Genomic DNA, 226,627 nt, shown 5'->3' on the forward strand with positions numbered 1-226,627 from the left:
GCACATTGGCGGCGGCCTGCTGGGCATGGTCGACGCGGAAGTAGCCCTGGAGCACGGGGCCGGCGGCAGGCTCGGCTGCCTGCGTGGGCGGCACCGTAGGCGCGGCGTGGCCGTCGCGTGCCAGCTGCAGGGCGCGGGCGCCCATCACGTCTGCTTCGTGTTCCAGCCTTGCCTCGGCGTTGACGGCCATGCTGGCCTGCTTCTGCACCGCCGGGCGCATGCTGCGGCGTTGTGTCGCGGCGGGGAACAGGCCACCGAGCAACCGGCGCTGGGCCACCATTGCCGGGCTGCCGTGGATTGCCTCGGCCAGTTGGCGCTGTGCCGCGGTGGCGGGGCTGCCCGCCAGCATGGCCTGCGCGACGGCGGCGGCGCGGGCGCCATGGGCCGTGGCCGGTCCCGGCCGCGCACGGCGCGCGCTGTCGGCGCCTCGGTGTTCCTGACCGACCTCGGATTTCGCTGCATGGGCCATGGCGTGCAAGCCTCCGGATGGGAGTGACAGGGCAACACGGGTGGAGTGGCGTGTGCCGACGGGTGTCGGGTGCGGTCCACCCGCGGGCATGGGCGGTGCCATGCGGCCCCGCGGGAGTATCTCCTTCCAGCGCGCCGGGTCAAGCGCTGCCTCGGTCCGCGTCGAACTGGCAACGTGCGCGCCGCCTGGTCAGGGGCGGACCTCCGTGGGGCGCCGGCGCGCATGTGCCAGCCACACGATGTCGACGGCGAACGACCAGGCCAGCAGCGCCAGACTGGCGGCAGCGCTGGCGCTGGACCAGGCTGGCGGAACGACCGGCCCCAGGGACACGATCAGCGCCACGATCTGCACCACGCAGACCGTCTTGCGCCGCCAGCTCGGTGGCAGCGGCGCGTCCAGCCAGGGCCACAGGCGCGCAGCCAGCACGAAGGCATAGCGCATGCCGCCCGCGGCCAGCACCCAGGCACCGGCCTTGCCGAACTCCAGCACGAGCGCGCTGAGCACGAGGATCAGCAGCGCGTCGGTCTCCATGTCGAAGCGGGCACCGAAGGCGCTGGCCTGCCCGCGGGCGCGCGCCAAGGGGCCGTCGACGGCGTCGAGCACGGCCGTCAGCGTCGCCAGCACCACCGCCGCCCAGGCCAGCGGGGGGCGGGCTGCCACCGGCTCGCCCACCGCCGCGGCCAGCAGGGCGGCCAGCGCCAGCCGCGCCAGCGTGATGGCATTGGCCATGCCGAAGCGCCGGTGCGGCGCGTGGTCTGCCAGGCCCTGCCAGACGCAGGCCGCGCCCAGGCCGAACAGCACCAGTGCCTTGGCGAGGTACCAGCCGCCGAAACCGGCCAGCAGGCGCGCGGCCAGTGCTGCGGCCAGCAGCGCCAGCATGGCGCAGCCCAGCGCGAGCGCTGTGTCGCGCTGCAGGGCGGCACGGTCGGGGGCGGCAAGGGCATGGGCGTGGGGCACGGAACTCCTCGATAAGATGCCCGACCAAGCATGCCAGCAACGCATTCACCAAAGGTGTCCAAGGGTTACAGCGCCTGCTGGACGGAAGCGCCCGGTCGCGCCGCGCTGCGCAGCGGCACGCTGCCTGCGCTGCCCGACGGCAGCCTGCAGGTGCGCGCGCTGCACAGCGCCGTGAGCCGCGGCACCGAGCTGCTGGTGTTCCGCGGCGAGGTGCCCGAGAGCGAACACCAGCGCATGCGCGCGCCGTTCCAGGAGGGCGATTTCCCCGGCCCCGTGAAGTACGGCTATGCCAGCGTCGGCGTGGTCGAGGAAGGCCCCGTCGAGTGGCTGGGCCGCCAGGTGTTCTGCCTGCACCCGCACCAGACGCGCTACCAGGTGCCGGTCACGGCGGTGCAGGCACTGCCCGAGGGCCTGCCGCCCGCCCGCGCGGTGCTGGCCGCCAACATGGAGACCGCCGTCAACGCGCTGTGGGATGCCGCGCCGCGCCTGGGCGATCGCATCGCCGTGGTCGGCGGCGGCGTGGTGGGCCTGCTGGTGGCCTGGCTGGCCGCGCGCATGCCGGGCTGCGCGGTCGAGCTCGTCGATGTGCAGCCCGAACGCGCGGCCGTGGCGGCGCGGCTGGGCCTGGCCTTCGCGCTGCCGGCGGCCGCGCGGCCTGCAGCCGATCTGGTGGTCCACGCCAGCGGCCAGCCGCAGGGCCTGGTCACGGCGCTGGGCCTGGCCGGCTTCGAGGCCCAGGTGCTGGAGCTGAGCTGGTACGGCCGGCGTGCCGTGGCATTGCCGCTCGGCGAGGCCTTCCATGCGCAGCGCCTGAGCCTGCGCAGCTCCCAGGTCGGCCACATCGCCACGGCGCAGCGCAGCCGCTGGAGCCACGGCCGGCGCATGGCGCTGGCGCTGGACCTGCTGCGCGACCCCGTGCTCGATGCGCTCGTCACCGACCATGCGCCGTTCGACACCCTGCCCACCGTGCTGCAGCGCCTCTCGGACGGCGCGGCGCAGACCCTTTGCCAACGCATCGACTATCCACCATGACCATCGCATCCACCCTGCAGCACCTCGCCCAGCGCAGCCCGGCCAGTGAACGCAACCGCGAACCCATCCTCGAGCGGCTGCTGGCCTTGCTGCCGCCCGACGGCAATGCGCTGGAGGTCGCCAGCGGCACGGGCCAGCATGTGGCCTTCTTCGCGGCGCGCATGCCGGGCTGGATCTGGCAGCCCAGCGACCGCACGGACGAGGCCTTCGCCTCCATCGACGCCTGGTGCGCGCAGGAGGGCGCGGCCAAGGTGCATGGTCCGGTGCTGCTGGATGCGACGGCGCCACGCTGGCCCGACGACGGCCCGGCCTTCGAGGCCGGCAGCTTCGATCTCGTGCTGTGCGCCAACATGCTGCACATCGCACCCTGGGCCGCCTGCGCCGGCCTCATGCAGGGTGCGGCGCGCTGCCTGGCGGCCGATGGCCGGCTGGTGACCTACGGCCCGTATGTCGAAGCCGACGTGCCGACCGCGCCCGGCAACCAGGCCTTCGATGCCGACCTGCGCCAGCGCAACCCGGCCTGGGGCCTGCGCGCGCTGGCCGACGTGACGGCCGAGGCCGAGGCGGCCGGCCTGCGGCTCGCCGAGCGCCACGCCATGCCCGCCAACAACCTGCTCCTCGTCTTCCAACACGCCTGAACCATGTACAGCGTCAACGTTCGCGACCACTTCATGATCGCCCACAGCTTCCGTGGCGAGGCCTTCGGGCCGGCCCAGCGCCTGCACGGCGCGACCTACGTGGTCGACGCCACCTTCCGGCGCCGCGCACTGGACGCCGACGGCATGGTGGTCGACATCGCGCTGGCCACCAGCGTGCTGCGCGAGGTGCTGTCTGAATTCAACTTCCGCAACCTGGACGACGAGAGCGCCTTCACCGGCCAGAACACCACGACGGAGTTCATGGCCCGCGTGGTGTTCGAGCGCATCGCCGCGCGCGCGCAGGCCGGTGAGCTGGGGCCGCACGCCCATGGGCTGGCGTCGCTGCGCGTGCGGCTGCACGAGTCGCACGTGGCCTGGGCCGAGTACGAAGGTCCGCTGGCGCCGGCCTGATGGCGGGGATGGCGCGCCACTGCGTGTTCCTGGTGCCCGGCGATGCGCAGGCGCGCACAGGTGGCACGCTGTACGACCGCCGCATCGCCGAGGGCCTGCGCGCCCTCGGCTGGCAGGTCGACTGGTGCTCGCCCGGCGATGGGTTTCCCTCGCCGGGTGCGCCAGCGCGTGCGCAGGCGGCCGCCTGCACCGCGGCCCTGCCCGATGGTGCGCTGGTGGTGGCCGACGGCCTGGCCTTCGGCGTGCTCGCTGAACTGGCCGAACGCCATGCACAGCGGCTGCGCTGGGTGGCGCTCGTGCACCACCCGCTGGCGCTCGAGAGCGGGCTGTCGCCGCAGGAGCAGGACCGGCTGCAGGCCAGCGAGCGGCGCGCGCTGGCCTGCGCGCGCCAGGTGATCGTGACCAGTGCGGCAACGGCGCGGGCCCTCGGTGCCTACGGCGTGCCGGCCACGCGCACCGCCGTGGTCGAGCCGGGAACCGACCCGGTGCCGCCCGCGCAGGGCAGCGGGCAGGGCCTGTCGTTGCTGTGCGTGGCCACGGTCACGCCGCGCAAGGCCCACGCGCTGCTGCTGCAGGCGCTGGCCGGCCTGCGCGAGCGGCCCTGGCACCTGCATTGCGTCGGCAGCCTGGACCGCGATGCGGCCACGGCTGCGGCAGCGCAGGATCTGGTGCAGGCCTTGGGCTTGGGTCAGCGCGTGACCTGGCACGGCGAAGTCGCGGCCGAGCCGCTGCAAGCGCTGTACGCGCAGGCCGATCTGTTCGTGCTGCCTTCGCTGTACGAGGGCTACGGCATGGCCTTCGCCGAAGCGCTCGCGCACGGGTTGCCGGTGCTCGGCTGCGCAGCCGGCGCCGTGCCCGACACCGTGCCGGCCACGGCCGGCGTGCTGGTGCCGCCCGGCGATCCGGTGGCCCTGCAGGCCGCGCTGCAGCCGTTGCTTGACAACACGGCGTGGCGGCAGGCGCTGGCGGCTGGCGCGCGCGCCGCCGGCCAGCGGCTGCCGCGCTGGGAGCAGGCGGCCGCCCGTTTCGCTGCCGTGCTGGAGGCCTCGGCATGAGCGGCTTCAGCCGCGGCTGGCTGGCCTTGCGCGAGCCCTTCGATCGGGCCGCACGCGCGGCCGGCGATGCCGCCCTGGCCGCCCTGGCCCGGCACGGCCCGCCGGGCACGCTGGAGGTGCTGGACCTGGGCTGCGGCACCGCCAGCAGCCTGCGTGCGCTGGCGCCGCGGCTCGGCGGTGCGCAGCGCTGGTGCCTGGTCGACCACGACCAGGACCTGCTCGCCACCGTGCCGCGCACCATGCAGGCCTGGGCTGAAGGCCATGGGCTGCAGATCGAATGGACGTGCCGCCGGGCCGACCTCGCCACGGGCCTGGCGGCCCTGCCGTTTCCGCAGGCCGGCCTGGTCACGGCCTCCGCGCTGCTCGACCTGGTGTCCGAGGCCTGGCTGGCCGAGCTGGTGGCGCGCAGCCGCGCGGCGCAAGCTGCCGTGTGCTGGTCGCTCAGCGTCGATGGGCGGCTGGACTTCACGCCGGCCGATCCGGCCGATGCGAAGGTGCTGGCGCTGTTCGCTGCGCACCAGCGGCGCGACAAGGGCTTCGGCCCGGCACTCGGCGAGACGGCACCGGCGCGTGCCGACGCGCTGCTGCGTGCAGCCGGCTACCGCACGGTGCTGACGCAGAGCGACTGGCGCATCGCCGGTGCCCGCGGCGCGGACGACCAGGCCATGCTGCAGGCGCTGGTCGAGGGCATGGCCCTGGCCGCGCAGGAGCAGGGGCCGGCGCAGGCCGCTGCGGTGGAGGCCTGGCGCGCACGCCGCCTCGCAGGCCTGGCCGGCACGCAGCTGTGCGTGGGCCACACCGACGTGCTGGGCACGCTGTAACGGGCGGCGGTTAGCCGCGCAGGTCCATGTCCCACAGCACATCGCCGCCCAGGGCGAAGGTGCGCGTGGGTGGCCGCAGCGCCTGGGCCATCGCGTCGGCGCGGCGCACCTGCAGGCCGGGCCGGCCCGCGCCGATCACCACGGGCGCGACGATCAGGTGCAGCCGGTCCAGGCAGCCCTGCTGCGCGAACTGCGACACCGTGACGCCGCCGCCCTCGACGAACAGCGTGCGCAGGCCCCGCGCGGCCAGTGCCGCCCGCAACGCCGGCAGGGGCAGCTGGCCGTCCGCGCCGGGCGCCAGGGCGATGACCTGGTCGGCACCGAGCCGGGCCTCGGCCTGTGCGCGGCACGCGGTGTCGCAGACCAGCAGCGTGGGCGCCGCGCCGTCGCGGAACACGCGGGCATCGCCCCGCACGCGCAGCCGCGGATCGAGCACCACGCGCACGGGGTTGGGGCCGGCCACATGGCGCGTGGTCAGCTGCGGGTTGTCCAGGCTCGCGGTGCTCGCGCCCACGATCACGGCGTCGCAGAGCGCGCGCAGGCGGTGCAGGTGCGTGAGGCCTTCGGGGCCGTTGACGTAGAAGGCGTCGCCGCAGTGCGTGGCGATGCAGCCGTCCAGGCTCTGGCCCAGTTGCGCGATGGTCCAGTCGGCGCTGGCGCCCTGGCGGTCCAGCAAGGGCTTGAGCAGCGCGAACAGCTGCTCGGCCTCGGCGTCCCAGCCCGGCCGCAGGGCGTAGCCGCCGGCCTCGGACCAGCGCAAGGGCGTGCCATCGGCCTGCGGCGGCCGGCCTTCGCGCCGGCGCTGCGCGAGGGACAGGCACAGGGGCCACAAAGCTTCGATGCCGGTGTGCGGCAGGGGAACAGCGCTCAGGGTTTTCTCCCGGGGGACAGGCGCGCACCGGGCTGGCGCGGGCGGCTGCGGACCATGCTAGCAGCGCGTGGCCGGTGCCACTGTAGGCCATCGAGCCTTCGCCGGCAGCACCGCGGTGGCCACGCAAACACGTTCTTATACTGGTTCGCGCCATGCCCGATACGTCATCCCCCTTGCCGGCCGAAAGCTGGCCCTATGTGCAGATCCTCGTGCGGCTGGCGCTGTCCCTTGCGCTGGGCCTGTTGATCGGCCTGGAACGCGAGCGCCGCGGCAAGGAGGCCGGGCTGCGCACCTTTGGCTTCGTGGCCTTGCTGGGCGCGCTGGGCGGCTCGCTCGGAACGCCGTTCGCCCTGGCGACGCTGGCGCTGACCGGCATGCTGACGGTGGTGCTCAACGTGCAGACCCTGCGCGCCAACCAGGGCGCCGAACTGACCACGTCGGCGGCGATGCTGGTGACCTGCATGGCGGGCATCCTGTGCGGGCTGGGCCACACCATCTCGCCGGCCGCGGTGATGGTGATCGCCACCGCGCTGCTGGCCTGGAAGGAGCGGCTGGCCGGCTTCTCCATGGGGCTGTCGGAGAGCGAGCTGCGCTCTGCGCTGCTGCTGGCCATCCTGGCCATCGTCATCTACCCGGCCCTGCCGGCCGGCGCCATCGGCCCCTTCGGCCTCGTGGAGCCACGCGCGGCCTGGGTCACGGTGATCCTGATCGCCGGCATCGGCTTCGTGAACTACATCCTGTGGAAGATGTACGGCACCCGCGGCGCCGAGCTCTCCGGCTTTCTGGGTGGCCTGGTCAACAGCAACTTCACGGTGATCGAGATGGCCTCGCGCGTGCGCCAGTCGGCCGGCGCGCTGCAGGGCACGGCGTTTCGCGGCATCCTGCTGGCCACCGCCGCGATGCTGCTGCGCAATGCCGCGCTGCTGGCCATCCTCGCGCCGCTGGCGCTGCTGGGTTCGCTGGGCGCCTTCGGCCTGATGCTGCTGTGCTGCCTGGTGCTCGTGCTGGCAAGCCTGCGTGGGCGCCGCGGCATGCCGCCGGTGCAGGCCCCGGCCATCACGCTGGACCTGCCGTTCTCGCTGCCCCAGGCGCTCAAGTACGGCGTGGTGTTCCTGCTGCTGCACGTGGTGGGTGCGCTCACGCAGCGCCAGTTCGGCGATGCAGGCTTCTACTTCGTGAGCGTGGTCGGCGGGCTGATGTCCAGCGCCAGCGCCGTGGCGGCCGCCGCCACGCTGGCCGCGCAGGGCAGCCTGGCGCCCGGCGTGGCCGGCACGGGCGCGGTGCTGGCCTCGTTCACGAGCATGGCGTTCAGCCTGTCCTTCGTGCTGCGCACGCGCGAGCGCGGGCTGATCCTGCGCCTGGGCGCCGCCATGCTGGGCGTTGCCGCTGCGGGCATGGCGGGGCTGCTGCTGGCGCGCCGGCTCGAACCCTGGCTCATGCAGTGGCTGCCGGCGCTGGGCCGGTTGCATTCCTAGCCCGGCGCAGCTTGTGGCCCTGGCGGCCGGGGTGGCGGCCGGGCCGCGAACGCGAACACGATCTGCGTGATGCCTGCTGCCAGCCCCAGCGTGGCGGCCACCTGCCAGGCCAGCGTGTAGTTGCCGAGCAGGTCGTAGACCAGCCCGCCGCCGAAAGCACCCAGGAAGCTGCCGAGCTGGTGGCTGCAGAAGGCCACGCCGGCCAGCATGGCCTGCCAACGCAGGCCGAAGGTGTCGGCGATCCAGCCCGACACCAGCGGCGCCACGCCCAGCCACAGGAAGCCCATGATGGATGCGAACACCAGCGTGCTCTCGACCGTGGGCAGGGTGCGGAAGTACCAGACCACGACGACCGAGCGCAGCAGGTAGATCAGTCCCAGCAGCATCTGCTTGGGCCAACGGCCACCCGCCCAGCCGAAGAACAGGCTGCCCAGTACGTTGAAGCCGCCGATCAGCCCGAGCGCCTGCGCGCTGAGCATGGGCTGCATGCCGCACAGGTCCAGGTAGGCCGGCAGGTGGGTGGTCAGGAACACCAGCTGCATGCCGCAGACGAAATACGCCAGCGACATGACGACGAAGGGCCGGTGCGCCAGTGCCATGCGCAGCGCGCTGCCGGCGCCTTGTTGCATGCCGCCGGCCGGCTGCACCGGCGCGGGCAGGCGGTCGACCCGGCCGGCCCACCAGGCGGCCGGCAGCATGGCCAGCGCCAGCACCGCGAAGGCCGCCACGCCCATGCGCCAGCCCGATTGCTGGCTGATGGCCTGGCCCAGCGGCGCGGCGATCAACGCGCCCAGCGAGCCGGCCGCCGAGACCATGCCCAGCACGCTGCTGCGCAGCACCGGCGGCACGGAACGCGCGGCCACGGCCATGGCCAGTGCGCTGCCAGTGCAGGCCATGGCGGCGCCGATCAGGATGCCGGCGCCCAGCAGCACGCCGAGGAAGCCCTGCGCCATGGCCAGCAGCACCAGCCCGAGCAGGTACAGCACCGCACCGCCGAGCAGCAGTGGCCGGTAGCCCACGCGCACGGCCAGCGCGCCGGCGAACGGCTGGAAGAAGCCCCAGGCCAGGTTCTGTACCGAGATCGCAATCGTGAAGTCGGAGACCGAGATGCCGATGTCGCGCGTGAGCGGCGGCATGAACAGGCCCAGGCTTTGGCGCAGGCCCATGGCCAGGCTCAGCAGCAGCGAGGCGCCGAGGAGGATGGGAAGGACGGGGCGCAGGGCGGTCCAGCGGGACATCGCTTGTCTCTTCTTGGTGTGGGGAGCGGTCGAGCATAGTCCTGCGGCCACGCACCGGCGCGCAGGGCTGTCGCCTGCGTGTCTTGCCGGCGCGGTCAGCCGGCCTTGCCCACGAACCCGACCAGCGCGCCCATGGTCTGCTCCGGCGCCTCTTCCATGAGCCAGTGGCCCGAGCCCTTGACGATGGCGCCTTCCACGTTGTCCGCCACCAGCCGCCCCTGGTCGATCAGGAACTGGCCGCCCGCCTTCTCGCCGCTGAGCACCAGCATGGGCATCTGCAGCTTGGTCTGCGCGAAGCCGGCGAAGTCCTTGGCATCCTGCTCGAAGGCCTTGAAGTACTCGAAGCCGGCGCGCATGCCGCCGGGCTGCCCATACGCCGCGGCGTAGAGGCGGCGGTCGGCCTCGGGCACCGAGTGCTTGGGGTCGGCGGCGAAGTCGTTCCAGAAGTGCTCGAAGTAGATGCGCTCGCGGCCGTGCACGAGCTTGAGCGGCGTTTCGCCGTGGAAGTGGAAATGCCACAGGTCGCGCAGCAGCCAGACGTGGGTCCAGTCGCCCACGCCGGGCAGGAAGGCGTCCATGAGCACGATGCTCTCCACCTCGTCCGGGTACTGGGCCGCGTAGGCATAGGCCACCATGAGGCCGATGTCGTGGCCGACGATGCGCACCTTGCGGTGGCCCAGGCCCTGCACCAGCGCGTGGATGTCCTGCGCCATGCTCTTCTTGTCGTAGCCGGTTGCCGGCTTGTCGGAGCCGCCGGCGCCGCGCAGGTCGGGTGCGATCACGGTGCGGCTGGCCGCCAGCTGCGGCATCAGTGGGCGCCACATGTGGCTGGTCTCGGCGTAGCCATGCAGCAGCACCACCGGTGTCGCATCCTTGTCGTTGCCGGCCTGCAGGTAGTGCAGGCGGATGCCGTTGGCGCTGGCCGTGCGGCTGTGGATGGTGGTGGCCGCGGGCTTGGCGGTCTGCGCTTGTGCGAAGACGCTCGACGCCAGCAGGGTGGCAGCGGTGGCCAGGCGGCGGTTCATGGTGCGGGTCATCAGGCGGTTTGGCAGGTCCATGGTGTTCTCCTCGGGGTTCACAGCTGGCTCATGCCGCCGTCGATGACGATCTCGGTGCCGACGATGAAGGCCGACTCGGGTGCCGACAGGTGCAGCACGGTGGAGGCCACCTCCTGTGGCGTGCCGAAGCGGCCCAATGGGATCTGGCCCTGGATCTGCGCGGCCACGGCCTGTTGCGTGGCGGCGTCCAGGCCCAGCTTGCCGTACAGCGGCGTCGCCACCGGGCCAGGGCTGACCACGTTGACGCGGATGCCGCGCGGCAGCAGTTCGGCCGACAGCGTCTTGGCCAGCGAGATCAGCGCGGCCTTGCTGGCGGCGTACACGCTGGTGTTGGGCATGCCGATGTGGGCGTTGATGCTGCCGTTGAGCACGATGGACGCGCCCCGGTTCAGCAGCGGCAGCAGCGCCTGGATCTGGAAGAAGGCGCCCTTGACGTTGGCATCGAAGCTCTGGTCCCACACCGCCTCGTCCACATCGGCGAACGGCAGCATGCGCGCCATGCCGGCGTTGATGAAGACGGCGTCGATGGCGGTGAAGCCCTGCGCTTGCAAGGCGGCGGCGAGTTCCCGGGCCGAGGCCGCCGTGCCAGTGGTGTTGGCGATGGCCACGGCGCCGTGGCCGATGTCCGCCACAGCGCTGTCCAACGCCGCGGCGCCCCGGCCGGTGATCGCCACGCGAGCACCTTCGGCGGCGAAAGCCTGTGCGGCCGCCAGGCCGATGCCGCTGCCGCCACCGGTGACCAGCACTTGCTTGTGTTCAAAACGTTCCATGATGTTCAACTCCTTCGAATGGTCCAGCGAACTTGCTGTGAGAGCGATGGTCCGCCGTTTCGCGGGCTGTGCCTTACCATGGCGACGATGCACACGTGCGAAATCGTCGAACATGTTGTCGGCCGATGAACTGGCGCTGCTCGAGGCCATCGAGCGCAGTGGCAGCCTGTCGCGCGCGGCGGCGCAGCTGGGCAAGGCGCCCTCGACCGTGTCGCACGCGGCGCGCCAACTGGAGGCGCGGTTCGACGCGCTGCTGTTCGACCGGCGCCGCTACCGCCTGCAGCTCACGCCGGCCGGCCAGTTGCTGGCGCAGGGCGCGGCCCAGATGTCGCAGGAGGCCGCGCGCCTGACCCGGCGCGTCAAGCAGGTGGCGGGCGGCTGGGAGGACCGGCTGTGGATCGTCACGGACGAGCTGCTGGAGATCGACACCCTGCTGCCGGTGGTGCAGGCCTTCGATGCGCTGCAATCCGGCGTCTCGCTGCGCATCACGCACGAGGTGCTGGGCGGCACCTGGGAAGCGCTGCGCGACGGCCGCGCCGACATCGTGGTCGGCGCCACCAACGAACCGCCGGCCATTCCCCGGCTGCGCTGGACCGAGCTTGGCGCGCTGGACTGGGTGTTCGCCGTGTCACCGCGCCACGCGCTGGCCACCGCGCCCGAGCCACTGCAGCGCGAGGCGGTGGTGGCGCACCGCAGCGTGGTGGTGGCCGACACGGCGCGCCACGCCGGCGCGCGCGGCTATGGCACGCAGGGCGGGCAGCCGGTGCTGGCCGTGCCCAGCATGCTGGCCAAGGTGCGTGCGCAGCGTGCGGGCCTGGGCGTGGGCTGGCTGCCGCGGCACCGCGTGTCGGGCCTGCTGCAGCGTGGCGAACTGGTGGAAAAGCGCATGGCCGACCCGCGCGAGCCCAACACCCTGTACCTCGCCTGGCGTGGCGACCACGACGGCCGTGCGCTGGCCTGGTGGGTGGAGCAGTTCCAGCAGCCGCGGCTGGCCAGGCGGCTGGTGGACGGGTTGGTGATGGACGGGGGCTGAGGCTGTGTCAGAACGGGCAGGGCGCAGAGAAGTGCAGCGGCTGTCCGCTGACCGGGTGCGCCAGCGCCAGGGCGCAGGCGTGCAGCAGCAGCCGCGGTGCCGAGGCCTGCACGGCGGCGCTGGCATACAGCGCATCGCCCAGGATGGCATGGCCCTGGGCCGCCAGGTGCAGCCGCAGCTGGTGCGAGCGGCCCGTGACCGGCTCCAGTGCCAGCCGGCTGCGCGCGGCACTGCGCTCGAGCAGTTGCCAGCGCGTGCGGCTCGGCTTGCCGGCCGCGGGATCGACGATGGACAGCGGCCGGCGGGCCCAGTCCAGGCGGATCGGCAGGTCGATCAGGCCCCAGCCGTCGGCCTCTGGCGGCAGCGTCCAGTCGCCATCGACCACGGCCTCGTAGCGCTTGTCGACGCGGCGCTGCTCGAAGGCCATCGACAACGCACGCTGCGCCGCCGCCCCGCGGCCCATGATCACGAGGCCCGAGGTGGCCATGTCGAGCCGGTGCACGACCAGCGCGTCGGGGTAGAGCGCCTGCGCGCGTGCGGCCAGGCAGTCCTGTTTGTCCGGGCCGCGGCCCGGCACGGACAGCAGGCCGGCGGGCTTGTCGAGCACCAGCAGCGCCTCGTCCGCGTGGACGACCTCGAGCCCTGCGCTCAAGCGTTCTCCTGCAGCAGCCGCTGCACTGTGGCGCAGAGTTCCTGCACGTCGTTGGGCTTGTGGATCAGCGCGCGCGCGCCCTCGGCCATGGCCTCGCGCTCGATCTCGGCCGTGACATAGCCCGATGCCAGTGCCACGGGCAGGTCGGCGCGGATGCCGCGCGCCTCGCGCACGAGGTCCACGCCGCAGTAGCCGGGCATGTTGTAGTCGGTCACGACCAGGTCGTAGCCCTGCGGCTCGGCGCGCAGGGCCTCGGTGGCCTCGTGCGGATCGGTGAAGCCGCTGACGCGAAAGCCGCGCCGGCGCAGCAGCCGCTCGACCAGGAACACCAGCGCCTGGTCGTCGTCCACGTACATCACGTGCTGGCCGCTGCCCTGCACGCTGGCCGGCGCGGGCGGTGCGCTGGCGGCGGCCTCGGCCGCCTCGCTCGTGGACGGGAAGTACAGCATGAAGTGGCTGCCGCGGCCGGGCTCGCTGTGCACGTCCACCGCGCCGCCGTTGCTGCGCATGACGCCGTGCACCACCGCCAGGCCCAGGCCCGTGCCCTGGCCGACTTCCTTGGTCGTGAAGAAGGGCTCGAAGATGCGCTCGCGCGTGGCCGGGTCCATGCCGGGGCCGTTGTCGCGCACGCTGAGCCGCGCGTAGTGGCCCGGTGCCAAGCCCAGCCGCGCGCAGCGCGCGGGCGTGGGCGATTCGGTCTGCAGCTCGATCCAGACGGTGCCACGCGCCTCCGGCGTGGCCTGGATGGCCTGGATGGCATTGGTGCACAGGTTCAGCACCGCCTGCTCGACCTGCGTGGGATCGGCCAGCACCGCGGGCACGCCGGGATGCACGCGCAGCAGCAGTTCCACCTGCGGGGGCAGCGTCACGCGCAGCAAGCGCTCCGTCTCGACCGTGACCTCGGCCAGGTCAGTGGGCACGCGGCGCGGCGCCTCGTTGCGGCTGAAGGTCAGGATCTGGCGCACCAGGTCGCGCGCGCGCCGGCCGGCCTTCTCGATCTCGCGCAGGCTTTCCTGCGCCGTGCTGTTCAGGCCGCTGTCTTCCTTGGCCAGTTCCACGTTGCCCAGAATGGCGTGCAGGATGTTGTTGAAGTCGTGCGCGATGCCGCCGGCCATGGTGCCCACGGCCTGCATCTTCTGCGACTCGCGCAACTGCGCTTCCAGCGCATTGCGCTGCGCCTCCTCGCGCTTGCGCGCGGTCAGGTCGCGCGCGAACACGGTGGTGGTGTCGCCGAAGGCCATGCTGACCTCCACCGGCACGGCGGCGCCCAGCGCGGTCAGGGCCTGCATCTCGGTGGCCGGCAGCTCGGTGGAGATCTGGTGCATCGCCAGCACCTCGGCCGCATCGGGGAAGAAGCGCTCCAGCGGGCTGCCCAGCGCGTCGGCCGGCGGGCACTGGAACAGCGCGGCGGCCGTGGGGTTGAACACGGTGATGCGGCGCTCGCGGTCGACGCAGACGATGGCGTCCAGCGAGGAGTTGATGATGTCGGCCAGCCGTGCCTCGCTCAGGCGCAGCTGCTCGTTGCGCTGCTGCAGTTCGGCGCCGCTTTGCAGCAGCGCGCGGCGCTCGGCCAGCAGCGGGCCCTGGTCGATCACGGCGCAGATGAAGTGCGCCATGGGCTCGTGCGCGTTGTCCAGCCGCGCGATGTGCAGGTCGCCGGTGATGGCGCCGTCGTCGCCGATCTGGAACACCACCTCCTTGGCTTCGGCATGGCCTTCGGTGCGGGCCTGGGCGAAGGCGGCCTGCACCGCGGCGGCGCTGCCGGCGCTCACGAAGGGCATCAGGAAGTTGAGCGGACGGTCGCGCTCGGTCGGCTGGAACGAGCGCTGCGCCATCGAGTTGCTCTGCACCACGAGGTCGTGCTCGTCGATGACCATGAGCGCCAGCGGCACGCTGGAGAACAACGTCTCGAAGCGCTCGGAGGCGGCCTCGGCCATGGACTGGCTGTAGCGCAGGACCTTGTTCTGGCTCTCTAGCTCGGCCTGGTAGGTGCGCAGGTCGCGGATCAGCTGGGGCAGCTGGTAGCTCTCGATGGCCGGCGCATCGGCCGGCACGTCCAGCGGCGGGCGGGCGGGCGTCGTCATCGCGCGCCGCCCCTGGCCCAGCTCAGGCGTAGGCCTCGACCGGCACGCAGCTGCAGAACAGGTTGCGGTCGCCGTAGACGTTGTCCACCCGCGCCACCGGTGGCCAGTACTTGGCCAGGGACTGGCCCGGCTTGGCCACGGCACCGAGTTCGCGCGCATAGGGGCGCGACCATTCGGCCTGCAGCAGCGTGGCGGCGGTGTGGGGAGCGTTCTTGAGCGGGTTGTCGCCTGTGGGCCATGTTCCGTTTTCGACCTGCCGGATCTCGGCGCGGATGGCGATCATCGCATCGATGAAACGGTCCAGTTCGAACAGGGTTTCGCTCTCGGTCGGCTCCACCATCAGGGTGCCGGCCACCGGGAAGGACAGCGTGGGCGCGTGGAAACCGTAGTCGATCAGGCGCTTGGCCACGTCCTCGGCCGTCACGCCGCTGGTCTTGGTGATGCCGCGCAGGTCCAGGATGCACTCGTGCGCCACATGGCCGTTGGCCGACGCGTACAGCGTGGGGAAGTGCTCGCGCAGCCGCGCGCTGACGTAGTTGGCCGACAGGATGGCGGTCTCGGTGGCCTGGGTGAGGCCGGCGGCGCCCATCATGCGGATGTACATCCAGCTGATCGGCAGCACGGCCGCATTGCCCAGCGGCGCGGCCGACACGGCGCCGACGCCGCCATGGTCCAGCCCGGCCGTGTCGTGGCCGGGCAGGTAGGGCAGCAGGTCCTCGACGACGCAGACCGGGCCGACGCCGGGCCCGCCGCCACCGTGCGGGATGCAGAAGGTCTTGTGCAGGTTCAGGTGGCTCACGTCGCCGCCGAACTCGCCCGGCGCGGCCACGCCGACCAGCGCGTTCATGTTGGCGCCGTCCACGTAGACGCGGCCGCCGTGCTGGTGCACCAGCGCGCAGAGCTCCTTGACCTGGGTCTCGAACACGCCGTGCGTGCTGGGGTAGGTGATCATCACGCAGGCCAGGCGGTCGGAATGCTTCTCGCACTTGGCGGCGAGGTCGGCCAGGTCCACGTTGCCCTGGGCGTCGCAGGCCGTCACCACCACCGTGAGGCCGACCATCTGCGCGCTGGCCGGGTTGGTGCCGTGGGCGGACGAGGGGATCAGGCAGATGTCGCGCTGGCCCTGGCCGCGCGCCTTGTGCCAGGCGCGGATGGCCTGCAGGCCGGCGTACTCGCCTTGCGAGCCGGCGTTCGGCTGCAGGCTGATGCCGGCGTAGCCCGTGGCCTGGCTGAGCCAGTCGCACAGCTGTCGGTTCAGCGTGGCGTAGCCCTGCAGCTGGTCCGCGGGCGCAAAGGGGTGGATCTCGGCGAAGCCCGGCCAGGTGATCGGGATCATCTCGCTGGTGGCGTTCAGCTTCATGGTGCAGCTGCCCAGCGGGATCATGCTGCGGTCCAGCGCGAGGTCCTTGTCCGAGAGCGCGCGGATGTAGCGCAGCATGCCGGTCTCGCTGTGGTGGGTGTTGAACACCGGATGCGCGAGGAAGGGCGTGCTGCGGCGCAGGGCGGCCGGGATGCGGTCGGGCGCGCCGGCTTCCAGCGTGGGGAAGGCCGGCACCTTGGCGGCATCGTCGGCGAACCAGGTCCACAGCGAGACGATGTCTTCGCGCGTGGTGGTCTCGTCCAGCGCCACGCCCAGGCAGTCCTCGGCCAGCAGCCGCAGGTTGGCCTGGCCGCGCTGGGCGCGGTCGAGGATGGCGGAGGTCTGTGCGCCGGTGCGCACGGCCAGCGTGTCGAAGCCGTCAGCGTGCACGAGGGCGAAGCCCATCTGCTCCAGCCCGCGTGCGAGGATGGCGCAAAGCCGTGCCGTGCGCTGCGCGATGCGGGTGAGGCCCTGCGGGCCGTGGTAGACCGCGTACATGCTGGCGATCACGGCCGGCAGCACCTGCGCCGTGCAGATGTTGGAGGTGGCCTTCTCGCGGCGGATGTGCTGCTCGCGCGTCTGCAGTGCGAGGCGGTAGGCGGGGCGGCCTTCCACGTCCACGCTGACGCCGACGAGGCGGCCCGGCAGCGAGCGCTTGAAGGCGTCGCGGCAGGCCATGTAGGCCGCGTGCGGGCCACCGTTGCCCATCGGCATGCCGAAGCGCTGCGTCGTGCCGACCACGATGTCGGCGCCCCAGCTGCCGGGCGGCGCCAGCAGCACCAGGGCCAGCAGGTCGGCGGCCACGCAGAGCGCGGCGTCCTGCGCGTGCAGCGCGTCGGCCAGGCCGGCGACCTCGGGCAGCGCGCCGGCCGTGCCGGGGTACTGCAGCAGCAGGCCGAAGCCGGCCTGCGTGCGCAGCGTGGCCAGCGGCGCGACCAGCACCTCGATGCCCAGCGGCTCGGCGCGCGTGCGCACCACCTCGATGGTTTGCGGATGGCAGTCGTCCGCCACCAGGAACACGTTGCTCTTGCTCTTGACGCTGCGCCGGGCCAGCGTCATGGCCTCGGCCGCGGCCGTGGCCTCGTCCAGCATCGAGGCGTTGGCGATGTCCATGCCGGTGAGGTCGGTCACCATGGTCTGGAAGTTGACCAGCGCCTCCATGCGGCCCTGGCTGATCTCGGCCTGGTAGGGCGTGTAGGCCGTGTACCAGGCCGGGTTCTCCAGGATGTTGCGCAGGATGACGCCCGGCGTCAGCGTGCCGTGGTAGCCCTGGCCGATGTAGCTTTTGAACACGCGGTTCTGCGCCGCGATGGCGCGCAGTTCGGCCAGCGCCGCGGCTTCGCTCGCCACCGGCGGCAGCTGCATGGGCGTGGCGCGCGCGATGCTGGCCGGCACGATGCCGGCCACGAGTTCCTGGCGCGAAGAGGCCTCGACCACGGCCAGCATGCGGGCCTCGTCGGCCGGCGTGATGCCGATGTGGCGGGCGATGAACTCGGACGGGTTCTCGAGTTCGGCAAGGGTGGGCGTGGTCTCGGCCATGGCGCGCAGGATCCGGTGGTTGTGTCGGTTAGCTATTGGCAGCGAAGGCGTTGTAGGCGGTCTCGTCGAGCAGCGCGTCGAGTTGCGCGGCATTCGACAGCTTCACCTTGAAGAACCAGCCGGCGCCCAGCGGGTCGCTGTTGGCCAGGGCCGGATCGGCGCGCAGGGCTTCGTTGACCTCGGTGATCTCGCCGTCGACGGGCATGTAGACGTCGGCCGCGGCCTTGACCGATTCGACGACGCCGGCCACGTCCTTGTGCGCCAGCGTCTTGCCGACCTCGGGCAGGTCGACGAACACCACGTCGCCCAGCGCATCCTGCGCGTGCACGGTGATGCCGACGGTGGCGGTGTCGCCCTCGACCTTCAGCCATTCGTGGTCTTCGGTGTACTTGATCATGGGTTGTCCTCGGGTTGGGGAAAAAGGGGTCAGCCGCGGTGGTAGCGCGGCGGGGTGAAGGGCAGGGGAGCGACTTCCATGGGCACGGCCTTGCCGCGCACGATGGCGTTGATCTTCGTGCCCAGCGCAGCAAATTCCGTGCGCACGTAGGCCATGGCGATGGGCTTGTCCACGCTGGGCGCGAGCAGGCCGCTGGTCACTTCGCCGATGGCCTCGCCATCGCTGGACTGCAGGGCGGTGTGCTCGCGCACGGGCACGCGCGCCAGCGCGATGAGGCCCACGCGCTTGCGCTCGACGGGCGTGCTGCCGTCCAGCTGCGCCAGCACCTTGGCAGCGCCCGGGAAGCCGCCAGCGCGTGCGCCGCCCGTGCGGCGCACCTTCTGCATGGCCCAGTTCAGGTTGGCCTCGACCGGCGTGGTCGTGGTGTCGATGTCGTTGCCGTACAGGCACAGGCCGGCTTCCAGCCGCAGCGAGTTGCGCGCGCCCAGGCCGATGGGCAGCACCTCGGGCTGCTCCAGCAGCGCGCGGGCCAGCGATTCGGCCCAGGGCTCGGGCACGGAGATCTCGAAGCCGTCCTCGCCCGTGTAGCCGCTGCGCGTGATGTACAGCGCAGCGCCGTTCCAGTCGAAGGCACCGCCGGTCATGAACACGAGCTTCTCGACATTCGGCACGACCCGCGCCAATGCGTCGACGGCCTTGGGGCCCTGCAGCGCGAGCAGGCCGTGGCCGGACATCGGCACCACGGCGCAGCGCGCGCCGATGTGCGCCTGCATGTGCGCGATGTCCGCCACCTTGCAGGCGCCGTTGACGATCACGAACAGATGCTCGCCGCGGTTCACGAACATCAGGTCGTCGAGGATGCCGCCGTTCTCCGCCAGCAGCAGGCCGTAGCGCTGCTTGTCGATGCCCAGGCCCAGCACGTCGACGGGGATCAGGGTCTCGAATGCGGCCGCCGCGTCGGGGCCTTCCAGGCGCAGCTGGCCCATGTGCGAGACGTCGAACAGGCCGGCCGAGGCACGCACCTGCAAATGCTCGGCCATCAGGCCCTTGGGGTACTGCACCGGCATGCTGTAGCCAGCGAAAGGAACCATGCGCGCGCCCAGTTCCAGATGGAGGGCGTGCAGCGGCGTGTGCAGCAAGGTGTCGGAGGACATGGCGGACTTCCCGGAGGCAGAAACACAACATGGCGTCTGGACGCCATGGGCTGCCTCGCTGTCCGCTTTACCTGAGAGATTCGCCGCTTGCGCGGGTTGCCCCTTCGGTGGACCCGCTCGGGGCGGGCCTCTCTCCAGTGAGGAAGGTCTCGGAAGACCTGGGTCAGTCTTTTTGCCTGAGCGTTCGGGTGGTGTCCTGCGCCGTCGGCGGCCCTTGCGAGAAGGGCTCTCTCCTGACGGCGCGAATTCTAACCAGCGAAGCGGGGCGTTCCCCGTGTGTCAAGCGACTATTTGGAGAATGCCAGGTCGCGCAGCACCAGGGAGATGCCCGGCACGTAGGTGATGACCAACAGGCACGCCAGGATCACCAGCACGAAGGGAATCAGGTGGCCGATGATGCGGTCCAGCGGGATGCGCGCCACCGTGCAGGCCGCGAACAGGTTCACGCCGAAGGGCGGGGTGATCATGCCCAGCGCCAGGTTGACCACCATGATCAGCCCGAAGTGCACCGGGTCGACGCCGAAGTGCATGGCCACCGGCGCCAGGATCGGCGCCAGCACGATGATGGCGGCACTGGTCTCGATGAACATGCCGATCACGAACAACGCGGCGTTCACGCCCAGCAGGAACAGCGTGGGCGATTGCAGCACGGCCTCCAGCCAGCGGCCGATGGCGTCGGGCACGCCGGCGCGCGTGATCAGGAAGGCGAACAGCCCGGCATTGGCGATGATGAACATGATCACGGCCGACGAGATCACCGACTTGCGCAGGATGGGGAACAGGTCGCGCACGCCGATCTCGCGGTACACCACCACGCCGACGATCAACGCATAGACCACCGCCACGGCCGAAGCCTCGGTCGGTGTGAACACGCCGCCGTAGATGCCGCCCAGGATGATCACGGGCATCAGCAGCGCCCAGCCGGCTTGCCAGGTGGCCGGCAGGAACTTCAGGCGGCCTTCGCCGTCGGTCTTGCCCCAGCCCTTCCACTTGCAGTAGAGGTAGACGAACAGCATCAGCGCGCCGCTGATCAGGATGCCGGGGCCGAAGCCGGCGATGAACAGCTCGCCGATGGAGACCTCGGCGCTGACGCCGTACAGGATCAGCGGGATGGACGGCGGGATGATCACGCCCAGCTCGGCGCTGGTGGCCTGCAGTGCGGCCGCGTAGCTGGTCGGGTAGCCGTGCTTGATGAGTGCCGGGATCAGGATGGCGCCGATGGCGAAGGTGGTGGCCACGGAGGAGCCCGACACCGCGGCGAAGATCATGCAGGTCAGCACGCAGGTCATGGGCAGGCCGCCTTGCACGCCGCCGACGATGCTCTTGGCGAACTCGACCAGCCGGCGCGAGATGCCGCCGGTTTCCATGAGGTTGCCGGCCAGGATGAAGAACGGGATGGCGGCCAGCGGAAACTTGTTGATGGCGCCGAACATCTCCTTCACGGAGATCAGCATGTTGGCGTTGGCGACCTGGATGCCGAGCACGGAGGCCAGGCCGATCGAGACGGCGACCGAAATGGTGAGTGCGAAGCACAGCACCATGGTGGAGATCATGACGGTGGTCACGGGGCAGTCCTTGTTGTTTTATTGGGCGGTGTCGAGTTCATTGCGCTGCGGGTCGAGCCAGTTGGCCACGATGCCGAACACGCAGAACAGGCCGCCGACGGGCATGGCCAGGTAGGCCCAGAACATCGACAGGCTCTCCAGCCCGGCCATGGTCTGCACGCGGCCACGCACGGCGTAGTCCCAGCCCCACCAGACGATGACGCCGATCAGCGCCAGTGCTGCCAGCGCCACGAAGGTGTCGAGCACGCGGCGCAGGCGCGGCGGGCTCCAGCGGTACAGCACGTCCACACTGACCATGGCGCCCTGGCGGAACGCGATGGGAATGCCCAGGAAGACCATCCAGATCAGCGCGAAGCGGATCAGCACCTCGGTCCACTCGGCCGGTTGCTCCAGCACGAAGCGGGTCAGGATCTGGAACACGCCGAGCGCGGCCGCCACGACCAGCATGGCGCAGGCGGCGACGAGGGCGGTGAAGGAGGTGGCGCGTTCGACGCGCAGGAACAGTTGTCGCATGGGCAGGCCCGAAGAAAAAGAAATGCCCGCAGACCGCGGGCATGGGGATCAGCGCGCGGCGATCACTGCGTGGCGCGGATCTTGTCGAGCGCGGCCTTGGTGAATTCCTTCTCGAACTGGGCGTTCACGGGCGCCAGCGCTGCCACGAACTTGGCCTTGTCCAGGTTGTCGATCACGGTCATGCCTTTGGCGCGCAGGTCGGCCACGCCCTTGGCATCGTCTTCGTCGACACGTGCGCGGTTGGCCTTGGTGCCTTCCTTGGCGGCATCGACGAAGGCCTGCTTGTCGGCGGCGCTGAGCTTGTCGAACGAGGCCTTGTTCATCACGAAGATGGCGGGCGAGTAGACGTGGCCGGTCAGCGACAGGTGCTTTTGGACTTGCTCGAACTTGGCCGAGATGATGACCGACAGCGGGTTCTCCTGGCCGTCGACGGTGCCCTGCTGCAACGCCGTGAACACCTCGGGGAAGGCCATGGGCGTGGTGATGATGCCGAAGCCCTTGTAGGCGGCGATGTGCACCGGGTTCTCCATGGTGCGCATCTTCAGGCCCTTGAGGTCTTCGGGGGCCTTGATGTCGCGCTTGGAGTTGGTCATGTGGCGAAAGCCGTTCTCGGCCCAGGCCAGCGCCTTGAAGCCCTTGGCATCGAACTTGGCCAGCAGGTCCTGGCCGATCGGGCCGTCCAGCACCGCGCGGGCATGGGCCTTGTCGCGGAACAGGAAGGGCACGTCGAGGATCTTGGTCTCGGGCACGAAGTTGGGGATCGGGCCGCTGGAAGAGAAGGCCAGTTCCTGGGTGCCGAGTTGCACCGCCTCGATCGACTCGCGTTCGCCGCCGAGCGAGCCGTTGTAGAAGGTCTGGACCTTGTAGCGGCCGGCGGTGCGCTTCTCGACTTCCTTGGCGAAGGTGTCGATGGCGATGCCCTGGTGCGAGTTCTGGGCCGTCGAGATGCTGATCTTCATGGTGGTCTGCGCCATGGCGGCGCAGGCCAGGCCCAGACCCAGCGCGAGGCCGGCGGCGATACGGTTGAGTTGCATGGACTCTATCTCCCTGAGGTACAAAAAAGTACGGCGCCATGTGGCGCCGCATTCACGAGCCGCGCGACTATGCCTGAGCAGCGCGCGTTTGTACCTCGGGATTTGTACTACGACTTTTGCTTGCCGGCCGCGATCTGGCGCTGGCGGATCTCACGCCACAGGTCGGCGTTCTTGATGCCCAGCGCGTCCGGGTCGAAGATCGGGTCCTTGCCTTCCTTCTTCTGCTTCTCGTAGTCGCGCAGGCAGGCCAGCGCAGGCTTCTGCAGGATCAGGATGGCGATGATGTTGAGCCAGGCCATCAGGCCAACACCCACGTCGCCCATGTCCCAGGCCAGCCCGGCGCTGCGCACCGCACCGTAGGTGACAGCCACCAGGATGGCGATCTTCAGCACGAAGCTCATCCACGGCCGGTGCACCTTGCGGTTGATGTAGGCGATGTTGGTCTCGGCCATGTAGTAGTAGGCGATGATGGTCGTGAAGGCGAAGAACATCAGCGCGACCGCCACGAAGCTGGCGCCGAAGCCTGGCAGCACCGTCTCGACCGCCGCCTGCGTGTAGCCGGCGCCGGCCTCCATGCCGGGCAGCTTGTTGACCAGCATCGCGCCGTCCGGCCCCTTGACGTTGTACATGCCGGTGGACAGCACCATGAAGGCCGTGGCCGAGCAGACGAACAGCGTGTCGATGTAGACCGAGAAGGCTTGCACGTAACCCTGCTTGGCCGGGTGCGACACCTCGGCGGCGGCGGCCGGGTGCGGGCCGGTGCCCTGGCCGGCTTCGTTCGAATACACGCCGCGCTTGACGCCCCATTCCACCGCCAGGCCCAGCACGGCGCCGAAGCCTGCCTCCAGGCCGAAGGCGCTCTTGAAGATCAGCGCGATCATGCCGGGGATCTGTGCGGAGTTGAGCACCACGATCACCAGTGCCACGAGGATGTAGCCCAGTGCCATGAACGGCACGACGACCTCGGCGAAGCCGGCGATGCGCTTGACGCCGCCGAAGATGATGAAGCCCAACGCGATGACCAGCACGGCGGCGCTGACGGCCGGCGCCACACCCCAGGCGTTGTTGATGGCAGAGGCGATGCTGTTGGACTGCACGCCCGGCAGCAGCAGCCCGGTGGCGATGATGGTGGACACCGCGAAGATCCACGCGTACCACTTCTGGCCCATGGCCTTCTCGATGTAGTAGGCGGGGCCGCCACGGTACTGGCCGTTGTCGTCGACCTCCTTGTAGATCTGGCCCAGCGTGGATTCGATGTAGGCCGTGGAGGCGCCCAGGAAGGCCACCATCCACATCCAGAACACGGCGCCCGGCCCGCCGAAGGTGATGGCCGTGGCCACGCCGGCGATGTTGCCGGTGCCCACGCGGCCCGACAGCGACATGGCCAGTGCCTGGAACGAGGAGACGCCGGCCGGCGATTTCTCTCCCTTGAACATCAGCCTGAGCATTTCCTTGAAGCCGCGCACCTGCATGAAGCGCGTGCGGATCGAGAAATACAGGCCGACGCCCAGGCACAGGTAGATCAGTGCCTTGCTCCAGATGATGGCGTTCAATGTGCTGACGATTTCGGTCACTTGTTGTCCTCCGGTTTGAAGCGTGAACACTAGCAAAGACCGTGCCCTTCCGTGTATACGGATTTGCGCGGAGCCGATACGAAAAAGGCGCCTTGCGGCGCCTTCGAACGGAATCTGCGGTTTCACATGCCCGCGTAGTTCGGCCCGCCACCGCCCTCGGGAGTGACCCAGACGATGTTCTGCGTCGGGTCCTTGATGTCGCAGGTCTTGCAGTGCACGCAGTTCTGCGCGTTGATCTGCAGGCGGTCCTTCTGTGTGGCGTCGTCCTTCACGAACTCGTAGACGCCGGCCGGGCAGTAGCGCGCCTCGGGGCCGGCGTACTTCGCCAGGTTCACGTTGACGGGCACGCTGGGGTCCCTGAGGGTCAGGTGCGCCGGCTGGTGCTCGTTGTGGTTGGTGTTGCTGATGAACACGCTGGAGAGCTTGTCGAACGTCAGCTTGCCGTCTGGCTTGGGGTAGACGATGGGCTTGCACTCGGCCGCCGGCTTGAGCATGGCGTGGTCGGGCTGCGTGCGGTGCAGCGTCCAGGGCATCTTGCCCTTGAGCACGTACTGCTCGAAGCCGTTCATGAGGGTGGCCACCGTGAGCCCCTTCTTGAACCAGTTCTTGAAGTTGCGGTCCTTGTTGAGCTCGGTGTAGAGCCAGCTCTTCTCGAAGGCCTCGGGGTAGGCGCTGAGTTCGTCGTGCTGGCGGCCGGCCTGCACGGCGTCATAGGCGGCTTCGGCCGCCAGCATGCCGGTCTTGATGGCGGCGTGGCTGCCCTTGATGCGGCCGACGTTGAGGTAACCGGCCTCGCAGCCGATCAGCGCGCCGCCCGGGAACACCGTCTTGGGCAGCGACAGCAGGCCGCTGGCGTTGATCGCGCGCGCGCCATAGGCCAGGCGCTTGCCGTGCTTGATGCCATGGGCCTCGTCGCCTTCCAGGTACCAGCGGATGTTCGGGTGCGTCTTCCAGCGCTGCATCTCCTCGAACGGGCTCAGGTAGGGGTTGCTGTAGCCCAGGCCGGTGATGAAGCCGAGTGCGACCTGGTTGTTGTCCAGGTGGTAGAGGAAGGCGCCGCCATAGGTGTTGTTCTCCAGCGGCCAGCCGGCGCTGTGCAGCACCAGGCCGGGCTGGTGGCGCGCGGGATCGATCTCCCAGAGTTCCTTGACGCCCAGGCCGAAGCTCGGTGGGTCGCGGCCTTCGTCGAGCTTGTAGCGCGCGATCAGCTGGCGGCCGAGGTGGCCGCGCGCGCCTTCGGCGAACACGGTGTACTTGCCGTGCAGTTCCATGCCGATCTGGAACTCGTCGGTCGGCTCGCCGTCCTTGCCCACGCCCAGGTTGCCGGTGGCCACGCCCTTGACGGAGCCGTTCTCGTTGTAGAGCACTTCGGCTGCGGCGAAGCCCGGGAAGATCTCCACGCCCAGGGCCTCGGCCTGCTCGGCCAGCCACTTGACGACGAAGCCCAGGCGCACGATGTAGTTGCCGTGGTTCTGGAAGCAGCCCGGCAGCAGGAAGTTGGGCGTGCGCACGCCGCCCTTCTCGGACAGGAACATGAAAGCGTCGTCGGTGACGGGCTGGGTCAGCGGCGCGCCCTTTTCCTTCCAGTCGGGGATCAGCTCGGTCAGTGCGCGCGGGTCCATGATGGCGCCCGACAGGATGTGGGCGCCGGGCTCGGAACCCTTCTCAAGCACCACGACGGAAATGTCGTTGCCTTTCTCTGCCGCCAGTTGCTTCAGGCGGATCGCCGTGGCCAGGCCGCCGGGGCCGCCGCCGACGACGACCACGTCGTATTCCATGGCTTCGCGCGGGCCGTACTTGGCCAGGATCTCTTCGTTCGTCATGTGGGCTGTCTCGTTCGTGGATGGGGGCGCCCGCGCGCGGCCAGCCGCGCGCGGGAAAACCCGGGGATTCTATGCACAGGCCAGCGCGTGCCCGCTCACCTGCGCGACAGTCACAATGGGCGGCATCCCAGCAGTGCATCACAAGAGGCATCCATGGCATACAGCATCGATCTATCGGGCCGCGTGGCCCTGGTCACGGGGGCGTCGAGCGGGCTCGGCATGCAGTTCGCGCAGGTGCTCGCGCGTGCTGGCGCGGCGGTGGTGCTGGCCAGCCGGCGCATGGAGCGGCTCAAGCAGCTGCGCGCACGCATCGAGGGCGAGGGCGGCGACGCGCACGTGGTCGAACTCGACGTGACCGACCTGCACTCCATCCGCGCGGCCGTGGCGCATGCGGAGACGGAAGTCGGCTCCATCGACATCCTGGTCAACAACTCCGGCGTGAGCACCACGCAGCGGCTGCAGGACGTGCAGGAGGACGACTACGACGAGATGTTCGACACCAATGTCAAGGGCTCCTTCTTCGTCGCGCAGGAGGTCGGCAAGCGCATGCTGGCCAGGGCGCGGGGCGCGGCGCCGGGCAGCTGGACGGGCGGGCGGATCATCAACGTGGCCTCGATGGCCGGCATCAAGGCGATGCCGCAGATCGGCGTGTACAGCATGACCAAGGCGGCCGTGGTGCACATGACGCGGGCGATGGCACAGGAGTGGGGGCGCTTCGGCATCAACGTGAACGCGCTGTGCCCGGGCTACATCGACACCGAGCTCAACCACGCGCACTGGCAGACCGAACAGGGCAAGAAGCTGATCCAGACCTTGCCGCGCAAGCGCGTGGGCAAGCCCCAGGACCTGGACGCGCTGATCGTGCTGCTGGCCAGCGACCAGAGCCACTTCGTGAACGGCGCCGTGATCGCGGCCGACGACGGCTTCGCGGCCTGACGCCATGCGGATCGCCATTCCCGAACGCAAGAAGCTGGTCTACGAGACGCGCATCGCCATGCGCTGGGGCGACATGGACGCCATGGGCCACCTCAACAATGCGAACTACTTCCGCTACATCGAGACGGCGCGCGTGGACTGGTTCCAGGCGATGGGCTGCATGGCCAACGGCCGCGGCGCCGGGCCACTGATCGTCAACGCGTTCTGCAACTTCTACGCGCAGCTGCAGTACCCGGGCGAGGTGCTGGTGAAGCTCTACGCCAGCGACCCGGGGCGCACCACCTTCGAGACCTGGGCCACGCTGGCACGCACCGATGCGCCGGACGTGGTCTGCGCCGAGGGCGGCGGCACCACCATGTGGGTGGACTACGAGGTGGGCAAGGCGGCTACGCTGCCGGACTGGCTGCGCGAGACCGTCGCCGGCTGAGCCCTTACTTCTTCGCCTTGGGCACGCGGCCCATCAGGTAGAACTCTGGATTGGGCTGCATGCCGCTGAAGCTGGCCATGCGGTTGGACAGGCCGAAGAAGGCCGTGATGGCGCCGATGTCCCAGGCGTCTTCATCCGTGAAGCCATGCGCGGCCAGTGCGGCGAAGTCGGCGTCGTCGATGGCGTGCGAGCGTTCGCAGACCTTCATCGCGAAGGCCAGCATGGCGTGCTGGCGCGGCGTGATGTCGGCCTTGCGCCAGTTCACCGCCACCTGGTCGGCCACCAGCGGCTTTTTCTCGTAGATGCGCAGCAGCGCACCGTGCGCCACCACGCAGTACAGGCACTGGTTGGCCGCGCTGGTGGTGGTGACGATCATCTCGCGGTCGCCCTTGCTCAAAGGGCTGCTGCGGCCCACGCTCTCAGGGTCCATCAGCGCGTCGTGGTAGGCGAAGAAGGCGCGCCACTCGGCCGGCCGGCGCGCCAGCGCGAGGAACACGTTGGGGATGAAGCCGGCCTTCTCCTGCACTTCCAGGATCTTGGCGCGCAGGTCGTCGGGCAGCTGGTCGAGGTCGGGCAACGGGTAGCGCTGGGGCATGGGTGGTCTCCTTGGTCGGGAGCGGTTGTACCACCCGCGCCGGTCGGGCCGCGCTTCAGCCCGGCAACGGCGGCGCCGGTGGCGCGCCGCTGTCGAGCACCGCCAGGTCGCTCTCGTCCTTGAGTTCCACGCCGCTGAGCCCGCGGCGCAGCGACTCGCGCACCAGCCAGGCCAGCTTGAACGCCGCCGCCGCATAGGACAGGCCCTGCGGGCGCACGTTGGAGATGCAGTTGCGCTGGGCGTCGTGGCGCCCGCGGCGGGGGCCATGCGTGAGATAGATGCCCAGGCTGTCGGGCGAGGACAGGCCGGGGCGTTCACCGATCAGCATGGCGGACAGGCGCGCCCCGAAGGCCTCGCCGATCTCATCGGCGAGCGCAACGCGCGCCTGCGTGGCGATGACCACCGGCGCCAGCCGCAGTCCGGCCGGCAGCTGCGGGCGCAGGGCCGCGAGCAACGGCAGCGCATGGCGCGCCACGGCCAGGGAGGACAGGCCGTCGCCGACCACGAGGCACAGGTCGCAGCCGCCCGCCGCCTCGGCGCGCAGGCGCTGGGCGTCGCCGGCGTCCAGCTGGCGGCCGAGGTCTGGGCGGCGCAGGTAGGTGGCGCGGTCGGGCGCGCCGCTGCGCACGGTGCGGCTGTCCCAGCCGCCGGCCTGCAGGTCGCGCTCCAGCGCCCCGGTGTCGAGCGCGGCATGGATGGCATCGCGCGCCATGGCATGCGCCCAGCCGAAGCGCAGCGTCTCGTCCGTGGGCATGCCCTGGCCCGCCCGGCCCAGCGCGAGGCGCGCGGGCGTGGCGGCGCGCCAGTCCTGCCAGGGATCGTCGGTCACGGCAGGCGCGGGCGCACTCATGCCTGTGCCTCCAGCGCGGCCAGGCCGCCCATGCCCTGCAGCAAGCGGTTGGCAGCACCGGGCAAGAGCCGCCCGTCGCCGTCCGCCAGCTGCATGCGCGCGAGCCAGGCCTCGAACTCGGGCGCGCGTTTCAGGCCCATGGTCTCGCGCACGAATAGCGCGTCGTGGAACGAGGTGCTCTGGTAGTTCAGCATCACATCGTCGGCGCCGGGCACGCCGATGACGAAGTTCACCCCGGCCGCGGCCAGCAGCACCAGCAGCGTGTCCATGTCGTCCTGGTCGGCCTCGGCATGGTTGGTGTAGCAGACGTCCACGCCCAGTGGCAGGCCCAGCAGCTTGCCGCAGAAGTGGTCTTCCAGGCCGGCGCGGATGATCTGCTTGCCGTCGTACAGGTATTCCGGGCCGATGAAGCCGACCACGGTGTTGACCAGCAGCGGCCGGTAGCGGCGGGCCAGCGCATAGGCGCGCGCCTCGCAGGTCTGCTGGTCCACGCCGTGGTGGGCGCCGGCAGACAGCGCGCTGCCCTGGCCGGTCTCGAAGTACATGACGTTGTCGCCCAGCGTGCCGCGGCCCAGTGCGCGCGCGGCGGCGCAGGCTTCGTCCAGCAGTTCGGGCGTGACGCCGAAGGACTGGTTGGCCTTCTCGGTGCCGGCGATGGACTGGAACACGAGGTCGACCGGCGCGCCGGCCTCCATGAGCCGCAGCGTGTTGGTCACATGCGTGAGCACGCAGCTTTGCGTGGGGATCTGGAAGCGGGCGATGACCTCGTCCAGCAGGTGCAGCAGGCGCCCCAGCACCGGCAGGCTGTCAGAGGCCGGGTTCAGGCCGATCACCGCATCGCCCGCGCCGTAGAGCAGGCCGTCCAACGTCGAAGCCGCCACACCGCGCAGGTCGTCCGTGGGATGGTTGGGCTGCAGCCGCACGGCCAGCCGGCCCGGCAGGCCGATGGTGTTGCGAAAGCGGGTGACGACGCGGCACTTGCGCGCCACGGCGATCAGGTCCTGGTTGCGCATGAGCTTGGAGACCGCCGCCACCATCTCGGGCGTGAGGCCGGGCGCCAGGGCGGCCAGGGTCTCGCCGTCTGCGCCATCGCAGAGCAGCCAGTTGCGCAGTTCGCCCACCGTGAGCGAGGCCACCGGCGCGAACGCAGTGGCGTCGTGCTGGTCGATGATGAGCCGGGTGATGTTGTCGTCTTCGTAGGGAACCAGTGCCTCGTTCAGGAACTGCGTGAGCGGCGTGTCGGCCAGCACATGGCGCGCTGCCATGCGCTGCTGGGCCGTGGCCGCGCCGATGCCGGCCAGGTAGTCGCCCGAGCGCGCCGGGCTGGCGCAGGCCAGCACCTGGCGCAGGTCGTCGAAGGCGAAGACCTGTTGGGCCAGCGTGGTGCGGTAGCGCATGTCAGTCGGTTCCTGAGAGCAGCTTATCGTGCGCAGCCGCAGCGCGTTGGTCGGCCGTCAGCCGGAAGTAGGCGTAGGCCAAGGCCATCAGCACGCAGAACAGCACCGTCAACAGGGTGTTGAACCAGACCATGGCGCCCAGGCAGACCAGGCCCAGCCCGAGCGCGATGGCCGGGAACACGGGATAGAACGGCGCACGGTAGGGCCGGTGCAGGTGCGGCTCGCTGGCGCGCAACTTGAACAGCGCGGCCATGGAGACGAGGTACATGACGATGGCGCCGAGCACGGCCATGGTGACGATGTTGGCCGTCAGCGTCTGGCCGCCGAAGCTGATCCACTCGTCGCTGAAGATGGCCGCCACACCGACCACGCCGCCGGCCACGAGCGCACGGTGCGGCGTGTCGAAACGCGGGCTCAGCGCGGCGAAGTAGCGCGGCAGGTAGCCGGCGCGGGCCAGCGCGAAGATCTGGCGGGAGTAGCCCATGATGATGCCGTGGAACGAGGCGATGAGCCCGAACAGCCCGATCCACACCATCATGTGCAGCCAGCCGCTGGAGGCACCCACCACGGCCTTCATGGCCTGCGGCAGCGGGTCGTTGATGTTGGCAAGCGTGCGCCAGTCGCCCACGCCGCCTGCGAACACCATCACGCCGAAAGCCAGTACGACCAGCGTGACGATGCCCGTGGTGTAGGCCATGGGGATGGTGCGGTGCGGATCGCGCGCCTCCTCGGCCGCCATGGCCGCGCCCTCGATGGCCAGGAAGAACCAGATCGCGAACGGGATCGAGGCGAAGATGCCGGCCACGGCCTTGCCGTCCAGCACGCTGCCACCGGCCCAGCCGTTGGCGACGAAGTTGGCCATGGACCAGCCCGGCGCCACCACGCCCATGAACACCAGAAGTTCGAAGATCGCCAGCAGCGTGACGAACAGCTCGAAGGTGGCGGCGATGCTGACGCCCACCCAGTTCAGCGCGATGAAGACCACGTAGGCGCCCAGCGCGATCATCTTGGGATCGATGCCTGGGAACTGCACATTGAGGTAGGCGCCGATGGCCAGCGCGATGGCCGGCGGCGCGAACACGAACTCCACCAGCGTGGCGAAGCCGGCGATGAAGCCGCCCGTGGGCCCGAATGCGCGCCGCGCATACGCGAAAGGGCCGCCGGCATGCGGGATCGCCGTGGACAGTTCGGTGAAGCTGAAGATGAAGGTGGTGTACATGGCTGCGACCAGCACCGTGGCCACCAGGAAGCCCAGTGTGCCGGCGGTGTTCCAGCCGTAGCTCCAGCCGAAGTACTCGCCCGAGATGACCAGGCCCACGGCGATGCCCCACAGCTGCAGCGGCCCCAGGACCTTCTTGAGATGGCCCGAGGTGGGGGCGGCGGCGGAGGAGGGGATGGCGCTCATCGCAGTGGGGCTCGACGTGGAGCAGGTGAGGAGGATGGACCGATTGCACCCGTGCCGCCGGGCCGCCGCTATCCGCTTTCGGAAAATCTGCGCCCCGCGGTCGCAGCAGCGGGCGGCTGGCGTGGCATCGGTCTTGCGTCTACCCTTGCATGGATGCCTGGGAGAAGCGCGGATGACAAGCCGACCCGCCATGGGCGCCGCCTACAGCGTGCGCCGCAGCGCCGACGTGGACGAGCACGCCGGCCATCTGTCCTCCTGGCGCCAGGAGTACGACCAGTTGTCGTGCGGCCACTTCACCGGGATGGTGCGCGAGCTCTGGCTGCACGCCCCGCGGCTGCAGGTGTTCCACGAGTTCACGGACCAGCAGACCAGCCAGCGCTGCCGGCCGTGGCCGGGCTCCGTGTGGTTCGGCATCCCCGATGGTCTGGGCGAAGGGGAAGGCCTGCTGCACTTTTGCGGGCGGCTGCAGCCCGGCGAGCGCCCGCGCACCCTCATGGCCGCGCGGGCCGACGCCGGCTTTGCCCTGCGCACGCCGCAGCGCTTCGGCATCTATGGCGTGGTGCTGGAGGAAGCCTGGCTCGCCGCGCGCTGCGACGCCTTGGGCCTGACGCCACTGCTGCAGGGGCGGGCCGAAGTCTGTGCGGGCGCGCTCTCGCCGCACCGGCATGCGGCGCTGTGCCAGACCATCGAATCCATGCTGGCGCTTGGGGCCAGCGACGAGGCGGCCCAGCCCTGGGGGCTGCGCGCCATGCACGTGCTGGCCGGCCAGCTGCTGCGGCTCCTGGCCCAGTGCTGTGACGACGCCGCATGGCAGGGCCCACCGGCCAGTGCGCAGCGGCGCCTGGCCGAGGTCATGGCCGCGCGCGACATGGCGGCCGAACCGTTCAACCACATGCTGTCGGTGGAGGACCTGTGCGCGCGGCTGCACCTCACGCCGCGCACGCTGCACAACCACTTCCTCGGCACCGTGGGCGTCTCACCGGCGGACTTCCTGCGCTCCGTGCGGCTCAACGCCTGCCGGCGGCGGCTGCGCGGCACGGCCGCCGAGCAGCTGCACGTGCAGGATGTGGCCGCGCAGTGGGGCTTCTTCCACATGGGCCGCTTTGCCCAGGCCTACAAGGAGCTCTTCGGCGAGCTGCCCTCGCAGACGCTGCGCCTGTCGCGCCGGGCCGCGCCGCTCAGCGCGTGACGAGCCGGTGCACCAGCTCGGCCGTGGAGCCCGCACCGTACTTGCGCATCACGCGCGCACGGTAGATCTCCACCGTGCGGTGGCTGATGCCCAGCACGCGGCCGATCTCCTTGGCCGTGAGGCCCTGCATGACCTGGGCTGCGATCTCGCGCTCGCGCGGCGTGAGGCTGGCGTGCACGCTGCGGCGCGCGCTCAGGTCCTCGAAGCTCCAGATGCCGGCAGCGTGCGGCGCAGTGCGGTCGAAGGCGCGGCCCGTGACATGGCACCAGAAGGCCTCGCCCTTCAGGCGGCCATCCACGCGCCGCATGATGCGGTCGTCGGCGTAGTGGCCCTTGGCGTTCATGATGGGCGTGATGCGCTCACCGGTGCGCTCGTACTCGTCGGCGCTGGGGTAGAGCACGCGGAACGACTGGCCGACGAGCTGCTCGCGCGCGGCGCCGAACATCTCGCACAGATGCCGGTTGCAGTCCACAATCGTCCGCTCGCGCGACACCACCAAGCCGATGGGCGCCAGATCGAATGCCAGCCGGTAGTCGATGTCCATCGGGATTCTCATTAGGAAAAACTACGTACTCCGCTACGTAGTATCGTTCCGCGGTCCGAACCCATAGGAGGCACCCTTGAACAAAATCTATCCTTCCGCCGAGGCGGCGCTGAAGGGCATCGTCCAGGACGGCCAGCTGCTGGCCGTGGGCGGCTTCGGCCTGTGCGGCATCCCCGAGGCGCTGATCGAGGCGCTCAAGGATTCCGGCGTGAAGAACCTGACCGTGATCTCCAACAACGCGGGTGTCGACGGCTTCGGCCTGGGCAAGCTGCTGGAGACGCGCCAGATCAAGAAGATGATCGCCAGCTACGTGGGCGAGAACAAGGAGTTCGAGCGCCAGTACCTGGCCGGCGAGCTGGAGCTGGAGTTCACGCCCCAGGGCACGCTGGCCGAGAAGCTGCGCGCCGGCGGCGCCGGCATCCCGGCTTTCTTCACCAAGACCGGTGTCGGCACCCTGGTGGCCGAGGGCAAGGAGCTGCGCGAGTTCGACGGCGAGACCTATGTGATGGAGCGCGCGCTGCTGCCCGAGGTCGCGCTGGTCAAGGCCTACGCGGCCGACAAGTCCGGCAACCTGCAGTTCCGCCGCACGGCGCGCAACTTCAACCCGGCCGCCGCGATGGCCGGCAAGATCTGCGTGGTCGAGGTCGAGAAGATCGTCGAGACCGGCGAGATGGACCCGGACGCCGTGCACCTGCCCGGCATCTACGTGCACCGCATCGTGCTCAATGCCACGCCCGAGAAGCGCATCGAGAAGCGCACGCTGCGCGCCGCCGTGCCCGTGGACGCAGCCGCCGCAAAAGTCGAAGCCCAGGCCGTGATCGCCCAGGCCGCGGCCGTGGACGAGGTGCCGGTGCCCAAGGTGCCTGTCAACAAGCAAGCAGGAGTCTGAACATGCCCTGGACCCAAGACCAGATGGCCGCGCGTGCGGCGCAAGAACTGGAAGACGGCTTCTACGTGAACCTCGGGATCGGCATCCCGACCCTGGTGGCCAACTTCGTCCCGGCCGACAAGGAAGTCTGGCTGCAGAGCGAGAACGGCATGATGGGCATCGGCCCGTTCCCGACCGAGGACGAGGTCGACGCCGACCTCATCAACGCCGGCAAGCAAACCGTCACCACGCTGCCGGGCACCTCGATCTTCGGCAGCCACGAGAGCTTCGCGATGATCCGCGCCGGCAAGATCAACCTGTCCATCCTGGGCGCGATGCAGGTCAGCGCCGAAGGCGACCTGGCCAACTGGATGATTCCGGGCAAGATGGTCAAGGGCATGGGCGGCGCCATGGACCTGGTGGCCGGGGTGAAGCGCGTGATCGTGCTGATGGAGCACGTCGCGAAGAAGAAGGACGGCACCGAGGACCTCAAGATCCTGCCCAAGTGCACCCTGCCGCTGACCGGCGTGGGCGTGGTAGACCGCATCATCACCGACTTGGCCGTCATGGACGTGACGCCCGGGGGCCTGAAGGTCGTGGAGATGGCGCCTGGCGTCACGCGCGAAGCGCTGCAGGCCAAGACCGGCGTCCAACTCATCTGAGCTTGTTCACCGAGGCGATCGCCGCCTTCGCGCCGCGGCTGCCGCTGGCCGTGGCCTACAGCGGCGGCGCCGATTCATCGGCGCTGCTGCGCGCCTGCGCAGCCCGCTGGCCCGGCCAGGTGCACGCCGTGCATGTGCACCACGGCCTGCAGGCCGCTGCCGACGGTTTCGAGACCCACTGCAAAGACACCTGCGCCGCGCTCGGCGTGCCGCTGGCCGTGGCGCGTGTGCAGGCGCGCCATGCGCGCGGCCAGAGCCCCGAAGACGCTGCCAGGCGTGCGCGTTACGCAGCGATTGCCGAGGTCGCGGCGCGCAGCTGGGGCGAGGGCGGGCCGCGCGACGTGGCGTTGGCCCAGCATGCGGACGACCAGGTCGAGACCATTTTGCTCGCGCTGTCGCGTGGTGCCGGCCTGCCGGGCCTGGCGGCCATGCCGGCCCAGTGGGAGTGGGGCGGCCTGCGCTTTCACCGGCCGCTGCTGCGCGTGCCGGGCGCAGAACTGCGCACCTGGCTTGCTGAACAGGGCGCAGCCTGGGTCGAAGACCCCAGCAATGCCGACCCTGCCTACCTGCGCAACGGCATCCGCGCCGAACTGCTGCCGGTGCTGCAACGGCTGTTTCCGGCCTTTCGCAGTACCTTCGCGCGCAGCGCCGCGCACGCGGGCGAGGCGCAGGAGCTGCTGCGCGGCCTCGCCGAGCAAGACCTGCGGGCCACCGGCATCCCCCCCGCCATCGCAGCGCTGCAGGCGCTGCCGCGCGCGCGCCAGGCCAATGCGCTGCGCCACTGGCTGGCCGAGGCCCACGCAACGGCCCCGAGTGCGGTGCAACTGGCCGAACTGCTGGACCAGATCGACGCCTGCCGCACCCGTGGCCACCGCCTGCACCTGAAGGTCGGGGCCGGTTTCGTGCGGCGCAGTGGCGCGTTGCTCGATTGGTACAATCCCGCGCTTTCGAGTTGACACACTGCAGGGGCGTCGCCGGCCGACAGCCGAGCCCGGACAGGGCGCCTCCCACCACTATCCATGGCACTCATCGTTCATAAATACGGCGGCACGTCGATGGGCTCGACCGAGCGCATCCGCAACGTCGCCAAGCGCGTGGCCAAGTGGGCCCGCGCCGGCCACCAGATGGTGGTGGTTCCCAGCGCCATGAGCGGGGAGACCAACCGGCTGCTGGGCCTGGCCAAGGAGCTGGCGCCGGCCAAGCCTGCCGAGGCCTATCACCGCGAACTCGACATGCTGGCCGCCACCGGCGAGCAGGCCTCCTCCGCGTTGCTGGCGATTGCGCTGCAATCCGAAGGCGTGCAGTCGGTCAGCTACGCTGGCTGGCAGGTGCCGATCCGCACCAACAACGCGTACACCAAGGCCCGCATCGAGTCCATCGATGACGACCGTGTGCGCGCCGACCTCCAGTCCGGCAAGGTCGTCATCGTGACGGGCTTCCAGGGCGTGGACGAGGACGACAACATCACCACGCTGGGCCGTGGCGGCAGCGACACCTCGGCCGTGGCCGTGGCCGCGGCGCTGAAGGCCCAGGAGTGCCTGATCTACACCGACGTGGACGGCGTCTACACCACCGACCCGCGCGTGGTGCCCGAGGCCCGCCGCCTGCAGACCGTCAGCTTCGAGGAGATGCTGGAGATGGCCTCCATGGGCTCCAAGGTGCTGCAGATCCGCTCGGTGGAATTCGCCGGCAAGTACAAGGTGCCGCTGCGCGTGCTGTCCAGCTTCACGCCCTGGGACATCGACCTGGACGAGGAAGCCAAGTCGGGCACGCTGATCACTTTCGAGGAAGACGAGCAAATGGAACAAGCCATCGTGTCGGGCATCGCGTTCAACCGCGACGAAGCCAAGATCTCCGTCCTGGGTGTGCCGGACAAGCCGGGCATCGCCTACCAGATCCTGGGCGCCGTGGCCGACGCCAACATCGAGGTCGACGTCATCATCCAGAACGTCAGCAAGGACGGCAGGACCGACTTCAGCTTCACGGTCCACCGCAACGACTATGCGAAGACGATCGACCTGCTGAAGGAAAAGGTCCTGCCCGGCCTGGGCGTGCAGGAAGTCGTGGGCGACGCCAAGATCTGCAAGGTGAGCATCGTGGGCATCGGCATGCGCAGCCACGTGGGCGTGGCCAGCAAGATGTTCCGCTGCCTGTCGGAAGAGGGCATCAACATCCAGATGATCTCCACCAGCGAGATCAAGACCTCGGTCGTGCTCGACGAGAAGTACATGGAACTCGCGGTGCGCGCATTGCACCGGGTTTTCGATCTGGACCAGCCCGCAGCGGCCTGATTCGCATTAAATCCGTGCCATAATGGCCGGGTTTTCCAGGAAACGTGACCGAGTGGCCGAAGGTGCTCCCCTGCTAAGGGAGTATGGGGTGTAGAGCCTCATCGAGGGTTCGAATCCCTCCGTTTCCGCCAAACAGCAAGCAAAAACGGGCCTTCGGGCCCGTTTTTCATTTCTACCCACCATTGCGCCCCCCATTCGAAGAGCCGGCGTCTTGATGTTCTGCGCGTCGAACAAGATCCGGGTCGCCTGCTCCAGTTGGTGGACGTGGTCCTGGGTGAGGTGGGCGTGCAAACCGATCCCTAAATATCCGGGCTTCCAGCCGCCCGTCGCGCTGAAGCGTTGCGCAAGGAGCTTGGCGATCTGAGTCGCGCTGGCACGATACAGGACGCAGACCGGCTCACAGGCTGATTAGGCTGGAGGACCAGGTGCTGGGGCTGCAGAAGGGAGTGCGACAGCGAAGCCGGTGCGCCATGCCATCGCGCTTCAAGCTGCGCTCTTGCTCGTCGATGTTGGCCACACCCCCGGTCAGCTCCTTTACCTCAACTGGCCACAGAAAGTCGTCGTCGATGGATTGGGTGCCGTCATCGTTGCTTCAGTGGTCTCCAGGCCGGCCCATCGACGCGGCGCGGATCTCCACCGCACGGCGCAGTCAGGTAAGGTTGCCTTTGGACGCGTATCGCTTGTGATCGTCTGAGCCTGGCCGGGTCGGCGCAGTGTTGCTAGGCACATAGGTTTGCCTCATCGCGCTGTTTACGTAGGTTCTTGCCACGACAGCTGTAGCCGGATTGGGCGCAACTTCAGGGATGCTTGCGGTGCGATCGTTCATGCAGGAGCCTTTGCGATGTATGTTCTCCAGGGTACACCAGGGGAACGACAGTATCGAAAGGCCGCCTTAGCCGACCGCCGCAAGCACTCTCGGATTGAGCATAGGCAGTGCTGTCAATCGGCGCCCCCGCAAATTAATCTTTTTGCGTCTGTTCCCGGGCGGCCGTGGCGCGCAGCTCGCTCACTGCGTCTTCAAGACCGGGCACCAGCTCCAGGCTTTGCAACGCAAGGAGCAGGATCTGCGTATTGAGCACTTGTCTGCATGCATGGCCAGCAGATGGCCGATCAGATCGCTGCCCAACTGCTGGAGCTTATCGTTCAAATCGGCATCTGCCACGACAGCGCGGCATTGCTCCAGACAAGCTCGGGTGCCCGGTGTAAGCATGGGCCGGACTATAGGCGCCCGAGGGGGTTTTTGTCAGGTGGCCTAGACGGTTTCAGTCGGCCCGTCGCGTGTCACGCGTCGGTGTCGCGAGCTTCGTCCGCAGCTGCTGCACTGCAACGGTGAGCCGGCGAGTCAGCTCAGGTGGCACCGATCGGCCCGCATTCGCGCACGCCCGGACCTCTGCCGTTGCTTCGTTGACCCGCCGAACTGCTGTATCCAGTTCCTCAGCTTCCTTGTCCATTCAACCATCCTGGCGCCTGCCAGCTGATCGGGATGTAAGAGCGCATGCCCTGAGAGCTGTCAGTCGAACAACTGCGTTGACGAGCCAACCCTGTGGCTTTCTCACAAACGCTGGCCGTGCAGCGAGGAACGCTTTGCAGGTGGCTGCAGTAGACGGCAACGCCGGCTGGACTGCTCTATCGGTGCACGACGATGTAGCTCAGCTGCGCCTGCGGCGTCCAGATGAGACGCAAGCGAACTCCGGTCGGCTTCATGCGCAGCGTCAGCACGTAGTCGATCTCTACGTCCAGGGGTTCTCTGCTGGTCGCCGCGTCTGCAAATCGCTGAGCGACCAAGTAATTGTTCATGCACGGGGCGACGCTTTCGAACACGTGTTTGCCCAACACGCGTTCGCGCGACAGGCCCGCAGCCGCTGATTCCGGGTGGTTGTAGACGCGCACCATGCCTTCCTGATCGAAGCCGATGACACCGACGTCGAGGTGATCCACCTCAGCGTTTTCTAGCAGGTGGACTGCTTGATCGGTGTCCGAGGGCAGGCGGCCATGGCACGCAGCTTGGTCGTAGTTATGGTCCATATGGCCATAGGGCAATCGGGGTGCCAACCCTTCACCGCCGAGGAAAACGTACCGACCTTTCGTCGGCGCCTCTCAACCTGACCCTGTACTACCAGCCTGCGGAAGTCACCTTTCTCGACAGCCTCTGCTGCACCAGTGACCAATCCCTTGGCATGCGAGAGCAATGGATGTCGGCGGTTTCCGAGGCGATCGGCCGTTTGGGCCATAGACTTCTGTCTAGGGTTGTGGGGGCGCTACATATTGCGCTCTGGCGCCGTCACCGCGCTGGCGGCTGGTGTAGCGGCGCCAAGCTTGCAAACCATTCGGCGTAAGGCGTGTTCTTGACCAACATCCGGTTGTAGTCAGGCGAGCCATCGGCCCACCACACGGGGCCTCGTTCGCCGAGGCCGCGTTTCGCATCCTCGACCTGCTGGCGTGCGGCGGCTCGGCCGTGGTCTGGAGCACCTCGGCGCAACGCCCGGCGCGCCTCCATCAGCTTCTTCACGAGCGCTTCTCGCCGGTCCGCGCCAAGCCCTGGATCGGACGCTCGCCACAGGCGTCCTCGCACGACCAGGTAGCGCCCGTCAGGCGTCCTGGGTGCGACGCCAGTGGCCTGTTCCATACGGCCTCACAGCATTTGGATGGTCTCCCCCGGGGATGGCCGCTTTACCGCGCGCCGTCTCTTCGCGCGACGGTCCGGCCAGGGATTCACGCACTTGCTGCTCATGCTCCGTTGCGGCCGCCCCCGGTCTCCAAGGGGGGATTTTCAGCAACTGGCGTGCCCAACAACGCGCCGGCACATCCTGAACGCAGTCGGCATGAATACAGCGACGCCGACGCGGCCGAGCAGGATGGACTCGGTTCCGCTCGGACTGCACGCAGACCAGCATCCGCAATCCAAACAAGAACCGTCGCAGTAGCGCTTGCGGCATTCTGCATGTCTTGGTCGCTGCCCGACGCGTCATCGGCGCAGCGTCCCACGCCCGCGCGCTTAGGGCCCACCAGACTCCACACCTCACCACACAAAGGCTTCCATGAGCATTCTCAGCAACATCTTCGGAAAACTCTTTCCCTCATCGCACGCCGCAAACGCCCCAGCGCCGTCGGCCCCTTCTGCCCCCGCCGCGCCGGCCTCCCTCGGTACTGCTCCTGGAGCGACGACTGCGGCACCCGCGCAGGCACCTTCGACTGCGCAACCCCTGTCTGAAGTCGATGTCGGACAGATGCTGGACGGCATGGCCGCGGCGTCCAGCGAAAAGCTGAACTGGAAGACGTCCATTGTCGATCTGCTCAAGCTGCTGCAACTGGACAGCTCGCTGGCGGCGCGCAAGGATTTGGCGAAGGAGCTGCACTACACGGGTGATACCAACGATTCCGCAGCCATGAACATCTGGCTGCATCGGCAGGTCATGAACAAGGTGGCAGCCAATGGCGGCAAAGTGCCAGCCGACCTCAAGGACTGAGCTCGCCGAAAGGCTGAACTCATCTACTTGACTGCATCAGGTGCTGTTCCACCGCGTCGGCGCTGGTCCCGACCGCTTTGACGGCTTCCTTCAGCTTCTCGGGTGTTACGTTGAACTTCGTCGCCCAGCCGCGCAGTTCGTAGTCTTCGTTGACGTTGATGCGCTGCCGATCTGTTCCACCGGCCTTGGTCTTGTCGTCTGCCATGTTTGCTCGCTTCATGGTGTTCGCGGAACATCCCGCCCCACTAGAGTGGCTGTGGCGTGCACCTCGCGACACCGGCGTAGCGCCCAATTGGCTGCAGAAAAGAACCGACGGAAGGCCGTCGGCCAAAATGCCGACAGCAGGCGCGTGTTGCCGCTGACATCGTGCCGACCTGACGAGAGAGATCTTGCTGGCGCGCCTATGCCTGAAACGACCCTGATGGCCTCGTCCGGTTCTTTGTGCTCGAGGCACTGGGCGCTTCCGGCCGAGGGGGTCCCTGGGCACTACAGCGACGGACAGCTGTCGCCGAGTTGTCTCTGCAAGTCGTGACATCCTGCTTCCCGCGCCATGCGTGTTGCCACTTGGAACATCAACAACGTTATCAAGCGGCTGGACCTCCTGCTTGGCTGGCTTGAGCGTGCCCAGCCAGATGTCGTCGCGCTCCAGGAACTGAAGACGCCCACGGCCGCCTTCCCGACCAGGGCGCTGGCGGATGCGGGCTATCAGAGTCTCGTGGTAGGCCAGCGCACGTGGAACGGCGTGGCACTCCTGGCTCGAGGCCAAGAGCCGTTGCCGGTCGTGACCTCTCTGCCGGGGGACGCGAAAGACAAGGAAGCGCGTTACGTGGAGGCCGCCATCAACGGTGTGCTGTTCGCCTGCCTGTACCTGCCCAACGGCAATCCGCAACCGGGCCCCAAGTTCGACTACAAGCTGCGCTGGTTCGAGCGAATGCGCCAGCGGGCAGATGTGCTGTGGAGTTCGGGCCAGCCCGTCGTGCTCATGGGGGACTGGAACGTGGTGCCTACGGACGCCGACATCTACAAGCCCGACACCTGGCGCGACAACGCGCTGTTGCAGCCCGAACCGCGTGAAGCCTATGCCGCGATCCTTTCCCAGGGCTGGACCGACGCACTGCGGGCCGTCAATCCCAAAAAGAAGTTCTTCACGTTCTGGGACTACCGCCGCAAGCGCTGGGAGCGCGATGCGGGCCTGCGCATCGACCACATTCTGGTCAGCGCATCGCTGCAGGTCGTCGATGCCGGTGTGGACCGCGAGGAGCGTGGGCAGGAGGGCGCCAGCGACCATGCGCCGGTGTGGGCCGAAGTCCGTGCCGCCGCGGCCAAACGTGCGAGGCGCTTCACTGCCAAACCAGTGCGGCCCCAAGTCAACGAGCCGCCCAGCCGGGCCGCGGGCAAGCCAAAGGCGCCGGCAGCAGAAGCCTCGGCCAGCCAGCCGCTCGCACGCTACAACGCCAAGCGCGATTTCACGAAGACCGCCGAACCGACTGGCGCGCTGCCGCCGAGCACCGCGAAACGCGACCAGGGCCTGGTGTTCGTCATCCAGAAGCACTGGGCTTCCCGGCTGCACTACGACGTGCGGCTCGAACTCGATGGCGTGATGGTCTCCTGGGCCGTCCCCAAAGGTCCCTCATTCGACCCTGCCCGCAAGCAGATGGCCATCCACGTCGAGGACCACCCCATCGACTACAACACCTTTGAGGGTGCCATACCCAAGGGTGAGTACGGCGGTGGCAAGGTCATCGTCTGGGACCAGGGCACCTGGGAGCCGGTGGGCGATCCGCGCGAGGCGCTGGCCAAGGGCAAGCTGATGCTGCACTTCCATGGACAGAAGCTGGCCGGCCTGTGGGAGTTCGTCCGCATCTCCAAGCCTGGCGCCAAGAAGCAGGACCAGTGGATATTCTTCAAGAAGCGCGGCGACGCCTGGGCCCGGCCCAGCACCGAGTACGACGTCATCGCAGCGCTGCCGGACAGTGTGGTGGCGCAGCCGCTGGGGCTGGCCGAAGAGCGCGAGCCACACCGGGTTCGCGCAGCACCGCCTGTCGCCACTGCAGCTGACTTGCAGCAGGCGCGTAAAGCCCCTCTGCCGGCAAAGTTGGTGCCGCAGCTGGCGACCCTGGTCTCCTCGGTACCCTCTGGCAAGTGGGTGGTCGAGTCCAAGTTCGATGGATACCGCCTGCTGGCGAGGATCAACGGCAGTGAGGTTCGGCTCTTCACACGCAACGGCCACGACTGGACCGACAAGCTCGCCCCCATCGCACAAGCCATCGCGGAGTTCGGGCTTGAGAGCGCGTGGCTGGACGGTGAAATCGTGGTCCTGAACGATGCCGGCCTGCCGGACTTCAACCGCCTGCAGAACGCCATTGACAACGCGCGCACCCGGGACATCGAGATGTTCGTCTTCGATGCCCCCTACCTGGGCGGCATGGACCTGCGCGAGGTGCCGTTGGCCAGCCGCCGCGCGGCGCTCAAGCAGTTGTTCGAAGAACGCGGGGAAGGCATCGTCCGATTCAGCCAGTCGTTCGACGTGATGCCCGGCCAGCTGCTGGACGCCGCCTGCCAGATGGGTATGGAAGGTGTCATGGTCAAACGCGCGGACGCGCCCTACACCGCGGGCCGGTCCGAGGCCTGGCTCAAGCTCAAGTGCCAGCACCGCCAGGAGTTCGTGGTGGTCGGCTTCACCGAGCGTGCTGGCGCCAGCAAGGAGGTGGGCAGCCTGCTGCTCGGCTACCACGAGGGACCGGAGCTGCGCTTTGCGGGCTCGGTCGGAACAGGATGGGGGTCGGCAACTGCCCGAGAGCTGAAGGCAATGCTGACCAAGCTGCTGGTCAAGCAGCCGGCCGTTGCTCCGGAGGATGCGAAGCCGGGGCGGTGGTCGAAGCGCGCTGCTGGCTCGGAGCGCTGGGTGCAACCGACGGTGGTCGTGGAGGTGGCGTTTTCCGAGTGGACACCCGACCGGCGGGTGCGCCATGCCGTGTTCCGCGGCGTGCGCACGGACAAGCCGGCGGCCCTCATCGTGCGCGAGCGCGCAAAGGCCATGGGCAGTGGCGTTCCGGCGAAGACGGCGCCGAAGACCCCCGGCTTGAAGGTAACCAACCCCGAACGTGTCATCGACGCATCCACCGGGCTGCGCAAGGTCGACCTGGTGCGCTACTACGAAAGCGTGGCCGAATGGATGCTGCCGCATCCGAAGGGACGGCCAACGTCACTGGTACGCGGCCCGACCGGCGTCACTGGCGAACTGTTCTTTCAGAAGCACGACGACAAGTTGTCCATCCCACACGTTCGCAACCTTCCCGCAGACCTTTGGCCAGGGCACGCGGAACTGCTGGAAGTGCCGAATGCGCAGGCGCTCGTCGCCTGCGCCCAGATGAACGTCATCGAATTCCACACATGGAACTCGCTTGCGAAGAACATCGACAGGCCGGACCGCATCGTGTTCGATTTGGACCCTGGCGAAGGGGCGCCTTGGCAGCACGTCCAGGAAGCCGCGGTGCTCGTCCGGTCGATGCTGGAACAGCTCGGGCTCGAATGCTGGCTGAAGACTTCCGGAGGCAAAGGGCTGCATGTCGTCGTTCCCCTGGCCCCGCGGCTGGACTACGACACGGTCAAGGACTTCTCGCAATCGGTGGTGCAGCACCTGGCGCGCACCATCCCTTCGCGCTTCGTGGCCAAGAGCGGCCCGAAGAACCGGGTCGGCAAGCTCTTCGTGGATTACCTGCGCAATGGCCACGGGGCCACCACCGCGACGGCGTTCTCGGCGCGCTCACGACCGGGCTTGGGTGTTTCCATGCCCATTGCATGGGAGCAGCTGGGGGAGCTGAAAAGCGGTGCGCAATGGACCATCGCGACGGCGCGCGAGTACCTCAGTTTCCAGCAGGCCGATCCGTGGTCAGGCTATTGGAAGAAGCGCCAATCCCTGACGGCCGCCATGCGTCTCTTGGCTGGGGCTACGAGCTGACCGACACCGGGTGCCAATGTTCCAGTGAAGGTCAGTTCGCGAGTTCGATTCCGTGCCGACGCATGACTGCGACCAGTTGCTCTTTGTCCGGTGGGCCACCGCTGCCCAACACGCCGGCCACATCTTCGAAGTAAGCCGGCCCGATGTTGGCCGGCGAGAACACCACCAGCGCCCGGGCCGGCACGTCACCCGGATTGGAGAAGTGGTGCACGCTGCCGCGCGGCGAGAAGCAGTGGTCGCCGGCCTGTAGCACGCGGACCTCGCCGTCCACCCGGTAGGTGAGGCAACCTTCAAGCACACGGATGGTTTCGTCGACGTCGGCGTGGCGATGCGGCGGCGGAACATTGGCTTGAGGCTGAACGATCATCTCTGCCATTGCCATGTGGCCCTCAGTGTCCTCACCGTCGACCAGAAACTGCATCGACAACGAGCCGATGGGTATGAGCGAGCGTGAAGAGCGCATTGCGTGGACTCGTGGACTTGAAGTAAAGTCACTTTACCTTATGGTCAAAGTGCGTCAAGCCCCTGCTTCTCAGTTTCCCGACGACGCCAGACCTCACGATCCTCTCATCGGTGCAAGACTGCGCTACCTGTTAACAGCGGTGGAGGCCCGGATCGAGCAGGCACTCTGGGATGCTGGCTTCGATGACCTCCACCGAGCCCATTTCAAGGTATTTCGGTTTCCTCCCCCAGAGAACGAGCGGCCGGTCGACCTGGCAAGCCGCGCGGGGATGACCAAACAGGCCATGAACTACCTGCTCGCACAACTCGAGCAGCAGGGCTACCTCCATCGGGCACCTGCCGCAGTTGGGCTGTCCAAGCGAATATCGGTGACCGAGAAAGGCTGGCAGGTGGTGCGCGTTCAGCGCGCGACAGTACGTGCCATCGAAAGCGACTGGAGCGCCGTCGTCGGCAAGGAGAGGTTTGCAGCGTTCTACGAAGTGTTGAGCGAGCTGGCCGATACGCACCGCGTAGACGTGAGGCCTGCCCCCCGCGCAAAACAAGGTGACGTAAGCAACTGAGGTCTCCTTCCGGGCAAGTTTTGATAGCTGGATTGATATACAGTACGCGGATGCTGTCCGCGCCCGTCCGTACCGATCCTGCGTCCGAGCCCATTCCCACTACCGCCAGGCGCCTCGACCCGTTCGCCGACCTGAATCCGGCCCAGCGCGAGGCCGTGCAGCACGGCACCGAGGCCGAGCCGGACCTGCGACCGCTCCTGGTGATTGCCGGCGCCGGCTCCGGCAAGACCAACACGCTGGCGCACCGGGTCGCCAAACTGATCCTGCACGGCGCCGATCCCCAGCGCATGCTCCTGCTCACCTTCTCGCGCCGCGCTGCACAGGAGATGGAGCAGCGCGTAGCCGGCGTCCTGCGCCGCGTGCTGGGTGGCACCACGACCCCTACCGCCTTGCCCTGGTCGGGCACCTTCCACAGCATTGGCGCGCGTCTGTTGCGCGAGTACGCGGGGCGCATCGGCCTGGAGACCAACTTCACCATCTCTGACCGCGGCGATGCCGAGGACCTGCTGGGACTTGTGCGCAATGACCTGGGCCTGACCCAAACCAAGAACCGCTTCCCCCAGAAGGGAACCTGCTTGGCGATCTACTCGCGTGTGGTCAACACCCAGGCGCCGTTGGCCGAGGTGCTGCAGCAGAATTTCCCATGGTGCAGCGCCTGGGAGGACGAGCTGCGCAGGCTCTTCGGTGCATACGTGCAAGCCAAGCAGGAGCAGAACGTGCTCGACTACGACGACCTGCTGCTGTTCTGGTCCGAGATGATGGGCGAGCCCAGCTTGGCCACAGAGGTCGGCGCCGCTTTCGATCACGTCCTGGTCGACGAATACCAGGACACGAACCGGCTGCAGGCCGCGATCCTGCTGGGCCTCAAGCCTGAAGGCACGGGTGTCACCGTGGTGGGCGACGACGCGCAGTCGATCTATGCCTTCCGTGGCGCGACAGTGCGCAACATCCTGGACTTCCCGCACCAGTTCCGCCAGCCAGCGCGCAGTGTGGCCCTGGAGCAGAACTACCGCTCCATCCAGCCCATCCTCGCGGTCTCCAACGCCGTCATCGCGGCGGCCAGCGAGCGCCACGCAAAGACCCTGTGGACGGACCGGGCCGGCGCGCAGCTGCCGCAGCTCGTCAGCGTGCCGGATGAGGCCAGCGAGGCACGCTGGGTGGCTGACCGCATCCTGCAGCACCGCGAGGCAGGCCTCACGCTCAAGTCGCAGGCAGTGCTGTTCCGCACGTCCTCGCATAGTGCCGTGCTGGAGCTGGAACTGACCCGGCGCAACATCCCCTTCGTAAAGTTCGGCGGACTGAAGTTCCTCGAGGCTTCTCACGTGAAGGACTTGCTGGCGATTCTGCGCTTCGCGCAGAACCCGCGCGGACGGCTTGCCGGGCTGCGCACGCTGCAGCTGATGCCGGGCATTGGACCGGTCACGGCCACGCGCGTGCTCGAAGCCATCGAGCAGGCAGCCGATCCCCGTGACGCTGTGCAGGCCTTCGAGCCGCCGGCGGCCGCGGCGGGCGAATGGGCCGCCTTCGTGGAACTGTTCCAGGCGATGCACAAGAGCAGCGGCAGCTCGACCTGGCCTGCCGAGGTGGGCCTTGCCAAGCGTTGGTACCTCCCGCAGCTCGAACGCCTGCACGACGATTCTGAGGCGCGCCGCGCCGACGTCGAAAACCTGGAGCGCATGGCTTCGGGTTACGCCGACCGCGAACGCTTTCTGACCGAGCTGACGCTTGATCCGCCGGACGCCACCAGCGATCAGTCCGGGCCGCCGGGACGTGACGAGGACTACCTGATCCTCTCGACCATCCATTCGGCCAAGGGTCAAGAATGGAAGGCAGTGTTCCTGCTGCGCGCTGTCGACGGTTGCATCCCATCGGACCTGGGCACTGGCAGCACTTCAGAGATCGACGAGGAGCGCCGGCTGCTCTACGTGGCGTTGACGCGCGCCAAGGATCATTTGCATGTGATGACACCGCACCGCTTCTACATCACCCAGCAGGGCTCGATGGGCGACCGCCATGTTTACGCAGCGCGTACGCGTTTCATCTCTGACGCTTTGCTGCCGCAGTTCGAGAGCATCACGTGGCCGCTGGCTTCAGTGGACCCTGCCAGGAGAGCGCCGCAGACCGTGGTGATGCAGATACGCGACCGAGCGAAGTCGGCATGGCGGTGATGCTCCCGCGGCAGCGACGCACGGTCAATGATGCGAAGCGGCTGCACCTCGCCCGAGTACGTTCTGACCTCCCTGATCGCGAGTCGTAGTGCGCCCCGATTGCGTGCGGCCATGCTTGCATTACCGTGCTGGTCGCAAGCCGAGTCTGCGCTGCCAAGTACTTCACGGTCCCAGGCGCGTAGCCGATTCGAAACGGCCATGATTCGCCACAGTTGCGATGTCGGCAGCAGGTCGGCACGGGTGGCTTACCCGTGCTGTCGACACAACGCTCGGTCGGGGGGCAGGGCAGGTCGATGGCATCTGGGCAAGCTAGCATGCACCACGAGCGCTCTGGCGCCACGACCTTGATGCCATCGACAGTTTTAAGAAACGCATTCGCGAAACGCCAATGTCCCGCCACGCAGCGCATTCGTTGCTGGAAGGCCGCCGCGGAGAGAGAGCGGGCACTGAGACATTTCTCTCCACGCAGAACTGGCCGATGGACTCAGGCGCATGCTCACTCTTCGAGCAACAAGACGCGCGGTTGGTTTCTACACTGCACCAATGAACCTTAGGCCATCAGGAGTGCCACTCTGATGGCTGTGACGCGATTGAGGTGTACCTCGTAGATGGGCGCGAGGCAAACGTTGCGCTTGGTCAGTCGCGGCAACCGGCACGTGCGCGTTCAATTGCATGTACGAGTGCCTGCGGGTCGATCGGCTTGACGAGGTGGACGTCAAAACCTGCTGCGCGCGAACGTTCGCGGTCAGCCGTCTGACCCCAGCCCGAGAGTGCCAGCACCGTCATACGCCGCCCCCAGTCGTGCTCGCGCAGTGCGCGGCACAGTCCGTAGCCGTCCATGCGCGGCATGCCCAGGTCCAGCACCGCAATGTCCGGCCGCGTGGCTTCGGCCTGCGCCAGGCCCTCCACCCCGTCGTAGGCTGTGGACACCTCGTAACCCATGCTGCTCATCACGTCGGCCAGCGTGTCGGCGCCGTCGCGTTGGTCGTCCACGATCAGCAGGCGCCCGGAGCGGCTGCCGTCGACCGTGCTCGTGTCCGCCGATGCGAGCTCAGGCCCCGCCAGGGGCAACCGCACCACGAACTCACTGCCATGACCCAGTCCAGGGCTGCTGGCCTGCACCGTGCCGTGGTGCAGCGCTGTCAGCTGCTGTACCAGTGACAGACCAATGCCCAGTCCGCCGTGTCCACGCTCTGACGGCGTGCCGCCTTGGTAGAAGAGCTCGAACACGCGCTGCAACTGGTCGGCTGCGATGCCAATGCCTTGATCAAGGACGCGAACCACCGCGTGCTCTCCCATGCCAAGCAGCGATAGTTCAACCGGCCTTCCGCGCGCCGAGTAGCGCGCTGCGTTCGTCAGCAGATTGGAGAAGATCTGGACCAGCCGCACCTCATCTCCCAAGATACGCACAGGGATTTCTGGCAGGTCCAGGGTGAGCGTGTGCGCATCGGCCTGCAATGCTGCATGCGTGCTTTCGCAAGCCGCGCGTAGCACATCCTGCAGGACAAGCGGCGCCAGACTCAGTTCCAACTTGCCACGGGTGATCCGGCTGACGTCCATCAGGTCGTCGATCATCCTCGCCAGGTGCGTGACCTGCCGACCGATGACTGCGGCATGGCGCTGCAGACGGGCTTCGTCCTGACCGCCGCGGCGGATGAGTTCCGCTGCGCTGCGAATGGGCGCCAGCGGGTTTCGCAGTTCGTGCGCGAGAGTCGCCAGGAATTCGTCCTTGCGCTGGTCCGCCTCCAACAAAGCGGCCTCGGCGCGCTTGCGAGCCGTGATGTCGCGGCGCGTTCCCCAGGCGCGAACCAAGCTGCCGTCCTCGACCACGCCCAGGAAGGTGGAGGCGAACCATTCGGGTTGTCCGTTCGGTGCGACGACCAACCATTCGCCTTCTCCGCTGCGGTAACCAGCCTGGACCAGCTTGTCCAGGTGAAGCTGCACCCGTGGGTCGGCCGCATCGAACATCCACCCCAGACCACGGCCCACCGCCGCTTCCGGCTCCGCCAGGCCGTGCATGCGGGCGAACACCGAGTTGCACTCAGCCAGCCGCCCTTGAGCAAACAGGGCATTGATCTGCTCCCCGGGCGCCATCTGCAGGTCCACCGGCGGTTGGAACTCCATGCGCCAGATGCCTTCACTGGTGCTGGCGAGGAATCCGCGGTAGCGCTCCTCGCTTTCGCGCAGCCGGCGCTCCTGCTCGATGCGCAGGCTGACGTCCTGAAACAGGATGGCCACCTGCAGGTCTTGTCCTTCACCGATGGGCGAGGCGAACACGTCGAACCAGCGGCCCATCGCGCTTGACCCGTGCGTGAAGCGCACGGGCTCGCGCGTGATGCCGACCTTGCCGTAGGTCTGGAACCAGAACTCCTCCAGATTGGGGACCAACTCACGTGCAGTGCGCCCGACCGGCTCGACCAGCCCGGTTTGGCGCTCGAACACCGCGTTGCACTCCAAGAAGCGGTAGTCCGCGGGGCGTGCCTGGTCATCCAAAAGTATCTGAACGACGCAAAAGCCCTGGTCAATGGAGGCAAGAAGGCGGCCGTAGCGCTGGTTGGAACGCCGTAGAGCTTGTTCCACCTCGCGCCGTTCGTGGATGTCAGTGACAGAACCGGCGAAGCCCAGGAATTCGCCGTTTGGCCCCAGCCGCGGCTGGCCAGCATCCACCACCCAGCTGTAGCTGCCATCGGGACGGCGCACGCGATGCTCCAGCGAGAAGGCGCATCGCTGCTCCGTGGCCCGCACAAAGGCCTCATGGGCTGCCAGGCGCTCTTCCGGGTGCACAGTCTCCAGCCAGCCGAACCCAAGGCCCGCGGCCTCTGGCATACCGGTGAACCGGCTCCAGCCGCGAGACAGAAAAGAACACAACCCGTCCGCCTCCGTGCTCCAAAGCATTGCTGGCGCGGAGTCCGCGAACTCCCGAAGCTGCTGCTGGGCGGTGATGGCGGATGTCACGTCCAGCGTGATGCCGTCAAACTGGATGGCCACCCCCTCGTCCGAAAACACTGCGCGCCCGACCGCGTGGATCCACTTCTCCTGGCCCTGCGGCCCGACCGTCCGGTACACCTCATCGAACGGTCGGCGATCCTCCACGGTACGCGTTACTGCTTGTCGTACCCGCTCTCGGTCGTCCACGTGCAGCCGTGCGAAAAACAGTTCGGCCGTCGGATGTGCGTCTTGGGGTAGATGAAAATGGGCTTTGGTGTTGTCGTTCCAGATCAGATCGCCAAGGGGTAGCGGGTTGAGCCAGACACCGACCCCGGCCGTCCGCACAGCGGCGTCGAGGCGATCGGACGGACGGGTCGATTGAGGCTGTTGCTGTTTAGACATCAACGGATTTTGTCCTTCGCGACACCGTGGGCGGAGGCCACCCTAGTGCAACCTCGGCGCGAGGATCGCCGCTGCCGAAGCCAGCAGCATCGAACCCTACCGATGACTTGTCGTGCCCTGACAGAGAAGCCGGCCGCGCAGACCGTGGACGACGACGAGGCGTTACTGCCCTGAACTATGGCTCTCGACGAGCCAGAGCGCGTGGCTCGCGTCGGCTCCAACGCCGCAGGATGGGAGTGGGGGCGATCTGCGCGCGGGCGCATTACCGGGCCGCCCGTTCGCAGCGCCGTCAAACGTGCTGCTGCAAACGGCCGTCGGATGGACCACAGGGATCCAACTCAAACATCAGGACGCAGCACGTGCCGCGTTGCGAAGATCACGAATCTGATCGTGGTTGCGCTGCGCGCCATCTGCCTGACGCTGCACCAGCTCCCGCACGTCCGCGGGAAGGTCTGCTTTCAACGCCTTGCGGTACCGCGCGATCGCAGTGTCCTCGCCACGCTCGCACGATTCGAGGATGGACAATTCGCTGTCGGCTCCCACGGTTCCCTTGACTGCAACCCAGCCCCGGTGCAATGCGCCGGCGGCCGTGCCGCCCGAAGCGGGTTCGCCGCCGTAGCGCCGGATCAACTGCATCAGTTCTTCACCGGCCTGTCGGCACCCCTCGGCGCGCGCAGCGAACAACTGCTTGGCCTTCGAGGTCTCGACTTGCTCGGCGCAGGTCTTGAAGCCGTATTCACCGTCACGCGAGTTCTCCAGAAGATCATTCAGCACATCGACCACATCGCTGCGATCGATCCCTTCGCTGCGGACGATGTTGTCACCTCTGCTCTCGGTGGTGGGAAGGTCGAGGTCCGTGGCCTGCGCCAATGTGCCTGCCAGCGTGGGATCGTTGCTCGTTGCCATGAGTGTTCTCTCGTCAATGCATGCCCGGTGGGCGGAATGCGGAGTCTTTGGTTGCGACGTGTTTCGGCGGGTAGGCCGTGCCTGCCGCCATATGTAGGTGAGGGCGCCGACACCTGACGCGCCGTCATCAGCCTCGGGGCTGCCAAGGCGTGGCTTCCAGCTCGGTACGGTCCTGCAGATCAGGGCGTGTGCCTGATACCGCGGCCGTTCATTGGTAGCTGGCCCTCGGAGCGTCTACCCCGGCTCTCACGGGTCCGTTCCGGCGCGCACCAGTGGTGCCATCGCTTCTGCGAGCGTGCGAGATGCACCGAGGCAGCAGGCCAGAACCGCCGAAGATCGGCGGCGTGGCCGGAGGCTCGGGCGACTGCATGGCAGTCTTGACCCGAGAAGCCTGACGGCGTGTTGGCGGCCAAAGCGCTTCTGCGCCCCCATCACTGGGCGCACTTGGCACAGCCGGTGGCGCCAACGGAGCACCTCGATGGCCGTGGCGGTTTGTCTGCGTTCGGCACGCGGGGTGGCCAGATCAGCAACAATCACCTCGCGCGTTCCGTCGATCTCTGTGCGGGTCAAGGCCATTGCATCGATGAGCTTCTTGATGGCATCAAGGTGGTCAGAGTTCATCGTGTCTGTTTGCCTGCTGGGTGCCCATGCCATCGGGAAGTGCACCCCGCTAATCACGGGCGCAAGACACCGACGCTTGGACGATGGTCTCGAAGGAGGAACAATCGTCCGGTCCGGCGGCGGGAAAGGCGGGGCGATGAATCGGCCTGGGCGAAGGCCTACGTTAAAGCTGCAGCAAGGCTGCTGCGGCAGGCTCACTTCAACGGACAAGCCCCGCAGACCGGGGCAGTTCAGCCGACAGGGCGCAAAGGTTCACAGCATCTCGTTGAACAAATAGGCCGCGTTGTCCTTGAGCTTGTGCCAAGTCCCGCGGTGCTGCCAATCGTGCAGGTTAATCTCTTGTGCGCGGGCCACATATTTCTCAAACACTCCGTCCAACTGCTGCGCGGTGGCCTCGTCGGTGATAGCGAGTGTGATCTCGTCATTGATCTCGAACGAGCGGTCATCGAAATTGCTGGACCCGATGGCGCTCCAGCAACTGTCGATCGTCATGACCTTCTGGTGCAGCAGCGTGTGGGGGTACTCGAACAGCCGCACGCCGCACTTCAGCAGTTTCTCAAAGTTGCGGTGGCCGGCGTGCTGCACCATGGGGTTGTCCGACCCAGCGGTCGAGGGCATGAGCACCCGCACGTCGACACCGCGCTTCACGGCTGCGCCGAATGCGTCGATCGCTTCGGGCTCGGGGATGAAGTAGGGGTTCTGGATCCAGATGCGACGTCGGGCCAGGCAGATGACGCCGTGATGCAGGATCTTCACCGCGGGCGCCGACCGATGCGGCTTGGCAAACGCTGCATGAATGACAATCTGGCCGACCTGCTCCAAGTGCGGAAAGACGTCATTTCCCAGGAACAATTCACCCGTGTGCCCTGCCCAGTTCTCGCTGAACGCGCTCTGGACGCTGTGGACGATGGGGCCGTGCAGCCGGACGCTGAGGTCGGCGTAGTGCTCCTTGTCCTGTGCATCGCCGAGCCAGCTGTCGACGATGCAATGACCACCGACGAACGCCTCCCGCCCGTCGATGATCAACATCTTGCGGTGGGTCCTATCGTTCAAGACCCCGATGTTGACAAAGGCACGCTTGTGGAAAAACTCCACTCTGCAACCAGCTTCGCGCATCTGTGCAATCGTTGCCTTGCCTGCGTCTTTGGAGCCATCGGCGTCCAGCATCACGCGCACCTTGCAACCTCCGCGGGCCTTGGCCGACAGTGCTTCTGCAAGGCGCTGCCCCAACGCGCCTTGTTTCCACAGAAAGGTTTCGAAATGGACGGTCTGCTTTGCCGCAGAGATGCTGTCCAGCACCACGTCGAAGAAGGCGCCGTTCTCGAGAAGCTGCACCCGGTTACCTCCTAACATCGTACCCAAGGTCAAACCAGCGATGGATGGGGCGAGACGGCTGATGGGCGTCTGGCACTCCACGCGCAAAGTGGGTGCACGATGCCGCCGGATGGACCAGATGACCGCTGCGAGCACGATGCAAGCGACCACAGACAGCAGGAGGTAAACCCACTGCGAACTGCTGGACATGATGTTCTCCTCCTTTGACGGGGCGCTTCAAGGTAGACCACTTGCTACGTGAGTCAGGGCAGATGACGAGTGCGCCAAGTCGGACTTCCACCGTTGTGGCCAGCTTGGCTCGGTCGGCCAGTGTGCCTCAGCCTGTTGGGGCCAGGATTGACCGTCGGCTGAGGCGTTGGACGATAGGGTCATCCATTTCAATGTCTAGCAGTGACCGCCCGAGCTCTGCAGTGCGAGGCTGTCGTCTTCCATATACAGGGATCAATGCAATGGCGTTGGGACAACTACCTTGTCGACGGCTTGGATGGAGTTAAAGGGCGTTTGTAACTCACGGAAGACTCGGAGCCGCTGATCGGGGCCCAAGTGGAATTCTCCAAACGCATCGCACGATACCAAAGCGCATGATTGACAGACGCCTGCATACCGTGTCGCCAAGCCTTGGACGTCTGGTCGTTGCTTGCCTTCAGCACAGCGAACTTACTCTTCGTCACGCCGCCAGTGCCACTCAAGCATAAAGATCGCACTGCTTCTGTCGATAACGAGCTTTTGCAATAGCACTCGGCGTTCTTCGCGATGAAAAACTGGAAGTTGTCGACCCTTCTCGGGTCTGGGTTCGCAGTCATGGCAGCATTGATCGTGCTTTTAGGTGCCGTGTCTCTGGGGCGTATCGGAAGCATTTCCGATGAAGTGAACGCCACAATGGATGTGACTTATCCCATGGTTGCAACGCTCAACGACATCGCCATCCTCAACGCAGCGAACTCGCAGGCGCTACGTGACCTGGTTCTCCTGGATCCTTCGAGCCAAGCACCTGTCCTCAATGCCATGAGCGCGAGGACCAAGGAAATCGATCAGAAAATGTCGCAGGTCACCGGGAAGATCCGCTCCACCGAGGACAAAGCGAGTTTCGCAAAACTGCAAACAGCCCGTCAGGACTACATAGCGCCCAGGGACAAAGTGCGGTCCCTCGCGGCCGAGGGGAACCAGGCCGCGGCGACCGCGGCCCTGTTTGGAGACTTTGCGCAGAAGCAGTCGGCCTACCAGAAGGCACTCGACGATTTCATCACGCAGCAGGAAGCGTCGATGGAAGAAGCGGTTGGCAAGATAGACCAATTGAGCGAATCCACGCTTCTCATCGTTGGCGGTTTTCTTGTGGGCTCGTTGACGTTTGCCCTGGCGACCGCAGTGCTTACTGTGCGCTCAATTGCGCGTCCGGTGAGAGAAGCGGTCGGCGCGGCGCAAGCGATTGCGAGCGGGGATTTATCTCGGCCCATCTTGGCTGACGGTCAAAGCGAAACTGCGCAACTTCTCGCCGCACTTGCGGCCATGCAGTCCAACCTTGCCTCGATCGTCGGAGAGGTTCGACACAATGCCGAAGGCGTTTCCGTGGCCAGCACGCAGATTGCGCATGGAAACAATGATCTTTCCAGTCGCACCGAAAGCCAAGCCAGCGCTCTACAGGAGACCGCGGCATCGATGGAGCAGCTCAATGCGACGGTCAAGCAGAACGCGGCCAATGCACGCCAGGCGGACCAGCTCGCTCAAAGTGCATCCGCGACTGCCATGCAGGGAGGCGCATCTGTCGAAGAAATCGTTGAGACGATGCAGGGCATCAACGAAAGCTCGAAGAAGATTGCCGACATCATCGGCGTGATCGACGGTATTGCTTTTCAAACCAACATACTTGCATTGAACGCAGCGGTCGAAGCCGCTCGAGCAGGGGAGCAGGGGCGCGGGTTTGCGGTTGTTGCTTCGGAAGTCCGGTCGCTGGCTCAGCGGAGTGCGGGAGCAGCCAAGGAAATCAAGGCGCTCATCTCAGAAAGCGTCGAGCAAGTCGAAGGCGGGACCGTTCTCGTCAACAAGGCTGGCCTGACGATGAACGAAGTTGTCGCGTCGATCCGCCGGGTGACCGACATCGTGGGAGAGATCAGCTCTGCGAGCTCGGAGCAGGCTGCCGGGGTCGGGCAGGTCGGCGAAGCGATCGTGCAAATGGATCAGGCGACGCAGCAGAATGCCGCCCTGGTTGAAGAAAGCGCTGCTGCGGCGCAAAGCTTGAAGGAACAGGCGCAGCACCTGGTGCAAGCTGTTTCCGTTTTCAGGCTGGCCAGCAGCTAGGTGGTCGCAAGCTTCGCCAACAGCCGTAGGATTGCGGAGCGCTTCCAACCGGCCTGCCTCGTGTCCATGGTTGGGAACAATCGACGCGGGGCTCGGTCCTCTCAGTGTGGATCAGCAATCGGTGGAGATCAGGCCGCTTTCCATTCTGTGCCACTAGGCGTAACCATCGACCATGCTGACGACTTTCGATCCTGCTCGCATCTTCCTCAAAGACCTGCCGCTCACGTTTCTCGGTGAAGTCGCGCTGCGGAGCCTGTTCGCATATTGCGCCGTCTTCCTGTTTCTCAAGCTCAGCGGCCGCCGAGGCATCCGCCAGCTCTCGCTCTTCGAACTTGTCGTCATCTTGACCCTTGGCTCTGCCGCGGGAGATGTGTCGTTCTACGAGGACGTCCCGCTCCTGCCGGTGGCGATGGTGTTTCTGACCCTGCTCGCGGTGTATCGCCTGACAACCATGGCGATGGCGCACAGCAAGCGGTTCGAGAGTTGGATGGATGGCAAGCCCGTGACGGTCATCGAAGACGGGCTGTACAAGCTGGAGTCGCTGGAGGGGCTCAACATGTCGTCGTCCGAGCTGTTTATGGAGCTTCGGCAGCGAGGCGTGGAACATCTCGGCCAAGTCAGGCTGGCAATCCTGGAGACTGATGGAGACGTGAGCCTGTATTTCTTCGAGGCTGAGGATGTGCGCGCTGGGCTGTCGGTGTTACCGCCCGAACACCGAGAGGTGGTTCAAGAACCGACGTCGCAGGGTCTGTACTGCTGTGTCCGTTGCGGCCTTCCCGTCGAACTGAACGCCGGCGAGACCGCGCACTGTTCTCGTTGTCGCCATGACACCTGGACGAAAGCGCTTACGCGTCCGCGAGTGCAGTGATCGGCGCGCTCGGGGCCAAAAAAAACACGCGCCACATGATGGGTGGGAGGTCTCGTTCACCCAGCGTGGATCGGGCGGTGCCAACGCGCAGCCCGTTGTGGTGCGCGTCTGGACTGGCCGTCCGCGATCGTCTGACCACCAGATCACCAGCGGTGAGGGCTGAAGGTCAGCTTCGCTGACCCCCTGGCACCAGAGCGTGGCTTTCGCGCCCGACAAGCCGCATCGCTGACAACGTTGAGCGGACATGCGCGACGGCCCGTGCAACCGTTGGATCGCTCTGCGGGTCGGTGTGGCGTTTGAAGCCGGTGCTGCTGCCAAGCGCCGGCCGGCCACCGCAGTGCCTCACAACTCTGTCGGCCCCATGCGGTCGCCCGTGATTTCCTTGGATTCAGACAGCCCATGCCAAGGGATCGGCCACTTCGAGTGGTTGCGTGTGGCCCGGTGCTGCGTCTGACCTTCCTAGGGTATGTCCTGCTGGATTTTGGAATCTGAGGCTTGATTGCATCCGTTTATTGGATACAAAATACGAACGCAATAAACGGACGCAATGCACGTTCGACCAGCCCAACCACCCTTCAAAGGACGACCATGAGCACTGCTACCGTCAGTCAGGTACCGGGGGAGACAAGCGCAGCCGGGGCGAGCCCGGCACATGCAGGCCACGCCGCCAGCAATGCAGCCATCAAGCCGGACTACCACCCGCGGCTGACCAACGAGGACCTGGCCCCGCTCAAGCGGCAGACTTGGGGCCAGTACAACATCTTCGCGTTCTGGATGGCCGACGTACACAGCGTTGGCGGCTACATCACTGCTGGCAGCCTCTTCGCGCTGGGCCTGACCAGCTGGCAGGTGCTGGTGGCGCTGCTGGTCGGCATCCTGATCGTGCAGTTCTTCTGCAACCTGGTGGCCAAGCCCAGCCAGCAGACCAGCACGCCGTACCCGGTGATCTGCCGCGCTTCCTTCGGGGTGTTGGGCGCCAATATCCCGGCGATCATCCGCGGTTTGATCGCCGTGGCCTGGTACGGCATCCAGACCTATCTGGCGTCCAGCGCGGTCATGATCCTGGCGCTGCATTTCTTCCCGCAATGGGCGCCCTACGCCGATGTGGCGCAGCACGGCTTCGTTGGCCTTTCCGCGCTCGGCTGGGCCGCGTTCATGGTCATGTGGGTTCTGCAGGCCTTCGTCTTCTGGCACGGCATGGAAGCCATCCGCAAGTTCATCGACTGGGCGGGCCCGGGCGTCTACGTGGTCATGGCCATCCTGTGCGGATGGCTGGTCTGGAAGGCCGGCTGGGACAAGATCGACCTGAACCTGGGTGGTGTCAAGTTCCAGGGCTGGGACGCGGTTCCCGTGATGCTGTCGGCCATCGCACTGGTGGTGAGTTACTTCAGCGGGCCAATGCTGAATTTCGGCGATTTCTCCCGCTATGGCAAAAGCTTCGACGCGGTGAAGAAGGGCAACTTCTGGGGTCTGCCAGTCAACTTCGTGTTCTTCTCACTGTTGACCGTGATCACCACGGCCGCCACGCTGCCGGTGTTCGGCGAGCTCATCACCGATCCGGTGCACACGGTCGGCAAGATCGACAGCACGACGGCCGTGGTGCTGGGCGCGCTGACCTTCATGATCGCGACCGTGGGCATCAACATCGTGGCCAACTTCGTGTCGCCGGCGTTCGACTTCTCAAATGTGGCGCCGCAGCACATCAGCTGGCGCACCGGGGGCATGATCGCTGCCGTCGGCTCCATCTTCCTGACGCCCTGGAACCTGTACAACAACCCGCAGGTGATCCACTACACGCTGGACGTGCTCGGTTCCTTCATCGGTCCCCTGTTCGGCATACTGATCGCTGACTTCTACATCGTGCGCAAGCAGCGCGTGAACGTCGACGCGCTCTACACCATGAGCGAGAAGGGCGAGTACTGGTACAGCAACGGCTACAACATGAAGGCTGTCTGGACGATGGTGCCTGCGGCTTTGATTCCGATCCTGTGCGTGATCGTGCCCGCGTTGCGTGGTGGTGCCAACTACGCCTGGTTCATCGGCATGGGACTGGGCTTCGTGATCTACACCGCCCTGAACCGCAAGAGCTGAACACCATGCGCATCCTCGTCATCAACCCCAACACCACGGCCAGCATGACGGCCAAGATCGGCGAGGCTGCGCGTGCCGTGGCACGGCGGGGCAGCGAGGTCACCGCCGTCAGCCCCGTGATGGGTCCGGCGTCGATCGAGAGCCACTACGACGAGGCGCTGGCGGTGCCGGGATTGCTGCAGTGCATTGCACAGGGTGAACGCGAGGGTGTGGACGGCTATGTGATCGCCTGCTTCGGCGATCCCGGACTGAAGGCTGCCCGTGAGCTGGCGCGCGGCCCGGTGGTTGGCATCGCCGAGGCGGCCATGCACCTGGCGAGCATGGTTGGCACGCGCTTTTCGGTCGTCACCACGCTCGCCCGCACCATCGGTCAAGCCCGCCACCTGGCCGAGGCCTATGGCATGGAGCGCTTCTGCGCGAATGTGCGCGCGTGCGAACTGCCTGTTCTGGAGCTTGAGGAACCGGGCTCCAATGCGCGAGAGCGCATCGTGGCCGAGTGCCGGCGTGCGCTGGACGAGGATGGCGCAGACAGCATCGTACTGGGCTGCGCCGGCATGGCCGACTTGTGCGCCCACATCCAGCAGACGCTTGCCGTGCCCGTGATTGACGGCGTGGCTGCCGGTGTGCAGATGGTTGAATCGCTCGTTGCCCTGGGCCTGCGTACCAGCAAGCGCGGCGAGCTGGCGCGCCCGTTGCCCAAGTCCATGGCCGGGCTGCTCGCGGGCTTCACACTTGCGCCCTGAAACTCTGCTGTCGGTGCGGCTACGCTGGCCGCTGGGCCACAATCCGGCCATGCCGCGCGCTCCGAAGTCTGAAAACGCCACCGCACCAGCTGCCGCTTCGGCCGACAAGCCGCAGTCGATCGAGGACATTGCCCAGGGCATTGCTGTGGCCATCCTGGAAAAGCGCTTGCCACCGGGCACCTGGCTGCGCGAGGAGGCGCTGGGCCGCGTCTACGGTGTGAGCCGCACCAAGGTACGCGCTGCCTTGCTGATGCTGTCCAAGGATCGGCTGATCGAGATGATTCCCGACAAGGGCGCTTTCGTCAGCAAGCCCACGGTGCAGGAGGCGCGCGAGGTGTTTGCTGTGCGCAGAATCCTCGAGGCCGAGGTCGTGCGGCTGTTCATTGCCAAGGCCGGCCCGGCAGACTATGCGAAGCTGGAGCAGCACATCGTCATGGAACACCAGGCGGCACGGCGCAGCACCGGCATGCGCGAAGAGCTGTTGGGCGACTTCCACGTGGCGCTGGCCAAGGCCACGGGCAATCAAACTCTGACCGAAATGGTGCACGAGCTGGTCGCGCGCAGCGCCCTGATTGCCATGCTGTACCAGTCGTCGAACGACCCGCATTGCTCCAGCGACGAGCATGCCGATTTTCTGCGCCTGTGCCGCCAGGGCAAGGTGGCGGCCGCCGTGACCAGCATGACCGAGCACCTGGACCGGATCGAAGCCAGCCTCCAGCTCGGCACGGTGCAGCCGGGCCGGCCCATGGACTTGATCAAGGCTTTGTTGGCTTGAGCTTTTCGGTCGGCTTGGTTTACAGGCGGCTGCGCCGTCCTGACGCAGAGGATCATCCAGCGCGGCGCCGGCTTTTGCAACCCGTCCCTGGGTCGCGATCCAGCTCCGGATTTACCGACCGACTTGCTCCATCGGTTCAGTCAAGGCATGCCGACGGCGCCGATTGCGAAGTTCGACGTAGCGGTCACGGCTCAAGGCCGATCCCCTTGCGCAAACATCAACTACTGCCCGGGTTGGCCGCGGTTCGCCGTCGCACGTAAAGCGCGCTGTGATGTTGGTCAGCGTCAACTGGCGTGCGTATGAACCGCCGCAGGCGGGGGCCGACGGCAGGGCGTTAGACCCTCAGTTCCTGCTCCAATGCATGGACTGGTTCTGCCGAAGACAGTTTGAACACGGCTACGGTCCGGACCAGGTCCAGCGCCTGCGATTTCAGGCTGGAAGCGGCGGCCGCCATTTCCTCGACCAATGCCGCATTTTGCTGGGTGGACTGGTCCATGTGGGTGACCGCTTCTCCGACTTGCGCCACGCCCGCGGTTTGCTCGTTGCTGGCCGCGGAGATCTCACCGACCAGTGTGCTCACGCTCTGGATCGATGAGACCACCGCCGCCATGGTGGCCCCGGCCTGATCGACCAACACCGTTCCCTGTTCCACCCGATTGACGCTGGAGTGGATGAGTCCCTTGATCTCCCGGGCCGCATCGGCGCTGCGCTGCGCGAGGGAGCGCACCTCACTGGCCACGACAGCGAATCCACGACCCTGCTCGCCGGCGCGCGCGGCTTCTACAGCGGCATTCAAGGCGAGGATGTTGGTCTGAAAAGCGATGCCGTCGATGACGCCGATGATGTCCGCAATGCGGCGACTCGATTCGTTGATCCCCTGCATGGTCGCCACAACCTGGGTGACCACTTCGCCACCTTGCGTTGCGACCTTAGAGGCCTCTACTGCCAGCTGACTGGCATGACGTGCAGTGTCCGCGTTCTGGCGAACGGTCGCACCAAGCTGCTCCATGCTGGCCGCCGTCTGCTCCAGGGCACTCGCTTGCTGCTCCGTGCGTGTGGACAAGTCGTTGTTGCCCTGAGCGATCTCGGCGCTGGCGGTCGAAACTGCGTCGGAGCCCTGGCGTACATGGGAGACCACGACCGCAAGGCTTGTCCGCATGCGCTCCATGGCTTGTAGAAGCTGCGCAGTCTCATCGCTGCCAGAGGTCTGCATGTTTCGGGTGAGGTCGCCGCGGGCGAAGTCGTTTGCTGCGGCAACCGCTACGGCCAGAGGGCGCGTCACCGACCTGGCCAGGACAGCGGCCAGCAGGGCGCCCAGCGCAATGGCCAGTGCACCGAGCGCGCTCAGCACGATCTTGCTGTTGCGCGCATTGCGGCCGATCTCGGCATTCATCGCATCGATGCTACGGCGCTGGTACTCCAGCACCTGGGTCAAGGCGTTGACGTAGGCCGGCCCAGCGACCACGAACTGGGTTTCGTAAATGCGGTCGGCTTCTACGGCATTGCCAACTCGCTTGGCGGCCATCATGGGATCGCGCGCCGCCAGGTATGCCTTGCGGGCTTCGCCAAAACGGTCGAGGAGCGGCCGCTCGCCTTCGGAGATCGGAAACGCTTCCAGCGCCTTGACGATTTCGTTGCCACGTGCGGTGGAGGCCTTGGCCTCGTCACTGAACAAGGCTTCCAGCGCGGGATCCGCACTCTTGGCAATTGCTTTGCCTCTCGTCACGCCGACCGCCACCGCCCGCAGCTGTTCAGCCAGCAAGCGCTCTTTGGCGAGCGGGGTGGCCATCATCTCCGCCACTGCATCGGAGGTTGCATCCAGGCGCCACAAGCTCAAAAGCAAGATTGCGGCGAGGAGGGCGAGAACGACGCCAAAGCTTGCCGCGAGCCGAGTACCAAGGCGCATATTGATTGAGCTGAATGCTCACAAAGAGGTATGCGACGCAGTATGGCATCTCCTGGGGCAGGCGAACTTGACAGTTGCCGGCACTCGACAAGCGGACGCATGGCAGGCCCGAGCGGCGCTTCTCATTCCCTTCTTCTCTGCAGGCAGCGCCAGCATCGGCCGTGCTGCTCAGGCGCATTTCGTCGACCGGTCCTAGACGTGCGACATGTTCAGGGATGAAGCTCAACCTGGCTTGAATGAGCTCGGCGACTTCATGCCGCTCCCGACTACGTCGACCGTGAGGCTCTGAGGTTGTCTACCGCACACGTGCGACTCAGCCCCAAGGCCAGCGATGTACGGTGAGCGGGGAAACTGTTGCACTGGAGCACAGCGCTGCTAGGCTGAGGGTTGGAGGGCCTATGCGAAAACTCGTGTTTCTCCTGTTCTTCGTCATTGGCATCGGCTTGGGGTGGCTGTCCGCCCGGCAGGACCCTATCGGTCTACAGGTCGGCATGATGCTGGTGGGCGCTCTGTTTGGCGGTGCCATCGGTGGAGGGCTGTCGCAGATCGGGGCGCGGAACCCTCGACTTCGACGTCTACCGACGGAAGAGGAGCTCAATCCGATTCCTGGAATGGGACTGTCTGGCCGAGACATGGCAGCGAACTACTGCCGTGACAAAGGCCATCTGCCGTTCGTGAAGCCGCCACGCGCTGAGCATGGGACACGCATGCTGGACGCGGACAAGAGAGTTTGACCGGTCACTTCTTTAGGACGTCTTTAATGGCGCGTGTGGCGTCATCGAGCAAAGGTGCGGCATCCACTTGCACCTGATCGATCGTACGTTTGAGAAGCGGCCGCTGTGAAGCAAGCGTGCCGTCCGGAGTTCTGCTCGTTTCGGCTTGATCGTCGAATCGACTCCGCTCCTCGGCCACCTGTCCTCGAATTCGAACCCCTTGGGTACGAACGCCATCTCTGAGACCCGATGGTTTTCTTGTAGAGGTCTCAGGGCTTGGCTCCCCTTGGAAGCCTCGAACCTGCGCTTGCTCATCCTGGTGGCGCTGCGCGAGGTCCGGAGAAAGCGCGCTATCGCCCGCCTGGCGACGGTGCAGCGCGGCCGGTGCGTTGAAGTTCGTTGGCAGAGACGTTCCGTCGGAGAACACCTGCTGCGGCTTCAGCGACTGACGGGCCAGCTCGGAGTCCATCAGGACCTGGGCAGAGGCACTGCCGCCGCCGTACTGCTCGGCGTAGCGTGTGAACATGCGCAGGTTGTGCGGGTCCTGCGCGATGTCGATGGCAATCGCGTCGCCGCGCTCATAGGCGACCGACACGCGCTCTGCAAAGGCCGTGCGTTCGGTCAGAGCGGCGTCAGCCCTCTCCGTCCGAGATGCTGACGAAGCCAAGCGCGCAGACAGCTCCTGCGATTCGCGCGCGTCGTTTGTCATGACATGCACTAGGCTTGTGTCACGCGTAATCCGGTCGCCGAATTGTCGAAAGGCGGCGATCTGTTCGCTGGTCATAGAGGACAGGGCGCGCTGCTCCTCCCTGGTCAGCCCGCTGCTGTAGTTCTTGTCGACGTTGACGTTGCCTTGCATTCCGGCGATCCCTAGGCCCAGGCCGATATGCGCTCCAGCGCCCAACGCTATTCGGGCGATTTGACCTTGCGCCAACCCAGTCGAGTCGGCGATGCTCCGACTGATCTGGTCCAGCTGGTTCAGCGATTCTCCCAATTGCTCGTAGCTTGATGATGACGACCCGCTGCTGCTGCGCGTCGCCCGCAGCTTGTTCATCCCCTTGCTGAACGCGTCCGCCAGCACCGTCGAGCGCTCCTGGCTGGCCGCAACCGACTCGCTGCGCGCGGCATCCACCTGGCGGCTGGCATCCTGCACATCCTGCTCCGAGACCCGCATGGACACCACGCGTGAGGCGAATCCCTGGTTGCGCAGCAGGCTGACGGCCGTGCGCCCGCTCAATGCGTTCGAGGAGAAGGTGTTGCCCGATAGATCGTGCTGCCAGCTGCCCATGAAGGCCGAGGTGCGGTTCGGCGCCAGCTGCAACTGGTCCATGGACACATTGCCAAGGGAGGTGTTCCCGACGCTGGAAGCCGCGGTGGATCCGGTGACGGCCGCCTGCAGTCCCGACAGTCCGCCGACCAGTGCGGTGCCGAAGTTCTCCATGCGCTTCAATGCCGCCCAGGCAATGAACGGAATGCTGATGGCCAGGTAGCCGACGATGGCTTCGCCGGACACGGCCGGGGCGTAGATGACCGATGCGGTCTGGAGTGCCAGAGCCCTGCCGCCGGTGCCCAGGTCCGCCGCCGCCGCCAGGTCGGAAGCCGCGTAGATGGACGCCATGTAGTTCAGGATGGCGTAGAGCGGTGGCCACAGCTGGATCCAGATCAGCACGCTGGCGTAGCCCTTGAAGGCCATGAGAGTCTCTCGCCCGCTCGTGAGCATGAGCAGCAGCACGAACAGTGGGAACAGGGCGTAGGCGATGGCTTCGATCACGTTGCGGAACACGGGGAGGGCTTGCTCCGCCACCTTGCCGTTGTTGAGCCAGGCCGCGTTCATCTGGGCGAGGGCCTGGGCCCGGCCGACCGCCAGCACCATCGCGGCAGGGTCGTTGACCTTCTGGCCGACGATCCGGCCGCTGTCGTCGAGGGCATTGAGCATGGCGTTCTGGCGGATGAGGTCGGCCGCCGTCGCCGAGGCGTTGGCGATCCCGTTCTTCAGGTAGGCCTGCTGGACCTGGGCGGCGATGACGCCGGCGGCCGCCGATCCGGGCAGCGTGGGGTTCATCTGGAACGCGAGGCGACCCTGCAGGCGCTGCAGCTGCGCTGGCATCCGTCCGTTCAGGCTTCGGTAGACCTCGGGGCAGGTCGCCACATCGACGGTGCCGGCGGAACCGGCCACGGTGCTGAAGCGCGCGGGGTTCGGCGTGGACATCAGCGGCCAGACGTCCTCAGACGCCGAGAACACGGCGGGATCCAGGCTGCCGTCGACCAGGTCGTAGGTCGTGCAGTTGTGGATGAAGTTCACGAGGTCCGTCCGAAACCCAGGGTCCTGGAACACGAGGTGACCGGTCTCGCGGATCAGGCGATTGCCGAACATCAGGCCGTTGCGCTGGTAGGCCAGTTCTGCCGGAAGCGCCCCAGATCCGGGGATGACCTGGAAGGCTGTCTCGAAGAGGCCGGTCAACGTGTGGCCGATGGTGCTGGTCAGGCTGCCCAGCGCGGCGGCGCCGAACGGCACATTGGCGACGACCTTGACGGCCGAACCGCCGGTCCGGTCGATGATGCCGACCGTGACCTTGGGCACGATCAGCACGCCAAAGACCAGCACGACCGAGGCGAGCCATTTCCACCCCTGGAGTTTTTCCGGGGCGAAGGCGTAGGCGATCAGGGCCGCGACGAAGCCGCAGAAGGCGACCGCCGCCAGCGCCGCGGCGTAGTCGTGCGAGCCATGGATCGCTGCGGCGGCATTGAAGATGCCGAAGAGGCTGTCAGCGTTCTGGTAGGCATAGATCTCCCACATGCCGGTACCGCCTGATCGGCTTCAGCGCGTCCGGTAGGCCGCCTGATGGCCCAGCATGTCCATGACGTGCTGCGGCATGCTGGAACGCAACTGGCGCTCCAACTGCTCCAGGTGGCTGGCTACAGCGCGGAACGAGCCGACCTTCTGGTACAGCAGGCTCTTCTCCTGCGAGAGCTGCAGCACCATGGCCTGGGCGCGCTGACGGATCTGGGCCGCCTGCTCGCGCTGGGACTGCTGCAGCGTGTAGTCCTTGGCCAGGGCCGCCAGACCCACTCGGAGATTGCGCTCCAGGAACACGTAAGCGTAGTCGGCAGCGATGACGTCCCGGTACTGTGCGATCAGGCTGTCGGCCAGGCCTGAGCCGGGGATGCTGGCGCCGATCGACAGCATGCGGTAGACCGGCTCGGTGGTCTGGTTCACGAAGCCGACCTCGGCCGACTCGTTCGGGATCGCCGTGCGCGTCGCGATGCGATCGGCGATGGAGCGCATCAGTGTTTCCACGCGGGCCGTGAAGGGCACGTGGTGGTAGTCCGTGTCCAGCGCCACAGCATTGCACTCCGTGTAGTCGTTGCAGCGAAGGAGGTGCTGCACGACCTGGTTGCCGCCGGTGGCGGCCTGGCCGTAGAGCAGCTGGGTGATGGACGTCAGGGTTGGAGGGACAGGGTCGGGATCGCGCCCAGACTCTTCCGGGTGGTAGATGATGGTGCCGACCATGCTCATGATGAGTTCGCGCTCGGCATCGCCGAGCGTCGCGCCGGCATGCTGCAACGCCTTCCAGGTCAGGTTGCCCACGAAGGGCGCCTTGTTGCGGACATTCGGATCGGTGGACGCCCGTGCGCTGGACAGGATCGATGCGCGGTCCGTGGCGCAGCGCCTGCGCGCCGCGTCCCGGTCGCTTTCCAGTCCCATCTCCATGGCCAGGTCCGCGCAGCTTTCCTGGGTGCTGTAGCCGACGGATTCGGCTGCGGTGCTGACCAGGGCCTTGGCCGTCTCGCAGGAGTTCATGCGCGCGTTGTTGATCCAGGTTTCCAGGCCCTTGGCCCACTTGGTCAGACCGCCGAGCAAGGGAGAGACGGCCTCCAGCGCCAGCTGGAACGCGATGCCGGGCAGGGCGGCCGTGATGTTGCGCAGCATGTTCTTGAACTCCTCTGCGGAGATGTGGCTGAAGCTGCCACCGAACACGTCGATCCCGCCGCAGCCGGCCTTGGCGCTCGGGAACTGGATGGCCGCGAGCTGGTAGACCTTGTTGGGCGAGCGCATCATCAGGCTGCCACCCGTGTAGGTGTTGTAGGTCTGGCCGCGGAACGCGCCCGGTGCCGTGTAGTTCCCGATCGCCCCCAGCTGGTTGAACATGTCGTTCACTTCGCTGTTGAGATCGGCTTGGCTTGGGGCCGGTACCACCAGCAGGAGGGCGCCGGCCAGGGCAAGGACGCGCTGTGGCCGTGAAGGTGGGACGGGCGCGCGGCGGGCAGGGTGCCAGCGGATCATGGGTTCCTCCTAGGGCAGCACCAGCTGCCGGACGGCTCCGGGAAGCAGGGCCTGGCTCTGCGGCGACGTGACGATCGTGATGCGTTCGAGCAGCTGAGATTCGGACAGCACACCGAAGCCGATCGGCGTGATGGTCCCGCTGGCGGGCTGGGCCAGGAACACGGCCGGGACCTGGCTGACCTGCAGGGCGGTGGCGATGCCGTTGTCCTGTCGCGCCTGCGGGAACGATGGCAGCAGCCCTCCGTCCAGGCCGATGGCCACAACCTGGACGCCATAACGCGCTTCGAAGGCCTTGAGGATGGGCGCGAACGCATGGCAGTAAGGGCAGTCGGAGCGGTAGAAGAAGAACAGCACATGGTCGCGGCCCAGCGCAGCGACCGTGCTGGCGCGCTCGGTCTGCTGCTGTCGCTCGAAGACGTCCAGCGCTGTCGCGTTGACGGGTCGGCCATGCAAGGTGGGGTCCAGTGAAGGCGTCGCCCAGGCCACCCGCTGGGCCACGTCGGCGAAGTACGAAGCACGGCCGACGACCTGCATCTCCAGCTCCATGTAGCGCCGCACGTTGTCTTCAGTCGGGCGCATGATCGCGATGTTGCGGCTGTCCTCCAGCGCCCTCTGCATGCGCTCGAAGTCGATGAGCTCCGCAGGACGCTGCGGCGCGGATGCGCCTGCGCGCGGCGCGGTCGGCGGGTCCTCCTGCTCCAGCTCCGGCTCCAGCGGCGGCGCTTCATAGAAGTGCCAGCCACGCCAGGCGTCGGTCCAGTACGCCGCCGGTGGCCTTTCTGGAGGCGCAAGAGGCGGTTGCTGCGCTGTCGCCGCTGTGGCGGCCAGAGCGAGCAGCATCGACAGGGTGCGTGGACGCAGGACCATCAGCGGCCAATCACGACAGCGAGCGCGGCGGCAGCCCGTCGAGACAGTAGTCGATGCCGAACGCGATGGTCTGGCGGCGCGGTGCCTTCGCCTCGGGCAGCTGAACCCCCTCTTGCCAGAACACCACCTGGAGCCGGCTGCAGCCAGGCTGCTGGTAGCGCTTCTCGGTCGAGACGTCGATGTGGGTCGGCGAGCTGGCCCCGAAATGCCGCGTGATGGCGCTGGCGGTCTCGCCGGTCAGCACGCCATGGGCCTTTCCGTCGTCGGCCTGCAGGGCGGCCAGCAGGACCGGTCGGGCGTCGGGGACCGGTGTTCGCACCGGTTCCGCGCGGACGGGCGTCAGGGCGAGCAGGGCGCTCAGCTGGACCGCGAGGATGATGAGGCGTCTCATGGGCAGCGTCCTTCTCCGTAGTAGCAGTCGGCCGCGCGGTTCGCGTTGCCGCTCTGGATCGTGCCGAGGTTGGGCAGCGTCGGCACGATGGAGGCGTAGAACTCGCTGAGGTCCATCCGCCCGAAATCGAGTTGCTGCAGCTGGGCCACCGTGAAGCCTGAACAGTCGGGCGCCCGGGCGCTGCCCCAGCCTTTGCCGAACTGCAGACGACCCTGCTGCTGGATGATGCGGGCCAGCGCCGAGTTGAAGCAGCACTTGTTGGTCGTGTGCGTGATGCAGGACACGCACCTGCCCAGCACCCGGATGCAGGACGAGCAGTAGGTGCCCACGGCATGGCACAGCCCCGCACCTTCCTTCATGGCCAGCTTGCCTTCTTCCTCGTCGCACGCCATCGCCGACATCACGACGTAGATCACGATGGCGATGACCAGGCTCCAGGGGTCGAAGGCCACGACCATGCTTTCCCCGGCGTACAGGACGGAGGATCCCGCCGGCAGTGCCGTCCCGTTCACGGCCACGGTGACGCCATAGCTGGTGAAGGTGCCGTTGAAGCCGCCGTTCAGGAGCAAGGCCCGCATGCCGTGGTACAGGAACTCGCGGTTGCCGGCGTTCATGAGCGCGTCAAAGACCAGCCGGGAGCCGACCCCGAAGACGCTCTGGTTGGACATGCCGCGGCCGGCGTTGTCCGACGTGCAGCAGTTCTTGAGCAAACGGTCGCGACAGCGGTTGGGTTCGCCCTTAAAGACTTGCAGCAGGTCGGTGTCCAGGTAGACGCCAGCCTCGCGTGCGGCCTCCAGAAAGCTCATTGCGCGCGCGAAGTCGGTGTCGGCGGTACGGGCGGTGTTGAAGCAGCTGCCGGCGACGCAGAAGACGTCGGCTGGACAGTTGCGTGCCCTGGCCGCTGTGATGGGCGCCACAGGGCAGTCGTATGTTCGCTCCATGTGCGTGCAGTGGCCCGTGGCCGCATCGGTTTCGCGGCAGACAGACGCACCCGGCGTGCAGCCGGCGGCGGCGAGCGGCGCGCACTCGTCGGATGGCTGGCCGAACTGGCAGCTCAGCGCGGTCGCATACCGCCAGCAGGCGCGCGTGACCGGAAAGCCTTCGATATCGCGTGTGGCCGGTCCTTCAACACAGCGCGCCGCCGCGGCCACGAAACACCGATCGCCGAAGGTGGCGGGGCATTGGTCGTCCCAGCGGTCGGCTTCGGTGACTGTCGTGTGCGGTCGTTCGAAGCGCAGCGCCATGTGGGGGACGGGGCCATGCCGCGGGTTCAGTTGGTAGCCCGTGATCTGCCGCAGGCTGTGCTGGCGCCAGAAGTGGCTGCGGATCGCGCCTGTCGGGTCGTACCCCGCCGCGTCGTTCGCCTGCGCACTGGGCGTGAAGCAACGCGAGGGATCGAGGGTTGCCGTGGTGGGCAGCTGGTCGACCGGAAACTGCAGGATCTGGTCGCCGGACAGAGCCCCTGCCGGGCAGGCCGCATAGCGGGGCAGGAAGGGGGGCTCGTCCTGGCACACCGTGGGACCATCACCCTCGGACGTACAGACCTGGCGCAGGGGCGCGGCCACGTAGGCCGTCAGCTGGCAGTCGTTGCCGTCGCAGCGGTTGTTGGCAAGCCAGACCTGCCGGCCGTCGGCCAGCGAGTGGACCGACTCCGGGAAGGATGCAGCTGTGCCCACATCGGCATCGAAGAAGGCCAGCGGCGTACCGCGGTCTGTCAGGCGCATGCGCTGGCGGGACGCCGGCTGGTCTGGCCTGCACTGCACGGCCAGGCTGAGCCCGCCAAGGCTGGTTTGCGCGAACCACGCGCCTGGGGAACAACTGCTGCTGCGGGCGACGTCGACAGCCAGCGTGCGCGCGCACGATTGGGCGGTCGCGCCGCTGTACTGGCGGCAGACGCGTGGCTCTGTGGAGGGCGTGGACACCGCGTCGACCTGGCATCCGCTGTAGAAGCTGGCGATGTCCTCCAGCTTCGAGGCCGGGTTGCCGGCGATGCGGCGCGCATCCATCACGGCCGGGTGGTACGGCGAGACGCCCTCGCGTGGCGCATGGGCCGAGGCCCGGGCACCCAGCAGGGCCTGGCATACCGGATCGGCGGGCGTGAGGGCACAGGCACTCAGCCGTGCATCGCTGGCGCCGAACAGGCTGGACTTGCCGTAGTGGCTTCGCTCGGGCGGGGTCGCGGTGTAGCCCGGCACCACGTTCTGGGCACTTGGCGCTTCGAGGCTGTTCCGAACGGTCGGCTGCACGGCCCGGCCGGCGGCAAGTCCCTCGGCATGCGCAGCCTGCGCCGCCTGCAGCCCGGGGTCGGCGCGGACTGGCGTCGCCACGAGCGCGACCAGCGTGTACCAGACGACGGTGCGCCGCAACAGGGGGCGAAGCGCGTTGTGCATCGCGTCAAGGCCGCAGACGCGCCAGGAAGAGATCCGTCTCGGCCCGAAAGCCTGGCGCCGCACGCTGCATGTGCGCAAGTGCGTAGTCCACGCTCACGTCACCCGACACCTGGAGGTAGTCCTCGGGCGGTGCGCAGCTGCCGGCCGCGCAAGGCTGTGGCCGGGTTCCATCGCGCAACAGCACGAAGCTCGGAACACGCGTGATGCCAAAGCGGTCGAAAGCCGGTGGATCCACCTGCACGGCAATGGCACGCGTGCCGATCAGCGCTTGCAGCTGCGCGACGGTCTGGCGCAGCGAGCCGTCGGCGAAACCGCGCAGCACCACGCTGGCACCGGCACGTGCCGCCTGGTCGAGCAGCCGCTCCAGCGTCGGCCGCGGAACGGTGAGGCTGATGAAGATGATCAGCCCAGGGCGGCGTTGCAGGCCAGGGAACCCGGTGTGGCTCTCGGTCGTCGCGGCGTAGCCACGCGCGAGCGCCTCCAGATCGGGGACCGGCTGCGTCAGTGGCTTCGGCAGTGCGTCGATGCTGGGCGTCGCCTGCGCTGGGCGCTTAGGGGCGGCCTGCGCATGCACCAGGACCGCGGCCGCCAGCAGATGAGCGCCCACCAGGCTGCCGATCCCAGGCCGGGGCTTTGCCGCGCCCGCTTGGCATGCTCGGCGATCAGTAGCCGACACAGCAGTTCCTTTTGCGAAAGAGCATGAAGCCGAAGTCCTCGCCCTGCACCGGATACTCCTTCCCGGCACCCCACAGTGCGGTGGTGCGCCCGAAGGGCTGGCAGCAGCGGCCAGCCTCCTTGGTGGTGTTGGGGATCGGGTACGTGAGCTGGGTCTTGTAGGCCGTCTTGTCCATGACCGGCTCGAAATACGGACCGCACAGCCCGGCCTGGCCGTGCCAGCCCCAGGCGATGAGCTCACGGTGCATCTTGGCCGCCAGCCGCTGCGCGATCAGGGTGGACGTGCGCACGCCGCCCATGTGGTACGGCACACGGCCATTCATGGGGTGGACGCTGCCCTGGCAGCCGGCGCACCAGAACAGCTCACGGATGCCGAAGCCGGCCGTGGCCGCCACGCAATCGGCCGCGCAGGACGCCACGGCCACCGGGTTGGCGAACAGCATGGCGTCGGGGTGCAGGATCAGGCTCAGTTCGTCGTCGGCCCACAGGGGATCGACCTCGGTCAGGTACGCGAGGTCGAAAGAGCCCTGTTCCAGGCACGGAAAGTCCGTGACGACGGCCAGGTAGTGGAGGATGGGGTTCGTGTACCAGTGCGCCTGGTAGAAGCTGCCACCGTCGCCGTCGCCCTCGGCGCGTGTGAAGCGGGCCGCCTCGGGCGCAGGCAAGCCAGGATTGAGGTCGATCCCGCCCAGCGCGCTCAGGCAGAACGGCTTGCGCACCACCTCCACATGCCGGGCCGGCTCCCAGAAGCCGACCGACAGGCCGATGACCGGGTTGGCGCCGCAGGTGCACAGCGGGCTGGGCGGGTTGTCCAGGTCTTCCTGGTCGCCGAAGTTGCCGATGCGCGCGCCGCCGATGCTGATGGGCAGGATGCAGCTCCAGCAGATGTCGGTGATCGGGTTCGGGAAGCGGCCCGTGCAGGTGGTGGCCGCTGCGCGGCCTGCAGCGATGGCCAGCACCATCGCCACGAGCACGTGCAACCATCGGGGCAACGGCGGGTGGGTCATGGCTGCACCGCCAGCTCGTCGACGCGCAGGAATCGGCCATCCTGGGAAACGAGTGCTGGCACCTGGGCGATGCCCAGTCGGCGCGTGAGGAGGCCGAGCTGGTCATAGAAGACGTGCACCTGCCAGGCTTGCGTCAGGTCCATGTACGAGCCACCGGTCAGGATGGGCTTGAACTTGCCGGGCATCTGGACCATCAGGCCCCGTGCCTGGCGGACCTGGCGCGGATCGCGGGCGTCGAAGAACAGCAACTGCCGCGACAGCGCCACCACGTCCAGCGGGTTCGCGCGCGTGCCGGCGGCGAAGAGAAGTTCGCCCTTTGGGCCGAGGATGTTCTGGGTCAGCGTGATGCTCGGGTCGACATGGAAGCTGCGCGCCGCTGTGGTCGTCCGCACGCCATCGATTGGGGTGGGATGGCGAACCGCCTCGCTGCTGCGCGCACTGGCTTCCTGATCCAACCGGGCCAGTTCGCCGGACAGCCACTTCTCACGCAGCCGCTGTTCGATCATCTGCAGCAGATGGGGCTCGGCGATGCGGTAGGTCGGGCCGATCGTGCCCAAGTCTGCAGCGATGCATGCGGTTGCCACCAACTGCGTGGCGCACAGGGCGGCAGTGCAGATCCGGCGGTTCATGGCGCCACCTGCGCGTTGCAGTCCATCTGCGCGACGAGCCGCAAGCGTGTCGCGTCGTCATGCGTGGCCACGGCGCGTACCAGGCCCATCAGCAACGGATCGCCGCCATCGCGCGCCAGGGCCCGCCGCAGCGCCGTGGCGTCCAAGGCGAGGCCGCAGCGAAGCCGGACGGCGGCAAGGTAGGTCCGTGCGGCCTGTTCGGCCGCCGGCGAGATTTGCCGGAGAAGCGAGAGGTAATCGGCAAGTTGCTGCTCTCCAAACGCCTGCACGTTGTGCGCGGGTGCGCCTTGCGCTGGGCTGGTCTGGGCGGACGCCGGAGGGATCGCGCCCGCGGACGCCAGCAACGCGACGCAGAGATGGTCCGCTCTCATGGCCGGATCCTCAGAACAGCGGCACGACGATGCCGAGCATCTGTTCGGACCTGACAAGGCCGCTTTCGCTGTAGCGCGAGTCGAAACTGTCGGCAGCCATGCCCTGCACGAAGTAATGGTCAGCGGCAATCACCTGGGGCGGGATCGGCGTCAGGGGACGGCGGTCGAATGCGTGCGTCTTGGCCAGGCCGACGGCGTTGCCGTTGACCTGTACGAGCCGGTCCCGCACCGTGACCACGTCGCCTGGCAGCCCGCAGACGCGTTTGAACAAGGGCTGCCCGCGCAGCCCCGGATAGCGCATCTGCCCTGGGCCATCGAAACGGAAGACGATGAGGTCGCCGTGCCGGGGTGGGCCACCGCCGCGCTGCATCCACGCCACGTGGTAGGGCAGGCTGGGGCTCCAGTTGAAGAGCAGTGGCAGCCGCGGTGTGGGGTCAACGAAGAGCCGCACGTAGGCCAAGACCCAGACGGCAAGGATCGGCGCGTAGAGGTACCAGCGTTGGCGCGAATGGGCCAGAAGTCCTGGCAGATCGAAGATCCGGCGGCGCGGTGTTGTCTCTGTGTAGAGACCTGCACTGGCGTTCATGGCAGTCCTACCTTCTGGCGCAAGGCCGGTGTCAGGTTCAGCACATGGGGGCCGCCGATCACCGCCGTCCTCAGCACCACGAGGCAGCCGCACTCCCGGGGCAGTTCGTCCAGCGCGACTGGCAGCCGCTGGGAGAACGCGCGCGCCATCTTGAGTGCCTCCTCGCGCTCTTGCTCGCTGCCGGTTGCGACGAGCAACTGGGTGAACTGCGCCTCCTTGGCGCGGTAGATCTCGGACAGGTCCACGGCGCCGATGGCGAGCGCCGGTCGCAGGATCCATCGGTCGTACGCTGCCAAGCTGGCCGCCACAAGCAGGGCGATGGCCCCGAACGCGACCACGTACCGTGGCGTTTGCGAATTCATCGAGCAGTCGCGGCGATGGCGTGCCGGAAGATGGACGCAGGCTGGGGCGCTGCACACAGCTCGTTCGAGCACGTGTGCGCGCGAGTCGCTCTGGGGTGGGCGATGGCCGGGTCGTCGATCTCGTTGTCGACCGCGTGGAGCTTCTGGGAACCGCTTGCGTCGTGCGGCTCGGCCGGGGTGCTACGGTGTGTCGGATCGCAAGGTGCATTGCTCAACATGGCGTCGGTCCTCATGTCGGTTCGATCAGCCCTGATGAACCAGGCTGTGATCGAAGCGTAGGTGCCGGTCTTCGCGGCGTCGAGACGCAATAGGCAGTAGAAACAGCGGGCTTTCGCACCTAGTTCCGTGGTCTTGCCAGGGCGGGCTTGCCGTTCTCCCCATGGTTGCCCCTGCCGGCGATGCATGGGCTTGCTGCGAGGCGGCAGTTGAATGGCCGACCGCTCGGTGCACCATGTCTTTTCTGCAGGTGCCGCAGGGTTTTGCGGGCAGCAGGTCGTGTGAACCCGACCGATTGCTTTGCGCCGGCTGGATCGCCCTGCCGCTACCGCACGTCCAATGCTTCAGGAGTGGAATTCGAGAGCCTGCCGGCCATGGGCGTCGAAGCGCATGGGCTGTGGTCAGGCTGCTGCCGGCTCAGCACTGCAGCCGGGTGATGACGGCGAATCCACCCGCACGGAGCATGGCCTGCCGGCCCTCTGGCAGCCATGTGCTGCCTATCGGGTGCCCGCTGGTTGGGATGGTGCAGCCAATAGAGGCGGCAACCTTATCGCTCCAAGCCATAGTGGGTCAGCACCAGGTTGAACTCTTGCCTGGTGATGTCGGCGCGCTGCCTCAAGCGTGCCCGGATGGAGACAGCCAGGCTGCGGCGCATGCGGCGACACTTTCCAGATAGGGCCGCATGACGTTGGCCACGCGGTCCACCCTGGCGTGGTGCCAGAGAGCATCCATCGCCAACTTGTGTTGCGACCATCCATCGTGCAGCGCTTCAGTGCAACGTCCAGGCCGACCTTGTTGCGGTACCTGAAGCAGTCGACCACCGTCTTGGCCGCGTTGAACACGGGGACATCCACGCCGTCGATCTGGACTCGCTCGATGCCATCGGCCAGCGCCGCCCCCTGACATCCGCACCACGCGCAGGGCGGGCTGGTCCAGCCGGGGTGTGGGCGAGTGATGGGGAATCGCCATCCAGACCTCCAAAGGTGCTTGCGTGCCGATGCCATGGACGCGCAGTGCCGACAGCAGGCACTCCACACCGCGCGGCACGCGCAGGGCCACCTCGGCCAGCGACCGATGCTCGCTGAGCGCACGTCCAGGCAGGCTGTAGACGCCGCGGGCGACCCGCTCAAGCTTGCCGGCTGCAAGCAGCCTGCTGAGCAACACCGTCGGCAGGCCTTGCCAGCCAGGTCACGCGCGCGCAGCAGTGGCCGGCGTCCGGCGAGCGCCAGCACTGCTTGTTGGAGCGTCGGGCTTGATCCCGTGTCCGAAGATCGTTGCAATATCTAGTCGTTTGTCAATAAATGGCCAGGAACAGAAACACATGCGGATGGGAGGTGCGCCAGACCTTGCGCGTACGTCCGGATGCGCACGACCGGTCACAGCGACAGTCCTCGTTGGCGCAGCAGCTCGCCGATGGCCTCGTCGATCGACAGGCCCTGCGCACGCAAGGCATCGATCGGCGCGTTGTCCTCCAGCTTGTTGGAAAACAGCAGGTGCGTTGCCGGGTCCAGGATGTTGCGGGCCACCCCTTCGCCGACAGGCGAGGAGATGTACAGCTCGGAAAAAGCGCCCGCCTCGGTGCGCAATGAACCCAGCAGTCGCTTCTTGGGCTCGTCCATGGACAGGCGCCCCTTGCGGTCCAGCATCTCGATCGATTCTGGCTTCTGCCGCAGGAGGAACACCCAGTCGGAACAGTTGAAGGCCGCCTCCATCTGGGCCGAGCCGTAGTAGTCGTCTGCGCTCTGCGTCCCCGTCCCCAGCGCCCCCCCATACTTGCGTGCACGCCTGGCCGCCTCCTCGACGACGGCTGCCTTGACCGGGTCGTCGGCGCCGATGTCGCCCAGCTGCTGCTTGAGCTCGTCGATGAAGAGCACCTTGCGCCGATCGCGGGTGAGGTACATCTCGCCCGTAATCTGGTGCAGCAGCAGGATGTTGACCACGGCGTGCAGGTCCGGGCGCCGCTTGAGTTCCTCGTTCTCGATGACGATGAAGTCGTTGCTGAAGTCGACATTGGCATGGCCCTCGAAGTAGCGCTCGTACTGACCGCCGCGCGCGTAAGGGTTCAGCATGATGGCCAGGTCCTTGATGCGCTGGTCGTTGACGATGCCGAGTTCCGGGATCGAGCCGGTCTTGAAGGCGTCGCGCAGCGCCGTGATGGTCAGGTCCTGCCCGTGGCTGCGCCACAGCTGCAGCACCATGGCGGAGATCGCCTTGTACTGGACCTCCTGGAGCTGGTGCTGCATCGAGGCCATCTTGGCGATGCCGGGCACCAGCATGTCGATGTCTTCATGGATGTCCCGCACGATCGTGAACGGGTTGAGGCAGATCTTCACATCCGGCCGGAACTCGATGTAGGTGCCGCGCGCCTTGCGGCACAGCTTCTCGAAGCTGCGGCCCAGGTCCAGCATCCAGACCTTGGCCCCGATGGCGCGGTAGGACCAGGCCATCTCGTTCATGAGCACCGACTTGCCCGAGCCGGGCGCGCCGATGATCGCGAAGTTGTAGTTGCCCAGGTCGTTGTCGAACAGGTCCAGCGTCATGAGCTGGCCACGCCGGCCACCGAACACCAGGGCAGGCGTGCGGGTGCCGCGCCATTCCGCGATGAGTGGGGCCATGTGGATCGCGTTGGTGATCAGCTTGCGCGTGACACGGCGCATCTTGGCCAAGTCCTTGTGCATGCGTGGGCTCAGTGTCATGGGCAGGCTGGCGAGCAGGGCCTGGCGGTGCATGTAGGTGTCGGCATTGAGCTGAAAACCGCGGGCACGCCAGATCGCGTTCGCCGCCTCATGGGCTGCGGCAGCCTTCTCCGGGCGCGAGAAGATCGCCAGCTGGTGGTACATGCTGACCAGGCCACCGCCCTTGTCGATGGCGTTGGCCGCGGCCGACCAGTCGTCCAGCTTCTTGCGCACATCGGGCATCACATCGGCCATCTTGGAGCGCGCGTTCTGCGTTGCGCGCACGTGGTTGGCCGTCACGACCGACTTGGTGGCGTTCGGATCCAGCATGTGCACGCCCAGCGTGATCAGGAAGGGCGCGCTGTACTGCAGCGCCGGCTGCATGAGGTCGCCGATCAAGGAGCCCATCTGCCACAGGGCAAACTCTTCCGGGAAGCTCTTGATGCTGTAGAAGCGCGCTTCGAGCACCTCCTGGCTGGTCTCCTTCCACAGTGTCAGCCCAGTGGGGTGCGGGTCCTGGATGGTGTCGAAGTCCACGATCTGGTCGCGGATCTCGCGCCCGTCGTCGTAGTGCAATTGGCGGTCGTCGTCGAAGTTGAGGTCCGGATGGTCGGAATGCGCGATGCGGTCGGGGTTCGTGAAGAGTGCGCACCAGTTGATGAGGGCGGTGGCGTCGCAGACGCGGTTGGGCAGCATGGCCGAACGCAGCGTGGCGCCGATGGAGTCGCGCAGGTTGAGCAGGGCCTCCCTCTGGCCGAGGTCCTCGGCATTTCCGGGAACCGTCAGGCTCAGCATGAGCCGGAAATCCCGCAGGGTGTAGTGAAAGCCCGCCGTGAGCGATTCCTGGGTGCCGCGCAGCAGGTGCTGCACACGCTGGCGCGCCAGCTTGCGGAACAGGTTCTCGTCGGGGACGGGGTGCCCCCAGGGCTTGGCGCGCTCGGCCTGGTCGGCGTCCTCCACGCGCAGGTTGGTGTACTGGCGCAGCTGCTGGCGCACGTGCGGAGACGCGAAGAGGTGGAACTGCAGGCCGGTCGCGGGAGGGCAGTTCGCGTACAGGGAGACGAGGACCTCCGCCATGCGTTCGTCCGCGCCCGCCTGGGGCATGACCTCCAGCATGAAGCCCATGCCGTCGCGGTTGACGAAGATGCACTCCTGCGCCAGGTAGCCGGAGTAGGGCAGCCAACCGGCGAACTGTTCGGAGGGCGATGGCGCCTCGGTGGTCCAGGGCCAGAGCCGATGTTCGCCAGCAGGGCGGGGAGTGGAAGCTGCCTGCATGGCGTCCTCAGGGATGCTGGCCGGGAACGGCCATGGGGCGGTTGAAGCTGGGAAAGCTGCCAAAGGGCGAGGCACCAGAGCCGCGCGGCAGTCCATCGGCTGCGGGCTCGGCGGCAGCACCCGGCACAGCCGTCGGCGCGGCGGCGTCCGGCGCCGCAGCAGGCGGTGGCCGCAGCGGCTGGTGGCGGTCGCGAATCCGCTGGCGCACATGTTCGAGCTGCCAGCGTCCGCCGTCGACCTGGACGTAGACATAGCCCTGGTCCCAGAGGTCCCCGTCGGCGTCCTCCCAAGGTTTCGTCCACAGGCGCAGCACGCGCGCGGGTGATCGCAGCGGGGCGCCGGCCCCGCCTTCCCTGATGGCGTCGGCCAGGCCGGGGCTGGCCGGCACGGGGCGCGGCGGCGTACCGTCCCCGTTGGCAGCCGATGCGCTTTCGGCTGATGCGGCGGATGCGGCCGCCTGCCTTGCGGTGGATGCGGAGGGCGCGCCGCGTTGGCTGGGCAGCTTGTCGTGCACGGCATTCGCGTAGGTGCCCGAGACCGAGTCGCAGGCCACACCGTCAGGCGCCGCGCACGCGTACCTGGAGCCGCCGTCCAGCCCCGACATGTTGACGCAGCCGGCCAGGGGCACACCCAGCATCAGCAGGTGGCGGATCACGGCTGCCACTCCAGCGTGCGCGGCGCGGCAGCAACGGGTCGTGCGCCTTTTGCAGCGCCCTCCAGGCGGCTCAGGATGACGCTGCGGTCGATGTAGCCGTCGGTCCGGCTGCCATCGGACCAGATCAAGGTCGGTGTGCCGTTGACGCGCAGAGACCGCGCCAGCGAGAGATTGCGCCCGACCGGGTGTTCACAGTGCGCGTTCGGCCGCTGTGCGCTAGCGTCTCCGCGCAGCATCCACTGGTGCCAGGCCTCATTGCGTTCGTCGGCGCACCAGATCGCCACGGGACGCGCCTCCCCCAGGAAAGGGACCAGAAAGGTGTGGACCGTGACGTCCTCCACCGTGGCGAGTTCGGCCTCCAGCCGTTTGCAGAAGCCGCAGTTCGGGTCGCTGAACACCGCGACATGGCGTGTGCCGTTGCCGCGCCGCACCGTGATCGCGTCGGCCAGCGGAAGCTGGTCGAAGGCCACCGACGGCGCGTCGGCCTGCTGTACGGTCGCAGGGGCGGTATCCGAGGTGGCGTGTCCCTCGCCCGCCCGCTGCGCGAGCTTCGGCCCGGTGAGGTCGCGCATGGCCTGGGTGTCGAACAGGCGGCCAAAAAGGAAAATGCGCGGGTTGGCGGAAGCGACGTAGGCCACGTTGCCGTTCATCCAGACCTCGTAGAGTCCGGGCACCTCGGTCGTCGCGACTTCGTTGAACCGGGTTCCAGGATGGGCGGCGCGCAGGGTGGCGAGCAGGCGGGCCGCATCGGCATCGGCTGCCGCCGGCAGGGCTGCGAGGAGAGAGGCGGTCAAGGCCAGGGCGGCCGGGTACCGGCGGACCGGGCGGCTGCGTTCAATAGCTTTGGTCATCGGTCGGCTCCTGGTATCGGCTGTCGGCTGCGCCGGCGCGGCGCATGCCGGTTTGGGCGATCGCGGTCATCGGCGCCTCGATGCGCACGCCCTTCGTGATCACGACGTCGATCTGACGGGCCGCATCGACCTCGATCACAGGGAAGGTGTTTTCGGCCAGCTTGATGTAGTACTGCGCGAGGCGGTCCAGCGCCTTGCCGACGCCGCTGCCCAGGCCGGCGCGGTAGGCGTCGGCGTTGCTGTCGGTGCTCGCGACCGTGCCCAGCGGCGAGTTGCTGTAGCTCGTGTTCGCCGTCGCCAGACCCTGTCCGATGCCACTGACCACGCCTGCGAGCAGTGCGTTGGCCAGCATCTGGCCTTGCTTGGTGACAAGGCGTCCGCGCATGCCGACCTTGCCGTCCTCGCCGTACACCGTTCCCTGGATGCGCACTTCCAGCGTGGCGCCGTCGGCCCGCACGCAGGACAGGCTCTCGGTGCGCAGGTAGGCGCGTTCGGAGCTGATGTCACCATAGCCGGCGGCGACGACGAAGCACTCGCGGTACTCGCCACGGAACTGGTTGGGCAGCACGCTGTTGTCCGATAGCCGAATCAGGACGGGATGCGGGTTGGACTGGGACTGGCCTCCGGTCGGGGCGTCCAGGCCGCCCAACAAGATGCCGCGCGTGAAGCTGACGGGCAGGAAGGTGGCGATGGTCTGAGGCGACCCACCGCGGCTACGCTCCGCATCGGTGCTCTTGCTCGCACCGGAGGCGTTGGAAGAAGGAGCATGGCGGTCGACCAACGAGACCCGTGCGATGGTCGGCACCGGCGGCTCGGTGCGCGCCGCAGACGCGGGAAGCTGCAGCGGCGGCGGCGCGGCGCCGGATGCCGGTTGCATGGGCCTGGCCGGCAGCGCCGCCGCTGGCGGCATGGTAATCGGGGTTGCGGGAGTTCCGGACTGTGCTGGCGCCGGCGTCGGCGTCGGCGTCGGCATCGCGGGCGGCGCGGTTGCGGGCCCGCGGGTCAGGCGCTGTTCGATCTCCGCGAACCGCTGCATGGTGCGCGACTCGAACGCCTGGCGGTCCTTGTTGAGCCGGCCTTGCTCCTCTCGCTCGGACTCGTACTGGGCCAGCTTGCGGCCAGCCTGGCCGACCCACTGGTCGAGCGCCGTGACCTGGCCTCCGGGGGGCATCACGCCCATGTTGGTCACGCCGCCCGCATGCGTGGCCTCCTGGCCGGCGCTGCGCTTCGATGGTGCGTCCTCGGACAGGGCGAAGACGATCCACAGCAGCGCGATGCCACCCGCGACGATGGCGCCCAGCAGGACGAATTGGCGCTGACGTGGAGAAAGACGCCCGAGCAGGCCCTCACTGGAGCGCGGGCGGCGCAAAGGATGCGGGCCGGCAGGCGGCTGGTGGTCTGTCATTCGGCGCCCTCGCGACGCAACACGTAGACGCTCGTGGCCTCTCCTGGCGCCAGGTTGTGGTGCTCGATGGCGATCCCTGCGATTTCGCCGTTCTCCCGTCCTGCGGGACGGTCGAACTCCTGCTCCGCAAGGACCATCGGTGCGGCACCGATGTTCTGGAGCGCGTACTTCTCCCCGACGAATCCCCGGCCTTCGTACCGTCGCGCGAGGGTGAAGCGGGTCTGCGCCCAGAGCTGCAGCGGTCTGTGCGTGTCCTCCACGCGGACGTCCGGCGGAACGCGGTCTGACGCCATCGCCACGAGCAGCGCCTTCATGGTGCGCACGTGGTTCGGCGCTGGACCTGCGGCGAGCGCCTCGCCGGCGGATCGCCGCAGTGCGCGCGGCGTCCTGTCCCGGATCACGATGGTGTCGGCAGGGGTGTCTGCCCGGCGCAGCAGCAGCGTGTAGGTGGCCGTTGCCGAGGACACGAAAAGGTTGATCGGACGCAGGCCATCGCCGACGGGACGCAGGTAGATCTCTCCCTTGTCGCGATCGCAGGCGACGGTCACGTCGCCTGCCGGATTGCTGGGCGGCGTGCCAAGCGGCCCGGTCGCGGAAGGCGCGGACGCGGCGGTGTTGCCTGCACCACCGACGCCGCATTGGCTGGAGTGGATGTTGCCGAACACGTCCGTGATGGCCGCGCCTTCGATGCGGACCCGGGTGGGCTCCCTGCTGGAGACGATGGCCTCCGCGGCGACGCCATCGCGCGCCTCCACGAGCTGCAGTGCCAGTGCAGGGAGACCGCCGCAGCACGCCGCGGCTGCCATCGCTTGCGCAGCGAACTGGGTCGTGCGTCGCCGCCACGGGCGCGGTACCTGCACCGGGCCGCAGCCGGGTCGCCGCGGATGGCCGCTGGGCGGCAGATGCGCCCCGCCTGCGGGCAGGGCCTTACTTGACGGCATAGGCGACCTCCTGGAAACCAAGGACGTGCAGCCGCGCGCCTGCATGGCCGAAGTCGATGCGGTAGGCCTTCAGATCATGGGCCGTCTCGTGGCCGTTCACGAGCGTGCGCAGCCTGCCGCGCACGACAAGCGATTGCTGCTCTTCGCTGGCGACCAACTGCTGGGGCGCGAACGATGTGGCGGCGTTGATGCGCTTGAGCCGCTCCGCCTCCACCTCTTGCCGTGCTTTCAACGCACCGTGCTGCGCCGGGTCCACGTAGCCGAGCAGCATCTCCTTCTTCCATTCGATGGAGTTCGGCGTGACGTCCAGGACCAGCCAGGCGATGAAGCTGCCCATCTGCTCGAGGTATTCGCCGGAGGCCCGGCCGCCTTCCACCCAGAACGTCTTGTTCAGGACGGGGGGCACGACCACGGTCCGAACCGAGCCGAGCAGCATGACGATGGTCGACAGGGCCAGGATCAGGCAGCCCGTCAGTCCACCGATTGCCAGTGCCTGACCCTGGTTGCGCCGGCGCAGGTCGCGCAGGTCGGTGTTGAGGCGGGCGTAGTCCATCTGGCGCCTCCTAGCCCACCATGCGCCGCAGATGGGACGGGGGGGTGGCCTGCATGGAGGTGGCCGGGCTGGTGGGCAGATGCCAGTAGAGCCAATGGATGGCGAAGGACGGATGCTTGTCGGCCTTCAGGCGGGCGATCCACCGGGACAGGGCGACGCCGATGGCCGCACAGAGCGCGAAGGTGGTCTTGCTCGAGGTCAGGTAGCCGACGAAGAACATGAAGAGGACCGGGGCCGCCACGTCGATGTCCCAGAAGCCGATCTTCCAGCTGTCGTCGAGGCGGCGCGGGATGTAGGTATCGGTGCGCATGGGCGTCCTTCGCGCTGTGCGTCAGACGACGGCGCCCATGATGGCGCCCGCGATCACCAGGCCGACGGCGCCGAAGATGGCCATGCCGATGTAGAAGAGCACAGGCCCGAAGTTCCTCAGCGCCGACAGGCTGATGAGGGCGACGACGAAGCCGATGAAGCCCACCAGTGCCTTGATGGCCGGGCCCAGGTCGGCCAGTTGGGTCAAGGCGGACGTCATGGGGCCGGTGATGCCGGTGAACGCCACGAGATCGAGCGCATGTCCGGGCACCGCGACCGCCAGGCCCAGGAGGGCCAGGGCGAACAGACAGAGGCAGCCCACAAGCCTGCGGCCAGGCAGCGGCGCGAACTTGGGCATGCGGGAGACGGTGGTGGCTTGCATGGGCAACTCCTGAAGGTGGGGAAGCGAGTCGGAGAGGGTCACTGAACGGAGACCGGAGGCATGCATGGCATGGCCGTCACGGTGGCCCCTGAGGCACGGCGTCCGGGAACACTGCCGCCCTCGTTGGAGCGCTTGCGGTCGGACGCGCCGCTTGCGTCGCGTGTCCGCTGTGCGCGGACGGGGAGTGCAGAGCTTGTGCGCCCCGGAAGGCCTTGGGCGTTGCGACGGGGCAGGACCGCGCCTCGCACAACCGAAACGAAGCCAGCGCTCCATTGCCCTGCTGCGCGGCACGCCACGAAGGCGTCTGAGGCGCTGCGGCAGGCGGCTCGACTTGCGAGGGGCCGCCCGCGCATCCGATCTGGAGCAGCGGGACCGCGCATGCGACGGCGCGTGCCGGCCATGTGGCGGTCATCATGGCGAGACCCTCACCGCGGTGATGGCGCCGGCAGGGCGCGGCATCGCGCGTGGAACCACTGGTGCGGAAACGATGGCGTCCGCCGGGAGGCTTCGGTACACCTTCCAGGCATAGGTGGCACGTGCGCGTGTGCAGGCCTCGCCCTTGAGCTGGGTGCACGCGGCGTTGTAGGCTCCCACGGCGTCCCAGTTCCTGCCGTGTCGTGCGAACAGATCCGCGAGCAACCAGGCGCCGACCTGCAGGTTGGTGCATGGGTCGAACAGGGCCTCTTCGCCGATGCCATGGCGTGCCAGCATGGGCAGGTGCCGGCTGTTGATCTGCATCAGTCCGATGTCGTAGCTTGCCGTTCGCTCGATGTGGCTGCGGTTGACTGCGGCGGCGTTGAGTCCGGACTCGACGCGCGCAATCGCATGGAGCAGTGCCGCGGCGACGCCGTGCCGCTGGGAGGCAGTCTCCCAACACGGCACCGCGAGGGCAGCGGACACCGGCAGGCAGGCCAGCACAAGGACAGCGCGCATGGCGTGTCCAGGCGCCGAACCTTGGCCGCTGTGCGGCTGCAGGCGGCGGCGTTGGCGGCGCGAGCCGCGCGTCAGCAGATGGGGCCGGGCACGCGCGGTTTGGGACAGACGCTTCATTGCGGCCTCTGCCGAGGTCCATGCCGCGCTCATCCGAGCGGGGCGGTCTTCAAGCGGTGGACAGTGGAGCATGGCGGCGGTCCTTCACGTTCGTTGCAAGCACGCGCAAGAGGGTGCGGCAGGCACGATAAGCGCCTGGTGGCGCGCTGTCGCGCGCGAATCGGCGCTCCTTGTGCGGTCCTTTCGATGCCAGGGTGCACGGGCGCGCCTGCCGCTGGACTGCACGCACGCACTGCGCTGTGCAGGTGCGAGGGGCCGTGCGCGTGAGTCGAGCCATGCCGCGGTCGTCGATGTGTCGGCGCGCTGCTCAGGCCGCCTGGGCCATATGCAGCAGGGCTGTCTGCAATGGCATGCCGCACGCGAAGAGCGTCTGGCCGCCGACGCTGTGCGTCCGTCCCAGGGGCGTGAAGGGGTAGCCGCCTTTGCGCAGGATGCGTTGGATCGCGATCGGTGAGACGCTGACGAGCGCACGTGCATCCCTGCGAGCGGCTTCGCGCATCACAGTGAGCAGCAGGTCCAGCGCCTGCGGGGAGCCCAACGTGTGGCCATCCAGCGGTGCGGCGTCGAGGTCGACCGCGGCGAAGCGCGACAGCTCCCAGGTGGCTTCGTCATGCGGTGCGGGCTGTCCGTCGAGCAGCTGGGGAAAGACCTCAGCCAGCAGGTAAGGCCGTGTCGTGGGCAAGAGCCGGGCGCATCCGCACAGCGAGCCTGTCGTGCTTAGCGCCAGCACATACACCGTGTCGGGTCTGTCGTAGCCGTCCCATTCGGTGTCGCCGCGCGCGTCGGGCAGTGACCAGCCCAGATGCTGCACGAACACACGATGGCGGTAGCGTCCCAGTGCTTGCCGCCGTGATGTGCCGAGTTCCGTTGCGGTTCCAGTGACGTAGTGCATCGCCTCATACCTCCTTTGTGGAGGCCGCATTTCAGAGGCGATGACTGGCGTCTACAAGCTAGTCATTGTGAGAGGTAGCGCTTCTTCACTCGGCCGTGGCGCGTGTCGAGTGAAGAATTTCCCTGCACTCCGGTGTGTTACTGGTGCATGGATTTGTATCTTGTTGTGCAATAGGCTGGTTGGCACTCGGCTGCGCGCCGAGCTGTTTCTGCGGACGGAGGGCACCATGGGGCATTGGGTTGCATCATTGCTGAACGCTCTGGACACGGCCGACTCGGCCGAGGAAGCCTTCGCGGCGATTGCCGACGGTGCAAGGCACTTGGGATTTGAATGGTGTGCGTACGGGGTCGACCGGCCTTTGCCATTCACGCGCATCAATTGCTTCCAGATCAGCAACTACGCGCAGAGCTGGCAGACGCGGTATGCGGAGGCCTGCTACCTGCAGGTCGATCCCACGGTGATGCGTGCAAAGCAGTCCATCGAGCCGATGGTCTGGGCCGACAGCGATCTGCGCGAGGCCCCGCAGTTCTGGGATGAGGCCTCGTCGTTCGGCTTGCGCTATGGCTGGGCACAGTCGTGCATCGACGCGAGCGGGAGGGTCGGCCTGCTGTCCCTGGCACGCGGGAATGAGGCCATCGGGGAGGCGGAGATCAAGTTGAAGGACCCCGAGCTGAGGTGGCTGGCGAACAGGGCCCATACGGCGATGTCGCGCCACCTGGGAGATGGTTCCCAGAGGCGCGTCCCCAAGCTCACGCCGCGTGAGGTCGAGGTCCTGCGTTGGGCGGGAGATGGCAAGAGCGCTCGGCAGACCGCCCAGATCCTGGGCGTGAAGAAGTGCACGGTGGACCTGCATGTGGCCAATGTGCGCCGCAAACTCGGCGCCAACAGCCGGCCTGCCGCGGTGGCGCAGGCAACGGCCAGGGGTTTGCTGCGTTGACGCCGGTCAAGAAAGACAAAGGGGCGCTGGCGCTGGTGGCCCGTCCTGGTGATCCTGCCCGGCAATGACCGGGTCCCCATTGCGGCCTCCCGAGCACGGGCGTGATTGCAGGCGCAACTCAATGACGGAACGACGCCGCGTGTCAGCCGGTGCCGGTGGACGCAGATGGCGATGTCCATGCCAGGTGCAGGGCGTGGGGCAGCATGCACCGCGGCGCGCGGCTGGTTGAAGTGCTGCGTGGGGTCTGTGCGCGCCGCGGCCGGCCCTGGAGGAATGCGGCAATCCTTGGATCCAGGTGGTAGCGCACGAGCATCCTGCAGAAGGGGCATGCGTCGTTCTGGTGCAGCCGACCCAGCGGGATGTCGAGGAACTCGCAACCACATCTGGCGCATGCCGTCATCGCGATGCTGGCGCCGTCCGATGTCCAGAGCCCTGTGACATGGGCAACGAGGTCGAACGCGCGGTCGAAGCCCAGATGCGCGGCCTCTCCATACAGGGCGCGGTACAGCCGATAGGCCGAGAGCAGCCCCTCCGTGATGCAGAAGCCGCTGTTGCGCAGGCGCACGAAGTTCGCTGCCAGCACGGATGCCTCGGCGCGCTCCACCAGCGAGGCGGTCGGAAGCCATTCGCGCGCGTCCGGCGCCCTGCCTCGGGGCGGCTGGCGTTCGTCGTTGAAGAGCAGTTGCAGCAGTTCGCTCTGCCGCAGCCCCGTGAGTTCATGGATCGTCCGCACTCTGGCTCCCAGCACGGCGCACTCCAGGGCCAGGGACAGGGCGCGGATGCGTTGGGTGGCGCGGCACGCCATCGGCGTACCCGCTGTCATGCAGCGGAGCCGGTGGCGGGGACTGCAGGTCGGGCCGCGGCCAGCGTCGCCCGCAGTGCCTCGGGTGCGTCGAGCAGTTCGAGCAGGTCCCGGCGTGGCAGGAACAGCGACTGGTTGCCGATCGAGGCGACCATGGCATGGAGGGCCTGCGGTGTCAGCGCGAGCAGGCGCTGGCCCTGCTCGGCGTTCAGTCCATAGCGCAGGCAGGTGCCCACCGGGTCACGCTCCAGGCCGAGGCGGATCGCCTGCGCCATGTACAGATTCGTCGAGCGCGCGTCCGTGAGCAGCAGCGCCTGGCCGCCGAGCTCCAGCAGGTGCGGGCAGGGCGCGACCGGTACATCGTTTCCCATGGAGGCCTCCTGGTCGGTAGAGATCTGCACCACCAGCATAGGAGGCTTAGGCCGAGGCGGTATAGCTCCGACTTGTGTGAGCTGGGCGGGCGGCCCTGTTGGGCGGTCGGGCCCTTCTGGACGGATGTTCTGGCCCGGCTGGGCGGGTTCCCGCGAGCGGGGCGGCGCCTGATGGTCGATGGCCAGGCCGTGGCACAGCAGGGCCTTGGACAGCAGGCCAGGGCCGACTGCGCTGTCCTGCCGGAGCCGGTCTCGCGGGACCGCCGCTCCGCCTTCTCCCGTCCAGATCGCTGCACGGGATGGTCGGCGGGCATCCAGGTCCGCGGGTGAGCGCCTGCCGCATCCCGGCGTGCCGCGGGCTCAGCCGATGGTGCTGAGCAGCGACGGGTTCTGTGCCCGCAGTGCGGCGATGCGTTGCAAGGCTTCGGCGAGCGCGTCGGTGGTGGAGACGGCGCCCGTGGCGATCCGCACGGCATTGGGCGCAGTGGACGGCTCCACCGCGAACGCCTTGGCCTGCGCGACGAGGACGCCTTCGTTGCGCAGCCGCATGGCGAACTCGGACGCGTCCCAGGACTTGGGAAGCGGCAGCCAGCAAAACAGGCCCTCGGCAGAGCCGGTCAGGCCGTGCTGGTGCAGGGCCTCGTGGGCCATGGTCTGGCGCATCGCTGCTTCGGTGCGGACCCGCGTGATCAGCGTGCCGAGCATGTCGTTCTTGCGGATGAGGTGGCTGGCGAGCGCGGCCTCCAATGGCGGGGCCGATTGCATGGTGGCGCGCAGCATCTCCGCCAGCCGTTCGGTGGCGGGTGCATCCGGCGTCACCACGTAGCACACGCGCAGGCTGGGCGCGACGAGCTTGGCCAGGCCGAACAGCGAGTAGGTGATGTCCGGCGCCAGCGTGCCCAGCAGCGGCGGCGGCGCGCTCTGCAGGCCGCCGTAGGCATCGTCCTCGATGAGCGTGATGCCGTGGCGGCGCGCGACCTCGACCAGGGCCTGGCGGCGCTCCAGCCCCATGACGGCGCCGGTGGGGTTCTGCAGCGACGGGACACAGTACAGGGCCCGCGCCCCAGAAGCCTGCGCCGCCGCGTCCAGCGCGCCTGGCTCGATGCCCTGTGCATCCAGGGCCACCGGCACGAGCTCGATGTTCAGCACCGCGGCCAGCGTGCGCACGGTGGGCCAGCACATGGACTCCACCAGGAGCTTGCCGCCGCTGCCGACGACGCGCGCGAGCAGGGCGATCAGCGCGTTGCGTGTGCCGGCGGCCATGGCGAGGCGGCCCTCCAGCGGTGTGTCGAAACGCGGCTGCAGCCAGGTCTGGCCGCTCGTGCGGTCCAGTTTGGGGACCCCGCCCGAGCGGCGCGCGAGGAAATCGAAGCTGCGCGCATGGGTCACCTGACGCACCTCATCGGCCAGCATCGCGGCGATGTCCAGGTTGGGCGGCCAGCTGGTGCTGAGGTCGGTGGGGGCGTCCTTGGCCTGCTCGTCGGCGACGTCGCCGCCTGCTTCGGTGCCGGGACGCTCTCCCGAGACGAAGGTGCCCTGGCCCTTGTGCGACTGCAGCAGTCCCCGCTCCCTGGCGAGCTTGTAGGCGTTGCCGACGGTCGTGAAGTCGATCTTGAGCAAATCGGCGAGGCTGCGCTGGGACGGCAGCTGCTCTCCCGGCTTGAGCCGGCCTGCGCGGACCTCGGCCTCGATCACCTTGACGATGGCCGTGTAGAGCGATCCGCCTTCGGCTCGGACGGCATCCGGCCACGACGCAAATTTATTGGGAATGTTGCCTTGCATTTTCCATATGGTCTACATACACTCAATCGTCAGTCAAAAGAACTATATGGATCTATGTCCATACAGTTCGCCCTGTAGGTATATCACCGAGGCAAGGAGCCAAGTATGGAGTGCGGATCAGCGGTTGTCGTGGGCAGCGGCATCATGGGCAGGGACATCGCGGCCATCTTCGTGAACGCGGGATGGGCCACGCAGTTGGTGGCGCCGGAGAGCGACACCTGGGATGCGGCGGCGCGCCATGTGGCGCAGTCGGTCGCGCAGATGGGCGGGGCGCCCCGCTTCGGCCTGCTGCGCCTGCGGCATGGGCTGGGCGACGTGCAGTGGAGCGGGGTGGACGCGGTGATCGAGACGGTCACCGAGAAGCTGGAGGTCAAGCGCGCGGTCTTCACGCAGCTCGACGCCCTGGTCCCGGCGGGCGTGCCCATCGGCTCGAACAGCAGCGGGCTGCGCATCACCGACATCGCGGCGGGCTGCAACACGGCTTCGCGCATGGCCAATGCGCACTTCTTCCTGCCGGCGCATCTGGTGCCCTTGGTGGAGGTGGCCAAGGGCGCTTTCACGCACGACGTGGCGGTGGACCGGCTGCTGGAGATCTTCGCTGCGGTGGGGCGGATCCCCGTGCGGGTGAACCGGGACGTGCCGGGATTCCTGGCCAACCGCATCCAGCATGCGCTGATGCGCGAGGCCTTCTCGGTGATCGACGAGGGACTGGCGTCGCCGGAGGACGTGGACGCGGCCGTGCGGTTCGGCTTCGGGTTCCGCTACGTCGCGGCGGGGCCCATTTTGCAGAAGGAGTTCGCGGGGCTGGACACCCAGTTCGCGGCGGCCTCGTCCATCTACCCCAGCCTGTGCAACGACGCCACGCCCAGCCGCACGTTGCGCGACAAGGTGGCAGCGGGGCGCTACGGCACCAAGAGCGGCCACGGGTTCTGGCGCTGGAGCGCCGAGCAGATCGCGCAGGAGCGCGCGCGCTACGAAGACGTCCTGCAGCAGGCACAGCGGCTGCTGGTGCCCGCCACGTTGCCCGGCGCTGCGGGCCTGGACGCGACGGCGGGGACGCTGTGATGGCGGACAACGGACCCGTGTCCGCCGTGGGGGCGCAGTGCAGCGCCCCGTTCGGTGCCGTCCCGGCTGGCGCCGGTGGTGTCCAGCCCGACCTCGGGGCCATCCACCGTGCTGCCGCCCGCATCCAGGGGCACGTGGTGAAGACGCCCTTGCTGCGCTCGGCCGAACTGGATGCGCTGGCCGGCGGGCGGGTGTTCCTCAAGGCCGAGAGCCTGCAGCGCAGCGGCTCGTTCAAGTTCCGCGGCGCCTGCAACCGGATCCTGGGTTTGTCGCAGGCCGAGCGCGCGCGGGGTGTGGTGGCCTATTCCTCGGGCAACCATGCGCTTGCGGTCTCCGAGGCGGGGCGCCTGCTGGACGTGCCGGTGGCGGTGGTGATGCCGGCCGATGCCCCGGCGGTCAAGATCCAGGGCTGCCGCGCACGGGGGGCGACGGTGCTCCTGTACGACCGCGAGCGCGACGACCGCGAGGCCATCGGTCAGCGCATGGTGGAGGACCAGGGCATGACGCTGGTGCCACCCTTCGACGATGCGCAGGTCATGGCGGGCGCCGGGACCGGCGCGCTGGAAGCGCTGGAGCAGATGCGGGGCAGGGCGGTGGACACCGCGCTGCTGTGCTGCAGCGGTGGCGGACTGGCCGCGGGCTGGGCGGTCGCGCTGCGCGCCGCCTGGCCGCGGGTGCAGATCGTGGTGGTCGAACCGGAGGGCTTCGACGACACCGCGCGCTCTTTGCGCGCGGGCCTGCCGCAACACAACGCGCGGCGCTCGGGCTCCATCCAGGATGCGCTGCTGGCGCCCACGCCGGGGCGGCTGACCCTGCCCGTGCTGCGCGAGCACGCGGCCACTGGCGTGGCCGTGTCCGACGACGAGACGCTGGCGGCGATGGCGTTCGCGTTCTCGACCCTCAAGCTGGTGCTGGAGCCCGGTGGGGCGGCCGCGCTGGCGGCCGTGCTCGCGCACAAGGTCGTGCTGGCCGGCCGCAGCACGCTGGTGGTGTGCTCCGGCGGCAACGTCGACCCGGAACTGTTCGTGCGCAGCCTGCAGCGCAGCGGCGCGGGCGAGTCCTTGGCGCTGGCAGGAAGGCGGCCATGAGCGCGGCGCGGAGGGTGAAACCAGGGCGGGCGGCGAACACGAGTCGCCGGAGCGCGAGCGGTGTCGCGCCGCATGCCGCCGGCCGGCCAGGCAGTGGCCAGGGACTGGACGTGGCGGCGATGCGGGCGCCGACGCCCGAGAACCGGGCGCGGGCGCTTGGCCTGGACATCGCCGACGATGTCACGCCGGCTGCCCACTACGCGCTTGCCACCTTCCACGGTGGGCTGCTGTACCTGAGCGGGCAGCTGCCGCGCGTGGGCGACGAGGTCGCGGTCACGGGGCGGGTGGGCGAGGACGTCCCCCTGGGCGAGGCACAGCGGGCCGCCCGGCTGTGCACGCTGCGGGCGCTGGGCGCGCTGCGCCGGGTCCTGGGCTCGCTCGACCGCGTCGAGCGCGTCCTCAAGCTGCAGGTGTTCGTGCAGTGCGCGCCGGACTTCCAGCGGCACAGCGAGGTTGCTGATGCAGCCTCCGAACTGCTGGTGCAGGTCTTCGGTGCGGTCGGCCTGGCCGCGCGCACCGCCGTCGGCGTCTACCAGCTGCCCAAGGGGGCAAGTGTCGAACTCGATCTGGTCGTCGCTTGTGCTGCGCCGGCCACCAACCTGAAGGAGCAACACCGTGCGGCTCAGCACTGAGACACCCGGCGCTGGCCTTGCCGGCGCCACGCAGGCCCCACGCGCCACGGCGCAGGACCGCCGGCAATGGCAGGAGCGCTTCGAGGCCTTCCGGGCCCGCGGCCTGTCCATCGACATGACGCGCGGCAAGCCTTGCGCGGAGCAGCTCGCGCTGTCCGACGCACTGCTCGACCTGCCCGGCCGGGGCGACTTCCTCACCGAGGACGGTGGCGATGCGCGCAACTACTACGGCGGGCCGCTGGGCCTGCCGGAGGCGCGCCGTCTGTTCTGCACGATGCTGGATGCGACGCCGGAGCAGGTGGCGGTCGGCAACAACTCCAGCCTGGCCCTCATGCACGACATGCTGGCCTTCGCGGTCCTGCACGGTGTGCCGGGCGGCGCGCAGCCCTGGAGCCGGGAGACGGACCGCTTCCTGTGCCCGGTTCCCGGCTACGACCGTCACTTCGCACTGTGCGAGGCCTTCGGCCTGGAGATGGTGCCGGTGCCGATGACGGGCCGGGGGCCGGACATGGACGCGGTCGAAGCGCTGGCGCGCGATCCGCGCGTCAAGGGCATGTGGTGCGTGCCCCTGTACAGCAATCCCACCGGGGAAACCTATGCGCCCGACGTGGTCGAACGGCTGGCCCGCATGCAGACGGGTGCGCCGGACTTCCGGCTGTTCTGGGACAAGGCCTATGCCGTGCACCACCTGACCGAGCAGGCCGAGGGCGTGCCCAGCATCCTGGCGCTCAGCGCCCAGGCCGGGCATGCGGACCGGCCGCTCGTCTTCGGTTCGACCTCCAAGATCACGTTCGCCGGTGCGGGACTGGGCCTGCTGGCGGCTTCCAGGGCCAACCTGGACTGGTACGCCGGGCATGCGGGCGTGCGCTCCATCGGGCCGGACAAGCTCAACCAGCTGCGCCATGTGCGGCTGCTGCGCGACCATGCCGGGCTGCTCGTGCACATGCAGGCGCAGCGCGCCATCCTGGCACCCAAGTTCGCCATCGTGCAGTCGGCGCTGGAGCGCCACCTGGACGGCCGCGGTGTGGCGACCTGGACCCGGCCACGCGGCGGCTACTTCGTGAGCCTGCAGGTGCGCAACGGCTGCGCGCGCCGCGTCGTGGCGCTGGCCCGCCAGCTCGGCATCGTGCTCGTGCCTGCGGGCAAGACCCATCCGCAGGGCCACGACCCGCGCGACAGCACTCTGCGGCTCGCGCCCAGCTTCCCCGATCCCGCCGACCTCGCGACCGCGATGGAAGGCATCTGTCTCGGCATCCTGTTGGCCTGCACGGAGGAGCCACTGCCATGAACGGTCATTTCATCGCGTTCGCGCGCTACCTGGCGCGCAGCGCCCAGCCTGCCGGCCGGCCCGCGATCTGGCGTGGCCCGGACGTCGACGCCGCGCTGTCGGCACAGCCAACAAGCCCGCAGCGGCTCACGCGCGCACTGGCGCTCACGCCCACGGACGATCCGCAGGCCCTGGGCCTGAACGGCAGCATCTCGCTGATCGTGCAGGCGCTGGGCCCGGGCGAGACGGGGCGCATGCACAGCCATTCGTTCTGGCACCTGTACTTCGTGCTCAAGGGCCGCGGCGCTTCGCAGATCGGCGGCGAACTGATCAGCTGGTCGGCCGGCGACAGCTTCTATGTACCGGCCTGGGTGGACCACGACCTGCAGAACCTGAGCACCACCGAGGACGCGGTCGTGTACTCCGCCCAGAACCTGCCGGAGCAGGCGGCCACCGGCGCGCTGATGCGCAAGGAGGCCGCGGGCTACGTCCACATCCGGGCCGAGGCGGCCGCGCCCGCCGACGCCTGACGCGCAGCGGTTCCGTCTTCCTCTTTGGCGTCGCCCCACGGTTGCGCCTGCCATTCCCACTTCGGGCCATCGCGGCCCGTCCAAGGAGTATCCATGTCCGTTTCCAGCGTGCTGCGTGCGGCCCTTGCGGTCTGCAGCCTCATGGCCTGCGCCGTGGCGCCGGCCCAGACCCCCGTGCCCGCGAGCGACAAGGTCGTGCGCATCGTCGTTCCCTTCGCACCCGGCGGCGCCACCGACATCGTCGCGCGGGCCGTGTCCGATGCGCTGGCCCGGGAGCTGGGGCAGACCGTCATCGTGGAGAACCGGCCCGGCGCCGGCGGTGCGGTCGGCGCCAACTTCGTGTCCAAGGCGGTGCCGGATGGCACGGTGCTGGGCCTGGCCACGGTCTCCACCATGGCGACCAACCCGGCGATCAACCCCAAGAACCCGTACGACCCGGTCACCGGCTTCACACCGGTCATCACGCTGGCGACGGTGCCGGTCATCCTGGCCGTCAGCGCCGCCAGGCTGCCGGTCAACGACATGGCCCAGCTGGTCGCGCGGCTGGGCAGCTGTCCGGTTCCCTGCACCTTCGCCTCCGCGGGGACGGGTGGGGTAGGGCACCTGGACGGCGAGCTGTTCAAGGCACTGACCAGGACCGACCTGGTCCATGTGCCGTACAAGGGGGCGGGGCCGGCCATCGCGGACCTGCTGGGCGGCCAGGTGGACATGATGTTCGACAACCTGCCCTCCATGCTGCCGCACATCCAGTCGGGCGCGCTGCGGGGCATCGCGGTCATGAGCCCGCAGCGCAGCCCCGCGCTGCCCCGGGTGCCGACCTTCACCGAAGCGGGGATGGCGGCGCTGGACAACACCGCGTGGATGGGGCTGGTGGCGCCGGCCCGGATGCCGCCCGAGGTCCGGGACCGGATCCATGCCGCGGCGGCGCGCGCGCTGGCCGATCCGGCCGTGCGCCAGCGTTTCGAGAAGGCCGGCATCCAGCCGGTGGGCGGCAGCGTGGCGGACTTCGCCGCGCTGATCGACAAGGAGCTCGCCCTGCGCCGCGCCATCGTGGTGGACCGCGGCCTCAAGCTGGACTGAGTGGTGGCCATGTTGCAGAACAACTCGGCGCGCTATCCGCTGCCCGCGGACTTCCAGGTGGGCTTGGCCGCACTCAAGCCCTGTTTCGCGGGGCTGCAGAGCCCGGAGTGCATCGTCTCGAACGCCGCAGGCGAGTTCCTGATGTCGGACCGCCGCGGTGGCTTCACCCATGTGGACCCCGGCGGCAAGGCGCAACTGGTGCAGGGCCGCACGGTGCAGGGTGGGGCGCTGCATGCCAACGGCATCGCGCTCGGCGCCGACGGGCGCGTCCTGGTGGCGCACCTGGGTGACGCAGAAGGGGGCGTCTACAGGCTGGGGAGTACAGGCTCGGCGATGCCCGTCGTGACCACGCTGGAGGGACGGGTGCTGCCGCCAACCAACTTCGTGCTGGAGGACGCCAACGGCACGGTCTGGTTCACGGTCAGCACTCGGCACATCCCGCGCATGCAGGCCTGGTACCCCGACGTCGCTGAAGGCTACATCGCGGTCCACGACGCCCGCGGCACCCGCATCCTGGCCGACGGCCTGGGCTACACCAACGAGATCGCGTTCTCACCCGATGGGCTGTTCGTGTACGTCAACGAGACGCACGCGCGGCGCCTGACGCGGTTCCGGCTGCGGCCCGGGCCCACGCTGACCGACCGCGAAACGGTGTGCAGCTTTCCTGCGGGCGACCAGCCCGACGGCGTGTGCTTCGACGCCTTCGGGGGCGCCTGGGTCACTTGCATCGTCAGCAACAAGGTCTATGTGGTGCGGCCCGATGGCATGCTGCAGCTGGTGCTGGCGGACACGGACGCCAGGCACGTGGCGCGGTATGTGTCCGACCTCGACGCAAGGCGTCTGTGCCGCGACAGCATCTGGACCTGCGGCACCAGCAGCCTGGGCAATGTCTCCAGCCTGTGCTTCGCCGGCCCGCAGCGCCGCACCGTGCTCCTCGGCTCGCTCCTGGGGCACAGGGTGCTGGCCTTCGAGTGCCCGGTGCCAGGGCACCCGCCGGTGCACTGGCATCGCCGCTTTGCCGGTGGCGCCAGCAACGGACCTTGAATCTCGTGTCCGTGTCGAGGGGCCTGCATACCGGCCGCCTCGTTTCCGGCCGCTTCGTCGCCGGCCGCCTCGACGCCAGCTTCTTCCATCCGCCCATCGCCGCGCCGCGCGTTCCGCGGTGGCGATGTGCATGGCCCCGATCGTTTGCATCAAAGGAGTTCAACATGGCACGCATTGCGCAGTTCGTCATCGTTTGCCTCGCGGCCCTGGCCGCCGCGTTCCCTTCCTTTTCCCGGGCGGAGGCCACCTGGCCACGGGACACCGTGCGCGTCATCGTGCCTTTCGCGCCGGGAGGCCTGACCGACGTGATCGGTCGCACGCTGGCCCAGGAGCTGGCCAAGTCATTGAAGGTGCCGGCCATCGTGGAGAACCGCTCCGGCGCGTATGGCCTGGTCGGCACGGAGTACGTGGCGCAGGCCAGGCCGGACGGGCACACGCTGCTGGTCGGCGGCGGCATCGTCGCCCTGGCCGACGCCCTGTACCCCAAGCTGCGCTTCGATCCCCGCAAGGACCTGGTGCCAGTGGCCATGATCGAGCGCAACGGCTTGCTGCTCCTGGCGACCAGGGGGAGCGAGCGCTTCGCGGGCGCGCAGTTGCCCCAGGTGCTCGGCTGGGCGCGCGCGCAGCCCGGCAGCATTGCGGTGGCGAGCTTCGGCTCGGGCAGCATCAGCCACATGGCGCTGGAGACACTCAAGACGGCTGGCAAGGCGGACCTGCTGCACGTGCCCTACCGCGGCACGGCACCGGCTCTGCCCGACCTGATCGGTGGTCATGTTCCGCTGATGTTCGACAACACGGTGACGGCCTTGCCGCAGGTACGCGCCGGCAAGGTCCGCGCGATCGCCTACACGGGCAAGGAGCGGCTGGCCCAGTTGCCGGACGTCCCGACCTTCACCGAGCTGGGCCTGCCGGAACTGCAGATCTACAACTTCTTCGGCCTGTACGTGCCGACGGGAACGCCCGCGGCAGTGGCCGAGCGGCTGAACGCGGAGGTGAACCGGATCTTCCGGCAGCCGGAGGTGGTCGCCAAGTTCGCCGAGATGGGCGCCGAACTCCACCCAGGTTCTGCCGCAGCTTTCTCCGCCTTCCTCGAAGGCGAGCGAAGCCGTTGGGGCCAGCTGATCCGCTCGCGCAACATCCGTCCCGAGTGAGACCGACGGCCCGATGCATGTGCGCACGTTCCGGCTGCCCTTCAAGGGCTTCGGCCTGCATGCCGAGGCCTGCTGGGCAGGGTATCGCGAGCGCAGTGACCAGCGCTACGTGCTCTTCCTGCATGGCGGAGGTGCGGCCACCTCGTCGGAGGGCACGCGCTACCTGCGCGAGGATCTGGCGGAACATGGCGTCGCCAGCGTGGCGTTGGACTTCTCCGGGCATGGCCGCAGCGGCGGTCACATGGTGGACGCCAGCCTGGACCGGCGGTGCGAAGAAGCACTGCGCCTGGTAGATAGCCTGCAACCGGTGCGGCCGCGCGCGATCGTGGCGACCAGCATGGCGGGGCATGTGGCCTGTCGGCTGGCGGAAACCTTGCGCCCCGAAGTCCTGGTCCTGTTCTGTCCCGCAGCCTACGAGGCCGATGCAGAGTCGGCGCGGTTCGGCGAACCATTCAGGACCGTGATCCGGGCCACGCGCAGCTTCGAGCAGTCGCCCGCGTTCGAGGCGTTGCGGCGTTTCGAGGGGCACGTGCTGTGCTTCTATGGCACGCAGGACGCGATCATTCCGCGGGAGGTCCAGCGGGGCTATGCGACCGCTTGCGCAAGCGCGAGGCTGGCCGACTTCCGCATGTTCGAAGGCGTTGGCCACAAGCTGCACGAGTGGCTTGCGGGGCAGACCGCGCTTCGGCGCGAGGTGGTGGACCGGATCAAGGCGGCGCTGGGCGCGGCGGTGGCCTGAGTCCATGCTACTGGTTCGTTCCGGACGGGGCCGGAGGAGGGCGTTCGCATGCAAGCAGACGTCGCGTGCCAGTGTCGGGAGCCAAGGGCGATGGAACTGGCGGTCGACATTGGTTCTGCGCATCGCGTGAGCGGCAGAGACCCGACACCCGCGCCTAGGGGGTCGGACATGCCGTTCAGACGGCCTGGATCTCCAAAACGCGCTGGAGACACTCCTGGTTGGCCGGCTGGTGTCGTTCCAGCCGCGGGTGGACTGCAGGATCGTCGTCGCTTCAGGCACAGCCGTATCGCAAAGCAAGACTTGCGGTTCATGGAACAGCGGCACGTCGCGCAACGCCTCTTCCATCGCTGGATCGCTCAATGTGAACCACCGTTGCCTGCGGTGGCTGCGGGCGACCGAACGGTCATGCGTGCAAACCCCGATGCGCGATCACCGCCCTGCCAGATACAACAACGTTGTTGGGATATTCGCAAATCGGGCATAGCTCCTGCAACGGATTCCTGGCGCAATCAAACGACAGGAGACACTCATGCAAAAGCTGGTAAGGGGCGCTGCCCTGGCCCTCACGGTCTTCGGCGGCATGCTGATGCCCATCGCGCCCGCATGGGCACAGGACGCCTTCCGCATCGCCGGCGTTCTTCCGCTCAGTGGCGCCTTCGGCATCATTGGCGAGAACATGCGCCGCGGCGTCACCATCGCCATCGAGGAGCGCAACAACCGCGTGCTCGGCAAGCCGATCGAGGTCAGCTGGGACGACACCGAGACCTCCACCCAGGTGGCGGTGCAGAAGACTACGCGTGCCCTCTCGCGCGAGGTGCACACGGTGTTCGGCGAGGTCAGCTCGGGCTCGACGCTCGCCATGATGAAGCTGACCGACCAGCGCAAGATTCCCCACATCATCACGCTGTCGGCCGACGACCGCATCACCGGCAGCGACAAGTCGCGCTACGCCTTCCGCACCTCCAACACGGTCGCGATGGAGAACCGCATGATCGGTGAGTTCGCGCAGCGACAGGGCGCCAAGAAGCTCTATGCCATCGTCGCCGACTACCAGGTCGGCCGAGATATGTGGGCTGCGCTGAAAACGGACTTTGAGGGTCGCGGCATCCAGGTGGTCGGCATGGACCTCACCGCCATCGGCACCAAGGACTACGCTGTGCTGCTCGACAAGGCGCTGCGCTCGGGCGCCGACAGCCTCATGCTGTTGGTCGTGGGCGGCGACGTCGTCACCTCCCTGAAGCAGGGCGCCGACATCGGCCTGCCGCAGAAGATGCGCGTCATGGGCACCATGCTGATGGACGAGACACTGGGCCAGGCCGTGGGTCCCACCGGCTCGCTGGGGGTGAACTCCACGCTGCGCTACCACTACTCGCAGGAAACGCCGCGCAACAAGCGCTTCGTCGAGGCCTACAAGGCCAAGTACAAGGAGTTGCCGAGCCAGTACGCGGGCGAGGCCTACGATGGCATGAGCTGGTGGCTGGACACGGTGGAGAGCACCGGCGTGTGGGACAAGGAGAAGTGGGTCGATGCCTTCCGCACCAGCGTGCGCAAGGACTCGGTGGAGGGCGAGAAGCGCATGCGCGCCTGCGACAACCAAGCCGAGCAACCCGGCCTGTTCGGCATCGCCGAGCGCAGCAGCGGCGATGGCCCGATCGTGATGAAGGTGACCGAGCGCTTCACCGCGGCTGCGCTGTTCAAGCCCTGCAACTGACGCGGCACAGCGCGCACGGGAAACTGGCTCCACCATGTCGACCTTCCTGATCGGGTTGAGCATCGCCATGCTGCTGTTCCTGCTAGCGGCAGGACTGACGCTGATCTTCGGGATGCTGCGGATCATCAACTTCGCGCATGGCGCGATGTACATGTTCGGTGCCTACCTGGCCTACCAGATCGCCACCGCCAGCGGCAACTTCTGGCTGGCCCTGGTCGTCGCACCGTTGGGCATGGCCCTGCTCGGCGCACTGACCGAGCGCTGGCTGCTGCGGCCCATCTACGCCATGCCGCACGAGTTCCAGCTGCTGATCACATTCGGCCTGATCCTGGTGCTGGAGGAAGCGGTGCACGTGTTCTGGGGACTGAACGGCCGCAGCATCGCCACGCCCGCCGCGTTGACCGGCAGCGTGGAATGGTTCGGCACCGCGTTCGCACGCTACCGGCTGTTCGTCATCGCGCTCGGTGCCGCCATGGTGGTGTTGCTGCTGGTCGGCATCGAACGCTCGCGCATCGGACTGATCGTACGCGCCAGCAGCGTCAACCCGGCGATGGCGGCCAACCTGGGCGTGAAGGTCAACACGGTGCGCACGGCCGTGTTCGCGGCCGGCGCCGCCCTGGCAGGCCTCGCAGGCGCCATCGCCGGGCCGATGCTGCCGATCCAGTTGCAGATGGGCACCACCATCATCTTGGATTGCTTCATCGTCGTGATCCTCGGCGGCCTGGGCAACATCCGCGGTGCCGTTCTGGGCGCACTGCTGATCGGCATGACCCGCGCCTACGGCCAGCAATGGCTGCCCGAATGGATCGACATCCTGACCTATGGCGTGCTGATCGGCACGCTGCTGCTGCGGCCGCAGGGGCTGTTCAGCAAGAAGGAGCGCCTCGCATGAACAGCGTCGCAAGCCACGCCACTGGGCACCGTTCGACAGCCGCGCCCAGGGCAAACCCCACACGTCTGCCACTGGCCAGTGCCGACCTGTGTGCCAGCCTTGCCATGGCCGCGCTGTTCGCGGTGCTGGCGCTCACGGTGCGCAACGACGGCGTCTCCTACATGCTCAGCCTGATCATGGTTTGGGCGATCTTCGCACTCGGCTACGACCTGGCTTTCGGCACGGCCGGCATCCTGTCGTTCGGCCACGCGGCCTATTTCGGGCTGGGCGCCTACGGGGCCACCTGGGCGATGCTGCGCTTCAACCTGCCGTTCAGCGTGGGGATGGTCTGCGCCTTGCTGATGGGCGCGCTGGCCGGCACTGTGGTGGCCTGGATCGGCCGGCGCGTGACCGGCCTGTACTTCTCGCTGCTCACGCTGATGCTGGCAGAGCTGGTCTCCATCGTGATGCTGACGCGGCTGCGCGACCTGTCGGGCGGTGTTGACGGCATTCCCGGCGTGCCACGGCCCAGCTTCGGGGGCATCGACTTCTTCGCGAACGGCGCCTTCGTCTGGGTGGTGTTCGGGCTGTTCCTGGCCACTGTGCTCGGCGTGCACGTGCTGCGCCGCTCGCCGCTGGGCCAGGCGCTGCAGGGGCTGCGGCAGAACGCGGTGCGGCTGGAGCAGCTGGGCCTGAACGTGGGTCGCCTGCGGCTCGTCGCGATGGCGCTGTCGGGTGCGGTCTCGGGTCTGGCCGGCGCGCTGCTGGCCTCGCTGATGATGTACATCAGCCCGCAGCTGCTGCATTGGAAGATGTCCGGCGACGTGCTGATCATGACGCTGCTCGGCGGCAGCGGCACGCTGCTCGGGCCGATCCTCGGTGTGGCGTTCTTCGAAGTGGTCAAGGAAGGGCTGGCCGCGTACACCGACCATTGGTACGGGCTGCTGGGCGTGATCTTCATCGCGGGCACGATCTTCATGCCCAAGGGACTGGCCGGCCTGGTGCTGCGCCGCTGGAGGCGCGCATGACGTCCACCGCCATCGCCATCGCCTGCACCGGCGTCAGCGTGCGCTTCGGCGACTTCGTCGCGTTGTCGAACGTGGGCCTGGACGTCGCCACCGGGCAGACGCTGGCGCTGATCGGCCCCAACGGTGCCGGCAAGACCACGCTGCTCAATGCGCTGAGCGGCCGGCTCGCGCTGTCCGGTGGCCGCGTGCAGCTGCAGGGCCGCGACATCACGGCCGAGCCCATCCACCGCCGCGCGCGCCTGGGCCTGGGCCGCAGCTTCCAGATCATCAACATCTTTCCCGAGATGACGGTGCTGGAGAACCTGCGTCTGGGCGCGCAGCCCATGGTCTTCGGGCTGCAGCCGTTCTGGCGCGGCGTGCAAGCCTGGCCCGGCCTGGAGGCGCGTGCCCGTGAAGTGGCGGCCCTCGTGGGGCTGGACGACGCGCTGGACATGCCTGCCGCCGTGCTGAGCCACGGCCGCCAGCGCGCCGTGGAGCTGGGCCTGGCACTGATGTCCGACCCGCCTGTGCTGCTGCTGGACGAGCCGCTGGCGGGAGTCGGCCAAGCCGAGATCCAGGCCACGACGGCATTGATCGAACGCGTGCGGCAGAACCGCACCGTGCTGCTGGTGGAGCACAACATGGACGTGGTGATGCGGGTCGCCGACGAGGTGGTGGTGATGATGGCCGGCGAGATCCTCACGCGCGGCACGCCCGAGCAGGTGCGGGCCGACGCCCGCGTGCGCCGCGCCTACCTGGGCGGAGCCCGCACGCAGCCCGCACAGGAGGCCGCCCATGCTTGAGTTGCGCAACGCGGAGGCCTGCTACGGCAAGGCGCAGGCGCTGCACCAGGTGGCGCTGGCGGTGCGGCCAGGCCAGGTGACGGCGCTGGTCGGGCGCAACGGCGCCGGCAAGAGCACCACGCTCAAGACCCTGATGGGCCAGATGCGCCTGGCCGGCGGCAGCCGCTGGCTGGACGGCCAGGACGTCAGCACGCTGGCCCCCGAGCAACTGAGCCGCCGCGGCGTGGCGCTGGTACCGGAAGACCGGCAGATCTTCGCCGGGCTCAGCGCCGAGGAGAACCTGCAGCTGGCCACCGTGTCGCACGGCGCCGGCCCCTGGACGCTGGAGCGCGTCTACACCTTGTTCCCGCGCCTGCGCGAGCGCCGGTCGGCGCAGGGCACCTCGCTCTCGGGCGGCGAACAGCAGATGTTGGCCATCGCACGCGCGCTGATGACGCACCCCCGCTACCTGCTGCTGGACGAACCCACCGAAGGCCTGGCGCCGGTCATCGTCGAGCAGATCGTCGCCGCCATCGCCGAGATCCGGACGGCCGGCATGGGCATCGTGCTGGTCGAGCAGAACCTGCACGTGCCGCGCCAGCTGGCCGACCACTACGTGCTGCTCGACAGCGGCCGCATCACCTGGCGGGGCGGCCGCGACGACGTCGGGGACGCGCTCGAGGACATGTTGTCCGGCCTGTCCGGCCACGTGGCCTGACCCCGACCCCGCACCGAACCCACACCGAACACGACCGACCACCATGCGCCTGATCGACTTCTTCGACCGCCGTGCCGCGATGCACCCGGAGCACCCTTTCCTGATCGACGACCTGGGCCGCACGACCTACGGCGAATCGCAGGCCACGACCCACCGGATTGCCAATGTGCTGATCGGGCTGGGCTGCCAGCCCGGCACCAAGGTCTCGGTGTTCTCGCCCAACCGCGCACGCGCGTTCGAATGCCTGCTGGGCCTGGCCCGGGCCGGCGCCGCCTGGGTACCGCTGAACGCCAACAACGGACTGCAGGAGAACTGCCACATCCTGCGCGGGTTCGACGTCGAGATCCTGCTCTACCACTCCTCGCTCAAGGACCGTGTCGCGTCCTACCTGCCGCACGCGCCTGGCGTGCGCCATGCGGTGTGCATCGACGACGACGAGGCCGACGGGCTGCCGGCGCGCATGCGCGAAGTTGCCGCCTCCGCCCCGCCCGACCTGGCGCGCGATCCGGACAGCGTGACCGCCGTGTTCCCCACTGGCGGCACCACCGGTCTCTCCAAAGGCGCGATCTGGACCCACCGCACCTGGCAGACCATGATCGCCAATCTGCTGACCGCCTTTCCGGTGCGGCGGCCTCCGGTCAACCTGGTCGTGGCGCCCATGACGCACGCAGCCGGTGGCGTGGCCATGATGCTGATGGCGGCGGGCGCCACCTTCGTGATCCTGCCGGGCTTCTCGCCCGAGCGGGTGCCGGCCGCGATCGAGCAGCACCGCGTGACCCACCTCTTCCTGCCGCCGACAGCCATCTACATGCTGCTGGCGCATCCGGAGGTACGCAACCACGACTACAGCTCGCTCGACTACCTGATCTACGCCGCGGCACCGATGTCGGTGGACAAGCTGCGCGTGGCCATGGAGGTCTTCGGCCCGGTCATGGCGCAGACCTTCGGCCAGGCCGAAGCGCCCATGCTGTGCACCGCGCTGACCCCGCGCGAGCATGCCGAGGCGCTCGCCGAAGCCCCGGACCGGCTGGCCAGCTGCGGGCGGGCCACGCTGCTGACCGAGGTGGCCATCATGGACGACGCAGGCCGGCTGCTGCCCGACGGCGAGCGCGGCGAGATCGTGGTGCGCGGTCCGCTGGTCATGGCGGGCTACTACAAGAACGCCGACGCCACCGCCGAAGCGGCGCGCCACGGCTGGCACCACACCAGCGACGTCGGCTGGCGTGACAGCGCGGGCTACCACTACATCGTCGACCGCAAGCGCGACATGATCATCTCGGGCGGATTCAACATCTACCCGTCCGAGATCGAGCAGGTGCTGTGGAGCCACGACGACGTGCAGGACTGCGCAGTGATCGGCGTGCCCGACGACAAGTGGGGCGAGATGGTCAAGGCCTTCGTCGAACCCAAGCCCGGGCGCACGCTGCAGCCGGAGGCGCTGGCCGCTTTCTGCCGCGAGCGCCTGGGATCGGTGAAGGTGCCCAAGGCCTTCGAGGTGCGCCATGAACTGCCACGCAGCGCCGTCGGCAAGGTGCTCAAGCGCAGCCTGCGCGAAGAGGCCTGGAAGAACACCGGGCGGGCCATTTGATGCCAGCCCACATTGCTCCACTGCCCGCCTTCGACAGCGCGAACGCGCCCGCCGGCCTGCAGGCCCTGGTGGATTTCGTTGGCTACCGGCCCCATGCGCTGCTGACCATGGCACGCCACGACGGCCTGCTGCCTGCCGTGCTGGGCCTGGTGCAGGCCACATTGCGCGGACCAGGGCCGCTGGAGGAGCCCTTGCGCTTCCTCGTGGGGTGCGAAGCCAGCCGCGTATCCGGCTGCGGCTACAGCGCTGCGCACGCCGCGCATGTGGCGATCCATCTGGGTGTGCCCCTGGCCAAGCTGGCCGCGCTCGACCGCCACGCCGGCAGCCCGCTGTACACCCCGCGCGAGCGCGCAGCACTGGCGCTCGCCGACGCAGCGGCGCGCCCGCGGGCCCGCGGCGCCAGCGTGGCGCACGATGCGGCTTTCGCCTCGGTGCGCGCCTGCTTCAGCGAGGAGGAACTGCTGGCGCTGGTGGCCGTGGTCTCGGCATTCGGATGGTTTAATCGTTGGAACAGCCTGGTGCGCTCCGAACTCGAAGCCGAGCCGGCCACCATGGTCGAAGCGCTCCGTTGGCTGGGCCCACTTCTGGACGCTTCGCCATGACCATCTCCACTCCCGCACGGCGCACCGCCAAGCGCGCCGCCACGCCGACCAGTTCCCCCTTGCCGACACCCGACGACTGGCGCGGTACGCCCGCCGCGCTGGGCCGCACGCTCGAACTCGTCTTCTTCGCCCACATGGAGATGGCCGACGCATCGGACCGCATCCTGGCCGAGCACGGCCTGGGCCGGCCGCACCACCGCGTGCTGTACTTCGCCCAGCTCAGCCCCGGCATCACCGTCGGCGAACTCACGACCCTGCTGCGCATCTCCAACCAGGCGCTGTCGCGCACCATGCAGCAGATCGCGACGCTGGGACTGATCGAGCAGTGCTACTGCCCTGATGACCGCCGCGTGCGCCGCCACTTCGTGACCGAGCAGGGCGCGGCCCTGCTCGCCCGGTCGAAGGAAAAGCAGTTCGCGGTCATCCGCAAAGCGCACCTGGCCTGCCCGCAGGCCGACATCGAGGCCTTCTGGCGCACGCTGACGCTGCTGTCCCGTCCCGAAGACCTGGTCTGGATCTCGCGCCATCCCGGCGCCTGCACGCCGCCGCCGGCATCTGCAACCACCGAAGGAGACTCCCCATGAGCACGCATCGCACCTGCATCGCCGGCGTCGGCATGACGCGCTTCACCAAGCCCGGCGCTGGCGAGGACTACCCGCAGACCGCCGCACAGGCCACGCGCGCCGCGCTGGCCGATGCCGGCATCGCGCTCGACGACGTGCAGCAGGCCTATGTGGGCTACGTCTACGGCGACTCCACCGCCGGCCAGCGAGCGCTCTACGAGGTGGGCATGACCGGCATGCCCATCGTCAATGTCAACAACAACTGTTCGACGGGTTCCACCGCGCTGTTTCTCGCGCGCCAGGCGATCGAGAGCGGCGCGGCCGAGTGCGTGCTGGCGCTGGGCTTCGAGCAGATGAAGCCCGGCGCGCTTGGCGCCGTCTTCCCGGACCGGCCAACCCCGTTCCAGCCCTTTGACGACGCGACCACGCGGCTGGTCGGGCACGAGGGCATCCCCATGGCACTGCGTTACTTCGGCGGCGCGGGGCTGGAACACATGCGCCGCTTCGGCACGCAGCTGTCCACCTTCGCGCAGGTGCGCGCCAAGGCCAGCCGGCACGCCGCCAACAACCCGCTGGCCCTGTTCCGCACCGAACTGACGGCCGACGACGTGATGGCCTCGCCCAAGATCTGGCCTGGCGTCATGACGCGGCTCATGGCCTGCCCGCCCACCTGCGGCGCGGCCGCCGCCGTGCTGTGCTCGGAGGACTTCGCGCGACGCCACGGCATCTCGACGGCGGTGCGCATCCGCGCCCAAGCCATGACCACCGACACACCCGCGACCTTCGACTGCGACGACATGCGCAACGTGGTCGGCTACGACATGGCGCGCCAGGCCGCCGCCAAGGTCTACGCGCAGGCGGGCGTCGGCCCGCGCGACCTCGACGTGGTGGAACTGCACGACTGCTTTGCGCAGAACGAGCTCATCACCTACGAAGCCCTGGGCCTGTGCGACGAGGGCGGCGCCGAGCGCTTCATCCTCGACGGTGACAACACCTATGGGGGCCAGGTGGTCACCAATCCCTCGGGCGGCCTGCTGTCCAAGGGGCACCCGCTGGGCGCGACCGGCCTGGCGCAATGCTACGAGTTGACCTTGCAGTTGCGCGAGCAGGCCGAGCAGCGCCAGGTGGCGGGTGCCCGGCTGGCGCTGCAGCACAACCTGGGGCTCGGCGGGGCGTGCGTGGTGACGCTGTACGAGCGGGGAGATTGAATGCAACACCGCAAGCATGGGTCGTGAGCGCGTTTCCATCGCTGCGCTCACCGGTCGTTGGGTGCTACTTCAACAGGGGCTGAACATCTACAGCCGCCTGAGATTCACCCCGGCGCCCCGCGACATGCGCCTGCGGCCTGCAACCTGCCCCGCGAAGATGCCCTCGGTTCGATGATCCTGGGGCTGGCCCGTGGCGGTGGCGTGGCCATGGCTAGATGCCCGTCAGTCCGCCGGAGCACATCAGCGTCTGCCCGCTCACATAGTCCGATTCAGGCAGGCAGAGCAGGTAGACGGCGCCCGCGGCCTCCTCCGGCGTGCCGCCACGGCCCAGCGGGATGCTCTGGGCCATGGCTGCCATCAGGCCCGGATTGATGCCGACCTTGATCTCGCGGCCATCGATGTTGGTCGTGGTGCCGTCGGCCGCACTGCCGGTCAGCCGCGTCTTGATGAAGCCGTAGGCCACGGCGTTGACGGTCACGTGCATGCGTCCCCATTCCTTGGCCAGCGTCTGTGTCATGCCCAGGATGCCGGCCTTGGCGGCCGCGTAGTTCACCTGGCCGACGTTGCCGAACAGCCCGGCGACCGATGAGATGTTGACCACCTTGCGCACCACGCGCCGGCCGGCCGCGGTGTCGGCCTTGGCCAGATCGCGGATCACCGGGTAGGCCGCGCGCAGGATGCGGAACGGTGCGGTCAGGTGGCAGTCGATCATCGCGTACCACTGCTCGTCGGTCATCTTCTGGATCACATTGTCCCAGGTGTAGCCGGCGTTGTTGACGACGATGTCCAGGCCCTGGTAGTGCTGCACCGCCGTGCCGATGAAGCGCTCTGCGAAGTCGGGCGCGGTCACATTGCCGGCGCAGGCCACGGCCTGGCCGCCGGCCGCGCGGATCTCGGCCACGACCTCCTCGGCCGGGCCGGTGTCCAGGTCGTTGACGACCACGCGCGCGCCCTGCGAGGCGAACTTCAGCGCGATGGAGCGGCCGATGCCGCGGCCCGAGCCCGTGACGAGTGCGACCTTGCCGTCGAGTGTGAGAGACATGGGGGGTGTTTCCTGTCGTTGCATGGAGGTGGGTGTCAGGGCAGCGCGACGATGGCTTCGCCTGCGATCTTGGTCTGACCGTGCTGGTTGGTGCTGCGGATCTCGATGCGCACGCAGGCTTCGCCGCCGCTGTGCAGCTTCTCGACCACGTGCCCGCTGCAGCACATGGCATTGCCCAGCTGCGTGATGCCCTGGAAGCGCACGTCAAAGCGCCGCAGCCGCGACTGCGGCGCCCAGGCCGTCAGCAAGCGGCCCAGCCACGCCATGCCCAGCATGCCCTGCGCGAACACGTCAGGCATGCCCGCGCGCCGCGCGAAGTCGGTGTCGATGTGGACCGGGTTGTGGTCGCCCGAGGCGCCGCCGAACAGCGCCAGCGTCGTGCGGTCCACCGGCGGCAGCTGCAGCGCCGGGAGCCGGTCGCCAATGTGCACGGTGTCGAAGTGGGGAGTGGCCATGGCGTGTGTCCTTCAGTTCCTGCAGACCAGCACGGTGCGCATCTCGGCCACCAGCTCGCCCATCTGGTTGGTGGCGCGCGAGGCCTTCACAACGAATTCGAGCGCGCCGTTCTTCTTGTCGTAGATGTCCTCGATGCGCGAACGCACCGTGATCGTGTCGCCGACGCAGGCCGCGCGGTGGTAGACGAAGCTCTGCTCGCCGTGCAGCAGCCTGGCCAGCGGAATGTCCAGGTCGGCCAGCATCTGCGTGTTGGCGCCCGAGTCGAGCTCGGCCGCGAACAGGAAGGTCGGCGGTGCGGGCAGATCGGCGTAGCCGGCATCGCGCGCGGCCGTGGTGTCGGTGTAGACCGGGTCGGTCTCGCCGATGGCCTTGGCAAAGAACTGCAGCCGCGAGCGCTCGATCGGCAGCACCGAGGCCGCCAGCGCGTGGCCGATCCACTTTCTATCGATCATGGAGCTGCCCTCAGACGCGTTCGTAGAGCGTGACCACGCAGGCGCCGCCCAGCCCCAGGTTGTGCTGCAGCGCCAGCCGCGCATTGGCGATCTGGCGCGCCTCGGCCGTGCCACGCAGCTGCTGCACGAGCTCGGTGCACTGGGCCAGGCCCGTCGCGCCCAGCGGGTGGCCCTTGGACAGCAGGCCGCCCGAGGGGTTGGTGACGACCTGGCCGCCATAGGTGTTGTCGCCATCGCAGACGAACTTCTCGGCGCCGCCCTCGGGGCACAGGCCCAGCGCCTCATAGCTCAGCAGCTCGTTGTGGGCGAAGCAGTCGTGCAGCTCCACCACGTCGATGTCCTGCGGGCCGACGCCGGCCGCCTCGTAGACCTGGCGCGCCGCGGTGCGGGCCATGCTGACGCCGACCACCTCGCGCATGTCGCGTGCGCCGAAGGTGGCAGGGCCGTCGGTCGTCATGGCCTGCGCCTTGATGCGCACGCTGCGGTCCAGCCCATGGCGCGCGGCGAAATCCTCGGAACACAGGATCGCGGCGGCCGCGCCGCAGGTCGGCGGGCAGGCCATGAGCCGCGTCATCACGCCGGGCCACATGACCGGCGAGGCCATGACCTCCTCCTCGGTCACCACCGTGCGGAACAGCGCCACCGGGTTGTTCGCCGCATGCCGGCTGGCCTTGGCGCGGATCTTGGCGAAGGTCGACAGCTGTGTGCCGTACTGCTGCATGTGGGCCAGGCCGGCGCCGCCGAAGTAGCGCAGCGCCAGCGGGATCTCGGCGTGGCCGACCAGTTCTTCCGTGGCCTCGTCGAAGCGATCGAAGGGGCTCGGCCGGTCCTGGAACACGGCGCCCAGCGCGCCCGGGTTCATGTGCTCGAAGCCCAGCGCCAGCACGCACTCGGCCGCGCCGCTCGCCACCGCCTGGCGCGCCAGGAACAGCGCGGTCGAGCCGGTCGAGCAGTTGTTGTTGACGTTGACGATGGGGATGCCGGTCATGCCGACCTCGTACAGCGCGCGCTGGCCGGCGGTGGAGTCGCCGTAGACGTAGCCCACGTAGGCCTGCTGTACCTGCGCGTAGCCGATGCCGGCATCGGCCAGTGCGGCGGCGGTGGCCTGTGCGGCCATGTCGTGGTAGGGCGCATGGCGGCCCGGCTTGGCGAACGGGATCATGCCGACGCCGGTGACGTGGACGGGGTTCATGGGGTCTCCTGGTGGGTGGATTGGGCGTCCCCTGCCGTGGGCAGGCGGGGGTCGTTGAAGACTGGCGGGCGCTTGGCCATGAAGGCGTTGATGCCCTCGCGGCCGTCCGCCGACACGGCGCAGCGCAGCAGCGCCTCGCGCTCCAGCTGCAGGTGGGTGCGCAGGCCGTGCTGCAGCGCGCCGTCGCACAGCCGCTTGATGCCGCCGAGCGAACCGGTTGCTCCGCGCGCCAGCTGCAGCGCCAGTGCGCGGGCGGCACCCGGCAGGGCCTCGGCCTCGTGCAGCTCGTCCACGAGGCCCCAGCGCAGGCATTCCTCGGCCGCGATGGCGCGGTTGGTCATGAGGATCAGCTTGGCGCGTGCGGCGCCCGCGCGGCGTGCGAGGTAGTAGGAAGCGCCGAGGTCCGGGCTCAGCCCGATCGCCGAGTAGCCGCCGCGCAGCTTCATGGCCGGTGCGGCCAGCACGATGTCGGCGCACAGGGCGAGCGCGATGCCGGCGCCGCCGACCGGCCCGTGCACGGCGCTGACCACGGGCACCGGCAGCGTTGCCAGCGTGTGGATTGCCGGGTGCAGGGGATCGAGCATGGCGCGCACCAGCCGGTCCAGGTCGGCCTGGCGCTCGACGAACTCGCCGATGTCGCCGCCGGCGCAGAACTGCCTGCCCGTGGACGAGAGCAGCACGGCACCGATGTCGGCGCGCGACGCCTGGTCGATCGCGTCGGCCAGTGCGCGGCCGGCGGCGCTGTTCAGCGCGTTGGCGGCGGCAGGGCGGTTCAGGACGATGTGGCCCACGCCGTCCTCGATGTGCCATTGCACCAGGGCTTCGGCCGGCATTCAGGCCACCTTCCTTTCGCGGCCTTCCCAGAAGGGCGCGCGCAGCTGCGTCTTCAGGATCTTGCCGGCGCCCGAGAGGGGCATCGCATCGATGAAGCTGACCTGGCGCGGACACTTGTAGCCCGCGATGCGCTCCTTGCAGTGCGCGACGATGGCAGCCTCGTCGACGCTGGCGCCGGGTTTGCGCACGATGAAGGCATGTACCAGCTCGCCCCACTGGTCGTTCGGAACGCCGATCACGGCGCAGCTGGCCACGGCGGGGTGCGCGGCCACGGCGCTCTCGACCTCGACGCTGTAGACGTTCTCGCCGCCGGTCACGATCATGTCCTTGATGCGGTCCACGATGAACAGGTAGCCGTCCTCGTCCATGCGCCCGCCGTCGCCCGTGAACATCCAGCCATCGCGCAGCGCAGCGGCCGTTTCGGCCGGCTTGTTCCAGTAGCCCAGCATGACGCCGGGACCGCGCACCGCGACCTCGCCGACCTCGCCGCGCGCCACCTCGTTGCCCATGGCGTCGACGACGCGCACCTCGCAGCCGATCGCCGCGCGCCCGGCCGAGCGGTGACGGCCCTTGCGGCGGCCGGCCTCGCGGTGCATGTCCTGCGAGAGCACCGTGGCCATGGGCGACAGCTCGGTCATGCCATAGAGCTGCGTGAAGCCCGCTGAGGGAATGGCACGCATGGCGCGGTCCAGCAGCCCCTCGCTGATGGGCGAAGCGCCGTACAACACGTTGCGCAGGCTGCCGATGTCGAAACGGCCGATGTCCGGATGGTCCACCAGCATCTGGATCATGGTGGGCACCAGCAGCGCCTCGGTCACGCCTTCGTCCTGGATGGTCCCGAGCACCGACACGGGGTCGAAGCGCGGCACGATCACGTGCGTGCCGCCGCTTGCGAACATCGCGTTCATGAAGCAGCCGTCGGCCAGGTGGAACATGGGCGCCGTGTGCAGGCCGATGCAGCCGTGCTGCACGGCGCCCTCGGCCACCACGCCGACGGCGTTGGAATACAACCCGCGGTGCGGCAGCATCACGCCCTTGGGCGAGCCGGTCGTGCCACCGGTGTAAAACACCCCGGCCAGGTCCTCGCCGCCGCGCAGCGCGTCGTCGACCGGCTCGGCTTGCGCCAGCAGGGCCTCGTAGCCGAGCATGCCGTCGGGCGCGGGGCCATCGCCGACGTGGACCACGGTGTGCAGGCCGGGGCACCGGCCCCGCAGCTCGGCCACCATGGCGGCGTGGTGGTCGTCCACCAGCAGGATGCCGGTCTGGCAGTCTTCCAGCGAGAACGCGATCTCGGCCGGGCTCCAGCGCGTGTTGATCGGGTTCACCGCGCCGCCGGCCCAGTACACGCCGGGGTAGTACTCCAGATACCAGTCGGAGTTCAGTGACAGCATGCCGACGCGGTCGCCAGGCGCGACGCCCAGGCTGCGCAGCAGCCCACCGAGTCGCGCCACGCGCGCGCCGAGCTCGGCGAAGGTGCGCCGGCGCCCCTGGAAGACGGAGGCGATGGCGCCGGGCGTCTGCTGGACTGCGCGGCGCAGGCCTTGGGTGAGGTACATGGTGGGTCTCCTTTGTCGTGGTTCAGGCGCCGTTGCGCTCGAGCGAGCGCGCGACGATTTCCTTCATGATCTCGCTCGCGCCGCCATAGATGCGCTGCACCCTGGCGTCGGCGTACAGGCGGGCGATGGGGTATTCGGTCATGTAGCCGTAGCCGCCGAACAGCTGCAGGCAGTCGTCCACGGCCCGGCCCAGGGTCTCGGTGGTCCACAGCTTGGCCATGGCCGCGGTGTCGGCGTCCATGGTGCCGGCGACCACGCGCGCGATGCAGTCGTCCACGAAGCGCCGGCCCACGGTGGCCTGGGTCTTCACTTCGGCCAGCTTGAAGCGCGTGTTCTGCAGCTCCAGCAGCGTCTTGCCGAAGGCGCGGCGCTCGCGCGTGTGGTCCAGCGTCATGCGCAGGGCGGCCTCGGTCGAGGCGATCGCGCTGACGGCGCACAGCGTGCGTTCGTACGGCAGCTCGTGCATGAGGTGGTAGAAGCCCAGTCCCTCGTGCCCGCCCAGCACGTTGTCCGCAGGCACGCGCACGCCGTCGAAGAACAGCTCGCTGGTGTCGGCCGCATGCTGGCCGAGCTTGTCGAGCACGCGGCCGACCGAGAACCCCGCGGCATCGCGCGTCTCCAGCAGCAACAGCGAGACGCCCTTGCTGCCGGCCGCCGGGTCGGTCTTGGTCACGACCACGATCAGATCGGCCATGGAACCGTTGGAGATGAAGATCTTGCTGCCGTCGATGCGGTAGTGGTCACCTTCCAGCGTGGCGCGCGTGCGGATCGCCTGCAGGTCCGAGCCAGCGTTGGGCTCGGTCATCGCAATGGCGCCGATCCAATCGCCGCGCGCCATGCGCGGCAGGCAGCGGCGCTTTTGCTCTTCTGTGCCCTGGTGCAGGATGTAGTTGGCCGCGATCTGGTGCACGCTGACGCCGAAGCCGTAGTCCCCCGCGCGGGCCAGCTCCTCCATGAGCACGGCCACATGGGCGAAGCTGCCGCCGGCACCGCCGTAATCCTCGGGAATGTCGGCCAGCAGCAGACCGAGTGCGCCGGCCTTGTCCCAGACCGCCCGGTCCACATGCTGCTGGCGCGCAAAGCGCTGCTGGTGCGGCGCGATCTCTTCGGCCACGAAGCGGCGCACCGTCTCGCGGTACAGGTCGAGGTCCGCGTCCGTCCAGGGACTGCGGTAGCTGGCAGGGGCGTTCATGCGATGGCTCCTCAGGACTTGGCCGATGGCGTGCTGTAGCGCGCCACCAGCAGGAATTTCTGCACCTTGCCGGTGGCGGTGCGCGGCAGCGGGTCGGCCTGGAGCAGCACGCGTTTGGGTGTCTTGAAACCGGCCAGGCTGCGCCGGCACCAGGCCAGCAGCGCGTCGGGGTCCACGCTGTGGCCGGGCGCAGGCACCACCACGGCGCTCACGCTCTCGCCCCACAGCGGGTCGGGCAGGCCGATGACGGCGCAGTCGGCCACACCGTCGAAACGGAGGATGGCTTCCTCGACCTCACCCGCGTGCACGTTCTGGCCGCCGGTCACGATCACGTCCTTCAGCCGGCCGTTGATGAACAGGTAGCCCTCGTCGTCGAGTCGGCCCAGGTCACCGGTGTGCAACCAGCCGCCGCGGAAGGTTTCGGTGGTCTTGTCGGGGTTCTTGTAGTAGCCGGTGACGGTGCCGGGCGAACGGCCGATCACCGCGCCGGTCTGGCCCACGGGCACGTCGCGGCCGGCCTCGTCCACCACACGCACCTCGGCGAACAGGATGGGCTGGCCGACGGAATCGGGGCGGCGCACACGGTCCTCGGGCGTGCTGACCACCAGCGTGCTGGTCTCCTGCATGCCGTAGTACTCGTACAGGCGCGGACAGATGCGCGCCATCACGCCGTCGCGCACGGGCGAAGCCAGCAGCGAGCCGGCGAAGACCAGCGCGCGCAGCGAGCCCAGTTGCGCGCCGTCCAGCTCGGGCCGTGCCAGCAGCATGGCGCCCATGGTGGGCACCAGGTTGGTGATGGTCACGCGCTCGCGGCCGATCAGATCGAGCGCCTGGCCCGCATCGAAGTTGGTCAGCACGTTGCGGCAGCCATACATCACGCCGCAGGCCACCCAGGCGAAGCCGACGCGGCCGTACATCGGGAACACCGTCATGACAACGTCCTCGCGCACCATGTGCAGCGCCTGGAACATGTTGGCGAAGGTGGCCGCGTTGTAGTGGCTGATCAGGTAGCACTTGGGCAGGCCGGTCGTGCCCGAGGTCAGGTTGAAATAGTAGGGGTCGTCTTCGTTCACCTGCACGGTGGGCTCGCTGGCCGACGCGGCGTCGAGCAGCGCCTCGTAGTCGTGCGTGCCGGCAGGCGTTGCGCCCTCGCCGAAGACCACCCGCACGCGCACCTGCGCCGCCAGGTCGGCGAACCTGCGCTCGCACAGCAGCGCCACTGCGCCGACCTCCTGCATCAACGCCAGCATTTCGACCGGCGCCAGCCGGTAGTTCAGCGGCAGGCCGACCAGGCCGGCCTTGGCCAGTGCGAAGTAGATCTCGGCGACCTCCGCGCGGTTGGTGCTCAGGAAGGCCACGCACTCTCCGGGGCACAAGCCCAGGGCCAGCAGGCCGTTGGCCAGACGGTTGCAGCGCGCGTTGGCCTGCGCGAAGCTGTAGCGGCGGCCCGTGGGCACGCAATGCCAGGCCTCGCGCTGCGCGAAGCGCACGGCCGCTGTGGCGAGCATGTTGCCCACCACCATTTGTCCGAGGGCGGATTGGCGCATGGCGGCCTCCTTCAGGGCTGCGCCTTGGCCGCGAAGGCCGCGATGGCGCGCTTGTGGAAGCCGTCCGAGAAACACGCCTTCTCCAGTGCGAGCGAGGTGTCGAGCACCAGGTTCACGGCCTCGCGCACGTGCTTGTTCAGCGCGGCCTTGGTCGATCGGATCGCCATGCGCGAGCCTTGGCACAGCCGCTCGGCGGTGGCCTGGGCTGTGGCCACGAGTTCGGCCGATGGCACCACGCGGTTGACCAGGCCGATGCGCTCGGCCTCCACGGCATCCAGGCTGTCGCCGGTCATGAGGTACTCCTTGGCGCGCGACAGGCCGACCAGCAGTGGCCAGACCACCGCACCGCCGTCGCCGGCCGTGACGCCGATGCGCACGTGCGGGTCGGAGATCTTCGCGTCGTCGGCCATGTAGACCATGTCGCAGAACAGCGCCAGCGTGGCGCCCAGGCCGGCCGCCACGCCGTTGACGGCGGCGACGATGGGCTGCGGCAGCTCCGACAGGTCGACGATGATCTTGCGCGCCTCGACGAACAGCGCGTCGAGCTGCGCCGGCGTGATGTCGCGGAACCAGGCCAGGTCGCCGCCGGCCGAGAACGCACGGCCCTCGCCGGTCAGCACCACGGCGTCCACGCTGGCGTCCTGCGCGATCTGGGAGAACACGCGCGACAGTTCGGTGTGCAGCGTCGCGCTCACGGCGTTCAGCGCCTGCGGGCGGTCGATGCGCACCGTGAGCACGGCACCGGCCTGGCTGAAGCGCAGGGTCTTGTAGTGGGAGTAGGGCATGGCGGTCGGGAGGATGGGGAGGGGAAGAGTCAGCTGGCGGTGACGCCGGCATCGACCGTGAAGCTCGCGCCGGTCACGTAGGAGGCACGTGGCGAGCACAGCCACACCACCATGTCTGCGACCTCTTCGGGCCGCGCGAGCCGGCGGATGGCGGCGCGCTGCAGCCCGGCGTCGAGCAGCTTGTCGCTGAAGATGGCTTCCTCCCCCGTGGTCATCGGCGTGTCGATGTAGCCGGGGCAGACAGCGTTGATGCGGATGCCGTCGCGCCCGCACTCCAGCGCGGCGGCCTTGGTCAGCCCCACCACGCCGTGCTTGGCCGCGCAGTAGGCCGAACCGCCGAACGCGCCGCGCAGTCCCATGATGGAGGCGGTGTTGACGATGGCGCCGCCGCCCTGGCGCTGCATGGCCGGGATCTCGTGGCGCAGGCAATGGAACACGCCGCTCAGGTTCACGTCGATCACGCGCTGCCATTGCGCCGGACTGTGGTCCACGGTGCGCAGCGGGTAGCCCGCGATGCCGGCGTTGTTGAAGGCGGCGTCCAGCCGCCCGTGCCGCGTCAGCGTCTGCGCCACCATGGCAGCGCAATCCTCGTCGCGCGTGACGTCCACGCGCAGCGCCGAGGCCTGGCCTGCGGCCGCACCGACCAGCCGCGCGGTCTCCTGCGCCGCCGCCTCGTCGATGTCGGCCGCCACCACAGTCCAGCCCTCGGCCGCCAGGCCCAGCGCCGTGGCGCGGCCGATGCCCGAACCGCCGCCCGTCACGATGGCCACCCGGCCCTGGATGCTGCCGGCCTGCATCAGCCCGCCTTCTTCGCCACCAGCGGGCATTGCGACTCGGACAGCGGGCGCCAGCTCTGCTCGGCCGGCACCGTCTCCAGGATCTTGTAGAGATCCCAGGGTCCCTTGGACTCGGCCGGGGCCTTGACCTGCGCGATGTAGGTCTGGCGCATGACGCGGCCGTCCTCGCGGATGCGCACGCTGTCGGAGTAGAAGTCGTTGACCGGGAGCTCGCGCATCTTCACGCGCACCGCATCGGCGTTCTTGGTCCCGGCGGCCTTGACCGACTGCAGGTAGTGGTAGACCGCGCTGTAGGTGCCGGCATGCGCCTCGGCCGGCATGAACTTGTTGCGCTCGAAGAAGCGCTTGGAGAAGGCGCGCGTCTTGTCGTCCAGGTCCCAGTACCAGACGGTGGAGAACACCGCGCCCTGCGCCACCGGCAGGCCCAGCGCGCGCACGTCGTTGAGCAGCAGCGTGAGAGCGACGAGCTTTTGCGACTTGCCGCCCATCTGAAACTCGTTCCACTGCTTGATCGAGTTGGTGGTGTCGGTGATCGCGTTGGCCAGCGCGACCACGTTGGCCTTGGCCGACGAGGCCTGCATCAGGAAGGACGAGAAGTCGGCGCTGTTGGGCGGGTGGCGCACGCTGCCGACGACCTTGCCGCCCGCGCTGTTCACGGCCCGCGTCGCGTCGGCCTCCAGGGCCTGGCCGAACGCGAAGTCGGCCGTGACGAAGTACCAGTTCTTCTCTCCGGCGCGTGCGAGCTTGGCCGGCAGGCTGCTGGCGAACATGTAGGTGTCGTGGCTCCACTGCGTGCCGTAGGGGGTGCAGGCCTTGTCGGTGAACACCGAGCTCGAGGCGCCGGTGATGAAGACCAGCTTCTTCTGGTTGCGCGCGAGTTCCTGCACGCCGAGGCCCACAGCCGAGTTGCCGATGTCGGCGATCACGTCGACGCCGTCGCTCTCGTACCACTTGCGCGCCGTCGCCAGGCCTACGTCGGGCTTGTTCTGGTGGTCGGCCGAGACGAACTGGATCTTCTTGCCCAGGACTTGGCCGCCGAAATCCTCGATGGCCATGCGGGCCGCGTCCACCGAACCGGGGCCCAGCGAAGACGACAGGAAACCCGTCATGTCGGTGAGCACGGCGATCTTGACGGGATCGGAATCGGCGGCATGTGCGGCCAGGGTGGTCAACAGCGCGGCGGTGGCGGCAGCCAGCCGGGCGCGGTGGAATCGTGTGGTCTTCATGGGTGCTTGTCTCCGTTGCTGTTGGAAGGGTCCCGCTGCGATGATGGGCGTGCGGTGCCGGCTCGGCCTCGTTCGAAAGTACAGTTTTGGCACCAGCTCACAGCGGGACGCGCAGTCGCTGCGCGACCTCGCCGACCACCCCGCGCCGAAAGGCGAGCACGCAGACAGCGAAGATCACGCCCTGGATCACCATGACCCAGGAATCGAGGTGCGCGAGGTGGTTGTGCATCATCACGATCGCGCCCGCGCCAACCACGGGCCCCAGCAGCGTGCCAAGCCCGCCCAGCAGGGTCATGAGCACGACCTCGCCGGACATGGCCCAGTGCGCATCCGGCAGCGCGGCCAGCTGGAACACCAACGCCTTGGTGGCGCCGGCGGCGCCGGCCAGCGCGGCCGACAGCACGAAGGCGAGCAGCTTGTAGCGGTCGACCTCGTAGCCCAGCGAGATCGCGCGCGGCTCGTTCTCGCGGATCGCCTTGAGCACCTGGCCGAACGGCGAGTGCACGATGCGCCAGACCAGCAGGAAGCCCGCGAGGAAGACCGCGAACACGAAGCCGTACATGGCACCGGGGCGCGCCAGATCCACCAGCCCGAACAGCCGGCCGCGCGGCACGGCCTGCAGGCCGTTCTCGCCGCCTGTGAACGGCGCCTGCAGGAAGAAGAAATACACCATCTGCGCGAGCGCCAGCGTGATCATCGCGAAGTAGATGCCCTGGCGCCGGATCGCCAGCAAGCCGCTGACCAGCCCCAGCAGCGCCGCGCAGGCCACGCCGAACAGCACCGCCAGCTCGGGCGTCAGGGCCCAGACCTTGGCCGCGTGCGCGGCCGCGTAGCCGGCAACGCCGAGGAACATGGCGTGCCCGAACGACAGCAGGCCGCAGAATCCGATGAGCAGGTTGAAGGCGCACGCGAACAGCGCGAAGCACATGACCTTCATGAGGTAGACCGGGTACACGAACAGCGGCGCGAGCGCGAAGAACGCGACCATCAGCGCGAAGGCCAGGGCCTGGCCGTGGCGCGCCAGGAACGTGGGTTGGGGCATGGCGGGTCTCTCTAGTTCCGGGCACCGAACAGGCCGTTCGGCTTGGCGAGGATCACGAGGGCCATCAGCACGAACACCACCGTGTTCGCCGCCTCGGGATAGAACACCTTGGTCAGCCCCTCGGCCAGCCCCAGGCCGAAGCCGGCCAGGATGGAGCCGAGGAGGGAGCCCATGCCGCCGATCACGACCACGGCGAAGACCACGATGATGAGTTCGGTGCCCATCAGCGCGCCGACCTGGTAGATGGGCGCGGCCATCACGCCGGCCAGCGCTGCGAGCCCGGCACCCGCGCCGTAGGTCAGCGTGAGCATGCGCGGTACGTTGATGCCGAACGCCTGGACCAGCGTGGGGTTTTCGTTGGCGGCGCGCAGGGTGCCTCCCAGCCGGGTGCGCTCGATCAGCAGCCAGGCCGCCACGCAGACCGCGACCGAAAAGCCGATCACCCACACGCGGTAGTACGGCATGAACATGAAGCCCAGGTTGCGCCCCCCCGACAGCTGCGCCGGCATGGGGTAGGGCTGGCCCGAGGAGCCATATTCGCTGAGGAACACGCCCTGCACGATGAGCCCCAGGCCGAAGGTCAGCATCAGGCTGTAGAGGTGGTCCACGCGGTACAGCCTGGACAGCATCAGGCGCTCGACCACCGCGCCGAGCGCGCCCACCGTGAGCGGCGCCAGCAGCAGCGCCCACCAGTAGCCCACGCCCGCCTTGTGCAGCAGCAGGTAGGCGATGAAGGCGCCGAACATGTACTGCGCGCCGTGTGCGAAGTTGATGATGCGCAGCAGGCCGAAGATGATGGCCAGGCCCAGCGACAGCAGCGCGTAGAACGAGCCGTTGATGAGCCCGATCAGCAGCTGGCCGAACAGCGCCTGCGAGGGGATGCCGAAGATGTCCATGGCGTCAGACCCCGAGCTGCGTGTGCAGCATGTCCATATGGGCGGCCAGTTGCGCGGTGGCGAAGCCCTGCACCATGCGGCCGCCCTCCATCACGTAGAAGTAGTCGGCCAGCGGCGCCGCGAAGCGGAAGTTCTGTTCCACCATGACCAGCGTGAAGCCGAGCGCGCGCAGCTGGCGGATGGCGCGGCCGATGGCCTGCACGATCACCGGCGCCAGGCCCTCGGAGGTCTCGTCCAGTAGGAGCAGCCGCGCGCCGGTGCGCAGGATGCGCGCCAGCGCCAGCATCTGCTGCTCGCCGCCCGACAGCCGCGTGCCCGGGCTTGCGCGGCGCTCCCGCAGGTTGGGGAACAGCGCGTAGATCTGGTCCAGCCCCATGCCGCCGGCGGCCAGCCGGGGCGGAAGCAGCAGGTTTTCCTCGCACGACAGGCTGGCGAAGATGCCGCGTTCCTCGGGGCAGTAGCCGATGCCGTGCCGCGCGATGTCGTGCGGCGCCAGCCCCAGCAGTTGCGCGCCGTTCAAGCGGATCGACCCCTTGGCGCGGCCCATCAGCCCCATCACGGCCTTCAGCGTCGTGGTGCGGCCTGCGCCGTTGCGGCCCAGCACGGCCACCACTTCGCCAGGGTAGACCTGCAGGTCCACGCCGTGCAGCACGTGCGATTCGCCGTAGAAGGCATGCAGGCCTTCGATCGCGAGCAGCGGCTGCTGCCCTGCGCGGGCCTCACGCATGGCGGGTCCCCGGGAGCGCGGCATGCTCGGTTCCCATGTAGGCCTCCAGCACCTGCGGGTCGGTCGACACCTGCGCGTACGGCCCCTCGGCGATGACCTTGCCACGCTGCAGCACGCTGATGGTGTGGGCGATGCGCTCAACCACGCCCATGTTGTGCTCCACCATCAACACGGTGCGGTCGGCCGCCACCTTGGCGATCAACGCGGTCACGTGGTCGATGTCCTCGTGGCCCATGCCCTGGGTGGGCTCGTCGAGCAGCAGCAGCGCGGGGTCGGCCGCCAGCGTGGTGGCGATCTCCAGCGCGCGCTTTCGGCCGTAGGGCAGCTCGGCCGCGGGCCGCTGCGCATGGGGGCTCAGCTCGACCGTGGCCAGCAGCTCCATGGCGCGCGCATGCAGACCGTGCAGCGACCGTTCGCTGCGCCAGAACCGGAAGGTGGTGCCCAGCTTGCGCTGCAGCGCCACGCGCACGTTCTCCAGCACCGACAGCTGCGGGAACACGGCCGAGATCTGGAACGAGCGCACCATGCCCTGGCGCGCCACGGCCGCCGGGCCGCTGGCGGTGATGTCCCGGCCGTCGAACACGATGCTGCCGCCCGTGGGCGCAAGGAACTTGGTGAGCAGGTTGAAGACGGTGGTCTTGCCGGCGCCGTTGGGACCGATCAGCGCGTGGATCTGGCCGCGGCGTACACGCAGGTCGACGTGGTCGACCGCGACGAAACCGCGGAATTCCTTGACCAGCTGTCTTGTCTCGAGGATGTAGTCGTTGTAGGGCATGGCGCTCTCTGGTGGCGCCGCGATGTTCGAGCCGGGCCCGGTGGGCGGCCTCGTTCGAAAGGACAGTTTGCGGGCCGGGTTTGTACCGAGTGCCCGCGCCGGTGCAGGGTCGTCAGTCCAGCAGGCCGCGCTGGCGCGCGACCGCGATGGCGTGGGTGCGGCTCTCGGTTCCCAGCTTCACGTTGATGCTGCGCAGGTGCGCCTTGACAGTGGTCTCGGAGACGAACAGCCGCTCGGCGATGGCACGGTTGCGGTGGCCTCCCGTCAGCAGGCGCAGCACCTGCAGCTCGCGTTCGGACAGCACCCCGGCACTGGTCGGCGCGGTGCTGGCCGGCGGCTGGCCGGCTGGCCGCTGTGGGGAAACACCGCCGGCCGCCAGCAGTCTGGCGACGAAGCCTGCCAACCCGGCATCACCGCCGTGTGCCTCGGCCAGCGAGTCCTGCAGTTCGCCTACCCAGCGCATGAGCATGGGGCCTTCGTCGACGAAGCTGCGCACGAAGCCCTCGCCGGCAGCGAACTGCACGGCGTCGCGCAGGCGCCGCAGGCCGGCGGCGGTCTGGCCCGTGGCGCACAGCGCCTCGGCCAGCAGAATCGAGAGCTTGAGCGCGCGGCGGTGCCGCTGCAGCGCATCGGCTTCCTTCAGGGCCTGCTTGAGCGGCGCCAGCGTGGCCTCGGCGCGGCCCGTGCGGATGCGCAGGCGGAACTGGGCGATGGCGGGTGCTTCGGTGTCGTTGGCGTGCGTGACGAGGCCGCCGAGCGGCTGCCAGGTGCGCTCGTCGCAGCCGCTGGCTAGCTGGTTCTGCGCGGCCACCACCTCGCCGCGCAGCAGCGCGACGCGGCTGCGTTCGAGCCGCGCCGTCGCCACCATGCGGGGCAGGCCATGGCGGTGGCCGACGACTTCCATCTCGTCGAGCAACTCGTCCGCCCGGCTCTGGTGGCCGCGCGCGCAGGCGATCCGGGCCAGTACGGCAAAGCTGGTGATGAGCTGGTCCGGTGCAGCCGCGTCCTTGAGCAGCGGCAGGTAGATGTTCAGCAGGCGCTCCGCCTCGTCCAGCGCGTTCGCCTCGTACAGCGCCTCGGCCAGGAAGGCCGCGGCCACAGTGTTGTTCGCAGCCTGCGGCAGCAGCGCCGCGCCGCCGCCCGCGAGCGCGGCACGAAAGCCGGAAGTGGCATTGCGCAGGTGTCCCTGCGCGAAGTCGATGGCGCCTTCCAGGCACAGCGCCATCGGCGCGATGAAGGAGTCGCCGATCTCCTGCACCCGCCGGCGGGCCTGTTCGAGGAAGCCGCGGGCCTCCGCGAAGCGGCTCTCGGCCACCAGGCAGAAACCGTAGGATGCGCCCAGCATGGCGTAGGAGAACGGCTGGGCCGGCGTCACCCTCGGCGTGCAGACGTGCCAAAGCTCGGCAGACTCCTTGACCCGGTCCTGCATGGCCAGGATGAACGCGCGCTGCACGCTGATGGCCACGGCCGGCACGTCCTGCTCGCCAAGCGTACCTGCGGCCAGGCCCGCCTGCAGCGTGTCGAGCAGCTTGAGGCTTTCGTCGTAGCGGTGGGCCAGGGTCAGCGCCCAGCCGAAGATCAGCATCAGCGCCGGATGCTGCGCCAGGCGTGCCGCCACGGCGGGCGCTGCATGCCAGCGCGCCAGGGTGCGGGTGCGGCCGAGCCACAGCAGGTCGTTCGCATGGGCTTGCAGCAGCGCCATCAGGTAGTCCCCGTCGCCGCACTGCAGCGCGTGCTCGATCGCGCGCGTGGGCTTGCCATGCCCGGCCCACCACTGCGCGGCGCGCTGGTGCAGGCCATGCACTTCCTGTGGTGCGCTCTGGCGCAGCTGATCGCGCAGGAAGCCGCTGAACAGGGCGTGGTAGCGGTACCAGTGGCGCTCACTGTCCTGCGGCACGAGGAACAGGTGGGCGCGCTCGATCTGCGCCAGCAGCTCGTGGCTGTCGCCGCGCTGCAGCAGGTGGTCGCACAGCGGCGCGCTGAGTTCCTGCAGCACGCTGGTGCCCAGCAGGAACCGGCGCACGGGTTCGGCCTGGCGCGCCAGCACGTCCTCGACGAGGTAGTCGGCGATGGAGGCGTTGGAGCCGTCGAAGGTCTCAACGAAGCGGTGCGGATCGCTGCGGTCTCGCAGCGCCAGCGAAACCAGCCACAACGCCGCCGGCCAGCCCTCGGTCCGGTGCTGCAGGCGCAGGATGTCGTCGTCGCGCAGTGCCAGGCCGCGCTGCTGGCGCAGGAATGCAGCGGTCTCCGCGGAGCTGAAGCGCAGCTGCGGGGTTTCGATCTCCACCAGTTGGCCGTGGGCCCGCAGCCGGCCCAGGCCCAGGTCGGGCACGGTGCGCGAACCGATGACGAGCCGTCCGCCCGCGGGCAGGACGTCGATGAATTGCCGCACCAGGCCCAGAACGACCGGGCTTTCGATGACTTCGAAGTCGTCCAGGAACAGCACGAACTCGCCCTCGAACGCGGCCAGGTGTCCGGCCAGATCGAGCATCGCGCCGTGCGTGTCGTTGGCGACTGCGCCGTCGTACCGGCCGAGCGCCGATGGAATCGCAGTGTCGATGGCCCTGAAGGCTTCGACCAGATAGGCCAGGAAGCGGTCGACGTCGTTGTCAGCCTTGTCGAGCCTGAACCAGCCGGTGGCAATGCCGCGGTCCCTGAGCTGCAGGTAGTACTGGACCATGGCTGTTGTCTTTCCGAACCCCGCCGGACCGTGAACCAGCAGAAGGGCGGGGTGGTCTGCCGCGTGCATATGCTCCATGAGCTGTGGGCGCGGCACCGGCCGCGGCGAGGTCAAACGGGGATGGAGCTTGGCCGCGACAAGATGTCGCCTCACTGCCTTCGAGTGCATTTCCAACCCTTTGTCTCCTCAGGTTTTGGCGTACAGACGCAAGTTCGTGGCCAGCAATGCGGTTGGCGACCGAGCGGCGAATCGTCGGCCGCTTCCCACAACTGACCCCTGGTCAAGTGGAACGAGTGCTGAATGGCTGGAACTGGGCCAGTTTACGGAACTGGAGTTCAAGCTCCTTCCACATCGGCAGACGCGACCCTACAGCTGTTCTTTCGAACGAGATCAGATCTGCCGAGGATTTCGGCGGATACACCGGAGTGGGGTGCTGTGCGCAATGTGGCCAGTTTCACCCGCAGCAGCAGTTGATAGCACGACCACTCATCTCCGATGGAGCAGCGCCCGAGCCCCTGCTGGGGCTGGCTTTGAAGGCTCCCAACCGGATCGATCTGCATTTGGCAGGCTCCAACTGCGATGCAATGGCATTGGCGCACCGCGCCAGATCCCTTGCTCGCGTGCTGCGTCGATCAGCTTTCAGCGTCGCGTTGGCCCCGATGGCGGTGATGGCCAGGACCTATTGCGCGAATTCGTCGCAGACCGCCTTTGACAACGTCGTGACGTCGCTCACCGCCCCGTCAACAACCGATGCAAACCGCCGCTTCTGGATGTCCAGCAACCTCGCGTGCAGGGCCGCGTCCGGTCGCGATGCCTCGCCGGTTGGCCAGGAGGAAGATCATTTTGACAACGGCGCGCCATGGTGTCTGATGCTGACCTCCAGCAACACGCATCGCCGCACCCGCGCGGTGCAAAGTCGAACGCAAGGGCGCGCGGGGCGTCATCGAAAGTACGCCGTCAGCACTTGAATCCCTGACTGCCTGCCAACAGCTGCGCGCCTGTCACATTCACGAGCATCGCCGGCCGGTGTATCTGCGATGGAGACCCGTCGTGAACGGGCGGAAGCCGGCCGACAGCAGTGCGCCCGCAGCTGCCTGTCATTTCTCCCGTGGAGCAATCAACTAGTTGACCGCCTTGACCGCCTTGACAGCTGCCGTGGTCGCGCGTTGTGGCGTTGGCGGGCGCGTTCGGGCACACGGATGTTGTCGCAGCGGTCCGTGGCACTCTGAGCGACTTGCCGATGCGCACGGGCTCTAGGCCGTCGGTGGCGACGCGTCGAGCCCGCCGCGCACAAACTGCATGTACGTGCGCACCACCGATTCCGGAATGCCGCTGTTCTGCTTGGATCGGTGCAGGTGATACAAATAAAGGTAGTCACGCGCCGCGATCAACAGGTAGGCAAGCGTGTCCAGTTCATCTTCACGGTACTTGGTGATCACGCCGGCCCGGCGAGCGCGTTTGAGAAACTTCATGTAGCGCTGCACCACCTCTTCGTGGTGCCGCGCCCAGGCGGCAGGCGCCTCGACCTCGGCCTCGTTCAGCACACGCCAAAACCACGTGTTCTCCTGCAGGTACTCGAACACGGCGCGCGCGCCGATCTCCTCGATCTCGAAGAAGTCGCTCTTGCCGTGGGCGCGCTCGCGCACGTGCTCGAGCATGTGCAGTCCGAAGTGCGGCAGCAGTTCATCGAACAGTGCCTGGCGCGATTCGAAGTACAGGTAGAAGGTGCCTTGGGCCATGCCCGCGTCGGCCGTGATGCGCTGGATCGAGGCGTCGCGGTAGCCGAACTCGCCAACGATACGCGCGGCCGACACCAGCAGCTGCTCGCGCGTGCGCGCCGCGCGCTCGTCGCGAGTGCTCTGCACCGCAGGCGAGAAGACCTTGCGTGGCCGTCCTGCCCGGCTGCCTGATGCGCTTGCCACATCCATTCCTTTCCTGTTGTTGGAGGCTTGCGCTCGCACGCCGCTGAAGTGTTCGATTTCAGTTTACTGGCCTGTTTCGTTCCGCCCAGGTCGGGTGTTTTCCCTAGTGCCGGCAGGTCACAAATGGCTGAAACTGATTAATGAATCATGATTCATTTTATGCCGCAAACCACCACCCCCGAGCAAGCGCGCCAAGCCGAGAACGCCTTCCGCGCCGAGGTCCGCGCGTATTGCGAGCACGACCTGCCGTCGCATGTGCGCGCCAAGGTGCAGGGCAACCTGTTTCTCACGAAAGAGGACAACCTGGACTTCCTGCGCTCGCTGGCGACGCGCGGCTGGGTTGCGGGCCATTGGCCGCGCGCCTTTGGCGGTGCCGAGTGGACGCCGCTTCAGCGCTTCGTCTTTGAGGAGGAAAGCACGCGGCATGGCGCGCCATGGCTCATTCCGTTTGGTGTGAACTACGTCGGTCCAGTGATCTACACTTTCGGGTCGAAGGCGCAGAAGGACAGATTCTTGCCGCCCATCCTGGCGTCCGAGGAGTGGTGGGCCCAGGGCTACTCTGAACCCGGCGCGGGCTCGGACCTCGCCGGGCTCAAAACCCGCGCCGTCCGCCATGGCGACCACTACCGCGTGAGCGGCCAGAAGATCTGGACCAGCTACGTGCAATGGGCCGACTGGATGTTCTGTCTTGTGCGCACCAGCGAGGAGGCGCGGCCGCAGCAGGGCATCTCCTTCCTGCTGATCGACATGCGCAGCTCCGGCGTGCGCGTGCAGCCCATCCGCACCATGGACGGCTGCCACCATGTCAATGAGGTGTTCTTGGACGACGTGCGCGTGCCGGCCGAGAACCTGGTCGGCGAGGAAGGACGCGGCTGGACCTATGCCAAGTTCCTGCTCAGCAACGAACGCATCCTGGCGGCCGAGACCGGCCGCTCCATGCGCCAACTCGAGCACTTGAAGCGCCTGGTGCGCGAGGTGCCCAGCAGCGGCGTCGCCGACCGGCCGGCCTTCGAGCGCCGCGTCGCGCGCATCGAACTGGCGCTGCATGCGCTGCGCGCCTACTGCCTCGCCTATGCGCGCCGCATGGACGCCTCCGGCCCGCCCGGTGTGGAGGCCTCCATCATGAAGCTGCGCGGATCCGAGTTGCAGCAGCAGATCTCCGAGGCCACGCTGGACTGGCTGGGCCAGGCCGCCATCGTCTACGACCCGGCCGACGTGCATGCCGATGCGGCGCGCTCGCCGCTGGGTCCGCAGGACGCCAGCGGAGCCGTGCGCGAGTACCTGCACGGCCGCGCCTCGACCATCTACGGCGGATCCAACGAGATCCAGCGCAACATCATCAGCAAGGCGGAGCTCGGCCTGTGACGCACAAGATCTGGTTCGACGACACCGATGCGGCCCTGGACGAGGCCGCCCAGCGTTACCTTGACGATCGCTACGCCTTCGCAGAGCGCCAGCGCCTGGCACCGGCCGCCCGCCGCTTCGATGCCGGCGTCTGGGCTGGTTTGGCGCAGATGGGCTGGTGCAGCGTTGCCAACGAGGCCGAGCAGGGCGGCCTTGGGGTGCGCGTCGGCTCCATCTGCCTGCTGGCGGAGCGCGCCGGCCGGGCTCTGCTCAACGAGCCCTGGCTGTCCAGCGGCGTCCTGGCACCCTGGTTGGTCGGGCAACACGGCGGCACCGCGCAGCAGCACACGTGGCTGCCTGGTCTGCTGAACGGCCAGCGCCGCGCGGCCTGCGTGCTGGAGCCGCAGACCATGGCGGTGCAGGGCGGCCGGCTGACGGGCCGCCAGGACTTGGTGCCCGATGCCGACCTGGCAGACCAGCTGTTCGTTGTAGCGGAGGGCGGGCTCTGGCAGGTCGAGACCGCACAGGATGGTGTGCGCCGCCGCCCGTTGCCGTTGCTGGACGGCCGCGGCGCAGCCAGCGTTTTCCTCGTGGAAGCGCAGGCCACGCGGCTGGACGGCGCCCAGCCCTTCGCAACCGGCCCGGTGCTCCAGATGGCCTCGCTCGCCACGGCCTGCGATGCCTGGGGCGCGCTGCGCGCAACCTTCGAGCTCACGCTCGACTACCTCAAGACGCGCCGCCAGTTCGGCGTGCCGCTGGGCTCCTACCAGGCGCTGCAGCACCGCATGGTGGACTTCTACATCGGCGTCGAGGAAAGCCGCGCCGTGCTGGACCAAGCCATCGCCGCGCTGGCTGCCGGCGATGCGTCGGCCACGCGCGATGTGCACGCCGCCAAGGCGCTGGTCTGCGAGAACGCGCGGCTCGGTGCCCAGGAAGCCGTCCAGCTGCACGGCGGCATCGGCATCACCGAGGAATACGCCGCCAGCCATTACCTGCGCCGTGTGCGCGTGGACGAGCAGCTCTACGGCGCTGGCGAGCAGCACTTCCTGGCTTTTGCGGCCACTTCGGCCACCGTCTGAACGGAGACAAGACCCATGGACTTTTCCAGCTACGAGTGCATCGAGTTCCAGCGCGAGGGCCGCATCCTCACCATCGCGCTGAACCGCCCAGCGCAGCGCAACGCCGTCAACGCGCGTCTGCACCATGAACTCTCGCGCGTGTTCACCGACGCGCAGCGCGACGAGGGCTCCGACATCGTGGTACTGACTGGCAACGGCAGCGCCTTTTGTGCCGGCGGCGACATCGACTGGATGCAGCTTTCTGTCGACGAGCCCAGCGAATTCGAGCGCACCGCGCGCGAAGCCAAGGACATCGTCTACAGCCAGCTCGACCTGGAGAAGCCGCTGATCTGCAGGCTCAACGGCCACGCCACCGGCCTGGGCGCGAGCCTGGCGCTCCTCAGCGACATCGTCGTCATGGCGGCCGAGGCCCGCATCGGCGACCCGCATGTCAGCGTGGGCCTGGTGGCTGGCGACGGCGGTGCGCTGATCTGGCCGCAGCTGGTGGGCTATGCCAAGGCCAAGAAGTACCTGCTGACCGGAGAGCTCATGGCGGCGGTCGAGGCCGAGCGCATCGGCCTCGTGACCGACGTGGTGCCACGCGCCGAACTCGATGCCCATGTGGCCACGCTAGCCCGGCGCCTGGCGGCAGGCGCAACCAAGGCCATCCGCTGGAGCAAGGTCACCACCAACCTGCCACTGCGCCAGCTGTTCCACAGCTACTTCGACGCTGGCGTGGCCTACGAGTGCCTCTCGAACCTGACGGCCGACCACGCAGAAGCCGTGCGCGCCTTCCGCGAACGCCGCCCGCCCGTGTTCACTGGCCGCTGAAATTCTGCCCGCTGCTTCGTCCCACAACATCCAGGAGACACCCATGCCCGCCATTCAACGCAGAAGCGTTCTCAAGGCCTCGGCGCTCGCCGCGGCTGCCGCCACAGGCCTGCCCGGCCTGGTGCGTGCGCAGTCGGCCCCACTGAAGATCGGCCTGATCACGCCGCTCAGCGGCCCGCAGGAGTTCATCGGCTCCTATGTCAAGAACGGCGCCGACGTGGCGATCGAGCAGATCAACAAAGGCGGCGGCATCCTGGGGCGCCAGGTGCAGCTGGAGATCCGGGACGACAAGGCCAACCCGGCAGCCGCTCTGGCGGCCGCGCGCGAGCTGCTGGGCGCAGGCGTGAACCTGCACACCGGCGGCATCTCCAGCGCCGTGGTGCTGGCACTGGGCCCGGTCATGCAGCAGGAGAAGGGCGTGTTCATGACCTGCGGTGCCGGCACCGAGAAGATGAACCACGAGAACTACTCGCCGAACCTGTTCCGCCCTGGCGATGCGCCCGACGCGCGCACGCGCGCCCAGGCCAAGCTGATGGCGCAGAAGTACCCCGACATCACGCGCTGGACCGGCCTGGTGCCCGACCACGAGTACGGCCGCACCACCTGGAGCATCTTCGTCGACGCGTTGCTGGAGTTCTATCCGGCCATCGCGGGCAAGAAGCCCACGGTGCTGGAGCCCATTCTGATGCCCTACGGCGTCTCCGACTACCGCAACTCGATCACCCAGGCGCTGCGCCAGCAGGCCGACGGTGTCTTCAACTGCACCTACGGCGGCGACGCCATCACCATGTTCCAGCAGGCGCGCGGCTTCGGCCTCATGGGCCGCTACAAGGTGGTTTGCGACGCGGCCAATGAGTTCCTGGTGGCACGTGGCCTCAAGCAGCAACTGCCGGCGCAGTGGACAGGCATGCACTACTACGCCGAGGCCAACAAGGGCAATGCCATGAGCGACCGCTTCGTCGCCGACTACGCGGCCAGGACGCGCGACAGCGAGCCGCTGGGCTGGGCTGCCGAGGCGCATGCCAGCCTGTACGCCTACAAGCAGGCGATCGAGAAGGCCAAGTCCGCCGAGACCGAGGCCGTGATCGCCGCGCTGAAGGGGTTGACGTGGGACACCGTGACCGGCCCGCGCACCATGCGCGCGGAGGACAACCAGGCCATCAAAGACGTGGAGCTCGTCTACCTGGAGCCGGCCGCCACCGACAAGGGCTACAAGGTATCGCAGTACGTGAAGGTCGATGGCAAGACCGTCATCTTCCCGCCCACGCCGGGCAGGAAGCTCACGCTGCGCACCGCCTGAGCGCGCATGCTGCTGGCCGACATCGCCACGCTGCTGGTCAACAGCCTCACCTGGGCGATGGCGACCTTCCTGGTCGCTGCCGGGTTGACGCTGGTGTTCGGCACGCTGCACATCCTGAACTTCTCGCACGGCGGCTTCTTCATGATCGGGGCGTACGGCGCGTACTCGCTGGCCCAGGCCCTGGGCGGCGGCAGCTCGGTCGCCTTCTACCTGTTCGGCTCGCTCGTGGCCGGCGTGTTCGTGGCCCTGCTGGGGCTGGTGGTCGATCGGCTGGTGCTCAGGCGCCTGGCGGGCGTTGAAGACGCCTACGTGCTGATCGCCACCTACGCACTGCTGCTGGTCTGCGAGGGCGCGACCAAGCTGGTCTGGGGCCTGAACTACCACAGCGTGATGCCGCCGGCCGCGCTCGACGGTGCCTGGCTGCTCGGCGACGCCGTGGTGCCGCGATTCTCGCTGTTCATCATCGGCGCGGGCATCGTCGTCTTTGTGGTGCTAGAGGTTTTCCTGAACCGCACCGGCCCGGGCCGCCTGGTCAAGGCCATCGCTGTCGACCCCTGGATGGCTCGGCTGCTGGGCGTCAACGTGCGCTGGGTCTACACCGCCACGGTGGCCATCGGCTTCGCGCTGGCGGGCCTGGCCGGTGGCCTGCTGCTGGCCAACCAGACGCTGTCCCCCACGCTGGCCAGCGCCTTCGTGATCCAGGCCTTCGGCGTCATCATCATCGGCGGCATGGGCAGCATCAGCGGCGCCTTCTTCGGCTCCATCCTGCTGGGCCTGATCGACGCGGTGGGGCAGTGGCTGCTGCCGGGGCTGCCGGGGCTGCCATTCTTCGTGGCCATGACGCTGATCCTCCTGGTCCGGCCGCAGGGTCTCATGGGCAAGAGGCACTGAACATGCAAGCCTCTACCTTCGTGGGCGCCAACGCCCGGCGCGACGCCATCGTGCTGCTGCTGGTCATGGGGGCGGCACTGCTGGTGCCCGCCTTCCTGAACCGCGGCCTGGTGTTCATCGCCGGCATGATCTGGATCAACGCCGTGTTCGGCCTGGCCTTCAACCTGCTGTTCGGCCTGTCGGGCGTGCTGAGCTTCGGGCAGGCCATGTTCTTCGCGGCCGGGGCCTATGCCGCCGCGCTGCTGACGCAGGGCAGCGGCCTGCCGTTCCTCATCGTGCTGCCACTGTCGGCGCTGGTCGGCGCGGCATTGGCGGCGGCCGTGGGTGTGGTGGCGCTGCGACGCAGCGAGGGCGTGTACTTCGCCATCCTGACGCTGGCCTTCGCCGAACTGCTGCATTTGCTGATCGCCAACACCGGAGTGCTGGGGCGCAACGACGGCCTGGCCGGGCTGGCGCGGCCGGTCCTGGCGGTGGGCGGCTGGCACATCGACCTGGCCGCGGGTGACAGCTTCTACTACTGCATCGTGCTGGTGTGCGGTGGGCTGATCGCCTGCGTGCGCTGGATCATCGGCACTTCCTTCGGCCGGGCGCTGCAGGCCGTCAAGCAAGACCCCGAGCGCGCCGAGTTCCTGGGCATCCCGGTGCGGCGGCATCGCCTGGCTGTTTTCGTGCTCGCTGGCGCCGTCACGGCCACGGCCGGCGCGCTGGTCGCGCCCTGGGCGCAGATCGTCACGCCGGAGCTGGCGCACTGGTCCAACTCCACCAACCCCATCCTCTACACGTTGCTGGGGGGCAGCGCCTACTTCTGGGGGCCGGTGTTGGGTGCGTTCGTGCTGTCCTGCGTGTTCTATGTGACGCGCACGTTGGTGGGCCTGTCGGACATGGTGACCGGGTTGCTGCTGCTGGTCGTCGTGGTGGGGTTGCCTGGTGGCATCCTGGGCCTGCTGTCGCGGCTCACGCAGCGGGGAGACAGGAGATGAGCGCGCTCTTGCAAGCCACGACCCTCGACAAGTCCTACGGGCCGATCCATGTGCTGCGCGCAGTGAGCCTGGCCATTGCACCGGGAGAGTCCCACGTGGTCATCGGCCCCAACGGCGCCGGCAAGACCACCTTGTTCAAGGTACTGACGGGCGAGCTCTACCCGGACCGCGGCCAGGTCCTGTTCCAGGGCGCCGACGTCACGCGGATGCCCGCGCACCGGCGCGTGCACCGCGGCTTCGGCCGCACCTTCCAGGTCGCCAAGGTGTTCACCAAACTCAGCGTGCAAGACAACCTGCGCGTGGCGCTGGAGGCCGGCGCACGCCGCGGCAATCCCTTCGGCCGGGTGGCGGCCGTGCGCGCCGCGGCCTTTGACGAGGACATCGCCACGCTGCTGGACGACACCGGCTTCGCCGCCCAGCGCGGGGCTTTGGCCGGCACGCTGGCCTATGGCGACCGCAAGCGGCTGGAACTGGCGATGGTGCTGGCGCTGAAGCCCGCGGTGCTGTTCCTGGACGAACCCACGGCCGGCATGTCGGCGGCCGAGCGCCAGGCCTCCGTGCGCTTGCTGCAGGAGGTCAAGCGCCGGCGCGGGCTGGCCATGCTGATGACCGAGCACGACATGGAGGTCGTGTTCGGCCTGGCCGACCGCATCTCGGTGCTGCACCACGGCGAACTCATCGCCTCTGGCAGCCCCGCAGCGATCCGCGCCGATGCGCGCGTTCAGGAGGTCTATCTGGGCGACGAAGGGGCCTTCCATGCTTGAGGTGCGCGACCTGCATGCGCAATACGGCGACAGCCGCGTGCTGTTCGGCATCGACCTGTCGGTGCCCACGCGCGGCGGCGTGGCGCTGTTGGGCCGCAACGGCGCCGGCAAGTCCACGCTGATGAAATCACTGCTGGACGCCGGCCCGCAGTCGCGCGGCGAGGTGATGCTGAACGGTCAGCCGCTGGCCGGCCTGCCGACCGAGGCGCGGGCGCGCATGGGCCTGGCCCTGGTGCCGGAGGACCGGCGGATCTTCACCACGCTGACAGTGCGCCAGAACCTGGAGCTGGCTTGGCATGCGGCCGGCAAGGACCGCCCCCGCATGCAGGTGGCCGAGGCCGTGGCGCTGTTTCCGATGCTGGCGACGCTGCTGGACCGGCTGGGTTACCAGCTCTCGGGCGGCCAGCAGCAACTGGTGGCGGTGGCCCGCGGGCTCATGGCCTCGCCCCGCCTGCTCATGCTGGACGAACCGGCCGAGGGCCTGGCGCCCAAGGTCGCGCACGACCTGGCGCGCGAGGTGCACGCCGCACGCGACAAGCTGGGCCTGACCGTGCTGGTCGCCGAACAGAGCATCGCCTACGCCCGCCAGTGCACGGAGTACGTCTACCTGCTGGACAGCGGCGCACTGGTCTTCTCGGGCGACTGGGCGGCTTTCGATGCCAATCCCGAACTGAAGACCCGCTACCTGGCGGTGTAGGAGAAGACCATGCGACGAGACATCAGCGGCTGGAACGTGCGTTGGGACGCGGAGCGCGCCCGGCGCTGGGTGGCCGAGGGCAAGTGGCTCGACCGCACGCTCGCCGATGCCGTCCGCGAGGGTGCACGCGACGAACCTGACCGCGTGACCCAGGTCTGCGGAGGGCGCGGCGTGACGGCTGCGGAGGTTTGGGAGAGCGCGAGGCGGCTGGCGAGTGCGCTGCAAACCCATGGCCTGCAAGCGGGCGACGTTGTCGCCTTCCAGACGCCGAATTGGCACGAGGCCGCCTTCATCGACGTGGCCTGCTGCCTGCTGGGCCTGGTGGTTTGTCCCATCGTGACGATCTACCGCGACCGCGAGGTCGAGCTGATCCTCTCGGACAGCGGGGCCAAGGCCATCTTCATTGCCAAGGAATTTCGCGGTCACGACTTCGCGACCATGCTGGCGCGCATCGCGCCGAACGTGCCTACTCTGCGGCATGTCTGGACCGTCCGTGGCGCGGCAAGCACCGGGCGCGACCTGCGCGACCTCATCGATGGCGCTGGCCCGCTGGCGACGCCGCCCGCCGTGTCGCCCGACGCGGTCAAGCTCGTGCTCTACACCTCGGGCACCACCGGCCGGCCCAAGGCGGTCCTGCACTCGCACAACTCGCTGATGCGTGCCACGCTGATGTGCGCGCGACATTGGGGCATCCGGCCCGGCGACACCACGCTCATGCCCTCGCCGGTCACGCATGTCACGGGCTTCAGCCATGGACTGGAGATGCCGTTCTACAGCGGCACGCGCTGCGTGCTCATGGAGAAATGGGACGCGGCCCAGGCGGCCGACACCATCGACCGCGAGCAGGTGAGCTTCACCATTGGCGCCACCCCGTTCCTGCAGGAACTCATGGACGTGGCGCAAGCGCAGCAGCGCGAGCTGCCTTCGCTGCGCTTGTTCCCATGCGGCGGCGCGGCGGTGGCGCCCGAGACCATCTACCGCGTGCCGCGCGTGCTGCCCAACTGCCGTTCGTTCCGGGTCTACGGTTCCAGCGAGGCGCCGATGATCACCATGGGCTTCTGCGCGCCGGGCCAGGAACGGCTGGCGGCCGAGACCGACGGTGAGGTGATCGACTACGAAGTGCGCGTGGTGGATGCCGAGGGCAGGCCCGTGGCGCCCGGTCAGGAGGGGGAGATCTGCGCGCGCGGCCCGGCGCTGTTCCTGGGCTACGCCGATGCCGGCCACACGTCCGAAGCTTTCGACGCGGACGGCTTCTTCCACACGGGCGACATCGGCACGCTGGACGGCAACACCGTGGTCTTCACGGGCCGCATCAAGGACCTGATCAACCGCGGTGGCGAGAAGATCAGCGCCAAGGAGGTCGAGGACCTGCTGCACCAGCACCCCGCCATCCAGGCGGCGGCCGTGGTCGCGATGCCACATGCACGCCTGGGCGAGACCGTCTGCGCCTACGTCATCGCCCGCCCTGGCGCCACGGTGGACGCCGCCGGCATCAACGCTTTGCTGGACGCGGCCGGCGTCGCGCGCCAGAAATACCCCGAGCGCTACTTCTTCGTCGATGCCTTCCCGAGCACGGCCTCTGGAAAGGTCAAGAAGGACCTGCTGCGCCAGGACGCGCTGGAGCGCTGCAAGCGCTGATTTTGCCCACCACCAGGAGACACGATGCACCGCAGAACCTTTGCCGCGGGTGCCGCCGCCATGTTGGCCGCGTTCACTGCCGGCCCTGTGCCGGCCCAGGAGGCCTGGCCCCAGCGCCCCGTCCGTCTGCTCGTTGGCTTCACGCCCGGCGGCTCGACCGACCTGGCGGCCCGCATCGTGGCCCAGGCACTTGGCGAACGGTTGGGCAAGCCGGTGGTGGTGGAGAACAAGCCCGGCGCCAGCGGCAACATTGCAACCGAGTTCGTGGCCAAGTCGGCGCCCGACGGCTACACACTGATGCTGTGCACGATCCCCACCCACGCGATCAACCCGCACCTGTACAAGAACCTGCCCTACGACCACCTCAGGGACTTCGCGCCGATCTCGCTGGTGGCGATGCTGCCCAACATCGTGGCCGTCCATCCGCAGCTGCCTGCCCGCAACCTGCAGGAACTCGTGGCGCTTGCGAAGCAGGAGCCCGCCAAGTACCAGTTTGCTGCGGTGCCTGGCGGCTCGCCGCACCTGACGGCGGAGGTCTTCAAGGACACCGCCGGCATCCAGTTGCAGCTGGTGCCGTACAAGGGCGCGAGCCCGGCCATCACCGACGTGATCGCAGGCCATGTGCCCATCGTGTTCGAGAACGTGGCGCCGACCATGGCCTTCATCCAGAGCGGCAAGCTCCGCCCTATCGCCGTGACCTCGCCCTCGCGACTGCCAGGCCTGGAGTCCGTGCCCACGGTGGCCGAGTCAGGCTACCCCGGCTTCGCCGTCGAGGGCTGGAGCGGCATCGTGGCCCCAACGGGCACGCCGGCTGCAGTGCTGGACCGGCTCAACGTCGAGGTGCGCGCGGTGCTGGCGCAGCCTGAAGTGCAGGCGCGCTTCGTGCAGCTGAATCTGCGCGCGCGGCCGAGCTCGCGCGACGAGTTCGGCGCCTTCATGCGCGAGCAGACTGAGTTTTGGGGCAAGCTGATCGCTCGCATCGGCCTGAAGTTGGACTGAGCCCATGCCTCGCATTCCTGCCCTCCAAGTCGACACGCTGCCGCCCGCACTCCAGGCGTTGCTGGCGAATCGGCCGCCCTACAACGTCTACCGGGTGTTGGCGCATGCTCCCACTGCATTGCCTGGTTTCATGCAGCTGGCCAGCGCTTTGCTGACTCGGGGCGAGCTCGACGCCCAACTGCGCGAGATGGTGATCCTGCGCGTCGGCGCGCATTGCCGATCGGCTTATGAGATCCACCAGCATCTACGACTTGCGCGCCACGTCGGCACGAGCAATGCGCGCATCGACAAGGCGTTACGGCTGGACGGACAAGCTGCCACAGATACGCTGGAGGACCGCCTGCTGGCTTTCACTGACCAAGTGGTTCTGCAGGTCAAGGCCGATGCCGCCCTGTTTGTGGCCCTGCAGTCCGAGCTATCACCGCGCGCGCTGGTTGAGCTGCTGTTGACCATCGGGACGTACATGATGGTTTCGCGTGTGTTGGAGAATCTGGAGGTCGAGGTTGAACGCGATGACGTTGAGATTGCTGGCCACTACCAGGCCCCGACTTCATTAGGCTGACGAAGACGCTCTGCAGATATCCTGTCAGAGACGGCGGTTCAGTTGCTTTCGCCATGTATCGCGGGCATAGGTAGCAAGGCGAAGTTGCAGCGCCAATGTCTGGTCTGCGCCTTTGCTGTCGGTCGCGTGGCGAAGTTGAATGGCGGCGGTGCAGCGGTAGCCGTCACTGACGGCCAGGCGGTAGGTTTCCGGTGCCTAGAACAAAGCTGTCACTGATTCGTCCACCCGACCAATGCTCTGTTGCGGTCAAGTTCGTGGAAAAGATCCCCCACAACTTGGACCGTGAGCTGCATGCGTAGGCATACTCAACCGTAATGGGCGTGCATCCGCGTGCCCTGACCGGCGGATTGAACGCGAAAGCGGTTTGCTGCTACCCTCGGCTGCGTTTGTCACAGCAAAGGCGCAGACTAGATTGAGCAGACAAAGTCGCGCCACAGGGAGAGACATGGTTGCTTTGGTCCGGGGCAATGTGCCCGCTACAGACTTGCGGATGCCTCATTCGCCGACACCTCGTCCGGGAGACAGGGTGGTCTGGTACGTTGACACTCGAAGGGCAACAGGCAAATACGTTGGACATGGCGTACGTGGGCGGCCCGTCGTGGAAAACAACCTGGGAAATCAGACTCGGCTCATGGCTTTCGATTGCATGAGACTTGCAAAGCCAGATGTTCGTCGTGGGCCGAACTGGGAATACCTGCCAAAACGCGCCCTGATTCAGCAACCGAAGCCTAGTGAAAAGGAAGCGCTGCGCCGCCTCCTTTCACGAAGGATTCCGCCAGGGCCTACCTACATAGAACTGGTCGAGGAGATCTGGGGCCGCGGCTATGAGGTCTACGTCGTCGGGGGAACTGTACGAGACGTGCTCGCCGGCCAGCAAGCACATGACGTGGACCTGGTAACCACGATGCCAATCGCGAGGCTCCGTCCACTTCTAAAGACCATGTTCAGGGATGAGATCGGCGGAAGCGATGAGAACGGCTACGCCCGTCTCGGCGGGAAGGGCGTCCATGGCGACCCTTTCATCGACCTCAAGCTGTTTTGCCACGGCGATTCAGGGACGCCCGATGCCCTCTTTGGCGCCGACTTTTCGTTAGACGTTTCGCACCGTGATTTTGCGTGTAATTCCGTCTATTACGATCCCATCAACGAGGTGCTGATCGACCCCACAGGGCGGGGCATATCCGATGCGGAGAAAATGCTGCTGCATGTAGTTTGCGACCCTCAGCTGCGACGCCCGGCGTCCGTCGGACAAGTGAGCCTGCGCTACTTCAAATTTCTTCTAAGAGGATTTCAGCCGACCGCGGCGACTCGAAAGGCCATCGAAGAGAGGTTCATTCCTTGCTTGAGCGCCCTCACCGATGCCGACCGCCTCGGATACATCAAGCGCCAAATATTTGGAAAGCTTGCGGCATCGGAGCACGCTGACGCGAAGGCCCGGCTCGAAGCAGCGGTCAAGTCTTGCACGGTTACAGGACTCTGGAATGAGTGCTTTGAGCCCATCTGCGGCGAAATGTGCACATGAGCTCAATCAACGGACTGGATCCAAGCTTCTACTGTCTCCCAGTCGAGTTGATTGACGGGGTTTTCAGGCAGAAGAAGGATTCCGCGCTTGGTGGTAGCGACTTGCCGACGGTTCGGGACCTGTCATCAATTCTCTCAGCCAGGTATGTCAAGGAAAGCGGTCGCCTAGTAATCGGCGAGAGGCTCTACGCAGGGCCGGTACTTGTGCATCGCGACGGCAAAGGCCACAGCTACGCGTTAGTGGATAGCGGTGGTAAACCAGTTGGCGCCGCACACGAAAGCGGGATCGTACCTGAACACGTGCAGTCAATTGCCAAACGTGCGATGCCGCTGGTTTCGCGCAGCGAAGCCCTCACGCCCTTCGAATCAGTCGACCTCCGCAACGCGTTCATCGAACCAGAGTTTGCTGAGTTCGCTCCCGATGGCACGGTCATCTCCCGCCGAAGTTGGTGGTCTGTGCTGTCAGAAACCAGAGCAATCATCTTCGGCGCACCTGGATCGGGCAAGTCCACCTGCCTGCGGAGAATGGCGCTGGAATGTGAGCGGGGCGAAGAAGATGACCCAGCACGCCTCCCGGTCTACATGCAGCTTCGACATATTCAGTCGAGCAACTCGCTTGAAGAGGCAGCTCGGTCTTTGTTTGCAGGGCCGCCTCTCCTGCTCGAAACGGATACCAGCCAAAGCATCGGCGAGGGCGCCGACTACCTAGCGAATGCACTGCTGCTTTTGGATGGGTTGGATGAAGTTCCCACTCATCTTCAGGACGAGGTGCTTGCCAGCATGCAGGGTCTTGCCGCCAGCGGCACCGCAGCTGCCATTTTCATATCGACTCGGGAGCGCGGCTACGAATGGCGCATTCCTGGATTCAAGTACTTCAAGCTTCTGCCTTTGCCAGACAGCAAAGTTCGAGAGTGGGTCTACTACCGCCTTACTGCCGAGCCTCCTGTGCCGTGGAGACAGTTTATCGCATCGTTCGAGCACAGTCCAAAGATTCGGGAGCTGTGTTCTAACCCACTTCTTCTTTCAATCGCAGTCAGTGCATATCGCAGGAGCGCCACTCTCCCTGCGAGCAAGGCAGTATTGCTGGAGAGCTGCCTTGACGCGGTGACAGATCGCTGGGATTCAACGCGAGGGGTCGTAAGGGATTCACAAAGTTGGGCATCACCCAAGATGAAGGTCGCTGCATTAAGTCGAACGGCTTTTTTTCTCCACGGTAAGCAAGGCGATCTCTTCACATTGGAGGACTTCTGCTCCTGGAACCGTCCGTTGGGTGCCGACAGGAACTTGCTTTTGGCTTTGCAGCGGCACACTGGATTGGTGACCCAGGTAGGCAGCGAAGACCGATGGAGCTTTGCGCACCGGACCATTGCAGACTATCTCACTGCGAGATTCGTGGTGTTCGACACCGACGACTCGGCAAAAACGCTGCGTGGACTTATGAAACATGAGCGCTGGCGTGACGTCTGGTCCTACTCTTGCGGCATCGCCCACGACGCTACCCCACTGATTTTGATGGTGCTCCACAACGAAACCTTCACCAAGAGACATCGATTCGACGCGATTGCCGATGCCTTTTCTCAGGAATTGTTTTGCTCAGACGACGCTTCCGAGCTAGCTCTGAAGGAAGTGAAGGCATTTCTCTCATCAGCCCTGAGGCCGTTGCTGCTCTCCCAACGCTCAAGAACAGTCACGACTCGCGTAGCGCTCGTTCGCAAGTTCCGGTTCGAAGACGAGCAGCGGAATTCAGCGGCAACGGAAGCGAAGAGCAGGTTGCTCGTGAATGTTGTCGGCTCTCTTAGTGCTTTAAGGCGGGGCGTACTTGGGGAGCGTTTGGTCAGCTGGCTGGAGAAATCCAAACACGAGGCGATGAGGACGCTGGCAGCATTGCTTGACAAGGATGCGGCGCTGTCCGCCAATGCGTCGGTTGAGAACGGTCGGGTGCACCTAACGGTTGTGCAAGATCGTCCAAACTTTCAGTTGGAAGCAATCGAATCTAGACCCGACGCGCCAAACGCCACTCAACGCTAGCCAGTGTGGAGTTGCCGTACTTGCTGGAGCGCAAGTGCCGGCGCGCTGGCCAAAGCTACGGGTGGTTTTGGGTGTTCCCTCAGGGCCAGCACAGCCCTGATTCTTGGACCCTGTCAACGAATCCAATAGTCATCCGGCAAGCGGCTCCCAAGTGCGAAGAGTGGCGCTACGTCTGCTATGCGTGATCCGCAATGAGAGGCCGGTTCCGAAGGTGAACGGGCCGGCTGGGACCGAAGGCGTTCTACGACCGGAGTCGGCCAGAGTCGACCATGGCGAACGGCGGCTGTCGGGCCGCCTGCAACACGAATTCCGGCCCGCGTCGCGGGAGGTGTCAAACTTGCCTCTCTCACGTCCTAAGGGAACAGGACTGCGGTGCGACCTGGGTGACGCAGACCCAGGCAAGCGCCCCCGAACCGCCGGCGCCTCAACTGACTCCTGCGTCCAGGATCCAAGACGAATGTTCGGAGATCCTGGTCAACTGTCGCTGGCTGGCAGCATCATATCCGAGGGCGCGGATCAGCGCTGGGCTTGCCCACATGACGCCAGGCGTATCAATGTGGCCGCGCAGCGCGTTCAGTTCCTCAATTTGTCTGAGAGTTGGCACCAAGGCGAACACTTCGGCAATCAGCACTTCGTAGCACTGAAAGTGCTGGGTCCAGCGAATTCCCTCGACTCGGCGGCCAACATAGTCGAAAGCCGGGGCCCGAAAGTTTTCGGAACTCAACACTCCTGTTTCAACGAGCTCTTCGTTGAACTCTCGCCAAGGGGAGGTTTCCCGGCCACGGCCCTCTAGGTACCACTGAATGAATGCCTCAATGGATCGCCGGGGAACGAAAACCCGAAGGTCGTCTCTACTGTCCTGATCGATCGGAATTTTGCTGTCGGCTTTTACTCCGAGGTTTCCTAGCTTCCCGTGCGCAGTGCTGAAGGTTTTTAGAACTCCGCCAACGGGTTGGAACTGCTCGATGCGATTGCCCTTGGTCAGTAGGAAATGACCATCGACCTCGATGCGCACAAGTGCGGAGATGGAGAAGCGGATCTCCGCCTCGTCGCCAACCTCTGCAGGATTCTTCAGGCCGATGGTGGATTCGGTGCCGCGCACAGTGAGTTGCTGTGTGCGGTCCATATTGACGGGGTCGACAAAGAACCTGTTGGCCGCCGAAACACCGCGCTCGTAAAGGTCAGCTTTCTCGCTGACGCTCAACTTGAACTGTGTGCTCGAGAACCGTCCAGGGTCGATCTCGATCAACCCTGCCAATTTCTTTGTCTGGACGTCGTAGTTGTCACGCCCGTCCAGCATGGCGCCCATGATGGCCACCAGGTACTCGCGGTACCCCTCTGGAGCAAACGGAAGCGACGCGGACCTGGAATGAAGCCTGAAGCCAAGCGTTGCATTCCCATCGAACAGAGACAGTGGAAAGTTGCTCAGCACACCGCCGTCAACCATCAGGTTTCGGCCCAGTTGCACCGGCTCAAAAACAAAGGGAATGCTCATCGACATCCGGACCGCCTCAGCCACCTCCAAGGTGGGTTGGCTGGCGGTATCCAAAACGACCAGAGTCCGTTCGGTGAGGTTGGTCGCAACAATGCGAAGCTGCTTGGGGCAATCGTTGAAGAAACGAACGCCCTTCCTGGCAAGATGCTTGTGAATCCACTCTTGGAACAGCTTTCCCCGGTAGAGGCCCAGCCTTTTTGCCAAGGCGAGGCGGACCAAACTTGCGCCATCGAGCAAGGAGTCGAACTGGACCCCTTCCAGGATCGACCGCATCTCTGCAGCGGTGTAGCCGGCCGCGTAAAGCGCCGCAACGATTGCGCCTGCAGATGCCCCACCCACGCCCTCGAACGAAACACCGCGGCTTTCAGCGACCTCCAGGGCGCCGACGAGTGCGACGCCTTTGACACCACCGCCTTGAAAAACTCCGTACTTGTACATTGCTCAGTCCAGGCTTTACGCTCTATCTGCTTTTGCCGCTACGCCACCATCGCCTCTGGCTGCATCGAAGTTGTCGATGACCGCCTTGGCGATTCCTTTGGAGCTCACCATCAGCCCGATCTCCCGCCGAACGTTCGATTCGCCCGGATCAGCGGAGAGCCAGTTCTGGCTGGTTATCAGGACATGGTCATCATCCCAAGCCAAGATCTTGGCGTGCAGCTTGGGCGTGAGAACCGGCTGCACCGAAGGCACCGGATGTCCATCGTGCGAAGTCGATGCGCCAGCCGTCCCTTCGCTCGCCACACCGTAGAACACGCGCGCCTCGATGCCGTGCTCGCGTACAGCGGCGATGGTGGGCAATACGACCGAGGGGCGGGCGGCTGAACCAATCCGATGGCTCGTCACGAACATTCGGCGACGGGCGGAGTCTCGTGCAAGGCGTGCAAACTGGGCGTGCTGCGGGCCAAGCACCAGCGTCACCTTCGCCTTTACACCTGCTGGTGGCTTCTGAAGGCGAGCGTCCGAAGCGAGTCTGGCCATCTCACTCGTCAACTCCGTCCAATGGCGATCACCGCCACGTGTCAGGTCCGCGGTCTGCTCGAGAACGGCCGAAACGACGTCGGGATCGCTGAACCGTATGGATGCCTCGTAGTTCTGGAATCCAGACGAGAGCCAGTTGCAAGAGCCAACGGTCGCGGAAAGGCGCTCCGACTTACCGTCGTCGCATATCAGGATCTTCGCGTGCGACCGCGTGGAGAAAGGGTGCACGCGGATACTCAGGCTCAGGCCCTCGGCCTCGATGCTTGAGCGAACTTTGGCGATGGTCTTTGCCGTGGTCACCGCATCCGTCTTGTTCTCGTCCTCTCCCCACAGCACATCGATGATCGCACCTCGCTTTGCGGCTGCGATGAGCGATGGCTGCACCTGCGCGATCCCTTGCTCGGAGATGAACGTCGAATGGATGATGATCCTGTGCTTGGCCTTCTTTATCGCCTCGTGGAGTACTTCCTCGTGCATTGTCCCGCCGAGGATCAGGTCCTCGGGCCTGAACACCGCATCGATGGCGCGTGGAGCAGGCCTGTCCGCGAACGGCACCTGGCGTCCCGGGTCTTGTTGCAGTGACTTCTCGGCCATCGGGGAGGGGGCTGCATTGCGCGCAGCTCGCATGACAAGCTCGACGAGTTCAGCTGGCGCGCGCGGTGGCACGCCCTCGACGTTCGTACCCCGTACTGTAGCAATCGCGAAGCGCTTGACCATCTTCTCCGCCGAAGGCTCGATTCCGAGAAACTTCTCATCGTCTTCGAAAAGAGTCGCGAGAACGCCGGCCGTGTCGTCGAATGCGTCGAGGTCCCGCGGCTTCAACCAGACCAGTCGCTCCCTGGCGGCGCGCCTCTCGACGACATGCTGTTCGACGAAGGGCATCTCGCGGCTTCGATAAAGCGTTCCGGTGACCTTGTCGATCACGAAGTTCATCCAGCGGCTTGTACTTTTGGCCAGCTTTGGAAGCTCCTCGTCGCCCACGACGCTATGCCCTGCCACCGTCGCACTGAAGACAACTCCTTTGCTTTCCTGTTGCAACGTGACCCAACCTGCTCGCATCAGCCGAATGAGCGCCTCTAGCACAAGACGCTGTGGAATGTCGCCAGCGACGGCGAGCTCACCAACGGTCCTCGGGTTGCTCGTCAACGCAGCAAGGAGAACGTGTTCGGCGAGGCTCCACGGCCTTCCTTTCTCAAGAAAGAACTTGCGCTTTCCTTTCAGCAACGGGATCGCAACGCGTACGACGCTCATCTGCGGCTCCCGAGCAAGGTCTTGAAAGGAACGCGCTTGACGTCGCCATTGGCTTGTCCGCTGTCGAGTCCCTCGAGCAGCTTTCTCAGGAACTCCACCCGGCTTTCGTCTGGTTTGCCGCGAACCGCGTGCATGACTTCCTTCAAGAACTCAGTGCTCGCGATCAGGACGAGCTGCCACTTCGCACGGCTCAAGAGGACGTTCATCCGCCTGGCGTCGCTCAGGAAGCCGAGTGCACTTTGCACTGAGGAGTGGTGGTTGTTTCGTACGAGCGAGACAATGACCACATCTGCCTCGCTGCCCTGGAACGAGTCCACGGTGTGGCACCACTGGCCGTTGGAAGAGGGCGAGCGAAACATCTTGAGGTGACTGAGTTTCTTGTCCAGTTCGTCGCTGATGGCTTCGTTTAGTGCGCGGCGTTGTCGCCCGTACGGAGACAAGATTGCCAAAGTCGGCGCTTCCTTGGCGTGCTCGGGTACGCCCCTCAACATATCCAAGACTTCGATGGCCGCCCGCACTTCGGGGGGGGTTGTGCCAAGCCGGGTACTGATCGCCTTGCTTCTGGTTCAGCGTCGACTGGACGTACGGCATATCGATCACCACGATGGGAGCCAGGGGAAGCCGACTTTCATCTGCGGAGGTGAACGGTCGAGGCTCGGAGGCAAACCGCTTCTCACACGTCGGATCGGTCTTGAGATCTCCGTAGAAACAGTTGGAGACGAGTTCCGCAATCGAAGGGTGCATGCGATGCTGTGCGGTCAGCTTCTTCGCTATCGGGCGCCCTCCCTTGCCCTTTGCTTGTCGCTTGAACTCGGCTTCGATCGCCGATTCGAAGAACGAGAGAAGTCGCAGGGCCTCGGAGCAAAGGGCCGGCAGCTGCGATTTGTCCTCGGCGACGTCCTCCAGCAGTTCCTCCGTCGTTGCATCCCTGAGGGACCGGCCTACGAACTCTTCACCAAGCTTCATCGCTTCGTGAATCCGGTCGGGTTGCGCGAGCAACTGCTTGAGCTGGTCGGATGCAAACGCCGGAAGCTGCTTGTGGTCGCCGATCATGAGTCTTCGGTGCGAAAGAAGCAGGGGGGACACGAGTTCGCTTCCCGTTGCCTTGGCGGCTTCCTCAACGATTGCCCAATCAAACTGGCCCCGTTCGTCGATCAGACGTTCCAGCTCTCCCGAATTGGTGGTCGCAAACACGACGTTGGCGGCGCGTGCGACGACTCCTTCGAAGGTTCGGAGAGACTGTTCCGCGCTTCTGCCGGCGACTGCAGCGGTCTTCCGGCCGGCAGCCTGAGAGGAGTCCGCTGCCTCCGCGAGATCCGAAAGGGAGCGCTGCAGCCTCGGCGGAACCTCCTTGGCCAGAGGGCTTGCTGCAAGTCGCCTGACCAGCCTGCGTGTCTGTTCCCTGATGTCGAACTGGCTTGGGGCCTCAATGGCATCGCGCTTGCTGGAGCGCACGACGAGTGGACCGTTAGGGTCGTTAGCCCTCAGAACACCGGCCAACTCGTCCATCAGATGGTCGATTGCCGCGTTGCTCTGGGCGGTTAGCAGCAAACGAGATGTTGGCTCGTCAGCGAACTGCCGGGTCACCAGATCTCGTACAAGCCTCGTCTTTCCGACTCCGGGAGGACCCTGCACAAGGAAGAACGGCAGGGTGGAGGTGAGTTGTTTCAGCGCCAGCTGCTTCGGCTCGTCGAGCTTCGCGAAAGCGGCGTCCTCGACAACCGTGTCGTGGCTGTCCAGCACACGGAGTCTTGGATCCACGATCATCTGCAGCAGTTCATGATGGGTCTTCAGCGCCTTGAGCGCCTTGAGACGTCGGCGGAACTGAACGTCTCGACCCACCGACGCGGGAACCATGATGGGGTCGTGGAGGGACGGAATCGCATCGGGGCCGTCAAACAGAAACACGTCCGGCTGCCCTGGCCGTTGAATGACCTCCCGAAAAATCCATTCGGTATTTGTCGAATCTCGATCGCCAAGCGAGCGGCCGTCCGCGAGAATCCAGTCCTCGGACCCGAGTCCGTCGGCTTCCAGTCGCTTCACGAATCGATCAGCCGGTGACTTGAGGTCCAGCGCGGTCGAGAGGGCCGTTCGCTCGGGATCCGATCGCAGTTGAACGCAAAGCCGGTCGCTGCCGTGCTCCGCGGTTCCACGCAGGTGCTCGGGCAAGGGCTGCAGTTCGACGGCGTACGCGTCGGCTGCTGCGTAGATCACCTCCAGCAGTTGGAGCAGCGTCAGGGCTCTGTGCGCAGTCTGCTCGGGAGAAAGCGGTGCATTGATCTCCCCGAAGTCACGCCGCATCTCGTCCCAGGACATGAGCTTGCCGCGAATGCGGGGGAAGAGGTCGGATGCATCGCGCAGCCCCAAGATCTCGAGCGACTCGGGCTGCAGCCTTCGCTGGTCGAGCAGGTTCACAGGGGCTGGGGCGTTGGGATCCACGCGTTCGCAGTAGGCGAAATCCCAGCTAAGAGCCAAGGTCTTGGGCGCGCGGAACTCTTCCAGGCGGTACAGGAGATTCTTTCCCCGCAGTACCAACCGAAACTCGTTCGATGCATCTTGCTGCCGTACGCAAAGCAGCAGCGGCTCGCTGGCCAGATCGTCCTTGACGAACTGAAGTTGTGCCTGGAGATCATCCATCTCGATGTCAAGTCCGGAAACTTGGCGGATACGCGTGCTCAGCCGGCTCTTGGGACCAATCCGGATGGCGAGATGAAGTTTGGCTCTACGATTGGCCGCCTCCGCCCTCAGTGCCCCCAGGACGCCGTCGATCCTCGTGGCGATCGCATCCCCATCGAGCGGCTGCTTGGGATTCATCTGGACGATGAGTCGAAGGAGCCGGGCCTCCTCGAGTGTCAAATGTTCCGCGATCTCGAAAGGGGCGATCGCCGGGTCGAGAACGCGCTGGCGCTTGGCCCCCAGCAGATCGGCGGCAAGAACGCCGAAGTCCTTCCAATCCTGCGAGAACGAATCGAACGTCCGGGCTGCACCTGCCGCGGTGCCTCGGCTTGATAGACCTTCTACGCTGGCGATCCGCATCGTCCACTCGAACCCGGTGAGCTGGAAATCCGGCTCGGATCCTCCGGCCGTGAGCACCGACCACGCGTCAACGCTGCGATGAAGCATCCCCTGTACGTGCAGCGTCTCCAGCCCATGCGCGAGCAGTTTCAGGTTGGCCCACACACGCAACCGGCTTGCAGTGCTGCGAGGCTGCCGCAGCCAGTGGTCATTGGGAAGGTTTTGACGCAAGGACTCAAGCGGCTGTCTCTGACCAGGCGCGATGATCAGGTAGAAGCCTCTGGTGTCGAACCCTGCGTCGTGGAGATGGGCAATGCACGATGCGGAGCCTGGATAGCCGGCCAGACGGTGCAGTTGCCTCAGTTCGTGGCGCCAGATTTGCTCCAGGTCGCTGTCGGGTGCCTTGATGCTCCTGCGCCACTCGCGGATGAGGACCGAATTGCCGTCGGGGTCTCTCCCTCCAACGACGCCGGGGCGGCCAGTCGCCACGTCAGGCTTCTGCAGATAGTCTTCATCGACGGTGTACGCAGTTAAGAAGCCATCTTTGCGGCGGCGCCTGGCGTTTGAACTCATCGAACTCCTTCTTTCTTCGCAAGGTTACAACAAGTTGCATGATCGCTAAAGCTCTTCGCGATGGGATGGAGCGCCTGATGGCAACAGACGCGGGGTCTTCGCCTTTCTGCGACACGTGCTGGACGTCTGAAGTCACGCCGGCCAGCCTGGGTCAAAATGGCCTTGGGGGAATTCTTATAGTGAAGCCGTGAGGCCCAAGACATAAACCTGCAACGGGCAACCGGCGGCGGATCTGGCCGGCGGCTTTAAAGCAGTAAGACCAGCATGGCGGATGTCCGTTCAGGGCGCAGAGCGCTAGTTCGCCAGCTGCGCGACCAGCCGTTCGGGCTGTCAGGCGGTGAGCTTTCGCTGAGTGACCGGCACGGGGGTACATCGAACCGACGCGCTTGGCGAGCGTGAATGTCAGGTTTCGCAGGCGACAGTCATTCGAATCCGAAAACTCAAGGTCAGCAGCCAGTCTGGAGCAGTCATTGCAGCGTCGCTCTCGGACGGCAGCTCCTGACCGATCGCTGTCAGGTGCTCTGCGGCACAGAAGATCACTGCTGGGCGACTCGCAGAAATGTCGGTAGCCCGTGTAACGATATCCCGCCTAAAGGGCTGGAAGGCCAGTGCCTGGGTGCAGCAACAGTCGCCATCGAGAGTGCAGCGCCTTGCAGGTAGTGGTAGTCGGAGACCTCGGCTACCTGGCCATGTGGGTGGACGCGCCCTTGTTACTCCGGTTGCAGGCCGACCGCATTGATGTAGTGCTTCCAGCGACCCTGGTCTTCCAGGATGGCTTGGCGGAAGCCGTCCAGGGCGGCCGGGTACGCTGCCGTGCCGCGCGTGTCGAAGTGTGCTTTGGCCTCCGGCGACGCAACAAACTCCAGCGCCAGAGCCGACAACTGGCGCACGATGTCCGGTGGCGTGGCGGCGGGCGCGAACAGGCCCATCCAGCTCGTCAGTGTGGCTTCGCCCAGGCCCAGCTCGGACAGCGTGGGCACGTCGCCTAGCACGGCAACGCGCGCAGGACTGGACACGGCCAGCGGACGCAGCCTGCCGGCCTGCATCTGCGGCACGACCTGGGATACCTCGACCATCGCGTAGTCCAGCGTGCCAGAGATCAGGTCGGGCAGCAACGTGGTTGTGCCCTTGTAGGGAACCTCCACAGCCTGCACCTTGGCCAGCCCGTTGACGGCCGCCACCATGACCTTGTAGCCCGCCGTGCTGGTGCCGTAGCTGAGCTTGCCGGGCCGCGCGCGCGCGGCGTCCAGCAGCGACTGCAGGTTCCTGTGCGGCGAAGCCGTCGGCACGGTGACCACGATGGGCACGACCGACATGCGCGCGATGGGTGCCAGGTCCTTGTTCGGGTCGTACGGCAGGTTGCGGTACATGTAGGGGTTGGCCGTGATCGCGCTGGCCGCCGTCAGCAGCAGCGTGTAGCCGTCGGGCGCGGCCTTGGCCACGTGGTCGGTCGCGATGATGCCGTTGGCACCGGGCCGGTTTTCCACGAAGAAGGACTTGCCGGTCCTGTCGCTGAAGTACTTGGCCGCGAGCCGCGTGAAGTCGTCCACGCCGGTGCCGGCGCTGCTGATCGAGACGATGCGCACCGGGCGCTCGGGGTAGGCCGGCTGCTGCGCCGCCGCTGGCAGCGCGCCAGCGCAGCACAAGGCAGCCAGCCAGGCCAGGGTGCGGCGGCGCGCCGCGCGGGGAAGGTTCGTGCGCATGGTCTCGTCTCCCGTTGATGTGTGGCCAGGGCCGGTTGGCCCTGGCGGTCAGCACCGGCTCAGAACCCGCCGCGGCCGCCGCCGCAGATCAGCGTCTGACCGGTCACGTAGTTCGACTCCGGGATGCAGAACAGGTAGACCGAGCCGGCGGCCTCCTCCACCGTGCCGAAGCGGCCCAGAGGCGTGTCGCGCCCGGCGGCGGCGATGCGGTCCGGGTGCACGCCGACCTTGATGTCGCGGCCCTCGACCTGCACCGTCTTGTCCTCGGTGGTGGGCTGGGTCAGGCGCGTGTCGATGGCGCCGAAGGCCACGCAGTTCACGTTGACCTTCATGCGGCCCCATTCCTTGGCCAATGCCTTGGTCAGCCCCATCACGCCGGCCTTGGCGGCCGCGTAGTTGGTCTGGCCCGCGTTGCCCTGGGTGCCCGAGATCGACGAGATGTTGACGACCTTGCGGAACACCTCGCGGCCGGCGTCGGCCTCGGCCTTGCTGACCTCGCGCAGGTAGGGCTGCGCGGCGCGCAGCAGGTTGAACGGTGCCTTCAGGTGGCAGTCGAGGATGGCGTCCCACTGCTCGTCGCTCATCTTCTGGATCACGTTGTCCCAGGTGTAGCCGGCGTTGTTGACGATGATGTCCAGCTTGCCGAACTTCTCCAGCGCGGTCTTCACGACGCGCTGGCCGAAGTCGGCGTCGGTCACGTTGCAGGCGAAGGCCGCGGCCTGGCCGCCGGCGGCGCGGATCTCGCCCACCACCTCATCGGCCGGCGCGGCGTCCAGGTCGTTGACGACGACGCTGGCGCCCTCGCTGGCGAGTTTGTGTGCGATGGCGCGGCCGATGCCGCGGCCGGCGCCCGTGACGATGGCGACCTGGCCTTCGAGTTTCTTGCGCATGGTGTGTTCTCCTTCCGTGAATCAGTGTTTTCCGTACAGCGTCACGACGCAGGCGCCGCCCAGCCCCAGGTTGTGCTGCAGCGCCAGCTGCACGCCTTCCACCTGCCGCCTCTCGGCGCTGCCGCGCAGCTGGTGCGTGAGTTCGTAGCACTGCGCCAGGCCCGTGGCGCCCAGCGGGTGGCCCTTGGACAGCAGGCCGCCCGAGGGGTTGGTGACGGTCTTGCCGCCGTAGGTGTTGTCGCCGTCGTTGACGAACTTCTCGGCCTCGCCGATGCCGCACAGGCCCAGCGCCTCATAGGTCAGCGCCTCGTTCTGCGCGAAGCAGTCGTGCAGCTCGGCCACGCGGATGTCCTGCGGTCCCACGCCGGCCTGCTCGTAGACCTTCTGCGCCGCGGCCTGCGCCATGTAGAAGCCCGCGTAGGCGATCAGCGAGGGCGGCTCGAACGAGGTGGCGGGGTCGGTGGTCATGGCCTGCGCCAGGATGCGCACGTCGCTGCGCAGGCCGTGCTTCCTGGCGAAGGCTTCGGTGCAGACGATGGCGGCGGCCGCGCCGCAGGTGGGCGGGCAGGCCATCAGCCGCGTCATCACGCCGGGCCACATGACCTTGTCGTTCATCACGTCCTCGGTCGTCACCACGTTGCGGAAGATCGCCAGCGGGTTGTTGGCCGCGTGCCGGCTGGCCTTGGCGCGGATCGCCGCGAAGGTCTCCATGCGCGTGCCGTACTTCTGCATGTGCTCGCGGCCGGCGCCGCCGAAGGTGCGCAGCGCCTGCGGCAGCTCGGCCACGTCCTCCGTGAGGTCGTGCATCACGTGCACGAAGCGGGCGCGCGTGCGCGGCCGGTCGTCCCAGTGCGACTTCAGCGCGCCGGCCTGCATCTGCTCGAAGCCCAGCGCCAGCACGCAGTCGGCCTGGCCGCTCTCGACCGCGGCCCGTGCCAGGTACAGCGCGGTCGAGCCGGTCGAGCAGTTGTTGTTGACGTTGACGATCGGGATGCCGGTGAGCCCCACCTCGTACAGCGCGGTCTGGCCGCAGGTGGAGTCGCCGTAGACGTAGCCCACGTAGGCCTGCTGCACCAGGGCGTAGTCCAGGCCGGCGTCCTGCAGTGCGGCGCGCACGGCGCAGGCGCCCATGTCGGTGTAGCTGGGGCTGGCGCCCGGCTTGGTGAAGGGGATCATGCCGACCCCGGCGACGACGGTGTTCTTGCTCATCGGTTGCTCCGTTGCTTGGAATGGGAAGGGGTTGTCACAGCTGGCGCGCGATCAGCTCGCGCATGATTTCGTTGGCACCGCCGACCACGCGCGAGACGCGGTAGTCGGTGAAGGCGCGGGCGATCGGGTACTCCAGCATGTAGCCGTAGCCGCCGTGCAGCTGCACCATGTCGTCCAGGCATTTCCATAGCGTCTCGGTGCTGTGCAGCTTGGCGATCGCGGCCTCCTGCACCGTCAGCTTGCGGCGCAGGTGCTCGCCCAGGTAGTAGTCCACCATGGTGCGCACGGCCACCGCGTGGGCCTTGGCATCGGCCAGCTTGAACTTGGTGTTCTGGAAGTCCCAGACGGTCTGGCCGAACGCGCGTCGGTCTTTCACATACTGCAGCGTGAGGTCGAGCACCCGCTCCAGCGCCACGGCGGCGTACAGCGCGATGATCAGCCGCTCCTGCGGCAGCTCCTGCATGAGGTAGGAGAAGCCCTTGTTCTCCTCGCCGAGCCGGTTGGACATGGGCACGCGCACCTGGTCGAAGAACAGCTCGGCCGTGTCAGCCGCGGGCTGGCCCACCTTGTGCAGCTTGCGGCCGCGCCGAAAGCCCGCGCGATCGGTCTCCACCATGACCAGGCTCACGCCCTTGGCGCCGGCGGCGGGGTCGGTCTTGCAGACCACCATGACCATGTCGGCCGTCATGCCGTTGCTGATGAAGGTCTTGCTGCCGGTGATGACGTACTCGTCGCCTTCGCGCACGGCGACCGTGCGCGCGGCCTTCACGTCCGAGCCGCCGCCGGGCTCGGTGATGCCGACGGCCAGGATGGTTTCGCCCGAGCAGACCTTGGGCAGCCAGCGGCGCTTTTGCTCCTCGGTGCCCAGGCGCACGATGTAGGGCGCGATGATGTCCGAGTGCAGCGAGAAGCCGGTGCCGGAAACACCGGCGCGGTGCATCTCCTCGATGATGACCGCGGCGTGGCCGAAGTCGCCGCCGCCGCCGCCGTATTCGGTCGGCACGGCCGTGCACAGCAGGCCTTCGCGGCCGGCCTTGAGCCAGGTCTCGCGGTCGACGCGGCCGGCCTCGTCCCACATGGCCTGGCGGGGTGCGCATTCGCGCTCGAAGAAGCGCTGCGCACTGGGGCGCAGCATCTCGTGGTCTTCGCGGAAGACGGTTCGCGTCACATGCACTGGGCTGTCCTTTCAGGGGTTGCTGGGGGGCCTTGCCCCGTGCCTTCATGATGGCCAGCCGGGGCGCGGCTGGCACTAGCCGGATGGGCGGGTTTTTCATCGACGGGCCGCCCCAAGATGAAAAGCGCCCCCTCGGGGGCAGCGACCACACGCAGTGGGGAGCGTGGGGGCCTTTTCAGGCCCGCCCGTACAGCGTGACGACGCAGGCGCCGCCCAGGCCCAGGTTGTGCTGCAGCGCCAGTTGCGCGCCTTCCACCTGGCGTTTGGCGGCTGTACCCCGCAGCTGCTGCGTGAGCTCGTAGCACTGCGCCAGGCCCGTCGCGCCGAGCGGATGGCCCTTGCACAGCAGCCCGCCCGAAGGATTGGTCACGACCCTGCCGGCGTAGGTGTTGTCGCCGTCCAGCACGAACTGCTCGCCACCGCCTTCGGGGCACAGGCCCAGCGATTCGTAGCTCAGCAGCTCGTTGTGGGCGAAGCAGTCGTGCAGCTCGACGACGGAGATGTCGCGCGGGTCCACGCCGGCCTCTTCGTACACCGCGCGCGCGGCGCGCTGTGCCATGTAGGCGCCGACGAAGCCCTTCATGGTGGGCGGCTCGAACGATTCGGCCGGGTCGGTGACCATGGCCTGCGCGAGGATGGCCACATCGGTGCGCAGCCCGTGCCGCCGCGCGAATGCGGGCGAGCAGACCACCGCGGCGGCCGCCCCGCAGGTCGGCGGGCAAGCCATCATGCGGGTCATCACGCCTTCCCACATGACCTGGTCCTGCATGACGTCCTCGGTGGTCACGATCTTCCTGAACAGCGCCAGCGGGTTGTTCGCCGCATGGCGGCTGGCCTTGGCACGGATCGCGGCGAAGGTCGACATCCGCGTGCCGTACCGGCGCATGTGCTCGCGGCCGGCGCCGCCGAAGGTGACGAGGTTGCGCGGAATCTCGCCCGCGTCGCCGCACAGCTGGTCCTGGATCGGCAGCACATCGCCCCGCGGAATCGGACGGTCGGGAAAGTTCGAACGTGTGGCCCCGGGCTGCATTTGCTCGAAGCCCAGCGCCAGCGCGCAATCGACCTGGCCGCTCTGCACCGCGGCGCGCGCCAGGTACAGCGCACTGGATCCGGTGGCGCAGGCGTTGTTGACGTTGAACACCGGGATGGCCGTGCGGCCCACGCGGTACAGCACGCCCTGGCCGCAGCTGGTGTCGCCGTAGACATAGCCGGCGAAGGCCATCTGCAGCTGTTCGTAGCCGATGCCGGCGTCCGCCAGCGCCATGCGCACGGCATCGACACCCATTTCCAGGTAGCTCGGGCCGGCGCCCGGCTTGGTGAACGGCACCATGCCGACGCCGGCGATCAGGACGTTCTCGCTCATGTTGTCTTTCCTTGGCTCAGTTGATCCCAGTCGTAGCGGAAGGCGCCATCGCGCGCGAAGTCCGCCACGGCCTGGGCGTGGTAGGGGGTCTGCATGGCCATGGCCTGGGCGTTGGCCTCGGCGGCGAACATGGCGGCACCGTCGGTCTCGAAGCTGCGGTTGACCAGGGCCTTGGTCATGCTGGCGGCCTCGCGCGGTCCCAGGCACAGGCGCCGGGCGAAGGCGCGGGTCGCGGGCAGCAGGGCGTCTTGCGCATGCACGGCGTGCACCAGGCCCCAGGCCTGCGCCTCCTGCGCGCCCAGCCGCCGTGCGGTCAGCATCAGTTCCTTGGCGCGCGACAGGCCGACAGCGCGCGGCAGCGTATGCAGCAGGCCGAAGTCGGGCACCGCACCCAGCCGCGCGAAGGAGGCGCAGAACACGGCGCGCGTGGAGGCGAGCACGAAGTCGGCCTGCAGCGCCAGGCCGAAGCCGGCGCCATAGGCCGGCCCGTCGACCGCGGCGACCACCGGCACCTCCAGCTCGCGCAGGCGGGTCAGCCACTGGTGGGCGCGGCGCAGCCGGCCGCGCATGTACTGCGCCGTGCCCAGGCTGGGATCGGCCAGCCGCGCGTGCATGAACTTGACGTCGCCACCGGCCGAGAAGCTGCCGCCCGAGCCGGTGATGAGCAGCACGCGGATCGCATGGTCGCGCTCGATGCGGTCGATGACCTCGGCGTAGTCCTGCTGCAGGTCGTCCGACAGCGCGTTGCGCGCCTCGGGCCGCTGGTGGCTGAGTTCGGCCACGCCGTCGTCGATGCGCAGCTGCGAGGCGCGCAGGGTTTCGGAGATGGTGTCCATGCGGTGTTTCCTTGTGGAGGGGGGATCAGTCGAGCCGGACACCGGCGGCCTGCACCAGCCGTTCGATGAGCTGGCCCTGGGTGTCGAGGGACTGGCGCGGGCGTGGCAGCCGGTGCCACCATCACCGGGCCGCCGATGATCTTGATCTGCGGCTCGTGGCAGCCGAGCTCGGCGATGGCCGGCACCTCGGGCAGGCCCGGCAGGCGCCGGTCGATGCCGGCGGTGCGCCGCATCGGCTTCATGCGCGGTTCTCCTCGGCTGGCCTGGCATAGCGCTCGCGCAGCGCGCGCTTGTAGAGCTTGCCGGTGGGCAGGCGCGGCATCACGTCGATGAAGTCGAGCGAGCGCGGCAGCATGTAGCGCGCGACCTTGCCGCGCAGGAAGCCGATCAGTTCCTCGGCCAGCGCCGGTGTCGGCGCCACGCCGGGCGCGGGCTCGATGACGGCCTTCACGGCCTCGCCCATCTCGGGGTCCGGCACGCCGATCACCGCGGCGTCCTGCACGCTGGGGTGCAGGGCCAGCGCGTCCTCGATGGCCTGCGGGTAGATGTTGACCCCGCCCGAGATGATCATGAAGAAGCGCCGGTCGGTCAGGTACAGGTAGCCGTCGGCGTCCAGGTGGCCGATGTCGCCGATGGCCGTCCACGTCGGGTGCCGCGGATGCTGGGCCGCACAGGTCTTGCCAGGGTCGTTGTGGTAGCGGAACGGCAGCGTCTCGCGCTCGAAGTAGATCAGCCCGTCCTGCCCGGCCGGCAGCACATTGCCGTCGTCGTCGCAGATGCGCAGCACGCCGACCTTGGCCCGGCCGACCGAGCCGGGGCGTGCCAGGGCCTCGCGGCTGTCGAGCACCGTGAGGCCGTTGCCTTCGCTGCCGCCGTAGTACTCCTGCACGATGGGGCCCCACCATTCGATCATGCGGCACTTGACCTCGGGCGGGCAGGGCGCGGCTGCGTGGATCGCCACGCGGTGGCTGGACAGGTCGTGGCGCTGGCGTTCGGCATCCGGCAGCTTGAGCAGCCGGATGAACATGGTCGGCACCCATTGGCTGTGGGTGATGCGGTAGCGTTCGATCAGCGCCAGTGCCTCTTGCGCGTCGAACTTGCGCATGAAGACCACGGTGCCGCCGTAGAACTGCAGGTTCGTGCCGTACGACAGCGGGGCCGCGTGGTACAGCGGTGCGGTCGAGAGGTAGACCGTGTCGGCGTCGAAGCCGTAGTGCTGCATCATCGCCAGGCGCGGGTCCAACGTGTTGTCGTCCGTGAAGCGCGTGCGCGGAATCGCCCGCACGATGCCCTTGGGCTGGCCGGTGGTGCCCGAGCTGTAGAGCAGCGTGCCGCCCACCCACTCCTCGGCCAGCCGCGTGCTCGGCATGGCGGTCACGGCCTGCTCGTAGGGTTCCCAGCTGGCGATGGCCCCATCCACCATCAGCCGCCGTTCGCACAGCGGCATCATGTCGGTCAGCTCGGCAGCGACCTCGGCCATGGCGTTGGACGAGACCACGGCGCGCGCGCCACTGTCCTGCACGATGTAGGCCACCTCGGCTGCGGTCAGGAAGCGGTTGACGGCGGTCAGCAGCAGGCCCGAGCGGAAGGCGGCCCAGGCCACCTCGAAGTAGCGCAGGTGGTTCTCCATCAGCACGGCGATGCGGTCGCCGCGGCGCAGGCCCTGCGCGTACAGCAGCTGGGCCAGCCGGTTGGAGCGTTCGTCGAGTTCGCGGTAGCTCAGGCGCTCGCCGGTGGCGGCGTCGATGACGGCCGGCTTGTCGGGCGTGAGCGCGGCGAAGTCACCGAGGTAGTTGGGCGTCTTCATGCGTTGTCTCCTGCTGCGGATCGGCGTCCGCTGGTCTTGGTCATGTCAGTGGAATGCGGCTGGCGTGGCGGCCAAGGCGATCGGTGCGGAGGTGGTGCGTGGGCCGAGGCCACCGGGTGGCCCCTTCCGCGAATGTCCCCCGCCAGGGCCGCAGGTGGCCCGGGCTCCTCCTTTATTTCGCTGCAGGGGCCACCCGATACCCTCGACCCTGGACACGTCGCGTTGTGCTGGGTCATGCGACGCGACGTTGATGGACCACGACGATGGTGTGTTCTCCGCAGCGAAATCAAGGAGGAGCCCCGGGCCGCCTGCGGCCCGGGGCGGGGGACATTCGCGGAGGAGAGCACGCCGTCGGCGTGGTCCCGTCCCCCCAGCGTGGTGCTGTCTCATCTCGACAACCCATCAGGCCATGGCCGGATTCAGCTGGCCGCTCAAGTCGGCATTCGGTGCCGCACGCGCCACCAGGCCTGGCAGCACCTCGCCCAGCTCGGCCGCCGTCCACCGGTTGTCCTTCTGCACATGGGGCCCGGCGCGCCAGCCCTCGGCGACCGTGATGCGCCCGCCCTTGGCGCCGAACACGCGGCCGGTCACGGCACCCGAATGCACGCTGCCCAGCCAGACCACGAGTGGCGCCACGTTGGCGGCGTCCAGCGGGTCGAAGCCGGCGGCGCCGGCCGGGGCCTTGGGATTGAGCTGGCCGCTCTTGAACAAACTCTCGGTCAGCCGGCTCATCGCCGTCGGGTAGACCGCGTTGACCGTCGCGCCGTAACGTTCGAGCTCGCGCGCGGCGACGATGGACAGGTTGGCAATGCCGGCCTTGGCCGCGCCGTAGTTGGTCTGGCCGACGATGCCGTACAGGCCCGAGGACGAGCTGGTGTTCACCACGCGCGCCTGGCGCGTGCGGCCGGCCTTGGCCTCGTCACGCCAGTAGGCGGCGGCGTGGCGCAGCGGGCAGAAAGTGCCGCGCAGATGCACGCGGATGACGGAGTCCCACTCTTCGATGCCCATGTTGACCAGCGTGCGGTCGCGCAGGATGCCGGCGTTGTTCACCAGCACGTCCAGGCCGCCGAAGCGGTCGACCGCGGTCTGCACCAGGCGGTGCGCGCCTTCGAAGTCGGACACATCGTCGGTGTTGGCCACGGCCTGGCCGCCCAGCGCGTGGATCTCGGCCACGACCTCGTGCGCCGGCCCGCTGGCTGAGCCGCTGCCGTCGGGCTGCGCACCCAGGTCGTTGACGACCACCCTGGCGCCCTGGCGCGCGAACTCCAGCGCGTACGCGCGGCCCAGGCCGCGGCCGGCGCCGGTGATGACGACGATGCGGTCCTTGCACAGTTCTGACATTGGTTTTCCTTTTTTGGGGGGGTGGTCGAGGATCGGATGGAAGTGCTGTCAGCGCCCCAGGTCCAGGCCCTGGGCCAGCGCGCGGTAGCGCTGCGTGTCGCGCGCGATCTGGGCGCTGAACTCGCGGCTGTTCTGGCCCATGATTTCCATGTTGGCGCTGCGCGTGGCCATGGCTGCGAACTCGGGCTGGGCCACCACCTGCATGAGCACGCTTTCGAGCTTCTGCGCGATCGGGGCCGGCGTCTTCGCGCTGATGGCGAAGCCGACCCAGATCGTCAGGTCGAAGTCGGGCAGGCCGCTTTCGCGCAGCGTCGGCACGTCGGGCAGCTCGGCCAGCCGCTGCTGGCTGGCCACGGCCAGCGCGCGCAGCTTGCCGCTGCGGATCAGCGGCAGCGCACCGCCCATGTCGGTCAGCGCGGCGTCCAGCGTGCCGCCGATCACGTCGGTCAGCATCTGGCTGGCGCCCTTGTACGGCACCTCGTTGAAGCGCACCTGCGCCTGCTGCTGCAGCGCCAGGCCGCCCAGCCGGTAGGTCGTGCCGTAGTTGGCCAGGCTCACGGTGCCGGGCGCGCGGCGCGCCGCCGCCAGCAGCTCGGCGATGCTGCCGAACTTCGAACCGGGGCTGGTGACCAGCGCCACGTTGGCCCGCGCCGCGCCCACCAGCGGCAGGAGGTCGCGCACGTCGTAGGCCAGCTCCTTGAAGACGATGGGGTTGATCACCATCGAGCCCGGCGAGACCAGCAGCACGCTGTAGCCGTCCGCCGGCGCGGCCAGCAGAGCCTGCGCGGCGATCGTCTGGTCCGAACCCGGCTTGTTCTCGACGAAAGTCGGCTGGCCCAGCAGCGTGGCGGCGCGCTCGGCGACGAAGCGGGTGATCGAGTCGCCGCCGCTGCCCGGACCGACCGGCGCGATGAAGCGCACCGGCTTGGACGGGTAGGCGGTTTCGGCCCAGGCCGATGGCAGTGCGGCCAGGGCGGCCAGCAGCAGGGGGCGCAGCAGAGCGTGCAGCATGTTCGGTCTCCTCCAGGCATCCGGGGACGCAGGTCATTCGGGTCGAACCCGATGATGGAGACGGGCGCTGGCTGCGCGCCTACCCGCGATGGCTAGCGCGGGCCGCCGTGCAGGCTACGGGGCTTTGGGCGATTCCCGGGTTTCCAGGTCGCGCATGCGGGCCACGGCCTCGTCGCGCTCGGCCACGCCCAGCTTGCCGTAGATCTTGCGCAGGTGCCACTTGACGGTGTGCGGCGTGACGCCCAGCACGCGCGCGATCTTCTTGTTGGGCATGGCCTGGGCCACCAGCGCCAGCACTTCGCGCTCGCGTTCGCTGATGCTGTCCAGCGCGCTGCCGTCGCCGGCCGTGGGCCGCAGTGGCAGCGCGCGCTGCTGCGTCTGCTGCGCCGCCGCCAGCAGGCGCTGCGCGTAGAAGCCGAGCACCGGGTCGAGCGCGCCTTGGTCCAGCGCGGCCTGCAGCACCTGCGGCACGTCGGGCGACAGGTCCAGCAGGCAGCGCATCAGGCCCAGGCGGTGGCCCAGGCGCAACGCGTGCAGCAGGTGCTGGCGCGCGGCGTCGGCGTGGCCCAGGCCGCGCTCGGCCAGCGCGATCTGCAGCTGCAGGCTGGCGGCGCGGCGGCCGCGGCCGGTGGCCTCGGCGTGCGCGGCGGCCGGCCGCAGCAGGTCCAGAGCGGCACCGAAGTCGTTCCAGTGCAGGCACATCTCGACGCGGGCGCGCAGCACGTTGCCGCGGATCTCGCCGGCCGCGCCGCGCCCGCCGCCCACATGGCGCTCGCCGAGCGCGAGCAGGCGGGCCAGCAGGTCCTGGGCCTGCGGCGTCTCGCCCTGGCGCAGGTGCCAGCGCAGGCGCAGCAGCAGCGCATGCGAGAGCACGCGGTCCAGGTGCTGGCGGCTGCCGTAGTCCTCCAGCCGCTCCAGCGTGGCCAGGCCCTCCAGCCGGCGCCCGCCCAGCCAGTGCGCATGGGCCAGCACGACCAGCGCGCGGACCACGGCGTCGGGGATGGAGGTGCGCTCAAGCAGTTCGATGCGCGGCTCGATCAGCCGCGCCGCGGCCTCTAGCTCGTTGGACTCGTACAGCGTGTCGCTGAGCAGGCCGGCCGCCACGCAGGCCACCCCCACGTCGACCGAGGGGTCGCTCTCGGCTTCCTGCAGCGCTTCGCGCAGCCGGTGCTCGGCCTCGGTCATGCGGCCTTCGAGTGCGTAGCTCATGCCTTCCAGGCAGCGCCCGACCAGCAGCCGGCCCAGGCCGACGCCGCGTGCGGCGCTGTCGGCCAGCACGGCACGTGCGCGCGCGAACTCGCCGCGGTTCATGTGCATCCAGGCCAGCACATGGCCGCGGCCGGCCAGCGCGTAGGCGTCGGCGTCGTCGGGGATGGCCTCCAGCGCGGCCTGAATCGCCAGCACGGCGTTGGTGTCGTCGCGCTGCAGCGCCAGGCCGCCGCGCAGCAGGGTCAGGCGGTACTGCTGGCGCGCGTCCATCGCGGCAAGGTCGGCCTCCATCTCGCGCAGGCCCTGCTCCAGTGCATCGAGGTTGCGCGCGTACAGCTGCAGGTTGGCCAGCAGCAGGCGCAGGCCGATGCGCTGGCGCACCTGCTCGGCCGGCAGCCGGTGCACTAGGCCGGCCAGCTGGCTCAGCGCGCCGCGCGCCAGCAGGCTGGGGGCGATGGCCTCCACCAGGTCGGCGGCGGCCTGCGCATCGCCGGCCTGCACCGCATGGCGCACGGCTTCGTCGATGTGGCCGTGGGCGTCGAACCAGCGCCAGGCCGTGCCGTGCAGCGCGCGCCGCTCGGTCTCGGGCAGCGCCGCCAGGCGGGCCTGCAGCACCTCGCGCAGCAAAGGGTGCACGCGGTACCAGCTCTCGCGGTCGTGGCTGCGCACCTGGCTGATGAACAGGCTTTCGCTGTCCAGGTGGCTCAGGCGCGCAGCCATGTGCGCCACCGCATGGGGCTGGCCCGTCAGCGCGGCGCACAGCGAGGCGCAGAAGCGGTTGCAGCCGGCCGCGCGCGTCAGCAGGGCCAGGTCGTCGGGCGCCAGGTGGCCCAGCACCTCGCGCTCGAAATAGGCGGCGAAGGCCTGCGGGTCGCGCACCTGCACGCGCGCGAAGCCGGCGCCCTGCTTGGCCTTGAGGTCGACCGCGAACAGCTGCAGGCCGGCGATCCAGCCATCGGTCAGCTCGTGCAGCAGCTGGGCGTCGCGTTGGGCGATGTTGCCCAGCTGTTCGCGCAGGAAGCGCTCGGACTCCTCGGCCGAGAAGCGCAGGTCGCGCAGGTCGAACTCCTGCAGCGCGCCCTGCGCGCGCAGCCGGGTCAGCGACAGCGGCACCGCGCTGCGCGAGCCCAGCACCAGGTGCAGCTGCGGCGGTGCGTAGTCCAGCAGCCATTGCAGGGCCTGGAAGATGCGCGGGTCTTCCAGGTGCTGCAGGTCGTCGACCATGAGCACCAGCTCGCGTGGGCGGGCAGCGATGCTCTGCACCAGCGTGATGACCCAGTGTTCGACGGCCGACTCCTCGCTGTCGCGGCCGAGCAGCCGGGCGGTCTCGCCGACCAGCGCCGCATCGACCTCGGCGAGGCTGGCCAGCACGCAGTCGAAGAAGCGCGTGAGCTCGTCGTCCTCGGCCGCCAGCGACAGCCAGGCCACGTCGAAGTCCAGCGACAGCAGCGCCTGGCGCCAGGCCACCAATGTGCTGGTCTTGCCGCTGCCAGCCGGCCCCTGCACGACCACGCAACGCTTGCGGCGCGCCTCCAGCATGCGGGCCTGCAGCGCATCGCGCGCCATCAGGCGCCGGCCGCGCGGCGGCTGCAGTTTGGTGCTGGCGATGGGCTCGAGCACGCGCACGGGCGTGCCGGCGAGGGGAGGGTAGGGACTGCGCATGGCGTCGACAGCAGGCAGCAGGGCCGGGCCGCTGGCGGGCCTGGCATGGCGCGCGATGGTACTGCGCGGGGTGGGCCATACGCTGGCCGGGTGCACGGCTGCACCCGGGGCCGGCAGCGGGTTCAAGCCCCGCGCCAGGCCGCCAGCACCGCGGCGATGTCGCGCGTCGGCTCGGCCTGCGGCGGGCGCGGCATCTGCGGCACGCTGCGGCTGAAGCGCGGCGCCGGCGCCGGCTGCACCACGCCGTCGATTTCGACGAAGCTGCCGCGCGCCTGCAGGTGCGGATGCCGCGGCGCCTCGTCGAACGACAGCACCGGCGCGAAGCACACATCCGTGCCCTCCAGCAGTTCGCACCACTGGGCGCGCGTGCGGGTCTTGAAGCGCTGGGCGATCACCACCTTGGCGCGCGGCCAGGCACCCTGGTCGTGCTGGGCGCCCAGGGCCTGCGGATCCAGGTCGAGCAGGGCCAGCAGCTGCTGGTAGAAGCGCGCCTCGATCGGACCGATGGAGATCCAGCCGCCGTCCTGGCATTCGTAGACCTCGTAGAACGGCGCGCCCGAATCCAGGATGTTGCTGCCGCGCGCGGCGTTCCACATGCCGGCCGCGTGCAGGCCGTAGAACACGGTTGCCATGGAGGTGGTGCCATCGACGATGGCCGCGTCAACCACCTGGCCCTGTCCGGAACTGCGTGCCTCCAGCAGCGCCGCGAGCATGCCCATCACGAGGTACAGCGCACCGCCGCTGAAGTCGCCGGTCAGCGCCAGCGGAATCGTGGGCGGCTGGCCGGCGCGGCCGATGGCGTGCAGCACGCCGGTCAGCGCGATGTAGTTGAGGTCGTGGCCGGCCGCGTGCGCCAGCGGTCCGGTCTGGCCCCAGCCCGTGATGCGGCCATAGACCAGGCGCGGGTTGCGCGCCAGGCAGGCGTCCGGCCCCAGGTCGAGCCGCTCGGTCACGCCGGGGCGGAAGCCCTCGATCAAACCGTCCGCGCTGTCGACGAACTGCAGCACTTGCTGCACGGCCTCGGGCTGCTTCAGGTCCAACGCGATGCATTCGCGGTTGCGCATCAGCAGGTTGAACTTCTGCGGGCGCCGCACGCCCAGGTCGGCCGGCTCGGTGCGGTCGATGCGCAGCACCGTGGCGCCCAGGTCGGCCAGCAGCATGGCGGCCATGGGCCCGGGGCCGATGCCGGCCAGTTCGACGATCTTGATGCCTGCGAGCGGTCCCATGGGTGTCTCCTGTGTCTTCCGATCCGGGGCCGGATCTTCAGCAGGCCGGGCGGCCCCGGCAAATACCGATTGGATGTCGGCCGATACCGCAGGTGTATCGCCATGGTGACGCGCGGGTTTTCCCTCCCCTCGCCATCGCGGGTGGGGGCGGGGCGTGTCGCCGGCCCGCATGCTTGCCATGCCCCTTTCTCCCCTGGAGCTTTTTCATGATCGACCGCAACATCATCGGCATGGTCTTTCCACCGCTGCGCGTGACCGCAGAGGCCGGACAGCTGCGCTTCTTCGCCAAGGCCATCGGCGAGACCGACCCGGTCTACTTCGACGAGGCCGCGGCGCGCGATGCCGGCCACCCCGGGCTGCCGGTGCCGCCCACTTTCCTGTTCTCGCTGGAACTCATGCAGCCGCCCAGCGACTGGCGCGAGAAGGCCGGCATCGAACTGCCGCGCGTGCTGCACGGCGAGCAGTCCTTCACCTACCACCAGGTGGCGCATGCCGGCGACACGCTGCTGTTCGAGGGCCGCGTGACCGACGTGTACGACAAGAAGAACGGCGCGCTGGAGTTCGTGGTGATGCACACGCGCGTCACCAACCAGCGCCATGAGCATGTCGCCGACGTGCGCAAGGTGCTGGTGCACCGCAGTGCCTGAACGTCCCCATCCACAACGCCAACGCAACGGAGCCTTCCATGACCCTTCCCGCCTTCGACGATCTGCAGGTCGGCGACACCCTGCCGCCGCTGGCACTGCCGGCCATCAACCGCACCACGCTGGCGCTGTTCGCCGGCGCCTCGAACGACCACAACCCGATGCACATCGACATCGACTACGCGCGCAAGGGCGGCATGCCCGACGTGTTCGCGCACGGCATGCTGTCCATGGCCTACCTGGGCCGCCTGCTCACGCAGTGGGTGGACCAGCGCCGCATCCGCCAGTTCAACGCGCGCTTCACCGGCATCACGCACCTGGGCGATGAGATCACCTGCACCGGCAAGGTGGTGCAGAAGTTCGAGGCCGATGGCGAGCGGCGCGTCAAGCTCGAGATCCAGACCGCGAACCAGGCCGGCGACACCCGCATCCTGGGCGACGCCACCGTGGCACTCTGAAGCCGCCCGGCCGGCTCGATACGCACAGAGTATCGGCCGAGCCACCAACGGTATTTGCCACGGATTGCGCTGGGGCCGACGATGCCGCCCGAACCACCGTCGACCCCATGACCAAGCACCCACCTCCCTCCGCCGGCCCGCTCGCCGGCATCCGCATCCTGGACCTGACCTCGGTCCTCATGGGCCCCTTCGCCACCGTGCAGCTGGGCGACATGGGGGCCGATGTCATCAAGGTCGAAGCGCCGGCCGGCGACAGCACGCGCCACCTGGGGCCGATGCGCAACCCAGGCATGGGCGCGCTGTTCCTGCACTGCAACCGCAACAAGCGCAGCATCGTGCTGGACTTGAAGCATCCAGAGGGCCGCGCCGCGGTGCTGCGCCTGGCCGCCACCGCCGACGTGCTGGTCTACAACGTGCGGCCGCAGGCCATGCAGCGGCTGCAGCTGGGCTATGGCGACGTGGCTGCGGTCAAGCCCGACATCGTCTACGCCGGCCTGCACGGCTTCGGCCAGCAAGGCCCCTACGCGGCGCGGCCGGCCTACGACGACCTGATCCAGGGCGCCACCGGCATCCCGGCGCTGTCGGTGCTGGCCGGCGGCGACGTGCCGCGCTATGCCCCCGGCGCGCTGGCCGACCGCATCGTCGGCATCGCCGCCGTCAACGCCATCCTCGCGGCGCTGTTCCACCGCCAGCGCACCGGCGAGGGCCAGGCGGTGGAGATCCCGATGTTCGAGACCATGGCGCAGCTCACGCTGGGCGACCACCTCTGCGGCCAGACCTTCGAGCCGCCGCTGGGCCCCACCGGCTACCCGCGCATCCTGAACCCGGACCGCCGGCCCTACCGCACGCTGGACGGCTACATCTGCACGATGTTCTACACCGACCGCCAGTGGCAGTCCTTCTTCGCGTTGATCGGCCAGCCCGCGCTGTTCGCGGACGACCCGCGCTTCGCCACCATCGGCCGGCGCACCGAGAACATCCGCTTGCTGTACGCGATGGTGTCCGAGGCGATGGCCACGCGCACCACGGCGCAGTGGCTCCACGTGCTGGCAGAGGCCGACATCCCGCACATGCCGATGCACACGGTCGACACGCTGCTGGACGACCCGCACCTGCAGGCGGTGGACTTCCTCACGCCGCAGGAGCACCCGAGCGAGGGCGCGATCCGCGCCATGCGCGTGCCGGCGCGCTGGTCCAAGACGCAGCCCGCGCAACGCCACTTCGCCCCGCAGCTGGGCCAGCACAGCGAGGAACTGCTGCGCGAGGCCGGCTACGGCCCGGCCGAGCTGGCGGCGCTGCGCGCCAGCGGCGCGCTGGACCCGAACCCCTGAACACAGGACACCATGGACTCGACACTCTCACCCGCTTACCGCGAGATCCGCGACGCCATCCTGCAGGTCTGCGCCGGCTTCGACGCCGACTACTGGCTGCGCAAGGACCGCGAAGGCGGCTTTCCCATCGACTTCCACCAGGCGCTGGCCCAAGCCGGCTGGCTGGGCATCTGCATCCCGCAGGCCTACGGCGGCTCGGGCCTGGGCATCACCGAGGCGACCGTGATGGTGCAGGCCATCGCCGAATCGGGCGCGGGCATGAGCGGCGCCTCGGCCGTGCACATGAACATCTTCGGCCTGAACCCGGTGGTGACGTTTGGCAGCGAGGCGCAGAAGCAGCGCATGCTGCCGCCGCTGATCGCGGGCCGCGAACGCACCTGCTTCGCGGTGACCGAGCCCGACACCGGGCTGAACACCACGCAGCTCAAGACCCGCGCCGTGCGCAGCGGCGACGGCTATGTGGTGCACGGCACCAAGACCTTCATCTCCACCGCGGGCAGCGCCGAGAAGATGCTGCTGCTGGCGCGCAGCACGCCGCTGGAGGAAGTGCGGCACAAGACCGAGGGCCTGTCGCTGTTCTACACCGACTTCGACCGCAGCCGCATCGCGGTGCACGAGATCGACAAGATGGGCCGCAAGGCGGTGGACACCAACCAGGTCTTCATCGACGGCCTGCGCATTCCCGAGGCCGACCGCATCGGCGAGGAGGGCCGTGGCTTCCACTACATCCTGCACGGCATGAATGCCGAGCGCATCCTGGTGGCCGGCGAGGCCGTGGGCCTGGGCCGCGCCGCGCTGGCGCGTGCCGCCGCCTACGCCAATGAGCGCGTCGTGTTCGACCGGCCGATCGGCCAGAACCAGGGCGTGCAGCATCCGCTGGCTGAGAGCTGGATGGAGCTGGAGGCGGCCAGCCTGATGGCCTTCCACGCGGCGGCCAGATTCGACCGCGGCGAGAACTGCGGCGCCGAGGCCAACGCCGCCAAGTACCTGGCGGCGGAGGCCGGCTTCAAGGCCTGCACCGCGGCCGTCATGACGCACGGCGGCTATGGCTATGCCAAGGAATACCACGTGGAGCGCTACCTGCGCGAGTCGCTGATCCCGCGCATCGCGCCGGTCAGCCCGCAGATGATCCTGTGCTTCATCGCCGAGAAGGTGCTGGGCCTGCCCAAGTCGTACTGAGGAGGCATGCCATGGCCGAACTTCCCATCGCGCTGGACATCCACTGGGACGAGCTGCCCGTGGGCACGCGCTTTCGCACGCGCAAGCGCACCGTGACCGAGACCGACCTGGTCGGCTTCGTCAACCTGACCTGGCTGACCGAGGAGCTGTTCGGCAATGCCGACCCCGGCGACCGCGCCGCAATGGGCATCGCCGGGCGCGTGGTGCCGGGCGGCCTGGTCTACACCTTCGCCGAAGGCCTGGTGGCGCCGTCGTTCCAGGCCGCCGGCCTGGCCTTCCTGCACACCGAGATCGACATGCAGGGCCCGACGCTGGTCGGCGACACGCTGTGCGTGGACTGCGAGGTCATCGAGCAGCGCGCCACCTCCAAACCCGACCGCGGCCTGGTCCGCACCCGCAACACGGTGCTGAACCAGCGCGGCACCGCCGTGCTGGTCTACACGCCGCTGCGCCTGATGCGCAGGCGCGGTGCGTAGGCCGGCCCGACATAACACCAACACAAGGAGATCCAGCATGTTCCATCCAGACCGACGACGCCTGCTCGCCACCATCGGCGCACTGGCGGCCGCTTCAGCGGCCCCGCTGGCCGCACGCGCCCAGGCCGCCTGGCCCGCCAAGCCGATCCGGCTGGTGCTGCCCTATGCGGCCGGCGGCCCCACCGACGTGGTCGCGCGGGCGATGGCGGCCCGCCTCGGCGACGTGCTGGGCCAGCAGTTCATCGTCGAGAACCGCCTCGGCGCGGGCGGCAACATCGCCAGCGAGTTCGTCGCCAAGGCGCCGGCCGATGGCTACACCGCGCTCTACCACTCCTCGGGCATCGCGGTCACGCCCGCGCTGTACAAGAAGATGGGCTACGACCCGGCCAAGGACTTTGCGCCGGTCGCGCTGCCGGCATCCATCCCCGCCATCATCGTCGCCGGCCCGGCACTGCCGGCCGAGGTCACCACGATGGCGCAGCTGGTGCAGTACCTCAAGGCCCACCCGGGCCAGGCCAGCTATGGCTCGGGCGGCATCGGCAACATCACGCACCTGGGCGTGGAACTGCTGCTGCAGGGCACCGGCACGCGCGCCGTCCATGTGCCGTACAAGGGCACGGCCCCCGCCATGACCGACCTGATCGGCGGGCGCATCCACTTCATGCTGGACGCGCTGAGCAGCGCGCTGCCCTTCGTGCGCGACCAGCGTGTGCGCGCGCTGGCCGTCACCACCACGCAGCGTGCGGCCGTGCTGCCGCAGGTGCCGACCGTGGACGAGACCGTGCTCAAGGGCTTCAGCGCCACCACCTGGCACGGCGTGCTGCTGCCCGCGGCGACACCCGCGCCCGTGGTGCAGCGGCTCAACGAGGCGATCAACCAGGTCGTGGCGGAGCCGGCGATGCACAGGCAGTTCGCCGCGCAGGGCGTGGAGCTGCATGCCTCGACACCGGCGCAGTTCGATGCCCTGCTGCGCACCGAGATCACGCGCTGGACCACCGCCGCGCGCAATGCCGGCGTGCAACCCGAATGAAGCCCTTCCTGAGGGAGCGGCGCGAGGGCCGCGTGGCCGTGCTGACCATGGACCGGCCGGAGACGCAGAACGCCGTCTCCGATCCCGATGCGATCGAGGCGCTGCTGGCGGCCTGCACGCGCATCGCCGCCGACCGCGAAGTGCGTGCGGTGGTGCTGACCGGGAGCGGCGGCGCGTTCTGCTCGGGCGGCAATGTCAAGGCGCTGCGCGACCAGGTCGGCAGCGGCCTGGGCCTGCCGGTGCTGTCGCGCGATGCCTACCGCGACGGCATCCAGCGCATGGTGCTGGCCTGGTACGCGCTCGAGGTGCCGACGATCGCCGCCGTCAACGGCCACGCCATCGGCGCCGGCATGGACCTGGCCTGCCTGTGCGACATCCGCATCGCGAGCGAGCAGGCCCGCTTCGCCTGCAGCTTCGTGCGGCTGGGCCTGATCCCCGGAGACGGCGGCGCCTGGCTGCTGCCGCGGCTGGTGGGTCGCTCGCGCGCGGCCGAGCTGGCCTTCACCGGCCGCGCCATCGATGCGCAGCAGGCGCGCGCGGATGGGCTGGTGTCGCAGGTGGTCGCACCCGAGCAGCTGATGCCGGCCGCGCTGGCGCTGGCGCAGGAGATCGCGGCCCAGCCCGGCCATGCGCTGCGGCTGGGCAAGCGGCTGCTGCGCGAGGGCGAGCATGTGCGGCTGGACACGCTGCTGGAACTCTCCGCCGCGTTCCAGGCGCTGGCGCACCACACGCCCGAGCACGAGGAGCGGCTGGCCGCCTTCGGCAGCGGGCGCACCAAGGCCGTGCCGCGGCCCTGAACCCCTTTCCCATTCGAACCAGGAGACAGACATGCACCAGCAACCCATCCGCCGCCGCGCGCTGCTTGCGCTGGCCGGCGCCAGCGCGCTGCCGGCACTGGCCGGCCCGGCCGACGACTGGCCGAACAAGCCGGTCAAGGTCATCGTCTCGCTGCCGCCCGGCAGCGGGGCCGACACCATCGCGCGCTTCCTCGCGCCGCGCCTGCAGCAACGCTTCGGCCAGCCCTTCGTGGTGGAGAACCGCACCGGCGCCAACAGCTTCATCGCGGCGCAGTTCGTGGCCCGCGCGCCGGCCGACGGCTACACGCTCTTCTGGGCCAGCAACTCGCCGATGACGACCAACCTGGTGTCGTTCAAGCAGCTGCCTTACGACCCGATCGCCGACTTCACGCCGCTGGCCGTGGCGGCCCGCTTTCCCATGGTGTTCGTGGTGCCGGCCGCCTCGCCGCTGCACAGCATGGCGGACCTGACGGCCCACCTGCGTGCGGGCGGCGGCAAGGTGCCGTTCGGCAGCGGCACGGCCACCTACCGGCTGGCGATCGAGCAATACCACCTGCAGGCCGGTGTGGCGGGCACGCACGTGCCGTACAAGGGCACCTCAGCGGCGGTGATGGGCCTGGCGGCAGGCGACGTGGCGTATTCGCTGGCGGAGATCAGCGCCGTCGTGCCCTTGATCAAGGGCGGCCGGCTGCGCGCCCTGGCCGTGACCAGCCGGCAGCGCCTGCGCGAGCTGCCCGAGGTGCCGACCATGGCCGAGGCCGGCATTCCCGGCCACGAGGTGCACGCCTGGGTCGGCGGCTTCTTTCCTGCGCGCACCGATTCGGCCATCGTCGCCAAGGTGGCCAAGGCCGTGCTGGAGGTGGTGCGCAGCCCCGAAGGCATGGCCTACATCACCAGCCTGGGCGGCATTCCTTCGCCGATGGGGCCGAAGGAGCTCGGAGCCTTCCAGGAGAGCGAAGTCGCGCAGCTGCGCGCCGTGGCTGCGCGCGTCGGCATGGAGCAGGAGTGAGTTCAGTCGGCCGCGGCTTGCCCGGCCCGCAGCATCTCCGTGGCGGTGTCCACGAAGCGCTGCGTCGGCCCGGTCGCCACGGCCGGGTGGTGCGCCAGCGCGATGCCGATGTCCAGCAGCGTCGGCAGGTCGTCGATGGGCAGCAGCCGCACACTGGTGAGCGCATAGCGCGCCGTGACCGAGGGCACCAGCGCGACGCCGATGCCGCTCTCCACCAGGCCCACGGCGGTCGGCACCTGCACCATCTCCTGCACCACCTTGGGCGCGATGCCGGCATGGCGGAACGCCAGTTGCACCAGCGCGTGCATGGCCGGCACCTGCAGGCGCGAATACTGGATCCAGGGCTGGTCGCCGAGCTCGGCCAGCGCCACGCTCGTGCGCTGTGCCAGCGGGTGGTCCGGGTGCACGGCCAGCACGAAGCGGTCGCGCTCCAGCTCCAGCAGCTCGGCGTCGCAGGGCTCGAACACCGGCGTGCGCAGCAGCGCCACGTCGACCGTGTGCTCGGCCAGCGCGTCGATCAAGGCGCGCGTGGTCGATTCGCGCAGCACCAGTTCCACGCGCGGATAGCGCGCCTGGAACAGCGGGATCAGCCGCGGCAGCAGAGAGAAGGCGGAGGTGCCCGCGAAGCCCAGCGTGAGCCGGCCTTGCTCGCCGGTGGCGCACTCGGTCGCCGCGCGGCGCAGTTCCTCGGCGCCCTGCAGCGTGTGGCGCGCATGCGCAAGCGCGATGCCGCCGGCCACCGTGAGCTTCAGGCCCCGCGGGTCGCGGTCGAACAGCACGATGCCCAGTTCCTCCTCGAGCTTGCGCATGGCCGTGGACAACGGCGGCTGCGCCATGTGCAGCCGCTCGGCGGCGCGGTGAAAGTTGAGCGTGTCGGCGAGGACGGCGAATTGCCGCAGTTGGCGCAGTTCCATGCGCCGGAATTCTAGAGAGAGGAGGGACCGTGCAAGACATCACCACGTCGTTCGTGCCCGTGCGCATTCCAGCCGAGGACGAGGCCCTGCGTGCCCCGGTGCGGCGCTTCCTGGCCGAGGCCCTGCAGGGCATGCCGCCCGCCCTGCGTGCGCGCTCCTGGATGGGCTTCGATGCGGACTTCAGCCGTGCGCTGGCGCGCCAGGGCTGGCTCGGGCTGACGCTGCCGACGCGCTATGGCGGCGCGGGCCGCAGCGCCTTCGCCCGCTTCGTGCTGTCCGAGGAGCTGCTGGCCGCCGGTGCGCCGGTCTCTGCGCACTGGATCGCCGACCGCCAGACCGCACCATTGATCCTGCGCTATGGCACGCAGGCGCAGCGCGAGCGCTTCCTGCCGGCCATCGCGCGTGGCGAGTTGTTCGTGGCCATCGGCATGAGCGAGCCCGACACCGGCTCGGACCTGGCCGGCGTGCGCACGCGTGCGCTGCGCACCGACACCGGCTGGGTGCTGCGCGGGCGCAAGATCTGGACCACCAACGCGCACCGTTCGCAGTTCATGTGCGCGCTGGTGCGCACCTCCGGCACGCCGGAGGACCGGCACAAGGGCCTGTCGCAGGTGCTGGTGGACCTGTCTCTTCCCGGCATCACGGTGCGGCCGCTGCTGGACATCACCGGGGACCGCCACTTCTGCGAGGTGCTGTTCGACGACGTGGCGCTGCCGGCCGATGCACTGGTCGGTGCGGAAGGCGCGGGCTGGGAGCAGGTCACGGCCGAGCTCGCCTTCGAGCGCAGCGGCCCCGAGCGGCTGCTGTCGTCCATGGTGCTGGTCGACACATGGCTGGCGCATTTGCGCACGCAGCCGGCCGTGGACGATGCCGCCCTGGCGGTGCTGGGGCGCATGGCCTCGAGCACCGCGGTGCTGCGCGCGATGTCCCTGTCGATCGCGGCACAGCTGCAGCGCGGCGAGCAGCCGGCGTTGGCCGCCTCGTTCGTGAAGGACCTGGGCACGGAGTTCGAGCAGGCCGTGCCGGGCTGGGTGGCGCAGGCGCTGGACCATGACGGCGCCGTGGCGCCGCCGGCGCTGCTGCAGACGGTGGCCTACCTGACGCAGATCGAGCCCAGCTTCTCGCTGCGGGGCGGCACGCGGCAGATCCTGCGCGGGATCATCGCGCGCGGCCTGGGAATGCGGTGAGCAGGAGAACATGAGCATGGACGACTCCCTTGTCGAAGGCCTGCGCAGCGCGCTGGCCGCGCACTGTTCGGCCGAGCAGGTGCGTGCACTCGAAGCCGGTGGACCGATGGCGCTGTGGCAACAGCTGGAGCCACTGGGCTACGCCGACGCCTTCATGGACGAGGCGCACGGCGGCAGCGGGCTGGACCTGGCGGCCGGCTTCGAGGTCGGCTTCGTGCTGGGCCTGCATGCCTGTCCCTTGCCCTTGCTGGAGACGGCGCTCGCGCGTGCGCTGCTGGCCGCGGCGGGTGTGCCGCGGCCCGCACGGCCGATGGTGTTGTGCGACGCCGTGGCAACGCCCGGCGGCGCGCTCGCGCTGCCGCAGACGCCTGGCCTGCAACTGGCATCGCATGCGCTGGTGCAGCACCAAGGCCACTGGCATCTGCTGGCGCTGGCCGGCCACACACTGCGCGCGGGCGACTACCGGCCGCGCCTGAGCGGCGCGCTCGATGCCCTGGTGCTGGACCAAGCGCTGGCACGCTTTCCCGCGCCGCACACGGCGGGGCTGTTGACGGCGCCGTTGCAGGCCGCGGAGATGGCCGGGGCGATGTCCGCCGTGCTGGCCATGACGCTGGCCTACGCGCAAGACCGGCGCCAGTTCGGCCGGCCGATCGGCCAGTTCCAGGCCCTGCAGATGGAGGTCAGCGCACTGGCCGAGCAGGTCGCCTATGCGGGCATGGCGGCACGGCTGGGCTGCGCCGGCAGCGTTGCGGCACCCAGCGTCCTGCGGGCGCTCAACGCCAAGCTCGCGTGTTGCGAGGCGGCTGGGCGGGTGGTCGCCATCGCGCATGCCGTGCACGGTGCCATCGGCATCACGGAAGAGTACGCGCTGGCCATCCATGCGCGGCGCCTGCACGAGTGGCGCGCCGCGGGGGCCTCCGCCGGCGACTGCGCGCGTGCGCTGGGCCGCGCGCTGCTGGGCGATGCCGTGCCGGTGCTGGCGTTCGTGCGCGGGCAGCTCGGGGCGTGACGCACCCGCGTGCGCAGGGAGAGCCGCGGGGTGTGCGTTGCCGGGCAGCCTACTTGCCGAGTTGCCCGAAATCCCTGACCAGGGCGACCCAGTAGGCGTGGTCTTCCTGCACGTCGCGCAGCGTGTCCGCGGGCGTGCCGCCGCTGGCGATCAGGCCGAGCGTGGCGAAGCGTTGCCGCACCTCCGGCAGGCCGAGGATGCGGCCCACGTCCGCGGCGATGCGCTCCACGGTGGCCTGCGGCGTGCCGGCCGGCACGAACAGCTTGCCCCAGGATTGGCGGTCGAAGCCCGGCACGCCGGCCTCGGCGAAGGTCGGCACCTGCGGCAGCAGCGGCGAGCGTTCGCGGCTGGCCACCGCCAGCATGCGCGCCTTGCCGGTTTCCTCGGCCTTCTTCGCGTTGAGCCCGCTCAGGAAGCCGGTGGGCAGGTGGCCGCCCAGCAGGTCGTTCAGGATCGGTGCGTCGCCGGCGTACGGCACGTGCGTGAGCTGCACGCCCGCGGTGGCCTTGAGCCGCTCGCCCATGTAGTGCGTGCTCGTGCCTTCCCCGTGCGAGCCGTAGCTGAGCTGCCCGGGCCTGGCCCTGGCCCGCGCCAGCACGGCCGCCAGGTCGCCCTGCGGGCCGGCGTTGCTGGCCAGGTAGACGATGGGCGTCACGAACACCGTGGTCACCGGCAGCAGGTCGCGCAGCGTGCGGTAGCCCACCGAGGGGCGCGTGAGCTCGGTCGACAACATGATGGGCACCTGCAGCAGCAGCGTGCTGCCGTCCGGTGCGCTCCGCGCCACCAGCTCGGTGCCGATGGCGCCGGTGGCGCCGGGCTTGTTCTCCACGAGCACGGGCTGGCCCCAGGCGGCGGTCAGCTTCTCGGCCAGGATGCGGGCCGAGGCGTCGGTCGCGCCCCCGGCGGGGTAGGGCACGACGATGCGCACCGGCTTGTCGGGGAAGGCCGAGGCCCCGGCAGCCAAGGTGCACAGCGCGGCTGCGAGCAGTTTCCTGAAGCGGTGCATGCGGGCTCCTGGGTGAATGGAGGGTCAGCCGTCGACGCGGATGCCGGTCTTGCGCACGAGGTTGCCGAACGCCGTGTAGCTGGCGCGCCATTCGGCTTCGAACGCGGCCGGCGACGAGCCGACCGGGATGAAGCCCAGTTCCGCCAGCCGCGCGCCGGCCTGCGGCGAGCGGGCCAGCTGTTGCGCCACGTCGGCGAACTTCTCGCGCAGCGGCAGCGGCGTGCCGGCGGGCGCGAACACGCCGAACCAGGAGTAGGGGTCGAGGTCGGCCACGCCCAGTTCGCCGTAGGTCGGCACATCGGGCAGCGCGGGGTGGCGCGCCGCGCCGTTGATGGCCAGCATGCGCAGCTTGCCGGCCTGCAGGTGCGGCCGCAGCGTCGCCACGTCGGCCGAACCGGCCGGGACTTCGCCGGCCAGCACGGCCAGCGCGATCGGCGCGGCGCCGCGGTAGTGCACCGGCACGACCTGAAAGCCCAGCGTGGCGCCCAGCGCCGCGGCCACGAGGTGGCCGAACGAGCCCACGCCCCAGTCGCCCACCGCCGTGGGCTGTGGCTGCGCCTTGGCGGCGGCGACGAAGGCCTGGAAGCTGGCGGCAGGGTGGTCGGCACGCACGAACAGGCCGGACTGCGCGCGCGTGAGCAGCGTGACGGCTGTGAAATCCTTGAACGGGTCGAACGGCAGCTTCTGCATGTGCGGCAGGATGGCGTGCGTGGTGCTCACCGTCACCAGCAGCGTGTAGCCGTCCGGCGGCTGGGTCTGCACGTGCTGGGCGCCGATCACGCCGCCGGCACCCGAGCGGTTGTCGACCACCACGCTCTGGCCCCAGGCGTCCTGCAGCGCCTGCGCGTACAGCCGCACCAGGAGGTCGGTGCCGCCGCCGGGCGGGAACGGCACCACCAGCCGGATCGGCCGGCTGGGAAAGGCGGGCACCTGGGCCCGGGCCGGCAACGCCAGCACGGCGCCGGCGGCCGCCAGCACGGCGCGCCGCCGGGGCCAGAGCGGGGTGGCATCGGGTGTCTGCATGGTGCGCTCCCGTGGTGGCTCAGTTCTTCAGCGAGACGCCGAGGTCGCGCGCGATGCCGGTCAGCCGCTCGCGGTCGGCCTGGAAGCGCTCGACGGCCTGTGCCGGCGTGCTGCCCTCGGCATCGACACCGGCGGCCTGCAGCCGCTCGACGACTTCGGGCAGCTTCAGCACCTCGTTCACCTGCCGGTTCAGCAGGGCGATCACGGCCGGCGGCGTGCCGGCCGGTGCCGCGAGGAAGAACCAGGGCGTGACGCCATCGATGCTGCGGGTGATGCCTTGCTCGCCCGTGGTGGGCAGATCCGGGCGCAGCGGCGAGCGCCTGGGCTCGGTGATCGCGATCAGCCGGATGGCGCCACGCTCGACCATGGGCCGAGCTGACGGGTAGTCGATGAGGCCGAAGTCGATGTCGCCCGCGGCGATGGCCACGGCGGTGGGACCGTTGCCCTTGTAGGCCACGCCGATGCCGGCCACGCCCACCGACTTGAGCAGCGCCAGCGCGCCCAGGTTGGTGGTCGAGGCGTTGCCGCTGTGGCCGAAGCTCGGGCCGCCGTTCTTCTGCTTCGCGTAGGCGATGAAGTCGGCCACCGAATGCACGGGCAGCGCGGCGTTCACGGCCAGGAACGAGGGCGCCCGCGCGAACAGTGTCACCGCGTCGAAATCCTTGCCGGGCTGCAGCGGCGCGTAGTCGTCGAACATCAGCTGGAACAGGCCGGCGATGCCGAAGAACAAACCCAGGGTGTAGCCATCGGGCCTGGCCTTGGTCACGAACTCGGTGCCCAGCCGCGTCGCGGCGCCGGGTTTGTTCTCCACCACCACGCTCTGGCCCAGGCGCTCGCCGAGCTTGTGCGCGACGGTGCGCGCCGCGATGTCGGTGGCGCCGCCGGGCTGCACGCTGACGACCAGCCGCACGGGGCGCTCGGGGTAGTCTGCGGCGGCCGCGCCCATGGCCGCCCAGGCCAGCAAAGCGCCTGCGGTTGCGCGGGTCCACCATCCTCGGATGTTCTGCATGCCGTCGTCTCCTTGTCGTGCCGGCAGGGTGCGGTGCCGGTGCCGTGTTGCCGATCTCCTGCATGGTCCGCGCCGGCCCTGCGCCAGCCCCTAGCCTGATCGGGCAGGGGTGGGAAAGCCCCTGGCCTGCTAGCTGCGCACGCGTGCGCGCCTCGCCCTCCTGTCGGCGATCTGTCTTGCGCACCGTGGGCGCCGGGGCGTTACCGCATGGCGTCCAGGTAGGGCCGGCGCAGCGCGGTCTTGAGCACCTTGCCGACGGACGACATCGGCAGTTCGCCGCGGAACTCGACGCTCTTGGGGCACTTGTAGCCGGCGATCCGCGCCTTGCAGTGCGCCTGCAGTTCGGCCGCCGTGGCCGAGGCGCCGGCCTTGAGCACCACCACGGCGTGCACGCTCTCGCCCCAGGCCGCGCTCGGGATGCCGATCACGGCGCACTGGGCGATGGCCGGGTGCTCGGCCAGCGCGTTCTCGACCTCGGCCGAATACACGTTCTCGCCGCCCGTGATGATCATGTCCTTGAGCCGGTCGACCACGTAGAGGTAGCCGTGCTCGTCCAGGTAGCCGCCGTCCCCCGTGTGCAGCCAGCCGTTGCGCAGGGCCCTGGCGGTTTCCTCGGGCTTGCGCCAGTAGCCCAGCATCACGTTGGGGCCGCGCGCGATGATCTCGCCAGCCACGCCGGGCGCGGTGTCGCGGCCATCGGGATCGACCACGCGCATCTGCACGCCGTAGACCACGCGCCCGGCCGAGCGCAGCCGGCCCAGGCGCCGGCCTTCGCCGACGTGGCTCTCGTGCGAGTTGATCGTGATGAGCGGCGAGGCCTCGGTCTGGCCGTAGCACTGCACGAACTCGGCCTGCGGCAGCGCCGCCAGCGCACGGTCGAGCAGGGCCGGTGAGATCGGCGCCCCGCCGTAGGTGATGCGGCGCAGGCTGGCCAGGCGCGCGGGATCGAAGCAGGGGTGGTCCAGCAGCATCTGCAGCATGCTGGGGATCAGCACCACCTCGGCCACGGCATGGCGTTCGATCGCGTCGACCACGCTGTCGGCCCGGAAGCTCGCGAGGACCATGGCCGAGCCGCCGATCAGCGTGTGCGAGATCAGCCGCCCCGCCGAGGCCAGGTGGAACATGGGCGCCACATGCAGCGCCACGGCATCGGCGGAGGAGGGCACCTGCGCCATGCGGCCCATGGCCGACGACCACAGGTTCAGGTGCGACAGCACCACGCCCTTGGGCAGGCCGGTGGTGCCGCCGGTGTAGAAGATCGCGGCCGGGTCGTCCTGCCGGCCGGCGTGTTCCTGCCCGGGCGCGGAAGCGGCGAGCAAGGCTTCCAGGTCGGGCAGGTCGGGAGGCTGGCTGCCGTTGTCCGGGTCGCCGAAGAACAGCGCCGCGAAGCCCTCGCGTGCTTGTTCGTGGATCGCCGGGAGCATGGGCACGAAATCCGCACCGACCAGCAGCACGCGCACGCCCGCGTCGTCCAGCGAGTAGGCCATCTCGGCCGCGCTCCAGCGCATGTTGACGGGGCAGGCGATGGCGCCGGCCCACCAGGTGGCCATGAAGAATTCGAGGTAGCGGTCGCTGTTGGCTGACAGCAGCGCCACGCGGTCGCCCGGCGCCACGCCGTGCGCGCGCAGCACGCTGGCGATGCGCATGGCGCGCTCGCCCAGCTGCGCGTAGGTGCGTGTGCGCACGCTGCCGTCGGGCAACGCGAACCAGGTGGCCACCTTGCCGGGCTGCTGCTGCAGCATGCGGTGCAGGCCCTGTGTGAGCTGCATGGCGCTGCTCCTCAGCCGCTGAAGCGGCCGCCGCTCACGTGGATGGTCTCGCCCGTGATGTAGCCGCCGTACTCCGAGGCCAGGTACAGGATGGCGCCGGCCACGTCTTGCGGCGTTCCGATGCGCGGCACGGAGTTGCGCGCCAGCGCCGCGTCGCGCAGCCGCTCGTACGTCGGCAGCGCGCGCACCAGCTCGGTCTCGATGAAGCCCGGGGCGATGGCATTGGCCGTGATGTTGAACTTGCCCTGCTCCAGCGCCAGCGCGCGTGTGAAGCCGATCAACCCGGCCTTGGCCGCCGAGTAGTTGGTCTGGCCCGGGTTGCCCCAGTGCGCGCGCGAGGAGATGTTGATCACGCGGCCCCACTTCTGGGCCATCATGGTCGGCAGCGCGGCGCGGGTGCACAGGTAGGCGCCCTTGAGCACGGTGTCGATCACCGCGTCCCAGTCGGCCATCGGCATCTTGAGCAGGTACTTGTCGCGCGTGAAGCCGGCGTTGTTGACGAGGATGTCGACCTTGCCGAAGGCCGCCACGGCGCGCTCCACCAGCTGCTGCACCTGCGCCTCGTCGCAGACGTCGGCGTGCACCGCCAGGGCCTCGTGGCCTTGGGCACGCAGTTCGGCGGCCGTGCCCTCGGCCACGGCCTCGTCGATGTCGGTCACGACGACGCGTACGCCTTCCTGTGCCAGTGCGGTCACGGCGGCGCGGCCGATGCCGCGGCCCGAGCCGGTCACGATGGCCACGCGGCCCTTCAGTTGCAGATCCATGTCGATCCTCGGGTGGTTGAAATCGGTGGTGGGCAGCCGGGTGTCACAGCGTGCGGCTGATGATCTCTTTCATCATTTCGGACGAGCCGCCGTAGATGCGGTTGGGCCGCACGTCGGCATAGGCGCGGGCGATCGGGTACTCGCGCATGTAGCCGTAGCCGCCGAACATCTGCAGCAGGTCGTCGATGGCGGCGGTGGCCTCGCTCGCCCAGAGCTTGGCCATGGCCGCGCCGTCGGCGTCGAGCCGCTGGGCCATGTGCTCGGCCACGCACTGGTCCACGAACGCGCGTGTGGCGGCGGCCAGCGTCTTGATCTCGGCCAGCTTGAACTTGGTGTGCTGGTTGGCGATCAGCGGCTTGCCGAAGGTCTGGCGTTCCCGGGTGTAGGCGATGGTCCAGTCCAGTGCCGCCTCGAGTGCGGTGGCGCAGCGCAGCGCAATCATGAGGCGCTCCTGCACCAGGCCGTGCATGAGGTAGCCGAAGGCCTGGTTCTCCGCGCCGACCAGGTCGGCTTCGGGCACGAAGACCTGCTCGAAGAACAGCTCGGCCGTGTCCTGCGCGCGCTGGCCGATCTTGTCGAGCAGCCGTCCCTTGGCGAAGCCGGGTGAGGCGGTGTCGACCCAGAACAGGCTCATGCCCCTGGCGCCGGCCTCGGGCTGCGTCTTGGCCACCACCAGCACGCGGTCGGCGTGGTGGCCGTTGGTGATGAAGGTCTTCTGGCCATCCAGCCGCCAGCCGCCGTCCACGCGGCGCGCGGTGGTGCGGATGGCCTTCAGGTCGCTGCCGGCCGAGGGCTCGGTCATGGCGATCGAGGCCACCACCTCGCCCGATGCCATCTGCGGCAGCCAGAGCGCCTTCTGGGCCTCGGTGCCGAATTCGACGAGGTAGGGCGCCACGATGTCCGAGTGCGTGGTGAAGCCGGTCACGCCGGTGGCCAGCGCACGCGCGATCTCCTCGACCACGATGGCCGTGTGCAGGAAATCGCCACCGCCGCCGCCGTGTTCCGCCGGCGCCATCGGCAGCAGCAGGCCCGCGCTGCCGGCCCGGCGCCACAGTTCGCGCGGCACCAGGCCCTGCTCCTCCCAGGCTGCGTGGCCGGGCGTGATTTCCTGCGCGATGAAGCGGCGCACGGTGTCTCGGAACTGTTCGTGGTCGGGGGAGAAGAGCGTTCTTCGGTGCATGGAAAGGACCCGTGTTGGAAGTGGGCGCGGGGCCGGTCTGCAGCCGCTTGAACCTGCTGTCGACCGTATTGACTTTCCCCAAACCACGTCTTAAATTGACCGCCAGGCGGATGTGTGTGACCGGTATTAGAAGACTATTGTCCGCTCGGCGGGCGTTCAACGGGGTAATCCCTAGGGAGACAAGATGGCCAGATTCAAATCCCTGCGCACGGCGGCGGCCGTAGCGCTCTTTGCCATGGCGGCCTGCGCGGTTGGCGTGGCCGGCGCGAACGACATCACGCCCGGCAAGCCGCTGCGCATCATTGCGCCGGCCGCGCCGGGCGGCATCCTCGACCAGACCAGCCGCATCGTGGCCAAGTCGCTGTCCGAGGTGCTCAAGCAGCCGGTGATCGTGGAGAACGTGGCCGGCGCCGGCGGCACGCTGGGCATCCAGGCCGCGCTGCGGGCCGAGCCCGATGGACACACGCTGGTGATGGGCAGCCTGGGGCCCAACGCCGCCAACTACACGCTGCAGGACAAGCTGCCCTACAAGCCGGACGACCTGGCGCCCGTGATCCACGTGCTGTCCATGCCCAACGTGCTGGTGGCCAGCCCGCCGCTGGGCGCCAGGACCATGGCCGAGCTCAAGGCCTTGGCGCAGAGCAAGCCCAAGGGGCTGTCGATGGCGGTGTCGACGAGCGGGTCGTCGGGCCACCTGACGGGCGAGCTGATCAAGGCGCGCGCGGGCATCCAGGCCGTCAACATCATCTACCGCGGTGCGGCGCCGGCGCTGACCGATCTGATGGGCGGGCAGGTCGACATCATGGTGGACAACCTCATCACCGCGCTGCCGCTGGTCCGCGCCGGCAAGCTCACGCCAATCGCCGTGACCACGCGCGAGCGCATCCCCGAACTGCCGCAAGTGCCCACGCTGATCGAGTCCGGCCTGCCGGACATCGAGGTGACGGTGTGGCTGGGCCTGTTCGTTTCGGCCAAGACGCCGCCGGCCACCGTGGCGGCGCTGAACCGCGAACTGCAGAAGGTGCTGTCGTCCCCCGAAATCCGCCACAGCTTCGCGGAGAAGGGCGGCGTGCCGGTCGGCGGATCGCCGCAGGCCTTCCAGGGCTTCGTGGCGACCGAGACCGCGCGCTGGGAGCAGGTGATCCGCTCCGCCAACCTGAAGGCCGAGTGACACGATGGCGATCGACTACCAGACCCTGAAGAACTGGCCCATCGCGGACCAGCTGAGCCGCTACACGCGCGAGGACTGCATCCGCTACGCGCTGAGCCTGGGCTATGGCGAGGACCCGATGGACGCCGCCGAGCTGCCCTTCGTCTACGAAGACGGGTTGCGCGCCGTGCCATCGATGGTCACCGTGCTCGGCGCGCCCGGCGCCTGGGCGACCGACCCGGGCACCGGCATCGACTGGCTGCGCATCCTGCACGGCGAGCACCGCATGGTGCTGCACGCCAGCCTGCCGCCCGAGGGCTGCCTGCGCAGCCACACGCGCGTGACGGCGGTGGTCGACAAGGGCCAGGGCCGCGGCGCGCTGGTCGTCACCACGCGCGAGGTCAGCGACGACGCCAACGGCCGGCTCCTGGCCACCATCGAGCACACCTCGTTCTGCCGCGCCGACGGCGGCTTCGGCCCGGGCGACGACGCGCCGGCCGCGCTGCCCGCGGTGCCGCCCGAGCCGGCCGATGCCACAGTGCAGCTGCGCACCGCACCCAGCGCGGCTCTGCTGTACCGGCTCAATGGCGACCGGAACCCGATCCATGCTGACCCGGGCGCGGCCCGCAGCGCGGGCTTCGAGCGGCCCATCCTGCACGGCCTGTGCACCTACGGCATGGCCGTGCGGGCGGTGCTGCGCGCCTGCTGCGGCAACCGGCCGGAGCGGCTGGGCAGCTTCGCGCTGCGCTTCTCGGCGCCGTTCATCCCGGGCGAGACGCTCGCGGTGGAGATCTGGCGCCGCGGCGCGCAGGTGCAGTTCCGCGCCTCGGCGCTCGAACGGGGGCAGGCCGTGCTGACGCACGGGCTGGCAACGGTTCATGGCGCATAGTCCCTCCGCCGTGGCGCCGCGCGCGCACGACTGCCTGGCGCGCAACGCCGCCGCCGATCCGCAGGGCATCGCCTACCGGCTGCTGCAGAGCGGCCAGGCGGTGACCTGGGCCGAACTCGAACAGCGCTCGCGCCGCTGCGCCGCGCTGCTGCTGGCGCGCGGACTGCGCACGGGCGACGCGGTGGCGATCTACCTGGACAACCACCTGCGCTACTTCGAGCTGCTGTGGGCGGCGCACCGCATCGGCCTGTACTACACCACCGTCAGCCGGCACCTGAAAGCCCCTGAAGTGCTGTACATCGTGCGCGACTGCGGTGCGAGGGCGCTGTTCAGTTCCGCAGACCTGATGGACGCCGACGGTGCGCTCGTGCAGGGCACGGCCGGGCTGCACCGCTTCTGCCTGGAGGGTGCAGTGCCGGGATTCGACGACTACGAGGCCGCGCTGCAAACGGTGCCAGCCGACGTGGACCTGCCCGACACGCCCGAGGGCACGGACTTCTGCTATTCGTCGGGCACCACTGGCCTGCCCAAGGGCATCAAGCGGCCGCTGGCCAGCGCCAACCGGCACTTCGTGGCCGAGCCCAATCCGCGCATGCACTGGAAAACGTTCGACCGCGACACGGTCTACCTGTCGACGGCGCCCTTCTATCACACGGCCCCCGTGCGCTGGAACATGAACGTGATGCGACAGGGCGGCAGCTGTGTGCTGATGGAGCGCTTCGACGCGCAGGCCGCGCTGGCCGCGATCGCGCGCTTTCGCGTCACGCACAGCCAGTGGGTGCCGACCATGTTCATCCGCCTGCTGCGCCTGTCCGAGGCCGAGCGCCGGGCGCACGACCTGTCCAGCCTGCGCGTGGCCGTGCACGCTGCGGCGCCGTGCCCGGTGTGGGTCAAGCAGGCCATGATCGACTGGTGGGGGCCCATCCTCTTCGAGTTCTACAGCGGCACCGAACTCGTGGGCCGCACCTCGCTCGATTCGCACGAGTGGCTGGCGCACCCGGGCTCGGTCGGCATCCCCGAGTTCGGCGCGGTGCACATCCTGGGCGAGGACGGCAGCGCGCTGCCGGCCGGCGCGCCTGGCGTGATCTGGTTCTCGGGCGGGCCGGCGTTCGAATACCACGGCGACCCGGCGAAGACGCGGCAGGCCTACAACGCGCAGGGCTGGGCCACCTACGGCGACATCGGTTACCTGGACGCCGACGGCTTCCTGTACCTGACCGATCGGCTGGCCAACATGATCATCTCGGGCGGCGTGAACATCTATCCGCAGGAGACCGAGAACGTGCTGGGCCAGCACGCCGCCGTGCATGACGTGGCCGTGGTCGGCGTGCCGAACGAGGAGTTCGGCGAGGAGGTCAAGGCGGTGGTGCAGCTGCGCCACGGCCAGGCGCCCTCGGACGCGCTGGCGCAGGAACTCATCGCCTGGTGCCGCGCGCGGCTGTCGCCGATCAAATGCCCGCGCAGCGTGGACTTCACCGCCACACTGCCGCGCACCGAGACCGGCAAGCTGCTCAAGCGCGAGGTCAGGCGCGCCTACTGGCCGCAGGCCGCATCCGTTTCAACCGCACCACCGACATGACACGACGCTCTCCGCTTTCCTCCTCGGTCGCCATCGCCGGCGTGGCCGAATCCGATCTCGGCAAGGTGCCCGGCAAGACCGCGCTGGAGCTGCAGGCCCAGGCCGCGCGCGCCGCGCTGGCCGACGCCGGACTGCGCCTGCGCGATGTCGATGCCATCTTCGCCCACACCGACGACCGCTTCAGCGGCCTGCAGCTCGGCGAATACCTGGGCCTCACCCCGCGCTACCTGGACAGCAGCAACGTCGGCGGCATGTCCAACCTCATGCACATCCGCCATGCCATGGCCGCCATCGCCGCCGGCTTCTGCGAGGTGGCGCTGGTCACCTACGGCAGCACCCAGCTGTCCGATGGCTCGCGCAAGCTGACCGGGCTGGTGGAAGACCCGCGCTCGCCCCGCGGGCAGTTCATCGTGCCGCACGGGCAACTGAGCCCGATCGGCTACTACGCCATGGTGGCGCAGCTGCACATGCACCGCTACGGCAGCCGGCCGGCCGACCTGGCCGAGATTGCGGTGGCCGCGCGCCAGTGGGCCAACCTGAACCCCAAGGCTTACCGCCGGGGGCCGCTGACGCTGGACGACGTGAACGCCTCGCCGGTGGTGGCCGCGCCGCTGCGCCAGCGCGACTGCTGCCTCGTGACCGATGGCGGCGGCGCGCTGGTCGTCACCAGCGCGGAGCGCGCGCGGGATCTGGCCCGCATGCCGGTTTATGTCAAGGGCATCGCCGAGACCTTCTCACACCACTACACGCCGCTGGAGCTGGACGACTGGCTCGACACGCGCGTGGCCGAGACGGCCGACGAAGCCTTCGCGATGGCCGGCATCTCGCGCGGCGACATCGACGTGGTTCAGATCTACGACCACTTCACCATCGGCGTGCTGCAGTCGCTCGAAGAGCTGGGCTTCTGCGCACGCGGCGAGGGCAAGGACTTCGTCAAGGGCGGCCGGCTGGCGCCCGGCGGCGACTTCCCGATCAACACCTCGGGCGGCGGGCTGTCGTACGGCCACCCCGGCATGTTCGGCATCTTCCTGGTCATCGAAGCCGTGCGCCAGCTGCGCGGCGAATGCGGCGAGCGCCAGCTCTCGCATGCCCACCACGCCCTGTGCCACGCGCCCGGCCTGGTGTTCTCGGCCAACACCACCATGATCCTGGGGACCATCGCATGAACGCCGCAGCCCGCCCCGCACCCGTGCCGACCGAGGCCACCCAGCCGTTCTGGGACGCCACCGCACAAGGCATTCTGCTGGTGCAGCGCTGCGGCGCCTGCCGCCGCGTGCAGTCGATCCCCCGGCCGTTCTGCAGGCACTGCGGCGCCGAGTCGCCGCAGTGGGAGCGCAGCACGGGCCTCGGCCGCATCTACACCTTCGCGGTGAACCACCGCGCCGCCAATGCGCACATGGCCGACAAGCTGCCCTACGTGGTGGCGGTGGTGGAACTCGACGAAGGCGCACGCCTGATGGCCAACATCGTCGATGTCGCCCCTGACTGCGTGCGCATCGGCGACCGCGTGCAAGTGCGCTTTCTGCGCATGGGCGACGGCCTGTGTCTTCCCCAGTTTGCGCCGACAGGCGCCACCTAGAATCGCGGACCGAAAAGAAGCGTTTCTATGGCAACTCCTGAAAGCGATGGTTTCGTCCGCTCGTTCGCCCGTGGCCTGAGCGTCATCGAAGCGATGGGTTCCGGCACGGGCGTGCACACAGTGGCCTCTGTCGCCGCGAGCACGCAGCTGCCGCGCACGGTGGCACGCCGCATCCTGATGACGCTCACCGAACTGGGGTTCACGGTCACAGACGGCAAGAGCTTTCGGCTGACGCCCAAGATTCTGAATCTGGGCATGACCTACCTGACCTCACTGCCGTTCTGGGGCGTGGCCCAGGAGGTGCTCGAGCAGCTCTGCGCCGAAGTCAAGGAGTCGGTCGCGCTATCGGCCTTCGACGGCCAGCACAGCATCTACCTGCTGCGCATTCCCTCGCGCAAGGTCATGTCGTTGCGCCTGGGCGTGGGCAGCCGGTTGCCGGCCTATGCCACCTCGCCGGGGCGCGTGCTGCTGGCCTGGCAAGACGAGGAAGCGCTGGAGCGCTACCTCGCGACCGTGGAGCTCAAACCCTGCACGCGCAAGACCGTGGTGACGCGTGAAGCGCTGCGGGCGCGGCTGGCCGAGGTGCAGGACAAGGGCTATGCCTGGGTCGATGGCGAATTCGATGAATCAGTCTGCGGGCTTTCCGTCCCTGTACGCGGTGATGCCGGGCAGGTGGTGGCGGCGCTCAATGTGAACCTGTTGTCGGGCGAAGGCACAGAGGCCAAGGCCATCAAGCGGCTGTTGATGCCGCTGCGCGAGGCTGCCGAGCGACTGCGCGCCATGGCGCCCAATTTCTTGGGTTCCATCGGGCAGACCAGTTCGCGCCAAGCGGCCTCATTGGCGCCCTAACTAGTTTGGTACCTGCGAAGGCACTGATCCACATCGAAAGAGACTGCGGTTGTGCGGCTTCTCGGTGGTGTTGACGAACTTCGAGGAAAAGCCATAGGCTCAGTGCGCCATCGACCTTCGGAGGCTGCGTGGATCTTGATCCACTATCGGCAGCCGTGCTGGCCGTCAGTCGTCGGAACGGTCGCAAGCAAGTCGAGTCCACCGCTGGCCGGTAATTCTCTGGGCCAGACTGGCAAGGTGGCACACGCACATCGCGGATTAGCACGGACCGCCGATGATGGACCGGCTCGCTTCTCCAAGTGAGTCTTGGGCGGACGGGTAGTTGGTCCTCGATCGCTCACCCGCGGCCGAGGCCGAGTCGAGCAGGGTGGGCGCCGATCGTTGAACGTCAGGCGATCCGAGTTACCCGCCGCACAGGTGGATCTCGGTCAACCCACATTTCCTGCCACCAGACTGCAAACCGCTACAAGCAACGTCGTCGCCTGCGGAAGAAGCTCGCCCTGCAGGCTCTCTCGGCTTTCCGAGCTGCACCAGCTAGGGAGCGGCCGCCTGCGCAGCGCATCGCGGGCGAAGACGCTGTTCGAGCCCTCTGGTTGTATGCCGGCAGTGCACGCGCTGCTCCCACACGGCCTAGAGCTGCTACCCATCGGCCAGGAGGACCTTGGGCCGCGACCGTCGCGGCGTCGATTCCGCGTTCTCGGTATATGCGCCCGCAACAGATCCGCAAAGAATGTCTGCAGCTGCGGCATGCATCTCCTAAGAAACGGGCATGTCAAGGTCAGACGGCCGGGTGTGTGCTTCCACCCGGCCGTCGCTTTTGGCTTTGTCGCGACGTCACCTGAACCATCTGCAACCATCTCCGCCTCTTGCTTGCCGACTGCCTTCTGTCCTACCGTTTCGAGCTGACCAGCCTCCTAGGCTGTGGGTGTTCCTCGCAGCACCACTCGGCGCAGCGGATCACTTTTGAAGGACATGAATGAAGAAGCTTCTTTTGGCAACCAGCATCGTGATTGCACAAGCCGCCAGCATGACGGCTTTCGCACAGAGCACGTCGGGCGGTACGAACAGTACGCCAAACACCTCCGTGCAGGCCAATGGGGAAAAAGGCAACGCCCCAGCCGGCCCCAAGCCCGATATGGCAGGCACCAACGCGCCCGGTGCGGCCGCCAACAGCAGTTCGGCGGCCAGTCGCGGTACAGTGCCTGCGCCGACAACCGCAACGATGGGCGAAAAGGCGCGCACGCCAACTGAGCGCAAGCCTGCCACCGGATCTGCTGACACGGCGGGGCGCCCCTCAACCGGTGAGCGCAAGGCCGCTCCGGCGCCCTCTGCCGAAGCCAACGGCGAGAAGGCGGACAAGAAGGGTGGCGTCGGCGACATGAAGCCCGCCGCTCCTGCCAAGTGATTTGATCCGCGGGGCCCAGAAGCCACGGTGGTCTTCTGAGCTCCGTGTTTGGCCTGCAGTCTGTTAACGCACCTGTACTCCAAGTCACCACCGGTGTCCTCTAAGACTGCATCGCGAGCAACGTGATGCCTGCTGAGGGACGGTGTGCCGAGGAATGTCAGACGACCGGTCCTGCTGCGGCAGTACAGTTTGAAGGTTGTCCGTCCAACCCGTCACGCATGACGTTGTTCAAGCACTCTATCCATACGGGGCGCTACCGCATCGCCCGGCAGCCACGCCTTTACAGGGGGCGTCGCGCGGCCGCATGGACAAAGCTCGAGGTCGCATTCTCGGTGCCAGAACCCGCACTCAGCTTCTGGGAGTTGGCCGACGCGTTGGAAAAAGGTGAGTGGAGCCCAGCCGAGCACCCGCACACGTTCCTCAGGTATTGCATCAGGCAGGGCTGGCTGGAGCGCGTGTAGCCGAGCGTCCCTTTCTTGTCCAGGACCCGCTTGCTGCTGTGCTCGCATACGTTCGGCCTCTCTGCGAACACCTCTTCGAGCCTCCCGTAGTCCGGACGTCGTTGCCGCGGCGCGACAGCTTGCGCAAAAGCATTAGGGACCGTGAAGCCAAGCCAGTACATATGTGCACGTCTTGAAAACCCAAATGGTCGTGCCCATGAAACCTGGATCTTTCGGCATCGCGCAACGTTTGTGCCTCGTCGCCGCCGTGCTTGGACTTGCCCTGATCGGCGTGGTGGTCTACGCGAAGGTGGAGCTGGACGGGATGTCCGGCTCTGCCCACAGCATGGAGCACATCCGAGTGCCGCAGATGCAGCGCATCGCCCAGACCGAGCTGAATGTGACCAGGGTGTCGCTGCAATTGCGGCACGCCATCCTCGCCCGCAGTGCGCAGGAGCAATCCACCTCGATCGCAGACATCGGCGAGAAGCGCAAGGCCATGGACGAGGCCCTGGCGCAGTACGCCCGAAGCACGTCAGCAGAGGGACTGGCCCGGTTCTCCGTCATTGCGCCACTGGTGGCGAAGTTTTGGCAAGTCGGCGAGCGCAACCTCGTCCTGATCCGAAACGACCACAAGGCCGAGGCCTTCGCCTACCTCGTCGACGAGGTGATCCCCGTGCGCAATCAGCTGCTGTCAGCGCTCGCTGATTCGGTGCGATTCCAGGAAGACGCTCTCCGCGCCGACCTGGCCACTGTCGGGGGGAACGCCGTCAGCACGTTCCGGGTTCTGGTCGCCCTGGTGGTGACCACCATCATCGGCCTCGCGCTGTTTGCCTGGTACATCTCACGGACTTTGCGGCGCCGAGTGCGTCTGTCGCGCGCAGTTGCCGAGAGCGTGCGGGACGGCGAGTTGGGTCTGCAGGTCCACGACCTCGAAAGGGACGAGTTCTCGCCGCTCCTGGCGGCTCTGCGGGACATGCAGCTTTCGCTCAGCCGGGTGGTGTCGGACGTTCGAAGCAGCGCAGAAAGCGTCGCGAGCGCCAGCGTGCAGATCTCCCAAGGCAACTCCGATCTGAGCCAACGCACCGAGCAACAGGCCAGCACGCTGCAGACAACGGCGGCCTCGATGGAGGAGTTGAGTGCCGCAGTGCGGCAGAACGCGGACAGTGCTGTTCAGGCCAATCAGCTCGCCCAAGGTGCCAGCGCTGTCGCCTCGCGGGGCGGCGACGTGGTGGGCCAGGTCGTCGAGACGATGAAAGGCATCAATGACAGCTCGCGCAAGATCGTCGACATCATTGGCGTCATCGACGGCATCGCCTTCCAGACCAACATCCTTGCGCTGAATGCAGCCGTTGAAGCGGCGCGAGCGGGCGAGCAAGGGCGCGGCTTTGCTGTGGTGGCCAGCGAAGTCCGCAGCCTTGCGGGACGGTCAGCGGAGGCGGCCAAGGAGATCAAGGCGCTCATCTCGGCCAGCGTGCAGCGCGTTGAGCAGGGCAGCCAACTGGTGGACCAGGCTGGCACCACCATGGCGCAGATCGTCGATGCCATCCAACGTGTGACGGACATCATTGGGGAAATCAGCGCTGCCAGCAGCGAGCAGAGCAAGGGCGTCGGCCAGGTCGGTCAAGCCATCACCGTGATGGACCACGCCACCCAACAGAACGCAGCTCTGTTTGAAGAGAGCGCTGCAGCCGCTGCCAGCTTGAGCACACAGGCCCAGAACCTGGTGCATGCCATGGCAGTCTTTCGGCTGACCGGCAGCAGCTCCCAGGTGAGGCTTCTGACCGCTGGCTAAGCAAGACCGGATGAAGTGCAGCGCAAGCGGTGAGGCCGGCCCATGCCCGACCCAGGTCGCCGCGCAGCGAGGTGTAGCCCGTCACCCCCGGTCGGCCGAGCGTCGCGTTCTTCGCGCGGTCCCGCTGCGCTCAGGCCGTGGCCGGCTCTTGCGCCAGTTCCTTGTCGCGCCTTTCCACCCAGTGGCTGCCCTCACCGTGCGCCGCCAGGGCCTCGGCAAGTCTGATCTTCAGGAGCCAACGGTTCATCAACGAGGCTTCCATCCATTCGCACACAAACCGCTGGCCGTCGATGCGAGCAACGCCGCCAGTGCCAGAAATCCTGATCTGCTTCATGGCTCCAAGGGTAACCACCAAGGCCGAATCTGGCTGTGAGCCTTGTCACGACTTCTGTGTCGACAATTTCGCCAATGCGCCGGAAGCCCCCACGCAGCCACCATAGACCTTGGACCTCCCTGAGTCTTGCTGCAGGGTGTCGTTCGAAGCTTGGGCGACCGGCGGTCTTTCCGGCATTGGCCACATGGCGCCACCGCCGGGACTGGAAAGATGCGGTGTCCACGCTGCGCGGGACTGCGGCCTCGAAGCGACGCGGTCGTTCAGCAAGGCCATTCCTGGAGCGGGCTGCTCGCCTATGCTGGAAGGATGCACTCTCTTGACGACTGCATCGCTGCCCGCAGAGACGGGGAGCATGCAGCGCGCCTTGGCTACTCGTGGGATGCCAATCCCTTCTTCGCGCCCGTCGAGGTCTTGCTCCGCATCGAATGGCACCTCGGCTGGTGGGCGGGCCGGCGGCCAGACCTCGCGTCACCACCGTCGATGGCTTCAAGAGGTGGTCGAGATCAGCAGATCCTGTAGCCCAGGCAGCCGGGTCTCGCTACGACCGCTCCTGGTCGATCTGCCGACTGGTTGAGCCAGGGCACTTGCGCTTGCAGCCGCAGGGCAACGGCCCCACACTCTGATCTTTGCACACAAGTTTCGGCAATGCCGCAGTTTTGCGTGGATATGCAGAGGGACGGGAGCAGGTCCCACCTGGTGCACGCCGCGGGCTGTGCTGGATGGCCCGTTGCTTACCAGGTCCGGATGCTGGGCTCGCACGTCTGTTGGGACGACGTCCTGCGTTCCGCTCAGAAGTACTACTTGCACGTGGATGCGTGCCCAAGGTGCCTGCCGAGGGCGCTGTTCCCGCCGGATCGACCATGACAGGAAGACTTGCATTCATAGCGCCCGGCGCCTGCGCTGCCGACCAAGCGCGCGGATTGGCTGCGGCCGAGTTGTTCCTGAAGCGCTCCGGCGTCAGTGCTGAACATGCAGCGGCAGGCGTCGCGGCCCAGGAATCCTGGGGCGACAGTGGCCTTGCACCCTTGCATGAACCAACGCCCGCAGAAGCGGCGGCTGCACAAGCGCTGGACGGCGCGCTCGAGGCGGCCTTGCTGGCTTGTTATCGCGGAAGGGCGGCACCGCTGGATGCGGAGTTGCGGTTGGCCGCAGTGTGATCGGTGCGCCGCTGACACGTGCATCTCTGCATTGTCTGATCCGTATTTGTACAGGTTGAGCGTCCACCCCTGCAACATGTGGCCATGCACGCAATCACGCAGATTCACTACCAAGGCGGACACGTTGCGTGCGTGCTGCTTCACGACGTCAGAGAGGCCGAAGGCGGGTTTGCTCTTGGCGAAGGACGCGACACACCTGCGGCCGTGGTCGCAACCCTGCTGAACAGCGGAGCGTACATCCGCGTTGCAGTGGCAACGGCGGCAGGTGGCTTTGCCGCGCGCGGGTTCGTCACGCGCAGTTGGCGAGGTGAATTGATCGCGCTGCCGCTCGTGGCCTGCGAACACACGCGCCTGGACGCGCTCCCAACCTATTGACCGCCACGAGCCCAATGCCGTCGGTGGAGGGTGTCAAGCTCCGCGTGCTCCTGACGGCGTTGCAGCGGTCTTTGGAGAAGCACAGCATGCCAATGGGCGTGAAGCTGCGGGCGCTGCACGCCCTGTCCGTGCTGGCTGGGTACATCGAATCGGATCTTGCCGACGAACCCGACGCGCATGCACAGGTTGCGATGCTCCTGGAGTTGTCGGACGATGTACCCTCAGTACGGGTGCTGCTGGCGCATTACCCGACGCTTCGGTAGGCCACATTCTGTGATGCGCTGGGTGCGGTTCTTTTCCCCCGAGACCCGCACCGGGACATCGGCCCGTGGGTGCGGGATCAGCTCGCGCTGGAGGTCGATCCAGCAACGGAAAGCGGTCGGCGGGCGACGGAAGCGGGCCTGCACGCCGCACCTGTCAGCGGCAGCATCACGGGGCAAACGAGGGAGACGGGACGTCGGCGCAATCGCTGCTGTTCACGCGTCGAGCAGGGAAGCCGCACGACGTGGCAGGAAGATCGGGCGTTGACCGAGAGCTGACCACTTGTTCTGCTCGATGGCGACCCGTCAAAAGCGCTCCTGGATCAGCTGGCCACGTCCAAGCTTGCGCCGTTCGGTGGAACCGCGTCTCCATAGCAGCAGCGCATGGCTACGTGCTGGGCCTCGTCCAGCACCGCGGCGGCGCGGCACTGCTCATCGCTTGGGGTCATGTCTTCGGCGAAGTCATGGATGTCCCAGACCTCGCACGCGCCGAGACCGGCGACGCCCTCTTCTGGCGTCACGCCCGCCTTCTCGAGTACGGCTTCGGCCAGCAGCAGGGCCTGATGGATCCTTTCGGCGCTGACGCCGGGCGCTGTGAGTTTCAGGGGCAAGGCCATCTCCGTGTGCCGAGACAGTTTAGGTCCCTTGGCCTAGGATGAGTGCATGTGCTACTCGTCCAAGATCGAGGCGGACTACAGACGCTACCTGCGCGACACGGGCGGCCGGCTCAGCCTCTACGAATTCCGCCAGCTGTTCTGGGAACGCACGCAGGGCCGCCGTCTTAAGGTGCCGCGCGGTATGGAAGAGGCGTTCCTGGCGGGCAACGATCCGGCGGAGCGGGAAATCGCGGCGTTGATCCGGGCGCACCGGGGAGCCGAGGCGACGCGCCTGCAGCAGGACTTGTTTGCGCAACGCGCGCGCCTGGCCGAAGCAGAGCGCAAGCTGGCGATCAAGCCGACGAAGACGGCGGCCGAGAGCAAGCGTATTGCGACCGCGAAGGTCGAACAGTACCTGGCGTGGCTGGCCGACCTGAACCGTACCGAGACCAGGCCTGGTGACGGCCGGATCTTTCCCGGTGTCTACGCCTACGTGCTCATCGTGGAGAACGGCGAGCGCGTCATCAAGCCGATGCGGTATGGCTGCCGGCCAGCAGGCAAGCCAGCCGAATACGACGTCAAGTACCCGGGCACCTACAACGCCAGGCGCGACAATCTCGAAGCGTTCTGGAAGGGGCAGTTCGGCCGCACGCACGGCGTGGCGCTGTGGTGGTGCTTCTACGAGCATGTCGTGCGCGAGGGCAGGGACGTGGTGCTGGAATTTGCGCCCATCACTGGCCAACTGATGCCGGTGGCTTGCCTGTACTCGCACTGGACGCCCCCGGCCGGATCGGATGAGCCCGCGCTGTGGTCGTTCGCGGCGATCACGGACCATCCGCCGCCCGAGGTGGCCGCGGCCGGCCATGACCGCTGCATCATCCCGCTCAAGGGCGAGCACCTGGAACGTTGGCTCAATCCCGACCCTGCTGACTTGGCCGCGCAGCAAGAGATCCTCGAGGACCGCGAGCGCTACTTCTACGAGCACAGGATGGCCGCATGAACGACATCGAACAGACCACCCGCCGACTGGCGGACGAAACGAGCGCGAAGCAGGGGCGCCACGAGGTGGACGGTCGCGACCTGGTCAGCCTGAGTGCCGGCTGGGCGGCGAACAAGTGCGCGGCTGCGGCTGACGCTGGCGGGCAGCTCGCGCAGATGACTTTTGCACTGGCCGAGGGCATGGAAGGGTGGGGCGCTCGGGCTCAGCAACGGTTCGCCGGCGCGGTGGCCAAGCTCTGCGCGGAGATCGCCGCCAAGCACCCGGAGGCACCTGGCGACGCGATCCGAGAAGCATTCCGCTGGACCGGCTGGTGCCACCAAGGCCTGCACGGCTCTGGCACGGTCCTCCGCGTGAGGCTACAGGGACAAGGAGCCCCGGCCAAGCAGCAGCGAGAGGCGCTCGAAGACGCCTTCGGCCGTGTGCTGCTGCGCGAGTTGGTGACGCCTGAAGCACTGGACGTGGCCTACCGGGCAAGCCGGCACGACGGAACCGGCTACTGGGCTGCGCAATGGCATGGGGTGCGCGCCAAGGCCATGGCGGAGGTCTTCCCCAGCGGCCTTCCCAACAAGACCCAGATTCGGGTCAGGTTCAGCTACAGCCCTTGGTAGGCGCAAAGTCACAGGACTGCCGGTGGCAGTTCCGCGCTTCGAATGGCAGCCGCCCAGTCTCGCTGGTACCGACGCCCGAGCGCTTCATGGACTGATCACGGGCACTGCAGGCGATAGTGGCAACAATGGGCCTGGCGGGTCAGTGGTTCTGGTGTGGTACGAAGATCTTGACCGAGTGCGAGACGACGCTGTGACGCGTCATCGGCCGTCACCGTCGATCGACTGATGCACGCGGGGCGTCTGACAAGGCGCCGTGCCGTGACCTCATCCAAACCCATCCGCCAATCCGCAGAGACGCCCATCAGTTTCACGAGCGTATCGCTGCGCTACCTGACGGCACGCTCCGGCGCCCGGTGGTCATGGACGACCGACGCTGCACGTTCCTCCTGTCCTGCACCTTCTGGACCACACGTGCTCTTAGCCTACCGGCTCCCTTAACTCTCGGGAGTGCGTCATGGAAGAGAAGAGCAAGACCGGTGTTGGCGCGGTTGCCATGCAGCTGCTCAGTGATGGAGTTGAACAGTCGGTGCCCGGAGGTTTCGATCGCGACGTGCATTAGCTGACCGGCCAGTCGGATGCCGATATGCACAGCAAGGACGTGCATGCAGACCACGACAAGCCGGATCAAACGTTCTCCGCCGACCTCAGTGTCACGCTGGACCTGGAGATGGACTTCCTGAAGCAGAGCGACGGTGTCGATCGAGTGATCGCCGAAGCTGCCGGCGTCGGCCTCCTCCGCGTCCAAGTCCATGGTAGCGAGGGAGCGATTCGTACCGTGACTGCGCGGACGTTGGCTGGGCCGATCGATGCGGTCCTTCAGGTCGCCCCGTGCGACTGCGTCATTTCACGGTGCTCAATCAAGGGAACCGGCAGGGCATCATCATGCTGGTCAAGTTTGACCCGGTGCCCTCGGAAAACTGAGTACGGAGTGGGCGGCATCATGCCGTCCGCCCGATCCAGGGCTCGCTGCGATGCCCAGGCCGATGAAGCCGGCCACGCGCATGTTGAGAATTGAGTTGTGGCGCACTGCTCTGGCGCATGGGTGCAGCGAACACCCTGACGGCGGTGCAATGGAGTTCGGGGAGGTGTTGCTCCGGACCACAACTACTGTGGGCGAAGGGGTACCGAGGATGCCTTGCTTCGCGATGTTTCCCGGCGCCGGCGAAGCGCCTGAACGGCCGGCTGCTCTTCCAGAAGGTCCTTCATCTTCTGCTTTTGCTCCGGGGTGATGTCGCTGGCGTCAATGGCCGCCGGCCATTCGTTGGCGGCGGCCGCGACGACATGCTTGAGGGTGGTTTCCAGCAGCTTTCCTGGCAGTTGGAGCAACTGTGCCATCCGCTTGATGGTCACCGGATTCAGAAGGCGAATAGGTGCGCGCGGCAGTTCGTTCGCACCTGGTTCGCGGCCGTGCAACTGCCTGAACTCACGCTCGATCTTCCTTTGGGATGTTTCCTGGATTTCGTCCTGCACGCCCTTGGGCATCAGGTACAGCGCGTGGCCGCGCGCAGGGGTGAACAGGTGGTGGGCCACGATGTCGTAGGCGGGCGGCAACTCCGCATTCACACCGTCGGGATAGTACAGACCGATGTTCTTCAGATGGCAGTCGGGATTGCCAATGAGCTCGTTCACCGCCAGGCGGCGCAGCAGCTCGAGCACTGCTGATTCGCCCAGGGAAGGAATGGCCAGGAACAACAGCATGATGGCGGCATAGGAGACGCTCTTGCTGTACTTGTCTTCGGGCCGAAGCCCGAGCGCTTGCGCCAGATCCTCGGCGTGTCGGCGGCCCGGCACGTCGCGGTCGTAGCGCGGAACCGCGAGGAACATCGTGCGATCTGGGTCGGGGGATCCCAGGTCGTAGCTGTGTCGGGCCGACAGGGCCTGGAGCGGCACCAGAGAGGTCTTGCACACCCGCACGCCCGCAAGCCCGGCCAGGTGCATGCTCAGGTGCTCGACCTCCGGCATCCTGGGATAGCCCACAACAGGGAGCTTGGCGATGATGTGCGTGGCCTCGTCCAGTTTCGTGCGCGCAACGTAGCGCCCCTGCGCATCGAGGTTCACGCCGAGCTTGGGCTGAACACCCGATAGCGACACGCCTTCGGCGAGAGGAATCTCGATGACGGATGCTTCCAGGGCGTCCTGATCCTGGGTGACCAGGCGCTGCATGAGCGCGTTCGAAGCGTTGTTGACCGGCAAGGCGCGGACGGCCCCCGGCAGATCCGTGCCGCAGGCGGCGAGCAACTCGAAGTAATCGTCCTCGTCGCAGCCGCGGATTGCCGCGATGTGCGCGCGGAAAGCCCCCTCGGGAAGAAGGTTCTGGAACCAGTGGGGCAGTCGCAGCGGACCACGGGTATCGGTCCTGGAGGGGGGGGCCCGCAGGCCGTTGAATTCGGCGGCGGCGATGTCCGACAGCAGCCGTTGCGTCCCGTCTTCGTCAGTGCCGAGATACAGCTGGCTGAGCGTGAATCTTGCCGGATTGCGGACATACGCAGGCGCGGGCACGAAACGGATGAGCCCGTTGGGTTGCGCGTGGCCGTACCGGAAGAGGTGGCCAACCAGATGATCGCCGCCGGTGGGATCGAGCAGCGTGATCTCCAGAATGCTGAGGTCCACAGTCAGTTGCGGCTCTGTGCCAGCAAATGGTCAGCATCGGCCATGAGGCGATGGATCCGGGAGTGGTCCGAACGTCTTGGGGAGGGTGGCTGGTCCAGCTGCATCTGCGAAGCGGCCTTGGGCGCGAGGACCAGCTCAAGGTCCAACGCATGCGCGAGCGCGTCGATCGAAGACAGCTGAGGATCACCGTCGCCGTTCAGCAAGTTGTACAGCCCCTTGCGGCTGAGCCCTGCCTTCGCTGCCAGTTGGTCCCGGGACAAACCGGAAGATGCCGCAGACTGCTGAAGGATCGTACGCAGCGGCAACGTTCCCGTTCGCCTCTCGACCGCTCCGATGGGTAACTTGGTTCTCAACTGTGACATCTGCGAATCATAGTACCCGCCTGGAGCGGCGCCGATGCGTACGATGATGCCCATTTCAAACGTGCGGGTACTTTTTTACCCGTCTGCTGAGTGAGATCGCTGCCGGTTCGGACAGTTTGGGGTCTTTGCCGCGGTTCAGCAGCGGGCCTCTTGATGCGGGCTTCGAGTACGGGAAACCGCTGCATGGCACTGGGTGCCAGAAGTCGTCACCAGCATCATTGTCAAGCTGCCTCTGCAGCAACCGATCGATCAGTGCCGCGAGCGAGGTGCGCGAACGCCTTTTCTCCCAAGGCACGGGCAGTGGCCAAGTGTGATGCTGCGGCAGGACCGTTGACGTCCAGCAAGAACTCCGAAGTGACGACCCGGGCACCGCAGTAGCCGAAGATCCCGTGGTCGATCTGCGTGCGCATGGCCTTGTCGTAGCCGTGCCGTGCGTACGTGCCGCTGTCAGCGCCTCCGATGCCGATGAGGTGAACGGCCAGGCGCCCCAGCCGCTTCTCGACGCGACCGTCCGCGCCTTCGCTGTAGGCCCATCCATTGGAAAACACACGGTCAATCCAGCCTTTGAGCTGGCCGGGAAATGACCACCAGTACACGGGATAGATCAACGCCAGCGCATCGGCCTTGTCGATGCGTTGCTGCTCGCGCAGGACGTCGAACGGCAAGGCTGCTTGTTCAAGGTAGGCGGACCGATCAGCCGGGTTGTAGCTGGCCTCGAACGCTTCCGCGGCAATGTCAGCGTTCTCGGTCGTGTGCTGCCCGCTCTGCTCGATGCCCTTGGCAAACGCCTGGGCGACGGCGTGCGTCAGCGACTGGGGGGTGGGGTGGCTGAGAACGATGAGGGTGTGCATGGTGGGTCCTTGGTCGGTTCAAACGCGGCTGTAAACTACGTTTGGTAGGTTGTTGGCGGAAGGCTACCTTTGGTAGGTTAAGAATGTCAAGCAGCGAGATGCAACAGAACCGGGATGTATCGGCAAGGAAGCGTTTGCCCAAGGCGGCACGGCATCGCCAGCTAATGGATGTGGCCTGGAACGTGGTGCGCAGCGAAGGGAGCGACGCGCTCACCCTGGGCAATCTGGCCGCTCGGGCCGGCGTGTCCAAGCCCGTCGTTTACGACCATTTCGTCACGCGCACCGGTCTGCTGCGGGATCTCTACAAAGACTATGACGCCCGACAGCACGCGCTGATGGACGAGGCACTCAGGGCGTGCGCAAGGACGCTTCCTGCAGTGGCCAAGGTGATCGCCACGACTTACGTCAACTGCGTCATGCAGATGGGGCGAGAGATGCCAGGCGTCAGCGCCGCGCTGGCAGGTTCACCCGAGCTGGATGCGTTGAAAAAGGAACACGAGGCTCTTTTCATGGCGAAGTGCCGCGATGCGTTGCAGCCCTTCGCGACGAAGCCGTTGGCCCCTGCGGGGATGCGCGCGATGCTGGGCGCGGCCGAGGCCGTATCGTTCGCGGCGGCCATGCAAGAGCTGAACCCGACGGATGCCATCGAGGAAATCTACGATGCGATCGTGCGCATCACACAAAGGACCTAGGCACGGTCGGAACACACGCCAAAGCTGCTGCCGACCTCGTGGATCAAGGGGGCGAGCGATTTGACCGGCATCGCACGAAAGGAGTTGTTGCTGAGGAGCGCGAGGTCGACGGGCATCCTTATCCCGACGCTTCTGAGAGGACTTCGCACAACGTTGCTGTCATCCGACGGTGAAACACTCTGGCAGGCGGGCACGCCGCCGAACATGACCACAGCCGGTTCCACTCGCTCTTCGTTGACGCGGCAACTATCACCTCAACAACCGTTAGCCGAGCGACAGCGTGCATCCTGACGAGCGCGCTCAAAGCAGCAAGCGCCGCACGGCGCGGCGGCCGTTCAAAGTGTTGAAGCAATCCGCAGCAACGGCGCGCAGCTGGCTTCGGCGAGCAGCCACAGCAAGGGTGCCGGCGAGCTGCTATTTGTCTAAGCAACCATCCGGCGCGCGGGCTGGGGTTCCGCGCCGCGGCAAGCGCTCATTGATTCTCAGGCAGTTCGCCCGCACCTGGAATGCCCTCGCTGATGTGGCGCTCGGCTTGGACTTCAGCCTTGGGCGCGGCCTGTCTCTTCGACGGGGCGCAACCGCTGGTATCGATCGGGCCACCCTCAACCGCGGCCGAATCCTGACGGGGGTGGTGATCACCGTCGGCCCGGTACTCATGCTCCTGGCCACTGATCGGCGTTGTTTCCATTGCCTCGGTGGCTGCCGCTCGTTCACCGCTCGGATCCAGCTTTTTGATGTCGGGCACGACATGCCTCCTATGTTATGTGTCTGAAGACTAGGACTTGAGCGCGGGAACCATGTCGGATCACAGCCCGAATGCCGATCGGCGTTCGTCCTGAGGCGCCGTCGCCGAGTGTTCGTAGGCGGCGGGATGGTGTCGACGGTCCTCTATTGTTGGCATGGCCGGAAGCCCATCTATGCCAGGTGTCCGACAAGCTTCTGTCCCAATCCTCCGCACAATCGAAGTGGTCCAGACAATCGTGTCCGACCGTGCCTCACGGAGTTAAGACGATGGCCTACCCAAGCACCACCCACGCAGCCTCGAAGGAAGAATTCGTCGCGTTCGCTCAGCAAGTGTTTCAGCTCGCACGGACTGGCGACGCAACGACGCTTGCGAGTCTGCTGCAGAAGGGGCTGCCGCCCAACATGAGCAATCACAAGGGAGACACGCTCTTGATGCTTGCCGCGTACCACGGTCACCTCGAGACCGTTAGGGCGCTACTGGATGCCGGCGCGGACCCAGAACGGTACAACGACATGGGGCAGACGCCTCTGGGCGCGGCCACCTACAAGGGCTATCAACCGATTGTTGAAGTGTTGTTGTCTCATGGCGCCAAGCCGGACTTCGCTCCACCGGGCGGAAAGACGCCGTTGATGTTCGCCGCGATGTTCAACAGGCTTGAGATCGTGAAGATCTTGCTCGCCCAGGAGGTCGATGTCCAAGCGAAGAGCGCCGAGGGGTTCTCCGCGCTCGAGCTTGCCGGGAGGATGGGGGCGGTTGACACCGTCGCGTTCTTGGAAACAAGGGCGTTGGATCAGAAGGTGGCTTAGCTCCGGCTAGCAGGGAAATCCAAACCGTCACAGCGTCTCGCCAGGGCCAGGTCTGGCGTTTCAAAGTGGCCGATCATTAACGGCTGGGCCTGGGCGAGATGCCGCTCGAACGCCTTTTCGGGAAAACTACGAATCCCGGAGGCCGAGGCGCTGTTCCCATGATGTCGACGCGCCAGCCGCGCGCTCTACAAAGCAATCGAACTGGCCAACTGGGGGATTCATCGTGGCATCGCATGTCATCGATCAGCGCTTGCAGCGCCTTGCGGCACGCGCTCGAGTCGTGCGGTGTCGTAACCCATAGCCCCTACCTGCCAGACCATCGCATCGTAGTCGACCTGCGGCAGCGTCGGGGTGCGCGACATGATCCAAACATGGTCGCGTTTCTCCCGCGCCACGATCACCCGGCTGTAATCCGGTGCCAGCCACGCAATGCGGTAGTCGGCTCGGATTGGCCAGATGAACTGGACGCCCCAGATGGCGCTGTTGCTGCTGTCAACGAACCCGCGCGAGCCAAGGGCTTGCTCGGCGGCGCGCGGGGTTCGGCGGTAGCGGAAGTCGATGTCCACACTGCCGTCCGGACGCAGGGCGTAATGTTCAACAGCATCCACCGTTCCGCGTTCCAGGAAGGTCGGAATGCTGGCAATCACGTACCACCGTCCCATGTAGCGCGGCAGGTCGATAGCATTTGCTTGGGGTAATGGCGGTGTTGGTGGGCGCTGGGCCATGTTCGTACAGGCTGCCAGTGTGGCGCCGACTGCGGCGCCTAGCAGCAGCACCAGAGTGCGTGTTTTCATCGGTATGCCCTTGATGCCAATGCACGAATGGTGGGGACATGAGCACGCGGTGTGATTCGGCTCACCGGCCGTCATTGGGTCAGCCGGCGCGCTGCGGGTGCGTTCCTACGAGCATATCCCAGCAAGATTCGGCCGGCCATATGCTCCGCTCTCTATTCTTGCGAACAGTGCGCCAGTCTCGAGCGTGCCATATATGGACCCGCTTCAGGCCAGAATCTGTCGTTCGACCCGAATCCGGAAACGGCCAGTTCAGACTGGCTACTGACCTGCGCGAGCCAATGGCCGTCCTGCATGGACGGTCGGGCAGGCGTAGACGCTCATCTCGGGCCCATCGGCTGGTCGGGAGCCAGCAACGCGCCAAGGCGGCGCATCACCGGCATGCTCGGATTGCTCGCGGCTCCCCCCTTGTCGTAGGCCTCGGGCCGCAAGGTGGTCACGACCGCGATCGCGACCTTGCGCTCGGGCAGGTACGCCATGGCGCCGCCTTCGCCTGCGAAATCCTTGGTCTGGGCGATCCACTTGCCGAGCAGGAGCACCCCCAGCCCATAGCCACGGTCCGCGGTGATGGGCGAGCACACGGGGCAGGCAGCCGTCCGCTCGCCCAATCCAACAAGCCGATTGCCGACCTGCTGTGCGTAGAGCGCCGGCGTCACCAGCGCACCGGAGCCGACCTTCTCCGCCGTGGTCGCGAGATCGGTGATGTCGGTCGTCTGCACAGCGCCGGAAACGGTTGTCCACGACGGGTTCCAGAAGGTCGAGTCCTCGACGAAAGGCTCGCCCGCCGGGATCTGCAAGAAAGTGCGCCGCTCCGAGCTGTAGCTGTGCAGAACTGGCGGCGGGATCGCCGCGGTGGTGGACGACGCGGTATTGCGCAGCCCCATCGGTCGCAGCACCTCGTCGTCCATCACCATGGCCAGCGGCCGGCGCGTCAGGTGCTCGACGACCTGTCCGAGGATGAGGTAGTTGGTGTGCGAGTAGCCCCAGTTGGTGCCCGGCGTGAACATCAGCGGTCGGGACACACCGATCGAGAGCAACTCTTCGTTGCGCCACTGCCGGAACGGGTCGGCGTCGGTACCCACGAGTACCTGTGGCTCGTAGACGTAGTCGGCGTAGCCGGACGTCATGTTGGCGAGCATTCGCACGGTGATCTCCGAGGCGTGCGGCAACTCGGGCAACCAGGTCGAGATGGGCGCATCGAGATCAAGGCTCCCGCGCCCAGCCAGGATGGCGAGGAGGGTGCCCATGTAGGTGAACGACACCGCACCGTTGCGGAAGTGCATCTCGGTCGTCGCTGGCACGCCGGCCATCGACTCGCCGAGAGCGCTGGTGGCGATGTCGCGCCCGTCCACGGTCACCCTGACGATGAGGGCCCGCAGGTGATGGTCGGCCATTGCCGCCGTCATCACGGCGGAGATCTGCTCGCGGAGCGCTCGGTCGGCGGCGGCCTGCGCCGTATCGGCCGCGTCGGTGTCAGCGCCGCCACCGCACGCGCTCCCCAGCGCGAGGACGATCAGTGCCGCGGCGCGCCACGCCAGGTGGCGACCGTCCTGTGTTCCGGAAAGTTGGGATCGAGTTTCCATCTGCGCGTCTTCTCCCCGTGGTGGCAATTTGGTGCGCAGACAGTAGTGCGGAACCGCCCGCAGATCATGAAGAAGGCCTGAGCTTTGCGTGTGGGCGCGCGTGCTCAGCGAAAGCGCAGAGAAAGTTCATGCCTGACCGGCGCTCCCGCCGCGAGCCTGAGGCGACGCGCTCGGCGCCGCGGACCGGGTGCTTGCGCCCACGCGCACTCGGCCAGCAGGCCGGGTAAGCGGTAGCGCTCCCTCGCCCGCACGACGGCCGCCTGGCAGGCAGCGGCGCGCATCATCATCCGAACGCCCGCGCGTCGGCACCACTGCAGGCGGCCAGCCAGGTCAACAGCCCGAGTGCGGCGGCCTGGGCAGGCGGCGTGGATCGACGCGGGTCACAGGCTCGGCTCCCACAGGCTGACCGAAGGCTCGGCCTGGCCGCTGGCGGATGCCAGCACCTCGTAGTTCAGCGTGTAGACGTTGCGCCAGAAGTCCACGCACAGTGCGCCGGCGTTGACGTTGGGCGTGCTGCAGACCGGCGCGGTGCCGGGCTGGTCGGCGCGGTAGATGTCCAGCCAGTAGACGGCGCCTGCTCCGCTGCCCTCGTACGACAGCACGTAGATGAAGCCGCTCGCATCGACGGCCATGTCGAGGTAGGTGCGCGTGGCGGCACTGCCTGCGCCCAACCGCAGGAAATATGGCACCGGCTGGCGGCCGAAGTACTGCACCGCATTGGCGCCGATGTCCATCGCCTGGATACGCGGCAGCGCGTCCGCGCCGTTACCGGCCTCCAGCACCAGCACCACGCCGTCGGCCGACACGGCGGCTGCTACTGGCGCGGTCAGCAGGCCGGGCCGGGTTCCTTGGCCGGCGTGCAGCTGGGCCAGGCTCCGGGTCAGGGCATCGGCATCGCTGAGCGCGACATCGCTGGGCTGGAGCGTTTCCATCTTGTGGCTTTCCTGATGGATGCTGATCAGGCGCCCACTCGGATGCAGCAGCAGTGCCGTCGAATCCAGGTTGAAGGCGCCGAAGGCCCGTTGCGCACGCGGGTCGGCGAATGCCGGCGGATCCAGTTGCACCTGCCGCACCAGCCGCTGCGCCGGGTCGAGGTAGAAGTTGGCGCTGCCGTGCGCGAGCAGGCTGTAGGCCAGCCGCGGCTGCGACAGGCCGCAGGGCAGCGCGGCGTAGCCGGCTTGTGCGTTCACGCCGCCGTTGGTGGTGTCGGTGTTCAGGTTGGCCAGCTGGCCGCTGTCGCTCTGCCCGTTGGAGGAGCAGTCGACCACGCCGCTGCTGAAGCCCTGCCAGGCGTAGCCGACGTAGCCCGCACCCTGGGCCGTGCCCTGGCGCACCGTGATGTCGTACAGCCTGCACAGGTCGCCCGGCCCGGCGCAGGGCATGTCGCCCGACTTGGCGCCGGGCGCCGGCAGCGAGGCATCCCAGACATGCACCTGTTGACCGTTGCTGCTCGGGCGCAGCGCCGTCTTCTGCTTGTGCTGGTAGCGGGTGTCCGGGCCGATGGGCGCCAGCATGTTGTGGATGCGCACGTCCGCGAGCTGGTCGACGGTGTTGTCGACGGGACCGGTGGACGCCTTGCCGAGCACCCTGTGGGTCTGCGACGGATCGGCCGGGCTTTGCACGAAGCTGGCGTCGATGCTGACCTTGCCACCGTGCGGCACGCCAGGAAAGTGCAGTGCCAGCTGGCGCTGCCGGCCTTGCAGGGGGATTTCCAGGACACGCGGCGTTCCGCCTTGGCCGAACATGGCGCTGGCCCGGCAAAGGTTGGCACCTTCCGGCGTGGCGGTGTCGGTGGCGTCCGGCTGCAGCGTCAGCGACAGGTCGTGCGTCAGCACCAGGCCGGTCTGGTAGGTCCACGGCGACAGCAAGGCCTCGCAGGAGGTTTCCGCGATCTCGGCCAGCGTGCCGAGCGCGCCGATGGCCTGCAGAATCGCGCCGATCAGCGGCAGCGCGTTGGTGATGGCCGCCGCCGCCGACGCCCCGCCCATGAAGGCCACGAGCCGGGGTATCAGCGACGCGAGGAACTTCAGCACGCCGCCCGAGGTCATCCAGCGCACCAGCGAGCGCCAGAAGATCGCCAGCATGTTGGCGAAGTTCGGCGAGCCTTCGCTCTCGTCCGCCATGAACGCGATGAACTCGTTCGCCGCTGCGTTGACGACCGGGATCGCCACCGACTTGACCATCGCGTCCACGCTTTCGGACAGGCCGAGTCCCAGCAGCAGGGTCGGGACGATCAGGTTGAAGATGGTGGTCAGCGCGATGCCCAGCGGCTCGGTGGCCTGGTGCGTATGCGCGCCGTAGCCCAGGCCGCTGGCCAGGATCTTGGCGCTGGCCGCCTGCGCCGGGAAATCGAAGGTCACAGACAGCTTGGAGCTCTGCAGCGGGATGCCGTAGAGCACGAACTCCGGCGTGACCACGCCCATGTACAACGCCGTGTCGGTGCTGTTGGCCGCGCCGTTGGCCGTCAGCGAGGGCGGCAGCTCCGCCACCGGGATCACCTTCGGCGGGTCGCTCGCATCGTAGAACTCGATGTACACGCCGAGCCAGCGCAGGAACCAGTTCTCCAGCACCAGGTTGACGGACGCGTCGCCGGTGCCGTCCGGCGCGGGCTTGGCGCTGATGCGCAGGCCGTTCATCGGCGTGTCGTCAGTGACCGTGTAGCGCAGGCTGCCGGCGCCCACGCGCTGCGTGGCGCCGGAAACATCCAGGTGGGTGACGCCGTCGCGCCGTTGCCAGATCGTGCCGCGGTACGAAGGGGGGCTCGCGCCGGCTGCGGGATCGAGCCCGGCCGTCACGTCGGCGCCCAGCTGCACGTCGTTCTTGCTGGTCCGCAGGCCCTCGGCCATGGCATTGGCCGCACCCCTGGCGACGCGCACGCTCCACTCCGGGTTGTAGAACAGCAGCCCGGCGTTCTCGCCCATGGTGGCGCGCATCGGCAGGCCATCTTCGCCGGCCACCGGGACCATGGTGGCCCAGCCGCCATCGTTGGGCTGGCCTGGTGTTGCCTGCGGCTGCGCCGCACCCAGTGCCGCGATGTCCTGGCCGAGCGCCGCGGTGAAGGGGCTCGGCGCGATGTGCCGCAGCTGCAGGTAAGCGGCACTGACCGGCTCGGCGCTGAGCAGCTCCGGATGCAGGCCGACCAGCGTGGCCGCGTGGTCGTTGGTGTCCATCAGCGCATGCTCGTCCACCAGGTCCTGCGCCGACTGCGCGATGCCATGGCCATAGCGGCGGCGCTTGGCCGAAAGCAACTGCGGCTGCTGACCGATCGCGGCCATGGCGTGCGCCTGCCGCAGCGCCGCTGGCGGGACCAGGAGGTACATGCCCGACATCGACCAGGTGCCGGCGCCGGTGTCGGCACCGCTCAGCACGTAGGCCAGCTGCACGGCGGCAGTTGGGGTTTCGACCGATTCGAGGTGGTGGGTGATCTGCCCGTCGGGCACGCCGCGCAGGAAGGCGTTGGTCCGGCGCGCCTCGACCAGCACCTCGGGCTTGTCGCGGGTGCGGGTCAGCACATGCCGCTGCCTGCCCAGCACCAGGTGGTGCGTTGTGCTGCCCAAGTCCTCGTGCGCGAAGTTGAAGAACAGCGTGCGGGCTTCGGTCTCCACGGGGCCGGACGGCGTGCTATCGCCATCGCCCAAGCAACCGGTCAACAGCAGCGGCGGCAGGCCCAGTGCCGCGCCGGCGCCTGCGCCCGCGTGCAGGAAGCGGCGGCGGCTCATCGTCGCGGCATAACCGCGTGCGGCCAGGGTGCGTTCGAGCTCATTGGGAGACAGTCTGTGTCGCTTTGCCATGTGGTTCGCCTCGGAGTCGTGCGTTGGACATCACCAGGTAAGGTCGGGCGTGCACAGGTCCGGCGCCTTCGCGCTGAACGTGGCGGCCCCTCGGTAGGAAGCGGCGGGCTCGGCGCTGCCGATGTTCCCGCCGTTGCCGTTGTCCCAGCGCGAACCCGGCTTGGCGTTCGGGCCGGCGGTTCCGCAGCCGCTTGCGGGCGAGGCCTGGCCGCCATCCGGGCAGACCAGCCCGCCTTGGTTCGCGGGCATGGAGCCCGTGCCCGCATAGCTCACGTACGTGCAGACCGGCAGGCCGGGAGCATGCCAGCCGGCAAAGCGCGTGTGGTTGGCGTTCAGCCGCAGCACGATGGTGTTGCCGCCCGGCGCGAAATCGAGGTAGGCGCCCGACAGCGTCACGCCGTCCAGCGTGGCACCGTCAAAGCGCGCGCCCTGCAGGAAGCTGTTGGCAAAGCTGCTGTCGTTCGTGGCCGCTGCCGTCACCATGGCGCCGGAGAAGCGCGCGCCGGCCAGCACCGCGCCGTCGAAGCGGACGCCCTTCATCAAGGTGCCGCCCAGATCCAGGCCCGCCAGGTAGGCGTCGCCGAAGTCCGTCTGGACCAGCGTGGCGCCGTTGATGCTGGCGTTGCCGTCCACCGCCAGGCTGCTGAACAGGCTGGCGCTGTCGAACTGGGCGTTCTCCAGGTGGCTGCGCGACAGGTCGACGTTGCGCAGCCAGGCACCGCGGAAGCTGGCGCCGGGGCAGGAGGGTGGCGTGTCCGGGCACGGCGCCAGTTCGGCGCCCCGCATCTGGGCCCGGTCCAGGTTGGCCCAGTCGAAGACCGTGCCATACAGCTTGGCGCCGACCAGGTCGGCCCGCTTCAGGCTGGCCTGGCTGAACACTGCGCGCGTCAGCACAGCGCTGCCCAGGCCTTTGGCATCGTCCAGTGTCGCGCCACGGAAGCTGCTGCTTGTGAGGTCGGCACCTGCCCAGTGGCTGCTCGACAAGGCCATGCCGTCGAACACCGCGCCGGCCAGCAGCGCGCCGGAGAAATCCCGGCCCGTCGCGGACGCCAGCTCGGCCGCGCACCCCGCGACAACGGCCTGGCCCAGGTCCAGCAGCCTCCATTGGGCGATGAACTCGCAGTTCATCGTGGCCTGGCGGAAGCTGGTGCGGCAGCCGGCCGGATCCGCCAGCCGCAGCCCCAGGTCGCCGAAAATCGCCTGGCCCTGGCCGAGTTTGGTCTGCGAGAAATCGGTGCAGGACAGCAGCGCCTGGGTCAGGTAGGTGCGGCCCTGGAAACGCGTCCCGATGAACTTCGCCCCGCTCAGGTCGGCGAAGCTGAAGTCGGTCGGCAGGGACGGGCTGCCGCTGTCCACGATGGTCGCGCCGCTGAAGTCTGCTCGGGTCAGCCGGGCGTTGACGAACACCACCGCGTTCAGCGTCGCGCCGTTGAACTGCGCGTCGGTGAGGTCCATGCCGTTGAAGTTGCAGTTCGCCAGCGCCAGGCCCTGGTAGTCGTGGCCGCCTTGGACGCGGCTGGCTGGGCAGGCCGGTGCCACGCTGGCCGGCGTTGTGTCGAAGTCCGCGACGGCCGCGCTGCCACCGGCACGGCCATCGCTGCCTGAACCGCTGCCCGGCGCACAGTCGCTGGCCGGGCTCGGCTCGCCGCCGCGCCCGGCGCTGCCGGGCTGCCCGGCCAGGACCGAGGACCGGTCGGCCGGCAGCACGGCACCGGCCACGCGGGCGATGCCGATCGACGGCCCTCCGTTGCCGCCCCCGCCGCCGCTGCCCGAGCCGCCGGCGCCGCCGTCGCCGCCGCGCCCGCCGCTGCCGGGCGCGGCGGCAGAGCATTGAGACTGGTACTGGTCGCCGCCTTCCCAGCCGAACGCGCCCTGCCCGCCGGGCCCGCCCTGGCCCCCGTGGCCGCCCTGGCCGCCTGCGCCGCCAGCGCCGGCCACGATGCGGTTGTGCTGCGCGATGTCGATCGCGCTGGCGCCGGCCAGCACCAGCGCGATCGAGGCACCGCCCTGCAGCCCGCCCACGCCACCAGGACCGCCGCAGCCGCCGCCACCGCCGCCACCGCCCGCGTAGCCGCTGATGTCGTACATGTTTTGATAGCGGCCCGCCGAAAAGCCGCCGCCACCACCGCCCCCGCCGCCACCGCCCAAGTCGCCAGGCAGACCGGGCGCGCCCTGGTTCGGCGACCAGCCCGCACGCGACAGGCTGCCCCAGGCATCGCCCTGCGCGGGCACCGTGGCGCCGCAGAGACCCGGCCGGCCGTTCCCGGCCTGGGGCGCGGCACCAGCAACGTTGGCCGGCGCATCGCTGCAAGAGCAGCCGGACGTGCCTGCTTGGCCGCCGGTCCCGCCGGCCGCACTGGCGCTGCCGCGGCCGTCCTGGCCGGTCGGCCCGATCTCGGTGCCCTGCAGGGCGACGGTGCACCCGACGCTGAATGCGCCATGATACGTCTGCAGCCGGTTCGCATCGGCGCCGAAACCGCCCAGGCCGAGATAGTCCGGCGGCGGCTGCGCCGGGCAGCCCAGGCCGCCGACGCCCCCGCCGTAGCGGCTGGTAGCGTTCTGACCGCGGCCCCCACCCAGCGCGGCGGGCACGAGCGCGCCGGCCGCCCCGTCGCCACCGCGCCCGCCGATCAGGCTGGTGCCCGCCAGCACCAGCCCGCGGCTCTCGCTGACAAGCAGCGTGACGCTGGCGGTGGAGGGCGCACTTTCGTTTTTGCCGAGCACGGTCAGGCCGGCGACGGTGGTTGTGACATTGACGCCGTCGGCTCGCAGCGCCGGCGTGCCGGGTGCCGGGCTGGCCTGCACCAGGCTGCGGTAGCCGCGGTCCGGCTCGCCACCGAAGCGGCAGGCGCCGAACACATGCACGCCCGGGCGCAGCTCGATCGTCGCGGAGGTCGGGTACAGCCCATGCCGCACCAGCACGCCGCAAGTGCCGCCAGCGTCGCAGGCGGCGATGCCCTGCTGGACCGTCGGGCAGGCGGTGGCCGGGCTGGCGCCGCAGCCATCGCCGGCACCTGCACCGGCGCGGCTGTCGACGTAGACGCGCGTGCCGAGCCGCGAGGTGTCGGCGTCGCACGCGGCCTGGTCGGCGCCGATCTGCGGGCCGTGGCCCGGGGCTGTGATCCCGCCGTCGCTGCAAGCGGCCAGCAGCGTGGCCAGCACGGCGGCGGCGGCGCGGGCGGCCAGGCGTCTGCAGACGGCAGCCCCCATGGTCGTCATTCCGCGGGCCGATAGACTTCGCTGATCAGCTTGCGCGCGATGTCGGTCGCTGCGCCCGCGGCCTCGAGGTTGGTCTCCAGATTGACCCACACAATCAGCGTGACCTTGTTGGCAGGGTCGTGCCCCATGAAGGTGCCGTAGCCCGGGATCTCGCCGGTGTGCCCGTACAGCGCGCCGAAACGGGCCAGGTTCCAGCCGTAACCCAGCTCGGGCACCGGCGGAACGATGGCGCGCACGCTGGCGATGCGGGCGGCCTGCATTTGCGGGTTCAGCAGGCCGCCGCCGACCATCGCCTCGACATAGCGCGCGAGGTCGTTGGCGGTCGAGATGCCGGAGCCGGCCGACCAGCCCCACGAGGTGTTGGAGTTGGTGTGCTCGATCGGCGCCAGCGTGCCGGCGCGCGCCGCGGCCTGCATGTCGGCCGGCAGCGGGTGCAGCGTCTGCACGTTGGTGCCGTACTGGTAGCCGCGCGTGAACGGCGCCGGCAGCGAGGCATCGTCCGCGGTTGGCAGCAGCGTGTGCTGCAGGCCGAGCGGGCGGAACAGCCGGTCGCGCATGATGTCGGACAGCGGCTTGCCGTTCTCGACCTTCTGCGCCGCCAACCCCAGCAGGATGGTGTTGGTGTTGGAGTACTCGTAGCTGGTCCCGGGGTCGAAGGACTGCTCGTGCGCGAAGGCCAGCGCCAGCATCTCCTCGGGCCGCCAGACGCGTGCCGGGTCGTCGTCCAGCGCCTGATTGAACGCAACGGTGGTCGAGTAGTTGAACAGGCCGCTGCGCATCAGCAGCAGCTGCTCGATCGTGATCTGCCCGCCCTTGGGGACGCCGTCAACGTACCTGGCGATGGGGTCGCTGAGCTGGAGCAGGCCTTCCTGCACCTGCTGCAGGATCACCGTGCCGGTCCAGGTCTTGGTGACCGAGCCGACACGGATGTGCTGGTCGGCCGAAGTCGGCGCCGTGCCCCGGTAGCTGTTGCTGCCGGTAAAGCTCGTGAAGTCGCCCTTGGGCGTGCGCAGCAGCACGACGGCCCCGGGCACCAGCTGCTCGGTGACGATCCCGCCCACGATGGCCTGAAGGCGGCTGCTGTCGATCGTCTGCAGTGCCGGGTGATCGTCGCCGCCACCGCCGCAGGCGACGCCGAGGAGGGCGGTGGCGCCGGCAGCGAGCAGCAGGCGGCGGCGGGGGAGGTGTGGGGAACGGATGGACATCATCGACACTTTCAGGTGGTGGATCGGAAGGACGGCGGTGCCTGCGTCAAGGCGGCGTGGCAGCGCCCGCCATCACGCGCTCCATGAACGCACGCGCCTCCTCGAGCGAGGCGAACAGCCCGGCCTGGCCGGACCGCACATGCTCGATACGGCCGCACAGGCCGTCGTTGGCGAACGGCGTACCGACGCGCAGCTGCAGCACGAACGCCCAGTCGGGCGGGAAGGGCCCGGGCGTCAGTTCGTCGGCCGTGGCGGGGTCGGCAGGCATGCAGCGCACGTTAGAGCTGCGCGAGGTGGCGGTCCTGCGCAAGCCATGCGCTTTCTCTGAAACAAGAGTCGACACGTCTGCTTGCCGTCCGGCATACTCACAGGAATGCACCGCATACAGCACTTGTGTTGACAGTTGCCGGATCGGAACCCTCCGCGTCGGTTCCCGGCGAACTCCACTTCGGCTCCTTCCGACTGGTCGGCCCGCACGGCCCGTTGTTCGCCGATGGCCGCGCGGTGGAGCTGCCGCGCAAGCCGTTGGCCCTGCTGTGGATGCTGGCCAGGCGCGCGGGCGAGGTCGTCAGCAAGGATGAGATCCTGACCGAGGTCTGGCCACAGGTCGTCGTCAGCGAGGGAGTGGTCTCCGCGACCTTGCGCGACCTGCGCCGCGCGCTCGGCGACGACGCGCGCGTGCCGCGCTACATCGTCACGGCCCACCGCATCGGCTACCGCTTCATCGCCGCCGTCACCGACCAGCCCGGCAACGTGGAACGGCGTGCGCCCGCTGAAGCGCTGGAGCTGCGGCCGCCTGAGCCGCCGGCCGTCCATGTCTTGGTCGGTCGCGCGGCGGAGCACGCACAGCTGCTGGCATGCTACCGGGCTGCGGCGGCCGGCCAGCGCCAGCTCGTGTTCGTGACCGGCGAAGCTGGGATCGGCAAGACCCGGTTGGTCGAGTCCTTCCTCGCGCACATCGAAGGCGACGCGCCGGCCGGCGCCCGCATCGGCCACGGACAGTGCATCGAGCACTACGGCGCGGGCGAGCCCTACCTGCCCATTCTCGAGGCCGTCACCCGCCTCGGGCGCCAGGACGGCCACGGCAGCCTGCTGGCGTTGCTGCGCCAGCATGCGCCGACCTGGGTGCCCCAATTGCCGGGCCTGTTCGGCCAGCAACCGCAGCAGGCCACGCCGCACGCCGCCGGCTCGCTGCAGCGCATGCTGCGCGAGATGAACGACGCGATCGACCTGGCGGCCGCCGACCAGCTGCTGGTCCTTGTGTTGGAGGACATGCACTGGAGCGACCGTTCCACCGTCGACTGGCTGACGATGCTGGCGCACCGCCGCGAGCGCGCACGGCTGCTGGTCATCGCCACCTGCCGGCCGGTCGAGCTGATCGTCAACGAGCATCCGCTCAAGCAGGTCAAGCAAGAACTCGTGGCTCGCCACGCGGCCAGCGAGATCGCGCTTGCCCGCCTGGGCACCGCCGACGTGCACGACTACGTGGCGCGACGCCTGCGGCAGCACGGGGCCGTGCCCGACTTGGCCGCGGCGGTGACGCGGCGCTCGCAGGGGCTGCCGCTGTTCATGGTGCACCTGACCGACGAACTGGAGCGCCAGCCCGATACGGTCTCAACGCTCGACCGGCGCCCCCCACCCGGCGGCATCGCCGAGCTGATCGAGTCCCAGTTGGCGCGTCTTGCGCCGCAGCAGCGCGAGACGTTGGAGGCCGCCAGCGTGGCCGGCGCAGAGTTCGCGACCGACAGTGTCGCTGCCGCGCTGCAACGCAGTCCCGACGCTGTCGAGCAGGTGCTGGAGACGCTGGCACGGCAGGGCCAGTTCATCGAGGCGCGCGGCCTGGTGAGCTGGCACGACGGCACTGTCTGCGGCCGCTACGGCTTTAGCCACGATTTGGTGCGAGAAGGCCTGTACCGCCGTCTGGGGAGCGCGCGCCGCGCGCGCTTGCACGGCGCCATCGGAACTCGGCTGGCGCTGGCCTACGGCGTGCACGCCACCGACATCGCGGCCGAGCTGGCGCTGCACTTTGAGAGCGCACACGATTCCTGGCGTGGCGCGCAGCACCGCCGCGAAGCCGGCGGCAAGGCGCTACAGCGCTATGCCCACCGCGAGGCGCTGACCCATGCCGGTCAGGGCCTTGCGCTGCTGGCGGCCATGCCGTCCGCGACGCCCGGGCTCGAGGAGGCCGAGCTGCAGTTGCGCCTCATCAAGGGCGCAGCCCAGCTTGCGGTATGCGGCTTTGGGGCGCCGGAGGTCGAGGCCACTTACACGCGTGCGCTGGCGCTCGGCATCGCCTTGCAGGACACTGCCGCAATCGGCCCTGCGCTGTCGGGCCTGTACAACCTGTACCTGACGCGGGCCGCCTTCGCGCAGGTGCAGCGCATCGCCGACCAGGTCATGGCGCAGCTGCGGCGCCAGCCCGATCCGGTGCTGACCATGCTGGCGCACAACGTGCTCGGCAGCACCAAGCTGTTCGTTGGCGGCGGCGCGGCGGCCTTGGAGCATGTGGACAAGACGCTGGCCCTATACCAGCCTGCGGCACACGGCCACCTGGCAGCCAGCTACGGCGAAGACCCGGCCATTGCCAGCCACCACTACGCCGCGCTGGCGCGCTGGGTCGTGGGCGACGCCGAGGCCGCCGAGCACCACTTGGTTGCCGGCTTCACGCTGGCGCGGCGGCTGTTGCATCCGTTCGGCGACGCTCAGATGCTGTGGGTCGAGGCCGTGATTGCGCTGGACGATGGTGACCTGGGCCGCGTCGATCGCGCCACCGAGACGCTCGATGCGCTGTGCGCCGAGCACGGCTTCGCGCTGTGGCAGGCCGGCGGTTGGATCCTGCGCGGCGCGGCGCTGGCGGGGCGTGGCCAGCACGAGGAAGGCCGGCAGATGACCGATGCCGGCCTGCGCGCCTGGCACGAGGCCGGCACGCTGCTCACGCTGCCGCATGCGCTGGCGGTGGCGGCGCGCGTGCAGGTTCTTGCGGGCCGCGTCGAGGCGGCCGCGCGGCTGCTGGGCGAAGCGCTGGCCCTCGCGCAGCGCACCGGCGAGCACTGGTACGGGCCGGAGCTGCACCGGCTGCAGGGTGAGGTGTCACTGCTGCAGCCCGAGGCCGGGGCCAAGGATGCGGCCGAAAGCACGGCGCGCGCCGCGGCCAGCTTCGAGCGTGCCATCGTGCAGGCCCAGGCGCAGCGGTCGCGGCTGTTCGAGCTGCGCGCCACCGTGAGCCTGGCCAACCTGGCGCTGCCGGCGGCACAGGCTGCGCGGGCCCGCAACCGCCTGGCCGTGCTGGTGGCCGACCTGGGCGAACGCACCCAGCGGCGCGACTTGGCACAGGCCGCGGCGCTGCTGCGGCGCGCGCCTCAGTTGTCGCGCCAGACCACCGCCGAGATCACGCCCAGGTCCTGAATCACCTCGACCAGCTGGTCGAAGCCCGGCACCGGCTCCATGTCGTTGACCGCCAGCAGGTAGGCGAGCCGGCGGCCGGCGCGTGTATGGATGTAGCCGCCGAACACCTCGGCGCGGATCGCCATCTGGTCATTCGGGGCACCGTCGACGAAGGTACCGGTCTTGGCGTGCACCTGGCCGCGCGCGCCGGCGAGCGTCGCGTCGTCCATGAAGCCGGTGACCAGCGCCTGCGAGCCGTCCACGCCCATGCGCGGGAACGTCGCCAGGTAGTCGCTGTAGACCGGGCGCTTGGCCATGGCGCCCAGCAGCCCCGTCACGGCGCGGCTGCTGGCGCGGGTCTCGCCGTCGCCGCTGCCGTCCAAGAACGTGAACTCGCTGCCGTCCAGCCCGAACTGCGAGACCAGCGCGAGGCGCTCCTGCGCCAGCGCATCGGCCTGGCTGCGCCTGCCATGTGCCAGCCCGTAGTGCATCAGGCTGGTCTCGGCGCCGAGGTTGTAGCTGACCTTCATGATGTGCTTGGCGTGCTCGCCGTAGGGCGCCGACACCAGCTCGGCGACGCGCTTGTCCGCGGTGTAGGCGCCAGCGACCGGCAGCCGGCCCGGCGCATTCGGCGCCACCACCGGCGCATCGACCGTGACGCCGGCCGCGGCCAGCGCCTCGATCAGCACGGTGCGCGCATAGTTGGCGGGCTCGGTGATCCGGAACGCGCGCGGCACCGGCAGCTGGCCGGTCAGCGGGCCCACCAGGTCGCTCGGCACGGTCCCGGTGACGACGCCGACGCATGGCTGGCGGCCGATGCAGCTCGGCAGGAACGGCTGCAATACGACGTCGGTGGCCGCGCCGGCCGCGCCGGTCATCAGCGTCGACTGCACGTCGAACGCGGCCGACAGCGGCCGCGTCACCACGTTCGCAGGCCCGCCGACAGCGCCGGGATTGATCACCACGTCGACCACGTTGTCGTTGACGAAGATCGGGCTGACCTGGAACTGCTCGCGAAAGTCGAACTTGTCCCACAGCCGCTCGTCGACGACCACGTCGCCGCGCACGCGGCGGATGCCCGACGCGGCGATTTGCGCGGCCAGCGCTTTGTAGCCGGCCAGCGGGTCGGGCGCCGTCAACTCGGCGTCGCGCAAGTCGTTGGACTCGTTGTGGTCCAGGTCGGTGATGGCGTAGCTGCCGTCGGGGTTCACACGGCCGCCCATCGACATGTCGCCGCTGGCAACCAGCACCAGGTCGCCGTCGAGCCCACCGGCCGCATCCAGCGTGCCGTTGCGGTAGACAGGCGTGTGGAACCGGTGCGCCGCGCCGAGCTTGTCCAGCGTCAGGCCCACCGAGAAGGACTTGCGCATCGAGGCGATCAGCAGGTTGTGCCCAGGGTCGACGCTGTAGACAAGTTGGCCGCTGTCCAGGTCGACCACGCGCAACCCCCAGGTCGCGTTGCGGTACAGCGGCTTGGCCATCACGTCCTGGATCGCCTGCGGCAGAGCCCTGCCTTTGTCCTCGCCTCCATCGTCGCCGCAGCCGGCCAGCAACGCGAGCGCCATGGCGCCGAGAAAGGGTGCGATGGGATAGCCCGTTCGTTGAGACATGTCTTCACTTCTCCTGGTTGCGCCCGTGCGTCCCTGCCGCTGCAAGAGACGTGTTGGCATCGCGGTCATGCGGTCATGCGGTCATGCGGTCATGCGGTCATGCGGTCATGCGGTCGAGCCTAAGCTGGGGCGTAGCGGGCAGTCCTGCGCTTTGTCTGAGGTTTCGCTGCCGGCGGTCATCGCCGCTGACGGCCTGGGTAGGTGAAGGCTGCGCTGCCAGCATGCGGCCGCCTGGCGTTCGCGCCCCGCGAAGGCTCAGTAGCCCCAGGCCCATCAGCATCGGCTTCGGGCACATCAGCAGGCGCTGCGTCGTGGACGGCCAGATAGAGATTGGGGGCCCGTCGCCATCTGTGACACAGTGGCCCCAGGTAGCGCCCGCCTGCCAGCCTGCTTGCGCTTAGCCGACGTGACGCATGCTGTGGTCAGGATCGCCCCTCAGATCCGGCCATCGCTTCCCTCCGCCGTTTGTCCTCAGCGGTCGCTTAGATTGAGAGTCCTCGCCAGCGATGCATTGCCCAGGATGAGCATATTGGCGGAGCGAAGGTGAAGAAGCTGGCTAGCTATGCATGTTGTGCGCGTCGCGATCAAGCATAGATCATGGCAACCGCCCAAACGCAGCCGGAAGGCCGCCCTCCCGTCGGACAGATCCCCAGCCATTCGGAAGGCGATGCGATGCTAAAAAGCTGAACTTCTGACAGAAGCGGTGAGCGCGCTGAGAGGCTGCTTGGTGGCGTCCAGCGAATTCACTCGCTACGAGTGAAGGACAGCAACCGCTGCACCGCCGACTCCAGCTCCCCAAGGCGACCGACTGCAACGGGCGCGAACCCGCCGATCGGAAGGACCCGCTATCGGCCAGGAGCTGCCGATCGCGAGAGGCAGCTTTCGGGTAGGCGACCGCTCATGGATTCCGAACTCAGCGACCTTGTCGCCCGAGGCGCGCGTGCAGACCGAGATGGACTTGGAAGACGATGGGGCGGACCCAGCCCGCGCGCGGCTCACCGTGGCCATGCACGCGCTGAACGGTAGGTGCGGCAAGGGCACGGTCCATCCCGCCAGTACCGGCATCAAGACGAGCGCCGCGAATGGGGCATGAAGCAGCAGCGTCCTACGCCGAACTACACGACCTCCTGGGAGGAAGTACCCGTTGCGCGCGCATGATGTTCAACGAGATACCAGTTCATGTTTTTTACGCCGGCTCATCACCCAGCGGAGGTGTTGCTGATCGTCACACCGGAGTTGCGGCGATGGGCCGACGCAGCCGTCACGATTTTTGGCGCCGCCAAGGCCTGTGTTCCGGCCGACTTGGTTCTGCTATGCGATGGTTGCGCCGTGTCGGCGTTTCGTTGGCTGTGGCTGGTTGACCAGGCGGTGAAGCTTAAATCGGCGTGCCCGTTCTGACGAGCCGATCGGCATTGCGTTAAGGCGGCGACGCATCTCCAGAAACTTCGCAGGGCAAGCGCTGCATCGGCTTCACTACTGGCACGCCCACACCCTCGCTGCCTCCGTGATGGCCGGTCTGCGTCCTACGAATTGAGCTGGCCCGTCGCGCAATGCTTGAGCGGTCGTACACGACATGCAATGCGCGCTCGTGCGCTATGCAAAACACCTTGGAGATCACAATGAAAAATGCATTGATTGCCGCAGGCCTCGTCCTTGTTCAAGCCACTACCGTGACGGCCTTTGCGCAAGGAGAAGTCGGCGGCGTGAAGAAGGCGCCGACACCCTCCACGATGACGAAGGAAGAGAAGAGCGAGGCGCGCGCCGAACGCAAGGCAGATGCGGCAGCTGCGAATGCGGATGGCCAGGCGACGAAGGGCGGCTTGGTTGGCGGCGTGAAGCCGGCGCCGAAGACTGGTGGCGGATCGACAGAGTCGCGGGCCGAAGTGAAGAGCGAAGCTGCGGCTGCCAACAAGGCCGGCAGCGCGCCGAGGGGTGGGCTGGTCGGGGATGTCAAGCCAGCACCGACAAAGTAACGCGGCGCCTCCAGGGCCTCACTTCACGGAGGCCGGAGCTGGGAAATGCAGCAAGGACATTTCCAGCTCGCTGTCACATCACTTGGCTGGAGCGGTAGGGCTCATCCCTCCGACGCCACCCGTCTTATCGGCCCTCTCGCCGTTTGCCTCGGTCGGAGGTGTAGGAGCGGCCTTGCGGTCCCGGTGCGCAGCCGACGATTTCACGCGAGCAGACCGGCTCGTCGGAAAGGAATGCAGTGAGCGACAAGCACCAGAATGCAGACGGCGGCGATCTCCACGGCAAATGCAGAGTGGGGCGGGCCAGCGAACCCCAGGCGCAGACGTTCGACACTGCCGACGATGCCGCGCAGGCCATCGTCACTTTGCTGCCAGAGCTCAAATTCGCAATCGGCTTGGTCACAGCTGCTTGCATCATCGCTGGACTCTATTTTGGGCGCGACGTTCTAATTCCGCTGGCACTGGCGATCTTTCTTGGGTTCGTGCTGGACCCGCTCGTCGTCAAGCTCAGACGGCTACGGATGCCCAGAACGCCGGCCGTCATCGTGGTGGCCATCGCGACCTTGGTCGTCATCGCCTCAAGCGCCACGTTCCTGGCGACACAGGTGGCCACGCTCAGTGCGCGGCTGCCCACATACCAAAGCAACATCGCAGACAAACTCAAAAGCCTGCGGCACAACGTGGACCGCCCTGGCATGTTCGAAGGGGCGATCAAGACGCTGGAGACGGTGCGCCGCGAGATCAACGTCGCCGTGGTCGAGCCGCGCCCAGCTGCGGCTGCTTCACAGGCGTCAGGCGACCAGCCCCCCAGGCGGGTCGTGATCGAAGAGACGCCGCAGTCGGTCATCGAGCAGGCAAGCGATTGGCTGCGGCTAGGCAGCGGTCCGTTGGCGACGACCGGCATCGTCATGATCTTTGTCGTGCTGATCTTGCTTGACCGGCTGGACCTTCGGGACCGCATGTTGCGGCTGTGGGGTGGCAGTCTGCAGCGTTCCACCGATGCGATGGACGATGCGGGTGCACGGATCAGCAAGTACCTGATCATGCAGCTCGTGGTGAACGCCAGCTTTGGGCTGCCTTTCGCCTTGGGCTTGTGGCTGATCGGCGTGCCGGGTGCGCTGCTTTGGGGTGTGGTGGCGGTGATCACCCGCTTCGTGCCGTACGTCGGGCCCATGCTGTCTTCGGTGTTTCCGCTTGTGCTGGCATTCGCCATCGACCCTGGCTGGGGCATGCTCCTGTGGACCGTTGGCCTGATCGCTGTGCTGCAGTTGATCAGCAGCTACGTCATCGCGCCGTGGCTCTATGGGGCCAGCACAGGCCTGTCGGCAATTTCGCTCATGACCTCCGCCATCTTCTGGACGGCCATGTGGGGCCCGGTGGGCTTGGTCATGTCGACGCCGCTGACGGTCTGCTTGCTGGTGATCGGGCGCTACCTTCCGCGCCTGCAGTTCCTGGACGTCCTGCTTGGAAGCCAGCCCGCGCTGGATACGCCAACGCGCATCTATCAACGCCTGCTGGCTGGTGATGTCGAGGAGGCAACAGAGCTCGCACATGAACTGACAGCGGGTGGCAGAGTGACGGCGTTCTACGACCAGGTGGGGCTGCCGGTCTTGCGCATGGCAAGCCATGACCATGCGATCGCGTCGACGGCGCACCACCGCCACCGGGTCGTGATTGGCATGGACGCGTTGATAGACGATGTTGCTGAGCAGAATCCAAGCGCCAACCAACCCGGCCAACTCATGGGCATCTGTCTGGGCGCAAAGTGGGAAGTGGATTCGCTGGCTGCGCGGATGCTCGCCCACGTGCTGTCGCTTGAAGGGATTCCTGCCGAGCATCGCACCGCGACCACGGTCAACGCCGACTACGTCAGTCGGCTCGACATCAAAGGTGCCAAGGTCATCCTGCTGTCATTTTTCAGTGGCGATCCTCGATTCGCCGCGCGTCAGTTTTGCCGCCGGCTTCGCAGGCGTTGGCCTGATTCACAGATCATTCTGGGACTTTGGAACGCGCCACCCGAACTGCTAGGAGAGGACGCCTGCAAGGAACTTGGCGCCGATGCGGTCGTCACCTCAGTCAACGAAGCGGTGGTCCGGATCGTGGCGCTGACGGGCGCCCGCCTGACTGGAGGCTATGAGCCTGCAGAGGTCCTGCCCGATGACGGCTCCCGGGTGCAGGCGTTGCGGACGAGCGGTGCGCTCGACCCTCGGGCGATTCCCTTGTTCGACGCCGCGTCCAAGCGTGCGGCCGACATCTTTGACGTGCCGCTCGCGATGGTGTCCTTGATCGACCACGATCGCCAGATCATCGGCTCCGCGCGAGGCTCCCTTACAGCCGTGGGCCCGAGCGGCAGCGCCGAAATGTCCTCCGACGACCTCAACATGCCGCGATCGCTATCGATGTGCGGTCACGTGGTGGCCACCTCGCAGACGATGGTGGTGCCGGACGTGGCCCGCGACCTGCGGTTCGCCGGCAACCCGGCGCTCGCAGCCAAGGGAGTGCGCTTCTACGCCGGTGCCCCGTTGCGCAGCGCCAGCGGACATCTGCTGGGCTCGCTGTGCCTTTTGGACTTGCAGCCCAGGATGATGACCGATCGGGAAGTCAAGCTCTTGGAGGCGATGGCCAATGACCTGATTGAAACCCTGCACCAACAAAGTTTGGACTGGAAAGGAGGCATTCCGACTGAGGACGGTGCACAGCCGGCGTCGGCCATCGTCGGGCAACCCCTCTCAGTGAGTTGACGCGCAGGTATGGCATCTATGCCTTGGCCAAAAGTCGACGCGGCTTCGGGCAGGATGGCGACGCCCAACGAGCAGCCCGCACTACTTTGCGCGGATCTTCCAGCGCACCAGCTGCAGGACGAACGTCGTGACGACCGCGCCAAGCCCGACTGACAATGTGACGGCCTTGACCGGCTCTCGCGCGATCAGACTGCGGCATTGGGCATCTGCATCGTCAACTGCGCTCCGAACCCGTTCCAGCAACACGGCCGCTTCGTCGGCAACGTGTGCAGCGGACATGCGGGAATGCACCGCCAAGAAATCAGGGGGAAGCTCGGGCGCATGGGTTGGTCAGAGTAGAGCGCCATCTTCATTTTTCTTCAGGGGTGGAGGACGGCGCCGAGCCGCCAAGCGCTCGGCGGGGGGGCGGCTCGCGTGGCGAAGTTTCAGGTATCACCTCGGCCAGGCGCACTTGGTGACTCCATACGTCAACGGGACGGTCGTTTATTCCGCATCGCGTGAACTGACGAACACAAGCACCGAGCGACCAGTTGCCGTGTAGCTCGACGAGTCGACGGTCGCTCTGTCTTGTTGCTCCAGCGCCGTGTCGATGTGGCGTACCCACACGCCACCATCGGGGCAGGCCGGCAGCTTGAACTCGACCCCTTCGTGCCAGCCGTTCATGGCGACGAACACGCTCGCGTCGTTTGCGCGCTTCTGGATCGACGAGGAGGGCGCCTGGCCGCTGATCAGCCACGCCACGCTGCGGGTGTGCGGCGCATCCCACTCCTCTGCCTGCATTTCCTCCCCGGCCGCGTTGAACCACACGATGTCCTTGCCCTGCGCGACCTCGCTCCAGTCGCCGGTCAGGAAGCGCGTCCGGTGCAGCACTGGCAGCGCCCGGCGCAGTGCGAGCAGCGACGTGGCGAAGGCCTGCAGCGACTGGCCCCGCGTGTCGATGCCTTCCCAGTCCACCCACGAAATCTCGCTGTCTTGGCAGTACGCGTTGTTGTTGCCCTGCTGCGTGCGGCCGAATTCATCGCCGGCCAGCAGCATCGGCGTGCCTTGCGATAGCAGCAGTGTGGCCAGGAGGTTGCGCTGCTGGCGCGCACGCAGGGCGAGGACATCGGCTTCCTCGGTCGGCCCCTCGGCGCCGCAGTTCCACGAGCGGTTGTCGGAGTGGCCGTCCTTGTTGTCTTCGCCGTTGGCCTCGTTGTGCTTGTCGTTGTAGCTGACCAGGTCGGCCAGCGTGAAGCCGTCGTGCGCGGTGATGAAGTTGACGCTGGCCCAGGGGCGGCGGCCGCGGCGGTTGAACTTGTCGCCGCTGGCGGTCAGGCACTGGGCCATGGCCGCCGCGCTGGCGTCGCCCTTCCAGAACGCGCGAACGGTGTCGCGGAAGCGGTCGTTCCACTCGGCCCAACCGGGCGGAAAGCCACCAACCTGGTAGCCACCGGGCCCGCAGTCCCAGGGTTCGGCGATCAGCTTGACGGACGACAGCACCGGGTCCTGCCGGCACGAATCCAGGAAGCCGCCGCCTTCGTCGAAGCCATGGTCCTCACGCGCCAGGATGGTGGCCAGGTCGAAGCGGAAACCGTCGACATGCATCTCGGTGACCCAGTAGCGCAGGCTGTCGGTCACCATCTGCAGCACCCGCGGGTGGCTCAGGTTCAGCGTGTTGCCGGTGCCGGTGTCGTTGATGTAGTAGCGCCGGCCCGGGCCGTCGGCCGGCATGAGCCGGTAGTAGCTGGCGTTGTCGATGCCCTTGAACGACAGCGTCGGTCCCAGCTCGTTGCCCTCGGGCGTGTGGTTGTAGACCACATCCATGATCACTTCCAGGCCAGCCTCGTGGTAGCGGTCCACCATGCGCTTGAACTCGTCGACGTCGGCGGAGGCCAGATAGCGCGGGTCCAGCGCAAAGAAGCCCAGCGTGTCATAGCCCCAGAAGTTGGTCAGCCCCTTGTCGGTCAGGAAGGGCTGGTTCAGGAACATCTGGATCGGCAGCAGTTCCACGCTCGTCACGCCGAGCTGGCGGATGTGCTCGACCACCGCGTCGTGCGCCAGGCCGGCGAAGGTGCCGCGCTCCGCTTCGGGCACAGCCGGGTGGCGTTGGGTGAAGCCGCGCACGTGGGTCTCGTAGAACACAGTCTCGCCCCAGGGTACGCGGTTGGCGGCACGGGGCTTCCAGACGAAGTGCGAATCCACCACTACGCACTTGGGCACGAAGGGGGCGCTGTCGCGCTCGTCGAAGCTCAGGTCGCCGTCTTCGTGGCCCACGGTGTAGCCGAAGATCTCCGGCCCCCAGCGCAGCTCGCCCACATGGGCGCGCGCGTACGGGTCCATCAGCAGCTTGTTGGGGTTGAAGCGGTGGCCGTTTTGCGGCTCGTAGGGGCCGTGCACACGGTAGCCGTACCGGGTGCCGGGCTGCAGGCCTGGCACGTAGCCGTGCCAGACCTCGTCGGTGTACTCCGGCAGGGTGTGGCGGGCAATCTCGTTCTGGCCGCTCTCGTCAAAGAGGCAGACCTCCACCTTGGTGGCATGGGCCGAAAACAGCGCGAAGTTCACGCCCTCGCCGGTGAAAGTCGCACCGCGGGGAAACGGTTGACCTTCGAGAATGGAATGTTCGGGCATGGCAATGCGGAAAGTTGATGGCAAGAGAAAGATAACCAGGGCCTCGCAGCGCAGGGCTGGCGGACTCAGGCCGCCATGGGCTCTGGAACCTGCTCGGCGGGCTGGCCCTGCGACACGGGCAGGAAGTTCATCGGCGCTTCGCCACGCCGCGCGGCCTGGACCACGCGGTGGATGAAGTCGAGCTTGGCCACCACCGGCTCGACAACCACGAACGGGTAGCTGTCATGGGCACCGAGGCTGCGGTCCATCGCATTGATGAACTGCGACACCGGCAGCCACTGTTCGACCACAGTCGATGCGATGCCTGCAGCGTCCAGGTCTAGCCCCTGTGCGGCCAGCGCCGGCGCGTTGGGGACGGCGTGCTGCAGCTGCAGGCCCCAGGCCGCCGCGGTTTCCAGGCCGTCGACCATGTGCAGGTAGTGCGCCCAGGTCTCGGCCCAGTCTTCCCACGCGTGCGAGCTGGCGTAGACGCTGATGTACTGCTGAGGCCAGTCGCCGGGCGGGTTGGCATAGTGGCGTTGCAGCGACCGAGCGTAGTCGACGGTTTCGTCGCCGAACAGCGCGCGGCATTCGTCGATCCAGCGCGTGCCGCGGATCAGGCGGTCCCAGTAGTAGTGGCCGATCTCGTGACGGAAATGGCCGAGCAGCGTGCGGTAGGGCTCGTGCATGGACAGGCGGATCTGCTCGCGGCGCGCATCGTCGGCCTCGGCGATGTTCAGGGTGATCACGCCTTCGTCGTGCCCCGTGAGCACGTGCATCTCGTTGCTGGTTTCTTCCAGGAATTCGAAGGACAGCCCGTTCGCCGGATCTTCGATCTTGTTCGGCACCGGCAGGCCCAACTCCAGCAACGTGAAGAACAGGCGGCGCTTGGCCTGCTCCAGTTGCGCCCAGTACAGCCGGTTCTCGGGCTTGCTCAATGCAGGAATGGTGTGCGTGGTGCGGCACGACACGCAATGCTGGTGATGGCTGTCGATTGGGACCAGCCAATTGCACACCCCTTCTGCGGTGTTGATGCAGGGGCGGTAGGCCGGGCCATCGAGGCCGGCACGGTTCCAGATGCCCTCAGGCGAGACTTGGAAGGCCAGCATGGCACGCTCCTCGGTCGAGTAGCCCAGGGTGCACCTGCACGCCTCGCAGCTGGTGTTCTCGAAGAAGACGCGGTTACCGCATTGGGGGCAGCTGAAGAGTTTCATGGTGGCAAGACGGGCGGGATGAAAGACGGTTGTCGGGCCGCGCGTGTGTTGCGCCGCACGGCCCTAGTCAACAGGGCAATGTGTCTCCACCAGCGGTCGCGCGATGTCAGCGCTGTCCGAACGCGTCGTAGGCGCCATGCTGGACGATGCCAGTTCAGCTCACCTCGCAAGCTCGCGATTCAGCAATCCTGCGCCGCAGGACAAGCGCTGCGCCAGCCCTCGATGGCGCACTGTGTTTGGCATGTCATCCGCTTGCTTCGGTCTGGCGATGCCCTGTCATAGTGAGGCAGCGAAGCGTTTTTTGACCTCTTTTCAGTTCACCACCTGCCGCCAAGCGGCAGATACGGGACGCACTACATGCGACGGACGAAGGTGACCCTGATCTACCGACGGACCAGTAACCTGCGCGCGGTGCAACTGCTGCTCGGGCACTCCAAGCTGGAATCGACCGTGCGATACCTCGGCATGGAGATAGATGGCGCACGTGAGATCTCCGAGCAGACAGTGATCTGAGCAGCCGTAGCGGTCGGCTCTGCAATTGCGCCGAGCCGGCTGCTGCCCGACGACGGCTATGTGCGGTCTGGCTGCACCAACGCTATCGGCCTGAAGCAGGCAGCCACTTGCCATGCAGCGAACGACCTTGGCCTCTCAGAGCAGTCGGTTGAACCCCGACCGTCGAAGCAGACGCAAACGCAATGGAGCCCATGGCCACGGCGCCCTTAACCTGGCACCGAACGTATCAGCGCCTGTACCCGCTCGCAGAACATGCCCAGGTCGAACGGCTTCGTCAGCACCTGCATCTCGGCGGAAAGTTGTCCATGTTCGACAACGACTCGCTCGGCGTAGCCTGTCACCACCAGGGTCTTCAGGTTGGGGCGCGACTCCCGCGCGCGATCGGCGACCTGCCTGCCGTTCAGCCCCCCGGGCAGGCCGACATCGGTGATCAGCAGGACGACTGATTCGTCTGCTTGAAATATGGCCAACGCGCTTGGACCGTCCGCCCGCCTGCAGCACGCGATAGCCGACTTCTTCCAGCACTTCCACCATGAGGCTGCGGATCGCAGCCTCGTCGTCCACTACAAGGATGGTCTCGCCCGCACCAATGGGGTTTGTGCCCGACACGAAAGCGGTCCCGCTTTGTTGTGGGCCGGTCAGGCAGGTTGCAACCTGAGACCACGAGTACGAGTCTCGCCTCGGCGCCACTTGCGTTGCCCGCTTTCGAAAGATCGTAGGGCACGAAACCAGGGGCACTGGCGAGAACAGCCCCAAGCTTGGGTTCGGCGCAAGGGGCGCCATCTCGGGGGAACACGCTTTGCGCATCCTGCAGCAAACAACGCTGGCCTATTGCCGCTATGCGCGACGTCCTACCGACGTCGGCAGAGCCAGAAGCGACAGTCCGGATGCCGATAAGGACCTCACCGGTCAATCGGCATCCCAAACGCAATCGCTTCAAGGACGCACTATGAAAAAACATCTCCTCTGGGTCGCATTGGCTGGCAGCCTTTTCGCCACGACCGGCGCCAATGCGATGACGAAGGACGAGTACAACGTTGCCAAGGAAAAAATCTCCGCCGACTACAAGGTTGCGAAGGCCAAGTGCGACACGCTGAAGGACAACGCAAAGGACGTCTGCGAGAAGGAAGCCAAGGGCACGGAAAACGTGGCCAAGGCGCAGCTGGAGCAGAACTACAAGCCTTCGGACAGCCATGCCAAGAAGGTTGCAGAGGCCAAGGCCGAGATGGCCTATGAAGTCGCCAAGGAAAAGTGCGACGACATGAACGGCAACGCGAAGGACGCGTGTGAACAACAGGCAAAGGCGCAGCATGAAGCGGCGAAGGTCGAGCTCAAGCGCATGAAGGGCTGAGCGGAATCGGGGCCGATTTCCTCCCTTCATCGGCGGTCGGCCACTCGACCACTCCGAACTGGCCTTCATCGTAGTGCGTTGGCGTCGACCCCGTCGCACTGCACACAGACCAGCGGCGGTGCCAACAACCCA

The 226,627-nt window shown here is 67.9% G+C and carries 199 protein-coding genes, 1 tRNA gene, 5 pseudogenes and 2 riboswitches (1 of these 207 only partly in view); of the genes and pseudogenes, 91 read left to right on the plus strand and 114 right to left on the minus strand.

Annotation, left to right across the window (positions count from 1 at the left end):
• A protein-coding gene (locus tag DES41_RS21580; protein ID WP_114469731.1) for a hypothetical protein crosses the window boundary here: on the minus strand, window positions 1-469 show its beginning. Its footprint begins 1,547 nt before the window's first position; the window shows 469 of its 2,016 coding nt (coding positions 1-469); its start codon is at window positions 467-469; its stop codon lies beyond the left edge, outside the window.
• A gap of 189 nt (window positions 470-658) precedes the next feature.
• The gene (locus DES41_RS21585) at window positions 659-1,426 is read right to left on the minus strand and encodes a CDP-alcohol phosphatidyltransferase family protein (RefSeq protein ID WP_211333040.1); all 768 of its coding nucleotides are present in this window, start codon (window positions 1,424-1,426) and stop codon (window positions 659-661) included.
• 30 nt (window positions 1,427-1,456) lie between these two features.
• Between DES41_RS21585 and DES41_RS21590 the strand changes: the two genes are divergently transcribed.
• From DES41_RS21590 to DES41_RS21610, 5 genes are read left to right on the plus strand one after another with little or no spacing between them, the layout of a single operon-like run.
• Window positions 1,457-2,458 carry a zinc-dependent alcohol dehydrogenase gene (locus DES41_RS21590; RefSeq protein ID WP_114469732.1) on the plus strand — a complete coding sequence of 334 codons (1,002 nt, stop codon included), beginning with the start codon at window positions 1,457-1,459 and terminating at the stop codon, window positions 2,456-2,458.
• The gene (locus DES41_RS21595) at window positions 2,455-3,096 is read left to right on the plus strand and encodes a DUF938 domain-containing protein (protein WP_114469733.1); all 642 of its coding nucleotides are present in this window, start codon (window positions 2,455-2,457) and stop codon (window positions 3,094-3,096) included. Before DES41_RS21590 ends, DES41_RS21595 begins: the two co-directional genes overlap by 4 nt.
• Window positions 3,097-3,099: 3 nt before the next feature.
• Window positions 3,100-3,507, plus strand: coding sequence for a 6-pyruvoyl trahydropterin synthase family protein (locus tag DES41_RS21600; protein ID WP_114469734.1), 408 nt, complete (start codon window positions 3,100-3,102; stop codon window positions 3,505-3,507).
• On the plus strand, window positions 3,507-4,562 hold the full coding sequence (locus DES41_RS21605) for a glycosyltransferase family 4 protein (RefSeq protein WP_211333041.1): 1,056 nt from the start codon (window positions 3,507-3,509) through the stop codon (window positions 4,560-4,562). Before DES41_RS21600 ends, DES41_RS21605 begins: the two co-directional genes overlap by 1 nt.
• Window positions 4,559-5,383 carry a class I SAM-dependent methyltransferase gene (locus DES41_RS21610; RefSeq protein ID WP_114469735.1) on the plus strand — a complete coding sequence of 275 codons (825 nt, stop codon included), beginning with the start codon at window positions 4,559-4,561 and terminating at the stop codon, window positions 5,381-5,383. Before DES41_RS21605 ends, DES41_RS21610 begins: the two co-directional genes overlap by 4 nt.
• 10 nt (window positions 5,384-5,393) lie before the next feature.
• On the opposite strand, the gene DES41_RS21615 is transcribed toward DES41_RS21610, so the two are convergent.
• On the minus strand, window positions 5,394-6,215 hold the full coding sequence (locus DES41_RS21615) for a RibD family protein (protein WP_211333042.1): 822 nt from the start codon (window positions 6,213-6,215) through the stop codon (window positions 5,394-5,396).
• A gap of 191 nt (window positions 6,216-6,406) precedes the next feature.
• On the opposite strand from DES41_RS21615, the gene DES41_RS21620 reads away from it, so the two are divergent.
• Entirely contained in the window at window positions 6,407-7,729 is a 1,323-nt protein-coding gene (locus DES41_RS21620; RefSeq protein WP_114469736.1) for an MgtC/SapB family protein, read from the plus strand.
• Here DES41_RS21620 and DES41_RS21625 read toward each other — a convergent pair.
• From DES41_RS21625 to DES41_RS21635, 3 genes are all read right to left on the minus strand, one after another.
• Window positions 7,726-8,967: an MFS transporter gene (locus DES41_RS21625; protein ID WP_114469737.1), complete on the minus strand. Its 1,242-nt coding sequence runs from the start codon at window positions 8,965-8,967 to the stop codon at window positions 7,726-7,728. The two genes, DES41_RS21620 and DES41_RS21625, sit on opposite strands and share 4 nt — an antisense overlap.
• 95 nt (window positions 8,968-9,062) lie before the next feature.
• Window positions 9,063-10,025 (minus strand): alpha/beta fold hydrolase, encoded by a 963-nt coding sequence (locus DES41_RS21630; RefSeq protein WP_211333043.1) that lies wholly within the window; start codon window positions 10,023-10,025, stop codon window positions 9,063-9,065.
• Window positions 10,026-10,042: 17 nt separating this feature from the next.
• Window positions 10,043-10,795, minus strand: coding sequence for an SDR family oxidoreductase (locus DES41_RS21635; protein ID WP_114469738.1), 753 nt, complete (start codon window positions 10,793-10,795; stop codon window positions 10,043-10,045).
• 112 nt (window positions 10,796-10,907) lie between these two features.
• Between DES41_RS21635 and DES41_RS21640 the strand changes: the two genes are divergently transcribed.
• Window positions 10,908-11,828 carry a LysR family transcriptional regulator gene (locus DES41_RS21640; RefSeq protein WP_114469739.1) on the plus strand — a complete coding sequence of 307 codons (921 nt, stop codon included), beginning with the start codon at window positions 10,908-10,910 and terminating at the stop codon, window positions 11,826-11,828.
• A 7-nt stretch (window positions 11,829-11,835) separates the two neighbouring features.
• Here DES41_RS21640 and DES41_RS21645 read toward each other — a convergent pair whose 3' ends face one another.
• The 10 genes from DES41_RS21645 to DES41_RS21690 form a co-directional block, all read right to left on the minus strand.
• Window positions 11,836-12,480, minus strand: coding sequence for an RluA family pseudouridine synthase (locus tag DES41_RS21645; protein WP_114469740.1), 645 nt, complete (start codon window positions 12,478-12,480; stop codon window positions 11,836-11,838).
• The gene (locus DES41_RS21650) at window positions 12,477-14,564 is read right to left on the minus strand and encodes a PAS domain-containing hybrid sensor histidine kinase/response regulator (protein WP_114469741.1); all 2,088 of its coding nucleotides are present in this window, start codon (window positions 14,562-14,564) and stop codon (window positions 12,477-12,479) included. Before DES41_RS21650 ends, DES41_RS21645 begins: the two co-directional genes overlap by 4 nt.
• A 22-nt stretch (window positions 14,565-14,586) precedes the next feature.
• Window positions 14,587-17,463, minus strand: a complete 2,877-nt coding sequence (gcvP, locus tag DES41_RS21655; protein WP_114469742.1) for an aminomethyl-transferring glycine dehydrogenase — start codon at window positions 17,461-17,463, stop codon at window positions 14,587-14,589.
• A gap of 28 nt (window positions 17,464-17,491) precedes the next feature.
• Complete coding sequence (gcvH, locus tag DES41_RS21660; protein ID WP_114469743.1) at window positions 17,492-17,860, minus strand: glycine cleavage system protein GcvH; 369 nt, start codon at window positions 17,858-17,860, stop codon at window positions 17,492-17,494.
• A 29-nt stretch (window positions 17,861-17,889) separates the two neighbouring features.
• The gene (gene gcvT, locus DES41_RS21665) at window positions 17,890-19,014 is read right to left on the minus strand and encodes a glycine cleavage system aminomethyltransferase GcvT (protein WP_114469744.1); all 1,125 of its coding nucleotides are present in this window, start codon (window positions 19,012-19,014) and stop codon (window positions 17,890-17,892) included.
• Window positions 19,015-19,062: 48 nt separating this feature from the next.
• Window positions 19,063-19,162, minus strand: a riboswitch (glycine riboswitch).
• 6 nt (window positions 19,163-19,168) lie between these two features.
• Window positions 19,169-19,260, minus strand: a riboswitch (glycine riboswitch).
• Window positions 19,261-19,301: 41 nt separating this feature from the next.
• On the minus strand, window positions 19,302-20,579 hold the full coding sequence (locus tag DES41_RS21670; RefSeq protein ID WP_114469745.1) for a TRAP transporter large permease: 1,278 nt from the start codon (window positions 20,577-20,579) through the stop codon (window positions 19,302-19,304).
• An 18-nt stretch (window positions 20,580-20,597) separates the two neighbouring features.
• The gene (locus DES41_RS21675) at window positions 20,598-21,092 is read right to left on the minus strand and encodes a TRAP transporter small permease (protein ID WP_114469746.1); all 495 of its coding nucleotides are present in this window, start codon (window positions 21,090-21,092) and stop codon (window positions 20,598-20,600) included.
• Between the two features lie 62 nt (window positions 21,093-21,154).
• Window positions 21,155-22,126, minus strand: coding sequence for a TRAP transporter substrate-binding protein (locus tag DES41_RS21680; RefSeq protein ID WP_114469747.1), 972 nt, complete (start codon window positions 22,124-22,126; stop codon window positions 21,155-21,157).
• Between the two features lie 107 nt (window positions 22,127-22,233).
• Window positions 22,234-23,700 carry an alanine/glycine:cation symporter family protein gene (locus DES41_RS21685; RefSeq protein ID WP_114469748.1) on the minus strand — a complete coding sequence of 489 codons (1,467 nt, stop codon included), beginning with the start codon at window positions 23,698-23,700 and terminating at the stop codon, window positions 22,234-22,236.
• 122 nt (window positions 23,701-23,822) lie between these two features.
• Window positions 23,823-25,523: an electron transfer flavoprotein-ubiquinone oxidoreductase gene (locus DES41_RS21690; RefSeq protein WP_114469749.1), complete on the minus strand. Its 1,701-nt coding sequence runs from the start codon at window positions 25,521-25,523 to the stop codon at window positions 23,823-23,825.
• A gap of 153 nt (window positions 25,524-25,676) precedes the next feature.
• On the opposite strand from DES41_RS21690, the gene DES41_RS21695 reads away from it, so the two are divergent.
• The gene (locus DES41_RS21695; RefSeq protein ID WP_114469750.1) at window positions 25,677-26,459 is read left to right on the plus strand and encodes an SDR family oxidoreductase; all 783 of its coding nucleotides are present in this window, start codon (window positions 25,677-25,679) and stop codon (window positions 26,457-26,459) included.
• Between the two features lie 4 nt (window positions 26,460-26,463).
• On the plus strand, window positions 26,464-26,886 hold the full coding sequence (locus DES41_RS21700; RefSeq protein ID WP_114469751.1) for an acyl-CoA thioesterase: 423 nt from the start codon (window positions 26,464-26,466) through the stop codon (window positions 26,884-26,886).
• 4 nt (window positions 26,887-26,890) lie between these two features.
• On the opposite strand, the gene DES41_RS21705 is transcribed toward DES41_RS21700, so the two are convergent.
• From DES41_RS21705 to eat, 4 genes are read right to left on the minus strand one after another with little or no spacing between them, the layout of a single operon-like run.
• Window positions 26,891-27,481: a peroxidase-related enzyme gene (locus tag DES41_RS21705; protein ID WP_114469752.1), complete on the minus strand. Its 591-nt coding sequence runs from the start codon at window positions 27,479-27,481 to the stop codon at window positions 26,891-26,893.
• Between the two features lie 55 nt (window positions 27,482-27,536).
• Window positions 27,537-28,331: an ethanolamine ammonia-lyase subunit EutC gene (gene eutC, locus DES41_RS21710; protein WP_114469753.1), complete on the minus strand. Its 795-nt coding sequence runs from the start codon at window positions 28,329-28,331 to the stop codon at window positions 27,537-27,539.
• On the minus strand, window positions 28,328-29,728 hold the full coding sequence (locus tag DES41_RS21715) for an ethanolamine ammonia-lyase subunit EutB (protein WP_114469754.1): 1,401 nt from the start codon (window positions 29,726-29,728) through the stop codon (window positions 28,328-28,330). Before DES41_RS21715 ends, eutC begins: the two co-directional genes overlap by 4 nt.
• 1 nt (window position 29,729) lies before the next feature.
• Window positions 29,730-31,133: an ethanolamine permease gene (gene eat, locus DES41_RS21720; RefSeq protein WP_114469755.1), complete on the minus strand. Its 1,404-nt coding sequence runs from the start codon at window positions 31,131-31,133 to the stop codon at window positions 29,730-29,732.
• Window positions 31,134-31,305: 172 nt separating this feature from the next.
• Between eat and DES41_RS21725 the strand changes: the two genes are divergently transcribed.
• Window positions 31,306-32,322 (plus strand): helix-turn-helix domain-containing protein, encoded by a 1,017-nt coding sequence (locus DES41_RS21725; RefSeq protein WP_211333044.1) that lies wholly within the window; start codon window positions 31,306-31,308, stop codon window positions 32,320-32,322.
• Here DES41_RS21725 and DES41_RS21730 read toward each other — a convergent pair.
• Window positions 32,312-32,866: a PAS and helix-turn-helix domain-containing protein gene (locus tag DES41_RS21730; protein WP_114469756.1), complete on the minus strand. Its 555-nt coding sequence runs from the start codon at window positions 32,864-32,866 to the stop codon at window positions 32,312-32,314. The genes DES41_RS21725 and DES41_RS21730 overlap by 11 nt on opposite strands.
• A 76-nt stretch (window positions 32,867-32,942) precedes the next feature.
• Between DES41_RS21730 and DES41_RS21735 the strand changes: the two genes are divergently transcribed.
• The 6 genes from DES41_RS21735 (at window position 32,943) to DES41_RS38810 (ending at window position 37,381) form a co-directional block, all read left to right on the plus strand.
• Entirely contained in the window at window positions 32,943-33,755 is an 813-nt protein-coding gene (locus DES41_RS21735; RefSeq protein WP_114469757.1) for a CoA transferase subunit A, read from the plus strand.
• 2 nt (window positions 33,756-33,757) lie between these two features.
• Window positions 33,758-34,396, plus strand: a complete 639-nt coding sequence (locus DES41_RS21740) for a CoA transferase subunit B (protein ID WP_114469758.1) — start codon at window positions 33,758-33,760, stop codon at window positions 34,394-34,396.
• A 2-nt stretch (window positions 34,397-34,398) separates the two neighbouring features.
• Window positions 34,399-35,352 (plus strand): tRNA lysidine(34) synthetase TilS, encoded by a 954-nt coding sequence (gene tilS, locus DES41_RS21745; RefSeq protein ID WP_425466380.1) that lies wholly within the window; start codon window positions 34,399-34,401, stop codon window positions 35,350-35,352.
• Between the two features lie 63 nt (window positions 35,353-35,415).
• Window positions 35,416-36,687 (plus strand): aspartate kinase, encoded by a 1,272-nt coding sequence (locus tag DES41_RS21750; protein ID WP_114469759.1) that lies wholly within the window; start codon window positions 35,416-35,418, stop codon window positions 36,685-36,687.
• A 38-nt stretch (window positions 36,688-36,725) separates the two neighbouring features.
• Window positions 36,726-36,818, plus strand: a tRNA-Ser gene (locus tag DES41_RS21755).
• A gap of 332 nt (window positions 36,819-37,150) precedes the next feature.
• Window positions 37,151-37,381, plus strand: a complete 231-nt coding sequence (locus DES41_RS38810) for a hypothetical protein (protein WP_211333045.1) — start codon at window positions 37,151-37,153, stop codon at window positions 37,379-37,381.
• A 568-nt stretch (window positions 37,382-37,949) separates the two neighbouring features.
• Here DES41_RS38810 and DES41_RS37895 read toward each other — a convergent pair.
• The 3 genes from DES41_RS37895 to DES41_RS21765 form a co-directional block, all read right to left on the minus strand.
• Window positions 37,950-38,138, minus strand: a complete 189-nt coding sequence (locus DES41_RS37895) for a hypothetical protein (protein ID WP_147282916.1) — start codon at window positions 38,136-38,138, stop codon at window positions 37,950-37,952.
• A gap of 175 nt (window positions 38,139-38,313) precedes the next feature.
• A complete protein-coding gene (locus DES41_RS21760) occupies window positions 38,314-38,712 on the minus strand; it encodes a PAS domain-containing protein (protein ID WP_114469760.1) in 399 nt (132 codons plus the stop codon).
• A 256-nt stretch (window positions 38,713-38,968) separates the two neighbouring features.
• Window positions 38,969-39,196, minus strand: coding sequence for a hypothetical protein (locus tag DES41_RS21765; RefSeq protein ID WP_245965814.1), 228 nt, complete (start codon window positions 39,194-39,196; stop codon window positions 38,969-38,971).
• Between the two features lie 529 nt (window positions 39,197-39,725).
• Between DES41_RS21765 and DES41_RS21770 the strand changes: the two genes are divergently transcribed.
• Window positions 39,726-40,154 (plus strand): DUF3597 domain-containing protein, encoded by a 429-nt coding sequence (locus tag DES41_RS21770; protein WP_114469762.1) that lies wholly within the window; start codon window positions 39,726-39,728, stop codon window positions 40,152-40,154.
• A 19-nt stretch (window positions 40,155-40,173) separates the two neighbouring features.
• Here DES41_RS21770 and DES41_RS21775 read toward each other — a convergent pair whose 3' ends face one another.
• Entirely contained in the window at window positions 40,174-40,359 is a 186-nt protein-coding gene (locus DES41_RS21775; protein WP_114469763.1) for a DUF3606 domain-containing protein, read from the minus strand.
• A 345-nt stretch (window positions 40,360-40,704) separates the two neighbouring features.
• Here DES41_RS21775 and ligD point away from each other — a divergent pair, with 345 nt between their 5' ends.
• Window positions 40,705-44,115, plus strand: coding sequence for a DNA ligase D (ligD, locus tag DES41_RS21780; protein WP_114469764.1), 3,411 nt, complete (start codon window positions 40,705-40,707; stop codon window positions 44,113-44,115).
• Window positions 44,116-44,146: 31 nt separating this feature from the next.
• On the opposite strand, the gene DES41_RS21785 is transcribed toward ligD, so the two are convergent.
• Window positions 44,147-44,536: a cupin domain-containing protein gene (locus DES41_RS21785; protein ID WP_245965815.1), complete on the minus strand. Its 390-nt coding sequence runs from the start codon at window positions 44,534-44,536 to the stop codon at window positions 44,147-44,149.
• Window positions 44,537-44,555: 19 nt separating this feature from the next.
• On the opposite strand from DES41_RS21785, the gene DES41_RS21790 reads away from it, so the two are divergent.
• Both DES41_RS21790 and DES41_RS21795 read left to right on the plus strand, forming a co-directional pair.
• Window positions 44,556-45,137 (plus strand): MarR family winged helix-turn-helix transcriptional regulator, encoded by a 582-nt coding sequence (locus tag DES41_RS21790; protein ID WP_147282917.1) that lies wholly within the window; start codon window positions 44,556-44,558, stop codon window positions 45,135-45,137.
• A 50-nt stretch (window positions 45,138-45,187) separates the two neighbouring features.
• Window positions 45,188-47,305 (plus strand): ATP-dependent helicase, encoded by a 2,118-nt coding sequence (locus DES41_RS21795; protein ID WP_114469767.1) that lies wholly within the window; start codon window positions 45,188-45,190, stop codon window positions 47,303-47,305.
• Window positions 47,306-47,941: 636 nt separating this feature from the next.
• Here DES41_RS21795 and DES41_RS21800 read toward each other — a convergent pair.
• The 4 genes from DES41_RS21800 to DES41_RS21810 all read right to left on the minus strand — a co-directional run bounded on the left by DES41_RS21800 (window position 47,942) and on the right by DES41_RS21810 (window position 53,686).
• Window positions 47,942-50,635: a hybrid sensor histidine kinase/response regulator gene (locus tag DES41_RS21800; RefSeq protein WP_114469768.1), complete on the minus strand. Its 2,694-nt coding sequence runs from the start codon at window positions 50,633-50,635 to the stop codon at window positions 47,942-47,944.
• 345 nt (window positions 50,636-50,980) lie between these two features.
• Window positions 50,981-51,541, minus strand: coding sequence for a ferritin-like domain-containing protein (locus DES41_RS21805; protein ID WP_114469769.1), 561 nt, complete (start codon window positions 51,539-51,541; stop codon window positions 50,981-50,983).
• Window positions 51,542-51,787: 246 nt separating this feature from the next.
• Entirely contained in the window at window positions 51,788-52,162 is a 375-nt protein-coding gene (locus DES41_RS37900) for a hypothetical protein (protein WP_147282918.1), read from the minus strand.
• 252 nt (window positions 52,163-52,414) lie between these two features.
• A complete protein-coding gene (locus tag DES41_RS21810; protein ID WP_114469770.1) occupies window positions 52,415-53,686 on the minus strand; it encodes a phospholipase D-like domain-containing protein in 1,272 nt (423 codons plus the stop codon).
• 564 nt (window positions 53,687-54,250) lie between these two features.
• Here DES41_RS21810 and DES41_RS39595 point away from each other — a divergent pair.
• The 5 genes from DES41_RS39595 (at window position 54,251) to DES41_RS21835 (ending at window position 60,269) form a co-directional block, all read left to right on the plus strand.
• A complete protein-coding gene (locus tag DES41_RS39595; protein ID WP_114469771.1) occupies window positions 54,251-55,792 on the plus strand; it encodes a methyl-accepting chemotaxis protein in 1,542 nt (513 codons plus the stop codon).
• A 172-nt stretch (window positions 55,793-55,964) separates the two neighbouring features.
• Complete coding sequence (locus tag DES41_RS21820) at window positions 55,965-56,660, plus strand: DUF421 domain-containing protein (protein WP_211333046.1); 696 nt, start codon at window positions 55,965-55,967, stop codon at window positions 56,658-56,660.
• A gap of 588 nt (window positions 56,661-57,248) precedes the next feature.
• Window positions 57,249-58,751 (plus strand): NCS1 family nucleobase:cation symporter-1, encoded by a 1,503-nt coding sequence (locus DES41_RS21825; RefSeq protein ID WP_114469772.1) that lies wholly within the window; start codon window positions 57,249-57,251, stop codon window positions 58,749-58,751.
• A 5-nt stretch (window positions 58,752-58,756) separates the two neighbouring features.
• The gene (locus DES41_RS21830) at window positions 58,757-59,494 is read left to right on the plus strand and encodes an aspartate/glutamate racemase family protein (RefSeq protein ID WP_114469773.1); all 738 of its coding nucleotides are present in this window, start codon (window positions 58,757-58,759) and stop codon (window positions 59,492-59,494) included.
• Window positions 59,495-59,543: 49 nt separating this feature from the next.
• A complete protein-coding gene (locus DES41_RS21835; RefSeq protein ID WP_114470016.1) occupies window positions 59,544-60,269 on the plus strand; it encodes a GntR family transcriptional regulator in 726 nt (241 codons plus the stop codon).
• Between the two features lie 334 nt (window positions 60,270-60,603).
• Here DES41_RS21835 and DES41_RS21840 read toward each other — a convergent pair whose 3' ends face one another.
• Entirely contained in the window at window positions 60,604-62,175 is a 1,572-nt protein-coding gene (locus DES41_RS21840; protein ID WP_114469774.1) for a methyl-accepting chemotaxis protein, read from the minus strand.
• A gap of 398 nt (window positions 62,176-62,573) precedes the next feature.
• Here DES41_RS21840 and DES41_RS21845 point away from each other — a divergent pair, with 398 nt between their 5' ends.
• The gene (locus DES41_RS21845) at window positions 62,574-62,909 is read left to right on the plus strand and encodes a hypothetical protein (RefSeq protein ID WP_114469775.1); all 336 of its coding nucleotides are present in this window, start codon (window positions 62,574-62,576) and stop codon (window positions 62,907-62,909) included.
• 4 nt (window positions 62,910-62,913) lie between these two features.
• Here DES41_RS21845 and DES41_RS21850 read toward each other — a convergent pair whose 3' ends face one another.
• The 22 genes and pseudogenes from DES41_RS21850 to DES41_RS21965 all read right to left on the minus strand — a co-directional run bounded on the left by DES41_RS21850 (window position 62,914) and on the right by DES41_RS21965 (window position 85,655).
• Window positions 62,914-65,685 (minus strand): conjugal transfer protein TraG N-terminal domain-containing protein, encoded by a 2,772-nt coding sequence (locus DES41_RS21850; RefSeq protein ID WP_114469776.1) that lies wholly within the window; start codon window positions 65,683-65,685, stop codon window positions 62,914-62,916.
• A gap of 21 nt (window positions 65,686-65,706) precedes the next feature.
• Window positions 65,707-67,038 carry a conjugal transfer protein TraH gene (locus DES41_RS21855; RefSeq protein WP_245965816.1) on the minus strand — a complete coding sequence of 444 codons (1,332 nt, stop codon included), beginning with the start codon at window positions 67,036-67,038 and terminating at the stop codon, window positions 65,707-65,709.
• Window positions 67,039-67,182: 144 nt separating this feature from the next.
• Entirely contained in the window at window positions 67,183-68,040 is an 858-nt protein-coding gene (gene traF / locus DES41_RS21860; RefSeq protein WP_114469778.1) for a conjugal transfer protein TraF, read from the minus strand.
• Window positions 68,041-68,050: 10 nt separating this feature from the next.
• Entirely contained in the window at window positions 68,051-68,431 is a 381-nt protein-coding gene (locus DES41_RS21865; protein WP_114469779.1) for a hypothetical protein, read from the minus strand.
• The gene (traN, locus tag DES41_RS21870; RefSeq protein ID WP_114469780.1) at window positions 68,428-70,821 is read right to left on the minus strand and encodes a type-F conjugative transfer system mating-pair stabilization protein TraN; all 2,394 of its coding nucleotides are present in this window, start codon (window positions 70,819-70,821) and stop codon (window positions 68,428-68,430) included. Before traN ends, DES41_RS21865 begins: the two co-directional genes overlap by 4 nt.
• A 4-nt stretch (window positions 70,822-70,825) precedes the next feature.
• The gene (trbC, locus tag DES41_RS21875; RefSeq protein WP_245965817.1) at window positions 70,826-71,428 is read right to left on the minus strand and encodes a type-F conjugative transfer system pilin assembly protein TrbC; all 603 of its coding nucleotides are present in this window, start codon (window positions 71,426-71,428) and stop codon (window positions 70,826-70,828) included.
• Window positions 71,429-71,483: 55 nt separating this feature from the next.
• Window positions 71,484-72,503 (minus strand): conjugal transfer pilus assembly protein TraU, encoded by a 1,020-nt coding sequence (gene traU, locus DES41_RS21880; RefSeq protein ID WP_114469782.1) that lies wholly within the window; start codon window positions 72,501-72,503, stop codon window positions 71,484-71,486.
• The gene (gene traW, locus DES41_RS21885; protein WP_114469783.1) at window positions 72,500-73,132 is read right to left on the minus strand and encodes a type-F conjugative transfer system protein TraW; all 633 of its coding nucleotides are present in this window, start codon (window positions 73,130-73,132) and stop codon (window positions 72,500-72,502) included. Before traW ends, traU begins: the two co-directional genes overlap by 4 nt.
• Window positions 73,129-73,503 (minus strand): hypothetical protein, encoded by a 375-nt coding sequence (locus DES41_RS21890; RefSeq protein WP_114469784.1) that lies wholly within the window; start codon window positions 73,501-73,503, stop codon window positions 73,129-73,131. Before DES41_RS21890 ends, traW begins: the two co-directional genes overlap by 4 nt.
• A 10-nt stretch (window positions 73,504-73,513) precedes the next feature.
• Window positions 73,514-74,089 (minus strand): conjugative transfer signal peptidase TraF, encoded by a 576-nt coding sequence (gene traF, locus DES41_RS21895; protein ID WP_114469785.1) that lies wholly within the window; start codon window positions 74,087-74,089, stop codon window positions 73,514-73,516.
• The gene (locus DES41_RS21900; RefSeq protein WP_114469786.1) at window positions 74,086-74,451 is read right to left on the minus strand and encodes a hypothetical protein; all 366 of its coding nucleotides are present in this window, start codon (window positions 74,449-74,451) and stop codon (window positions 74,086-74,088) included. The genes traF (DES41_RS21895) and DES41_RS21900 overlap by 4 nt, the downstream gene beginning before the upstream one ends.
• 831 nt (window positions 74,452-75,282) lie before the next feature.
• Window positions 75,283-75,947, minus strand: a pseudogene (locus DES41_RS39190) (type IV toxin-antitoxin system AbiEi family antitoxin domain-containing protein).
• Between the two features lie 96 nt (window positions 75,948-76,043).
• On the minus strand, window positions 76,044-78,617 hold the full coding sequence (gene traC / locus DES41_RS21920; protein WP_114469788.1) for a type IV secretion system protein TraC: 2,574 nt from the start codon (window positions 78,615-78,617) through the stop codon (window positions 76,044-76,046).
• 7 nt (window positions 78,618-78,624) lie between these two features.
• Window positions 78,625-79,272 (minus strand): type IV conjugative transfer system lipoprotein TraV, encoded by a 648-nt coding sequence (traV, locus tag DES41_RS21925; protein ID WP_245965818.1) that lies wholly within the window; start codon window positions 79,270-79,272, stop codon window positions 78,625-78,627.
• Window positions 79,269-80,123, minus strand: a complete 855-nt coding sequence (locus tag DES41_RS21930) for a DsbC family protein (RefSeq protein ID WP_114469789.1) — start codon at window positions 80,121-80,123, stop codon at window positions 79,269-79,271. The genes traV and DES41_RS21930 overlap by 4 nt, the downstream gene beginning before the upstream one ends.
• A complete protein-coding gene (locus tag DES41_RS21935; RefSeq protein ID WP_114469790.1) occupies window positions 80,107-81,528 on the minus strand; it encodes a TraB/TrbI/VirB10 family type IV secretion system protein in 1,422 nt (473 codons plus the stop codon). The genes DES41_RS21930 and DES41_RS21935 overlap by 17 nt, the downstream gene beginning before the upstream one ends.
• Complete coding sequence (locus DES41_RS21940; protein WP_245965819.1) at window positions 81,525-82,334, minus strand: type-F conjugative transfer system secretin TraK; 810 nt, start codon at window positions 82,332-82,334, stop codon at window positions 81,525-81,527. The genes DES41_RS21935 and DES41_RS21940 overlap by 4 nt, the downstream gene beginning before the upstream one ends.
• 121 nt (window positions 82,335-82,455) lie before the next feature.
• Window positions 82,456-83,022, minus strand: a complete 567-nt coding sequence (gene traE / locus DES41_RS21945) for a type IV conjugative transfer system protein TraE (RefSeq protein WP_114469792.1) — start codon at window positions 83,020-83,022, stop codon at window positions 82,456-82,458.
• 10 nt (window positions 83,023-83,032) lie between these two features.
• On the minus strand, window positions 83,033-83,332 hold the full coding sequence (traL, locus tag DES41_RS21950; RefSeq protein ID WP_114469793.1) for a type IV conjugative transfer system protein TraL: 300 nt from the start codon (window positions 83,330-83,332) through the stop codon (window positions 83,033-83,035).
• Between the two features lie 21 nt (window positions 83,333-83,353).
• Window positions 83,354-83,713, minus strand: coding sequence for a hypothetical protein (locus DES41_RS21955; protein ID WP_114469794.1), 360 nt, complete (start codon window positions 83,711-83,713; stop codon window positions 83,354-83,356).
• A gap of 411 nt (window positions 83,714-84,124) precedes the next feature.
• Window positions 84,125-84,646 carry a lytic transglycosylase domain-containing protein gene (locus DES41_RS21960; protein WP_114470018.1) on the minus strand — a complete coding sequence of 174 codons (522 nt, stop codon included), beginning with the start codon at window positions 84,644-84,646 and terminating at the stop codon, window positions 84,125-84,127.
• 424 nt (window positions 84,647-85,070) lie between these two features.
• Window positions 85,071-85,655: an acyl-homoserine-lactone synthase gene (locus tag DES41_RS21965; protein ID WP_114469795.1), complete on the minus strand. Its 585-nt coding sequence runs from the start codon at window positions 85,653-85,655 to the stop codon at window positions 85,071-85,073.
• 226 nt (window positions 85,656-85,881) lie between these two features.
• Here DES41_RS21965 and DES41_RS21970 point away from each other — a divergent pair, with 226 nt between their 5' ends.
• The gene (locus DES41_RS21970; RefSeq protein WP_170168251.1) at window positions 85,882-86,592 is read left to right on the plus strand and encodes a LuxR family transcriptional regulator; all 711 of its coding nucleotides are present in this window, start codon (window positions 85,882-85,884) and stop codon (window positions 86,590-86,592) included.
• A 142-nt stretch (window positions 86,593-86,734) separates the two neighbouring features.
• Here the strand turns inward: DES41_RS21970 and DES41_RS21975 are convergent, their stop codons facing one another.
• The 3 genes from DES41_RS21975 to DES41_RS21990 all read right to left on the minus strand — a co-directional run bounded on the left by DES41_RS21975 (window position 86,735) and on the right by DES41_RS21990 (window position 89,547).
• Entirely contained in the window at window positions 86,735-87,397 is a 663-nt protein-coding gene (locus DES41_RS21975) for a FlhC family transcriptional regulator (RefSeq protein WP_170168252.1), read from the minus strand.
• Window positions 87,398-87,411: 14 nt separating this feature from the next.
• Entirely contained in the window at window positions 87,412-87,765 is a 354-nt protein-coding gene (locus tag DES41_RS21980; RefSeq protein ID WP_114470019.1) for a hypothetical protein, read from the minus strand.
• Between the two features lie 360 nt (window positions 87,766-88,125).
• Entirely contained in the window at window positions 88,126-89,547 is a 1,422-nt protein-coding gene (locus DES41_RS21990) for an aminotransferase-like domain-containing protein (RefSeq protein ID WP_114469799.1), read from the minus strand.
• A 105-nt stretch (window positions 89,548-89,652) separates the two neighbouring features.
• On the opposite strand from DES41_RS21990, the gene DES41_RS21995 reads away from it, so the two are divergent.
• The 9 genes from DES41_RS21995 to DES41_RS22035 all read left to right on the plus strand — a co-directional run bounded on the left by DES41_RS21995 (window position 89,653) and on the right by DES41_RS22035 (window position 98,143).
• Window positions 89,653-90,612: a 3-hydroxyacyl-CoA dehydrogenase family protein gene (locus tag DES41_RS21995; protein WP_114469800.1), complete on the plus strand. Its 960-nt coding sequence runs from the start codon at window positions 89,653-89,655 to the stop codon at window positions 90,610-90,612.
• Complete coding sequence (locus DES41_RS22000; RefSeq protein ID WP_114469801.1) at window positions 90,612-91,700, plus strand: threonine ammonia-lyase; 1,089 nt, start codon at window positions 90,612-90,614, stop codon at window positions 91,698-91,700. The genes DES41_RS21995 and DES41_RS22000 overlap by 1 nt, the downstream gene beginning before the upstream one ends.
• 119 nt (window positions 91,701-91,819) lie before the next feature.
• The gene (locus tag DES41_RS22005; RefSeq protein WP_114469802.1) at window positions 91,820-92,332 is read left to right on the plus strand and encodes a RidA family protein; all 513 of its coding nucleotides are present in this window, start codon (window positions 91,820-91,822) and stop codon (window positions 92,330-92,332) included.
• Window positions 92,316-93,620 (plus strand): aspartate aminotransferase type Ic, encoded by a 1,305-nt coding sequence (locus DES41_RS22010; protein WP_114469803.1) that lies wholly within the window; start codon window positions 92,316-92,318, stop codon window positions 93,618-93,620. Before DES41_RS22005 ends, DES41_RS22010 begins: the two co-directional genes overlap by 17 nt.
• A complete protein-coding gene (locus tag DES41_RS22015) occupies window positions 93,617-94,129 on the plus strand; it encodes a cupin domain-containing protein (protein ID WP_114469804.1) in 513 nt (170 codons plus the stop codon). The genes DES41_RS22010 and DES41_RS22015 overlap by 4 nt, the downstream gene beginning before the upstream one ends.
• Before the next feature lie 93 nt (window positions 94,130-94,222).
• Entirely contained in the window at window positions 94,223-95,209 is a 987-nt protein-coding gene (locus DES41_RS22020) for a Bug family tripartite tricarboxylate transporter substrate binding protein (protein ID WP_114469805.1), read from the plus strand.
• 9 nt (window positions 95,210-95,218) lie between these two features.
• Window positions 95,219-96,253, plus strand: coding sequence for an SMP-30/gluconolactonase/LRE family protein (locus tag DES41_RS22025; RefSeq protein ID WP_114470020.1), 1,035 nt, complete (start codon window positions 95,219-95,221; stop codon window positions 96,251-96,253).
• Between the two features lie 164 nt (window positions 96,254-96,417).
• Window positions 96,418-97,404 carry a Bug family tripartite tricarboxylate transporter substrate binding protein gene (locus tag DES41_RS22030; RefSeq protein WP_114469806.1) on the plus strand — a complete coding sequence of 329 codons (987 nt, stop codon included), beginning with the start codon at window positions 96,418-96,420 and terminating at the stop codon, window positions 97,402-97,404.
• Window positions 97,405-97,417: 13 nt separating this feature from the next.
• Window positions 97,418-98,143, plus strand: a complete 726-nt coding sequence (locus DES41_RS22035) for an alpha/beta fold hydrolase (protein WP_114469807.1) — start codon at window positions 97,418-97,420, stop codon at window positions 98,141-98,143.
• Between the two features lie 243 nt (window positions 98,144-98,386).
• Here the strand turns inward: DES41_RS22035 and DES41_RS39860 are convergent.
• Window positions 98,387-98,527: pseudogene (locus DES41_RS39860) on the minus strand (IS5/IS1182 family transposase); the annotation flags it as partial.
• Between the two features lie 145 nt (window positions 98,528-98,672).
• On the opposite strand from DES41_RS39860, the gene DES41_RS22040 reads away from it, so the two are divergent.
• Genes DES41_RS22040 through DES41_RS22080 form a run of 9 tightly spaced genes read left to right on the plus strand, consistent with a single transcriptional unit; the run spans window position 98,673 to window position 107,193 of the window.
• Window positions 98,673-99,854: an ABC transporter substrate-binding protein gene (locus DES41_RS22040; RefSeq protein ID WP_114469808.1), complete on the plus strand. Its 1,182-nt coding sequence runs from the start codon at window positions 98,673-98,675 to the stop codon at window positions 99,852-99,854.
• 34 nt (window positions 99,855-99,888) lie between these two features.
• A complete protein-coding gene (locus DES41_RS22045) occupies window positions 99,889-100,746 on the plus strand; it encodes a branched-chain amino acid ABC transporter permease (RefSeq protein ID WP_114469809.1) in 858 nt (285 codons plus the stop codon).
• Window positions 100,743-101,753, plus strand: a complete 1,011-nt coding sequence (locus tag DES41_RS22050) for a branched-chain amino acid ABC transporter permease (protein WP_114469810.1) — start codon at window positions 100,743-100,745, stop codon at window positions 101,751-101,753. Before DES41_RS22045 ends, DES41_RS22050 begins: the two co-directional genes overlap by 4 nt.
• On the plus strand, window positions 101,750-102,535 hold the full coding sequence (locus DES41_RS22055; RefSeq protein WP_114469811.1) for an ABC transporter ATP-binding protein: 786 nt from the start codon (window positions 101,750-101,752) through the stop codon (window positions 102,533-102,535). Before DES41_RS22050 ends, DES41_RS22055 begins: the two co-directional genes overlap by 4 nt.
• Window positions 102,528-103,232 (plus strand): ABC transporter ATP-binding protein, encoded by a 705-nt coding sequence (locus DES41_RS22060; protein ID WP_114469812.1) that lies wholly within the window; start codon window positions 102,528-102,530, stop codon window positions 103,230-103,232. The genes DES41_RS22055 and DES41_RS22060 overlap by 8 nt, the downstream gene beginning before the upstream one ends.
• A gap of 43 nt (window positions 103,233-103,275) precedes the next feature.
• Window positions 103,276-104,820 carry a class I adenylate-forming enzyme family protein gene (locus tag DES41_RS22065; RefSeq protein ID WP_114469813.1) on the plus strand — a complete coding sequence of 515 codons (1,545 nt, stop codon included), beginning with the start codon at window positions 103,276-103,278 and terminating at the stop codon, window positions 104,818-104,820.
• The gene (locus DES41_RS22070) at window positions 104,820-105,422 is read left to right on the plus strand and encodes a carboxymuconolactone decarboxylase family protein (RefSeq protein ID WP_114469814.1); all 603 of its coding nucleotides are present in this window, start codon (window positions 104,820-104,822) and stop codon (window positions 105,420-105,422) included. The genes DES41_RS22065 and DES41_RS22070 overlap by 1 nt, the downstream gene beginning before the upstream one ends.
• Window positions 105,419-106,006 carry a MarR family winged helix-turn-helix transcriptional regulator gene (locus tag DES41_RS22075; RefSeq protein WP_114469815.1) on the plus strand — a complete coding sequence of 196 codons (588 nt, stop codon included), beginning with the start codon at window positions 105,419-105,421 and terminating at the stop codon, window positions 106,004-106,006. The genes DES41_RS22070 and DES41_RS22075 overlap by 4 nt, the downstream gene beginning before the upstream one ends.
• Window positions 106,003-107,193, plus strand: coding sequence for a lipid-transfer protein (locus DES41_RS22080; protein ID WP_114469816.1), 1,191 nt, complete (start codon window positions 106,003-106,005; stop codon window positions 107,191-107,193). The genes DES41_RS22075 and DES41_RS22080 overlap by 4 nt, the downstream gene beginning before the upstream one ends.
• A gap of 211 nt (window positions 107,194-107,404) precedes the next feature.
• On the opposite strand, the gene DES41_RS22085 is transcribed toward DES41_RS22080, so the two are convergent.
• The 16 genes from DES41_RS22085 to DES41_RS22160 form a co-directional block, all read right to left on the minus strand.
• On the minus strand, window positions 107,405-108,235 hold the full coding sequence (locus DES41_RS22085) for an SDR family NAD(P)-dependent oxidoreductase (RefSeq protein WP_114469817.1): 831 nt from the start codon (window positions 108,233-108,235) through the stop codon (window positions 107,405-107,407).
• 35 nt (window positions 108,236-108,270) lie between these two features.
• The gene (locus DES41_RS22090) at window positions 108,271-108,690 is read right to left on the minus strand and encodes a MaoC family dehydratase (RefSeq protein ID WP_114469818.1); all 420 of its coding nucleotides are present in this window, start codon (window positions 108,688-108,690) and stop codon (window positions 108,271-108,273) included.
• Between the two features lie 12 nt (window positions 108,691-108,702).
• The gene (locus DES41_RS22095) at window positions 108,703-109,143 is read right to left on the minus strand and encodes a MaoC family dehydratase N-terminal domain-containing protein (protein ID WP_114469819.1); all 441 of its coding nucleotides are present in this window, start codon (window positions 109,141-109,143) and stop codon (window positions 108,703-108,705) included.
• Between the two features lie 10 nt (window positions 109,144-109,153).
• The gene (locus DES41_RS22100) at window positions 109,154-110,335 is read right to left on the minus strand and encodes a lipid-transfer protein (RefSeq protein WP_114469820.1); all 1,182 of its coding nucleotides are present in this window, start codon (window positions 110,333-110,335) and stop codon (window positions 109,154-109,156) included.
• Complete coding sequence (locus DES41_RS22105) at window positions 110,332-111,168, minus strand: enoyl-CoA hydratase/isomerase family protein (RefSeq protein WP_114469821.1); 837 nt, start codon at window positions 111,166-111,168, stop codon at window positions 110,332-110,334. The genes DES41_RS22100 and DES41_RS22105 overlap by 4 nt, the downstream gene beginning before the upstream one ends.
• Window positions 111,169-112,725 (minus strand): long-chain-fatty-acid--CoA ligase, encoded by a 1,557-nt coding sequence (locus tag DES41_RS22110; RefSeq protein WP_114469822.1) that lies wholly within the window; start codon window positions 112,723-112,725, stop codon window positions 111,169-111,171.
• Between the two features lie 22 nt (window positions 112,726-112,747).
• Window positions 112,748-113,917: an acyl-CoA dehydrogenase family protein gene (locus DES41_RS22115; RefSeq protein WP_114469823.1), complete on the minus strand. Its 1,170-nt coding sequence runs from the start codon at window positions 113,915-113,917 to the stop codon at window positions 112,748-112,750.
• Between the two features lie 11 nt (window positions 113,918-113,928).
• Window positions 113,929-115,464, minus strand: coding sequence for a class I adenylate-forming enzyme family protein (locus tag DES41_RS22120; protein WP_114469824.1), 1,536 nt, complete (start codon window positions 115,462-115,464; stop codon window positions 113,929-113,931).
• A gap of 11 nt (window positions 115,465-115,475) precedes the next feature.
• The gene (locus DES41_RS22125; RefSeq protein ID WP_114469825.1) at window positions 115,476-116,249 is read right to left on the minus strand and encodes an enoyl-CoA hydratase/isomerase family protein; all 774 of its coding nucleotides are present in this window, start codon (window positions 116,247-116,249) and stop codon (window positions 115,476-115,478) included.
• Between the two features lie 29 nt (window positions 116,250-116,278).
• Entirely contained in the window at window positions 116,279-117,046 is a 768-nt protein-coding gene (locus tag DES41_RS22130; RefSeq protein WP_114470021.1) for an SDR family NAD(P)-dependent oxidoreductase, read from the minus strand.
• Window positions 117,046-118,272 carry an ABC transporter substrate-binding protein gene (locus DES41_RS22135; RefSeq protein ID WP_114469826.1) on the minus strand — a complete coding sequence of 409 codons (1,227 nt, stop codon included), beginning with the start codon at window positions 118,270-118,272 and terminating at the stop codon, window positions 117,046-117,048. The genes DES41_RS22130 and DES41_RS22135 overlap by 1 nt, the downstream gene beginning before the upstream one ends.
• Window positions 118,273-118,369: 97 nt before the next feature.
• Window positions 118,370-119,260 carry a branched-chain amino acid ABC transporter permease gene (locus DES41_RS22140; protein ID WP_211333057.1) on the minus strand — a complete coding sequence of 297 codons (891 nt, stop codon included), beginning with the start codon at window positions 119,258-119,260 and terminating at the stop codon, window positions 118,370-118,372.
• A 65-nt stretch (window positions 119,261-119,325) separates the two neighbouring features.
• Complete coding sequence (locus DES41_RS22145) at window positions 119,326-120,210, minus strand: branched-chain amino acid ABC transporter permease (protein ID WP_114469828.1); 885 nt, start codon at window positions 120,208-120,210, stop codon at window positions 119,326-119,328.
• 4 nt (window positions 120,211-120,214) lie between these two features.
• On the minus strand, window positions 120,215-120,937 hold the full coding sequence (locus DES41_RS22150; protein ID WP_114470022.1) for an ABC transporter ATP-binding protein: 723 nt from the start codon (window positions 120,935-120,937) through the stop codon (window positions 120,215-120,217).
• Window positions 120,930-121,712 (minus strand): ABC transporter ATP-binding protein, encoded by a 783-nt coding sequence (locus DES41_RS22155; protein WP_114469829.1) that lies wholly within the window; start codon window positions 121,710-121,712, stop codon window positions 120,930-120,932. The genes DES41_RS22150 and DES41_RS22155 overlap by 8 nt, the downstream gene beginning before the upstream one ends.
• A gap of 112 nt (window positions 121,713-121,824) precedes the next feature.
• Window positions 121,825-124,392 carry a winged helix-turn-helix domain-containing protein gene (locus tag DES41_RS22160; protein ID WP_114469830.1) on the minus strand — a complete coding sequence of 856 codons (2,568 nt, stop codon included), beginning with the start codon at window positions 124,390-124,392 and terminating at the stop codon, window positions 121,825-121,827.
• A gap of 284 nt (window positions 124,393-124,676) precedes the next feature.
• Here DES41_RS22160 and DES41_RS37905 point away from each other — a divergent pair, with 284 nt between their 5' ends.
• Window positions 124,677-125,360, plus strand: a complete 684-nt coding sequence (locus DES41_RS37905) for a hypothetical protein (protein ID WP_147282919.1) — start codon at window positions 124,677-124,679, stop codon at window positions 125,358-125,360.
• Window positions 125,361-125,645: 285 nt separating this feature from the next.
• Here the strand turns inward: DES41_RS37905 and DES41_RS22165 are convergent, their stop codons facing one another.
• On the minus strand, window positions 125,646-126,353 hold the full coding sequence (locus tag DES41_RS22165) for a TetR/AcrR family transcriptional regulator (RefSeq protein ID WP_147282920.1): 708 nt from the start codon (window positions 126,351-126,353) through the stop codon (window positions 125,646-125,648).
• 120 nt (window positions 126,354-126,473) lie between these two features.
• On the opposite strand from DES41_RS22165, the gene DES41_RS22170 reads away from it, so the two are divergent.
• The 13 genes from DES41_RS22170 (at window position 126,474) to DES41_RS22230 (ending at window position 140,927) form a co-directional block, all read left to right on the plus strand.
• Entirely contained in the window at window positions 126,474-127,679 is a 1,206-nt protein-coding gene (locus tag DES41_RS22170; protein ID WP_114469832.1) for an acyl-CoA dehydrogenase family protein, read from the plus strand.
• A complete protein-coding gene (locus DES41_RS22175) occupies window positions 127,676-128,737 on the plus strand; it encodes an acyl-CoA dehydrogenase family protein (RefSeq protein ID WP_114469833.1) in 1,062 nt (353 codons plus the stop codon). The genes DES41_RS22170 and DES41_RS22175 overlap by 4 nt, the downstream gene beginning before the upstream one ends.
• Window positions 128,738-128,752: 15 nt before the next feature.
• On the plus strand, window positions 128,753-129,547 hold the full coding sequence (locus DES41_RS22180; RefSeq protein WP_114469834.1) for an enoyl-CoA hydratase-related protein: 795 nt from the start codon (window positions 128,753-128,755) through the stop codon (window positions 129,545-129,547).
• Window positions 129,548-129,590: 43 nt separating this feature from the next.
• Window positions 129,591-130,847, plus strand: a complete 1,257-nt coding sequence (locus tag DES41_RS22185) for an ABC transporter substrate-binding protein (RefSeq protein ID WP_114469835.1) — start codon at window positions 129,591-129,593, stop codon at window positions 130,845-130,847.
• Window positions 130,848-130,853: 6 nt separating this feature from the next.
• Entirely contained in the window at window positions 130,854-131,738 is an 885-nt protein-coding gene (locus DES41_RS22190) for a branched-chain amino acid ABC transporter permease (protein WP_114469836.1), read from the plus strand.
• Window positions 131,739-131,740: 2 nt separating this feature from the next.
• Window positions 131,741-132,718: a branched-chain amino acid ABC transporter permease gene (locus tag DES41_RS22195; RefSeq protein ID WP_114469837.1), complete on the plus strand. Its 978-nt coding sequence runs from the start codon at window positions 131,741-131,743 to the stop codon at window positions 132,716-132,718.
• Between the two features lie 8 nt (window positions 132,719-132,726).
• On the plus strand, window positions 132,727-133,482 hold the full coding sequence (locus tag DES41_RS22200) for an ABC transporter ATP-binding protein (protein ID WP_211333047.1): 756 nt from the start codon (window positions 132,727-132,729) through the stop codon (window positions 133,480-133,482).
• Window positions 133,475-134,179 carry an ABC transporter ATP-binding protein gene (locus DES41_RS22205; RefSeq protein ID WP_114469839.1) on the plus strand — a complete coding sequence of 235 codons (705 nt, stop codon included), beginning with the start codon at window positions 133,475-133,477 and terminating at the stop codon, window positions 134,177-134,179. The genes DES41_RS22200 and DES41_RS22205 overlap by 8 nt, the downstream gene beginning before the upstream one ends.
• 9 nt (window positions 134,180-134,188) lie before the next feature.
• Window positions 134,189-135,817, plus strand: coding sequence for an AMP-binding protein (locus DES41_RS22210; RefSeq protein WP_114469840.1), 1,629 nt, complete (start codon window positions 134,189-134,191; stop codon window positions 135,815-135,817).
• Window positions 135,818-135,841: 24 nt separating this feature from the next.
• Complete coding sequence (locus tag DES41_RS22215) at window positions 135,842-136,816, plus strand: Bug family tripartite tricarboxylate transporter substrate binding protein (RefSeq protein ID WP_114469841.1); 975 nt, start codon at window positions 135,842-135,844, stop codon at window positions 136,814-136,816.
• A gap of 4 nt (window positions 136,817-136,820) precedes the next feature.
• On the plus strand, window positions 136,821-137,378 hold the full coding sequence (locus DES41_RS22220) for a carboxymuconolactone decarboxylase family protein (RefSeq protein WP_114469842.1): 558 nt from the start codon (window positions 136,821-136,823) through the stop codon (window positions 137,376-137,378).
• 598 nt (window positions 137,379-137,976) lie between these two features.
• Window positions 137,977-138,900: a hypothetical protein gene (locus DES41_RS22225; RefSeq protein WP_170168254.1), complete on the plus strand. Its 924-nt coding sequence runs from the start codon at window positions 137,977-137,979 to the stop codon at window positions 138,898-138,900.
• Window positions 138,897-140,927, plus strand: a complete 2,031-nt coding sequence (locus DES41_RS22230; RefSeq protein WP_114469844.1) for an NACHT domain-containing protein — start codon at window positions 138,897-138,899, stop codon at window positions 140,925-140,927. Before DES41_RS22225 ends, DES41_RS22230 begins: the two co-directional genes overlap by 4 nt.
• Window positions 140,928-141,351: 424 nt before the next feature.
• On the opposite strand, the gene DES41_RS22235 is transcribed toward DES41_RS22230, so the two are convergent.
• The 16 genes and pseudogenes from DES41_RS22235 to DES41_RS22305 all read right to left on the minus strand — a co-directional run bounded on the left by DES41_RS22235 (window position 141,352) and on the right by DES41_RS22305 (window position 163,670).
• Window positions 141,352-142,860, minus strand: coding sequence for an SMODS-associated NUDIX domain-containing protein (locus DES41_RS22235; protein ID WP_114469845.1), 1,509 nt, complete (start codon window positions 142,858-142,860; stop codon window positions 141,352-141,354).
• A gap of 15 nt (window positions 142,861-142,875) precedes the next feature.
• Window positions 142,876-144,651, minus strand: a complete 1,776-nt coding sequence (locus tag DES41_RS22240) for a phospholipase D-like domain-containing protein (protein ID WP_114469846.1) — start codon at window positions 144,649-144,651, stop codon at window positions 142,876-142,878.
• Window positions 144,648-144,797, minus strand: coding sequence for a hypothetical protein (locus DES41_RS38485; RefSeq protein WP_170168240.1), 150 nt, complete (start codon window positions 144,795-144,797; stop codon window positions 144,648-144,650). Before DES41_RS38485 ends, DES41_RS22240 begins: the two co-directional genes overlap by 4 nt.
• A gap of 66 nt (window positions 144,798-144,863) precedes the next feature.
• Window positions 144,864-145,142, minus strand: a pseudogene (locus DES41_RS39865) (AAA domain-containing protein); the annotation flags it as partial.
• A gap of 541 nt (window positions 145,143-145,683) precedes the next feature.
• A pseudogene (locus DES41_RS22250) lies at window positions 145,684-148,239 on the minus strand (AAA domain-containing protein); the annotation flags it as partial.
• Window positions 148,240-148,949: 710 nt separating this feature from the next.
• Entirely contained in the window at window positions 148,950-149,942 is a 993-nt protein-coding gene (locus tag DES41_RS22255) for a Bug family tripartite tricarboxylate transporter substrate binding protein (RefSeq protein WP_114469848.1), read from the minus strand.
• Between the two features lie 59 nt (window positions 149,943-150,001).
• On the minus strand, window positions 150,002-150,832 hold the full coding sequence (locus DES41_RS22260) for an SDR family NAD(P)-dependent oxidoreductase (RefSeq protein WP_114469849.1): 831 nt from the start codon (window positions 150,830-150,832) through the stop codon (window positions 150,002-150,004).
• Between the two features lie 21 nt (window positions 150,833-150,853).
• Window positions 150,854-152,041 carry a lipid-transfer protein gene (locus DES41_RS22265; RefSeq protein ID WP_114469850.1) on the minus strand — a complete coding sequence of 396 codons (1,188 nt, stop codon included), beginning with the start codon at window positions 152,039-152,041 and terminating at the stop codon, window positions 150,854-150,856.
• 34 nt (window positions 152,042-152,075) lie between these two features.
• The gene (locus tag DES41_RS22270; protein ID WP_114469851.1) at window positions 152,076-153,215 is read right to left on the minus strand and encodes an acyl-CoA dehydrogenase family protein; all 1,140 of its coding nucleotides are present in this window, start codon (window positions 153,213-153,215) and stop codon (window positions 152,076-152,078) included.
• 175 nt (window positions 153,216-153,390) lie between these two features.
• Window positions 153,391-154,578 carry a lipid-transfer protein gene (locus tag DES41_RS22275; RefSeq protein ID WP_114469852.1) on the minus strand — a complete coding sequence of 396 codons (1,188 nt, stop codon included), beginning with the start codon at window positions 154,576-154,578 and terminating at the stop codon, window positions 153,391-153,393.
• Window positions 154,575-155,414, minus strand: coding sequence for an enoyl-CoA hydratase/isomerase family protein (locus DES41_RS22280; RefSeq protein ID WP_114469853.1), 840 nt, complete (start codon window positions 155,412-155,414; stop codon window positions 154,575-154,577). The genes DES41_RS22275 and DES41_RS22280 overlap by 4 nt, the downstream gene beginning before the upstream one ends.
• Window positions 155,415-155,652: 238 nt before the next feature.
• Window positions 155,653-157,221 (minus strand): acyl-CoA synthetase, encoded by a 1,569-nt coding sequence (locus DES41_RS22285; RefSeq protein WP_114469854.1) that lies wholly within the window; start codon window positions 157,219-157,221, stop codon window positions 155,653-155,655.
• 402 nt (window positions 157,222-157,623) lie between these two features.
• The gene (locus DES41_RS22290) at window positions 157,624-158,562 is read right to left on the minus strand and encodes an SDR family oxidoreductase (RefSeq protein WP_114469855.1); all 939 of its coding nucleotides are present in this window, start codon (window positions 158,560-158,562) and stop codon (window positions 157,624-157,626) included.
• A 48-nt stretch (window positions 158,563-158,610) separates the two neighbouring features.
• Window positions 158,611-159,573, minus strand: a complete 963-nt coding sequence (locus tag DES41_RS22295; RefSeq protein ID WP_114469856.1) for a tripartite tricarboxylate transporter substrate binding protein — start codon at window positions 159,571-159,573, stop codon at window positions 158,611-158,613.
• Window positions 159,574-159,687: 114 nt separating this feature from the next.
• On the minus strand, window positions 159,688-162,444 hold the full coding sequence (locus DES41_RS22300; RefSeq protein WP_245965820.1) for a winged helix-turn-helix domain-containing protein: 2,757 nt from the start codon (window positions 162,442-162,444) through the stop codon (window positions 159,688-159,690).
• Window positions 162,445-162,566: 122 nt separating this feature from the next.
• Window positions 162,567-163,670, minus strand: coding sequence for a CaiB/BaiF CoA transferase family protein (locus DES41_RS22305; RefSeq protein ID WP_114469857.1), 1,104 nt, complete (start codon window positions 163,668-163,670; stop codon window positions 162,567-162,569).
• Window positions 163,671-163,876: 206 nt separating this feature from the next.
• On the opposite strand from DES41_RS22305, the gene DES41_RS22310 reads away from it, so the two are divergent.
• The 8 genes from DES41_RS22310 (at window position 163,877) to DES41_RS22345 (ending at window position 170,594) form a co-directional block, all read left to right on the plus strand.
• Window positions 163,877-164,317 carry a MaoC family dehydratase N-terminal domain-containing protein gene (locus DES41_RS22310; protein ID WP_114469858.1) on the plus strand — a complete coding sequence of 147 codons (441 nt, stop codon included), beginning with the start codon at window positions 163,877-163,879 and terminating at the stop codon, window positions 164,315-164,317.
• Window positions 164,318-164,355: 38 nt separating this feature from the next.
• Window positions 164,356-164,772 carry a MaoC family dehydratase gene (locus DES41_RS22315; protein ID WP_114469859.1) on the plus strand — a complete coding sequence of 139 codons (417 nt, stop codon included), beginning with the start codon at window positions 164,356-164,358 and terminating at the stop codon, window positions 164,770-164,772.
• Between the two features lie 107 nt (window positions 164,773-164,879).
• Window positions 164,880-166,103, plus strand: a complete 1,224-nt coding sequence (locus DES41_RS22320) for a CaiB/BaiF CoA transferase family protein (RefSeq protein ID WP_114469860.1) — start codon at window positions 164,880-164,882, stop codon at window positions 166,101-166,103.
• Window positions 166,104-166,115: 12 nt separating this feature from the next.
• On the plus strand, window positions 166,116-167,282 hold the full coding sequence (locus DES41_RS22325) for an acyl-CoA dehydrogenase family protein (protein WP_114469861.1): 1,167 nt from the start codon (window positions 166,116-166,118) through the stop codon (window positions 167,280-167,282).
• 11 nt (window positions 167,283-167,293) lie between these two features.
• Window positions 167,294-167,758 carry a MaoC family dehydratase gene (locus DES41_RS22330; protein ID WP_114469862.1) on the plus strand — a complete coding sequence of 155 codons (465 nt, stop codon included), beginning with the start codon at window positions 167,294-167,296 and terminating at the stop codon, window positions 167,756-167,758.
• A gap of 37 nt (window positions 167,759-167,795) precedes the next feature.
• Window positions 167,796-168,788 carry a tripartite tricarboxylate transporter substrate binding protein gene (locus DES41_RS22335; protein WP_114469863.1) on the plus strand — a complete coding sequence of 331 codons (993 nt, stop codon included), beginning with the start codon at window positions 167,796-167,798 and terminating at the stop codon, window positions 168,786-168,788.
• The gene (locus tag DES41_RS22340; RefSeq protein ID WP_114469864.1) at window positions 168,785-169,585 is read left to right on the plus strand and encodes a crotonase/enoyl-CoA hydratase family protein; all 801 of its coding nucleotides are present in this window, start codon (window positions 168,785-168,787) and stop codon (window positions 169,583-169,585) included. Before DES41_RS22335 ends, DES41_RS22340 begins: the two co-directional genes overlap by 4 nt.
• Window positions 169,586-169,616: 31 nt before the next feature.
• The gene (locus DES41_RS22345) at window positions 169,617-170,594 is read left to right on the plus strand and encodes a Bug family tripartite tricarboxylate transporter substrate binding protein (protein WP_114469865.1); all 978 of its coding nucleotides are present in this window, start codon (window positions 169,617-169,619) and stop codon (window positions 170,592-170,594) included.
• A gap of 2 nt (window positions 170,595-170,596) precedes the next feature.
• Here DES41_RS22345 and DES41_RS22350 read toward each other — a convergent pair whose 3' ends face one another.
• Window positions 170,597-171,508 carry a LysR family transcriptional regulator gene (locus DES41_RS22350; protein ID WP_114469866.1) on the minus strand — a complete coding sequence of 304 codons (912 nt, stop codon included), beginning with the start codon at window positions 171,506-171,508 and terminating at the stop codon, window positions 170,597-170,599.
• A 38-nt stretch (window positions 171,509-171,546) separates the two neighbouring features.
• Here DES41_RS22350 and DES41_RS22355 point away from each other — a divergent pair, with 38 nt between their 5' ends.
• Both DES41_RS22355 and DES41_RS22360 read left to right on the plus strand, forming a co-directional pair.
• Complete coding sequence (locus DES41_RS22355) at window positions 171,547-172,695, plus strand: acyl-CoA dehydrogenase family protein (RefSeq protein WP_114470024.1); 1,149 nt, start codon at window positions 171,547-171,549, stop codon at window positions 172,693-172,695.
• A gap of 16 nt (window positions 172,696-172,711) precedes the next feature.
• On the plus strand, window positions 172,712-173,704 hold the full coding sequence (locus DES41_RS22360; RefSeq protein ID WP_170168255.1) for an acyl-CoA dehydrogenase family protein: 993 nt from the start codon (window positions 172,712-172,714) through the stop codon (window positions 173,702-173,704).
• 49 nt (window positions 173,705-173,753) lie between these two features.
• Here the strand turns inward: DES41_RS22360 and DES41_RS22365 are convergent, their stop codons facing one another.
• The 6 genes from DES41_RS22365 to DES41_RS22390 form a co-directional block, all read right to left on the minus strand.
• On the minus strand, window positions 173,754-174,710 hold the full coding sequence (locus DES41_RS22365) for a tripartite tricarboxylate transporter substrate-binding protein (protein ID WP_114469868.1): 957 nt from the start codon (window positions 174,708-174,710) through the stop codon (window positions 173,754-173,756).
• 24 nt (window positions 174,711-174,734) lie between these two features.
• Window positions 174,735-175,733 carry a Bug family tripartite tricarboxylate transporter substrate binding protein gene (locus DES41_RS22370; protein WP_114469869.1) on the minus strand — a complete coding sequence of 333 codons (999 nt, stop codon included), beginning with the start codon at window positions 175,731-175,733 and terminating at the stop codon, window positions 174,735-174,737.
• A 19-nt stretch (window positions 175,734-175,752) separates the two neighbouring features.
• Window positions 175,753-176,742 (minus strand): tripartite tricarboxylate transporter substrate-binding protein, encoded by a 990-nt coding sequence (locus tag DES41_RS22375; protein ID WP_114469870.1) that lies wholly within the window; start codon window positions 176,740-176,742, stop codon window positions 175,753-175,755.
• A gap of 200 nt (window positions 176,743-176,942) precedes the next feature.
• Complete coding sequence (locus tag DES41_RS22380) at window positions 176,943-178,511, minus strand: acyl-CoA synthetase (protein ID WP_114469871.1); 1,569 nt, start codon at window positions 178,509-178,511, stop codon at window positions 176,943-176,945.
• Between the two features lie 11 nt (window positions 178,512-178,522).
• Window positions 178,523-179,275 carry a 3-oxoacyl-ACP reductase FabG gene (fabG, locus tag DES41_RS22385; RefSeq protein ID WP_114469872.1) on the minus strand — a complete coding sequence of 251 codons (753 nt, stop codon included), beginning with the start codon at window positions 179,273-179,275 and terminating at the stop codon, window positions 178,523-178,525.
• 43 nt (window positions 179,276-179,318) lie between these two features.
• Entirely contained in the window at window positions 179,319-180,455 is a 1,137-nt protein-coding gene (locus DES41_RS22390) for an acyl-CoA dehydrogenase family protein (RefSeq protein WP_114469873.1), read from the minus strand.
• Window positions 180,456-180,639: 184 nt separating this feature from the next.
• Here DES41_RS22390 and DES41_RS22395 point away from each other — a divergent pair, with 184 nt between their 5' ends.
• The 8 genes from DES41_RS22395 to DES41_RS22430 all read left to right on the plus strand — a co-directional run bounded on the left by DES41_RS22395 (window position 180,640) and on the right by DES41_RS22430 (window position 190,141).
• On the plus strand, window positions 180,640-181,626 hold the full coding sequence (locus DES41_RS22395; protein ID WP_114469874.1) for a tripartite tricarboxylate transporter substrate binding protein: 987 nt from the start codon (window positions 180,640-180,642) through the stop codon (window positions 181,624-181,626).
• Between the two features lie 4 nt (window positions 181,627-181,630).
• Entirely contained in the window at window positions 181,631-182,494 is an 864-nt protein-coding gene (locus tag DES41_RS22400) for a MaoC family dehydratase (RefSeq protein ID WP_114469875.1), read from the plus strand.
• Window positions 182,484-184,073, plus strand: a complete 1,590-nt coding sequence (locus DES41_RS22405; protein ID WP_114469876.1) for an AMP-binding protein — start codon at window positions 182,484-182,486, stop codon at window positions 184,071-184,073. The genes DES41_RS22400 and DES41_RS22405 overlap by 11 nt, the downstream gene beginning before the upstream one ends.
• Window positions 184,070-185,239, plus strand: coding sequence for an acetyl-CoA acetyltransferase (locus tag DES41_RS22410; protein ID WP_114469877.1), 1,170 nt, complete (start codon window positions 184,070-184,072; stop codon window positions 185,237-185,239). The genes DES41_RS22405 and DES41_RS22410 overlap by 4 nt, the downstream gene beginning before the upstream one ends.
• Entirely contained in the window at window positions 185,236-185,652 is a 417-nt protein-coding gene (locus tag DES41_RS22415; protein ID WP_114469878.1) for a Zn-ribbon domain-containing OB-fold protein, read from the plus strand. The genes DES41_RS22410 and DES41_RS22415 overlap by 4 nt, the downstream gene beginning before the upstream one ends.
• 27 nt (window positions 185,653-185,679) lie before the next feature.
• A complete protein-coding gene (locus DES41_RS22420) occupies window positions 185,680-186,501 on the plus strand; it encodes an IclR family transcriptional regulator domain-containing protein (RefSeq protein WP_114469879.1) in 822 nt (273 codons plus the stop codon).
• A 976-nt stretch (window positions 186,502-187,477) separates the two neighbouring features.
• Entirely contained in the window at window positions 187,478-187,906 is a 429-nt protein-coding gene (locus DES41_RS37910) for a hypothetical protein (RefSeq protein WP_147282923.1), read from the plus strand.
• A gap of 657 nt (window positions 187,907-188,563) precedes the next feature.
• Complete coding sequence (locus DES41_RS22430) at window positions 188,564-190,141, plus strand: methyl-accepting chemotaxis protein (RefSeq protein ID WP_245965821.1); 1,578 nt, start codon at window positions 188,564-188,566, stop codon at window positions 190,139-190,141.
• A 130-nt stretch (window positions 190,142-190,271) separates the two neighbouring features.
• On the opposite strand, the gene DES41_RS22435 is transcribed toward DES41_RS22430, so the two are convergent.
• Window positions 190,272-190,475 carry a hypothetical protein gene (locus tag DES41_RS22435; RefSeq protein WP_114469882.1) on the minus strand — a complete coding sequence of 68 codons (204 nt, stop codon included), beginning with the start codon at window positions 190,473-190,475 and terminating at the stop codon, window positions 190,272-190,274.
• A gap of 1,241 nt (window positions 190,476-191,716) precedes the next feature.
• Between DES41_RS22435 and DES41_RS37920 the strand changes: the two genes are divergently transcribed.
• Together DES41_RS37920 and DES41_RS22440 are read left to right on the plus strand one after the other, a co-directional pair.
• A complete protein-coding gene (locus DES41_RS37920; RefSeq protein ID WP_147282925.1) occupies window positions 191,717-192,007 on the plus strand; it encodes a hypothetical protein in 291 nt (96 codons plus the stop codon).
• Window positions 192,008-192,021: 14 nt separating this feature from the next.
• The gene (locus DES41_RS22440; protein WP_114469883.1) at window positions 192,022-192,270 is read left to right on the plus strand and encodes a hypothetical protein; all 249 of its coding nucleotides are present in this window, start codon (window positions 192,022-192,024) and stop codon (window positions 192,268-192,270) included.
• A gap of 320 nt (window positions 192,271-192,590) precedes the next feature.
• Here DES41_RS22440 and DES41_RS22445 read toward each other — a convergent pair whose 3' ends face one another.
• Window positions 192,591-192,878: a hypothetical protein gene (locus DES41_RS22445; RefSeq protein WP_147282926.1), complete on the minus strand. Its 288-nt coding sequence runs from the start codon at window positions 192,876-192,878 to the stop codon at window positions 192,591-192,593.
• Between the two features lie 52 nt (window positions 192,879-192,930).
• Here DES41_RS22445 and DES41_RS22450 point away from each other — a divergent pair, with 52 nt between their 5' ends.
• The 3 genes from DES41_RS22450 to DES41_RS38815 all read left to right on the plus strand — a co-directional run bounded on the left by DES41_RS22450 (window position 192,931) and on the right by DES41_RS38815 (window position 195,486).
• Window positions 192,931-193,863 (plus strand): SOS response-associated peptidase family protein, encoded by a 933-nt coding sequence (locus DES41_RS22450; RefSeq protein ID WP_114469885.1) that lies wholly within the window; start codon window positions 192,931-192,933, stop codon window positions 193,861-193,863.
• Window positions 193,860-194,471: a hypothetical protein gene (locus DES41_RS22455; protein WP_114469886.1), complete on the plus strand. Its 612-nt coding sequence runs from the start codon at window positions 193,860-193,862 to the stop codon at window positions 194,469-194,471. The genes DES41_RS22450 and DES41_RS22455 overlap by 4 nt, the downstream gene beginning before the upstream one ends.
• Before the next feature lie 583 nt (window positions 194,472-195,054).
• Complete coding sequence (locus tag DES41_RS38815; protein WP_211333048.1) at window positions 195,055-195,486, plus strand: hypothetical protein; 432 nt, start codon at window positions 195,055-195,057, stop codon at window positions 195,484-195,486.
• Between the two features lie 89 nt (window positions 195,487-195,575).
• Here the strand turns inward: DES41_RS38815 and DES41_RS22465 are convergent, their stop codons facing one another.
• The 3 genes from DES41_RS22465 to DES41_RS22475 form a co-directional block, all read right to left on the minus strand.
• Window positions 195,576-197,081 (minus strand): type II toxin-antitoxin system HipA family toxin, encoded by a 1,506-nt coding sequence (locus DES41_RS22465; protein WP_114469888.1) that lies wholly within the window; start codon window positions 197,079-197,081, stop codon window positions 195,576-195,578.
• A gap of 2 nt (window positions 197,082-197,083) precedes the next feature.
• Window positions 197,084-197,497, minus strand: coding sequence for a helix-turn-helix domain-containing transcriptional regulator (locus DES41_RS22470; RefSeq protein WP_114469889.1), 414 nt, complete (start codon window positions 197,495-197,497; stop codon window positions 197,084-197,086).
• 167 nt (window positions 197,498-197,664) lie between these two features.
• Window positions 197,665-198,294 (minus strand): NAD(P)H-dependent oxidoreductase, encoded by a 630-nt coding sequence (locus DES41_RS22475; RefSeq protein ID WP_114469890.1) that lies wholly within the window; start codon window positions 198,292-198,294, stop codon window positions 197,665-197,667.
• A 98-nt stretch (window positions 198,295-198,392) separates the two neighbouring features.
• Here DES41_RS22475 and DES41_RS22480 point away from each other — a divergent pair, with 98 nt between their 5' ends.
• The gene (locus DES41_RS22480; RefSeq protein WP_245965822.1) at window positions 198,393-198,986 is read left to right on the plus strand and encodes a TetR/AcrR family transcriptional regulator; all 594 of its coding nucleotides are present in this window, start codon (window positions 198,393-198,395) and stop codon (window positions 198,984-198,986) included.
• Between the two features lie 472 nt (window positions 198,987-199,458).
• Here DES41_RS22480 and DES41_RS37925 read toward each other — a convergent pair whose 3' ends face one another.
• On the minus strand, window positions 199,459-199,731 hold the full coding sequence (locus DES41_RS37925; protein WP_147282927.1) for a hypothetical protein: 273 nt from the start codon (window positions 199,729-199,731) through the stop codon (window positions 199,459-199,461).
• 266 nt (window positions 199,732-199,997) lie between these two features.
• Between DES41_RS37925 and DES41_RS22490 the strand changes: the two genes are divergently transcribed.
• On the plus strand, window positions 199,998-200,537 hold the full coding sequence (locus DES41_RS22490) for an ankyrin repeat domain-containing protein (protein WP_114469893.1): 540 nt from the start codon (window positions 199,998-200,000) through the stop codon (window positions 200,535-200,537).
• A 236-nt stretch (window positions 200,538-200,773) separates the two neighbouring features.
• Here DES41_RS22490 and DES41_RS22495 read toward each other — a convergent pair whose 3' ends face one another.
• The 6 genes from DES41_RS22495 to DES41_RS22530 all read right to left on the minus strand — a co-directional run bounded on the left by DES41_RS22495 (window position 200,774) and on the right by DES41_RS22530 (window position 211,394).
• The gene (locus tag DES41_RS22495) at window positions 200,774-201,331 is read right to left on the minus strand and encodes a lipocalin family protein (RefSeq protein ID WP_170168256.1); all 558 of its coding nucleotides are present in this window, start codon (window positions 201,329-201,331) and stop codon (window positions 200,774-200,776) included.
• Window positions 201,332-201,648: 317 nt separating this feature from the next.
• A complete protein-coding gene (locus DES41_RS22500; protein WP_114469895.1) occupies window positions 201,649-202,911 on the minus strand; it encodes a serine hydrolase domain-containing protein in 1,263 nt (420 codons plus the stop codon).
• Window positions 202,912-203,291: 380 nt separating this feature from the next.
• Window positions 203,292-206,702, minus strand: a complete 3,411-nt coding sequence (locus tag DES41_RS22505) for an NHL repeat-containing protein (RefSeq protein ID WP_147282928.1) — start codon at window positions 206,700-206,702, stop codon at window positions 203,292-203,294.
• A 30-nt stretch (window positions 206,703-206,732) separates the two neighbouring features.
• A complete protein-coding gene (locus tag DES41_RS39600; RefSeq protein WP_170168257.1) occupies window positions 206,733-209,912 on the minus strand; it encodes a pentapeptide repeat-containing protein in 3,180 nt (1,059 codons plus the stop codon).
• Window positions 209,913-209,917: 5 nt separating this feature from the next.
• Window positions 209,918-211,126, minus strand: coding sequence for a serine hydrolase domain-containing protein (locus tag DES41_RS22525; protein ID WP_170168258.1), 1,209 nt, complete (start codon window positions 211,124-211,126; stop codon window positions 209,918-209,920).
• A 46-nt stretch (window positions 211,127-211,172) separates the two neighbouring features.
• Complete coding sequence (locus tag DES41_RS22530; protein WP_114469898.1) at window positions 211,173-211,394, minus strand: hypothetical protein; 222 nt, start codon at window positions 211,392-211,394, stop codon at window positions 211,173-211,175.
• A gap of 128 nt (window positions 211,395-211,522) precedes the next feature.
• Here DES41_RS22530 and DES41_RS22535 point away from each other — a divergent pair, with 128 nt between their 5' ends.
• Complete coding sequence (locus DES41_RS22535; protein WP_147282929.1) at window positions 211,523-214,531, plus strand: AAA family ATPase; 3,009 nt, start codon at window positions 211,523-211,525, stop codon at window positions 214,529-214,531.
• Here DES41_RS22535 and DES41_RS22540 read toward each other — a convergent pair.
• A complete protein-coding gene (locus DES41_RS22540) occupies window positions 214,486-216,120 on the minus strand; it encodes a D-alanyl-D-alanine carboxypeptidase/D-alanyl-D-alanine-endopeptidase (RefSeq protein WP_170168259.1) in 1,635 nt (544 codons plus the stop codon). The genes DES41_RS22535 and DES41_RS22540 overlap by 46 nt on opposite strands.
• Before the next feature lie 1,089 nt (window positions 216,121-217,209).
• Here DES41_RS22540 and DES41_RS39200 point away from each other — a divergent pair.
• The 4 genes from DES41_RS39200 (at window position 217,210) to DES41_RS22555 (ending at window position 220,831) form a co-directional block, all read left to right on the plus strand.
• Window positions 217,210-217,278, plus strand: a complete 69-nt coding sequence (locus DES41_RS39200) for a DUF4113 domain-containing protein (RefSeq protein WP_245965837.1) — start codon at window positions 217,210-217,212, stop codon at window positions 217,276-217,278.
• Window positions 217,279-217,299: 21 nt separating this feature from the next.
• Entirely contained in the window at window positions 217,300-217,518 is a 219-nt protein-coding gene (locus tag DES41_RS37930; protein WP_211333049.1) for a hypothetical protein, read from the plus strand.
• 221 nt (window positions 217,519-217,739) lie between these two features.
• A complete protein-coding gene (locus tag DES41_RS22550; protein WP_147282931.1) occupies window positions 217,740-218,093 on the plus strand; it encodes a hypothetical protein in 354 nt (117 codons plus the stop codon).
• A 236-nt stretch (window positions 218,094-218,329) separates the two neighbouring features.
• Complete coding sequence (locus DES41_RS22555; RefSeq protein ID WP_114469902.1) at window positions 218,330-220,831, plus strand: AI-2E family transporter; 2,502 nt, start codon at window positions 218,330-218,332, stop codon at window positions 220,829-220,831.
• 81 nt (window positions 220,832-220,912) lie between these two features.
• Here DES41_RS22555 and DES41_RS22560 read toward each other — a convergent pair whose 3' ends face one another.
• The 3 genes from DES41_RS22560 to DES41_RS22570 form a co-directional block, all read right to left on the minus strand.
• Window positions 220,913-221,110, minus strand: coding sequence for a hypothetical protein (locus DES41_RS22560; RefSeq protein ID WP_114469903.1), 198 nt, complete (start codon window positions 221,108-221,110; stop codon window positions 220,913-220,915).
• Window positions 221,111-221,314: 204 nt separating this feature from the next.
• Entirely contained in the window at window positions 221,315-223,438 is a 2,124-nt protein-coding gene (glgX, locus tag DES41_RS22565; protein WP_114469904.1) for a glycogen debranching protein GlgX, read from the minus strand.
• Window positions 223,439-223,503: 65 nt separating this feature from the next.
• Complete coding sequence (locus DES41_RS22570; RefSeq protein WP_114469905.1) at window positions 223,504-224,631, minus strand: zinc-binding metallopeptidase family protein; 1,128 nt, start codon at window positions 224,629-224,631, stop codon at window positions 223,504-223,506.
• A 342-nt stretch (window positions 224,632-224,973) separates the two neighbouring features.
• On the opposite strand from DES41_RS22570, the pseudogene DES41_RS22575 reads away from it, so the two are divergent.
• Window positions 224,974-225,144 (plus strand): annotated as a pseudogene (locus DES41_RS22575) (integrase); the annotation flags it as partial.
• A 206-nt stretch (window positions 225,145-225,350) separates the two neighbouring features.
• On the opposite strand, the gene DES41_RS39205 reads toward DES41_RS22575, so the two are convergent.
• Window positions 225,351-225,614 carry a response regulator gene (locus tag DES41_RS39205; protein ID WP_245965823.1) on the minus strand — a complete coding sequence of 88 codons (264 nt, stop codon included), beginning with the start codon at window positions 225,612-225,614 and terminating at the stop codon, window positions 225,351-225,353.
• A gap of 329 nt (window positions 225,615-225,943) precedes the next feature.
• Here DES41_RS39205 and DES41_RS22585 point away from each other — a divergent pair, with 329 nt between their 5' ends.
• Entirely contained in the window at window positions 225,944-226,495 is a 552-nt protein-coding gene (locus DES41_RS22585) for a hypothetical protein (protein ID WP_245965824.1), read from the plus strand.
• The last annotated feature ends 132 nt before the right edge of the window (window positions 226,496-226,627 follow it).

The organism is Pseudorhodoferax soli, assembly GCF_003337555.1.
Classification (GTDB): Bacteria; Pseudomonadota; Gammaproteobacteria; order Burkholderiales; family Burkholderiaceae_C; genus Pseudorhodoferax; species Pseudorhodoferax soli.

What these genes read in the sequence shown, in the direction of transcription:
- DES41_RS21590 (WP_114469732.1), top strand. Translation starts at nt 1,457, where the DNA reads ATGCCAGCAACGCATTCACCAAAGGTGTCCAAGGGTTACAGCGCCTGC.
- DES41_RS21595 (WP_114469733.1), top strand. Translation starts at nt 2,455, where the DNA reads ATGACCATCGCATCCACCCTGCAGCACCTCGCCCAGCGCAGCCCGGCC.
- DES41_RS21600 (WP_114469734.1), top strand. Translation starts at nt 3,100, where the DNA reads ATGTACAGCGTCAACGTTCGCGACCACTTCATGATCGCCCACAGCTTC.
- DES41_RS21605 (WP_211333041.1), top strand. Translation starts at nt 3,507, where the DNA reads ATGGCGGGGATGGCGCGCCACTGCGTGTTCCTGGTGCCCGGCGATGCG.
- DES41_RS21610 (WP_114469735.1), top strand. Translation starts at nt 4,559, where the DNA reads ATGAGCGGCTTCAGCCGCGGCTGGCTGGCCTTGCGCGAGCCCTTCGAT.
- DES41_RS21620 (WP_114469736.1), top strand. Translation starts at nt 6,407, where the DNA reads ATGCCCGATACGTCATCCCCCTTGCCGGCCGAAAGCTGGCCCTATGTG.
- DES41_RS21625 (WP_114469737.1), bottom strand. Translation starts at nt 8,967, where the DNA reads ATGTCCCGCTGGACCGCCCTGCGCCCCGTCCTTCCCATCCTCCTCGGC.
- DES41_RS21630 (WP_211333043.1), bottom strand. Translation starts at nt 10,025, where the DNA reads ATGGACCTGCCAAACCGCCTGATGACCCGCACCATGAACCGCCGCCTG.
- DES41_RS21635 (WP_114469738.1), bottom strand. Translation starts at nt 10,795, where the DNA reads ATGGAACGTTTTGAACACAAGCAAGTGCTGGTCACCGGTGGCGGCAGC.
- DES41_RS21640 (WP_114469739.1), top strand. Translation starts at nt 10,908, where the DNA reads ATGTTGTCGGCCGATGAACTGGCGCTGCTCGAGGCCATCGAGCGCAGT.
- DES41_RS21650 (WP_114469741.1), bottom strand. Translation starts at nt 14,564, where the DNA reads ATGACGACGCCCGCCCGCCCGCCGCTGGACGTGCCGGCCGATGCGCCG.
- gcvP (WP_114469742.1), bottom strand. Translation starts at nt 17,463, where the DNA reads ATGGCCGAGACCACGCCCACCCTTGCCGAACTCGAGAACCCGTCCGAG.
- gcvH (WP_114469743.1), bottom strand. Translation starts at nt 17,860, where the DNA reads ATGATCAAGTACACCGAAGACCACGAATGGCTGAAGGTCGAGGGCGAC.
- gcvT (WP_114469744.1), bottom strand. Translation starts at nt 19,014, where the DNA reads ATGTCCTCCGACACCTTGCTGCACACGCCGCTGCACGCCCTCCATCTG.
- DES41_RS21675 (WP_114469746.1), bottom strand. Translation starts at nt 21,092, where the DNA reads ATGCGACAACTGTTCCTGCGCGTCGAACGCGCCACCTCCTTCACCGCC.
- DES41_RS21680 (WP_114469747.1), bottom strand. Translation starts at nt 22,126, where the DNA reads ATGCAACTCAACCGTATCGCCGCCGGCCTCGCGCTGGGTCTGGGCCTG.
- DES41_RS21690 (WP_114469749.1), bottom strand. Translation starts at nt 25,523, where the DNA reads ATGACGAACGAAGAGATCCTGGCCAAGTACGGCCCGCGCGAAGCCATG.
- DES41_RS21695 (WP_114469750.1), top strand. Translation starts at nt 25,677, where the DNA reads ATGGCATACAGCATCGATCTATCGGGCCGCGTGGCCCTGGTCACGGGG.
- DES41_RS21700 (WP_114469751.1), top strand. Translation starts at nt 26,464, where the DNA reads ATGCGGATCGCCATTCCCGAACGCAAGAAGCTGGTCTACGAGACGCGC.
- DES41_RS21705 (WP_114469752.1), bottom strand. Translation starts at nt 27,481, where the DNA reads ATGCCCCAGCGCTACCCGTTGCCCGACCTCGACCAGCTGCCCGACGAC.
- eutC (WP_114469753.1), bottom strand. Translation starts at nt 28,331, where the DNA reads ATGAGTGCGCCCGCGCCTGCCGTGACCGACGATCCCTGGCAGGACTGG.
- DES41_RS21715 (WP_114469754.1), bottom strand. Translation starts at nt 29,728, where the DNA reads ATGCGCTACCGCACCACGCTGGCCCAACAGGTCTTCGCCTTCGACGAC.
- eat (WP_114469755.1), bottom strand. Translation starts at nt 31,133, where the DNA reads ATGAGCGCCATCCCCTCCTCCGCCGCCGCCCCCACCTCGGGCCATCTC.
- DES41_RS21725 (WP_211333044.1), top strand. Translation starts at nt 31,306, where the DNA reads ATGACAAGCCGACCCGCCATGGGCGCCGCCTACAGCGTGCGCCGCAGC.
- DES41_RS21730 (WP_114469756.1), bottom strand. Translation starts at nt 32,866, where the DNA reads ATGGACATCGACTACCGGCTGGCATTCGATCTGGCGCCCATCGGCTTG.
- DES41_RS21740 (WP_114469758.1), top strand. Translation starts at nt 33,758, where the DNA reads ATGCCCTGGACCCAAGACCAGATGGCCGCGCGTGCGGCGCAAGAACTG.
- DES41_RS21750 (WP_114469759.1), top strand. Translation starts at nt 35,416, where the DNA reads ATGGCACTCATCGTTCATAAATACGGCGGCACGTCGATGGGCTCGACC.
- DES41_RS37895 (WP_147282916.1), bottom strand. Translation starts at nt 38,138, where the DNA reads ATGGACAAGGAAGCTGAGGAACTGGATACAGCAGTTCGGCGGGTCAAC.
- DES41_RS21760 (WP_114469760.1), bottom strand. Translation starts at nt 38,712, where the DNA reads ATGGACCATAACTACGACCAAGCTGCGTGCCATGGCCGCCTGCCCTCG.
- DES41_RS21770 (WP_114469762.1), top strand. Translation starts at nt 39,726, where the DNA reads ATGAGCATTCTCAGCAACATCTTCGGAAAACTCTTTCCCTCATCGCAC.
- DES41_RS21775 (WP_114469763.1), bottom strand. Translation starts at nt 40,359, where the DNA reads ATGGCAGACGACAAGACCAAGGCCGGTGGAACAGATCGGCAGCGCATC.
- ligD (WP_114469764.1), top strand. Translation starts at nt 40,705, where the DNA reads ATGCGTGTTGCCACTTGGAACATCAACAACGTTATCAAGCGGCTGGAC.
- DES41_RS21785 (WP_245965815.1), bottom strand. Translation starts at nt 44,536, where the DNA reads ATGCAGTTTCTGGTCGACGGTGAGGACACTGAGGGCCACATGGCAATG.
- DES41_RS21790 (WP_147282917.1), top strand. Translation starts at nt 44,556, where the DNA reads ATGAGCGAGCGTGAAGAGCGCATTGCGTGGACTCGTGGACTTGAAGTA.
- DES41_RS21795 (WP_114469767.1), top strand. Translation starts at nt 45,188, where the DNA reads ATGCTGTCCGCGCCCGTCCGTACCGATCCTGCGTCCGAGCCCATTCCC.
- DES41_RS21800 (WP_114469768.1), bottom strand. Translation starts at nt 50,635, where the DNA reads ATGTCTAAACAGCAACAGCCTCAATCGACCCGTCCGTCCGATCGCCTC.
- DES41_RS21805 (WP_114469769.1), bottom strand. Translation starts at nt 51,541, where the DNA reads ATGGCAACGAGCAACGATCCCACGCTGGCAGGCACATTGGCGCAGGCC.
- DES41_RS37900 (WP_147282918.1), bottom strand. Translation starts at nt 52,162, where the DNA reads ATGAACTCTGACCACCTTGATGCCATCAAGAAGCTCATCGATGCAATG.
- DES41_RS21810 (WP_114469770.1), bottom strand. Translation starts at nt 53,686, where the DNA reads ATGTCCAGCAGTTCGCAGTGGGTTTACCTCCTGCTGTCTGTGGTCGCT.
- DES41_RS39595 (WP_114469771.1), top strand. Translation starts at nt 54,251, where the DNA reads ATGAAAAACTGGAAGTTGTCGACCCTTCTCGGGTCTGGGTTCGCAGTC.
- DES41_RS21820 (WP_211333046.1), top strand. Translation starts at nt 55,965, where the DNA reads ATGCTGACGACTTTCGATCCTGCTCGCATCTTCCTCAAAGACCTGCCG.
- DES41_RS21825 (WP_114469772.1), top strand. Translation starts at nt 57,249, where the DNA reads ATGAGCACTGCTACCGTCAGTCAGGTACCGGGGGAGACAAGCGCAGCC.
- DES41_RS21830 (WP_114469773.1), top strand. Translation starts at nt 58,757, where the DNA reads ATGCGCATCCTCGTCATCAACCCCAACACCACGGCCAGCATGACGGCC.
- DES41_RS21835 (WP_114470016.1), top strand. Translation starts at nt 59,544, where the DNA reads ATGCCGCGCGCTCCGAAGTCTGAAAACGCCACCGCACCAGCTGCCGCT.
- DES41_RS21840 (WP_114469774.1), bottom strand. Translation starts at nt 62,175, where the DNA reads ATGCGCCTTGGTACTCGGCTCGCGGCAAGCTTTGGCGTCGTTCTCGCC.
- DES41_RS21845 (WP_114469775.1), top strand. Translation starts at nt 62,574, where the DNA reads ATGCGAAAACTCGTGTTTCTCCTGTTCTTCGTCATTGGCATCGGCTTG.
- DES41_RS21850 (WP_114469776.1), bottom strand. Translation starts at nt 65,685, where the DNA reads ATGTGGGAGATCTATGCCTACCAGAACGCTGACAGCCTCTTCGGCATC.
- DES41_RS21855 (WP_245965816.1), bottom strand. Translation starts at nt 67,038, where the DNA reads ATGTTCAACCAGCTGGGGGCGATCGGGAACTACACGGCACCGGGCGCG.
- traF (WP_114469778.1), bottom strand. Translation starts at nt 68,040, where the DNA reads ATGGTCCTGCGTCCACGCACCCTGTCGATGCTGCTCGCTCTGGCCGCC.
- DES41_RS21865 (WP_114469779.1), bottom strand. Translation starts at nt 68,431, where the DNA reads ATGAGACGCCTCATCATCCTCGCGGTCCAGCTGAGCGCCCTGCTCGCC.
- traN (WP_114469780.1), bottom strand. Translation starts at nt 70,821, where the DNA reads ATGCACAACGCGCTTCGCCCCCTGTTGCGGCGCACCGTCGTCTGGTAC.
- traU (WP_114469782.1), bottom strand. Translation starts at nt 72,503, where the DNA reads ATGACCCACCCGCCGTTGCCCCGATGGTTGCACGTGCTCGTGGCGATG.
- traW (WP_114469783.1), bottom strand. Translation starts at nt 73,132, where the DNA reads ATGAACCGCCGGATCTGCACTGCCGCCCTGTGCGCCACGCAGTTGGTG.
- DES41_RS21890 (WP_114469784.1), bottom strand. Translation starts at nt 73,503, where the DNA reads ATGAGAGCGGACCATCTCTGCGTCGCGTTGCTGGCGTCCGCGGGCGCG.
- traF (WP_114469785.1), bottom strand. Translation starts at nt 74,089, where the DNA reads ATGAACGCCAGTGCAGGTCTCTACACAGAGACAACACCGCGCCGCCGG.
- DES41_RS21900 (WP_114469786.1), bottom strand. Translation starts at nt 74,451, where the DNA reads ATGAATTCGCAAACGCCACGGTACGTGGTCGCGTTCGGGGCCATCGCC.
- traC (WP_114469788.1), bottom strand. Translation starts at nt 78,617, where the DNA reads ATGCAGGCAGCTTCCACTCCCCGCCCTGCTGGCGAACATCGGCTCTGG.
- DES41_RS21930 (WP_114469789.1), bottom strand. Translation starts at nt 80,123, where the DNA reads ATGACCAAAGCTATTGAACGCAGCCGCCCGGTCCGCCGGTACCCGGCC.
- DES41_RS21935 (WP_114469790.1), bottom strand. Translation starts at nt 81,528, where the DNA reads ATGACAGACCACCAGCCGCCTGCCGGCCCGCATCCTTTGCGCCGCCCG.
- DES41_RS21940 (WP_245965819.1), bottom strand. Translation starts at nt 82,334, where the DNA reads ATGGCAGCCGCGGCGTGCTGCGGCGGTCTCCCTGCACTGGCACTGCAG.
- traE (WP_114469792.1), bottom strand. Translation starts at nt 83,022, where the DNA reads ATGGACTACGCCCGCCTCAACACCGACCTGCGCGACCTGCGCCGGCGC.
- traL (WP_114469793.1), bottom strand. Translation starts at nt 83,332, where the DNA reads ATGCGCACCGATACCTACATCCCGCGCCGCCTCGACGACAGCTGGAAG.
- DES41_RS21955 (WP_114469794.1), bottom strand. Translation starts at nt 83,713, where the DNA reads ATGCAAGCCACCACCGTCTCCCGCATGCCCAAGTTCGCGCCGCTGCCT.
- DES41_RS21960 (WP_114470018.1), bottom strand. Translation starts at nt 84,646, where the DNA reads ATGCGCGCTGTCCTTGTGCTGGCCTGCCTGCCGGTGTCCGCTGCCCTC.
- DES41_RS21965 (WP_114469795.1), bottom strand. Translation starts at nt 85,655, where the DNA reads ATGCACTACGTCACTGGAACCGCAACGGAACTCGGCACATCACGGCGG.
- DES41_RS21970 (WP_170168251.1), top strand. Translation starts at nt 85,882, where the DNA reads ATGGGGCATTGGGTTGCATCATTGCTGAACGCTCTGGACACGGCCGAC.
- DES41_RS21975 (WP_170168252.1), bottom strand. Translation starts at nt 87,397, where the DNA reads ATGGCGTGCCGCGCCACCCAACGCATCCGCGCCCTGTCCCTGGCCCTG.
- DES41_RS21980 (WP_114470019.1), bottom strand. Translation starts at nt 87,765, where the DNA reads ATGGGAAACGATGTACCGGTCGCGCCCTGCCCGCACCTGCTGGAGCTC.
- DES41_RS21990 (WP_114469799.1), bottom strand. Translation starts at nt 89,547, where the DNA reads ATGCAAGGCAACATTCCCAATAAATTTGCGTCGTGGCCGGATGCCGTC.
- DES41_RS21995 (WP_114469800.1), top strand. Translation starts at nt 89,653, where the DNA reads ATGGAGTGCGGATCAGCGGTTGTCGTGGGCAGCGGCATCATGGGCAGG.
- DES41_RS22000 (WP_114469801.1), top strand. Translation starts at nt 90,612, where the DNA reads ATGGCGGACAACGGACCCGTGTCCGCCGTGGGGGCGCAGTGCAGCGCC.
- DES41_RS22005 (WP_114469802.1), top strand. Translation starts at nt 91,820, where the DNA reads ATGCGGGCGCCGACGCCCGAGAACCGGGCGCGGGCGCTTGGCCTGGAC.
- DES41_RS22015 (WP_114469804.1), top strand. Translation starts at nt 93,617, where the DNA reads ATGAACGGTCATTTCATCGCGTTCGCGCGCTACCTGGCGCGCAGCGCC.
- DES41_RS22020 (WP_114469805.1), top strand. Translation starts at nt 94,223, where the DNA reads ATGTCCGTTTCCAGCGTGCTGCGTGCGGCCCTTGCGGTCTGCAGCCTC.
- DES41_RS22025 (WP_114470020.1), top strand. Translation starts at nt 95,219, where the DNA reads ATGTTGCAGAACAACTCGGCGCGCTATCCGCTGCCCGCGGACTTCCAG.
- DES41_RS22030 (WP_114469806.1), top strand. Translation starts at nt 96,418, where the DNA reads ATGGCACGCATTGCGCAGTTCGTCATCGTTTGCCTCGCGGCCCTGGCC.
- DES41_RS22035 (WP_114469807.1), top strand. Translation starts at nt 97,418, where the DNA reads ATGCATGTGCGCACGTTCCGGCTGCCCTTCAAGGGCTTCGGCCTGCAT.
- DES41_RS22040 (WP_114469808.1), top strand. Translation starts at nt 98,673, where the DNA reads ATGCAAAAGCTGGTAAGGGGCGCTGCCCTGGCCCTCACGGTCTTCGGC.
- DES41_RS22045 (WP_114469809.1), top strand. Translation starts at nt 99,889, where the DNA reads ATGTCGACCTTCCTGATCGGGTTGAGCATCGCCATGCTGCTGTTCCTG.
- DES41_RS22050 (WP_114469810.1), top strand. Translation starts at nt 100,743, where the DNA reads ATGAACAGCGTCGCAAGCCACGCCACTGGGCACCGTTCGACAGCCGCG.
- DES41_RS22055 (WP_114469811.1), top strand. Translation starts at nt 101,750, where the DNA reads ATGACGTCCACCGCCATCGCCATCGCCTGCACCGGCGTCAGCGTGCGC.
- DES41_RS22060 (WP_114469812.1), top strand. Translation starts at nt 102,528, where the DNA reads ATGCTTGAGTTGCGCAACGCGGAGGCCTGCTACGGCAAGGCGCAGGCG.
- DES41_RS22065 (WP_114469813.1), top strand. Translation starts at nt 103,276, where the DNA reads ATGCGCCTGATCGACTTCTTCGACCGCCGTGCCGCGATGCACCCGGAG.
- DES41_RS22070 (WP_114469814.1), top strand. Translation starts at nt 104,820, where the DNA reads ATGCCAGCCCACATTGCTCCACTGCCCGCCTTCGACAGCGCGAACGCG.
- DES41_RS22075 (WP_114469815.1), top strand. Translation starts at nt 105,419, where the DNA reads ATGACCATCTCCACTCCCGCACGGCGCACCGCCAAGCGCGCCGCCACG.
- DES41_RS22080 (WP_114469816.1), top strand. Translation starts at nt 106,003, where the DNA reads ATGAGCACGCATCGCACCTGCATCGCCGGCGTCGGCATGACGCGCTTC.
- DES41_RS22085 (WP_114469817.1), bottom strand. Translation starts at nt 108,235, where the DNA reads ATGTCTCTCACACTCGACGGCAAGGTCGCACTCGTCACGGGCTCGGGC.
- DES41_RS22090 (WP_114469818.1), bottom strand. Translation starts at nt 108,690, where the DNA reads ATGGCCACTCCCCACTTCGACACCGTGCACATTGGCGACCGGCTCCCG.
- DES41_RS22095 (WP_114469819.1), bottom strand. Translation starts at nt 109,143, where the DNA reads ATGATCGATAGAAAGTGGATCGGCCACGCGCTGGCGGCCTCGGTGCTG.
- DES41_RS22100 (WP_114469820.1), bottom strand. Translation starts at nt 110,335, where the DNA reads ATGAACCCCGTCCACGTCACCGGCGTCGGCATGATCCCGTTCGCCAAG.
- DES41_RS22105 (WP_114469821.1), bottom strand. Translation starts at nt 111,168, where the DNA reads ATGCCGGCCGAAGCCCTGGTGCAATGGCACATCGAGGACGGCGTGGGC.
- DES41_RS22110 (WP_114469822.1), bottom strand. Translation starts at nt 112,725, where the DNA reads ATGTACCTCACCCAAGGCCTGCGCCGCGCAGTCCAGCAGACGCCCGGC.
- DES41_RS22115 (WP_114469823.1), bottom strand. Translation starts at nt 113,917, where the DNA reads ATGAACGCCCCTGCCAGCTACCGCAGTCCCTGGACGGACGCGGACCTC.
- DES41_RS22120 (WP_114469824.1), bottom strand. Translation starts at nt 115,464, where the DNA reads ATGCGCCAATCCGCCCTCGGACAAATGGTGGTGGGCAACATGCTCGCC.
- DES41_RS22125 (WP_114469825.1), bottom strand. Translation starts at nt 116,249, where the DNA reads ATGCCCTACTCCCACTACAAGACCCTGCGCTTCAGCCAGGCCGGTGCC.
- DES41_RS22130 (WP_114470021.1), bottom strand. Translation starts at nt 117,046, where the DNA reads ATGCAGGCCGGCAGCATCCAGGGCCGGGTGGCCATCGTGACGGGCGGC.
- DES41_RS22135 (WP_114469826.1), bottom strand. Translation starts at nt 118,272, where the DNA reads ATGAAGACCACACGATTCCACCGCGCCCGGCTGGCTGCCGCCACCGCC.
- DES41_RS22140 (WP_211333057.1), bottom strand. Translation starts at nt 119,260, where the DNA reads ATGGTCGCGTTCTTCGCGCTCGCGCCGCTGTTCGTGTACCCGGTCTAC.
- DES41_RS22145 (WP_114469828.1), bottom strand. Translation starts at nt 120,210, where the DNA reads ATGGACATCTTCGGCATCCCCTCGCAGGCGCTGTTCGGCCAGCTGCTG.
- DES41_RS22150 (WP_114470022.1), bottom strand. Translation starts at nt 120,937, where the DNA reads ATGCGTGAGGCCCGCGCAGGGCAGCAGCCGCTGCTCGCGATCGAAGGC.
- DES41_RS22155 (WP_114469829.1), bottom strand. Translation starts at nt 121,712, where the DNA reads ATGCCCTACAACGACTACATCCTCGAGACAAGACAGCTGGTCAAGGAA.
- DES41_RS22160 (WP_114469830.1), bottom strand. Translation starts at nt 124,392, where the DNA reads ATGGTCCAGTACTACCTGCAGCTCAGGGACCGCGGCATTGCCACCGGC.
- DES41_RS22170 (WP_114469832.1), top strand. Translation starts at nt 126,474, where the DNA reads ATGCCGCAAACCACCACCCCCGAGCAAGCGCGCCAAGCCGAGAACGCC.
- DES41_RS22180 (WP_114469834.1), top strand. Translation starts at nt 128,753, where the DNA reads ATGGACTTTTCCAGCTACGAGTGCATCGAGTTCCAGCGCGAGGGCCGC.
- DES41_RS22185 (WP_114469835.1), top strand. Translation starts at nt 129,591, where the DNA reads ATGCCCGCCATTCAACGCAGAAGCGTTCTCAAGGCCTCGGCGCTCGCC.
- DES41_RS22190 (WP_114469836.1), top strand. Translation starts at nt 130,854, where the DNA reads ATGCTGCTGGCCGACATCGCCACGCTGCTGGTCAACAGCCTCACCTGG.
- DES41_RS22195 (WP_114469837.1), top strand. Translation starts at nt 131,741, where the DNA reads ATGCAAGCCTCTACCTTCGTGGGCGCCAACGCCCGGCGCGACGCCATC.
- DES41_RS22205 (WP_114469839.1), top strand. Translation starts at nt 133,475, where the DNA reads ATGCTTGAGGTGCGCGACCTGCATGCGCAATACGGCGACAGCCGCGTG.
- DES41_RS22210 (WP_114469840.1), top strand. Translation starts at nt 134,189, where the DNA reads ATGCGACGAGACATCAGCGGCTGGAACGTGCGTTGGGACGCGGAGCGC.
- DES41_RS22215 (WP_114469841.1), top strand. Translation starts at nt 135,842, where the DNA reads ATGCACCGCAGAACCTTTGCCGCGGGTGCCGCCGCCATGTTGGCCGCG.
- DES41_RS22220 (WP_114469842.1), top strand. Translation starts at nt 136,821, where the DNA reads ATGCCTCGCATTCCTGCCCTCCAAGTCGACACGCTGCCGCCCGCACTC.
- DES41_RS22230 (WP_114469844.1), top strand. Translation starts at nt 138,897, where the DNA reads ATGAGCTCAATCAACGGACTGGATCCAAGCTTCTACTGTCTCCCAGTC.
- DES41_RS22235 (WP_114469845.1), bottom strand. Translation starts at nt 142,860, where the DNA reads ATGTACAAGTACGGAGTTTTTCAAGGCGGTGGTGTCAAAGGCGTCGCA.
- DES41_RS22240 (WP_114469846.1), bottom strand. Translation starts at nt 144,651, where the DNA reads ATGAGCGTCGTACGCGTTGCGATCCCGTTGCTGAAAGGAAAGCGCAAG.
- DES41_RS22255 (WP_114469848.1), bottom strand. Translation starts at nt 149,942, where the DNA reads ATGCGCACGAACCTTCCCCGCGCGGCGCGCCGCCGCACCCTGGCCTGG.
- DES41_RS22260 (WP_114469849.1), bottom strand. Translation starts at nt 150,832, where the DNA reads ATGCGCAAGAAACTCGAAGGCCAGGTCGCCATCGTCACGGGCGCCGGC.
- DES41_RS22265 (WP_114469850.1), bottom strand. Translation starts at nt 152,041, where the DNA reads ATGAGCAAGAACACCGTCGTCGCCGGGGTCGGCATGATCCCCTTCACC.
- DES41_RS22275 (WP_114469852.1), bottom strand. Translation starts at nt 154,578, where the DNA reads ATGAGCGAGAACGTCCTGATCGCCGGCGTCGGCATGGTGCCGTTCACC.
- DES41_RS22280 (WP_114469853.1), bottom strand. Translation starts at nt 155,414, where the DNA reads ATGGACACCATCTCCGAAACCCTGCGCGCCTCGCAGCTGCGCATCGAC.
- DES41_RS22285 (WP_114469854.1), bottom strand. Translation starts at nt 157,221, where the DNA reads ATGAAGACGCCCAACTACCTCGGTGACTTCGCCGCGCTCACGCCCGAC.
- DES41_RS22290 (WP_114469855.1), bottom strand. Translation starts at nt 158,562, where the DNA reads ATGTCAGAACTGTGCAAGGACCGCATCGTCGTCATCACCGGCGCCGGC.
- DES41_RS22295 (WP_114469856.1), bottom strand. Translation starts at nt 159,573, where the DNA reads ATGCTGCACGCTCTGCTGCGCCCCCTGCTGCTGGCCGCCCTGGCCGCA.
- DES41_RS22300 (WP_245965820.1), bottom strand. Translation starts at nt 162,444, where the DNA reads ATGCGCAGTCCCTACCCTCCCCTCGCCGGCACGCCCGTGCGCGTGCTC.
- DES41_RS22305 (WP_114469857.1), bottom strand. Translation starts at nt 163,670, where the DNA reads ATGGGACCGCTCGCAGGCATCAAGATCGTCGAACTGGCCGGCATCGGC.
- DES41_RS22310 (WP_114469858.1), top strand. Translation starts at nt 163,877, where the DNA reads ATGATCGACCGCAACATCATCGGCATGGTCTTTCCACCGCTGCGCGTG.
- DES41_RS22315 (WP_114469859.1), top strand. Translation starts at nt 164,356, where the DNA reads ATGACCCTTCCCGCCTTCGACGATCTGCAGGTCGGCGACACCCTGCCG.
- DES41_RS22320 (WP_114469860.1), top strand. Translation starts at nt 164,880, where the DNA reads ATGACCAAGCACCCACCTCCCTCCGCCGGCCCGCTCGCCGGCATCCGC.
- DES41_RS22325 (WP_114469861.1), top strand. Translation starts at nt 166,116, where the DNA reads ATGGACTCGACACTCTCACCCGCTTACCGCGAGATCCGCGACGCCATC.
- DES41_RS22330 (WP_114469862.1), top strand. Translation starts at nt 167,294, where the DNA reads ATGGCCGAACTTCCCATCGCGCTGGACATCCACTGGGACGAGCTGCCC.
- DES41_RS22335 (WP_114469863.1), top strand. Translation starts at nt 167,796, where the DNA reads ATGTTCCATCCAGACCGACGACGCCTGCTCGCCACCATCGGCGCACTG.
- DES41_RS22340 (WP_114469864.1), top strand. Translation starts at nt 168,785, where the DNA reads ATGAAGCCCTTCCTGAGGGAGCGGCGCGAGGGCCGCGTGGCCGTGCTG.
- DES41_RS22345 (WP_114469865.1), top strand. Translation starts at nt 169,617, where the DNA reads ATGCACCAGCAACCCATCCGCCGCCGCGCGCTGCTTGCGCTGGCCGGC.
- DES41_RS22350 (WP_114469866.1), bottom strand. Translation starts at nt 171,508, where the DNA reads ATGGAACTGCGCCAACTGCGGCAATTCGCCGTCCTCGCCGACACGCTC.
- DES41_RS22360 (WP_170168255.1), top strand. Translation starts at nt 172,712, where the DNA reads ATGGACGACTCCCTTGTCGAAGGCCTGCGCAGCGCGCTGGCCGCGCAC.
- DES41_RS22365 (WP_114469868.1), bottom strand. Translation starts at nt 174,710, where the DNA reads ATGCACCGCTTCAGGAAACTGCTCGCAGCCGCGCTGTGCACCTTGGCT.
- DES41_RS22370 (WP_114469869.1), bottom strand. Translation starts at nt 175,733, where the DNA reads ATGCAGACACCCGATGCCACCCCGCTCTGGCCCCGGCGGCGCGCCGTG.
- DES41_RS22375 (WP_114469870.1), bottom strand. Translation starts at nt 176,742, where the DNA reads ATGCAGAACATCCGAGGATGGTGGACCCGCGCAACCGCAGGCGCTTTG.
- DES41_RS22380 (WP_114469871.1), bottom strand. Translation starts at nt 178,511, where the DNA reads ATGCAGCTCACACAGGGCCTGCACCGCATGCTGCAGCAGCAGCCCGGC.
- fabG (WP_114469872.1), bottom strand. Translation starts at nt 179,275, where the DNA reads ATGGATCTGCAACTGAAGGGCCGCGTGGCCATCGTGACCGGCTCGGGC.
- DES41_RS22390 (WP_114469873.1), bottom strand. Translation starts at nt 180,455, where the DNA reads ATGCACCGAAGAACGCTCTTCTCCCCCGACCACGAACAGTTCCGAGAC.
- DES41_RS22395 (WP_114469874.1), top strand. Translation starts at nt 180,640, where the DNA reads ATGGCCAGATTCAAATCCCTGCGCACGGCGGCGGCCGTAGCGCTCTTT.
- DES41_RS22400 (WP_114469875.1), top strand. Translation starts at nt 181,631, where the DNA reads ATGGCGATCGACTACCAGACCCTGAAGAACTGGCCCATCGCGGACCAG.
- DES41_RS22405 (WP_114469876.1), top strand. Translation starts at nt 182,484, where the DNA reads ATGGCGCATAGTCCCTCCGCCGTGGCGCCGCGCGCGCACGACTGCCTG.
- DES41_RS22410 (WP_114469877.1), top strand. Translation starts at nt 184,070, where the DNA reads ATGACACGACGCTCTCCGCTTTCCTCCTCGGTCGCCATCGCCGGCGTG.
- DES41_RS22415 (WP_114469878.1), top strand. Translation starts at nt 185,236, where the DNA reads ATGAACGCCGCAGCCCGCCCCGCACCCGTGCCGACCGAGGCCACCCAG.
- DES41_RS22420 (WP_114469879.1), top strand. Translation starts at nt 185,680, where the DNA reads ATGGCAACTCCTGAAAGCGATGGTTTCGTCCGCTCGTTCGCCCGTGGC.
- DES41_RS37910 (WP_147282923.1), top strand. Translation starts at nt 187,478, where the DNA reads ATGAAGAAGCTTCTTTTGGCAACCAGCATCGTGATTGCACAAGCCGCC.
- DES41_RS22430 (WP_245965821.1), top strand. Translation starts at nt 188,564, where the DNA reads ATGAAACCTGGATCTTTCGGCATCGCGCAACGTTTGTGCCTCGTCGCC.
- DES41_RS22435 (WP_114469882.1), bottom strand. Translation starts at nt 190,475, where the DNA reads ATGAAGCAGATCAGGATTTCTGGCACTGGCGGCGTTGCTCGCATCGAC.
- DES41_RS37920 (WP_147282925.1), top strand. Translation starts at nt 191,717, where the DNA reads ATGCACGCAATCACGCAGATTCACTACCAAGGCGGACACGTTGCGTGC.
- DES41_RS22440 (WP_114469883.1), top strand. Translation starts at nt 192,022, where the DNA reads ATGCCGTCGGTGGAGGGTGTCAAGCTCCGCGTGCTCCTGACGGCGTTG.
- DES41_RS22450 (WP_114469885.1), top strand. Translation starts at nt 192,931, where the DNA reads ATGTGCTACTCGTCCAAGATCGAGGCGGACTACAGACGCTACCTGCGC.
- DES41_RS22455 (WP_114469886.1), top strand. Translation starts at nt 193,860, where the DNA reads ATGAACGACATCGAACAGACCACCCGCCGACTGGCGGACGAAACGAGC.
- DES41_RS38815 (WP_211333048.1), top strand. Translation starts at nt 195,055, where the DNA reads ATGCACAGCAAGGACGTGCATGCAGACCACGACAAGCCGGATCAAACG.
- DES41_RS22470 (WP_114469889.1), bottom strand. Translation starts at nt 197,497, where the DNA reads ATGGGCATCATCGTACGCATCGGCGCCGCTCCAGGCGGGTACTATGAT.
- DES41_RS22475 (WP_114469890.1), bottom strand. Translation starts at nt 198,294, where the DNA reads ATGCACACCCTCATCGTTCTCAGCCACCCCACCCCCCAGTCGCTGACG.
- DES41_RS22480 (WP_245965822.1), top strand. Translation starts at nt 198,393, where the DNA reads ATGCAACAGAACCGGGATGTATCGGCAAGGAAGCGTTTGCCCAAGGCG.
- DES41_RS22490 (WP_114469893.1), top strand. Translation starts at nt 199,998, where the DNA reads ATGGCCTACCCAAGCACCACCCACGCAGCCTCGAAGGAAGAATTCGTC.
- DES41_RS22495 (WP_170168256.1), bottom strand. Translation starts at nt 201,331, where the DNA reads ATGAAAACACGCACTCTGGTGCTGCTGCTAGGCGCCGCAGTCGGCGCC.
- DES41_RS22500 (WP_114469895.1), bottom strand. Translation starts at nt 202,911, where the DNA reads ATGGAAACTCGATCCCAACTTTCCGGAACACAGGACGGTCGCCACCTG.
- DES41_RS22505 (WP_147282928.1), bottom strand. Translation starts at nt 206,702, where the DNA reads ATGGCAAAGCGACACAGACTGTCTCCCAATGAGCTCGAACGCACCCTG.
- DES41_RS39600 (WP_170168257.1), bottom strand. Translation starts at nt 209,912, where the DNA reads ATGGGGGCTGCCGTCTGCAGACGCCTGGCCGCCCGCGCCGCCGCCGCC.
- DES41_RS22525 (WP_170168258.1), bottom strand. Translation starts at nt 211,126, where the DNA reads ATGTCCATCCGTTCCCCACACCTCCCCCGCCGCCGCCTGCTGCTCGCT.
- DES41_RS22530 (WP_114469898.1), bottom strand. Translation starts at nt 211,394, where the DNA reads ATGCCTGCCGACCCCGCCACGGCCGACGAACTGACGCCCGGGCCCTTC.
- DES41_RS22540 (WP_170168259.1), bottom strand. Translation starts at nt 216,120, where the DNA reads ATGTCTCAACGAACGGGCTATCCCATCGCACCCTTTCTCGGCGCCATG.
- DES41_RS37930 (WP_211333049.1), top strand. Translation starts at nt 217,300, where the DNA reads ATGTTTTTTACGCCGGCTCATCACCCAGCGGAGGTGTTGCTGATCGTC.
- DES41_RS22550 (WP_147282931.1), top strand. Translation starts at nt 217,740, where the DNA reads ATGAAAAATGCATTGATTGCCGCAGGCCTCGTCCTTGTTCAAGCCACT.
- DES41_RS22560 (WP_114469903.1), bottom strand. Translation starts at nt 221,110, where the DNA reads ATGTCCGCTGCACACGTTGCCGACGAAGCGGCCGTGTTGCTGGAACGG.
- glgX (WP_114469904.1), bottom strand. Translation starts at nt 223,438, where the DNA reads ATGCCCGAACATTCCATTCTCGAAGGTCAACCGTTTCCCCGCGGTGCG.
- DES41_RS22570 (WP_114469905.1), bottom strand. Translation starts at nt 224,631, where the DNA reads ATGAAACTCTTCAGCTGCCCCCAATGCGGTAACCGCGTCTTCTTCGAG.